Genomic DNA, 224,655 nt, shown 5'->3' with positions numbered 1-224,655 from the left:
TCAACAGGCGCACGCCGATACTGGTCGCGAGCATCAGTGACAAACCCTCATGCCAAACCGGCTGCTCGATCGAGGCGCGTACTTTCTCCGCGACGTTCATCGCTTGCGCCGCTGCAGTCTCTGCCTCGCCAGCCAAGTCGCCCAACAAAACGACGAATTCATCGCCGCCAAGTCGCGCGACCGTGTCGCCTTCCCGCAGCAGCCCGCGTAGCCGCTGCGCCATTTCGACCAGCACCACATCCCCCAGCGAATGGCCGTAGACATCGTTGATGCGCTTGAACTGATCGAGGTCCAGAAACAGCACCGCTCCATGGCGGCCGCTGCGATGCACATGGGCCAGCGCTTGCTCCAATCGGTCGCGGAACAAGACGCGGTTGGGCAGCCCCGTGAGCGCATCGTGGTACGCGAGCCGCTCGATTTCGGCATCGGCGGCCTTTTCGTGCGTGACGTCCAGGCAATGCCCGACATAACCGATGAAGAGGCCATCGCTGTCGCGCCGGGGGCGTGCTTGCTCCAGCACCCAGCGATAGTCGCCGTCGGCATGGCGCAGCCGGTATTCGACGCGGTAGTCGCCCTGAACCCGCGCCGCCGCCTCGAAGGCCGCGCGCCACGCGAGCCGGTCCTCCGGATGCATGCCTTGCAACCAGCCGTCGCCTCGTTGTGCTTCGAACGGCTGCCCCGTGAAGGCGAGCCAAGGCTCGTTGAAATAATCTCGATCGCCCCGCGCATCTGCAGTCCAGATCAGCGCCAGGCCGGCATTGGCCAAGGAACGGAAATGCTGTTCGCTGTCGGCCAGCGCCTTGCGCATCAGATAAGCTTCGGTCACGTCCCGAAACACCAAGACCGCGCCTTGGACGTCACCCCGCGCGTCGCGGATCGGCGCAGCGCTGTCGGCGACATGCCGCCGCTGACCGTCCGCCGTGATGAGCACCACATGGTTGGAGAGGCCCACGGTCCGCCCTTCGCGCATGGCCCGATAAACCGGGGGGGGCCACCGGCGCGCCGCTGGCCCCATCGACGAGCACCAGCACTTCCTCGATCGGCCGCCCTACCACCGCGGCCAAGTCCCAACCACACAGCGACCGCGCCGCCGGATTGAGCCCCGTGATGCGTCCCTGGGCGTCGGTCGACACCAAGCCGTCCCCGATCGAGTCGAGCGTGATCGCCAGTTGATCTTCCTTGGCCTTCAAAGCCGCCTGCGCTTCTTCGACGGCCTGTGCCATGGCATTGAAGGCATCCCCAAGCTCGGCGATCTCACGCAAGCCGTCGACCGGAACCCGGGTGTCGTAGCGTCCCTGACGCACCGCCCGCACGGCCTGGGCCAGACGCTCGAGCGGTCGCCCCACGCCGCGCCACAACACCACGCCCAATACGAGGAGCACCAGCGGGATGACGATCATTTCAGCGGCGCGTGCTTCAAGCAGCCGCTGCAAACGCTCGGCGCGCGCTGGGGAATAGTCGAGCGCGACGTAGGCCAGCCCCCGGCTGCGGGCTTCGGATCCGGGACCTGCGGGCGCCAGACCGAAGCTCTGCGCCGCTTCCACCTGCAAGCCCGTCGCGTCCGCTCGGACCCGTGGCAGTCGCGCGCTCAGCGCCTCACCCACCCAGGCGCCGTCAAAACCGGGCCAAACCTCGTCGATCTTGCGACCCACCCAGGCCTGCCGATGCGCAGCGAGCACCCGACCGTTTGCATCGAGCAGCACGACGGAATCCACCGCAGGGTCGGTCGCGAGCAGCGCCAGGTTCGACTCCACCAGCGATGGGGCCGTAGCCCAGCCCTGTTCGGCATTGCGAGCCAGATCGGCCGCGTAGCTCGCCGCCGTGGATCGCGCGAAGTCCCGCAGGGACTCATCGGAGGTGCGGATGGCGTTGAACAGTGTAGCCCCCAGCACGAGCAGCCACGCCAGCCCGAAGCCGAGCGGTAATGACCACTTCAGGGACCAGTTCCGTTTCAAGCGTTCCCCTCAAAGATCTTTGGGTAAAAACCGGTCGTCGATCAGGTGATCGAGCGCGGGCGCTCGCCGCAGTATGCCTGCTCTTCGCAATTCCCCCGCGACCCGCTGCGCCGAAGCGTACAAGGCCGGCGCTGGTCCGCTGAGCCAGCGGCGGTTGCCGTCGACATCGAAGAAACGGATGCCCGCAAGCGCCGCGGTAACCTCTACCTCGCTCAAGCCGAGCCGCTCTCCCATGCGCCGGCGCGCGTCGATGGGCTGCGCCTGCACATCCTGGAGCGCGGAGAAATACGCCCGCGCCAAGGCCGTAAACCGCGCCTCCGTGCCCTCGAGCGCGGCCGAACGCGCCACCAGCACATCGACGATCAACCCCGGGAAACTTCGGCTGTCGATCAGCCGTCGCGCCCCCAAACGCTGGATCTGGGCGGCATAGGGCTCGAAGGTGATCAAGGCATCCACCTCGCCCTCTCGGTACGCGCTGAGGTGCTGGTCGGCGGTCATCTGAACCAGCTGGATTTCGGCGGGCGTGAGCTGTGCCGCATCAAGCACTTGGCCCAACATCAGCGCTCCAGCTGCAGTCTGCTCGACCCCAATGCGTTTGCCCCGCAACTGCGCCAGCGTCGCGATCGGCGGACGGGCCAAGACCACATCCGCACCCGCGGACTCATCAAACACCCACAACACCCGGGCATCGACTCCGCCCTCGATCGCCACCAGGCATTCGTCGAGCGTCAGCGTTGCCGCGTCGATGTCGCCACTGGCCAGAGCCATCAGCGCCGTCGTATTCGATGGCAGTTCCACCAGCCGCACCCCGCGCGACGCATCGAGCAGGCCCAGCTCGCGGGCCAGCACCAAAGGTTCGTAGCCGATCCAGCGAATCACGCCCACGCGCGTGAGCGCGGGTGCTGGGCGACAGCCGGCCAGCATCCATGCCGCCAGCGAGCCTCCCGCCGCCACCATGACCCGCCGACGATCGAATCGCGGTGGTTGCGGCGGCTGGGGGCTGGAAACCTTCGACATGGGAGACGGAAACCTCCGGATATGGCTTCAAGCATAGCAGGCCCAACGCGAAGGACTCAACGATGAAAACGCGAATCAACCACCACAGGAGCTGCGCCCAACAAAATCGATCACATGGCCATCGGCATCAAAGCGGACTTGGCAGGCCTCGGCCAGGCGGGCGCGCAAACGCTCGCGCGCCCGCTGGATGCGCGACTTGGCCGCGCTCAGGCTCAAGCCGTGCTGCGCCGCGTACTCGGCCTGGGGCATGCCCTCGAGGTCGCAGCGCGTGAGCACATCGCGGTCGGCCTCGCTGAGTTCGGACAGCACGCGCGGCAGACACGCGGTGAGCAAGTCGACGGCCGGAGGCTCGTCCGCCTCCGACACCAAGTTGTCGGGCAACTCCACGGTGTCGCGGGCCACGCGCAAGCTGTCGGCCAGCAGGTTGCGCGCCACTTCGAACAGCCAGGCGCGGGCGTTGTGGATGTCGCAAAACCGCTGGCCCTGCCGCAGCGCCTTGATGAACAGTTCCTGCATCAGATCGTCGGCGTCGGCCGGCTCGCGCACCCGCGCGCGCAGCCAGCGGCGCAATTCGGACTCATGCGTGGTCCAGGCCCGCATGATGCAGTTCGGTGTGGGCGCCGCGGGCGGCGGCTCGATCAGAGGAGCAGCGGTTTCGGTCATGGTTCAGGCCTCGAGCGCCAGGCGCTTCATTTTCTCCCAGAGCGTCTTGCGGCTGATGCCCAACAGCTCCGCGGTCTTACCGATGGAACCCTGGCAGTGCGCAAGCGCTCGCCGGATGTGCGCGCGCTCGGTCTCGGCGACCATCGCGTGCAGCGGGAGGATCTCGTCACCCGCCGTGGCATCGGCGCCGTCCCGGTCGGTGCCGGCGTGCATGGCCGACGCCGGCAAAGGTTCGTCGAGGATCCCCGCTTCACTGAGGATCACCGCCTGCTCCAGGTAGGCGCGCAGCTCGCGCACGTTGCCGCCCCAATGCCGGGCGAGCAAGTCCCGCATGAACGACTCGGAGACAGCGATCGGGTGCCCCTGCTCCGCTGCGAACTCTTCGAGGAAGCGCTGCGTCAGCCAGCGGATGTCCTCCGGGCGCTCGCGCAGCGGCGGCAGCGTGATGCGAAACACCGCCAACCGGTAAAACAGGTCCTCGCGGAACGTGCCCGCACGCATTTCCGCCTGCAAGTCGCGGTTGGTGGCCGCGACGATGCGAAATTGGCTGTGGGTCGCGCGCTCCGCGCCCACACGGAAAAAAGCCCTTTCCTGCAGCGCACGCAGCAGTTTGGCCTGCATGGGCAGCGGCAATTCGCCGACTTCGTCGAGAAACAGCGTGCCGTGGTCGGCCCGCTCGAGATAGCCGCGGTGCGTGCGTTGCGCGCCGGTGAAAGCGCCCTTTTCGTAGCCGAAGCATTCGGACTCGAGCAAGTTCTCGGGGATGGCCGCGCAATTGACGGCGACAAACTCGCCCTTGTCGGGGCGCTCGTCGAGTGCATGGATCAGCTTGGCCGCCACTTCCTTGCCCACCCCCGATTCGCCGTCGAGCAGCACCGACACCTTTTGCGGCGCGACTTTTCGGATCATGCGCTCGACATGCCGCATCGCGGGCGAAATGCCCAGCACCGCAGCCTCGGCCGCCGCGGCAGGCGCATCGACGGCCTCGTGCACGAGTTGCACCAGTCGCTCGACATCAAAAGGCTTGGTCATGAATTCCCGGGCCCCGGCCCGCACCGCCTGCACCGCGGCATCCACACTGCCATAGCCGGTCAAGAAAAACCACGGCAAGGCCCGCACCCGCGCCGGCAGCGCCGCGAACCATTCGGTGGCCAAGCCGTCGGGCAGGCGCACGTCACTGATGACCGCGCGCACTCCGGGCAAGCCCTCGCGCACGGCAGCCTGCGCCGCCGCGAGCGTGCGGTACCAAACCACCTCGAACGCCTCGAGCTCGAAGCGCTGAACCAAGGATTCGCCCATGATGAGGTCATCTTCAATCAAGAGCAGGCGGGGTGGCATGGCGGGTTTCTCCACGAGTCAATCGATTTCACGGTTGGGCAGCCAGAAGACCAGTCGGGTCCCGTCGCGATAGTCCGGGTCCAGGGTGAAGCCGCCGCGGTGGTGATTGGCGATCTGCTGGCACACCCAGATGCCAAATCCCCGCGGATCGTCGCCACCTTCCTGGGCCAGTGTGGCGGCAAAACGCTGCGGGTCGAGCGCGGAGCCGGAGTTTGTGACGCAAAAGCGAACCTGTTCGGCGTCGGCGAGCAACTGCACGGCCACCCGCCCGCCCGGCCCGGCCGCCTTGATCGCGTTGAGCAGCATGTTGAGCATGGCCTGGCGGACCGGCGCCGAAGGCACGCGCAGAGCCGACTCGACCTCCGAGCGGGCGGAAAGCGACACGCCCTGTGCCTGCGCTGCCGGCTGCGCCAGGGTCAGCACATCATCAAAATCGGACGGTTCGAGCGGCCGATCCTGCACGCGCGCCTGTGGCAGCAGAGCCGCCACCGTGGTGCGTATCTGCATCAGGCCGTGCTCGATCACATCGAGCGCGCGTTCGCGCGCCTGCGGTGCATCGCCATGCAACCGCAGCGTGCGGATGGCGGTCAACAAGCCCGCCAGCGGATTGTTGATTTCATGGGCCACGGCCGCCGTCATCCGTCCCACCGCGGCCAGCCGCTCGGCCGACAGCGCCCGCTGCTCGGCGCGGCGGCGCTCTTCCCACGCCGACTGCAGGCTGTGCAAAGCCCGCGCGATGCGCTGCAACTCCGGATCGTCGGTATGCGGAACCGGCTGGGCGGTGATGGCTGCGGCGGGCTCCATCGCATGGATGAAGCGGGCGAGCCCTGCCACCGGCGCCGTCATCCGCCGCCCGAGCCACCAGCCGGCCGGGATGAGCAAGACCACCGCGAGCCCCATGCCAATCAAGGCGGGCCGCGCGAGCTGCGCCCAATTCGGCGCAAACACCGGCGCATCCACGTCCATGAGGACGAAACCCAGCAACTGACCATCCTCGCTGCTGATCGGGTCGACCAGCGTGATGCCGCCGTCGGCCTGCTGGATGCGCTGGCGTTGCTGAATTTCCTCGGCCGTCAGCAGTGGCTGCCCGTGCAGCGTCTCGCCCAGGAGCTGCCGCCCGGTTTCCAGCACCGCCGGATTGGAGGCGGCAAACACCCGCCCCTGGGCGTCGAGCACGGCTACGCGCGCGCGCAAACGGTCGGCCCCGGGCAACAGCGCCACCGTGTCGCGCAGCAAGGAAAACACGCGCCAGGTGTCATCCGCTGCCAGCAGAGGCCGCGCCTGCGCGACCAGCAAGACCATGGCGCGGTCCAGCGTCGCCAGCGTCTGTGCCCGGGCATCGCGGGCGGACAGCCGCGCGCCGACCGCCGTCACAAACAAGGCGGTGATCAGCACCGCAAGCGCCAGACCCAGCGGAATCTGGACTCGGTACGGGAGACGCAGTCGCTTCACGCTGGACCCGGGTGTCACTCAGGCGCGCACGCCACTGCCCGGGACGCTGAGCGCCAGGCGGCGAATACTCTCGAACAGCGCCGGCTCACCCGCCTCGAAGCCGCTGAGGTTGAGCGCCTCGAGCAAGGAACGCCCTTCACCGTCCTGCGGCATCGCCAGCAACACGGCTTTCAAAGGGCCAAGCGCCGGGTGCATTTCTTCGCGCAACGCAACGATCGGCGGGAAGCCAAAGGGCGCGGAACGCCAGACGATTTCGGTCTCGCGCGCGGCGGTCATGTGTTGGGCGCGCATGGTGTCCCAGACATAGCCATCGATGCTGCCCGCGTCGGCAAGGCGCGCGGCCACCGCTTCGGCGACGTTGCGGTGGCCGTGGGCAAAAAAAGCCCGCCGCAAGTCCCGCGCCGCCAGGCCGGCCAAAGCCAACTGCGACTGCGCCACGAGCCAGCCGGAATTGGACAACGGGTCGGAATAAGCCAAAACCTTCCCGCGCAGATCAACCCAGCCCTCGATGCGGCGGCCGCCCGACGCGGGGCGAATCAGATACGCCTGGTAGGTCGGTGCGCCCAGGTACTGAGGCACGGCGACCAGCGACAACTCGGACTGCCAACGCACATAGGGGTAGCCGCAGATCCACGCGGCGTCGAGCTGGCGGCCAAACAGCAGGTCCAGCACCGACTGGTATGACTCCCGCGCCACAAAGCGCACATCGACATCGAGCCGTTCGCTCAGGTATCGGCTCCAGCGCGCGAGAAAAGCGCTCTGGTCGGCCAGGATCACGGAGGTCAGGCCGACGCGCAACACATCGCGGGCCGGCACCGCCGCTTGGGCCCAGGGCGCGGCCAGAGCAGAGCTCAGCAGCGCCAGGCAGCGTCGTCGCGGCGCATCGACCATCATGTCTCCTTGATGTGATTCCGTTACTTGAAGGTAACGCGTTTTTGGGATTCATGTTACCAAATCCGGACGGATCACCGGCAAGATGGTCATAAGCGCTTGATAAATCGCAATCGCTCTTTTGGCACGGTCGTTGCAAGAGACAAGTGGGAATTCATCCCATGCTGCGCCTCGAGCGCAGGTTCAACGACCCAAGACAGGAGACCCCATGGAAGATGTCAAGCTCAGCCGTCGCTTCTTTTTGAAGTCGACGGGCAGCGCCGCCGCCGTCGCTGGCTCGGTGGTCATCCCCATCCAAAGCGCGAATGCAGCACCGTCCGCGGCTGCGGCCGTCAGTTCCACGGCCCTTCCCTACCCGAAGAAAGTCGCGGGCAAGGCCAGCGCGATGCCGGTGAACCAGCCGGTCAACTTCAACTACCCCGACGAGAGTTCGCCTTGCTATGCCATCCGCATGGGCAACCCGGTGCCCGGTGGTGTGGGCCCCAACCGTGACATCGTGGCCTACAGCGCCATGTGCACGCACATGGGCTGCCCGGTGACCTACGACGGCGGCAGCCGCACCTTCAAGTGCGGCTGTCACTTCTCCATCTTCGACCCCGAAAACCACGGCCAGATGGTCTGCGGCCAGGCGACGGAAAACCTGCCCAGCATCAAGCTCGAGTACGACGCCGCAACCGACACGGTGCATGCCGTCGGCGTCGATGGCCTGATCTACGGCCGCCAGTCCAACGTTCTGTAAGAGGAGGCCCACCATGTCCCAAACCATCAATGACCGCATCGCCCTGCCTCCGAAGGACGCGCAAAAGACCAACATGACCTGCCACTTCTGTATCGTGGGCTGCGGCTACCACGTGTACAAGTGGGACGCGAACCGCGAAGGGGGTCGAGCGGCAAGCGAAAACGCGCTCGGGGTCGATTTCACCCAGCAGGTGCCACCGATGGCCATCACCATGACGCGGGCGATGACCAACACCATCACCGACAAAGCGGGCAAGCGCTGGAACATCATGATCGTTCCCGACAAGGAATGCGTCGTGAACAACGGCCTCTCAAGCACCCGCGGCGGCAAGATGGCCAGCTACATGTACGCGCATGATGGCATTGGCCGCGAGCGCCTCAAAACCCCACGCATCTTCAAAGGCGACCAGTGGTTCGACACCGGCTGGGATGAGGCCTTGGCCATCTACGCAGGCCTGACCAAGAAGATTTTGGACAACGACGGCCCGAGCGGCATCATGTTCGACTGCTTCGACCATGGCGGCGCAGGCGGTGGCTTCGAGAACACCTGGGGCACGGGCAAGCTGATGTTCAGCGCCATCCAAACCCCGATGGTGCGCATCCACAACCGGCCGGCCTACAACTCGGAGTGCCACGCCACGCGCGAAATGGGCATCGGCGAGCTCAACAACAGCTACGAGGATGCGCAGGTGGCCGACTGTATTCTGTGCACCGGCGCCAACCCCTATGAAACGCAGTCCAACTACTTCCTCAACCACTGGGTGCCGAACCTGACCGGCGCGACGGTGGACAAGAAGAAGAAATGGTTCCCCGGTGAGAGCGCCGCAGCCGCCAAACTGATCGTCGTCGATCCGCGCCGCACCGGGACGGTGGCGATCGCCGAGCAAGTGGCGGGCAAAGACAACGTCTTGCACCTGGCCATCAACCCCGGGACCGACACGGCGCTGTTCAACACGCTGTTCACCTACGTCGTGCAGCAGGGCTGGGTCGACAAAGACTTCATCGCCAAGCACACGGTGGGCTTCGAGGATGCAGTCAAGACCAACCGCATGAGCCTGGAAGAAGGCGCCAAGATCACCGGGCTGACCGTCGAGCAGATCAAGAAGGCGGCCGAATGGGCCTACAAGCCAAAGGCTTCCGGCCACCGCCCGCGCACCTTCCACCCGTACGAAAAAGGCATCATCTGGGGCAACGACAACTACGTCATCCAAAGCGCGCTGGTGAGCCTGGTGATCGCCACGCACAACGTCGGACGTCGCGGCACCGGCGTGTGCCGTCTGGGCGGCCACCAGGAAGGCTATACCCGTCCGCCCTACCCCGGTGACCACAAGATTTACATTGACCAGGAGGTCATCAAAGGCAACGGCCTGATGTACACGCTCTGGGGCACCAACCCGTTCCAGACCACACTCAACGCCGAGCAGCACCGCATCGCCTTGCGAAAGCGCGCGCAAATCGTCAACGAGGCCATGGCCCGCGCCCGCGGCGCGTCGGTATCCCAGCTCGTCGACATCATTTACAACGCCTGCAAGTACCAAGGCGGCTTGTTCGTCGCGGCGATGAACCTCTACCCGACGACCATCTCGGACGACTGCCACCTGATGTTCCCCGCGGCACATCCGGGCGAGATGAATCTGACCTCGATGAACGGCGAACGCCGCCTCCGCTTGTCGGAAAAATTCATGGACCCACCCGGCACGGCCAAACCCGACTGCCTGATCGCCGCCGACATCGCGAACACGCTCAAGGCGATGTACCAGAAAGAGGGCAACACCGCCATGGCCAAGCGCTTCGAAGGCTTCGACTGGAAGACCGAAGAAGACGCCTTCAATGACGGCTTCCGCCGCGCCGGTCGGCCTGGCGTGGGCCCCATCGACAGCCAAGGCGGCGACACCGGGTATCTCGCGACCTATGCGCTGCTGCGCAAGGCGGGCAACAACGGGGTGCAACTGCCGATCAAGGAAGTCAAGGGCGACAAGCTCATCGGCACCGAGATGGTCTATGCGGACAACAAGTTCGACACCAAGGACGGCAAGGCCCACTTCAAGCCCGCCCCCTGGAACGGCCTGCCGGCCATCGTCGAAGAGCAAAAGCGCAAGCACAAGTTCTGGATCAACAGCGGCCGCGCCAACGAAGTCTGGCAAACCGCGTACCACGACCAGTACAACAGCTTCGTGCGCGACCGCATTCCGATGGCCTTCATCGAGATGAACCCCGACGATGCCAAGGCGCTGGGCGTGCAAGGCGGCGATGTCGTCGAGGTTTACAACGACTACGGCAGCACCTATGCCATGGCCTACCCGATCAAGTCGCTCAAGCCCGGGCAGACCTTCATGCTGTTTGGCTACATCAAGGGCGTGCACGGCGACGTGGTCACGCCCTGGGTGGACCGCAACGTGGTGCCCTATTACAAGGGCACCTGGGGCAGCATCCGCCGCGTGGGCACGGTGGATGAGTACCGCGCGACGATTTCCTTCAAGGATCGCCGCTACGCCTGAACGTCAGGGCATCGAAAGGGCAGCTTCGGCTGCCCTTTTTTTGCCCGCCCAACGAGAAGGAAAGCCCCATGATTCCGCGCAGACTCACCCGCTTCAAGCCCACGCCCCCAGCGGCCGCTCAGTCACCCGCCCTGGTGACCGACCCGGCCGAGGCCGCGCTGCAGCTCATCATCGCGCGCCACAACACCTCGCCGCGCCGCCTCATCGAGCCCGGCCCGAACGAAGCGGAGCTGCAAGCCCTGTGGGAAGCCGCTGCGGCTGCACCCGACCATGGACAGCTCACGCCTTGGCGCTTTGTTTGCGTGCCTGCGCATCGCCGCTCGGACCTCGGCGATGCGTTCGCGCAGGCCCTGGTCGAGCGCGACCCCGGGGCCAGCCTCGAACAAATCGAAGCGGCGCGCGACAAAGCCAACCGCGCCCCCTTGCTGATACTCGCCGTGGCCGACCTGCGGCCCGCCGAGCCCGACATTGCCGCCGCCGAACGCCTGGTTTCGCTCGGCTGCGCCATTCAAAACCTCCTGCTGACCGCCCAGGCCATGGGCTACGGCAGCGGGCTCACCAGCGGTCAGGCCATGGGCTCGAAGGCGCTGCGCCGCCTGTTTGGCCTGGTCGACGGGGAGGAAGCGATCTGCTTCATCAACGTCGGGACCGTCAGCCGCGAAAAGCCGCCGCGCACGCGACCGGAGCCGACGCGCTTCGTGCGCAGCCTGTGACCCTAAATCCGGCAGTTGACCGCTTCTCGCTGAACGCAAGGTGTTGCTGTTTGAACGGTTTTTGCTGCGGATGCCGCTCACTACTTAGGTGAGCGCTGCGCGCCCGTTCGAGTCGCCCTCGGGCGCGGGGGCGGCGTTGCAAATCCTCGCCATGGCAACCGCAATGGCTGTGGTTTGCGCCTTGCCCGCGCGCCCGATGACGACCCGCCCAGGCGCGCCCAACTGCCGGATTTAGGGTGACACGCTGCATTTCGAACAAAAAACCTGAAACCCCGGCGCGAAACGGCCGGGGTTTGCTCATATTTCAGGAGTTTTTCGTCTGCACCAGGTCGCGGATCTGCTGCAGCGCGGCGGGGTCGTCCATGGTGGTGAGGTCGCCGGTGTCGCGCGATTCGCAGACGGCCTGGATGGCGCGGCGCAGCACTTTGCCGCTGCGGGTCTTGGGCAGCACGGTGACGAAACGCACCCGCGCGGGCCGAGCGACGGCACCGAGGTCCCGGTCGACCAGCTTCATGATCTCGCCTTCGAGCCGCAGTTCGGCCTGCGTGTCTCCCAGGCAGCTTGCGTCTTTGAGCACGGCGAATGCCATCGCCACCTGGCCCTTGAGCGCGTCGGCCACGCCGACCACCGCCACCTCGGCCACGTTGGGGTGGCCCGCGATGCTCTCCTCGATCTCACGGGTACCCAGCCGGTGGCCGGCGACGTTGATGACGTCATCGGTCCGGCCGAGGATGAAGTAGTACCCATCCTCGTCGCGGATGCCCCAGTCGAAGGTCGAATAGACCATGCGGCCGGGCACGCTCTTCCAGTAGGTGTTGACGAAGCGTGCATCGTCGCGCCAGACGGTTTGCATGCAGCCCGGCGGCAGCGGACCTTCGATGGCGACCACGCCCTTCTGGTTCGCACCGGTGAGCTCTGCGCCGGTCTGGTCGTCGAGCAGTTTCACGTTGTAGCCATACACCGGCTTGCCGGGCGAGCCGAACTTCGGCGGCGCGTCGTCTACGCCTTTGCAAATCGCCAGAATCGGCCAGCCGGTTTCGGTCTGCCAATAGTTGTCGATGATGGGCTTGCCCAGGCCTTCACTGATCCATTGCGCGGTGGGCTCATCGAGTGGCTCGCCGGCGAGGAACAGCGCGCGCAGGCTGGAGAGGTCGTACTTCTTGAGCAAGGCCGGGTCCTGCTTTTTGAGCACGCGGATCGCCGTCGGTGCGCTGAACATGACGGTGACCTTGTATTTCTCCACCAGGCTCCACCAGATGCCGCCGTCGGGCCGGATCGGCAGCCCCTCGTACATGATGGTCGCCATGCCTGCAATCAGCGGGCCATAGATGATGTAGCTGTGGCCGACCACCCAGCCGATGTCGCTGGTGGAGAAATACGTCTCGCCGGGCTTACCGCAATAGATGTATTCCATCGAAGCCGCCAGCGCGACCGCATAGCCGCCGGTGTCGCGCTGCACGCCTTTGGGCTTGCCCGTCGTGCCGCTGGTGTAGAGCGTGTAGCTCGGATGCGTGGCGTCCACCCAGACGCAGGGCACTTGCGCGTGCAGGTGCTGCTCGCGCAGCGGCGCCCACAGTCGATCCCGCCCTTCGACGAGCGGCAGCGGTGCCAAACCACGGTCCACCAACAGCACCGACTCGGGCTTGTGCGTCGATTGCGCGATGGCCTCGTCGAGCAGCGCTTTGTAGGGCACGGCTTTACCGCCCCGCGAGCCGGCATCGGCACTGACGACCACGCGCGGCTCGGCATCCTCGATGCGCGAAGCCAGCGCCCCCCGATGCGAAGCCCCCAAACACCACCGAGTGGATCGCGCCGATGCGCACGCACGCCAGCATCGCAAACGCCGCCTCGGGGATCATGGGCATGTAAATCAAAACCCGGTCGCCTTTTTGCACGCCCAGGCTTTGCAGCACGGCAGCCATGCGCTGCACCTCGGCATGCAGTTCGGCGAAGCTGTAGACACGCTCCTGATCGGTTTCGGTCGAGACCCAGATCAGGGCGTTTTGGCCAGCGCGCTGCGCCAGGTGGCGATCCACCGCGTTGTGGCACAGGTTCGTCTGCCCGCCCGCAAACCAGCGCGCGAACGGCGGGTTGCTGTAGTCGCAAATCACGTCCGGCGGCCGATGCCAGTCGATGCGGCGGGCCTCTTCGGCCCAGAATGCGTCGCGCTCTTCGATGGAACGGCGATAAAACTCGGCGTAATCGGACATATCGGGATCTCCTCGGGTCTCGACGGGCAGGGGGCTGCGGACGCCGCGAACCATGCCACGCCCGCAAAATTCATAATTATGGGTAGCGGGCTTGCGACAAGCTGACGCTCGCCGCGCAGCGGTTCAGCGGATCAGGCTCTGCACCGCTTTGAACTGGGGGTGTTCGGCGCTGCGCAGTCCTTCGAACGCAACCATTTCGGTCGTCACCAGCTCCACCCCCGCACTCGCGAGCCGATCAAATGCCGCATCGCGGTCGCTGAGGCGGCGAGAGCCGCACGCATCCGTCACCACCCAGACATCGAATTCCTCGTCCAGCAGTTCGAGCGCGGTCTGCAACACGCAGACATGCGCCTCGCAGCCGGCGAGCAGTATGGTTTCCCGCGGCGAGCGCGCCCCACCTTCGCCCGCGGCGTCCCGTCTGAGATGCCTAGGAAGGCTGCGCGCGTTCCCCTGCGGCGCGCGTTGTGGCGGGCGCAGCCAATCGCCCAGCCCCTCCGCCACGGCACTGAATGTCATCTTCGGCAGGACCTTGCGGCAAAGGCCGCGCAGCGGGGCGGCGAGTTCACCGAGGCGCTCGGGGTTCTGTTCCGTGCCCCAAATGGGCACCTCCAACACGGCCGCGATCTTCGCGAGGCGCTGCGCCTGCGCCAGCACCGCCTCACCCTCATGAATCGCCGACATCAAACGCGGCTGATAGTCGATCAGCACCAACTGCATTTCGCTCGAATCGAGAAGCATCGGGGCATCCTTTCTGCTGGAACCAAGGGCTAACGAAGAACCGATTGTCGCGGTTGTCGCCGTCCGCGGTCAGGCCCATTCGAAGCGATTCGAAACGCCCACCAAGGCACGTACACTAGGGCAACGCTGAATAAGTTCCTGCGAAGGCGCGCGCCCGGCCGCGGGATGGGATGCGAGGCGCAAACCGCAGCCATAGCCGAAGCTATGGCGAGGATTTGCAACGAAGCAGACCGCCCGCTGCCGGGACGCGCGGCGCGCGAGGGACTTGTTCAACGTTGCCCTAGAGCGGCCGCCAGCCCGGCGGCTTTCAGCCCGAGCCCCAACCATGTTCCCTGAATACCGCGACCTCATCACACGCCTCAAAACCACCGACCATCATTTCGCCCGGCTGTTCGACAAACACAACGAGCTCGACCAAAAGATCCGCAACATGGAATCCCACATCGAACCCACCAGTCCCACCGAGATCGAAACGCTCAAGAAGGAAAAGCTGCTGCTGAAGGACCAGCTCTACGCGATCCTGAAGAAAGCCAGCGAAGCTGCGCGCTAAGGCGACGCTGAACAAATTCCCGTGATGGCGCCCGAGCGGGGTGGCATCCAGGCAATTTCTCGACGCCGCTTGGGTGCCCACCGCGCGCGGCTGGCCGGCTCGCTGTTCGCGAGGCTAGCTGATTTGCGGTACCTGAACAGGCAGGTTGATGCGCACGCACGTGCCACTGCCCGGCGCACTGAAGACCTGGAGTGAGCCGCCCAAAGCAGCCGCTCGCTCGCGCATCCCGAGCAGGCCACGCCCGCCGGGCTGTCCTCTCCTTTGCTTGAACCCGCGGCCGTCGTCACGTACGTCGATGGTCAGCGTTCCGCTCTCGGGGCGAAGGTTCGTGCGAACCGTGATGGTGCTTGCCTGCGCGTGACGCATCGCGTTGCAGATCGCTTCCTGGACAATGCGCAAGACTTCATGCGCCTCCCGGCCACCCATCTGTTCGAGTGCATCGAGCTCCTGCAAATCCCAGACCAGGTCCATGCCGTTGCGGCTGAACGCCGCCTCCAAGCGATAGCGCAGGTTGCCCAAAGCCTGGGCGAGGGACTGTCCCTGGTCGTAAATTTCGTCAACCAGCATCTTCACGCCCAGCATCACCTCTTCCAGCCCCTGCATCATGGCCTTTTGACGCGCATCGTTGGGGTCGAGCGACGCCAGCAACTGAGTCAACTGCGACCCGACCCCATCGTGCAGTTCCCGGGCGATGCGCTGTCGCTCATCCGCGAGAACGGCCTCGATAGCCGGCTCGAGCCCGCTCGAGCCGATCGAAACCTGTCGCCAGCCCAAGACTGAATCCCGCCCCCCCGGCAAGTCCCCGATCGCCAACGGCCCCTTGGCCGCGATCCAGACCAGCAACAGATACAGCGCAAAGGCAAAGTGCACCATCGTGGGCGTCAGCAGCCCGATCGGCGCGCGAAAAGCGTCTTCCACGAAGATCGCCAGCGCCAACACCCCAGCCCCGAGCGCCAGCCAAGCCCGGGTCGTGTCGGCTCGACGGGCGGCGCGCCAAAGCCCCCAGACCACGAGTCCGCCCGAGGTGGCGTTGACCACGAACCACGCCCACCACCACGCACCCTCGCTGAGGCTCCCCAGCGCGCCGTCCTTCGCCGACCAGAGCAGCAGACCGAAAGCCACCGCCTGTGCGCCGCCCCAGAGCCCGAGCAGGCCGCCGCCCTCCGGTCGCGCTGCCGCAAGCAGCAAGGCCCCGACGCCGCTGAGCACCAGTTGATAGAGCAGCGCACGAGCGGGCAGCAGAGCCTGGGCATCGAACTTCAGACCGAAGGCTGCCATGGGCTGCGTCAACCAGAGGAACGCCACCCAGGCGAGGCACAGCCAGAGCATAGGCCGGTCCACCGCGCGGGCGCCCCCCCGCCAGAGGCTCCACGCGGACCAAGCCGCAGCGCCCAACGCGAGTGCGATCGACGCGCCCATCAGCATCCGAATGAGAAGGATGTGAACCGCCGTATTCATTGCACACCCCGTGCGTGAAGGCTCGCCAACGCACAGCCTTGATGCCGCTTGGCGCGCTTTCCGTTGAACCAGAAACCAACGTGCGCCGTCAAAGCAGTCCGCGCCGAGTGGCCTGGCTGACCGCTTGAGCGCGTGTGTGCACACCCAACTTCTGGTAGACGTTGCGCAGATGGGTGTTGACGGTCTGGACGCTGATGTCGAGCCGGCCAGCGATCTCGGCGCTCGTATGGCCGGCAGCGATCAGCTTGAGCACATGCCGCTCGCGCTGGGAAATCCCCTCGCTTTCGGCGGCTGGCGGGCGGTTACGCTCGAGCCGTTCCCCGCGATCGGCGCCATCGAAGCGCGCGAGCAGCCGCCGCGCCAGGTTTGGCGTGATCGACGCACCGCCGTTGACCACCTGCAGCACGGCCTGCGGAAAATTGCCAAACCACGAGTGCTTGACGAGGTAACCCGTCGCACCCAATTCGAACGCATGCAGGGCATGGTGCACATCCTCCATGGCCGAGACGACAACGGCCTCTGCCATGGGGCGCACGGACTTGAGGTAGCGAATGAGATCGAACCCCGTGCCGTCGCCCAGATGGAGGTCGACCAGCATGACGTCGTGTTCTTTCTGGTCGATCAGCCGCTTGCCTTCCTTGTAGCCATCGGCCTGGCCGATCAGGTCGATGCGCTCGTCGGCCAGCAGTTCCTGAGCGATCACCCGGCGGATGTGCGGGTCGTCATCGATCAACAGAACACGCACGGGTCGGTCCGGCTGCCCCACCAAAAAGTCAGGCCAGAGCGGCTTGGGCACGGCTACGCCCACCGGGGCCATCGCACGGACCAAATCGTCCGATGCGCTCGCGGCAGCCTTGCTGCGGGTTGTCGTTTTTCCCAACATGACGATCCTCCATCCTTCAGTCCACGACCCTCAACGGGTACGAGTCGACACATTAGTCCCACTTTGGATGCATGGGTGCGACAAATTTCACGTTCGTACTTATCGTTACACCTGAAACATCGACGACCTACCGAAATTGAAATCGGCAATTTCGCGAAAACCATAGCAACATCGGCTGTGTTGACGCGGGTGTTGGGCCGATATAGCGGGTCAGTAGGTAGGCGATGCCCACCAAGCCTCGGTAGTCGATGCAGGCGATGGTCGGCGCGGGCTCGCAGCCAGACACTGCATCCCAGGTTGATGAGCCGAGCGCCTTCCCGGGGTTACCCCCGATGACGCAAGGTTCATTGACCTGAAGGTCGGGATGGTCTGGATCGGCCAGGGCATCCCGGGATAGGCACCACTTGACCCCTTGAAGGAACCATCATGAAAGCACTTTCCATTATCGCCCTCGCCGCTCTTTCAGCCGCCGCTGCACACGCATCGCCGCCCCCGCCGCCGCCCTCTTCGTCGGGCCCGGCGATCGTGATCAATGGCAGCTCGGCGCAAAGCGTCACGTCCATGTTCAGCGCGTTCCGCAACAACTCCACCGGCAGCGACAGCGGCGCATACCAGAACGTGTCGAGCAACGCGGGTAACGTGACCATCAACGGCAGCTCGACCCAAGGCACCAGCGCCGGCGGCTCGGATGTCGCGAACCACTCGACCGGCAGCAACAGCTATGCGAGCCAGAACCTGTCGAGCAACGTGGGCAATGTGACCATCAACGGAAGCTCCACGCAAACGACCGGCCTGATGATGAGCTATGTGGCCAACTGGTCGACCGGCAAGAACTCGATGGCGGTTCAGAACCTCGCCAGCAACAACGGCTGCGTGACGTGTAACGCCACCTCCTCCAGCGGCCACGGTGGCGGCCATCACGACTGAGTCGAGCCCAGCCTCGGCCGACGCGCGGGATGCGCGTGGGCCGAGGCTTTTCGCCGTTTCCGCCCCACCCAACATGCCTTGGAGGTCATCATGAAGCTGCTTTTGAACGGACTTGGGTTTCTGCTTTGCGTCGGGGCTGGAAGCGCGGCCTTCGCGGCCCCCGGGGAGGATCCGCTGCCCCTGACCGGACCGGTCGGTCACCCAACGATGCTGACGCCGCCACCGCCGGCTTCTGGTCAGATCGACGGCAACCCCGAGATGCCCGCCTGGATCAAAGCGAAGGTGGCCCGGTACGAAGCCAAAGCCTTCTCGGCCACCGCCGACGACGGCAGCATTTACACCGACAACACCGTCGTCGCGACCTCTCAAGCCCAGGGCTTTACCAAGACCTGCGTGCAAGAAGTGGGCAGCGTCACGAGTTCACTGGGGCCCCAAGGCAGTGCCAAGACGAGCACTGGATCGCAGCAACAAATCGTGGTGCTCCGAGGCGACCTGGTGAACATTTGCCGCTGAGTCACGCACTCAAGGCTGAGGCGTAGCTGACGCAGAAAAACCCAAAGACGAAAACGAGGAGAACGCCATGACCGCCACCACCGCCCCCCGGAGCCGCGGGTCCTTGTTCGCCAGTCTGGTGCGCGCCTTGGGGATAGCGAGCCTGGCGGTCTGGATCGGTGGCTGCAGCACGCCGATGAATGTGCGCGACGATGCGGTCTACCAGTCGTATGGATCGGCAGCGAACCGGCCCGCGAACAAACCGGTGCGCTCGATTTCGTCGTTTTCGGACTCGCTGATGTGCATGGATCGCTTGTTCCGCGAAGCGCAGGTTCCGACGACCCTCATCACGAGCAAGTGGATTCCCGACTATTCGAACCGCGTGCCGGTCGCGACCAAGGAAATGATCGTCACCGCGCTCTCGCAGATGTCGCGCACCAGCAACGCGTTCCGCTATGTCGACTATGAGGTGGACATTGCGCGCCAGGACACGGTCCAGAACCTCACGGCGATCCTGCTCGGAATCAACCAGATGCAGCTGCAACGACCGGCGCTGTATGTCTCGGGCGGCGTGGCATTCGTCGACCAAAACGTGCTGAACAACCGCTTCAATGTCGGCACATCGGCCTCGCGGCTTGAGACCGGCTACAGCCAAAACAAGAACGCGACCATCATCGGCCTCGAACTACACCTCGGCGACTTTCGCACGCGCACGCTGATTCCGGGCCTGGATTCGGCCAATGAAGTCGTCATCGGCACCGGCGGGCAAGGACTGGACCTGGCCGGACGCATCAGCACCTATGGATGGAACTTCAACGTCGGGCGCGACTACACCCAAGGCTCGGGCGCGGCGATCCGCACCCTGGTCGAACTCGCCATGATCGAGCTCGCTGGCAAATGGGCGCGCGTGCCCTACTGGCAGTGCCTCACCCTCGACCAGGCACACCCCGACTTCCAGCGGCAACTTCGTGACTGGTACGACGAGGGCGACGTCGGCATCCGCCATGGCCTGATTCGACAGTCGCTGATCAGCCATGGCTACTTGGGGCCCGACAAAGCCAATGTGCCGCTCAACGACCCGGATTTCCGCGCCGCGCTGGCTCGCTTTCAAGCCGATCAAGGCATGGTCGTGACGGGATCGATTGATTTCCCGACCTATGAGCGCGCCTTGCGTTCCTTCGTCGGGCTCGGTGAGGACGGCAAACTCGTGCGCATCGGCTGGACTCCGACCACCGCCAGCCCGATTCTGGCGAGTACCGTCGAGCCCTCATCCACCGGCAAAGGCATCCAGGTGTACGGCAGCGCCGCGCCCGCACCGCTCAAACTGGAACTGCGCATCGAGAACCCGAAGCCAGACAAGTCCGTCTTCGAATCGGGCGAGCAGATCTTCGCCTCGGCCACCGTCTCGCGTGCTTCTTACATGTATTGCTATTTCGCCGAGAGCCTGGGGAACGTGCTGCGACTGCTGCCCAACCCGAGCCGGCCGACTTCGGCGGTTCCGGCCAATCAGATGGTTCGCATACCGGACTGGATGGCGCCCAACCCTGGCTTCGTGCTCGATGCCGGCGTGCCGGGTACCGAGACGCTGACCTGTTTCGCGTCGGTCGAGGACCCGGCCTCGCGCCTGCCGGCTCCGCTGGTCGAACCGGGCCTGCAGCCACTGCCAGGCTTCAACGGAATGCACAGCATACGCGAAGCCTTCCACAAGGCGTTCGACGGGCGTGGCTACGTCGAGCAAACCTTGCAGTGGGAGGTGCGTCCTCGCCGCGCCCAGGCCGCCGACGCCAGCCCGCAGCCCAAATCCTGAGCGAGGACGCCATGCGGCCCCTTGCCGGGCATTGCGCCCTACTGCTCGCCGCCCTGGCGCTCGGGCTCCATGCAGTCGAAGCCCGCGTCCAGCCCTTGCGGCCAGCGGCGATCGAAATGGATCCGCCGCTGCCGCCGCGGATCATCCCCAGCACCGTGGGCCACTCCGAAGTGGAGCGTGAGCTGCGCACGCTCGAGCGCCTGGCGACATCCGAAAAGCCCGTCTACGCTGCGGGCGCCGCGTCCCAAGCCCGCGGTGGCTCAGCCAAAAGCCTCGCCAAGCCCAAGGCGGGCAAAGCCCAGCCCGCAGCAAGTGCGCCCGCTGCCGCAGGCGGACCGGGGACCGCCGCCTGGCTGCTGGGACTGATCCATCTGCACGGCGCGGGCGTGGCACGAGATCCGGTGCGCGCGCAACAGTGGTTCGAAGCCGCCTGGGCACGTGGAGAACCCCTGGCGGCGGCCGGCATGGCGTGGTGTCTGATCGACGGCTGCGCCGGACCGCCAAGCCCTGCCGCCGCACAGCCTTGGATCGACCGGCTCGCCCGGGCGAACCGGGGGCGCGCCCTGTTTCTGGCTTGGCTGAGTTTGACTCGCCAATCGCCGCTTGCCTTGGCCGAGATTCAAAACCCGCGCACGGGCTCGGAGGATCCGCCGCTGCCCCACCCAGAGCTGTTGCTCGAGGCGGCCCGACTCGGTGATGTGCACGCGCTCATCGAGCTCGGCCTCGACGCCGCGAGCCGCCGGCACTGGCAGCAGGCGCGAAGCTACTTTGTCGCTGCCGCACCGAAGTCCAAGGCCGCTGCCGCCAACCTGGAAATCATCGACATGGCCCAACCGCGCAGCGCGAAGAGCAGCGAGGCGGCCGCAGCACCCGGCGCGGCGGCGCTGGCCGAAGCCCGCCGGGCCCACCGCGGGGAAGGCATGCCGGCGGATTATGCGATGGCGATCCGGCTCTACCGCCAGGCTCAGGCCGAAGGCAACCCCGAAGCCCAAAAAATGCTGGCCCTGATCTTTTCGCGCCCCACACCAACCGGAGAGGTCGATCTGGCCTGGATGCGACAACTCGCCTACGTCGACGTCAACAGCCTTGCGCCTTCATTGAGCAACCTGGCTGGGGTTCGGGTCATGCGGCGTGAGCCCACGCCCCTGTACGACTTCCTACCACCGAAGTGGCAGCAGCGCACCCTCCCCGTCGCGCCCTGAAGACCGAGCCTAGCCGAGTGTCTTGAAGCCGGCTCGCGCATCTACCTCACCCGCCCCGCAGCGCCGTGCGCAGTCGCTCGCCGATGTCGGGCCGCGTGGCGAAAGGGTCGGGCGGATTGCGGGCCTCGACGATGGCCTCCATGCGTTCGCGCACGTTACCCAGCGCCTGCGGGTGGCTGTAGATGTAAAACTGGTCGGCTGCGACCGCGTCGAACACCTTTTGCGCAACCTCTGCGGCGGTCACCTTGCCCGAGTTCACGGCCTTGTCGCTCATCGCTTGGCCGATGAGCTGGCTGCGGGTGGGCGCCTGAGCGGGCAGCTCGGACGGGCGGTTGCGATGGCTCTGGCTGATGCCCGTGGGGACGAAATAGGGGCACAGCACGCTCGCGCTCACCTGCTCGGTGATGAGCCGCAGGTCTTGATAGAGAGTCTCGGTCAGCGCCACCACGGCATGCTTGCTGACGTTGTAAATGCCCATATTGGGCGCCGTGAGCAATCCGGCCATGCTGGCGGTGTTGACGATGTGGCCGCGCCATTCGGGGTCGGCCGCTGCGGCCTCAAGCATCATCGGGGTGAAGAGCCGCACACCGTGGATCACACCCCAAAGGTTCACGCCGAGCACCCAGTTCCAATCGGCGACGGTGTTCTCCCACACCAAGCCGCCCGCACCCACGCCGGCATTGTTGAAGACGAAATGCGGCGCGCCGAACCGCTCGCGCACGGCGTCTGCCAGGGCTTGCATTTGCGCACCATCGGACACGTCCACCCGACGCGCGAGCACTTCGGCGCCTAGCCCGCGCATTTCATTGGCTGCGGCCTCGAGCGCATCGACCTGCACGTCCACCAGCACGAGCTTCATGCCCAGCCGCGCCCCGATGCGCGCGCATTCGAGTCCGAAACCCGAGCCTGCGCCAGTCAGCACCGCTGTCTTGTCTTTGAAATCCACGATCATCGAGGCTTTCTCCTGAAGGGGGTAGGCGCGTTCAACGCCGAATCATCCTAAATCCGGCGGTTGGGCGCGCCCGGGCGGGTCGTCATCGGGCGCGCGGGCAAGGCGAAAACCGTAGCCATGGCGGGCGCCATGGCGAGGATTTGCAACGCCGCCCCCGCGCCCGAGGGCGACTCGAACGGGTGCGCAGCGCTCACCCAAACGGTGAACGGCCTGCGCACCGAAAATTGCTTAAACATCAACACCTTGCTTTTCGCGAGAAGCGGTCAACTGCCGGATTTAGGATCATTTCGATGTGCGCGATGCCGTCTTCGACATACGGTGCGCCATCGGCGACGAAACCATGCTGGCCATAAAACGACTGCAAGTGGGCCTGCGCGCCGATGCGGATGGGTTGCGGGCCCCAAAGTTGCTCGAGCGTCTGCACCGCCTGCGCCATCAGGGCATGGCCGAGGCCCAAGCCGCGGGCGGTCGGCGCGGTCGCGACGCGCCCGATGCTCGCTTCGGCGTAGGCGACGCCCGGCGGCACGAGCCGCGCGCTGGCGACCAGCGCTGCCTCCGCGGGCGACCCGGGCCGCTCGCCTAGGATGTGGAGGCACTGCGGGTCCAGCCCATCGAGGTCGAGAAACACACACGCCTGCTCCACCACGAACACCGCGCTGCGCAGGCGCAGCAGCCGGTAGAGCGTGTCGGGCAGCAAGGCCCCGAAGGGCAGGCACCGCCATTGAACATCGGTGTGGGCTTGCGCGCATCGCGTCGATGCCGGTGCAGGGGCCAGCGCAGGCGCACGGGCACTCGCCAGCGCTGGGCGGTCGTCGAGAATGGAGCTGTCTGCAGCCATGCGTCCTCGTCAGCGGGGTTGAGCACGCCTGAGGATCGCCGCGAAATCCGTGCCTGAGGGCAGGCAGCCGAAGCTGTAGCCCCACTGCCCGGCCAGGCGCGACTCGCAAAACGCGCTGAACACAGCCGCCGGTGCGGTCTGCGCGAGCAGGGCCGCCTGCACGGCGAGCGCCACGTCTTGCGCGAGGCGCCGGGCCTCGATTTCGGTCGCCATCATCTCCACGCGGGTGGGCAAGCTTGCGGCGAGCTGGTCGAGCGCGGGATGCATGCCCCGAGCCGGAGCCAGTTCCTGCGAAAGCGCCGCGGCGGCATCGGCCTTGCGCAACGCGCGCAGCAGGTCGAGCGCCATGATGTTGCCCGCGCCTTCCCAGATGCTGTTGACGGGCATTTCGCGGTAGATGCGGGCCATGATGCCCTCACCGCCCTCTTCCACATAGCCATTGCCGCCGAGACATTCCATGGCCTCTTGAGCAAAGGCGCTGCCGCGCTTGCAGATCCAGAACTTGGCAATGGGGGTCAGCAGGCGCTGGATCACGCGCTCGTGCTCGTCGCTGATCGAGCGGTCGAAGCTGCGCGCAAGACGCAAAGCCAGTGCCGTCGCGGCCTCCGACTCGAGCGCGAGATCGGCGAGCACGTTGCGCATCAGCGGCTGCTCGATCAGGGGCTTGCCGAAGGCCATGCGCTGGCGCGTGTGGTCCAAAGCGAGCGAGAGCGCCTGCCGCATCAGGCCGCTGGTGCCGAGCGCGCAATCGAGCCGCGTCAGCGTCCCCATGGCCAGGATCTGCGGCACGCCGCGCCCTTCTTCGCCGACCAGCCAGGCCGTCGCGCCGGCAAACTCGACTTCGGAGCTGGCATTGGCCTTGTTACCGAGCTTGTCCTTGAGGCGCTGGATTTGCAGCGCGTTGCGCATGCCGTCGGGCAGGATACGCGGCAGAAAGAGGCACGACAGGCCACTGGCTGTCTGCGCGAGGATCAGGAAGGCGTCGCACATGGGCGCGGAGAAAAACCACTTGTGCCCGGTCACGGTGTAGCGCCGGCCCCAGCCGTCCTCGCCCGCGGGGACGGCTTGCGTGGTGTTGGCGCGCACGTCCGAGCCGCCTTGCTTTTCCGTCATGCCCATGCCCATGGTGACGCCGGCTTTGTCGCGCCAGAGGACCAGCCGGGGGTCGTAGGCGCGGCTCGTGAGTTGCGCCGACCAGTCACGGTAAATCGACGGGTTGTCTTTGAGCGCCGGCGTGACCGCGTAGGTCATGGAGATCGGGCACAAAACCGAGGGCTCGAGCTCGGTGAACAGCATGAACGCCGCCGCACGCCGCACATGGGCATGGCCGCTGGCCTGCTCGGCATCGGAAAACGGCGTGCCGTGCAGGCCGGCTTCGGTCGCGGCGCGCATCAAGGCGTGGTAGCTCGGGTGGAACTCCACCTCGTCGATGCGGCGGCCAAAGCGGTCGTGGCTGCGCAGCTGCGGCGTGTGCACATTGGCCAGCCGGGCGTGCGTCTGCATCTCGCCCGTGCCCAGGACAGCGCCCAGTGCGCGCAGGCCCGCGGGGTCGAGCGCGGGAGCGTTGAACTTCAGGCCGTCTTGCAGCGGCCGGTTGGCCTCGAAGAGGTTCACGTCGACCAGCGGCTCGGGCTGGTTGAACACTTCATGGGTGGCGATGTTCATGCGAGTCTCCAGGCGCCGAGCCGGCCGCGGTCCCTCAAATGAGCTTGACGAGTTGTTTGCCGAGGTTGCGGCCTTTGAGCAGGCCGATGAAGGCTTCGGGCGCGGACTCGATGCCTTGTGCAATCGTCTCGCGGGGGCGCAGCTTGCCGGTCGCCACAAGGGTCGCGAGCTCCGTCAGAGCCTCGGGCCAAACCTCCATGTGCTCGCTGACGATGAAGCCCTGCATTTTGAGTCGGCTGACCAGGATCAGCGCCGGATGCGCCATGGGCAAGGGCTGGCCGTCGTAGCCGGCGATCATGCCGCAGACGGCGATGCGGCCGTGGGCGTTCATGCGCAGCATGACGGCATCGAGCACCATGCCACCGACGTTCTCGAAATAGCCGTCGACGCCGTTCGGGCAGGCGTCTTTGACCGCCTTGGACAGACTATGGGCGTCCGGATGGGGCTTGTAGTCGATGCAGGCGTCGAAGCCGAGTTCCTCGACCGCGTAGCGGCACTTCTCGGCCCCCCCTGCAATCCCGACCACGCGGCAGCCCCGCGCCTTGCCGAGCGCCGCAAAGGCGCTGCCGACCGCGCCGGTCGCGGCGCTCACCACCAGCGTCTCGCCCGCTTTGGGTTCGATGATCTTGACGAGGCCATACCAGGCGGTCACGCCCGGCATGCCGACGGCGCCGAGGTAATACGACAGCGGCACGTGGGTCGTGTCCACTTTGCGCAAGGCACCGGGTTGGTCCGCGTCCACCACGCTGTATTCCTGCCAGCCGCCCATGCCGACGACGGCGTCGCCGGGCTTGAATTTTGGGTGGCGAGATTCGACCACCTCGCCGACCGTTCCGCCGATCATTACTTCACCGAGCGGCTGCGGCTCGGCGTAGCTCTTGCCCTCGTTCATGCGGCCCCGCATGTAGGGGTCGAGACTCAAGTAGTGGTGGCGCACCAGCACCTGCCCCTCTTGGAGCGGCGGCGTTTCGGTGACCCGCAGACGGAAATTGGCCGGGCTGGCTTCACCGACCGGGCGGTTGTCGAGGACGATCTGTTTGTTCTGGGGCATGGTGAACTCCGTGGTTGATCTGATTTTGATAGCAAGAACTGACCGTTTGACGCTGGGATACGGGCAAAAAAGCCAAAAAAAGGCTCAGAGGCTGAGAGGGAATTGGGCGTGCCCGAAGGGGCGCCCCAAAACGCGCCCGAGTAGGCGCAAAGCACAGCCGTAGCTCGGGCTACGGCGCGCATTTGCAACGCCCTCGGGCGTGTTTTGGGACGTCAAAGCGGGCATGACCAATTTCCTCTCAGCCTCTCAGTCGGTCGGCAGTGGCGGCTGTGGCGCCGAAACGGACGCCTGGGCCCGGCGCACGTAGCGGAAGGTGCCGGTCGCGTGCGCGCAGGCACGGCCAGCATCGTCGTACAAGGTCGCTTCGGTGAAAGCCATCGCGCTCGTGCGGTGCAGCAGCCGCCCACGCGCCTCGAGGGCCGCGCCTCCCGGTGCGTCTGCGGCGATGCGTGCCGGGCGCATGAAACTGGTCTTCATTTCGATCGTGACCACCCCCAGCTCGGGCTGCACGCTGCGCGCGGCGGTCGCCATCGCGACGTCGAGCATCGTCATGCAGACACCGCCGTGCGTGACGTCGAATGAGTTGCGATGCTCGGGCCGGGGCTGCAGCCGAACCGTGGACTCGCCCCCCTCGAAGCGCTCGAGCGTCATGCCGAGATGCTCGACGAAGGGGATGTGCGCGCTGAAAGGCAGGCTCATGGACGTCTACAGCGGTGGAATGGGCTCGGTCGGCCGAGGGGCACGCTCAGCCGCCCGTGACGACGCTCACCCCCCCATCGACCGCCAGCCATTGGCCCGTGATGTGCTTACCGGCATCGGATGCGAACAACAGGGTCGCGCCCTTGAGGTCTTCGTCATCTCCGAGCCGCTGCAGCGGGGCGTGCGCCGCGAGCCGCTCCTCGCCCAGTGCCTTGAGGGTTCCGGCCGTCATCTTGCTCGGGAAAAAGCCGGGGCAAATCGCGTTGACGTTGATGTGGTACTTGCCCCATTCGGCCGCCAGCGCGCGCGTGAAGTTGATGACCGCACCCTTGGAGGTGTTGTAAGCAATGGTCTGCATTTCAGGCGGGTTGCCGCCAAGGCCCGCGATCGACGCGATGTTGATGATGCGGCCGCGACGGCGCTCGATCATCGAGCGCTTGGCCACCTGCTGGCTCAGGATGAAGTAGCCGCGTACGTTGAGGTTCATCACCTTGTCCCAGGCTTCGAGCGGATGGTCCTCGGCGGGCGCGCCCCAGGCGGCACCGGCGTTGTTGACCAGGATGTCGATGGGGCCGAGCCGATGCAGGGTTTCGTCCGTGAGGCGGCGCAGATCCTCTTCTTTCGCGCAGTCGGCGGCAATCCAGCGCGCGTCGATCCCTGCGTCTTGCAGCTCGGCCACCGCCTGCTCGAGTTCATCGGCCTTACGGGCCGTGATCATCACCCGCGCGCCGGCCTCGCCCAGCGCGTGGGCCATCTGCAGCCCCAGGCCGCGCGAGCCGCCGGTGACGAGCGCGTTGCGCCCTTTGAGGTCGAAAAGCTGGTGGATGGTGCGGGTCATGTCAGAGTCTCCTATGGGGTTCAAACTTCATAATCCATGCACTGCCGCTCGAGGCGGACGGCCGCAATGAAGGGCTTGAGCGCCTCATGCTGCGGATGATGCTGGTAGGCGTCGAGCGCTTCACGGCTGTCGAATTCGGTGTAGAGGACGAGGTCGTAGGTGCACTCGAGCCCCGGCGCAGCCCGGGCCACCTCCAGGGTGCGCAATCCAGGTACCAGCCCGCGGCAGGCCTCGAGCAAGGCCTGGGCGCACGCAAGGTTGGCCGCCTTGTCGGCGCCCTCGGCCTCGTCTTTGAACTTCCACATGACGATGTGTTTGATCATCCTAAATCCGGCAGTTGGGCGCGCCTGAGCGGGTCGTCATCGGGCGCGCGGGCAAGGCGCAAACCACAGCCATGGCCCTTGCCATGGCGAGGATTTGCAACGCCGCCCCCGCGCCCGAGGGCGACTCGAACGGGTGCGCAGCGCCCACCCAAACGGTGAACGGCCTGCGCACCGAAAATTGCTTAAACATCAACACCTTGCTTTTCGCGAGAAGCGGTCAACTGCCGGATTTAGGATCATGCGCCGTCCTCCTCACGCAAGCGCGCCCGCACGACGACGAGCCCCGCGCCGACGAGCGCGACGGCAGTGCCGGTCCCCAGCAGCCAGCTGCCCAGGGCTTCGTCGTAGCGGCGCGTGAACACCCCCAGCACCGCGCCCAGCAACCCGCCGTAGATCAACACCCAGATGAGGGTCTGCAAGCGCTCGAGGCTGCGGCGAGTGGCCATCAGAACGCCTCCTCGGGCAAATCGGCACAGGTGCGGTCGCGGTGGCTGACCACCTGCAGCCAGGCGCCGATCTTGGGCAGTTCGTAGTGGAAAAAATAGCGCATCGCCGCCAAGCGCCCGGTACGAACCGGATGGTCCGCACTGCGGTGGGCGACGAGCCCCACATCGAGCCAGATCCACGCCAACACGGTATGGCCAAACGCCTGCATGTAGGGCACGGCATTGGCCAAGGCGTCGGCCGGGTCGCCGCTCGCCCATGCGGCCTGGGTGGCGGCGCCCACCGCCTGCAAGGCCTGGGCCAACGCCTGCGCGTGCGCGGCCAGCTCCGGCACCTGCTGCGCACGCTGCACCGTCTCCGCAATGCGCGCGCCGAGCAGCTGCAGTCCTCTGCCGTTTTCCATCAACACCTTGCGACCCAGCAGGTCCATGGCTTGGATGCCGTGCGTGCCCTCATGGATCATGTTGAGGCGGTTGTCGCGCCAGTACTGCTCCACCGGGAAGTCGCGCGTGTAGCCGTAGCCGCCGTGCACCTGGATGGCCAGGCTGTTGGCCTCGAGACACCATTCGCTCGGCCAGCTCTTGGCGATCGGTGTGAGCACCTCCAGCAACACGCGCGCGTCATTGGCCGCCTCGGGCGTGCCGGTGTGCTGCTCATCGACGAGCCGGGCGCAATAAAGCTCGAGCGCCAGCGCACCCTCGGCATAGCTTTTTTGCGCGAGCAGCATCCGCTTGACGTCGGCGTGTCGGATGATCGGTATCGGTGGCTGCGCCGGGTCTTTCCCCGCCGGGCCGATGGGTCGGCCTTGGGGACGGTTGCGCGCGTAGTCGAGGCTCGCTTCAAAACCGGCCATGCCGAGCATCGCCGCGGCCATGCCCACGCCGATGCGTGCCTCGTTCATCATGTGGAACATGCAACGCAAACCCTCGCCCGGCGCGCCGACCCGGTAGCCGATGGCACCGGCCGCTCCGCGCACCGGGTATCTGCCTTCGCCGAAATTGAGCAACGTGTTGGTGGTGCCGCGCCAACCGCATTTGTGGTTGAGGCCGGCGAGCGCGACGTCGTTGCGCTCGCCGGTCAACTGCCCCTCGGCGTCCACCAGTTTCTTCGGCACGATGAAGAGCGAAATGCCCTTGACGCCCGGAATCAGCCGCCCGTCCTCATCGGGAATCTTGGCCAGCACCAGGTGGATGATGTTCTCGGTGAGTTCGTGCTCGCCCGCCGAAATCCACATCTTGTGCCCCTTGAGCCGATAGCGCGGCCCGAGCGGGTCGCCCTCGAAGTCCGCTCCGTCGGGGACGGCGCGCGTCGCGATGTCGCTCAGGGATGACCCCGCCTGAGGCTCGGACAGGCACATGGTGCCCGCCCAACGCCCACTGAACTCGTTGAGCGCAAACACCTTCTTTTGCAGCTCGCTTCCGTGCGCCATCAACAGGTTGGCATTGCCCACGGTCAACATGCCAGCGCCGATGCTCACCGACGCCCTGGCAAAGAAAGCGTTGGCCGCGGCCTCCACCGTGTAGGGCAGTTGCATCCCGCCGATCTCAACATCCTGCGCGGCGCTGAGCATGCCGCTCTCGGCATAGGCACGCCAAGCTTCGTGGGTGGCTTGCGGCAGGATGACCTTTTCGCCGTCGAACTGCGGCTCCTGCGTGTCCACCAGCCGGTTGAAGGGCGCGTACTTTTCGCGAGCGATGCGCTCGCAGGTATCGAGCACCGCATCAAAGGTCTCGCGGCTGTGCTCGGCAAAGCGCTCGCGCTGCGTCAGGCTCTCGATCCGCAGCCAGTCGTAGAGCAGGAAGTCGACGGTCGAACGCAAACTCATGGCAGACCTCGTGTGCCGAAAAAAACAGGGGTGGACCAGCCACCCCTGCCCCATCGATCAAAGGACTTCGAACACCCCGGCGGCACCCATGCCGCCGCCGATGCACATCGTCACGCAAACGCGCTTGGCGCCACGCCGCTTGCCCTCGATCAGCGCATGGCCGGTCAAACGCTGGCCCGAGACGCCATACGGGTGACCCACGGCGATGGCTCCGCCATTGACGTTGAGGCGATCGGCCGGGATGCCCAGTTTGTCTCGGCAATAAATCACCTGCACGGCAAAGGCTTCGTTGAGCTCCCACAAGTCGATGTCCTCGACCTTCAAGCCCAGCCGCGACAGCACTTTGGGCACGGCAAACACCGGGCCGATACCCATCTCATCGGGCTCGCAACCGGCGACGGCAAAACCGAGGAAGCGGCCGAGCGGCTGGAGGCCCTTTTTCTCGGCGAGTTTCTCGTCCATCACCACACAGGCGCCCGCGCCGTCCGAAAACTGGCTGGCGTTGCCGGCTGCGATCACGCCACCGGGCAGCGCCGGCCGGATGTTGCGCAAAGCCTCGACCGTGGTGCCGGGTCGGATGCCCTCGTCGGCGCTGATCGTCACCTGCTTGGTGATGAGCCCCATGACCGGGTCGGCCACACCCATGGTCACGGTCATCGGGACCATCTCGTCGTTGAAGAGACCTGCGGCCTGCGCCGCCGCCGCCTTCTGCTGGCTGGCCGCGCCGTATTCATCCATCTGTTCGCGGCTGATGCCATACCGCTTAGCGACCTGCTCGGCGGTCTGCAGCATGCTCCAGTAGATCTCGGGCTTGTGCTCTTTGAGCCACGGGTCGGTGAGCATGTGCTGATTCATTTCCTGCTGCACGCAGGAAATGCTCTCGACGCCGCCGGCCACGAAGACCTGGGCCTCACCCGAGAGGATACGCTGGGCGGCGATCGCAATGGTCTGCAGCCCCGACGAACAGAAACGGTTGACCGTCATTCCCGAAACCGACACCGGGCAGCCGGCGCGCAGCGCAATCTGGCGTGCGATGTTCGCGCCCGTAGCCCCCTCGGGATTGGCGCAGCCCATGATGACGTCTTCGACCTCACCGGGCTCGATGCCGGCGCGTGCGATGGCGTGCTGCACGACGTGCCCGCCGAGGGTGGCGCCATGGGTCATGTTGAAAGCCCCTTTCCAACTCTTGGCCAGAGGGGTGCGTGCGGTGGAAACAATGACAGCAGAAGTCATGAGCGTGATCTCCAGATTCAGTTGAAGGTTTTGCCTTCGGACGCGAGGCGCGCCAGCAGCGGGGCAGGCTTCCAGAACTCGGCGTCGTCATAAGGATTCTTGGCCAGACGCTTCATGATCTGCACCACGTTGTACAGGCCGACTTCGTCGGCATAGAACATGGGGCCGCCACGCTGCACCGGGAATCCGTAGCCGTAGATGTAGACGATGTCGATGTCGCTGGCCCGCAGAGCGATGCCTTCTTCGATGATGTGCGCGCCTTCGTTGACGAGCGCGAAGACCAAGCGCTCGACGATTTCCTCGTCCGAAATTTTCCGCGGCGTGATCCCGAGCGTCTTGCGGTGCTCTTCGATCATGGCGATGACTTCGGCGCTTTCGATCGGGTCACGCTTGCCCGGCGCGTAGTCGTACCAGCCCGCCCCCGTCTTCTGGCCGAATCGGCCGCGCTCGCACAACAGATCAGCCGTCTTGCTGTATTTCAGCCCGGGCTTCTCGACATAGCGGCGCTTGCGGATTGCCCAGCCGATATCGTTGCCCGCAAGGTCCCCCATGCGGAACGGGCCCATGGCAAAGCCGAACTTCTCAATGGCCCGATCCACCTGCGCGGGGGTGCAGCCCTCGTCGAGCAGGAAGCCCGCCTGACGGCTGTACTGCTCGATCATCCGGTTGCCAATGAATCCGTCGCACACCCCGGAGACGACCGCCACCTTCTTGATCTTCTTCGCCAGGGCCATCACCGTGGCGAGCACGTCCTTGGCCGTCTTCTCGCCACGCACCACCTCCAGCAGCTTCATGACGTTGGCAGGGCTGAAGAAATGCAGGCCCACCACGTCCTCGGGGCGCCGCGTGAACGCCGCAATCTTGTTGAGGTCGAGCGTCGAAGTGTTGGAGGCAAGGATCGCCCCCGGCTTCATCGTCTCGTCGAGCTTGCGGAACACCGCTTCCTTGACGCCCAGATCTTCGAACACCGCCTCGATCACGAGGTCTGCATCGCGCAGGTCGGCATAGTCGAGCGTGGTGCTCAGCAAAGCCATGCGTTGCTCGTATTTGTCCTGCTTGAGCTTGCCTTTTTTGATCTGGGATTCGTAGTTCTTCCGGATGGTGGCGACGCCGCGGTCGAGCGCCTCCTGTTTCATCTCGAGAATCTTCACCGGGATGCCGGCGTTGAGGAAGTTCATCGAGATGCCGCCCCCCATCGTGCCTGCACCAATCACGGCAACCGATTTGATCTCGCGCAGCGGGATCTCGGCGGGCACGTCGGGGATCTTCGACACCGCGCGCTCGGCCTGGAACAAATGCCGCAGCGCCCGCGACTCGGGCGTCCACATCAAGTCGATGAAGATGTCGCGCTCGGCGCGCAAACCCTCCTCGAAGGCTTTCGTCGTGGCGGCCTGTACCGCATCGACGCATTTGACCGGCGCCGGGAAGCCTTTGGCCATCCCCTTGACCATGTTGCGCGCGAATTGGAAATAGGCTTCACCCAGCGGGACCTTCAAGCGAACGTCGCGCACCCGTGGCAGTGGTTCGCCTTGGGCATGACGGCCTGCGACCTCCAACGCAAACGCCAGAGCCTCTTCCCCGAGCGAATCCACCGATGCAGCCATGCGGTCGAACAGCTTCTGGCCCGGGATCTGAGCGAGCCGCTCGCTCGGAACGGCCTCGCCGCTGACGATCATGTTGAGCGCTGGCTCGACCCCGATGGCCCGCGGCAAACGCTGCGTGCCGCCGGCGCCCGGAATCAAACCGAGCTTCACCTCAGGCAAGGCCACGCTGCAGCCCGGCGCCGCGATCCGGTAATGGCAGCCGAGCGCGAGTTCGAGCCCGCCACCCATGCACACCGAGTGGATGGCCGCGATCACGGGCTTTTCTGCACCCTCGACCGCGCGGATGACGGTCAGCAGATTGGGCTCCTGCAGCGCCTTGGGCGTGCCGAACTCACGAATATCCGCGCCGCCTGAAAACGCCCGTCCGGCGCCTGTGATGACGATGGCCTTGACCGATGCGTCCGCCTGGGCGCGCTCAAGCCCCTCGATGAGGGCGCGCCGCGTCTCATAGCCCAGCCCATTGACCGGCGGATTGTTGAGCGTCAGCACCGCCACGCCGCCGTGGACTTTGTATTCAGCTGTCATACCTGGTTCCTCGCGAGATGAAACAAAAAAGAACGAGCGTTCTATTTTCGGATTCTAATGATGATGCTGGGGAACGTCTCGATCCCTTGTCGCCGTCGAGACTTGCCTGACCAGAAGCGCCGCGCGCTCCTCGGATGCGCGGCTCAGACCTCCAGCCACTCCTTGCGCACCGCCTCATGGGCGCGCAGCGCCTCCGGACTGCCTTCGAACGCAATCGAGCCGTGCCCCATGACGAGCACGCGGTCGGAGATGCGCATCGCGATCGTGAGCTTTTGCTCGATCAGCAGGACGGACACCCCGCGCTCTTTGAGCGTGCTCAGAAAATGCCCCACCTGTTCGACGATCATGGGCGCAAGCCCTTCGGTTGGCTCATCGATCAGCACCAAGTCCGGGTCGCCCATGATCGTTCGGCACAGCGTCAACATCTGCTGCTCGCCGCCCGAGAGCACGCCTGCTTCGGTGTGTTCGCGCTCCTTGAGCCGCGGAAACATCGCGTACATGTCTTCGAACGACCAGCGGCTGCGAACCCGAGCGCCCTTCAAGCCCAGCAGCAGGTTTTGCGCCACCGTGAGCTTGGGGAAGATGTCCCGGCTCTCGGGCACATAGCCGAGCCCGAGCCGAGCAATCTGGTAGGTGCGCAAGCCCGTGATGTCCTGCCCTTTCCAGCGCACCCGACCCTCGCGGTGCACCAAGCCCATGATCGCCTTGGCGGTCGTCGAGCGGCCCGAGCCATTGCGCCCCAAGAGCGCAACGATTTCGCCCGCTCCCACCTGCAGATCCACGCCATGGAGCACATGGCTTTTGCCGTAGTAGGCGTGGAGCCCTTGCACCTCAAGCATGATGCGCCCCCTGACTCGACGCCGCCTCGACGACCGCGCCGAGATACGCCTCCTGGACCTTGGGGTTCGCGCGAACGGCCTGCGGCGTGTCGAAGGCAATCACCTCGCCGTAGACCACGACGGCAATCCGGTCAGCCAGTCCGAAAACCACGCTCATGTCATGCTCAACGGTGAGCAAGGTCTTGCCCTCGGTCACGGAGCGGATGAGGCCGATGAAATGTTCGGTCTCGTGATGGCTCATGCCGGCGGTCGGCTCGTCGAGCAAGATCACCTCGGCGCCACCGGCGATGGTGATGCCGATCTCGAGCGCACGTTGCTCGGCATAGGTCAGATTCGCCGCGAGCACGTCGCGCCGGTGTTCGAGATGGATGCTGCCCATCAGCGCCTCGGCGCGTTCGTTGACGTCCCGCAAGCGCGCCAGGTTCTTGAAAAACGTGTAGCCATAGCCCGACGACCACAGCACGCTGCAGCGTAGGTTTTCGAACACGCTGAGCTTGGGGAAGACGTTGGTGATCTGGAAACTTCGTGAGAGTCCAAGCCGATTGATTTCGAACGGCCTTTTGCCATCGATGCGCACCCCATTGAGCCAAATCTCGCCGCTGCTCGGCGCGAATCGGCCGCTGATGAGGTTGAACAGCGTGGACTTCCCTGCGCCATTGGGCCCGATGACCGCCACCCGCTCCCCGCGCCGGACCGCCAGGTCGACGCCCCGGATGATCTCGGTCTCGCCAAACCTCTTGCGCAACTGACGCAGTTCGAGCGCCGCTTGCCCTGAATTCGCCACCATCAGTGCGCCTCCCGGGTCGCCGAGGCATCCGGCAAGACTTCATCTGCGGGAGCGCTGCTCACCGCGGCCCATCGCTTCAGGAAGGCACGCCGCGTCCACTCGAACCATGCGCTCGAAACCACCAGTGCCAAGCCACACGCCAGCCAGTTCGAAAGCGCCCGAGGCCGCAGCTCTACCCCAAGGAATCGCAGAACCTCCTCACCGCCCGCGTTGAGTTGCAGCGCGTAGACCATTTCGATCAGCGCGGCGGCAGCCAAAAAGACCGCCACACCGGCCAGTATCAAGGCCAGGTAGGGACCTGCGATCTTGGCCAGGCGACCTTGTCGAATCCACTGCACATGCAGCATCACCAAACTGGCCAGGCCACCCGGCGCGAACATGACCATCAACATGAAGGCGAGCCCCAGGTAGAGCAACCACGCCTTGGTCCATTCGGACAAGAGCATAAAGGCCAGAACCATCAACACGCCGCCCAACATTGGCCCGAAAAAGAACGTGGCCCCGCCCAAAAAGGTGAACAGCAGGTAGGCCCCCGAGCGTGCCGCCCCCACCACTTCAGCCGTGACGATTTCGAACAGCACGGCGCCCAGCCCTCCAGCGACGCCTGCGAAAAACCCCGAAATCAAGAACGCCAGATAACGCACGCGTTGCGGGTCATAGCCGATGAACTCCACCCGCTCCGGGTTGTCGCGAACCGCGTTGAGGATGCGCCCGAGCGGCGTTTGCGTCAGCCCATACATCGCCACGGCGCAGAGGAAGGTGTAGATCGCGATGAGGTAATACACCTCGATGGCCGGGCCAAACGTGAACCCCAGCAGCGGGCGGCCGTACACCCGATTGCCCGAAATCCCCGCCTCACCCCCGAAAAACTCGGCGAACATGAGCGACATCGCGAACACCAGCTCACCCATCCCGAGCGTGATCATGGCAAACGGCGTTCCCGCCTTTTTCGTCGTCACATAGCCAAAAAGCGCGGCGAAAAACAAGCCGCCGAGCCCGCCGACCAGCGGCACCAGCGGCACAGGCAGCCACAGGTTGCCGGCGGCAGCGAGATTCATGGCGTGGATGGCGAGGTAGGCCCCCAGACCCGAATAAACCGCATGCCCAAAACTCAGCATCCCGCCCTGTCCGAGCAGCATGTTGTATGACAGGCAAGCGATGATCGCGATGCCCATTTGCGAGAGCATGGTGATGGAAAAACTGCTGTGAAAGAGCCACGGCATCGCCGCCAGCACGCACGCAAAAGCCGCCCAGGCCCAGCGGGTGTTCGGCACCATCATCACCTTGGCATCGGTCGAACGCGTCTGCATCTCAGCCCTCCCGGGTTCCCAGCAAACCCTTGGGCCGGAAAATCAGAATCAGCACCAAGAACAAATACGGAAGAATCGGCGCCACCTGCGACAGCGTGAGCCGCAGCAGGCTGCTTTCCTGCCAGGCGCCCAGCCTTGGCCCGACCAGGGAGACGAGAAGCTGCCCCAGCGAATAGTCGATGGCGACGGCAAAGGTCTGAATCACGCCAATGATCAGCGAGGCCAGGAATGCACCGGCCAGCGACCCCAAGCCACCGACGACGACCACGACGAAGATGATCGAGCCCACGGTGGCCGCCATCGCGGGTTCGGTGACGAAGGTGCTTCCGCCAATCACGCCGGCCAGCCCGGCGAGCGCGGCACCCGCGCCAAACACCCCCATGAACACCCGCGGCACGTTGTGACCGAGTGCCTCGACCATCTCGGGGTGCGTCAGCGCAGCCTGAATCACCAGACCGATGCGCGTGCGCGTCAGCAGCAGCCATAGGGACAACAGCATGGCCAGGGCCACCAGCATCATGAAGGCGCGGGTCGCCGGAAACGGCGAACAAATCACGCGCACCGCGGCGTCCGTGGCTCGGCAGGCTGCCTCAGGGGCCGCCCCCCAGAACCATTGAAAGCCTTCGGCACTGTGGTGCACCAGCGTGAAGGCGGGCCCCCTGAGCACTTCGGGGGGCTGGAACTCCAGCGCGGTGCGCCCCCAGATGAGCTGGACCAGCTCGGTCAAGATGTAGGAAAGCCCGAAGGTGATCAGCAACTCGGGAACGTGCCCATACGCATGCACGCGCCGCAGCGCCCAGCGCTCGAACCCGGCTCCGAGCAGCCCGACGAGTACGGGGGCCAGAACCAGGGCCACCCAAAAACCCAGCTTCGTCGAGACGGTGTAGCCGAGGTAAGCGCCGAGCATGTAGAAGGCAGCGTGGGCGAAATTCAGCACACCCATCATGCTGAAGATCAGGGTCAGGCCCGCGCTCAGCATGAACAACAGCAAGCCGTAGCTGACGCCGTTGAGCAAAGAGAGGATGAAAAATTCCATGATGTCACTGAAACGCACAGCCCGGGGAGCTCCGGCGGTCGTTCACCCGCCGGGCTCGCGGCATGCGCAGGCTCAGAAGCCCCTTGGGAAAGGGGCACTCGGCGACTCAAGGCTCAAGGCCGTTGCATCTGGCAACTCGTCGGGGTACTGGCGACGTACGCTGGGAACTCCTTCACGGGGACGAGCGTCATGCCGGTGTTCTCAGGGCTGTACGGATATTTTTTGTCGGCTTGCTTCCAGACCGTGATGAACAAGGGCTGCTGCAGCTGATGGTCGGTCTTGCGCATTTCGACCTCGCCGTTGAAGCTGTTGAAGCGTAGCCCCTCGAGGTTCGCAGCCACCTTGACCGGATCGGTCGATTTGGCTTTGGCCATCGCCTCACTGAGCCCCTTGAAAACATGCACGACGGCGCCGGTATAGAAGTCGTCGTTGTAGCGCTTCTTGAACTCGGCCATCCATTGCTGCATCTGCCCGCCCATGTTGTAGTGGTTGTAGGCAACCTGATAGACCCGGCCCTCACCGTTCTTGCCCAGGGCCGAGGGGGTGCCGGTCACGCCGGTGTAGTAGGTGAAGAATTTGCCGGTGTAGCCGGCCTCGTTCGCGGCTTTGATGAGCAGAGCCAGGTCGGAGCCCCAGTTGCCGGTGATCACCGAGTCGGCCCCCGAAGCCTTGATCTTGGCGACATAGGGGGCGAAGTCTCGAACCTGCGCGAGCGGATGCAGGTCGTCCCCGACGATTTGGATGTCGGGGCGCTTGCGGGCCAGCATCTCTTTGGCGTACCGCGAAACCTGCTGCCCGTGTGAGTAGTTCTGGTTGAGCAAGTAAACCTTCTTCACCTCGGGCTGATCCTTGATGAAGGTGGTCAGCGCTTCCATTTTCATGGAGGTGTCGGCGTCGAAGCGGAAATGCCAATAGTTGCACTTGCTGTTGGTGAAGTCCGGATCGACCGCCGCGTAGTTCAGGAAAACGACTTCCTTGCCGGGATTGCGTGCGTTGTGCTTGGCCACCGCCTCGATCAGCGCGCCAGCCACCGACGAACCATTGCCTTGCGCGATGTAGCGCACGCCTTGGTCGATCGCGGCTTTGAGGGCGTTGAGGCTCTCTGCAGGGCTGAGCTTGTTGTCGAACGAAACCATCTCAAATTTCACGCCGGCCGGGTTGTTCTTGCTGAACTCTTCGGCCATGAACTTGAAACTGTTGAGCTGGTTGTTGCCGACCGGCCCCATCAGACCCGTGAGCGGATCGATGTGGGCGATTTTGACGGTCTCACCCTTTTGGGCATGGACCCAGCCCGCGCTGAGCATCAGGGCGGCTAGGGCGGCAAGCTTGAACATCGGCTTCATCGGTGTCTCCTGAGGTCTGTGGGTGGATCGAAGCATGAGCCTAATGGCGCTAGCCGTCGCGAGGATCAGGGATAGTCCCTATGGGCTATCGCCGATGCGACTCGAGTGCCGGCGCGCGACGCCAATACCCTTATGCCGTCGGCAAGCGGTAGTCGGCCAGCATTTCACGCAGCTTGGTCTTGAGCATTTTGCCGGTCGCACCCAGCGGAATCGCGTCGACAAAGACCACGTCGTCCGGAATTTGCCATTTGGCAATCTTGCCCTCGTAGAAGGCCAAAAGCTCTTCGCGGCTGAGTTCGGCACCGGGCCGCTTGACGACGACCACGATCGGACGCTCGTCCCATTTCGGATGCTTGACACCGATGCATGCGGCCATTTGAACCGCGGGATGCGCCATCGCGATGTTTTCGACGTCGATCGAGCTGATCCACTCCCCGCCGGACTTGATGACATCCTTGCTGCGGTCGGTGATCTGCATGTAGCCGTCGGGGTCGATGGTGGCGACGTCCCCGGTCGGGAACCATCCGTCGACGAGCGGGTCACCGCCCTCGCCCTTGAAGTACTCGCGGATGATCCACGGGCCTTTGACGAGCAGATTGCCCGAAGTCTTGCCGTCCCAGGGCAGTTCGCGGCCCTCGGCATCGACGATCTTCATGTCCACACCAAAGATGGCTCGGCCCTGCTTCATGCGGATTTTCATCTGCTCGTCCTCGGGGAGCCCGAGGTGCTTGTTCTTGAGCGTGCAGACGGTGCCGAGCGGGCTCATCTCCGTCATGCCCCAGGCATGCAGCACTTCGACGCCGTAGTCGTTCTTGAACGCCTCGATCATGGCGGGCGGACAAGCCGATCCACCGATGACGGTACGCTTGAGGGTGCTGAAACGCAGACCGTGCGCCTTCATGTGCGCGAGCAGCATCTGCCAGACGGTCGGCACCCCCGCCGCGTAGGTCACCCCCTCGGCCTCGATGAGTTCATAGATCGACTTGCCGTCGAGCGCGGGCCCCGGGAAAACCAGTTTCGAGCCGACCAGCGCAGCCGAATACGGAATGCCCCAGGCGTTGACGTGGAACATCGGCACGACGGGCAAGATGGCATCGCGCGCGCTCAAGCACATCACGTCGGGCAGCGCTGCGGCATAGGCATGCAGGATGGTCGAGCGGTGGCTGTACAGCGCCGCCTTGGGGTTGCCGGTGGTGCCGCTGGTGTAGCACATGCTCGACGCCGCGTTTTCGTCGAAAACAGGCCAGTCATAGTCGGTGGACTGCCCAGCGACCCAATCTTCATAGCTGCGCAAGCCCGGAATGCCGGTGTTGGCCGGCAGCGCGTGCGCTTCGCACAGCGCAATCCAGTGGCGCACCGTTGGGCATTTGCCGTGGATGGCCTGGATGATCGGCAGGAAGCTCATGTCGAAGCAAACGACCTGGTCCTCGGCGTGGTTGGCGATCCAAGCGATTTGGTCCGGATGCAGGCGCGGGTTGATGGTGTGCAGCACGCGACCCGAGCCGCTGACACCGAAATACAGCTCGAGATGCCGATAGCCATTCCAAGCGAGCGTGGCGACCCGGTCCCCCATGGCGAGGCCGAGGCCGTCGAGCGCGCCCGCGACCTGCCGGGAACGCGACGCCAAATCGCGGTAGGTGTAGCGGTGGATGTCGCCCTCGACACGGCGGGAGACGATCTCGGCGTCGCCATGGTGGCGAGCCGCGAACTCGATCAAGGCGGAAATCAACAGCGGTTGGCTTTGCATCAGGCCCATCAGCATGGTCAGGCTCCTTCGGTACTCGTTGGTGGTGGAACAGTCGTGGATACATGATCCTACGCCGAGCATTCGGCTGTGCGCATCGGGGAACATCCGGACTCGCCCCGCGGCTGGGAAGCGCACCGCACGCGGGTCCAATCGCCTGAAGTCCCTTTGCGCCGCAGGACGAAAGCGTCGCGACGACAATCCTGCCATGGATGTTGACGTCGCCCCAGCCTCCAGCGCGCCGCCACTGGTTCGGGCTCCGCTGCAATGGCAAAACCGGTTCTCGAGGCTCGGTGGGGCTTTTTACGCCCGGATCGCGCCTCAACCGCTGCCGGCGCCTTACTGGGTGGCTCGAAGCACCCGGCTCGGGGAGACGCTGGGCCTGCCGCCCCACTGGCTGGCCAGCGAGGAAGCCCTGGCGGTTTTTGCCGGCAACGCGCCGCTGGCGGGCAGTGCGCCGCTGGCGAGCGTCTACGGTGGCCACCAGTTCGGCCATTGGGCGGGGCAGCTCGGCGATGGCCGCGCGATTTTGCTTGGCGAGGTTCTGACGCCCAGCGGTGAGGGCATGGAGCTGCAGCTCAAAGGCAGTGGGCTCACACCGTTTTCGCGCATGGGCGACGGTCGGGCCGTGTTGCGCTCGAGCATCCGTGAGTTTCTGGCCAGCGAAGCCATGCATGCCTTGGGCGTGCCGACGACGCGCGCGCTGTGCATCGTGGGCTCGCCCGCGCCGGTGCTGCGCGAAACGGTGGAGACGGCGGCAGTGGTGACCCGCGCGGCGCCGAGCTTTCTGCGCTTTGGGCATTTCGAATATTTCGCCTGGCGCGGCAAGACCGAGGAACTGCGCGCCCTGCTCGACTATGCCGTCACGCACTTCTACCCGGAGTGCGAGCGGCAGGACGTGGCCGAGACGGCTTGCACGCTGCTGGCTGCCGTCACGGAACGCACGGCCGAGTTGTTGGCGCACTGGCAGGCGGTGGGCTTTTGCCACGGCGTGATGAACACCGACAACATGAGCCTGCTCGGGCTCACGCTCGACTACGGCCCGTTTGCCTTCCTCGACGCGTTCGAGCCTGGCCACATCTGCAACCATACCGACGTCTACGGACGCTATGCCTTCGATCGACAGCCCGAAGTGGCGCGCTGGAACCTGTATTGCCTGGCCGAAGCCTTGCTGCCGCTGATCGGTGAGCCCGAGCGCGCCGTGCAGGCCCTCACGCCCTACCCGCGGCGTTTCGCGGCGGCGTTTGAGGCGCGTATGCGGGCCAAGCTCGGGCTGACCGATGCCCAGCCGAGCGACGGCATCTTGATCGACGACGTGCTGGCGCTGCTGGTGCGCGAGCGGGTGGACTACACGATCTTCTGGCGTCGGCTCTCGCAGCACATCGCCGGCGACGCGCTCGCGCCCGTGCGCGACCTGTTCCTCGACCGACTCGCGTTCGACACCTGGATGCTCCGATATTCAGAGCGCCTTAGCTCCATTTCACGCCGGCAATCGGCTGCATTGATGCTCAAAACCAATCCCAAGTACATTTTGCGCAAGCATCTGGCCGAGGAGGTGATCCGGGCGGCGAGCGCGAGTGATTTCGCGCCGCTGGCCCGGTTGCAAACCGTGCTGGAGAGTCCCTTTGACGAGCACCCCGGCTGCGAATCGCTCGCCGACTTCCCGCCCGATTGGGCGGCCCAACTCCAACTGAGCTGTTCCTCATGAGCACGATCGAGAAAACCGACGACGAATGGCGCGCGTTGCTCGCGGCCAAGGGTGCCGAACCGCTGGCCTTCGAGGTGACGCGCCGTGCGGCCACCGAACGGCCCTTTACGGGCAAGTACGAACGGGTCTGGGCCGACGGCAGCTACCACTGCATCTGCTGCGGCCAGTTGCTGTTCGACTCGAGCACCAAGTTCGATGCGGGCTGCGGCTGGCCGAGCTTCAGCGAGGCCGTGCCCGGCGCCATCACCGAGCGCATCGACCGCAGCCACGGCATGGTGCGGGTGGAGACGGTCTGCAGCCAGTGCGGCGCGCACCTGGGCCATGTGTTCGAAGATGGCCCCGCACCCACCGGCCTGCGCTATTGCATGAATTCAGCCTCGCTAGACTTCGAGCCTCGCGCCCACGCGGCAAACCCTGCCGCCCCAGGCGACCCCAAGCCCCGCGCCGAATGAAAATCGCCCTCGACTTCTTTCCGATCCTGCTGTTTTTCGCAGCCTACAAGCTCGCCGACATTTACACCGCGACCGCCGTGCTGATGGCCGCCACCGTGTTGCAAATGGGCGCGATGTATGCGATCGACCGCAAGTTGACCGCCATGCACAAGATCACGCTGGCGCTGGTGCTCGGTTTTGGCGCCCTCACGCTGGGCCTGCACGATGAACGCTTCATCAAGTGGAAGCCCACCGTGCTGTATGCCGGGTTGGCGCTGGGGCTGGGGCTGGCTTTGTGGGTCTGGCGCAAAAATTATCTCCAGTTGTTGCTGGGCAGCCAGCTGAGCCTGCCGCCGCGGGTGTGGCACCGGCTCAACGTCGCCTGGGTGCTCTACTGCGCGTTCATGGCCGGCATCAACGGCGTCGTCGCGGCCTTCTTCAGCACCGAAACCTGGGTCAACTTCAAGCTCTGGGGCTATGCCTTCCCGCTCGTGTTCATCCTCGCTCAGGCGGTCTATATCTCGCGCCACCTCGAGGCCGAAGACGCCCACGAAGGACGGCAGCAATGAGCCGCGCGCGGCCCTTGCATGAGCAGATGGCCGAGCGGCTGCGCGAGCGCTTGCGCCCGACCCAGCTCGAAGTCATCGATGAAAGCGCGCTGCACGCGGGGCATGCGGGCGCGAACGGCAGCGGCGTCGGAACGCATTTCCGGGTGCGGATTGCCGCCCCGGTTTTCGAGGGCCGCAGCCGCGTGGCCCGGCATCGGCTTGTGTATGATGCGCTGCACGATTTTCTGGCCGCCGGCGTCCATGCCGTCGCCATCGAAATCCTCTGACGCGGGCCACCGGCTGCCCCCTCTTGGCCGTGGTCCACGCAACAGCCCCCTTTTCCAGACCCTCAAGGATCGTTCCATGAAGAAGCAAGTTCTGCGCACCGTCGCAGTGGCCACCATGCTCGGCGCGCTGTCGCTGGGTGCCCTCGCTCAAAACCTCGCCATCGTCAACGGCAAGCCCGTGCCCAAGTCGCGGCTGACGGCGCTCGAGCAGCAGCTTGCACGTTCGGGCCGCCCGGTTCCTCCTGAGATGAAGGATCAACTCAAGGACGAGGTCGTCACGCGAGAAATCTTCATGCAGGAAGCGACCAAGCGCGGCTTGGACGCGACGCAGGACTACAAGGAACAGCTGGAACTGGCCCGCCAGAGCATCCTGATCCGCGAACTGTTCGCCGACTACCAGAAGAAGAACCCGGTCACCGACGCCGAGCTGAAGGAAGAGTACGCCAAGTACGTCGCCGCCAACGGGGGCAAGGAGTACCGGGTTCGCCACATCCTGGTCGAGTCCGAAGAAGAGGCGAAAAAACTCATCGAGCAAATCAAGAACGGCGCGAAGTTCGAGGAGCTGGCCAAGAAGGCTTCGAAAGACCCCGGCTCGGCAGCCAACGGTGGCGATCTCGACTGGGCCAACGCCAACAGCTTCGTGCCCGAGTTTTCCAGCGCGATGGTGAAGCTCAGCAAAGGTCAAATGACCGAAACGCCCGTGAAGTCGCAATTCGGCTGGCACATCATTCGCGTCGACGATGTGCGTGACGCCAAGCTGCCGACCTTCGAAGAACTCACCGAGCAGCAAAAGCAGCAGTTGCGCGCCCAGCTCGCGCAGCAAAAGCTCGCAAAGTTCCAAGACGAGCTGCGCGCCAAGGCCAAGGTGCAGTAAACCGCGACGCCTCGCGCTCCCCCGAACAGCCCGGCCCGCGCCGGGCTTTTTTACGTACCCGCCCTGCTCCCCTTGGGTTCAGCGCAGCGCCTGCCATGCCATCAGCGCGCCTATCAGGACCGGCTGGTGCAGCATGTACCAGGTGAGGCTCCATCGACCGAGCGTCACCAGCGGGCGGGCGGGCGCCGGCACGCGAACCTGCAGCCACTGCGGCCGCGCGCGCATCAGCCATTGCCCGGCCGCCACTCCCCAGAGCATCACGCCCAGCCAGGGGAACACGGGCACGTAATCCTCGGTGATGGGCTTGCGGCTCACCCAGCCGAGCCAAGCGAGCCATCTTTCGTCAAAAATCCAAGGAAATGGCCCATATCCCAGCGTGGAATGGACCGCTTGCGCTATGAAAGGCGTAGCAATCGCAAGCGCGCCGAGCGGCCAGAGCCAGCGACCCACAGGCGCGCTCAAGCGTGCGATCACGAGCATGACCGCCAGCCCATGCAGCACGCCGAACCAGATGAAACTGCGCGGAAACATCAGGTACGAGCCCGCACTCACCAGCAGCGCGCAGCCAGCCACCTGCGCCCAGCGCCGCCAGAAGCGCGCCCAACCCTGCCCTTGGTGCCAAGCGATGGCCTGGCTCAGCCCCGCCGTCCACAGAAACAGACTCACGATGACCGTGCGCTGCAGGGTCCAAAACGGGTCCCGGTAGAAATCCGACTGCAGGTAGCCGAAGTGTCGCAGGTCGAAGCAGAAGTGATAAACCGTCATCCACACCACCGCCGCGCCCCGCAGGGCGTCGACGATCTCGAAACGGGTGGCGGATGGCTTAGAGAATCGCGGCACTCGCATGGCCCGAGCTTACCCGTATCGAAACCGAGCGCGCAGCCCGGATAATCGCCCGATGGCCTTACTTCCCCACCAGATCGAACTGCTGGCGCCCGCCCGCGATGCCGACATCGGCATCGAGGCGGTGAACCACGGCGCCGACGCCGTCTACATCGGCGGCCCGTCGTTCGGCGCCCGCGCCGCCGCCGACAACCCCGTCTCTGAAATCGAGCGGCTGGTCAAGCACGCGCACCGCTTTCATGCCCGCGTGTTCGTCACGCTCAACACCATCCTGCGTGACGACGAACTCGAGCCCGCGCGCCGCCTGGTGCATGAGCTTTGGAACGCGGGCGTGGACGCGCTCATCATCCAGGACATGGGCTTGCTCGAACTCGACCTGCCGCCCATCGAACTGCACGCCAGCACCCAGTGCGACATCCGCACACCCGAGAAGGCCCGCTTTCTGCAGGACGTGGGCTTATCGCAGCTCGTGCTCGCCCGCGAGCTCACGCTGGAACAAATCGCCGCCGTGCGCGCGGCAACCGATTCCGCGCGCAGCACGCTGGAGTTCTTCATCCATGGTGCGCTCTGCGTGGCCTACAGCGGGCAGTGCTACATCAGTGAAGCCCACACCGGACGCAGCGCCAACCGCGGCGACTGCTCGCAGGCCTGCCGCCTGCCCTATCAGGTGCTCGATGCCCAGGGCCGCTTCGTCGCGCACGACCAGCATGTGCTGTCGATGAAGGACAACAACCAGAGCGCGAACCTCGAAGCGCTCATCGACGCGGGCATCCGCAGCTTCAAGATCGAGGGCCGCTACAAAGACATGGGCTATGTGAAGAACATCACGGCCCACTACCGGGGCCTGCTCGACGGCTTGCTCGAAGCCCGCACGGACCTGGCCCGAGCCTCCGACGGGCGTTGCCGCTTCAGCTTCACCCCGGATCCGAACCAGAACTTCAACCGCGCCTTCACCGACTATTTCGTGCGCGGCCGACAGGCGGACATCGGCGCCTTCGACACGCCCAAGAACGCGGGGCAGCCGATGGGCTGGGTGGCGCGGGCCACCGCCGAGTTCTTCGAGTTCGAAGCCGACGACCCCACGCTCGAACTGCACAACGGCGACGGCCTGTGCTATTTCGATGCGCAGCAAGAGCTCATGGGCGCGCAGATCAACCGGGCCGAGCGCGCAGGCCCCAACGGCCTGTGGCGCGCCTGGCCCAAAGACCCCATGAGCAGCCTGCGCGACCTCCGCCGCGGCACCCGCATCCACCGCAACCGCGACATGGCCTGGGTCCGCGCGCTCGAGAAAAAATCCGCTGAGCGCCGCATCGGCGTGTGGATGCGCCTCGGTGAGACGCCCCATGCCGAAGGCCTGAGCCTGCTGCTCACCGACGAGGCCGGCCACGAGGCCCGCGCCGAGTTACCCCTGCCCTACGCAGCGCCGCGTGACGACGCCCCTGCGGCCGAGGCGCTGCGCGCGCAGCTCGCCCGGCTGGGCGAGACGATCTTCGAGCCGATCGACATCAGGCTGGATCTGCCGCGCCCGTGGTTCGTTCCACCCTCACAGCTCAACCGGCTGCGCCGCGACGCCATCGCGGCGCTCGAAGCCACGCGGGCCGCCGCATGGACGCGACCCCTGCGCGCCGCCCCGGTCGAGCCGCCGGTCGCCTACCCGGAAGACACGCTGAGCTACCTCGCCAACGTCTACAACCACAAGGCGCGTGACTTCTATGCCCGCCACGGCGTCAAGCTCATCGCTGCGGCGTTCGAGAGCCACGAGGAGGAAGGCGAAGTCAGCCTCATGATCACCAAGCACTGTGTGCGCTACTCGCTGAGCCTGTGCCCCAAGCAGGCCAAAGGCGTCACGGGTGTGCAAGGAACGGTGCGCGCCGAGCCGCTGACGCTGCAGCACGGCAACGAGCGTCTGACGCTGCGCTTTGACTGCAAACCCTGCGAAATGCATGTGGTCGGGCGCCTCAAGCCGCGCGTTCGCGCCGCCGCCCGCGAGTTGCCGCTGCAGTTCTACCGCACCCGGCCGTCGCGCTGACCTGAGAGGCTGATAGGGAATTGGTCATGCCCGCTTTGACGTCCCAAAACACGCCCGAGGGCGTTGCAACTGCGCGCCGTAGCCCGAGCTACGGCTGTGCTTTGCGCCTATACTCGGGCGCGTTTTGGGGCGCCCCTTCGGGCACGCCCAATTCCCTCTCAGCCTCTGAGCGCACCCATGGCCCGGATCTGGTTCGAATTTTTCCTCTGCGCGGGCCTGATCGGAACCGCGGGTTATCAGCTCTCGCGCTGGGGCGACGTGATCGCGCAGCGAACCGGGCTCGGCGGCAGCTGGATTGGGCTCACCCTCGTGGCCATGGTCACCTCGCTGCCCGAACTCGCCACTGGCCTCACCAGCGTCACGTTGGCCGATGCCCCAAACCTCGCCGTAGGCAACGCGCTGGGCAGTTGCGTGCTCAACCTCGCCTTTTTGGTTTTCGTCGATTTCCTCTATCGCGACGAGCCGGTATGGCGGCGCATGGCCGGGGGGCATGTGCTGGCTGCGGCGTTCGGAGTGATTCTGTTGGGCTTCACCCTCAGCGGAATCCTCGTGGGCCATCTGGGCAGCGCATCCGCCCACGCCGCGCTCGCGCGCTTTCCGGTGCTGGCCATCGGCGCGACCACGCCGGTCGTGCTGATGCTCTATTTGATAGCCATGCGCACGGTGTTTGCCTATGAGCGCAGCCACGGCGAAGCGCAGTCCCAGCCCGGCGCGGCTGCGACGGACGCGTCGGGTCCGAGCCTGCACACTGCGCTGCTTCGTTTTGCCTTCGCCGGCGCCGTCGTGGTGGGCGCTGGCCTGTGGCTGCCCTTCATTGCGAGCGAGCTCGCCGCGGTCATGGGTTGGAACAGAAGCTTCGTTGGCAGCCTGTTCCTCTCGGCGGTCACGACGCTGCCTGAAGCGGCGGTCACGCTCGCGGCACTGCGCATCGGCGCGGTGGACATGGCCATCGGGAATCTGTTGGGCAGCAATCTTTTCAACGTGACGATCATCGCGCTCGAAGATCTGTTCTACCGGCGCGGACCCCTGCTCGCCGAAGCCTCGCTGGTCCACACCGTCACCGCGGCCTCGGGCATCGTCATGACCGGGCTGGCCATCGTCGGCATGCTCTTCCGCCCGCGCTCCAGAGTGCTGCGCACGGTCGGTTGGGTCAGCGTTGGGCTCGCCGCGGTCTATTTGTTCAACACCTCCGTGCTGTTCCTCCATGGCGACTGAAGAACCCCGGGAAGCGACATCCAGCGCGCCAGACTGGCACCGGCAGGATGCGCGGCAAACCGTCGAGATCTGCGGGGTGGACCCCGACCGGGGTCTGTCCGCCGCCGAGGCAGCCAAGCGGCTCGCGCGCTGGGGTCCCAACCGCCTGCCGGGAGGAACCCAGCGCAGCCTCTGGCGCCTGGTGCTCGAGCAGTTCAACGATTTCATGGTGCTCGTGCTGCTCGCGGCCGCCGGGGTGTCGGGGCTGATCGGCGAGCGCACGGACACGGTGGTGATCCTGCTGATCGTCACGATCAACGCCAGCATCGGGGTGTTTCAACGCTGGCGCGCCGACCAAGCGCTGGCCGCGCTGCAAGGTCTGGCCGCACCCCGCGCACGGGTGCGCCGCGAGGGCCAATGGCGATCGGTTCCGGCAGAGGAGCTGGTCCCAGGCGACATCGTGGCGCTGGAAGCAGGCGACCAAGTCGGCGCCGACCTGCGGCTGATCGAGGTCGCGCAGCTGCAGGTCGACGAATCCGCGCTCACCGGCGAATCGGTGAGCGTGGCCAAGCACACCGAGGCGCTCGATGGTCCCCAACTCATGCTCGGTGACCGCGCCAACATGGCGTTCAAGGGAACCCTGGTCACCCACGGCCGCGCGATCGGCGTCGTGGTGGCAACGGGTTCCGCCACCGAACTCGGCAAGATTGCGCGTTTGTTGGGCGAAGCGGGCGAGCGCCTCACGCCGCTGCAGCAACGGCTCGCGGATTTCGGGCGGCGGCTGACCTGGGTCATCCTGGGCATCTGCATCGTGATCTTCGTCGCGGGCCTGTTGCGCGGCGAACCGGCCCTGCTGATGGCCCTGACCGCGATCAGCCTGGCGGTGGCCGCGATCCCCGAAGCCCTGCCCGCGGTGGTCACCGTGCTGCTGGCCCTCGGGGCGCGCAAGATGGTGCGCCACCATGTGCTCGCCCGTCGGCTCTCGGCGGTCGAGTCGCTGGGCTCGGTCACCTTCATCTGTTCGGACAAGACCGGCACGCTGACGCGCAACCGGATGCATGCCGAACGTCTCCTGGCTTCTGGACGCCGCTGGCAAACGCAGGACGCCCAAGCGCCCGAGGGCTTCGAGCCGCTGCTGCGGGCGGCCACACTGTGCAATGACGCGCATCGGGCGCCGCAGGGCCCGGCAGCCAGCGGGTCGGATGGGCGTTGGCGCGGAGACCCGACCGAAGTTGCCTTGGTGGAGCTCGCCGCGCTCGCCGGCCTCGACAAATCGGCACTGGACGCCCAAACCCCGCGGCTGGCCGAACTGCCTTTCGATGCGACGCGCAAGCGCATGACGAGCTTTCACCGTGTCGGCGAGCGCATCCTGGCCTATACCAAGGGGGCGCCTGAGAGCGTGCTTCCACGCTGCAACCAGGTACTCGGCGCCAACGGTCGACCCGAGCCGATCGACGTCGCTGCCTGGCTCGCCGATGCGGAAGCGCTGGCCGCGCAAGGGCTGCGCGTACTGGCGCTGGCACAAAAGGAACATGCGGCGGTACCGGGCGCTCCCGAACCCGAGCGGGACGAATCCGGCTTGACCTTGCTCGGGCTCGTCGGCCTGATCGACCCGCCGCGGCCCGAGGCGGCGCACGCGGTGCGGGAGTGCCGGCAGGCTGGCATCACACCGGTGATGATCACGGGCGACCATCCCGCCACCGCGCGTGCGATTGCGCACCGCATCGGCATCCTCGACGACGCGCGTGAGGCGGTGCTCAGCGGCCCGGAGCTGGCGTCGATGGACGACGACGCGCTGCGCGCGCGCGTGCGTGCGGTTCGCGTCTACGCCCGGATGGATCCGGCCCAGAAAATCCGCATCGTCGAGGCGCTGCAGCGCGAAGGTGAATTCGTTGCCATGACGGGCGATGGCGTCAACGACGCCCCGGCGCTCAAGCGCGCCGACATCGGCGTCGCCATGGGTCAGGGCGGGACCGACGTGGCCCGCGAAGCCGCTGGCCTGGTGCTGCTCGACGACAACTTCGCCTCGATCGTCGCTGCGGTGCGTGAAGGGCGGCGCATCTACGACAACATCCGCAAGTTCGTGCGCTACGCCATGACCGGCAACTCGGCCGAAATCTGGGTGCTGATGCTCGCGCCCATGGTCGGGCTGCCTTTGCCGCTGTTGCCCATCCACATCCTGTGGGTCAATCTGCTCACCGATGGTCTGCCGGGCCTGGCGCTGGCGGCCGAGCCGGGCGAGCCCGACTTGATGCGCCGTCCGCCGAGACCGCCGAAAGAGAGCCTTTTCGCCCATGGCATGGCGGCGCATATCCTCGGCTTTGGGCTGCTGATCGCCGGGCTGTGCCTGGCGATCCAGGCCTGGGCACTGCACAGCGCCCAGGCGCATTGGCAGACCATGGTGTTCACCGTGCTCACCTTCGGACAGCTCGCGCACATTCTGGCCATACGCTCGGAGACACAAGCGCTCTGGCGACTTGGACTGAGGTCGAACTGGCCGCTGCTGGGGACCGTACTTGGAACCATCGCGCTGCAGCTGGCCGTGATCTATGTGCCCGCGCTCAACCCGATCTTCCGCACCGAGCCGCTCGATGTCGCCGACTTGGGCCTCTGCTTGGGTTCTGCGCTGCTGGTCTGGCTCGCCGTCGAAGGCGAAAAAGCCTGGCGCCGCCGTCGCACGCGCGGCGCTGCGTCACTCTAGCGAGGCTGAGCGGGGCATCGTCTCGCTCCGGGTTGCGCAGCCGGGTTCTCTGCCGTCCCCGACCCGCAGCCCCCTGCAGGCCTCAGCCTCTCAGCCCGTGGGGCCGGTCCCTCGTAGACGCTGCACCACACCCCAAGCCCCAGCCACCAGAGCGCCCAGCGCCAAACCGACGCCCGCGCCCAGCAGGAGCGTCAGCACGGCGGGCCAAGCCCCCGCCGGCGGCCAGTTGTGGCTCTGTTCGGCGACGGCTTCGATCGCGTGATGCAGCGGCGGCAAGCCGTGAGCGAGGATGCCACCACCTACCGTGAACATCGCCGCCGTGCCCAGCACCGAAAGCGCGCGCATGAATCGAGGCGCAGCCCGCAAGATGCCCCGGCCGATCGCACGCGACAGCGCCCGGGGCCGGACGCTGAGCCAAAGACCGAAGTCGTCGGCCTTGACGATCGCTGCCACCAGGCCGTAGACCCCAACGGTCATCAGCACGGCGATGCCCACGAGCACCGCGACGCGTTGCCCGAGCGGCGCCTCGGCCACCGTGCCGAGCGCAATGACGATGATTTCGGCCGACAACACGAAGTCGGTGCGCACGGCACCGGCGATTTTGTCCGCCTCGAGTTGCGTGGGGTCTATGGAGGCGGGCGCCGGGCGAGCGGCAGGCACCTCGCTGGATGCCCCATGCGGCAACCAGCGAGAGAGCAGTTTCTCCGCGCCCTCGAAGCACAAATACGTGCCGCCCAGCATGAGCAGCGGTGTCACCGCCCAAGGCGCGAAGGCGCTGATGGCAAGCGCAGCCGGGACCAGGATGGCCTTGTTCTTCAAGGAGCCCTTGGCGACCGCCCAGACGACGGGAAGTTCGCGATCCGGGTCGACGCCGTGCACCTGCTGCGCATTGAGCGCCAGGTCGTCGCCAAGCACGCCCGAGGTCTTGGCCGCCGCCGTCTTGGTCATGACCGAGACATCGTCGAGCAGCGTCGCGATGTCGTCGAGAAGCGCGAGCAGGCTGGCAGCGGCCACGGTTGACTCGATCGCTTACCCGACCCAGCGCCGGGCGTTGCGCCAGATACGCATCCAGGGGCTGGCCGCGGCGGGGTCGAGCGGGGTCCAGCTCATCTGGATGTTGCGGAACACCCGCTCCGGGTGCGGCATCATGGCCGTGAAGCGACCATCGGCCGTGGTGACGGCGGTGAGACCGCCGGGGCTGCCGTTGGGGTTGTACGGATACACCTCGGTGGGCTGGCCGTGGGGGTCGACGAAGCGCATCGCGCCGATCACGCGGCCCGCGTCACCGCGGTGGCGGAAGTTGGCGTAGCCCTCGCCGTGCGCGACCGCGATCGGCAGGCGGCTGCCGGCCATGCCGGCGAAGAACAGGCTGGGCGAGTCGAGCACTTCGACGAGGGAAAAGCGGGCTTCGAAGCGTTCACTTTGGTTGGTCGTGAAGCGCGGCCAGTGTTCGGCGCCTGGGATGATGTCGGCGAGTTCGGCGAACATCTGGCAGCCGTTGCACACGCCGAGCCCAAAGGTATCCGGTCGGGCGAAAAACTGCTGAAATTGCTCCGACAGCCCGCGGTTGAAGGTGATCGAGCGCGCCCAGCCGATGCCCGCGCCCAGCGTGTCGCCGTAGGAAAACCCACCGCAGGCGACGATGCCCTGGTAGTCGGCAAGCCGCGCGCGCCCAGCCAGCAGGTCGGTCATGTGCACGTCGTCGGCATCGAAACCGGCCTCGGTGAAGGCATAGGCCATCTCCACATGCGAGTTCACCCCCTGCTCGCGCAGGATGGCCACGCGCGGCCGCGCGAGGTTCAGGTAGGGCGCGGCCACGTCGTCCGATGGGTCGAAGCTCAGAGCGACGTGCAGGCCGGGATCGTCCGCACGGCCGGCCGCCGCGTGTTCGGCGTCGGCACACTCGGGGTTGTCGCGCTCGCGGCAGATCTTCCAACTCACCTCGTCCCAGCGTTGATGCAGCTCGGCCAGCGGCGCGCTGAAAATTTCGCGCGCGTCGCGCCACACCGACAGCGCACTCTTGCCGACCGCGATCGGCGAGGCTTCGGGCCGGGTCTTGCCGATGGGGTGGCTGCAGGCACCCAGGCCGTGCGCGCGCAGCGTCTGCAACACGGCGTCCCGCTGCGCGGTGCGCACCTGCAACACCACCCCGAGCTCCTCGTTGAAGAGGGCCTTGAGGGTTTGCTCTTCCCGCCGCGCGCTGACTTGGGCCGCCCAATTCTTGGCGTCACCCACATCGGCGCGGCTGTCGCTGATCCCGTCGCCCTCGGTGACGAGCAGGTCCACGTTGAGCGCCACGCCCACATGGCCGGCGAAGGCCATTTCGGCCACGGCGGCGAACAGCCCCCCGTCGCTGCGGTCGTGGTAGGCCAGAATGGCGCCACGGGCGCGCAATTCGTTGACCGCGTCGACCAGCCGCCGCAGATCGGCCGCTTCGTCGAGGTCGGGCACGGGGCCGCCGGCCTGGTCCAGCACCTGGGCGAGGATGCTCCCACCCATGCGCATGCGGCCACGGCCCAGGTCGACCAGGATGAGCGTGCTGTCCTCGCACGCTGCGTCGAGCTGCGGGGTGAGCGTGCCGCGTACGTCGTCGAGCGTGGCAAACGCGCTCACGATCAGGCTCACCGGCGAGACGACCTTGCGGGCCTCGCCCTCGTGCGTCCATTGCGTGCGCATCGACAAACTGTCTTTGCCGACCGGGATCGACACCCCGAGCGCCGGGCACAGCTCGAGGCCGACCGCCTTGACCGTGTCGTAGAGCGCCGCGTCCTCGCCGGGCTCACCGCACGCGGCCATCCAGTTGGCCGAGAGCTTGACGCGATTGAGCTCGATCGGCGCAGCCAGCAGGTTGGTGATGGCCTCGGCCACAGCCATGCGGCCAGAAGCCGGCGCATCGGTCGCGGCCAGCGGCGTGCGCTCGCCCATGCTCATCGCCTCGCCCGCAAAGCCCGCGTAATCGGCCAGCGTCACCGCGCAGTCGGCCACCGGCACTTGCCAAGGGCCGACCATCTGGTCGCGGTGCGTGAGTCCACCCACGGTGCGGTCGCCGATGGTGATGAGAAAGCGCTTGGACGCCACCGTCGGGTGCCCGAGCACCTCGTGCACGGCCTGCGACAGCGTGACGCCGGTGAGGTCGAGCACGCCGGCCTCGCGCGACACGCGCTGCACGTCGCGCGTCATGCGCGGGGGTTTGCCGAGCAACACATCCATCGGCATGTCGACCACCGCCGTCGCGCCGTCTTCGACGACGAGCGTGCGCGCCTCGGTGGCACGGCCGACGACGGCAAACGGGCAACGCTCCCGCGCACAGATGGCCGCAAAAGCGTCGAGCGACTCGGGGGCGATGGCCAGCACATAGCGCTCCTGGCTTTCGTTGCACCAAATCTCGCGCGGCGACAGCCCCGACTCTTCGAGCGGGATGGCGCGTAGGTCGAAGCGCGCACCGCGACCGGCATCGTTCGTCAGTTCGGGGAAAGCGTTGGAGAGCCCACCCGCACCCACGTCGTGAATGGCCAGAATCGGATTGGCCTCACCCTGGGCCCAACAGGCGTTGATGACTTCCTGCGCGCGGCGCTCGATCTCGGGGTTGCCGCGCTGCACCGAGTCGAAGTCCAGTTCGGCGGCGTTCGCGCCGGTGGCCATCGAACTCGCCGCCCCGCCGCCCATGCCGATGCGCATGCCCGGCCCACCCAGTTGCACCAGCAGCGTGCCGGCCGGGAACGCCACCTTGTGGGTGAGCCGCGCGTCGATCTGGCCCAGGCCGCCCGCAATCATGATGGGTTTGTGGTAGCCGCGCTGCACACCGGCCACCTGCTGCTCGTATTCGCGGAAGTAGCCCGCGAGATTGGGCCGACCAAACTCGTTGTTGAATGCCGCCCCGCCGAGCGGCCCTTCGATCATGATCTGCAAGGGGCTGGCGATGTGCGCGGGCTTGCCCCCCGGCGCATCGGCAAGCCCACCCCAGAGCTTGCCCACGGTGAAGCCCGTCAAACCCGCTTTGGGCTCGGAACCGCGACCGGTGGCGCCCTCGTCGCGGATTTCCCCACCCGCGCCGGTGGCCGCACCAGGAAAAGGCGAGATCGCCGTGGGGTGGTTGTGGGTCTCCACCTTCATCAGCACATGCTGCAGCAGAGTCTCTTTTTGATAGCAAGGAACGACCGAATCACGCCGGGATTCTTGGGTTTTTGCCACAAAAACCTCGGTCGGACGGCCTTCGATGACCGAAGCGTTGTCGGAGTACGCCACGACCGTGTGCTGCGGCGCCATGCGGTGCGTGTGGCGGATCATCGCGAATAGGCTCTGTTCCTGCGGCGTGCCGTCGATGATGAACTGGGCGTTGAAAATCTTGTGCCGGCAATGTTCGCTGTTGGCCTGCGCGAACATCATCAGTTCGACATCCGTCGGGTTGCGACCCAGCCGCGTGAACGCATCGACCAGGTAGTCGATCTCGTCGTCGGCCAGCGCCAGGCCCCAGGCTTGGTTGGCCCGAACCAAGGCCTCGCGGCCACCGCCGAGCACATCGACATGCTCGAGCGGTGCTGGCGGCAGCTCGGCAAAGAGGGCGCGGACGGCCTCCCGGTCGGGCAAGACCGATTCGGTCATGCGGTCATGCAGCACGGCCGCCAGCCGCTCGCGCGTGCCCGCATCGACGCTCGCCCGGCCCAGCAGCGGCGACTTGAGCGTCAGATGGAACTCCGTCACGCGCTCGATGCGGTGCACGGCCAGCCCACAGTTGCGGGCAATGTCGGTTGCCTTGGAGGCCCAGGGTGAAATCGTTCCGACGCGCGGCGCCACGATGAGCCGCAGCGCATCGCCGGCCGTCTGGCCCTCGAACGTTTCCCCGTACCGCAGCAAGGCGGCCAGCCGATCCTGCAGCGTCGCATCGGGCGGGGCATCGGTCGCGACCACATGCACGAAGCGGGCCGCCAAGCCCTGCACCCGCGGGTCGATGGCCTGCAGCCGCGGCAACAGTTGACGGATACGGAACGGACTGAGCGCATTCGCGCCATCGAATAGGGTCAGATTGGGAGCTGTCACGCGCGGGGCCCGGGTTGGAGCGGGGAAAAGGGGGTGGCGGAGTGGACTTCGGGCGCTTGCGCCTAGCGACGCGGTTACAGGCCCGAAAAGCGCCTGATTTTAAAGGGGCCTGAACGATGCCCAAGCCGGCCCAAGGGGGTGAATGGGATAATTGGGCCATGAGCATTCACCTACACACCGAGGAAGAAATCCAGGGCATGCGCGTGGTCGGGCAACTCACCGGCCGTTTGCTCGACTACCTCACCCCTTTCGTCCAGCCGGGCATCACCACCAACGAGCTCGACCGCCTGGCCGAAACCTACACCACGGAGGTGCTCGGAGCGATCTCCGCGCCGCTGAACTACCAGCCGCCGGGCCACGCGCCCTACCCCAAGTCGATCTGCACCTCCATCAACCACCAGGTCTGCCACGGCATTCCCAATGACAAGCCGCTCAAAAAAGGCGACATCGTCAACATCGACGTCACCCTCATCAAGGACGGCTGGCACGGCGATTCGAGCCGCATGTTCATCGTCGGCGACGCATCGATCGCGGCCAAACGCCTCTGCGCGCTGACCTATGAAGCCCTGTGGCTGGGCATCGAGCAGGTGCGGCCCGGGGCGCATTTGGGCGACATCGGTCACGCCATCCAGAGCTTCGCCGAGCGCCACGGCCTGAGCGTCGTGCGCGAGTTCTGCGGCCACGGCATCGGCCGCAAATTCCATGACGAGCCGCAGGTGCTGCATTACGGCCGGCCCGGCACGCTCGAGCGGCTCGAGGCCGGCATGATCTTCACCATCGAGCCCATGCTCAACGCCGGCCGGCGCGACATCAAGGAACTGGGCGATGGCTGGACCATCGTCACCAAGGACCGGTCGCTGTCGGCGCAATGGGAGCACACGATTTTGGTCACGCCCACGGGTTACGAGGTGCTCACGCAGTCCGAGGGCGCGCCACCGCCACCCGCGTTCGTGCGGGGCTTCGCCGCCTCGACTGCGTAAGAGGCTGAACGCTCAAGCGACGGCCCATGTCGAGCGAGCCCTGCCCCGCCAGTCTGGAAGCAGCCCCCTTGAGCCGGCGCGAGCGCTTCCTGCGCGACAAGGCGGCCCTCTTCGCCCCGCATGAGCGCGGCCGTTCGACCCGGGGCTTGCGGCAAACGCTGCGTCGCGCGGCGGCTCTCGTCGACGATCTGCTGCGCGCCCTCTGGACCGACGCCGGCATCCCGACCGGTGCCGCGCTCGCGGCCGTCGGCGGCTATGGCCGCGGGGAGCTCTACCCCCAATCGGACGTCGACGTCCTGATCCTGCTGCCAGAGGCCGACGCGCCCGATCCCCAGGCCGAGGCCGTCCTCAAAACAGCGATCGAGCGCTTCATCGGCCTGTGCTGGGACAGCGGCCTGGAAATTGGCGCCTCGGTCCGCAGCATCGACGAATGCGTGAGTGAGGCGGCGCGGGACATCACCATCCAAACCGCGATGCTCGAAGCGCGGCTCATCTTGGGTGACCGCGCACTGTACGCCCGCTTCCAGACGCGCTTTGCCTCCGCGCTCGACCCCCAGGCGTTTTTCGTCGCCAAGACGCTCGAGATGCGTCAGCGGCACCAGAAGTTTGAGAACACCCCCTACGCGCTCGAGCCCAACTGCAAAGAATCACCGGGCGGGCTGCGTGACCTGCAAGTGATCCTCTGGGTGGCGAAGGCGGCGGGGCTCGGACAGAGCTGGAGCGACCTGGAACGCCGAGGGCTCGCCACCGCCCTCGAGGTTCGTCAGCTCAAACGCAACGAGGCGCTGCTCGCCTTGATCCGCGTGCGGCTCCACCTGGCCGCGCGTCGCCGGGAAGACCGGCTCATTTTCGACCTGCAAACCGCGCTTGCCGAGTCCTTCGGCGAGGTCGATCGGTATGCCAAGAACGGCCGCCTGCAGCAGCGCGCCAGCGAGGCGCTGATGCGCCGGTACTACTGGGCCGCGAAAGCCGTCACCCAGCTCAACCAAATCCTCATACTCAACATCGAGGAGCGGCTGAGCACCGCCGCGGCTGGCACCCCGCAGGCTTTGCGCCGGATCAACGACCGCTTTTGGGACAAGGCTGGGATGATCGAAGTCGCCGACGACGATCTCTATCGACGCCAGCCCCACGCCATCCTGGAAACCTTCCTCATCTACCAAACCACGGTCGGTGTGAAAGGGCTCTCCGCGCGCACCCTGCGCGCGCTCTACAACGCGCGGCGGCTGATGGACGCGCGATTCCGTCGAGATCCGGCCAACCGCGCAACCTTCCGCCAAATCCTGCAGCAGCCGCAGGGCATCACCCACGCGATGCGCCTGATGAACCAGACCTCGGTGCTCGGGCGCTACCTATGGGCCTTTCGTCGCACCGTGGGTCAAATGCAGCACGACCTGTTCCATGTGTACACGGTCGACCAGCATATCCTCATGGTTTTGCGCAACGTCCGCCGTTTCTTCATCGCGGAGCATGCGCACGAGTACCCCCATTGCTCGCAGCTCGCAGCCAGTTGGGAACAGCCCTGGATCCTCTATCTGGCCGCGCTGTTTCACGACATCGGCAAAGGCCGCGGCGGGGACCACTCCGAGATCGGCGCGCGTGAGGTCCGCCGGTTTTGCCGCGCGCACCAAATCGAAGGCGAGGCGGCCGATCTGGCGGAATTTCTCGTGCGCGAGCATCTGCTGATGAGCCACGTCGCCCAGAAGCAGGACCTCGGCGACCCGGCCGTCATCGAAGCCTTTGTGCGCCGCGTGGGAACCGAGCGGCGACTGACCGGCCTCTATCTGCTGACGGTTGCCGACATCCGCGGCACCAGCCCCAAGGTCTGGAACGCCTGGAAGGGCAAGCTGCTCGAAGACCTCTACCGCGCCAGCCTACGTGCGCTCGGCGGCGCACGCACCGATGCGGCAGCCGCCGTCGCCGAACGCAAACGCGAGGCCCAGGTGCTGCTGGCCCTGCACGCCCAACCGCACTCGGCCCATCAAGCCTTGTGGGACACGCTCGACCTCGGCTACTTCATGCGGCATGACGCCAATGAACTCGCTTGGCATGCGCGCCAGATCAGCCGCCACCGGGCCCTGCACGCACAAAAGCAGCCCGATGCCCCCTTGCCGCCGCTGGTGCGCGCCCGTCATTCACCACTGGGTGAAGGTCTGCAGGTGCTCGTCTATTGCCGCGATCAAGCCGACCTGTTCGCGCGCCTCTGCGCCTATTTCGATCGCGCCAACTTCAACGTGCTCGACGCCAAAGTCCACACCACCAGCGACGGCTACGCGCTCGACACCTTCCAGGTCGTCACCGACCTGCAGCCGGAACACTATCGCGAGTGGATCACGATGATCGAAAAAGGCCTCAGCGATGCGATCGGTACCGACGGACCCCTTCCTCCGCCGCGCCGCGGCCGCCCCTCGCGCCGCGTGCGCAGCTTCCCGGTCACACCACGCATCGACCTGCGCCCGGATGAGAAAGGGCAACGCTGGTTGCTCTTCGTCTCCACCAGCGACCGGCCCGGCCTGCTCTATGCGATCGCGCGCGTCCTCGCCCAGCACCGGGTAAGCATCCAACTCGCAAAAATCAGCACCCTGGGTGAGCGTGTCGAAGACACCTTCGTGGTCGAGGGGGACGAGCTGCAACACGCCCGCCGCCAACTCGAAATCGAAACCGAATTGCTGCAAGCCATCGCGCCGCAGTGAGCGTCCCGCGCGATGGGTTCAGCCCTGCCACGGGCTCAGGTCGTCGCGTCGTCGAGCACCTCGAACGGCACATGCGCCGCGGGCTTGGGCAGCCGCCGAATCTGCAGCAACCCACCGAAAACCGCGGCACCGACCGACAAGGCCAGGGCTGCCGCGCCGGCAAAGGCCAACGACGCCCGCAGCCCGACATGCTCGCCGATCCACCCGCCGAGCAAAGCCCCGGGCCCGGCAGGCAGCAGGATGAGCCAGCGCATCGTGCTCGTCATGCGCCCCAACAAAGGCTCGGGCGTCACCGCTTGCCGCATCCCAATGAAGTTAATGAAGATCAGCACCGCCCCGAGGCCGAACAAGGCCAGGTTGAGCGCAAACGCGGCGACGCCCCACGGCCCGACGGGCGCGAGCGCGAGCAAGCCCCAGCCCATGCCCGTCAGCGCAAAGCCCCCGAGCAGCGACGGACCGGGCCCGAAACGGCGGCTCAAACGGTCGCCCAACAGACTCGCGGTCACAGTGCCGACACCCAGCGCCACGTAGCTCGTGCCGACCGCACTCTCGCTCATGCCGAGCTGTCGCGTCGCGATCAGAATCTGGACCACCATGGCCGACTGGTGGGCAATCTGCCACAGCCCAACGGCCAAGGCGAGGCTGCGCAGCAGCGGTTCGCGGGCGACGAAGCGCAAGCCTTCGCGCAAGTCCTGCCAGAACCCGCCCGGCTTGCAGGCCGCGGGCGTCTCCTGCACCGGGGTCGAGCGCAAGACGAGCGCCGAGAGCAGCAGCATCGCCGCATCGGCCAACAAGGCCAGCGGGGCCCCAAGCAGCCGGATCAGGACGCCTGCAACGCCAGGCCCGGCCACCTCTGCGCTCGAACTGGCCAAGGAATTGCGCGCATGGGCCTCGACCAGCCGCTCGCGAGGCACCACCTGCGTGAGCACGATTTGCGCTGCCGAGCCCGCGACCGTGTGCACCATGCCGCCGACGAAGCCAACGGCATACAGCCAACCCATGCTCAAGGCGCCCATGGCCCAAGCCAGGGGCACCGACCCCACCGCCAGCGCGAGCAATGCCTCGCCAGCGATGTAGAGCGGCAGCTTGCGGACCCGATCGAGCCAAACGCCCACCGGCAAAGAAAACAACACGAACGGCAGCAACTCGACCGTGGTGAGCCACCCCATCTGCGTCGGCGTGGCATGCAGCAGCACCGCCGCGGTCAGCGGAATGGCGAGCATCGTCACCTGCGCGCCAAACGAGCTGATCAAAACCGACAACCACAGCCGCCGGTAAACGGCATCGCGCAAGAGGTCACCCGTGGGCAACAAGCGCCACGGCCAGCGCTCTCTCACGGCGGACCCGACCAAGGGCGACATCAGTCATCCTCACCGGGATCGAGATTGGGAAACAGCACTTCGGTGTAGCCAAAGCGCCTGAAATCACGCACCCGCATCGGGTAGAGCACCCCGTCGAGGTGGTCGCATTCATGCTGAACGACGCGGGCGTGAAAGCCCTCGGCAACCCGCTCGATGACGCGGCCCAGCGGGTCGTATCCGCGGTAGCGGATGCGCCGCCAGCGCGGCACCACGCCGCGCAAGCCGGGGACGGAGAGGCAGCCTTCCCAACCCTCTTCCTCCTCGGGTCCCAAGGGCTCGGTGGTGGGGTTACACAAGATGGTCTTGGGAACCACGGGAGCGTCCGGGTAGCGCGGATTCGGCGCGTCCGAACCAAAGATCACCACCCGTTGGTCGACCCCGATCTGCGGCGCGGCCAAGCCGGCTCCATGCGCGGCCACCATGGTGTCGTGCAGGTCGCGGATCAACGCATGCAGCTCCGGCGTATCGAAGGCTTCGACGCGCTGCGCGACCCGTAGCAGCCGCGGGTCGCCCATTTTCAAAATCTCACGCACCGGCATGGGGATCACGTCCTTCCAGCAAGGCGAAGAAGCCCGCCTCGTCCAGCACCGGCACGCCCAATTCGCGCGCCTTTTCGAGCTTACTGCCCGCCTCTGCACCCGCAATCACATAGTCGGTTTTGCGGCTCACCGAGGAGCTGACCTTGGCACCGGCCGCCTCCAGGCGCTCTTTCGCATCCTCGCGCGTCAGCGTCGGCAGGGTGCCCGTGAGGACGACCGTCTTGCCGGCCAAGGGCAACTTCTGCGCACTCGGCGCAGCAGGCCCTTCGGGCCAATGCACGCCGAGCGCGCGCAAATCCGCGATGACCTCCTGGTTGTGCGGCTGGTCGAAAAAGAGGCGGATGCTGCGCGCCACCACCGGGCCGACATCCGGAACCGCGGCCAATTCGGCCTCGGTCGCATGCATCAAGACATCGAGCGACCCGAAATGCCGCGCCAGCGCCTTGGCGGTAGCCTCCCCCACATGGCGAATGCCCAGGCCAAAGATGAAGCGGGGCAAAGTCGTCGCCTTGGACCGAGCAATGGCCTCGAGCAGATTGCGCGCGGACTTCTCACCCATGCGCTCCAGGGCCGCCAAAGTCGGCAGGTCGAGGCGATAGAGATCGGCAACGGTACGCACCAAGCCCTGTTCGACGAGTTGGTCGACGATTTTTTCGCCCAAACCCTCGATGTCAAGCGCCCGCCGCTGCGCGAAATGCAAAATCGCCTGCTTGCGCTGCGCCGGGCAGAACAGCCCCCCGGTGCATCGGTAATCAGCCTCGCCTTCTTCGCGCACGACGTCGCTGCCGCAAACGGGGCATTGCTTGGGCATCGAAAACGGCGGCGGGTTGCCTTTGCGACGCTCGAATACGACCGCAACCACCTCGGGAATCACATCGCCCGCCCGGCGCACCACCACCGTATCCCCGACGCGTACATCCTTGCGCCGCACCTCATCCTCGTTGTGCAGGGTGGCGTTCGTGACGGTCACCCCGCCCACAAAGACGGGCTCCAGTCTGGCCACCGGCGTGAGCTTGCCGGTGCGTCCCACCTGCACCTCGATGGCCAACACGGTCGTGAGCTCTTCTTGCGGCGGGTACTTGTGCGCAACGGCCCAGCGCGGCTCGCGGGCGACGAAGCCGAGCTGTTGCTGCAACGCGAACGAATCGACTTTATAGACCACGCCGTCGATGTCGTAGGGCAGGTCCGGGCGCAGGCGAGCCATCTCATCGTGATAGGCAATCAGCGCCTCGGCTCCGCGACAGGGCCGCACATGCTCGCTGACCGGGAAGCCCCAGGCCTTGAGCGCTTGCAGCAATTCCCACTGACTGCGGATCTCGGGCCCGCCTTCCTCGGGCGAACTGAGCTCCCCCAAGGCGTAGGCAAAAAAACTCAAAGGCCGCTGCGCCGTAACCTTGGGGTCGAGCTGACGCAAGGACCCGGCTGCCGCATTGCGCGGATTCATGAAGACCTTCTCGCCGCGCTCGCGCTGTCGCCGGTTGAGTTCCTCGAATGCGTCGCGGCGCATATAGACCTCACCGCGGACCTCACACACCGGCGCGGTCACGCCTTGGAGCCGCAGCGGAATCTGGCGTATGGTGCGCACGTTGGCCGTGACGTCTTCGCCGGTTTCGCCATCACCGCGCGTCGCCCCAAGAACGAGGATGCCGCGCTCGTACCGCAAGCTGACCGCCAGTCCGTCGAACTTCGGCTCGCCCACATAGTCGAGCGGCGGATCGTCAGGGCCAAGGCCGAGTTCTTTGCGCACCCGGGCATCAAAGGCGCGCGCGCCCGCCGCCGTGGCGTCGGTTTCGGTCCGAATACTCAGCATCGGCACCCGGTGCCGAACCGGCGCAAAACCGCTCGCAATCGGCCCGCCAACCCGCTGGGTCGGCGAATCGGGCGTGCGCAGCTCGGGATATTTCGCCTCGATCGCCTCGAGCTCTTGAAACAGCCGGTCGTACTCCGCGTCCGAAATGACCGGGTCGTCCAGCGTGTAGTAGCGCCAGTTGTGATCGTTGATCTGCGCGCGCAGTTCCTGCGCGCGCGCGGCCGCCTCGGCCAAGGTCGATGCCTGCATCATGTGAACAGCCGCCGAGCCTGAGGGGAGCCGGCACCGAGGTCGCGCGCCTCGAGCGCGTCGTACAACTGCTCGAGATCTTGTGCGATCGCATCGAGCGCCTGCTGCGGAATCGGGTCGCCGTTGTCGTCGGTGAGCACCGCGTCGAAGACCTCGGTCAAGGCCACCGCGATCTCCCGCATCCGGGCATAGGGTTGCAGCGCGCGATCCACCTGTGGTACGTCGAGACTCAGAACCACCTGGCGCACCGCACTCAGATGGGGGTCATCCGACAAGGCTGCCTGCGGATCAAAGGCCAGCGTCAAGGTGGGCGGTAGCCCAGGCTGGGGCGCAGGCAGGACCAGGCGGCCAGGAACGGCTCCGGCGACGAAGCCAAAACGCGCAGCATGCTGCTGAATGAAGCCCGGACTCCAAGCCGCGCTGCGCGCGCGCAGCGTAAACCCGAGCTGAGCGTCGTGCGCACTCGCAAAGCGATCCAGTTCCCGGGCGCGACCGACCTCCTCGAGCATTTCGGGCAAGCTCAGGGCACCGCCCACGGCATCGGCGAACTGTTGCGCCTTGGCCGCAAATTCCGAGAACTCGATTTCGTTGAGTGCCCCCGCCCGGTTGGCCAACTGCACCCCCGCCTGAAACGCGCTGTATCGGCGCTCGGGTCGGGGGGGTTCCCAGAGACCCGCCTCGACATCGAGCCCCTCGATCGCGAACGGCTTGCTCCCAGCCCGCCGCGTGCTGGGCAAGGCCGCGATGGCCGCCGCGCCGCTGACCGGCGCATCGAGCTCGATGGTCGCGATCGAGTCGATCAAAGGGTCGAGCTGGACGCGGCGCACGCTCTCGCCTGTGGGCGTCGGCGCGACCGCGCTCAAATCGTCGAGCGTGGGCTCGACCCGGGAATCCGGCACCGCCCCGTCCTCGGGCGCGGCGGGCGGCTGATCCATCATGGGCTGGCGCGGCGTGCGCCGCCGTGCCTGCCAAGCGCCGTGCGCCACGATCCCCGCGAGGACCAGCGCCCCGGCGATGGCCAACCCCAGCTGAAGCGAACTCATGACTCTTCCATTCTTTCCAAGATGGGCTCAGAGGCTGAGAGGGAATTGGGCGTGCCCGAAGGGGCACCCCAAAACGCGCCCGAGTAGGCGCAAAGCACAGCCGTAGCTCGGGCTACGGCGCGCATTTGCAACGCCCTCTGGCGTGTTTTGGGGCGTCAAAGCGGGCATGACCCATTCTCTCTCAGCCTCTCAGGCAGCGGCCAAAGTCGCTGCCTCCGACATATCGACCGCCACGATGCGCGAAACCCCCTGCTCCTGCATGGTCACCCCGATCAGCTGCTCGGCCATTTCCATCGCGATCTTGTTGTGGCTGATGAACAGGAACTGGGTGTCCCGGCTCATGCGGCGCACCAGCTTTGCATAGCGCTCCGTGTTGGCGTCATCCAGCGGCGCATCCACCTCGTCCAGCAGACAGAAAGGCGCCGGATTGAGCTGGAAGATCGCAAACACGAGCGCGATGGCGGTCAGCGCCTTTTCCCCGCCCGACAGCAGGTGGATGGTCTGATTCTTCTTGCCCGGTGGCTGCGCCATCACCTGCACGCCCGCGTCGAGGATTTCCTCGCCCGTCATCACCAAACGGGCCTGCCCGCCGCCAAACAGCTCGGGGAACATGCGGCCAAAATGTTCGTTCACGGCTTCGAATGTCTGTGCCAACAACGCGCGGGTTTCGGAGTCGATTTTGCGGATCGCATCTTCGAGCGTTTGCATCGCATCGCCCAGGTCGGCCGATTGACTGTCGAGGAAGGCTTTGCGCTCGCGCGCCGCCCCCAACTCGTCCAGAGCCGCGAGGTTGACCGCGCCCAAAGCCGCGATTTCCCGCCCCAGCCGGTCGATCTCGCCCTGCAGCCCGGCCAGACGCACCGACTCGTTTTGGATCGACTGCGCCAGGGCTTCCAAATCGGCGCCGGCTTCCGTGAGGTATTGCTCATACTGCGCCTCACCGAGCTGCGCCGCCTGTTCCTTGAGCTGCAGCTCCGTGATGCGGGTGCGCAGGGGTTCGAGCGCATGCTCGAGCTTGAGCCTGCGCTCGTCGGCCGCGCGCAGCCGCTGCGTGAGGTCGTCATAGGCACTGCGCGCGGCCGCCAGCGCCGCCTCCCGCTCGAGCTTGAGGTCGAGCGCCTCCTGCAGCGAGCGCTCGGCCGCTTCCCCGTGAAACTGTGCACGCTCGGCCTCCAGACGCGCGGCCTCGTCGGCAAGCGCCTGGATCTGCATCTGCGCCGTCTCGATGATCCGGCTGAGCTCGGCTTGGCGAGCGGCCACGCTGCGTTGGGCAAAGACCGCCTCCTGAACCTGCCGCTCGATCCCCCGCATCTGCTCGCGGGCTGCCTGAAGCGCACGCTCGGCCTCGGCCCCCCGGTCTTGCAGCAGGATCAGCCGTTCCTGGGCCTCGCCGAGCTGCATGTCGAGGCTCTCGAAGCGAGCTTCTGCTGCGGCTTGCCGTTCGAGAATTTCTTCGATGGCGGCATCGACCTCAGCGAGGTCGTCCTCGAGCGAGCGGGCCTTCGCGCGGCTCTGCTCGAGCTGCTGCGTCAGCTGCATCCACCGAAGCTCAGCAGCATGGGCCGCATCACGCGCGGCTCGGGCGTCCTGCCGGGCCCGATCGAGCTCCTGCTGTGCGCCGCGCCAGGCAGCGTCGGCCCGCCCGTAGGCAGAGCGCGCCTCTTCGGCGAGCAAGCCCTGCGCCCGAACCGCCCGCTCCAGGTTCTCGATTTCATGCGCTCGGGCCAACAGGCCCGCTTGCTCATGATCCGGCGCGTAAAAAATCACGCCCGCCGAATCGACGCCGTGCCCATCGCGCGTGTACACACAGCCACCGGGCGGCAGCTGCGCGCGCAAGTCCAGCGCTTCGCGCAGCGTGTCGGCGCGCCAGCAGCCCCGCAGCCAGCGATGCATGACCGAGCGCAGCGCCGCGTCCGGCAGGCGCAGCGCGTCGATGAGCGCCCTGCCCGCGCCAGCGGCGGACTCGACCTCGGCCCCCATCTGCGCGCTGTAGAAAGCCAGCCGCACCGGTGGCGGATCGTTCTCGAAGGCGCGAACCCGCTCGAGCTCCGACACCTCGAGCGCACCCATGCGCTCACGCAGCGCCGACTCGACCGCAGTCTCCCAACCCGGCTCGACATGGAGGCGCGTCCACAACGCTGGCAAACTCTGGAGCCCTTGCTTCTCGAGCCAAGGCTGAAGCTGACCGTCGACCTTGAGCTTGTCCTGGAGCGACTTGAGGGCCTGCAGCCGCGCCGCGGATTCGGTTTGGCGCTCGGCCTCGAGCTGGGCATTCTTCTGCGCGAGGGCGCGCTGCTCGTCGAGTTCAGGCAATTGCGCTTGCAGGGCAGCAAGGCGCTGCTCTGCCTCGGTCGAGCAGGCGCGGGCGCGGGCGACCTCCAGTTCGAGTTGCTGCACGGCCTGGGGGTCGGGGTTGCCCATCGAGCGCCGTTCGCTCTCGAGACGTTCGCGCCGCGACTGCAACTGGCGCAGTTGCTCCCCCAGGCTGCGTTGCTCGGCCGCAAGCACCTGAATCTGTTGCTGGATCAGAGCCACCGCAGCCCGCTGTTCCTCGACTCGACCCAGTGCCTGACGCCACGCGTCTTCGAGTTCGGGCAGGGACCGTTCGGACTCCTGGACCTGCTCCTGCAAAACCGCTGCTCGGTCCTCGGCAATGGCGGATTGCTCGGCCAGGCCCTCGAGCTCGGCACTCGCATCTTCGGCCCGCTGGGCCCATTGTCGGCGTTGCTCCTCGATCTGCTGCAGACGCTCGGCCGCGCGCTGACGCGACTGCGTGACGAAGCGGATTTCGGCTTCGAGCCGCCCCACCTCGGCCGTCACTTCATACAGCCGCCCTTGCGCTTGATTCACCTGGTCGCCGGCGGCGTAGTGCGCCTGCCGGATCTGCTCCAGATCGGCCTCGACCCGCCGCAACTCGCTCACCTGGCCTTCGAGTTCGAGCGTGAAACGCCCCACATCCGCGGCCAGCCGGGCCCGCTCGGCGGCGCTCTCCTGCCACTTGAGGTACCAGAGCTGCTGCTGGCGCTTAGTGACCTCCGACTGTAGGGCGTGATAGCGCTGCGCCACCTCGGCTTGCCGCTCGAGCCGCTCGAGATTGGCGTTGAGCTCGCGCAAAATGTCCTGCACCCGGGTGAGGTTCTCCCGGGTGTCGGCGAGCCGGTTTTCGGTTTCCCGGCGTCGTTCCTTGTATTTCGACACGCCTGCCGCTTCTTCGAGGAACAGGCGCAGCTCCTCAGGCTTGGACTCGAGGATGCGGTTGATGGTCCCCTGACCGATGATGGCGTAGGCCCTGGGCCCGAGACCGGTGCCAAGAAACACATCCTGCACGTCCCGGCGGCGGACGCTTTGGCCATTGATGAAATAGCTGCTGGTTCCGTCCCGGGTCAGTACCCGCTTGACGGAAATTTCGCTGTACGCATTCCACTGGCCACCCGCGCGCCGATCGCTGTTGTCGAACACGAGTTCGACGCTGGCACGCCCAGCGGGTTTGCGCGAGGTCGACCCGTTGAAAATGACGTCCTGCATCGACTCGCCCCGCAGTTCGGACGCCCGGGATTCGCCCAGCACCCATCGCACCGCGTCGATGATGTTGGACTTTCCGCAACCGTTGGGGCCGACGACGCCCACGAGCTGACCCGGCAGCTCGAACTGCGTGGGCTCCGCGAAGGATTTGAAGCCTGAAAGTCGGATGGTCGTGAGTCGCACGGGTATCGGGAAGGCGGCCCGATCTCAACGCAGACCGGGCCCTGATGGACGATAAAGCAGTGGATCCCTGTGGCAACGCTGGATCAGCTGCCATCATGGCGCGCGAGCGGCTGCGGGATGGCATGCGCTGCGCGAGGCACTGGTTCAGCGTAACCCTAGGGAAAGGCGGATGATAGCGTGGGGCGGTTGCGGCTTTGCAACCGATAATCAGCCCTCCATGGACACCCCGCTCAACCCCCGTCTCACCCGCCTGCAACCCTACCCCTTCGAGCGGCTGCGCCGCCTGTTTGCCGACGTGACGCCGCCCGCGGACCTGCGCCCGATCAGCCTGGGCATCGGCGAGCCGCAGCATGCCACGCCCGCCTTCATTCAGGACGCGCTCGTGGCGGCCACGCGCGCGCAGCCCAGCGGCCTGGCCGCCTACCCGGCGACGGCAGGCACGCCCGCGTTGCGCGCGGCGTTCACCGCCTGGCTACAGCGCCGTTATGGCCTGACGCTCGACCCCGCCACACAAGTGCTGCCGGTCAACGGCTCGCGCGAAGCGCTGTTCGCGTTCGCGCAAACCGTGATCGACCCGAACGACCGTGACGCCGTCGTCGTCTGCCCCAATCCCTTCTATCAAATCTACGAAGGCGCAGCGCTGCTGGCCGGCGCCACGCCGCATTACGCGCCGAGCGACCCAGCACGCAACTTCGCCGTGGCCTGGGACTCCGTGCCCGAGGCCGTTTGGGAACGCACGCGGCTGCTCTACGTGTGTTCGCCCGGCAACCCAACCGGTGCGGTGATGCCGCTGGACGAATGGGCGCGGCTGTTCGAGCTCTCGGATCGGCACGGCTTCGTCATCGCCTCCGACGAGTGCTACAGCGAAATCTATTTCCGCGACGAGCCGCCGCTCGGCGGTCTGGAGGCGGCGCTGCGCCTGGGCCGCAGCGATTTCCGCCGCCTCGTGGCCTTCACCAGCCTGTCCAAGCGCAGCAACGTGCCGGGCCTGCGCAGCGGCTTCGTCGCCGGAGACGCGCGACTGATCGCGCCGTTCACCCTCTACCGCACGTACCACGGCAGCGCCATGAGCCCGGTGGTACAGGCTGCGAGCATCGCGGCCTGGGGCGACGAAGCCCACGTGGTCGAGAACCGGCGCCTGTACCGCGAGAAATTTGCGGCCGTGACGCCCTTGCTCGAAGGCTTGCTCGACGTGCGGCTGCCCGACGCCGGCTTTTACCTGTGGGCGGGGGTCGGCGGGCTGTTTGGCGGCAGCGACACCGCCTTCGCCCGAGAACTGCTGGCTCAATACAATGTGGCCGTGCTGCCGGGCAGCTACCTCGCACGCGAGGTGGACGGCCACAACCCCGGTGCGGGGCGTGTGCGCATGGCCCTCGTCGCCGATACCGCCGAATGCATCGAGGCGGCCGAGCGCATCGCCGCCTTCGTGCGGACCCATACGCCTAAGGCCTGAGAGGTTGAGAGGGAATCGAACATGCCCACCTGGACGCCCCAAAACACGCCCGAGGGCGTTGCAAATGCGCGCCGTAGCCCGAGCTACGGCTGTGCTTTGCGCCTACTCGGGCGCGTTTTGGGGCGCCCCTTCGGGCACGCCCAATTCCCTCTCAGCCTCTGAGCGCCCAGGTTTTCTTCCCTGTTCAAATCCCACCCGACGACTGACACATGAGCCAACAACTGCAATCCATCATCGACAACGCTTGGGAACAACGCGCGGAGCTCTCGCCGGCTTCGGCCCCAAAGGAGGTGGTCGAGGCCGTCCATCACGTCATCGACGAGCTCAACACCGGCAAGCTGCGGGTGGCCACGCGCGAGGGCGTGGGCCGCTGGACGACGCACCAGTGGATCAAGAAGGCGGTGCTGCTGTCGTTCCGCCTCAACGACAACACGGTGATGAAGAGCGGTGACCTCACCTTCTACGACAAGGTGCCGACCAAGTTTGCGGGCATGAGCGAAGCCGAATTGAAAGCCACCGGCGTGCGTGTGGTGCCGCCGGCCGTGGCACGGCGCGGCAGCTACATCGCCCGCGGCGCCATCCTGATGCCGAGCTACGTCAACATCGGCGCCTACGTCGATGAAGGCACCATGGTCGACACCTGGGCCACCGTGGGTTCGTGCGCGCAGATCGGCAAGAACGTGCACCTCTCGGGCGGCGTGGGCATCGGCGGCGTGCTCGAGCCCCTGCAGGCGGGCCCCACCATCATCGAGGACAACTGTTTCATCGGCGCGCGCTCCGAGATCGTCGAAGGTGTCGTCGTCGAGGAAAACTCGGTGATCTCCATGGGCGTCTACATCGGCCAGAGTACCAAGATTTATGACCGCACCACGGGCGAGGTGCACTACGGCCGCGTGCCCGCGGGCTCGGTGGTGGTCTCGGGCAATCTGCCCAGCGCCGACGGCAAGTACAGCCTTTATTGCGCGGTGATCGTCAAGCGCGTGGACGCGCAAACCCGCGCCAAGACCAGCCTCAACGACCTGCTGCGCGACTGAAACGCCGCGCTGCCCGCGCCAGCCCACGTCCCCAGACCGAGCCCTTTGGAGCCACCATGAGCCAACCCGCTGCTCAGATCAGCATGATGGAGCGCATCCTGCGTTTGATGGCCGAGCGTAAGGCCTCGGATGTTTACCTCTCGGCCAACGCGCCGGCCATGATCCGCATCGACGGGCAATGCATCGCGATGAATGCGCAAAAGCTCCCGCCGGAGGCACCTCTGAACCTGCTGTCGGAAATCGTCGCTCCGAACCGGATCGAGGAATTGAAGGAAACGGGGGAGCTCAACCTTGCGATCACGATCGAAGGCGTTGGAAACTTCCGCATCAGCGCGCTGCGGCAGCGCGGCCATTACGCCGCGACGATCCGCTACATCACGGCGGAAATTCCGCGTCTCGAAACGCTGAACCTGCCGCCGATCCTGGGCGAACTGGTGATGGAGCGCCGCGGGTTGATTTTGATCGTCGGGGCCACGGGCGCCGGGAAAAGCACGACGCTTGCCAGCATGCTCGACCAGCGCAACGAGCGGGAGCCCGGCCACATTCTCACCATCGAGGACCCGATCGAGTTCGTCTTCACGAACAAGCGATCCATCGTCAACCAACGCGAAGTCGGAAGCGATACCGCCTCGCTCGCCGTCGGTCTGAAGAACGCACTGCGGCAGATGCCCGACGTCATCATGATCGGCGAAATTCGCGACCGGGAGACAATGTCTGCGGCCTTGGCGTATGCGCAGTCGGGCCACCTCTGCCTGTCGACGCTGCATGCGAGCAACAGCTACCAGGCGCTCAACCGCATTCTGAGCTTCTATCCGGCCGAGGTTCGGCCCGCCATGTTGGGGGACCTAGCGACCGCACTCAAGGCCATCGTCTCGCAACGATTGCTACGCACGGTGCACAACACCCGCATTCCGGCGGTCGAAGTGCTGCTCAACGCGCGGCTGATCTCGGAGCACATCGAAAAGGGGGACTTCGCCGGCGTCAAGGAAGCCATGACGAATTCGCTCGCCGAAGGCTCCCAGACTTTCGAAGACGACATTGCGCGGCTCATCCGTTCGGGTCTGGTCGATCGCAAGGAAGGTCTGCTGCATGCCGACTCCGTCACCAACCTGATGTGGCGGCTGCAAAACGACTTCACCAAGAAGGGTCCGGCGCTCGCGGCCGATCCGGCGCCGGATGACCGCCCGGTCTTTACCGAAATCGTGCTCGACGCACCCGCCCCGCCCCGTGGGCGCAGCTGAACCCCTCTCACCATGCTCCCGACACCCTCCTCCCCGCCGCCGAGCGCGGCTTGCGCCTCGCCCACGCTGCGTTTGGCCGAACAGCTGATTTCCCGAGCTTCGGTCACGCCGAGGGATGAAGGTTGCCTGGATCTGATCGCCGAGCGCCTTCGCGCCGTCGGCTTCGAATGCGAGCGGCTTGACCGCGGTCCGGAGCAGGCGCGCGTCGCCAACCTGTGGGCGAAGCGACCGGGCGCAGCTGGTGCTGGCGCCGGCCCTAGCTTGGTCTTCGCAGGACACACGGACGTGGTCCCGACCGGGCCGGTCGAGCACTGGGACAGCCCGCCATTCGTGCCCACGATCCGCGATGGACGGCTGTACGGGCGGGGGGCGAGCGACATGAAGACCTCGCTTGCGGCGATGGTGGTTGCCGTCGAATCTTTCCTGCACGCCCATCCGCAAACGTCTTTGTCGATCGCCTTCCTGCTGACGAGTGACGAGGAGGGCCCGGCCGTCGATGGCACGGTGGCCGTCTGCGAGGTGCTGCGCGCGCGCGGCGAACGGCTCGACTGGTGCATCGTCGGGGAGCCGACCTCGGTCGAACGAACCGGCGACATGATCAAGAACGGGCGACGCGGCTCGTTGTCGGGGCGCTTGACCGTCAAGGGCATCCAAGGGCACATTGCCTATCCGCAGTTGGCGCGAAACCCGATTCACGAGTTGGCACCAGCGCTTGCCGAGCTCGCCGCGACACGATGGGACGACGGCAATGCCTATTTCCCACCGACGAGTTGGCAGGTCAGCAACATCCACGGTGGCACCGGCGCCAGCAATGTGATTCCGGGCAGCGTGGTGGTCGACTTCAACTTTCGCTTTTCCACCGCGTCGACGCCGGATGCCTTGCGCAACCGATTCGAGGCCATCCTCGCGCGCCACAAGCTCGATTACGAAATTCAGTGGACGCTCGGCGGTCTGCCGTTTCTCACGCAGCCAGGCGCTTTGCTCGACGTCGTGCGCCAAGCGGTGCACGAGACTTGCGGCATCGAGCCCGAGTGCTCGACCACGGGGGGGACGAGTGACGGACGTTTCATTGCACAGATTTGCCCCGAAGTGATCGAACTGGGGCCGCCCAATGCGACCATACACCAAATCAATGAGTCGGTCGCACTGCGCGATGTCGAGCCACTCGAGGCCATTTACCGTCGCGTGCTCGAGCTTTTGAGTGAGCGTGCCGCATGAAGCCCGCGCAAGATGCAACGACCGTGTTGGAGCTGATCGAACAGGCCGAGCAGGCACTGATCGAGGCCGAGGTTTCGTTCGGCCATGGAACCACCAATGCCTTCGACGAAGCCGCGTGGCTGGTGCTCTGGCGACTGGGCTACGCGCTGGACCGGCCGCTCGAAGGCCCCGAGGGCATCGGTGCCGATCCGGTCGATGCGGCAGCGCGCGAGGCGGTCCTAGCCTTGCTGCGCGAGCGCATCGAGCGACGCGTTCCGGCGGCGTACTTGACCCGGGAGGCTTGGCTGCAAGGCGTACCGTTCTATGTCGATGAGCGCTCGATCGTCCCGCGCAGCTTGATCGCCGAGCTCATCAGTGGTGGCGCGCTCGAGCCTTGGCTGCGGGAGGACACGCGCTCCGTCCTGGATCTCTGCACCGGCAACGGCAGTCTGGCGGTGCTCGCCGCCCTCGCCTACCCCGAGGTTCAGGTGGTCGCCGCGGACATTTCGAGCGAAGCGCTCGAGGTCGCGCGGATCAACGTGGCCCGGCATCAGTTGCAAGCGCGCATCCAGGTCGTGGCGTCGGACGGCTTTTCGGCGGTCCCGGGCATTTTCGACCTGATCGTATGCAACCCGCCTTACGTCAATGAGCAAAGCATGGCCCAGCTTCCCGCCGAATACCGAGCCGAGCCGACGCTTGCGCTCGCCGGCGGGCCCGATGGGATGCGCTTTGTGCGTCAGCTGCTGCGTGAGGCGCCGCTACACCTCGCCGAGTACGGGGTCCTGGTGCTCGAGGTCGGGCACGAACGCGCGAACTTCGAGGCGGCCTTCCCCGGGCTGGAAGTGGTTTGGCTCGAAACCAGTGCCGGCGACGACCAGGTGCTGCTGACGACGCGCGAAGCGATCGAACATGCCGTGCTCAACGGCCTGAACCTCAGCACTGCGCCTACGCCATGATCCAGCTGCGGGACATCGTGCTGCGGCGCGGCGGCAAGACCGTCCTCGACCGCGCGAGCATGACGATCCACCCCGGCGAGCGGGTGGGCCTGGTCGGGCGCAATGGCGCGGGGAAGTCGTCGCTGTTTCGGCTCCTGGACGGCACCCTGCACGAAGACGCCGGCGACTGGAGCATGCCTGCGGGCTGGCAAGTCGCCCAAGTCGCTCAGGAAATGCCAGAAACCGACGAGACGGCGACCGCCTTCGTGCTTGGCGGCGACACGCGGCTGGCTGCGCTGCAGCGCGAACTCGAGGAGGCACAACGCGCGCTCGACGTCGCCGCCGACGACGAGTCATTGGCACTCGAGGTCGGCCGGCTTCATGGCGCCCTTGCGGACGCGGGCGCGCACGACGCCACCGCGCGTGCGCAGACGCTGATCCTCGGCCTGGGCTTTGCGCCCGACGCGCTCGAGCGCCCGGTCCGCTCGTTTTCCGGCGGCTGGCGGATGCGCCTGCAACTGGCTCGGGCTTTGATGTGCCCGAGCGACCTGTTGCTGCTCGACGAGCCGACCAACCACCTCGACCTCGACGCACTGGTCTGGCTCGAGTCCTGGCTGCAACGCTACGGCGGCACGCTGATCGTCATCAGCCATGACCGCGCGTTTTTGGACGCGGTCACTTCGGTGACAGTCCATTTGAGCCAGGGCAAACTCACGCGCTATGGCGGCAACTACAGCGCTTTTGAAGAGCTCCGGGCCCAACAGCTGCGACTGGCGCAAGGCGCTTATGAGAAGCAACAGGCGCGCATTGCCCACCTGCAAAAATTCATCGACCGCTTCAAGGCCAAGGCGACCAAGGCCAAGCAAGCGCAGAGCCGGGTCAAAGCGCTCGAGCGCATGGAGCGCGTCGCACCGGTGCTGTCCGAGGCCGAATTCGAGTTCGAATTCCGCGACCCGCCGAGCCTGCCCAATCCGATGATCGTCCTCGAAGACGTGGAATGTGGCTACCCACGCGAAGGGCAAGCACCGCTGCCGATCGTGCGCCGCATTCGCCGCTCCCTGCTGCCGGGGCAACGCATCGGCGTGCTTGGCGCGAACGGCCAAGGCAAGTCAACCTTCATCAAAACCCTGGCGGGGGCGCTCGAACCGCTGTCGGGCCAATTGCGGCTCGGCAAAGGGCTACGGATCGGCTACTTTGCCCAGCAGGAGCTCGACGTGCTGCGGCCTGAGGAGACGCCGCTGCAACACATGGTGCGACTGAGCGCTCTCAACGCCCCGCCGGGAGCGCCGAGCGCCCGCGAGCAGGAACTGCGCAACTTCCTCGGCAGCTTCCACTTTTCGGGCGACATGGTCGCCCAGCCCGTGGGTTCGATGAGCGGCGGGGAAAAGGCGCGCCTCGTGCTCGCCATGCTCGCCTGGCAGCGGCCCAACCTGCTGCTGCTCGACGAGCCCACCAACCATCTCGACCTCGCGACACGCGAGGCTTTGGCCATGGCCCTCAACACCTTCGAGGGCAGCGTGCTGCTCGTCAGCCATGACCGAGCCCTACTCGACTCGGTCTGCGACGACTACTGGCTCGTGGCCGACGGCGAGCTGCGCCCTTTCGACGGCGACCTCGAGGACTACCAGCGGTTTTTGCTCGAACAGGCCCGACGTCGTCGCGCCGCAGCGCGCATCGAAGCCGAGGCCAACCGCGTCCCGTCGAGCAACCCAAACGCTCCTAAAGTAATAGCTACTGACGACCGATTCACACTGGCATCCGACCAAAATTCCTCCAAAACGCTATCGAACCCGCCGCCTCAGCAGCGGCAACAGCGGCGTGAGTCGGCACAGGCACGACTAGCCCTGGCCGAGCGCCTGCGCCCCTTGCGCCGACAGCTCGAAGCCTGCGAGCGCCGAATGGCTGAGCTCGAAGCCGAAAAAACGTCGTTGGAGCAGTCCCTCATGGCGCCGGCCGCGGTCGAAGTTCTGGTGGCCGCCGGTAAGCGCCTCAAAATCGTCCAGCAAGAACTCGAGGCGCTCGAAGAACAATGGCTCGAACTCTCCGAGACGATCGAGCGCATCAGCATGAGCCAGCCGCAGCCCCAGATGTGACCGACCATGAGCCCCAGGCGATCCCCCAAAACCCGAGACCCCGGCATCGAGCAAGCCGCGCGCCGGGCGCGTCGCTTGCTGCACCGCCGCGCGCTGCTCGCCGGCGCAGCGAGCGCGTTGCCCATCCCTGGTCTGGATTGGATGGTCGACGTCGCGCTGCTGCAGCGGCTCATACCCCGCCTGAGCGCGGAATTTGGGCTGCTGCCGAACCAAATCGAGCGGCTGGACCCCGCGCAACAAGAACGGGTACGCAAGGCCGCAGCCATCGTTGGTAGCACCCTGATCGGCAAGGTCGTCACTCAGGAACTGGTTTTATCGGTGTTTCGGCGGTTGGGCTTGCATTTGAGCAGCAAACAAGCCGCCCGTTTCGTGCCGCTGGCCGGTCAGGCTGCGGCCGGCGTGATCGGCTACGCGACCCTGCGGATCATCGGGGAACGCCACATCCGGGACTGCATCGAAGTTGCCCAACGCGCGCGACTCGCGTTGCCGATCGACCCTGCGGACCCCACTGACGGGGGCCATCGGCGGCCCGCAGACGCCACGAGTTGACCGCCCGCTGCCGAGCGCGCACCATGTGCAGCCACTACCAAACCGTCAAAGATGCCGAGCGGCATCAACGCTATTTCGGCTGCCCTTTGCCCGAGACGATACGGCAGCAACTGCCCAAGGACGTTTGGCCTGGCTACCCATCGAATATCGTCGTGCGGCACATCGACGCGACCGATACGGGGCTGACCACACGCCAGAGCCGGCTCGCACGCTTTGGGCTCATTCCGCACTGGGCCTCGGACCCCGACATCGGCCGCCACACCTTCAACGCCCGCGCCGAAACCGTCAGCACCAGGCCCAGCTTTCGCTATGCCTGGCAGCACGCCCAGCGCTGCATCGTCCCGGCCGAAGCCTTCTATGAGCCTGACTGGCGCACTGGCCACTCGGTCGCCACACGCATCGCGCGGCGCGACGGCGCTCCCATGGGCCTTGCCGGGCTCTGGGCCACTTGGCGTGCGCCGCAGGGCGAGTGGGTCCAGAGTTTTACCTTGCTGACCATCAACGCCGACGAACATCCGTTGATGCGACGGTTTCACCGCCCCGGCGTGGAAAAGCGGATGGTCGTGGTCCTGCCCGATGAGGACTACGAAACTTGGCTGCGTGCGCCCAACCATGCCGCCGCTGCGCTGCTGCAGCCCTACCCCGCAGACCGTCTCGATGCCAGCCCGGCAGAACCCGCAAGGCGCTGAACCGAAAGACAAACGCCCGCGCAAGGCGGGCGTTCCAAAAAACTTTGGTGGGTCGTGCAGGATTCGAACCTGCGACCAACGGATTAAAAGTCCGCTGCTCTACCAACTGAGCTAACGACCCGCCATTTTGTTGCTCGTCATTTCTGTCGAAGCAACAGCGAAAATTATAGCATCGTTCGCTGGCCCTCAGGCCGGCTTCGCACGCGTGAGTTGATCCAGAACCCAGCCAGCAGCGCACAAGCCAAAGGTGCCGGTCACCGCGACGGCGGACCCGTAACCGTGGCAGTTGAGACTGCCCTCCGCGCCCAGAGCACAGCCCGGGTCTGGAGCGGCCACCGGCTCGCGGCTGAACACGCTCGTCACGCCCAGCGGCGTACCGCCGCTCGGAGCGCCATACACCCGGCGAAGGCGGTTGCGCAGCGATGCGAGCAAAGGGTCATGCGTGACCTTCGACAAGTCGTCGATCTCCACCCGGTGCGCCTGGCGCTTGCCGCCGGCCGCGCCGGCACAAATGAAAACCACTGCCGGGTGATGACGCGCCCAGGCCGCCATCACGGCTTTGGCGGGAATCTGGTCACAGGCATCGATGACGGCATCGGGCGCCGAGGGCAACAAGGCGGGCCAATTGTCGGGCTCGACGAAGGCATCGACCGTGTCGACCGTCGTCATCGGGTCGATCGTGGCAATGCGCTCGCGCATCGCAGCGACTTTGGCCTGACCCAAAGTCTGCTCAGTGGCGAGAATCTGGCGATTGATGTTCGACTCGGCGACATGATCGAAGTCGATCAGCGTCAGCCGCCCCACCCCGCTGCGCGCGAGCGCTTCCGCCGCCCACGAACCGACACCGCCGAGTCCGACGACAGCGACGTGGGCTTGGGCAATGCGCGCAGCCCCTTCGACCCCATAGAGTCGCGCCACGCCGCCAAACCGGCGCGCACGGTCGACGTGCGGCGCCGCATCTGCGAAGGTCATGCAATCACCCTCACCGTCACGCCATACGCTCCAGGCGCCAGGTCTGATAGCGCAAGCCTGCGATGGCTCCCGCAAAAATACCGATCAAGGCGAGCACACTGTTCGCACTCAGGGTCGAAAGCCCACTCAAACCCTGCCCGATCGTGCAGCCCAGCGCCGTGACCCCGCCCACGCCCATGAGTACCCCGCCGACGAGATGATTCGCCAAATCCTCGGTCGTCCGAAAGCCCTCCCAGCGAAAACTCCGCGTGAGGAGCGCGTGCACCCAAGCGCCGACCACGACACCCCATACGGAAACCACACCCACCGTCAACAGCTTGCCCCGGTCGCTGAAGTAAATCAACCAATCGAGCGCATAGGCCATCGGCCCCGTGAAGGTCATGGCCTCGATGCGCCCTGTGTTCGTTGCCAAATAGACCTCTTCGAGCGTCTGCGGATGCTCGAGAACATGGCCGACATGCCCAGTCACGAACCACATGCCGACGATGGACAAACCCACGGCCAAGGAAGTGGACACATGGATCGGCGTGCGAAAGGCTCGATCCACCAAGGCCCAGGCGATCAGCCCGCCCCCGAGCAGGAACGAGAGCAGCAGCCGCGCGTACGCAGCGGGCCAGCCGACCGCTTGCGCCAACCCGTCCGACAGTGCCGTCCCCGAAGCGACCGACCACACCACGCGGTCGACCGTGGCAACCCGGACGACGGCCGTGATGCCCTTGATCGTCGCGAACGCTGCCAGCGCCATCACCAGGAATACGACCAGCGCCTTGAGACTGCCCGAGCCGATGCGCAGCAGGGTTCGGCTGCCGCAACCGGAGGCCAGCACCATGCCGAAGCCAAACAGAACACCGCCGAGGAGCGTCGACGCCAAGTACAGACGATCACTGGCGTAAACCGTATCCGCTGGATCGACCCAGCCGCCCTGAACCAGACCCGCAAAGCCCAAAATCGCCACGCCCGCCGCAAACGCCCACTGGCGCAAACGGGTCCAATCCCCGATGCCATAGGCGTCGCTGATGGCGCCCATCGTACAAAAGCGCCCTCCGCGTGCCGCCGCTCCGAACAGCGCCGAGACGAGAAACGCTCCCCACAAGACCAGGGCGGTGCGGGTCGAAAGTTCCAGTGTGTCAAACATCCTGAGCGATCAATCGCGCGGGGCAGTTGCTGCGCCGCGCATGCGAGAGCAGAGTGAACAGGGTATTCAACGCAAGCGCGCGAGGCGATCGCGGGCCGTGCTCGCGGCCTCTGACTTGGGGTAGGTCTTCACCAACTCCTCGAGCGTCGCCCGAGCCGCACGCATGTCTTTCAGCTCCACCTGGCAATTGGCGATGGCGAGCAAGGCATCCGGCGCCCGTGGATGGTCCGGGGCCGCCTTGATCATGGCGCGCAAGTTTGAAATCGCTTCCTTGTAGGCGCGGTTGGCGTATTGCGCATTGCCCAGCCAAAAGAGCGCCGAGGGCCCATAGCCAGACTCTGGGTACCGCTTGATGAACTCCGCAAAGGCGGCCCCGGCAGCGGAGAAGTCGCCGTTACGGAATTGCGCCAGCGCTGCTTCGAACGCCTTGCGCTCGTCGGCGGTGGCCAGAAACTCGCGGCCATCGACAGCGACCTTTTGTGGCTCGAACGCGCGCAGCCGCGCGTCGGTTTTCTCGGCCAGGCTCAGCTGGGCCCGCTGCAGTTCGGAGAGCGTTCGGGCCAGTTCCTCGCTTTGGCCCCTCAAGCGAGCCTGCTCGGCACGCAGGCTCTCGATTTGGCTTTGCAGGTCGAGGAGACTGCGGCGGATTTGGTCGAGTTCCTCGGCGCGCCGCCGCTCCGCCCCATCAGTGGCCTGCCGCAGGGCTTCGACGCGTTGACGCAAGTCCAGGATGGCCTGGCGCGCTTCATCGTCGCTGAACAGCGCCGCCTGTGCCCAGGCGGAAGCACCCAGCAGCAGCACGACGAGCAGCCGCTGGAGGCTGCGGTGAGCGGAGACCGACATCATCAGCGGTACTTGATTTCGACGCGGCGGTTCTTCGCCCAAGCGGCTTCATCATGCCCATCGACGGCGGGCTTTTCTTTGCCAAAGCTCACGGCCTCGACCTGTGCCGAACCGACGCCGAGCAGGCTGAGGGCCCGAGCGACCGCCTCGGCACGCTTTTGGCCGAGTGCGAGGTTGTATTCGCGGCCACCGCGCTCATCGGTATGGCCTTCCAGCACGGCGTGGCGCTTCGGATCGGCTCGCAGGTACCGCGCATGGGCCTCGACCACCGACTGGAACTCGGGCTTCACCACGTAGCTGTCGAAATCGAAGTAGATGACATGCGCCGTCGCAGCCGGTCCGCGCTCATCCCCAGGCGCGCGCTCGGCCTCGACGGCGGCCACGGCACTGCCACCCGCGGCTCCGGTTGCAGCGCCGGCTGCGCCTGCGCCCGTGACCGCCGCACCCGTTTTGTCCTCGACCGGGACGTTGTCGAGTTTCACATTGGAGCCGCAGCCCACCAGAGCCAACGCCAGCAAGAACACCCAACCCAGCTTCTTCATATTCACTCCTAAAACGTCGTTGATTCACACGCACAACCGTCACTGCGAGGCGCCATGGGCGTCTACGCTTCTTGGCCCGCCCGATGCCCAACCGCATGGGCAGCCGGCAACCCATGTCCGATGGCCACGAGGCACTCAAGCCGAAGTCAAGAAGGGGCCCCAGTCCGGCTCCCGAATCTCGCCTCCCTTGCCCGCCAGACGCGCCTTGATTTTGCCATCCAGCGTCGTCGTCATCAGGGCATCGCGCCCGCCTTGACGACTGGCATACACGATGAGTCGGCCGTTGGGCGCAAAACTCGGGCTTTCATCTTGCCCTCCGTCACTGAGCGCCGTCACCGCACCCGAACCCAGATCCATGAGTTGGAGCCGGAATGCTCCGCCGGTGCGGGTGATGAAGGCCATCGATCGCCCATCGGGGCTGAGCGCGGGAGAAATGTTGTAGTCCCCGGCAAAGGTCACACGTTCGGCTGCGCCGCCGCTGACCGGCATGCGGTAGATCTGAGGCGTGCCCCCGCGATCGCTGACGAAATAGATCTGGCGGCCATCGGGGGAAAAACGGGCTTCGGTGTCGATGGCCGAAGACTGCGTGAGCCGACGCGGCTCTCCCCCACGCGCGTCGATCAGGTAGATTTGCGAATTGCCATCCCGAGTCAGCGTGAGCGCGAGCGTGCGCCCATCGGGCGCCCAGGCCGGCGCACTGTTGGAGCCTCGAAAGTTGGCCAACAGCCTGCGGCGGCCGCTGGAGAGTTCATGCACGTACACGACGGGCTTGCGCGACTCGAACGAGACGTAGGCGAGTGAGCGCCCATCGGGTGCCCACGCCGGTGAGATGATCGGTTCGGGACTGGCCAGCGCGCTCTGGGCGTTCTCGCCGTCGGCATCGGCCACCCACAGATTGAACTGGCGCCCCGTCTGCCCGACATAGGCGATGCGGGTGGAAAACACACCGCGCTCGCCGGTGAGTTTTTCGTAGATGTAATCGGCCGCCTTGTGCGCAGCCAGCCGCAAGTCCGAGGCGGGTACGACATACGCCTGGCCACCCTGGTCCTGTCCAGCCACCGAGTCCCACAGCCGAAAACGAACGTCGTAACGCCCATCGGCCAGGCGCGTGACACTGCCGGTCACCAAAGCATCGGCCCCACGGCTGCGCCACTGCGCAAAGTCGATCCGGCTCGTCTCGTCGAGGGCAGACGCCGCGGCGTCGATCGACTTGAAGCGCCCGCTGCGCTCCAGATCCGCCATCAAGACCGCGGCCAAGGCCACGGGCGTCTGGGCTTGGCCGCGAAAAGGCGCGACTGCGATGGGCAATTGATTCAAACCGACGCCGGTGACCTCGACGCGAAACTGCCCCAGGGCGTTCAAAGCAGGCAGCCCCAGCGCGGCCGCGATCAGCGAGCGGCGTGTCAACGCCGGGCCCTGACCCGCCTGGCGCTCGGGACCAGTCAAAGACCGAGTGGAAAAAACCGTCATATCGAAAATGCACCCACAGGGTTGGAGAACTGTCGGATTCGGACGACACGCAATCCTTTGCCGCCATGGCGCGCGCCCCGCCGATCGCGGCAGCAAGCACCCAGACCGCCCGCCAACAAAGGCGCCTATCGTACACACGAGCGGAGTCACATCGGCTCCGAAGCACCAGCGCCAAGGTCACAAAGCGTAGCGGCATGAGCGGATCCGAGAGCAACGCGCGGCACAGATAGGGCAACGCTGAACAAGTCCCTCGCGCGTCGCGCATCCCGGCTGCGGGCGGTCTGCGTCGTTGCAAATCCTCGCCATAGCTGCGGCTATGGCTGCGGTTTGCGCCTCGCATCCCATCCCGCGGCTGGGCGCGCGCCATCACGGGAACTTATTCAGCGTTGCCATAGAATCCCCGACCCATGAGCGCCGCTGACGTTGCCCCATCGAAAACGGAGACGCTCGCCCGGCGCTTGGCGCGCCTCGCGCCCTATTTTGGGCGGCAAAAAGCCCTCTGGGGTCTGGCCTTGCTCGCCACTTTGGTGGGCGCGGGCACCGAGCCTTTGATCCCGGCGCTGCTCAAGCCGCTGCTCGACCAAGGTTTTTCCGCAGGAACGCTGCCGCTCTGGGCGGTTCCACTCGCGGTGGTGGGCCTGTTCGCCCTGCGCGGAAGCGCCCAGTTCGTCGCCTCCTACGCGCTCGCGCGCATCGCCAACGACGGCATGCGCGCCTTGCGGGAACGGCTCTTCCGCCGCTTGCTCGAGGCGGAGCTGACCCTCTTTTCCCGGCAGTCGGCAAGCGCCCTGTCCAATACCGTCGTCTATGAAGTGCAAACCGGCGCGACGCTGCTGGTGCAGGCGCTGTTGGGGCTCTCGAGAGACGGCTTCACCCTGCTGGCGCTGCTGGGCTATCTGTTCTATTTGAATTGGCGGCTCACCCTGATCGTCGCGGTGCTCGTGCCCTCGGTCGCCTGGATCATGAAGACGCTCTCGCGCCGGCTATACCGACTGACGAAGGAAAGCCAGCAAGCCACCGATGACCTCGCCTACGTGGTGGAGGAAAACGTGCTGGCACACCGCATGATCCGTCTCCACGGCGCCGAGGAGGCCCAGGCACGGCGATTCGAAGCGCTCAGTCAGCGCCTGCAACGGCTGGCGGTCCGCTCGACGATCGCCTCGGCTGCGATGACGCCTCTGACCCAACTCACGGCGGCGGTGGCGCTGTCCACGGTGATTACGATCGCCCTGTGGCAAAGCCGCTCGGGCGCGGGTTCGGTCACGGTGGGCGGCTTCGTCGCGTTCATCACGGCCATGCTGATGCTGGTGGCTCCGATCCGGCGGCTCTCAGACGTCGCGAATCCGATCACGCGAGGCATCGCGGCGCTCGAACGCGGCCTCGATTTGATCGATCGCTACCCGGCGGAGGCGAGCGGCGACCGTGTGCCGTCCCTGGACCACGGCGCCATCGAATGGCGCAACGTCTCTGTGCGTTACCCTGGAGACGGCCCCGCGGCGCTCGACCGGGTGAGTCTGCGGGTGGAGCCTGGCGAAACGCTGGCGCTGGTCGGACCCTCGGGGTCTGGCAAGACAACCCTGGTGCATCTGCTGCCGCGTTTCGTCACCGCCACCGAGGGCGAGGTCTGCATCGGCGGTGTCGATGTCCGGCACTGGTCGCTGCCGGCGCTGCGGCGGCAAATCGCGCTGGTCAGTCAGGACGTCGTCATGCTCAACGACACCCTCGCGGCGAATGTGGCCCTCGGCGCCACACCCGACCGTGAGCGGGTGCTGGCCTGCTTGGAGGCGGCCAACCTGGGCGAGCTCGTTTCAGCGCTGCCGCGCGGCATCGACACGGTCGTGGGGCACAACGCGGCGCAGCTCTCCGGCGGACAGCGGCAGCGGCTCGCCATCGCTCGAGCGCTCTACAAGGACGCACCGATCCTCATTCTCGACGAAGCCACCTCAGCGCTCGACACGGAGTCCGAGCGGCTCGTTCAGCAAGCACTGCAAAGGCTGATGGCCGGGCGAACGACCCTGATCGTGGCGCACCGCCTTTCCACGATCGAGCACGCTGACCGGGTGGTGGTCATGGAACAAGGCCACATCGTCGAACAGGGCACGCATGCGGCACTGCTGGCGGCAGGCGGCCTGTTCGCGCGCTTGCATGGCTCGGCAGGCGGCGCAGCCGCCCCGGCGGGTCCAGGCAACGCTGCATGAGTGCCCGTGATGGCGCGCGAGGGACTTGTTCAGCCTCGCCTCAAAGCAAGACGATGTCGTAGTCTTCAGGGCCGATGGCGGTTTCGGCCTGCAGCGAGATCGGCTTACCGATGAAATCCGACAAGCCCGCAAGGTGCGTGCTCTCTTCGTCGAGCAGCAGCTCGACGACTCGGGGTGACGCGACGACCCGGAACTCACGCGGATCGAACTGCCGCGCTTCGCGCAGGATCTCCCGCAAGATGTCGTAAGCAACGGTCCGTGCGGTTTTCACGATACCCCGTCCCTGGCACGCCGCGCAGGGTTCGGTGAGCATCTGGGCCAGCGACTCGCGCGTGCGCTTGCGCGTCATTTCGACGAGGCCGAGGGCGGAAAATCCCCCGACCATGGTCTTGACCCGATCGCGGGCGATTTGCTTTTTGAACTCGGCCAGCACCGCTTCGCGATGGTCCTCACGGGTCATGTCGATGAAGTCGACGACGATGATTCCGCCAAGGTTGCGCAGCCGCAGTTGCCGCGCGATGGTCTGAGCCGCCTCGAGATTGGTCTTGAATATCGTGTCGTCGAAGTTGCGGGCACCGACGAAACCGCCCGTGTTGACGTCGATGGTGGTCAGCGCTTCGGTCTGGTCGATCACCAGATAGCCGCCCGACTTGAGGTCGACCCTGCGACCCAAGGCACGGGCGATCTCCTCGTCGATCGAAAACAGGTCGAAGATCGGCCGCTCGCCCTTGTAGTGCTGCAGCTTCGCGGCCGCCTTGGGCATGAACTCGCGCCCGAAGGCCATGAGCTTGGCGAATTGCTCATGCGAGTCGATGCGGATCACCTGCGTTTGTTCGCCCACCAGGTCCCGAAGCACGCGCTGCAACAGATTCAGATCCTGGTGCAACAGCGAGCGCGGCGGCTGGGACTGCGCCGCCTCGCGGATTCGCGCCCAGGTCCGGCGCAGATAGGCGATGTCTTCGGCCAACTCCTCATCGGTCGCATCCTCGGCATTGGTGCGCAGGATGAAGCCGCCACCGCCCTCGCCTGCCAAGGCCGTCAGCCGCTGCCGCAGGCTTTCGCGGAGCGACGAAGGAATTTTTTGGGACACGCCAATGTGCTCGTCCTGCGGCAGAAACACCAGCAAGCGGCCGGCAATGCTGATCTGGGTCGAGAGGCGCGCGCCTTTGGTGCCAATCGGGTCCTTGATGACCTGTACCAGCAGCGATTGGCCTTCGAAAACCTGCTTTTCGATCGGCGTCGGCCCCGGCGATTTACCGTTGGCAGCGTCCCCGGCATCGGCCGCGCGCGAACCGCCCAGCGGCGTTTGCAGGTCGGCCACGTGCAGGAACGCCGCGCGCTCGAGCCCGATGTCGATGAAGGCCGACTGCATGCCGGGCAAGACCCGCGCCACGCGGCCCAGGTAGACGTTGCCCACCAAGCCCCGCTCGAGGGTGCGCTCGACATGGATCTCCTGCACCGCTCCGTTTTCGACGACGGCCACCCGGGTTTCCTGCGGCGACCAGTTGATCAGAATTTCCTGTTGCATGAACCCTCCGTCGGTGCTCGCCAGCGACTCAGAGGCTGAGAGGGAATTGGGCGTGCCCGAAGGGGCGCCCCAAAAAGCGCCCGAGTAGGCGCAAAGCACAGCCGTAGCCCGGGCTACGGCGCGCATTTGCAACGCCCTCGGGCGTGTTTTGGGACGTCAAAGCGGGCATGACCGATTTCCTCTCAGCCTCTCAGAGCGCCCAGCCGCAGCGACGCAGCAGCTCGGCGGTTTCAAACAGCGGCAGGCCGACGATGCCGGAATGACTTCCGCTGATGTGCTCGACGAACGCGGCGGCCCGCCCTTGGATCGCATAGCCCCCCGCTTTGCCCAAAGGCTCGCCGCTGGCGATATACGCGTCGATCTGGGCCTCGCTGAGCGGCGCGAAGCGCACCCGCGAGACGCTCAAGGCCTCGAGCCGCCGCGAGCCGTGCGCAAGGGCGACCGCGGTCAGCACCCGATGGGCGCGGCCGCTGAGGCGCTGCAGCATCGAGCGGGCTTCTGCCGCGTCGGCGGGCTTGCCCAGAATGGAGCGCCCCAGCGCCACCGTCGTGTCGGCGCACAGTATCGGCCCTTCGGACAGCGCGAGCCGCCGATGTCGGGCCACGGCCGCTTCGAGCTTGAGCGCGGTGACGCGCCGCACATAGGTCAGGGCGCTTTCGCGCGCCAGGACGGCTTCGAGCGCCTCGGCGTCCTCGTCGGGTCCGGGGGCGAGGACCACGTGCCGGACCCCAATCTGATCCAGAAGCTGGCTGCGCCGCGGGCTCTGCGAGGCAAGGTAAAGGAGGCGATTCATGCGATCAACCATGCGCGAGGCCGCAGGCTTCATTCCCGATGGTAAGGGTGGCCGGCGTTGAGCGACCAGGCCCGATAGAGCTGCTCGGCCAGCAATACGCGCACCATGGCGTGCGGCAGTGTCAGGTCCGAGAGGCGGATGCGCTCGTGCGCGGCCGAGCGCAAGGCTGGGTCCAGGCCATCGGGGCCGCCAATGAGCAAAGCGACGTCGTCGGCCGTCTGCCGCCAGGTATCGAGCCGTTGGGCCAACCCCGCCGACGTGAGCGCCGTACCGCGCTCGTCGAGCGCCACGATGCGGCTGCCGCGGGGGGTGGCACCCTGGATACGCTCGGCCTCGGCGGCCATCAGCGCTGCGGCTGAGCGACCGCCGGTGCGGGGCTCCGCTTTGACCGCCTTGAGCTCCAGCCGCAGATCGGGCGGAAACCGCCGCGCGTACTCTTCCCAACCCGCCTGCGCCCAAGCGGGCATGCGCTGCCCAACTGCAACGACCCAGAGCCGCATCGGACCGGCCGCTCAGGACCGCGGGGTTGTGGTTCTCTTGGCCGGGGCGCGGGCGCCGGTAGCGGCGCTGGAGGCCCCGTGGGTCGACCGCTCGGCCGCAACACTCCGCTTGGGGGCGGCTGCTGGCTTCTCGGCCGAAATCTCAATTGCTTTCTTTTTAGGAGCAGACGCAGACCGTTTCTTGCCGGATGCAGCGGGTTTTTCTTCCAACTTTTGAACTTTGGGCGCTGCTCCCTCCGAAGCCGAAGCCGCCCGGCGGCGCGCGCTCGCCTTCGGCGCTGCCGCAGACTTCCCGGCCGCCGGAGCCGTCGCGGCCTTGGTCGGTGTGACTGGCTTGGCCGCGCCGAACTTCATGCGAACCGGCGTTTGGCCCCAAATTTCTTCGAGGTTGTAGTAGCTGCGGATGTTGGGCTGCATCACATGAACGACCGCCGTGCCGCAGTCGACGATGATCCACTCGCCGTTGTCTTCGCCTTCGAGCCGCGGTTTCGGGAAACCGGCTTCCCGAACCTTGTCGCGAACGCTCGCGGCCAAAGCTTTGGTTTGGCGGTTGGAGGTGCCTGCAGCGATGATGACGCGCTCGAACAAGGGGGAGAGCTGGCTGGTGTCGAATACCCGAATGTCTTGGGCTTTGACATCCTCGAGACCATCGACGATGGCCCGCTGGAGCCGTTGAATGTTGCGCTTGGCGGTGGTTTCGCTCATGAGTTTCCGTAGAGATGATGGCGTTCAATGTAACCCGCGACGGCGGGCGGCACAAGTTCAAGAATCGGCTCGCCCCGGCGGATGCGGCGACGTACCTCGGTCGAACTCCAGGGCATGTCGGGCAAGCGCAGGATGTGGATGCGCTGGGCCAGCCCTTCTGCCGGCAGTCCGGCCGCCTCGGCCAACCGCTGCGCCAGCGCCTGGCTCGAAGACGCTCCGCGTTGGGCGACGGCGAGCGTGCAGCGGTCGAGCAACTCCCGCCAGCGGTGCCAGGTGGGCAGTTGTTCCAACTGGTCGCTTCCGATGATGAGAAAAATCCGCCCGCCCGGGTGGCGCCGCTGCAAAGCTTCGAGCGTATCGATGGTGTAACTCGGCCCCGAGCGTTGCAGTTCCTCGGCGTCGACCTGGGTCCGCGGGAGCCCCCCGAACGCCGCCTCGGCCATGCGCCAGCGATGCTCGGCCGGCGCCAACACCCGGGCCTTGTGCCATGCGTGGCCGGTTGGGAAGACATAGAGCCGGTCGAGATCGAGCTGCTCGAGCGCCGCACGCGCGAGCGCGACATGCGCCCAGTGCGGCGGATCAAAGGCACCGCCAAAGACCCCGATGCGCTCGGCAGCGCCAGGCTCGCCCATCAAACCCAGTCTCGCGGCGTCAGAAAGTCGCGGTATAGCGCGGCCTCGGGCGTTCCCGGCGCTTCTCGACGTTCGTAAGACCAGGCCGCCAAGGGAGGCATCGACAGCAAGATGGACTCGGTGCGACCGCCCGACTGTAGGCCAAAGTGCGTGCCCCGGTCCCACACCAGGTTGAACTCAACATAGCGGCCACGCCGGTAAAGCTGGAATTCGCGCTCGCGCTCTCCGTAGGGCAGCGCGCGGCGGCGCTCCACGATGGGCAGATAGGCCTGCAAAAACGCGTCACCCACCGCGCGCAGCAGCGCAAAGCCGTTGGCGACCCCGCCCTCGGCGAAGTCGTCGAAGAAGATGCCGCCAATGCCGCGCGGCTCGTTGCGGTGCTTCAGGAAGAAATACTCGTCGCACCAGCGCTTGAAGCGCGGGTATTTGTCGGGCCCAAACGGCTCGAGCGCATCGCGGCAAACGGTGTGGAAGTGCACCGCGTCTTCCGCGTAGCCATAGTACGGCGTGAGGTCCATGCCGCCGCCGAACCAGGCCATCGGCGCCTCGCCCGGATGCGCGGCGCTCAGCATGCGCACGTTCATGTGCACGGTCGGAACATAGGGATTGCGCGGGTGAAAGACCAGCGAAACCCCCATCGCTTCAAACGGCGCGCCAGCCAGCTCCGGACGGTGTTGCGTGGCCGAAGGCGGCAGCTTCGGCCCGCGGACGTGCGAAAACCCACAACCCGCCCGCTCGAACACCGGCCCGCCTTCCAGAATGCGGGTGATGCCGTCGCCTTGCAGCGGCTCCCCGGGGGCTTTGTGCCAGACATCCTCATGGAAAGGCGTGCCGTCGATCGCCGTGATGGCATTGGTGATGCGCTGCTGCAGCCCCAGCAACCACGCCCGCACGTCGGTCGTGGCCGGCGTCGTGAGAACCTCACTCATGACTTCACCGCCCGATGCCCGATGTCATGCCGGTACTGCATGCCATCGAAATGGATGCCGCGTATGACGTCGTAAACCCGGGTTTGCGCCTGCTTGACCGAATCCGCGAGCGCGGTCACGCACAGCACACGGCCACCCGCGGTGACGATCTGGCCGTCTTTCTCGGCGGTCGCCGCGTGAAACACCATGACGTCGGGCTCGTCCTTGGGCAAGCCGAAGATCGGGTCGCCTTTGCGCGGGGTCAGCGGATAGCCTGCAGCCGCAAGTACGACGCCCAGTGCGGTTCGCCGATCCCACTCCAGCTCGACTTGGTCCAGGCGCCCTTCGGCGGCGGCGAGCAACACCTCATAGAGGTCGGACTTCAGCCGCATCATGATGGGCTGGGTTTCAGGGTCGCCCATGCGGCAATTGAACTCCAGCGTCTTGGGCCGACCCGCGGCGTCGATCATCAGCCCGGCGTAGAGGAAACCTGTGTAGGGCATGCCGTCTTGCTCCATGCCGCGCAGCGTCGGCAGGATGATTTCGCGCATCACGCGGGCGTGGACATCGGCCGTGACCACGGGCGCCGGCGAATAAGCGCCCATGCCGCCGGTGTTCGGGCCTTGGTCGCCGTCGAGCAGCCGCTTGTGGTCCTGGCTGGTCGCCAGCGCCAGCGCATTCCTGCCGTCGCACAGGACGATGAAACTCGCTTCCTCGCCCTGGAGAAACTCCTCGATGACGACCCGCGCGCCGCCTTCGTTGTGGCTGACGCCCAGCCGGTTGTCGAGCAGCATGAAATCGATCGCTTCATGCGCTTCGGCGAGCGTCATGGCCACCACCACGCCCTTCCCGGCCGCCAGCCCGTCGGCCTTCACCACGATGGGCGCGCCCTGGGCGTCCACATAGGCATGCGCCGCGGCAGCGTCGCTGAAGGTCTCGTAGGCTGCGGTCGGAATGCCGTGGCGCTGCATGAACGCCTTGGAAAAGGCCTTCGAGCTCTCGAGCTGCGCCGCCGCGCGCGTGGGTCCGAAGATGCGCAGCCCGTGCGCGCGGAATTCATCGACCACACCGGCCGCCAAAGGCTGCTCCGGCCCTACGACGGTGAGGGCGATGCCCTCTTGCTGCGCCCAACGGCGCAGTTCCGCAAGATCGGTAATCGGTACATTGCGCAGCCGGGCGTCGCGCGCCGTGCCGGCATTGCCGGGTGCGACGTACACGCGCTCCACGCGCTGCCCCCCAGCGAGCTTCCACGCCAAGGCATGTTCGCGGCCGCCGCCGCCGATGACGAGGACCTTCATTCCTCGAGCTCGGCGTTGTGATAGACGGCCTGGACGTCGTCGAGGTCTTCGAGCACGTCGAGCAGCTTTTGCATGCGCGCGGCGTCCTCACCCGCCAGGGCGACCGTGTTCTCGGGTCGCATCGTGACTTCGGCCACCTCGGGCTTGAGCCCGGCGGCCTCGAGGGCATTCTTCACCGCTTCAAAGTCACCCGGCGCGGTAATGACCTCGATGGCGCCCTCTTCGTCGGTGATGACGTCTTCCGCGCCCGCCTCCAGGGCGACTTCCATGACTTTGTCCTCGCTGGTGCCAGGGGCAAAAATCAGTTGCCCGCAGTGCTTGAACTGGAAGGCCACCGAGCCTTCGGTGCCGAGATTGCCGCCGTACTTGCTGAAGGCGTGGCGCACTTCAGCCACCGTGCGCACGCGGTTGTCGGTCATGGTGTCGAGGATGATGGCTGCGCCGCCGATGCCATAGCCCTCGTAGCGGATTTCCTCATAGTTCACGCCTTCGAGGTTGCCCGTGGCCTTGTCGATGTTGCGCTTGATCGTGTCGGCCGGCATGTTGGCGGCCTTGGCTTTTTCGATCGCCATGCGCAGGCGCGGGTTGGCGCTCGGGTCGCCGCCACCGGTACGGGCCGCCACCATGATCTCGCGGACCACGCGGGTCCAGATCCGCTGGCGTTTTTCGTCCTGCCTGCTCTTGCGGTGTTGAATATTCGCCCATTTGCTGTGGCCGGCCATCGGAAATCCTCTTTTGTTGAATTAACCTTGGGGCCGAGATTTTAGGCGACGGGCTCGCGCAGTCCCCCCGTCACCGCAGGAATGAACCCCCCACCGCACGAAACCCGCCATGGCTGAACCTCTGCTCATTGCCCGCAACGCTCACACCGAGTGCTACCTGCTGCCCGAGATGGCGAACCGACACGGCCTCATCACCGGGGCCACCGGCACCGGAAAGACGGTCACGCTGCAGACCATCGCCGAGAAGTTCTCGAGCATTGGGGTACCCGTCTTCCTTTCCGACGTCAAAGGCGACCTCTCGGGCATCAGTCAGCCCGGCCAAATCAGCCCCAAGCTCGCCGCCGTGCTCCAAGAGCGCGGCATCCCGACGCCCGAGCCTCGGGCTTGCCCCGTCACCTTTTGGGATGTTTTTGGCGAGCAAGGGCATCCGGTTCGCGCCACGGTGGCCGACATGGGGCCGTTGCTGCTCGCGCGCATGCTCGACCTCAACGAAACGCAGGCGGGGGTGTTGCAAATCGTCTTTCGCATTGCAGACGACAACGGCCTTTTGTTGCTCGACCTCAAAGACCTGAGGGCCATGCTGCAATTCGTGGGCGACCATGCTTCGCAGTTCACGACGCAGTACGGCAACGTCAGCGCCGCGAGCATCGGCGCCATCCAGCGCGGCCTGTTGCAGATCGAAGCGCAGGGCGGCGACCGCTTCTTCGGCGAGCCCATGCTCAACATCGCCGACTTCTTGCAAACGGTCGATGGGCAAGGCATGGTCAACATCCTGGCCGCCGACCGCCTCATGCAAGCGCCGCGGCTGTATGCGACTTTCCTGCTCTGGCTGCTTGCCGAACTCTTTGAGCAGTTACCCGAAATCGGCGACCCCGAAAAACCCAAGCTCGTCTTCTTTTTCGACGAAGCGCATCTGCTGTTTTCCGATGCCCCCAAGGCGCTGCTCGAGAAAATCGAGCTGGTGGTCCGCCTCGTGCGGTCCAAGGGCGTGGGCGTGTATTTCGTGACGCAAAACCCGCTGGACATTCCCGACTCCGTGCTGGCCCAACTCGGCAATCGCGTGCAACACGCATTGCGCGCCTTCACGCCGCGCGACCAAAAAGCCGTCAAGGCCGCTGCCGAGACGATGCGTCCGAACCCCGGGCTGGACCTCAGCCGTGCCATCACCGAACTTGCCGTGGGCGAGGCACTGGTAAGCCTGCTCGACGCCAAAGGCCGGCCGGGCGTGACCGAACGCGCCTTCGTGATCCCGCCCGGCAGCCTCATTGGCCCCATCAGCGCCGAGCAGCGACGCACGCTCATGGCTCGCTCGCTGGTCGCGGGCGCCTATGAGAAAACCGTCGACCGAGAGTCGGCCTACGAGCGCCTCATCGCCCGCGCCACCGGTGGCGGGGCGGTCAACGCCGGGAACGCCAACGGAAGTGGAACGCCCGCAGCCGCTGCCCCATCCTCGGCGGCAGACGCCAGCGGCGGCGTGCTCGATGGCCTGCGGGACGTGCTGTTTGGCAGCACCGGGCCGCGCGGCGGCCGCTACGACGGGATCGCGCAGACGCTGGCCAAATCGGCCGCGCGCACCATCGGCTCGACCGTGGGCCGTGAAATCATCCGCGGCGTGCTCGGCAGCTTGCTCGGGGGCGGCAGCAAACGTCGCTGAATCCCTGCCGGCCCAGCCGCCTACCATCCCTCCAACCACAACTCAAAGAAACCATGAATCAGGTTCATCACATCCGCCACCCGCTCGTGCAGCACAAGCTCACGCTGATGCGCAAGAAGGAAGCCAGCACCAACACCTTTCGCCGGCTGCTCAATGAACTGGCGACCTTGATGGCTTATGAAGTCACGCGCGACATGCCGACACAAGACGTGGCGATCGAGACACCGCTCGAGCCGATGATGAGCCCGGTCATCGACGGCAAGAAGCTGGTGTTCGTGCCCATTCTGCGCGCGGGTCTGGGCATACTGGATGGCATGCTCAGCGTGGTGCCCGGTGCGCGCGTGGGCCACATCGGCCTCTACCGCGACCCGGCCACGCTGCAGGCGGTGGAGTACTACTTCAAGATGCCGTCAGACATGCCCGAGCGCGACGTGATCCTGCTCGATCCCATGCTCGCCACCGGCAATTCCGCCGTGGCCGCCATCGACAAGGTCAAGGCGCTCAAGCCGCGCTCGGTGAAGTTCGTGTGCCTGCTGACCTGCCCCGAGGGCATCGCCACCGTCCACAAGGCCCACCCCGACGTGCCCATCTACACCGCCGCCATCGACCGCGGCCTCAATGACCACGGCTACATCCTCCCGGGCCTGGGTGACGCAGGCGACCGGATTTTCGGGACGACCTGAGTCCGCGTCATGCACCCGACACGGCCTTGCTCGGCAAGAGCATCAGCGCGACGGGCAGACCGTTGCCAATAATCCTTTTTTGATAGCAAAGATCGACCGATTCACGCCGGCACTCGGCATGTTTGGCTCAAAATAGCGAACCCAAGGCGCGCCCCGCCGGCCTCAGCCCAAATCCGCAGTCACGTAGTCCGCCCATTCGGCCAGGGCATTCAGTATGGCCTCGGCGCGTTCGTCTTCGCGCTCCATGGCTTCATCGACAAGGATATCGAGGCGCTCTTGCAGCTGCGCCAGGGTGCGCGCCCCGCCCTGCCCGTCGATCAAACGCGCGTGGCGCAGCGCCTGCCAACGCGCGCGGCCTTCGTCGTCGAGCGTCTCGGGCCAGTTGCGCGCACGCCAGCGGAACACGAGTTCATCGAGCCTCGGGTCGTCGAAGCCCATCCGGGCGTTGGCCAAGCCCGCGGGCGCGAGGGCGCGCAACTGCTCGAGTCGCCGCCGGTCGGCGTTGCTCAGAAAACCGCCGTAGAGGTCGAGCTCCACGTCCACCGGTTCGGTGGGTTCTGGGCGGCTGAAGACTTCGGCCCAGATGGCGCTGAGGTCGGGCAGGTGGCGTGCCATCACGGCATGGGCCAGCTGCTGCTCCAGATCGATGCCCCAGCGCTCGCGCACCGCCGGGGTCAGCACCTTGAGGTTGCCGATGACCACGGGCGATTTGTTCAGGTGCACCGACTTGATTGGCAACCGCGCCACCCCATCGGGCAGCGCTTCGGCGCGGGTGAAGAGACGGGCGCGGATCGCCTCGGCATCGAGACTCGCCAGCTCGCTGGGGTCGTAGGCCAGGTCCCAAGCAATGAGCTCGTTGCGGTTGTTCGGGTGCGTGGCCAGGGGCCACATGATGGCCAAGCAACCACGCTCGGGGGCGAACATGCCGGAAATATGGATGAACGGCCGCGCCTCGCGCGGGGTGCAGGGCAAGCCGATTTCGGCCGCCACGCGCTCTTTGCGGTGAAGCGCAAAACAAAAATCGAACAGCCGCGGCTGACGCGCGCGCAGCAGCCGAGCCAGCGCGATCGTTGCCCGCACATCGGAGAGCGCGTCGTGGGCCGCCTCGTGCGCCAGGCCATTCGCGGCGCTGAGGTGTTCCAGACGAAAGCTGGGCCGGCCGTCCCCGTTGCGCGGCCACTCGATGCCCTCAGGCCGCAGAGACCAGGTCGCGCGCACGACGTCGAGCAAGTCCCACCGCCCGCACTCGTTCTGCCACTCGCGCGCGTAGGGATCGATCAGGTTGCGCCACAACAAAAAGCGTGTGACTTCATCATCGAAGCGGATACTGTTGTACCCCACCCCTATGGTGCCGGGTTGGACGAACGCACCGTGGATGCGCTCGGCAAACCGTGCCTCGGGTAGGCCGTTCGCCCAACATTGCTGAGGCGTGATGCCCGTGACCAGACAGGCATCCGGATCGGGCAGGTAGTCCGGGGCGGGTTGGCAATACAGCATCAGCGGCTCGCCCAATTCCTGCAGGGCAGCGTCGGTCCGAATCGCCGCAAACTGCGCCGGACGGTCGCGGCGCATGTCGGTACCGAAGGTTTCGTAGTCGTGCCAGAGGAACGTGTGCGTGCCGAGACTCTGCGGGTCGGCCGGGTTGATGTGCGTCGTCATGGGCCGATTCTTGCAGACACGCCGCAAGTTTCCGGTGGCTTCTGTGGGAAAACCCGAAGCACTGGCCCACGAGGCGCGTCGATATACTGAGCCTAAATCCGGCAGTTGACCGCTTCTCGCGAAAACAAAGGTGTTGATGTTTCAGCAATTTTCAGTGGGGGAGGCCGTTCACCGTTTGGGTGTGCGCTGCGCGCCCAACTGCCGGATTTAGGCTGCGCCAGCCCCCTTTGACGCCCGTTCCATGCCGATCCGTTCGCCCCTTTCTCTTTCCGCGCGCTCTCGGCGTCCAGACTCCTCGGGGAAGCGCTCATGCCAGGACTGACCTGGGCGGGCTGGATCGCCGCCGCGATCTTGGTCGGGTGGGGGCTGTGGGAACGTCGCCGCGCGCGCTGGGCCGAGCAATTGCTTGCCGAGGAGAAGAACCGGGTTTCGGAATTGTTCGACCGGCTGTCGATCGCCCACTGGCGGCGAGATCTCGACACCGGTGAACTGTGGTGGTCACCCACGTTTCGTCGGCTCCACGGGATTGCTGACGACGTCCCGGCAGAGCGTGAGCGGATCGCCGCCATGCTGCACCCCGAGGACCGCCCTCACCTCGCACGCGACCTGGAAGCCGCGTACGCTGCCGGCGGCGGGGAAGTTCATTACCGCCTCTACCGCAGCGACGGGGAACTGCGCTACTTTCTGCTGCGCACCGTGGTCGTGACCGACACGGTCCAAGGCCACCGCCAGGTCTATGGCATCAACATCGACATCACGGACCACGTGCGGCTCGAGCGGACGCTACGCGAACGCACCGCCTACCTCGAAGCCATCGTCCAGCAGCTCCCGCTCGGCCTCAGCGTCTTCGACGCCAGCCTCAAGCTTCGTCTCTGGAATGAGCGCTTCGGGCAGATCCTCGACCTGCCAGCCGAAGCCTTGCGCGAGGGCGTCGATTTCGGCGACCTCGTCCGTTACCCGGCCGAGCGCGGCGAATACGGGCCGATTCCCGTCGAGCGGGCCATCCAGGAGCGGCGCGCCTTGGCGCTGAAGTTCGAGCCGCACCGCTTCGAGCGCGAGCGGCCCGACGGGCGCACCCATCTCGTGATCGGCACGCCCATCCGTGACGAAACGGGGCAGGTGCTGGGATTTGCGAGCACCTACACCGACATCACCGTGCAAAAGCAAGAGCGCGCCCAGCTCCGCCAAGCCCTCGACCTGCTGCGCACCCTGGTGCAGAACATTCCGGCGGGCATCTCGATGGTCGACGGCGACCTGCGGCTCCTCTACTGGAACGACCGGCTGCTCGAAATGCTGGACCTGCCGCGCGAATTGTTCGAGCGCCCCGGCGCATCGCTGCTCGATGTCTATCGCTACAACGCCGAGCGGGGCGACTATGGCCCCACGGCCGATCCCGAGGCCATGGTGGCCGCCATGGCGGCCCGCGCGCGCCGTTTCGAGCCCCATGAGTTCGAGCGCACCCGACCCAACGGCCAAGTGCTACACATTCGCGGCCAGCCGCTGGCCAGCGGCGGCTACGTCACTGTGTACACCGACATCACCGAGCGCAAGGCCGCTGCAGCCGAAATCGAGCGGCTGGCCCGAACAGACCCCTTGACCGGGCTGTACAACCGGCTGGCCTTTCTCGATGTGCTCGAGCATGAAATTTCAGCCAGCGCCCGCGACGGACGCATGCTCGCCGTCCTCTTCATCGACCTCGACCGCTTCAAGAGCGTCAATGACCGGTTTGGGCATGAGGCCGGTGACGCCGTGCTGCGGGAAACCGCCCACCGTTTGCGCGAACGCCTGCGCAGCAGCGACTGGATTGGCCGGCTGGGCGGCGATGAATTCGTCGCCGCCTTGCCCGGTCTGGATCACGCCGAAGCTGCGGCACAGACGGCGCAGAGCCTTCTGGAAGCCCTGGCAGCACCGTACGCCACCGGAACCGAGGGCGCAGCAGCCGAAGTGGAAATCAGCCCGTCGATCGGCATTGCGCTCTATCCCCAAGACGGCACCCGCGCGTCGGACTTGCTGCGTCATGCCGATCTCGCGATGTATCAGGCCAAGAAGACCGGGGGCGCCCGCTGGCACTTCTACACGGACGCCATGGATGCCGCGGTGCAGCGGCAGCTCGCGCTCGAGCAAGGTCTGCGCGCAGCCATTCGCGACAAGCAGTTGATTCTTTACGCGCAGCCCATCCACGGGCTCACACCGAGCTTGCCGCTGCTCGGCTTTGAGCTCCTGGTGCGCTGGCCGCAACCCGACGGCAGCGTCCTTGCTGCCGGAGCCTTCATCGATGTCATCGAGGGCCGCAGTGAGCTCGCCGAGGCGATGGGTATCTGGGTTGCCCGGCAGGCCAAAGCGATGGTGGAGACCTGGATGCAGACCTGGCCGGATCGCCAGCTTCGGGCCAGCATCAACCTGTCCGCGCGGCAATTCGACCGGCCAGACCTCGCCCAGCGGCTGTGCTGCGCGCTCGGCTGCGACGGCGACAGCAGCGAGCCGCAGCGGCTCCTCGAGCGGATCGAACTCGAGGTCACGGAAAGCGCGATCATGGGCGACCCACGGGCGGCAAAAGGCGAACTCGACCAGCTGCGCGGGCTGGGAGCCCGCTGCGCGATCGACGACTTCGGCACCGGCTACTCGTCGCTCGCCTACCTCAAACAACTGCCGATCGACCGCCTCAAGATCGACCGCACTTTCATTCGCGATCTCGAGCACGATCCGGATGACGCTGCCATCGTGGCGGCGGCGATCGACCTTGCCCATCAGCTCTCACGCGACACGGTCGCCGAGGGGGTTGAAACCCTCCAACAGCTCCAGATGCTTCGCGCCCTGGGCTGCGATGCGGTGCAAGGCTACTTGCTGAGCGCGCCCATGCCGCCGGACGAAATCGTGCGCTACGTCGAGCGCGTCGACCGGTCCGAACACCTTCCGCTCGGCTGGAGCGGTTGAAGGCTTGGATCGAGCCGAGGGCAGGCCCATCGTGGCTGCCGATCAGCCCGCTGCTGCCTGCTCGGGCTCGGAGGGCTCTGTGGGCTCGGCGCGCGACCCTCGTCCCTCTTTCTTCGGTAGCGCTTGAATGTCGAGGCTCACCTCGCCCGCATCGTCGACATCGACCGTCAGACGCCCGCCCTCGGTCAAGCGACCAAACAGCAGCTCGTCTGCGAGCGAGCGACGGATCGTGTCCTGGATGAGCCTCTGCATCGGCCGCGCGCCCATGAGCGGGTCGAAGCCCTTCTTCGCCAGATGCTTGCGCAGCTTGTCCGTGAACGTGACCTCGACCTTCTTCTCGGCCAGCTGGGTCTCGAGCTGCAGCAGGAACTTGTCGACCACGCGCAGAATGACCTGCTCGTCGAGCGGCTTGAAGTTCACGATGGCATCGAGCCGGTTGCGGAACTCGGGCGTGAACAAGCGTTTGATATCCGCCATTTCGTCGCCCGCCTGGCGCGGGTTGTTGAAGCCGATCGTGGGCTTGTTCATGGTCTCGGCACCCGCGTTCGTCGTCATGATGATGATGACGTTGCGGAAATCAGCCTTGCGCCCGTTGTTGTCCGTCAGCGTGCCGTGGTCCATCACCTGCAACAACACGTTGAAGATATCCGGATGCGCCTTCTCGATTTCATCGAGCAGCAGCACCGCGTGCGGCTTCTTCGTCACGGCCTCCGTCAGCAGGCCCCCCTGATCGAAGCCCACATAGCCCGGCGGCGCGCCGATGAGGCGGCTGACGGCGTGGCGCTCCATGTACTCGGACATGTCGAAACGAATCAGTTCGATGCCCAGGATGTACGCCAACTGCCGTGCTGCCTCGGTCTTGCCGACGCCGGTGGGGCCGCTGAACAGGAACGAACCGATCGGCTTATCCGAGCGCCCCAGGCCCGAACGCGCCATCTTGACGGCACTGGCTAGGGTCTCGAGCGCCTGGTCCTGCCCAAAAACCACGCTCTTGAGGTCGCGTTCGATGTTCTGCAATTTGCTGCGGTCGTCATTCGAGACGTTCGCGGGCGGAATCCGCGCAATCTTCGCGACGATTTCCTCGATTTCGGTCTTGCCGATGGTTTTCTTCCGTTTGGACGGCACGAGGATGCGCTGGGCGGCACCCGCCTCATCGATCACATCGATGGCCTTGTCCGGCAGGTGCCGATCGGTGATGTACTTGGCCGACAACTCGGCCGCCGCTTGCAGGGCCGCGTTGGCGTATTTGACGCTGTGGTGCTCCTCGAAGCGCGACTTCAACCCTTTGAGAATTTCCACGGTTTCCGCGACGCTCGGCTCGACCACGTCGACCTTCTGGAAGCGACGGGACAAGGCCGCGTCCTTTTCGAAAATGCCGCGAAACTCCGTGAAGGTCGTCGCGCCTATGCACTTGAGCTGACCGCTCGACAGTGCGGGCTTGAGCAGGTTCGAAGCGTCGAGCGTGCCGCCCGACGCTGCCCCTGCCCCGATCAGCGTGTGGATCTCGTCGATGAACAAAATGGCATGCGGCCGGTCTTTCAGGGCCTTGAGGACGGCCTTGAGTCGCTGCTCGAAATCACCGCGGTACTTCGTGCCCGCAAGCAGCGCGCCCATGTCGAGCGAATAGACCTGAGCATCCGCCAGGATCTCCGGGACATCTTTTTGGACGATGCGCCAAGCCAAGCCCTCCGCAATCGCGGTCTTGCCGACGCCCGCCTCGCCGACCAGCAGCGGATTGTTCTTGCGGCGGCGGCACAGAATCTGGATGACCCGCTCGACCTCGTACTCACGGCCAATCAACGGATCGATCTTGCCTTCCTTGGCCAGCTGGTTGAGGTTCTGCGTGTACTGTTCGAGCGGCGAAGCCTTCTCGCTGCGCTCGTTGCCGCCCGTCGATTCCTCAGCATCGCTCGGGCGCTCCTCGCTGCCTTGCGGCGGCTGCGGATCGGTCTTGCGGATGCCGTGGGCAATGTAGTTGACCACGTCCAGCCGCGTCACCCCCTGCTGATGCAGGTAATAGACCGCGTGGGAATCCTTCTCGCCGAAGATCGCCACGAGCACATTCGCCCCGGTCACTTCCTTTTTGCCGTTGCCCGTGGACTGCACATGCATGATCGCGCGCTGGATGACGCGCTGAAATCCAAGCGTCGGCTGGGTGTCGACCTCTTCGGTCCCGCCAACCTGCGGCGTGTTGTCTTTGATGAAATTGGTGAGGGACTTACGCAGGTCATCGAGATTGGCCGCGCAAGCCTTGAGCACCTCCGACGCACTGGGGTTATCCAACAGCGCCAGCAAGAGATGCTCGACCGTAATGAATTCATGGCGCTGCTGCCGGGCCTCGACGAAGGCCATATGCAGGCTTACTTCCAACTCTTGCGCAATCATGGTGCTTCCTTTTGCTAACTGCCTAACCGCCTAAACCCGTCCATTGCTGGCAGATGTTCCTGTTGATCCCCATAGATCGGGCAGGTTCCCCGCTCTTCAATCCGCCGGTTCCGCCACACACTGCAACGGATGCCCCGCCTGCTGCGCCGCATCCATCACCTGCTGCACCTTCGTCTCAGCCACATCCCGACTGTAGACGCCACAAATGCCTTTACCCTCCAAGTGGATTTTGAGCATGATTTGGGTCGCTGTCTCGCGGTCTTTGCCAAAAAAATGCTGCAGGACTTCGACCACGAACTCCATCGGCGTGTAGTCGTCGTTGAGCATCAGCACACGGTACAGGCGCGGCGGCTGGACCCGCTGCCGCTGCCGCTCAACGACCAGTGAAGCCCCCTGCCCGTCATCGTGCAGAGGACCTGATGGCAGCATAGGACCAGAGGGCGAATTCATAGGCATGGATTCATTCTATCGACTGATCCAAGCCCTGCGAACCTGGGCTGATATTCCCCAGGCACGGCAAAAAATAGCCCGGGAACTCCGGGCTGACGGACTGCTTGCCCCACGGAGTCAGGACCGGGGGGCTTTCGATGAGACGGCACTGCAAGAGAAGCCCGAACGCCTGCGCCGACAGCGATGTGCGGACGCGATGCGGCGTGCTCGCCGAGCCTTACGGCAACGCTGGGCAAGCCCCACGCGCGTCGCGCATCGCGGGAACTGCTTCAGCGTTACCTTTACATGTGGTCGATCATCACCTGCCCGAAGCCCGAGCAGCTGACCTGGGTCGCCCCCTCCATGAGACGAGCGAAGTCGTAGGTCACCTTTTTGCTCAAAATGGCCTTTTGCATCGAGCTGATGATGAGATCGGCCGCTTCGGTCCAGCCCATGTGGCGCAACATCATTTCGGCCGACAGAATCTCCGAGCCCGGGTTCACGTAGTCCTTGCCCGCGTATTTGGGCGCCGTGCCGTGTGTGGCCTCGAAACAAGCGACCGAATCGGACAAATTGGCGCCGGGCGCGATGCCGATGCCGCCGACCTGCGCCGCCAGAGCATCGGAAATGTAGTCGCCGTTGAGGTTGAGCGTAGCAATCACCGAGTACTCGGCCGGACGCAGCAAGATCTGCTGCAGGAAAGCATCGGCAATCACGTCCTTGATGATGATTTCGCGCCCCGTTTTCGGGTTCTTGAACTGGCACCATGGACCGCCGTCGATCGGCTGGGCGCCGAACTCACGCCGAGCCAGCGCGTAGCCCCAGTCGCGGAAGCCCCCTTCCGTGAACTTCATGATGTTACCCTTGTGCACCAGGGTCACGCTGGGCTTGTCGTTGTCGATGGCGTATTGGATCGCCTTGCGAACCAGCCGCTCGGTGCCCTCGATCGAAACCGGCTTGACGCCGATCGCCGAGGTTTCGGGGAAGCGGATTTTGGTGACGCCAAACTCTTCTTGTAGGATTTTGATGAGCTTTTGCGCCTTGGCCGACTTCGCTTCGAACTCGATCCCGGCGTAAATATCCTCGGCGTTTTCGCGGAAGATCACCATATTGGTCTTCTCCGGCTCCTTGACCGGCGAAGGCACGCCTTTGAAATACTGAACCGGCCGCAGGCAGACGTAGAGGTCGAGTTCCTGACGCAGCGCAACGTTGAGCGAGCGGATCCCCCCCCCCACGGGCGTGGTCAGCGGGCCCTTGATGGACACGACGTACTCGCGCAGCGCATGCAGCGTTTCTTCGGGCAGCCAAACATCAGGCCCGTAGACGCGGGTCGACTTCTCGCCGGCGTAGACCTCCATCCAGTGGATCTTGCGCTTGCCGCCATAGGACTTGGCAACCGCCGCGTCCACGACCCGGATCATCACCGGCGTAATGTCCACGCCCGTTCCGTCGCCCTCGATGTAGGGGATGATGGGCTCGTCCGGGACATTGAGCGAGAAGTCGGGGTTGACGGTGATTTTTGTTCCGGCGGCGGGGATTTGGATGTGTTGGTACATGACGGTCTCCAAGGGTTGAGCTGTTCGCATGAAGCGACGAATCAGCTTGGGGTCGACGACACTTTTTGAGTGCCTTCTCTATTCTATCCACCCCCACCTGACAGGGAGCGGACGCACGGCTCAACCGCCGATCCGTTATAAATGGAGGGTGCCGACTCCGACGCGCTAAAGCTGACCGCGGACCCAGGTCCCGTGCAGCACACGGCAGCAGTTCCCTGTTGTCCACCAGCATGATCGCGCGGTGCGTTCTTCCACCCATACGAGACAAACCAATGAAAACGAAGCTCACCTCCGCCCTGCTTGCAACCCTGTTCGCCGCCGGCGCATTCGCTCAAGCGGCCGCTCCCGCTCCGGCCACGCCTGCAACGCCAGCGGTTCCTGCCACCCCTGCAGCGCCTGCGGTGACTCCTGGCCCGGCGGCCGGAACGCCGATGACAGCAGCCCCCGAACACCGCGCACCGAAGGCAGCGAAAGCTCACAAGGCTCGCAAGGCCCATAAAGCGAGCAAGAGCCACAAGGCCAAGAAGGCGCACAAGGCCAAACGTGCAGCCACCTACTGAACGGACGATGACGCGCCGCGGGCCAAGGATGCGACTCGTTGGCCTCGCGGCGCTCGCCGTCGCCCTGCTGGCGCCCTTTTCGATCCGCGCGCAAAGCTCGATGTCAGCCGAAGGCCCGCAGCGGGACCTTCCGCGGGTGCGTCTGACGGCGGGCATCCACATCATCGATGCGCAGGTCGCCCTGACCGAGGAGCAGCGGCGCATCGGGCTGATGAATCGCCGCGATTTGGCACCGTCGGAGGGAATGCTGTTCGTGTTCGAGCAGCCGGGGGTTCAATGCTTCTGGATGAAAAACACGCCTCTGCCCTTGACGGCCGCGTTCGTTGCCGATGATGGAACCATCGTGAACCTGGCCGACATGCAGCCGATGTCGACGCAAACCCACTGCTCGGCTCGGCCGGTTCGCTTTGTGCTCGAAATGCATCGGGGCTGGTTTGCGAAGCACGGCATCTCTGCCGGTCAACGCCTGCGGGGCGTGCCCTTCGAGCAATGAGGAGGGCGGCTGACCGCTCGCTCGCCGGGGCGAGCGCTGGTGAGCAGGGCCGTTTGAGCCGAGGAAACGCTGCCCGTATTGGGCAGAACCGCCGCCTAGGGAACCCCATCATCCGATCCGGGCGAGAAAAAAGCCGGCCCCAAAAGGCCGGCTTCCATGGAAGCGACAGGGGCTCGCCCCCGTAAAACCGCCCTTTACGCCGCGGCGTTGAAGTTCGCCTCGGCGAACGACCAATTCACCAAGTGGTCGAAGAAGGTCTCGACGAACTTCTGCCGCAGGTTGCGGTAGTCGATGTAATACGCGTGCTCCCACACGTCGACGGTCAACAAGGGCTTGTCCGGCGTGGTCAGGGGCGTGCCCGCTGGCCCCATGTTCACGATGTCCACGGTGCCGTCGGGCTTTTTCACCAGCCACGTCCAACCCGAACCGAAATTGGCGACGGCAGACTTGACGAACGCCTCCTTGAAGGCCGCATAGCTGCCCCACTTGGCGCGGATCGCCTCGGCCAGCGCGCCTTGCGGCTCGCCACCGCCATTGGGCTTCATGCAGTTCCAGAAGAACGTGTGGTTCCAAACCTGAGCGGCATTGTTGTAGATGCCTCCCGGCGGCGCGGTCTTGACGATTTCCTCCAGCGATTTGTTCTCGAATTCCGTGCCCTTTTGCAGGTTGTTCAGATTCACCACGTAGGCGTTGTGGTGCTTGCCGTGGTGGTAGTCGAGCGTTTCCTCGCTGTAGTACGGGGCCAGCGAATTCTTGGGAAATGGCAGGGGTGGCAGTACATGTTCCATGGAACCTCCAATGATGTGAAGAAAAGTCGCGAGGCTGATTGTAGGAATTCAGGAAGCCACGCGTGCGCTCACGGTCATGTCCGCGGCCCCGTCGGCCAGCTGCGCGCGAACCTTCTGGCCCGGCTGCAGGTCGGCGACCCGGGTGTAGACCCGGTCGGGATCCACGGGATCACTGAGCAATGCGTAGCCACGGGCCAGCACGGCGCGCGGATCGATGGCCTGCAGACGCAACTTCAGGCGGTGCAATCGCTCGGATTCCTGCTGGAGCGCACGTGCCGCCGCTGTGGGCAGAGCGCGGTCGAGGGCTTCAAGCCGCAGGGCACGTCGCTCGACGGCCCGCATCAACCCAAATCGCAGCCGCTGCGCCAGCGCCTGCAAGCGCTGCTGCTCGCGGACCACGCGTCCCGAGGGACGGCCGAGCCGAGCGGTCAACAGATCCAAGCGTTGCGCGTGCACGTCGAGGTGTCTGAAGACGGCCTGTTCGATCCGCTGCTGCAGCGCTTGCAGCGCATTCATCCATTGCTCCCTGGGCGGAGCGACCCACTCGGCTGCGGCGGTCGGCGTCGGGGCTCGGACATCGGCGACGAAGTCGGCGATCGTGAAATCGGTCTCGTGGCCGACGCCGGAAATCACCGGCACCGGACTGCGGGCCAGCGTCCGCGCCAGTTGTTCGTCGTTGAAGGCCCATAGATCCTCGAGCGAGCCACCCCCCCGCACCAGCAAAATGAGATCGATCGGCGGCTGCCCCTTTTGGCCGATGTGCGCATAAAGCCGCTCCAGCGCCGCCATGAGCTCAGGTGCGGCTTGCGCGCCTTGAACCGAAGCCGGCGAGAACAAGACCGGAACGTGCGGAACGCGGCGTCTCAAGGTGGTGACGACATCATGCAGGGCGGCGGCGCCCGGTGAAGTCACGAGACCGACGCCGCGCGGCCACGGCGGCACGACGCGCTTGCGGGCGGCATCGAACAGGCCTTCGGCCTCGAGCCGGGCCCTAAGCCGCAAAAATTGTTCGAAGAGCGCCCCTTGCCCGGCGCGTCGGATGTCTTCAACGATGAGTTGCAGGTCGCCACGCGCCTCGTAAACGCCCAGACGGCCATAGACCTCGACCGAATCGCCATCGCGCGGCGCAAAGCTCAAGGCCGCCGCATGCCGGCGAAACAGGGCGCAGCGAATCTGGGCCTCGGCGTCCTTCAAGGAAAAATAGCAGTGCCCACTCGATGCCCGCGTGAAGCCACTGATTTCTCCGCGAACTCGAACCGGATTGAAGCGCGCAGCCAAGGCATCGGCAGCTGCGCGGCACAAGCCCGCGACATCCCAGACCCACGCCGACCCGACCGTTGCCCCGTCCGCTTCAATCATGGGAGCACCCCATGTCCATTTTGCGCCGGCCCGAGACCCAAAGTCGTCCACAGCGCAGCCACTGCGAGGCGGATGACGCGCTCACCCGGAGGGCAGACACAGGGCATCCGTAAGTCATTGTTTTATCTAGTTCAATGGAGCGAAGAAAGGGGAAATCGAGCGCAGTGCCACGGTTTGCGCCAAAAGTCAAAGCCTTGTTCAGCGGGTTTCCCACAAAGTTATCCACAAGCCAGAAATCGCCCGCATCGGAGCGCCGACGTTCCCTGAGAGGCTGAGAGGGAATTGGTCATGCCCGCTTTGACACCCAAAAACACGCCAGAGGGCGTTGCAAATGCGCGCCGTAGCCCGAGCTACGGCTGTGCTTTGCGCCTACTCGGGCGCGTTTTGGGGCGCCCCTTCGGGCACGCCCAATTCCCTCTCAGCCACTGAGCGCGCACCGCCTCGGCTCTGGGGTCTTCCTGAACACGGCCGACCATGGGCTGAGCCATAATCGCCGGGGCCGCTTCCATAGCGCCGCGCTTTCACGTTGGAGGGAGATTTGCTGTCGATCATACAAGCCGCAGGTTGGCCGATTTGGCCGCTGGTGCTCTGCTCGGTGCTGGCGCTGGCCATTGCGATCGAGCGGGCGGTCAGCCTTCGTGCCGTCAAAGTGGCGCCGGCAACGCTACTGGACGAGGCGATCGCCGTGACCCGAAACGGGCCACCGACGCCGGAGGTGGTCGAGCAACTCGAAAAAAGCTCCGCTTTGGGCGAGGTTCTGGCGGGGCCGCTGCGCGCCTGGCGGGCCAACCCCCAAATGAGCTTGGAAGACCTCCATGCCGCCGCCGAGGTCACGGGGCGCGTCGTCGCCCACCGGCTCGAGCGTTACCTGAGTGCCCTGGCGACCATCGCCTCGGCCGCGCCTCTGCTCGGGCTGCTGGGGACGGTGATCGGGATGATCGAGATTTTCGGCTCGCAGGGCACCGGCGCAGTGGCCGGGGCGACGAATCCGCTGCAGCTCGCGCACGGCATCTCGGTCGCGCTCTACAACACGGCTTTTGGCCTGATCGTCGCGATCCCCTCGCTGATTCTCTGGCGCTATTTCCGCGCCCGGGTCGATGAATACCTGCTGACGCTCGAAGTGGCCGCCGACCGCTTCGTTCGACACTTGGACGCCTTGCGGCGGCGTTGAAGCCATGAACTTTCGCCCACGGCACCGCGACGAGCCCGAGATCAACCTGATCCCGTTCATCGACGTCCTGCTCGTCATCCTCATCTTCTTGATGCTGACGACGACCTACAGCAAGTTCACCGAACTGCAATTGCAACTGCCCGTGGCCGACGCCTCCGCCCAGCGCGACTACCCCAAGGAGATCGTGGTCGCGGTTGCGGCCGACGGACGCATCCAGGTCAATCAACGCGCCGTGACCGGCCGCAACGTCGATGCGGTCGGCGCGGCCCTGGCGGAGGCGGCAGCGCAGATCGGCCCCGATGCGGTCGTCATCATCAGCGCAGACGCACGCGCTGCGCACCAGAGCGTCGTCACGGTCATGGAAGCAGCGCGTCGCGCCGGCCTGCCGCGGCTGACCTTTGCGACTCAATCGGCGGCGCGCGCCTCGAACGACGAGTGAGGGGCGAGCGCCCAACGGCGTCGCCGCGTCCCATGAACCACGCACGCGCGCGCTGGCGATCCTGCATCGAAGCCGCCTGGCGCGGCCAGCGGCTGTGCCTGCTCGCGCTGCTGCCGCTGTCGGCGCTCTACGGGGCTCTGTGGCGGATCCGTCGCTGGGCCTACGACCGCGCCTGGCTGCCCAGCGCGCACCCGGGCGGGAAGGTGCTCGTCGTCGGCAATGTCGTCGCCGGAGGCGCGGGGAAAACACCCCTGACCCTAGCCGTGGTCGAATATCTCCGACGAAAAGGCTACTCCGTCGGGCTCATCTCCAGAGGCTACGGTCGGCGCGGGATTCAGGTCGAGGAAGTCACCGCCACCAGCGACGCGAGACAGGTGGGTGACGAGCCCTTGCTGCTGCACCGGCGCACGGGTCTGCCGGTCTTCGTCGGCGCCGATCGGCTGGCTGCGGCGCAAGCGCTGCGGCAAAAATACCCGCAGACCGAGGTGATCGTCTCGGACGACGGGCTCCAACACCTGCGGCTGCGCCGCGACCTCGAGATCTGCGTCTTCGATGCCGGGGGCTTGGGCAATGGACGCCTGCTCCCGGCTGGGCCTCTGCGCGAACCCTGGCCGCGCCCCACAAGTGACGTGCCCATGCTCATCGTCGGCCCCCCGGGTCTGAATCTTCCCCCGCTGGAGCAAAGCGTGCCCGTCCACCGCCGCCTCTCCGACACGGCCGTCAACGCCGAGGGCCAACGGCGCCCCCTCGCCGCCTTGCGCACCCAGCCGCTCGTCGCCGTCGCGGGGATTGCCCACCCCGAGCGCTTTTTCGAGGCCCTGCGTGCGCAAGGGCTCACGCTCGCGGAGTGCCACGCCTTCCCCGACCACTATGATTTCGGTAGCAACCTTGCGCCATTTTTGGCTGGCAAAGAGATTATTTGTACCGAAAAAGACGCTGTGAAACTGTGGTGCTGGCGGCCCGAGGCCTGGGCAGTGGCGCTCGAAGTCGAACTGCCCGAGGCCTTCTTCGCTGCCATCGACCGAGCCCTGGCGACGGCTCCGCACCATGCCCAATCTCACTATGATCGAGCCCATGGATCCCCGCCTACTTGAACTCCTGGTCTGCCCAGTCACCAAAGGGCCGTTGGACTATCTGCGCGAACGCAACGAGCTGCTCTCCCGCAGTGCTCGTCTGGCCTATCCGATTCGCGATGGCATCGCGGTCATGCTCGAATCCGAAGCCCGCGTCGTCAGCGAAGAGGAAATCGCCGCGCTCCCGCCGCGAACGCCCCAGGTATGACCGGCATGGCCTCCGACATGAACGCAATGGACCCGGGCGCTGCGCCCACTTCTGCCGGTTTCATCGTCCTCATCCCGGCCCGGATGCGTTCGAGTCGCCTGCCGGGCAAGCCGCTTGCCGACCTGGCGGGCCTGCCCATGGTGGTTCGGGTCGCTCAACAGGCGCTCAAAAGTCATGCGCGGCGGTGCGTGGTCGCGGCTGACGACCCCGCCATCGCCGAAGCCTGCGCGCGCCACGGCATCGAATGTCTGCTGACCGAGCCCGACCATCCAAGTGGTACGGACCGACTGGCCGAAGCTGCCCAACGACTGGGGCTCGCGAGCGAAGAAATCGTCGTCAACGTCCAGGGCGATGAGCCCCTGATCGAGCCCCGTTTGCTCGACGCCGTCGCCGAATGCCTGGCTCGCCACCCCAGCGCGCGCATGGCCACGGTTGCCTGCCCCATTGACGATGTCGAAGCCTACACGAACCCGAACGTCGTCAAAGTCGTGACCGACCGGCATGATCGCGCGCTGTATTTCAGCCGGGCCCCCATCCCCTGGGACCGGGACCGCTACAGCAGCGGCGTGCGGGAACTGCCCGGCACGAGCGCGCTGCGCCACATCGGGCTCTACGCGTACCGGGTGGCGTTTCTGACCGCGTTCCCGAAACTTGCGGTCGCACCGATCGAGCAGGTCGAGGCCTTGGAGCAGCTCCGCGCACTGTGGCACGGTGAGACGATCGCGGTGTACCGCACCGACTCGGCTCCACCCGCCGGCGTCGATACCCCGGAAGATCTCGAACGTGCACGGGTGCACCTGGCGCTCGAACGCGCTGCTTCGCGCTTGTAAGAGACCCTGCAGCCACGCGTGCTATTCTCGATTCGAGCCTTGGGTGCGCCTGGCCGCGAAGCCCGCGCCCGAACAGAAATCGACCCTAAGTTTTCCATTGACTCGAGGTAAATCATGAGACTGATTCTTTTGGGCCCCCCTGGCGCCGGCAAAGGCACTCAGGCCGCGTTCATCGCGAAGAAATATGGCATTCCCCAGATCTCCACAGGCGACATGCTGCGGGCAGCCGTGAAAGCCGGAACGCCGCTGGGGCTGCAAGCCAAAAGCGTCATGGACGCCGGTGGGCTGGTCAGCGACGACCTCATCATCAAGCTCGTGAAGGAGCGCATCGCCGAGCCCGACTGTGCCCATGGTTTCCTCTTCGACGGCTTTCCCCGCACCATCGCCCAGGCCGAAGCCCTGAAGAACGCGAATATCAAGATCGACTACGTGCTCGAGATCGATGTTCCATTCGAAGCCATCATCGAGCGCATGAGTGGCCGCCGCTCGCACCCGGGGTCCGGACGCACCTATCACATCAAGTTCAACCCGCCCAAGGTCGAAGGCCAGGACGACATCACCGGCGAGCCGCTCGTCCAGCGCGACGATGACAAGGAAGAAACCGTGCGCAAGCGGCTCGAGGTCTACAGTGCGCAAACTCGGCCCCTGGTCGACTACTACCGCAAGTGGGCCGAAGTCGACCCCGAACACGCACCGAAATATCGCGCCATCAGCGGCGTGGGCACGGTCGAAGAAATCACTCAGCGCGCGCTGGCAGCACTCGAGAGCTGACCCTCGCGGCTCAGCAGGTCCAGCGCCAGGCGGATGCGCGCCTTGACCGGACTCAGACTCCCCGCGGACGCGAAAGCGTCCGCGGGCGTGCCAATCACCCGCCCAACCCCGCAGCGCGTCGAACGAAGCACGCGCACACCGTGCTCGACCGCACGCGTCAATGCGCGCTCAATCTCGACGTGAACCGTCCCATTGCCGGTCCCGGCAACGACCAAGCCTTCCACGCCCGCATCCACCAAGACGGAAACCGCCCGCGCATCGGCCAGCGCGTGGCTGTGGATGATTTCAACCCAGGGCCAGCGCTGCGCGGCCAGGAACGCGGCCCGGCCAGCGGCTCTTGAATAGCCTGCCGCCAAGCCATCACCATTCGAGACCGGCGCACACAACCAGCGCACCTGGCCTTCCTCGATCCAGGCTGATGGGCCGGCGTCGCCGGCGTCGAACGCATCGAGGCGGTACGGATGGGCCTTGCGCACCCAGGCCGGGGCATAAACCTGCCCTGCAAACGTCACCCAGACACCGCGAGCCCGTGCATCGGTGGCAAGGCTGACCGCGTCCAGCAGGTTTTGAGGGCCATCGGCTTGCACCGCCGTCGCCGGTCGCATCGCACCGGTCAGCACGACGCGAGCGGCGTCCACATCCAACAGTTGTTCGAGCAGGTACGCGCTCTCCTCCATCGTGTCGGTGCCGTGGGTGACCACCACGGCACCCACGGCCTGATCGTCGATCAACTCCTGGCACCGCCGCACCAAAGCCTGCCAGACCGACAGCGACATGTCTTTGCTGTCGACTTGGGCCAGTTGCTCTGCGGCGCTCGTCCACGACCCCAAGCGCTGAGCCAGCCCGGGCACCCGCTCCAACAAGGCCTCGATTCCGATCTGGGCCGCCCGGTAGCCGACGGCATCCGCCGCATCGGCGGCCTGCCCCGCAATCGTCCCCCCGGTCGCCAAAAAAACGACACGCTGCCCCACCGTTTCATTGAACGCTTGCATGATGGAAAAAACTGGCTAAAAATACAGCTACTGGATATTCTTACAGCCCAACCTCTGGAGCAGCCATGCCCCCTTCGAAGTCCGGCTCCGATCGCCTGACCCCCCGGCAACAACAGGTGCTTGAACTAATTCAAAGCGCCATTGCCAATACCGGCGCCCCTCCGACGCGGGCAGAAATCGCCGCCGAACTCGGCTTTCGCTCGGCCAACGCGGCAGAGGAACATCTGCAAGCGCTCGCCCGCAAAGGTGCCATTGAACTCGTCAGCGGAACGTCAAGGGGCATCCGCCTTCGCCCAAGCGCCTTCAAAACAGAGGGCGAGCGATCGTTCGGCTCATCTCTGCTGAAGGAGCTTTCGACGCTCGCGCTACCGCTCGTCGGGCGTGTGGCCGCCGGCCATCCGATTCTCGCTGAAGAGCACGTCGAGCAAACCTTTCATGTCGAGGCCAGCCTGTTCAGCCGCAAGCCCGACTACCTACTCAAAGTGCGTGGCCTCTCGATGCGCGACGCGGGCATCATGGACGGCGACCTGCTGGCCGTCGCGCGGGTCCAAGATGCTCGCGACGGCGAAATCATCGTGGCCCGGATCGACGGCGAAGTCACCGTCAAGCGTCTGGTGCGACATCCGGACCACATCGAACTGCGAGCCGAGAATCCGGACTTCGCCCCCATCATCGTCCAACCCGGAGCGTCGATCGAAATCGAAGGCTTGGCCGTCGGTCTGATCCGGCCGCACTGTCCCTGAAGGGGCAGAGGCGCCGCCCACCGTCACCTTCGCCCAAACACGGTGGAGCCCGGCCCCAGCCATCCTGACTGAACCGTCGTGTCAGCGACCCCGTCCTGCAGGTGGCGGGCGTTGAGTGCCACGGAAGCACTCAACCCTGCAGCGCTCGGGCTTCATCGTCAATCCTGCCTGTGTTCAACCGATCGATCGGAGAGGTTTACATGGGACTTATCCAGGGCATCCAGGCGCGGCTGCGCCGCTTCGGGCAACGCGCCACCGCGTGCAACGCATCGGCGGCCATGACACCGGCAAGACCGGCCCTACCAAAGACGCCCCGAGCGGACTCCCCGCCGTCGTTTTGGGCAGACACAAGCCATCAGGCCACGGACTCGGCCCCGACACCTGCGGCAGCAGCCCGCGCTCGCGCGCCCATCCTGCGCGTCGTCCACAGCGTCGAAGCCCAGGGCCGCCACTCCGGTACGGTTCGACTGCGCATCTCTGGACGGCTGGCAGATGTCTGCGCCGAACTCGACCGCTTGGCAGCACTGGAAGCCCAGCAGGAAGCCATGTCGGGCTGACCGCAGTGCCCAGGCGCTATGGGCCACAGGCAAAATGGCGCCATGAACATCGTCATATTGGATGACTACCAGGATGCGGTCCGCAAGCTCCCGTGCGCGCGCAAACTCGACCCGTATCCGGCCAAGGTTTATACGAACAACGTCAAAGGAATCGCCCAGCTGGCCGTGCGGCTGCGGGACGCCGACATCTTGGTGCTCAATCGGGATCGCACCCAGGTCACGAAGGCCTTGCTGGAGCGCCTGCCCCGCCTGAAATTCATCGCACAAACTGGGCGCGTCGGCCCCCACCTGGACGTGCACGCCTGCACGGAGCGCGGCATCGCAGTTGCGGAAGGCGTCAGTTCGCCGATTGCGCCGGCCGAACTGACTTGGGCCTTGATCATGGCGGCGAGCCGGCGGCTGCCGCACTACATCGGCAACCTCAAGCACGGAGCGTGGCAGCAGTCCGGCCTCAAGTCAGCGTCCATGCCGGCAAACTTTGCGCTGGGCAGTGTTCTGCGCCGCCGAACGCTCGGCATCTGGGGCTACGGCCAAGTTGGGCGCATCGTCGCCGGCTACGGCCGAGCCTTTGGAATGCAGGTCCTGATCTGGGGCAGCGAGGCTTCCAGACAACAGGCCCGGGAAGCGGGCTTCGATCTCGCCGCCAGCAAAGAAGATCTGTTCCGCGCATCCGACGTCCTGAGCCTACATCTTCGGCTGAGCGAGAGCACCCGCGGCATCGTCCGGTCGAGCGATCTCGCCCTCATGAAGCCGACCGCGATCTTCGTCAACACCGCTCGCGCGGAACTGGTCGAAAGCGATGCGCTCGTGGCTGCGCTGAGCCGCGGACGCCCCGGGATGGCTGCCATCGACGTGTTCGAGAGCGAGCCGATTTTGCAAGGTCACGCCTTGCTCCGACTCGAAACCTGTGTGTGCACCCCACACATCGGTTATGTCGAGCAAGACAGCTATGAACTCTACTTTGGATCGGCGTTTGACAACGTCGTGAACTTCATCCGTGGCACACCAACGAACATCGTCAACCCCGGCGCATTGCAGGTGCGACGCTAGCCCCAAGCCACCGGACTAGGCGTTTTGTCCGGGTTTCGAGGCGTTCTCGCTCAGGAACAGCTCAAAGTCCAACGCAGCGTCGGCTTTCGCCGCCTGCGAGTCCACCGTTGAATCCGGCTCTGCGAGCGCTCCTGGCTGCGCAGCCGCCTGAGACGCCAATGTCGGTGGATCGAGATCCAAGGCCGCAAGATCGATGTCGAGGCCGAGGTGCGCCGATGCCGGAATGATCGGTACATCCCCTGGCGCGCTGGACACAGGGTCGACCGCCGGCTCTGCAGCCAAAGGCTGAATGCGAGTCGGCTGGAAGTCCGCCTGAGACTCCACCATCGGCGCTCGATCCGGCGAAGATGGCGACTCGGCCCGGCCACTCTTGGCCAGTTCCTTCGCAATGGCGTAAAGAAACAGCAGGTCTTTGTAGGCCTCGAGATCGAAGCGTCGCGCGTCGTCGGTGTGCGGCCGGAACAAAGACTCTTCGATGACGCCAATCACTTTCGGCGAGGGCCAAAGGGATTGGATCCGGCTCAGCGTCCGCGGATAGGCCTCCAGGCCATTGCCGCCCTCGGCATAGTCATCGAATGCCGGAGCCTCCGCATTGAATGTCGCGTTGAATTTCGCCCGCAAAGCTTCGTAGGCATCCTTGCGGCCGGTGCGGTGGTAGAGACCCAACAAGTCCAGGTAGACCAGCGCACTGGCCGCGGGGTTTTCCGCCATGTGCCGATGCAGTGCCGCAATGGCCTGGTCGTATTGGCCCAGTGAGATGAAAAACTCCGCCTCTTCCTCCACATCGAGCAGTTCATCGACCTTGACCGCGCGAACCAACTCCGAAGCATCGGCGACCGATGGCGCGAGTTCCCGAGCCTGTGCGAGCGGGCCATCCGGAGCATGCCCCGCCGGAGTGGGCGGGATGGGCTGCACCTTTCCTTGTGCCTCCGCCAAAACGGCCGCGGCAGGAGCTGGCTTTTCAGCGTTGCGGCGCTCTTGGGCACCGTTCTGGCCCGCTTCCTCCCGCTCCGTCTCCACGCCAGGGGCGATCCCGGTCGAACGAGCTTCCTGCTCTCGGGTCGAATCCGAAGTCGTGGGCTCTTCCGGCATCCACCACAACGCACGCGAGGCTTCCTCGCGGCGGCGCCACCAGAGCCCAGCAAAGGCTGCGCCCACCAAGCCCAAAGCCCCTAAAGCAGCCAGGAGCCAAGGCTCTCGTTCTGCGGAGCGCTCGGCACGCTCGGCACGCTGCTTCCAAGTCGCAGCCTCTGCGCGGGCTTGACTCAGCTCCCGCTGCAAACGCTCGCTCTGGGCCGTCAGCTGCTGCACGCGGGCGCCCTGCAGTTCGATCTCCTCGAGGGTCATGTTGAGCGTTTGCCAGAGTGCGCGCGCCTGCTTGCGCCGCTCCCCACCCGGCTCGTCAGGAACGGTCAGGAGATCGCTGGCGGCACGCAAGCGCGGCTCCCCATCGGCGGCTGGAAGTTCCAGCATTTGCAGCTTGAGCCTCGGCTGGTGCGAACTCGAAGCGGCCCCAGCCTTCGGAGTCGCGCGCTCCTTTGCGCTTGGCGGGCGAACCGGGCTGCGGCTTCCCTCTCCGGACCGCGGTGCGAGCGATTTTTTTTGTTGGGTCGGCACGACCGGCGACGAGTCGATGGGCACCGCCCGCTGCGGCAACTTCGCGCGATCGGGAACCGGTGCGACCCCGACGCCCTCGGCCTTCTCTGCTGGAGCCGCGAGCCTTTGAATGCTCGCGGATGGGCGCTCGATGAAAGGCTCACTCAAGAGCACGAACTCGCGCGTCAGGTTCTGGCGGCAGTTCAGTCGGACGATCAGCCGGACGAACGGCTCTTCGATGGCTTGGCTGCTGCGGATCGAGAGACGCCACTTCCGTCCATCTCCCAGGTCTGACGCGGCCACGCGGATTCTCGACGGCCCGATGCGGTTGGTTCCGTCGAACAGCTCGACGCTGATGCAATCGGCCGCCACCTCGTTCGGTGCATCGGCCAGCAAGGAAACATCGATCTCGAAAGGGCGCCCCAGCCACACCACCGAATTGGGCGTCGATATCTGCAGGGCCTGCGCCGACCCGACGACGGCAAAAAGGCTGACAACGCTCGCGAATCGACCGAGGACAACGAAAGGTTTCATGTGTTGCGCAAATTCTGGCATGAAAGACGCGATTCGCGGCGAAATCTAAAGGTCGATAATCATTCCATGACAACACCGACCTATTTGAACGTGGGCATCGTCGGCGCAGGCGTCATGGGCCGGGGCATCGCCCAAGTTGCCGCCCAAGCCGGCAGCCGTGTGTTCCTCTACGACACCAACGCTGAAAACCTGAGCGTAGCCCGAGCCGCCGTGCTCGACCAGTGGCGGCGCATGGTCGAGAAAGAACGCTTGACCCCCGCAGAAGCCGAATCGCTGGCCACGCGACTGATGGCCTGCGAGACGTTGGAAGCCTTGCGGGATTGTGACCTCGTCATCGAAGCCATCGTGGAGCGGCTCGATGTGAAGTGTGAACTATTCGCCACACTCGAAGGCATCGTCGCGGCCGACGCGACGCTCGCGACGAACACCTCATCCTTGTCGGTGACGGCCATCGCAGCGTCATTGCGCCATCCCGGTCGATTCGCGGGCTACCACTTTTTCAACCCAGTGCCCCTCATGCGGGTCGTCGAGGTGGTGGCAGGGCTGCGTTCGGACGAGGCGACCTGCCGCAAGCTGACCCAGTACGCGCGTGACATGGGCCACCGGCCGGTACGCGCGCAAGACACGCCGGGCTTCATCGTCAACCATGCAGGGCGCGGCTACATCACGGAAGGGTTGCGGGTGGTTTCCGAGGGCGTGGCCGACTTCGCCACGGTCGATCGGATCCTGCGCGACCAGGTGGGATTCAAGTTGGGGCCGTTCGAGTTGCTCGACCTCACAGGCCTGGATGTGTCCCAACCGGTCATGGAGTCGATCTATCACCAGTATTACGAAGAGCCGCGCTTTCGGCCGAGCGTGATCGGGGCTCAGCGCCTCGCGGGCAAGGTCTTGGGCCGCAAGACCGGTGTAGGCTTCTACCGCTACGAGGGTGGAAAGCCCGTGGTTCCAGACGAGCCCCCGACACCTGGGGTGGCGGAGATGCCGCCGTTTTGGGTTTCGCCGCGTGCGGCGCGGCGATCGGAGCTGCTGGCCCTGATCCACCGTCTGGGTGGATCCATCGAAACAGGAGCCGCCCCCTCGGCCCAGGCGGTCACCCTGGTCGCGCCATTGGGCTTCGATGTCACGACCGTTTCGGTGGTCGAGCGGCTCGATCCGGCGCGAACCGTGGGCATTGATCTGCTGATCGACGACGCCGCGACACGCAGACGGGTGCTCGCAACCAACCCGGCTACCCGCCGCGATGTCCGTGATGCCGCACATGCGCTCTTTGCGCGCGACGGCAAGGCGGTCAGTGTCATCCGAGACAGCGGCGGTTTCGTGACCCAACGCGTGTTGGCCACCGTCGTCAACATCGGCTGCGACATTTGTCAGCAAGGCATTTGCACGCCCGAAGACCTCGAAGCCGCGGTCAGCCTGGGCCTGGGCTACCCCGCTGGACCCCTGGGCCTCGGCGACCGTTGCGGCGGCACGAACATTCTGGAAGTCCTCTTCAACCTCCAAACGGTCTACGGTGACCCCCGCTACCGACCGAGTCCCTGGCTGCGCCGTCGCGGCGCCCTGGGTTTGAGCCTCACCCACACGGAAGCCTGAGCCCGCCATGCCCGCCGAACTGCGCAGCACGACCGAAGATCAAACGCTGATCTTGACGCTCTCCAACCCCGAACACCGCAACGCACTGGGTCCGGAGATTTACGCCGCGGGCGTCGAGGCCCTCAACGCCGCCGAAAACAACGCCGAGGTCCGCAGCGTCATCCTCACGGGATCTCAGGGCGTATTCAGCGCGGGCGGCAATCTGCAGCGCCTGCGTGCCAATCGCGAACACCCCCCTGAATGGCAGGCGCGCAGCATCGATGGCCTGCACGACTGGATCGAAGCACTGCGTGCCTTCCCCAAGCCTGTCATCGCTGCGGTCGAAGGTCCGGCGGCCGGGGCCGGTTTTTCGCTCGCCCTCGCCTGTGACTTCATCGTCGCGGCGAGCAATGCCGTCTTTGTCATGGCGTACAGCAACATCGCCCTGTCGCCCGATGGCGGTGCCTCCTGGAGCCTTGCACGCGCGCTACCGCGTCAACTCGTGGCCGAGTGGCTCATGCTTGCAGAGCGGGTGTCGGCCGCGCAATTACAGCGCTTCGGACTGGTTCACAGCGTCACGGAGCCGGGTTCGGCCTTGAACGAGGCCATGAATCTGGCGCGACGGCTCAATGCACGCGCCCCGAATGCGCTGGCCAGCATCAAGGAACTCCTCAACGAGGCCGCGCAGAACACGCTGGGCGCCCAGTTGGCTTTGGAGCGAGAGCACTTCGTGCGTAACCTCTTTCATGCCAACGCCGGCATCGGCATCCAGGCCTTCCTCGACAAGACGACACCCAAATACACGGCCTGACCCGGTCGCAGCAACGGCCTTGGTCGTCACGCAAGGGACATTTTTTCGAACTTTAGTCGCCGATAAGACAAGCCATGGACGAGCCCATCCTTACGATCGAAGAACGAGAGGCCATCAACAGCGGCCGATGGTTTTCCTCACTTTCTCCTTCATTGCGTCACGACATTCTGCGATGTGCCTACGTCAAGCGATTCAAAGACAACGAGCTCATCGTGGCTCGCGGCGACCCGCCTCAAGAGTGGTCGGCCTGCGCGCGGGGAGCCGTGCGGGTCAGCTCGACCTCGTTGTCGGGCAAGCAAATCACGCTGACTTATGTGGAGCCGGGCGTTTGGTTTGGCGATGTCGCCATCTTCGACGGCGACCGGCGAACGCACGACGCTTACGCGCACGGCGACACGACGCTGCTGTGTGTCTCCCGATCCGATTTCAAGAAGATTCTCGCCACGCATGTCGAGCTGTACGAGGCGTTGGTGCGGCTGCAGGCGCGTCGCATCCGCCAACTGTACGGCTTGGTGGAAGACCTCAATACGCTGCCCCTGCGGGCGCGGCTGGCCAAGCAATTGCTGCATCTGGTGCGCAGCTACGGCGTTCCCTGCTTGTCCCAGGCGCACGAGACCCGAATCGGACTCCAATTGGCCCAGGAAGAACTCGCGCAGTTGCTGGGCGCATCACGACAGCGGGTCAATCAGGAACTCAAGGCCATGGAGCGCGAGGGCGCCATCCGCATCGAGCCCGGTGGACTCGTGGTGCGCAATCGGGAAATGCTCATGGCCATCGTCGAGAGCGACAGCTAGCAGCGACCCGTACCAACTTGCCGCTCCCCCTGCCCCGACATGACTGATTTCTCCAATTTCATCGGGACACGGGAGGTATCCCCGGCCCACGCCTTCGACCTGGCCCGCCTCGAGTCCTGGCTGACCGAAAACCTGCCCGACTTCGCCGGACCTTTGAAGGTCGAAATGTTCAAGGGCGGCCAGTCGAACCCGACCTACAAGCTGCTGACACCCAGGCGCGCCTACGTCATGCGTGCCAAGCCCGGTCCCGTGGCCAAATTGCTGCCCTCGGCCCACGCCATCGAGCGGGAATATCGGGTTCAGAAAGCCCTGGCCGGCTCGGCCGTTCCGGTCGCGGAAATGCTCGCACTGTGCGAAGACGAATCGGTGATCGGCCGCGCCTTTTATGTGATGGAGTTTCTCGATGGTCGCGTGCTTTGGGACCAGTCCCTTCCCAACCTGAGCCGCGACGCGCGAGCGGCGATTTACGATGAAATGAATCGGGTCATCGCGGCCCTGCACAGCGTCGAGCCGGACTCGGTCGGGCTTTCCGATTACGGCAAACCCGGCAACTATTTCGAGCGGCAGATCGCGCGGTGGAGCAAGCAGTACCAGGCTTCGATCACCGAGCCGATCGAAGCCATGGACCGCTTGATCGATTGGCTGCCCAGCCACATTCCTGCATCCGCGCGTGACGATCGGCTGGTGCGCATCGTGCATGGCGACTACCGGCTCGATAACCTGATGTTCGAGCGGGACCAGCCCGTGGTCCGTGCCGTGCTCGACTGGGAGCTCTCCACGCTGGGCCACCCGCTGGCGGACTTCAGCTACCACTGCATGGCTTGGCACATCCCCGTCGGGGCGTTTCGCGGCATCGGAGGGCTCGATCTCGAATCGCTCGGGATTCCGAGCGAAGCCGAATACATCGCCCGCTACTGCGAACGTACGGGCATTGCCAACCCCAAGGATCTACAGGCCGACTGGAATTTTTACCTCGCCTACAACCTTTTCCGCATCGCCGCGATCCTCCAAGGAATCGCCAAACGGGTTGAGGCGGGCACCGCGTCGAGCGCCCAGGCACGGGCCTCCGCCGCTGGCGCGCGCCCCATGGCCGAGTTGGCTTGGACGTTCGCTCAGAAAGCCTAGCTCCAGCACCCGCTCCCCTGAAGAAAGAAGGACACCATGGATTTTCAATACAGCGACAAAGTCGAACAACTGCGTGCACGCCTGCTGGCCTTCATGGATGAGCACATCTACCCCAACGAGTGGCGCTTCCATGACGAGGTGGCGCGCAACCGCGCCGCGGGCAATCCGTGGGTGCCCACGCGCATCATCGAAGAGCTCAAGCCCAAGGCCCGCGCGGCCGGGCTTTGGAATCTGTTTCTACCCCGCTCGCCTCGCGCGCCCGAAGGCCTGTCCAACCTCGAATACGCGCCCTTGTGCGAAATCATGGGGCGCGTCAGCTTCGCCGCAGAGGTCTTCAACTGCTCGGCCCCGGACACCGGGAACATGGAGACGCTGGAGCGCTATGCGAGCGAGGAGCTCAAGGATCGCTGGCTCGAACCTCTGTTGCGCGGAGAGATCCGCTCGGCCTTCCTCATGACCGAGCCCGAAGTGGCCTCCTCCGACGCGACGAACATCCAATGCCGGATCGAGCGCGATGGCGACCACTATGTCATCAACGGCCGGAAATGGTGGTCTTCAGGCGCGGGTGACCCCCGCTGCGCGGTGTATATCGTCATGGGCAAGACCGACCCCGACGCGCCCAAGCACCAGCAACAATCGATGATCGTGGTGCCCGCCGATACGCCGGGCATCCGAGTGCTGCGGCCGCTGACCGTTTTTGGCTGGGACGACGCGCCCCACGGCCACATGGAAATCCTGCTCGAAAACGTGCGCGTACCGGCCAGCAACCTCATCCTCGGCGAAGGCCGCGGCTTTGAAATCGCCCAGGGTCGGCTGGGGCCGGGACGCATCCACCATTGCATGCGCTCGATCGGCATGGCCGAGCGTGCGCTCGAACTGATGTGCCGACGACTCAACAGCCGGGTGGCTTTCGGCCAGCCGATCGCGCGCCAGTCCGTTTGGCAGGAAAGGATTGCAGAGGCCCGCTGCATGATCGAACAAGCCCGACTGCTGACGCTGAAGGCCGCCTACATGATGGATACCGTGGGCAACAAGGCTGCGCGCGCCGAAATCGCCATGATCAAGATCGTGGCGCCCAACATCGCCTGCCAAATCATCGACTGGGCCATTCAGGCGCACGGCGGCGCCGGTGTCAGCGAGGACTTTCCGCTGGCGTATGCGTATGCACATCAACGCACGCTTCGGCTCGCCGACGGCCCAGACGAGGTGCATCGAAACTCGCTCGCCAAGCTCGAGCTCTCGAAGTACCTGGTGCGACAGGAACCCGTCGAAATGCCGGTCACCCGCGGGTGTTGAAGCGTTTGCCGAGAACCCACTGCCTTGGGCTTAGAATAGACGCTTCGTCGGAGCGTAGCGCAGCCTGGTAGCGCATCTGCTTTGGGAGCAGAGGGTCGCGAGTTCGAATCCCGCCGCTCCGACCATTCTTTCAAACCAAAAGCCGAGAGCTCCACCGGATTCCTGGGCTTTTGCGTCATCGAGCTGCCCGTAGCTCAACTGGATAGAGCAACGGCCTTCTAAGCCGTAGGTCGGGGGTTCGAGTCCCTCCGGGCAGGCCAAACCCGCCCAAGCATCAACCCGCTTCTGCCGTAGACACTCATCGGCGCAAGACCTGATCGACCCCCATATTGGCCAAGGCGTCGGCGCGCTCGTTTCCGGCATGTCCATTGTGGCCGCGCACCCAGTGCCAGCGAATCTGGTGGCCCGCCTCGTGGACGAGCGCGTCGAGCCGTTGCCAGAGATCCACGTTCTTCACCGGCTGCTTGGATGCGGTCTTCCAGCCACGCGCCTTCCAGCCGGCAATCCACTCGGTGATCCCCTTGCGAACGTATTCGCTGTCCAGATACAGATCGACCTGGCACGGACGCTTGAGCGCTTCGAGCGCTTGGATGACCGCGGTCAGCTCCATGCGGTTGTTGGTCGTCTCGAGTTCTCCGCCGAACAGTTCCTTGCGGGAGGCGCTGGACTGCAGGATCACCCCCCAGCCGCCCGGGCCCGGGTTTCCTTTGCAGGCGCCATCGGTATGTATCTCGACGTGCGTTTTGGACATTTTTAGTCGTTTCCCTGCGTATTTCGGGTCTTGTTAGCTATGGTTATAGGAGCGGCCTGGGGACTGGGTGCGGCCTTCCAGCTGGCTTCGAGCAGGCGCGCACCCCGCACCTTCTTGACCGCCGTGACGCAATAGGCCGCCCCAAAAATCGGCCACCACCGCGCCCCTGCGCGGTCCATCCAGCGAAAGCGCTGCAACCAGGCGGACTGCCGCAAGGCCGGGACGTAGACGCCAAATTGCACCGTTTCGACTTCAAAGCCCAGCAGCCGCAGCCAGTCTCGAAGCCGCCAGTACGCGATGAATTCACCGGCATCGGGCAGGAAAAGCTCGCCCAACCCCAGGCGCCGCAGCAGCCTCGCCCGCCTCTGCCGCAAGCCCCAGAGGCTCGCCGGGTTGAGGCCGCAGACCACCACGCGGCCCTCGGGGACCAGCACACGCTCCACCTCTCGCAGACAGGCATGGGCATCGCGATGCAACTCCAAAGTGTGGGGGAGAACGACGAGATCGATGCTCTGCTCGGGAAACGGCAAAGCCGCATAGTCGCAGCCGAGAATCGAGCGTTCGCTCGTTTTGGATGAGTTGCCCGCCTGATCCTGCGCAGCGGGCAACTCGGCCTGATCCAGCGCCAGCCAACGATGCGGCATGCGATTGGCCGCGAGCCCATCGATGTCGGACAAGCCCAGCTGGATGGCGTGGTAGCCGAAGACATCCGACACGCTGGCGTCGAGGCAGCCCCGCTCCCACCGGAGAAGGTGCTGCCCGGGCGGGGTCTGAAACCATTCGTGCAGGGCTCGGGCCGACTCGGGTGGGCTACCTATAATTCGCGCCTCCATGAAACTCGTTGCGCTGCCGGCGTTGACCGACAACTACATCTGGCTGCTACACGACGGCGAGCAGGCGCTCGTCGTCGACCCCGGTGAGCCGCAACCGGTACGCACCGCGCTGAACGAACTCGGGCTGCGGTTGGCTGCGATTCTAGTCACGCACCATCACGCCGATCACACCGGAGGAGTCGCCGCGCTTGCCAAGGAAACGGGTGCAGCGGTCCACCTCCCCGCGCACGAGCTCATCCCGGTCGACGGTCATCGACATGCCGAGGGCGCGACGGTCGCGATCCTGGGCTTGCCATGGCAGGTGCTGGAGGTACCCGGGCACACACGCGGGCACATCGCGTGGTACGGCGCGGAGGTCGGGGGCACCCCCTTGCTTTTTTGCGGCGACACGCTGTTTTCCGCGGGCTGCGGCAGACTGTTCGAAGGAACGGCGCAGCAGATGCACGCCTCGGTGAGCCGGCTGGCCGCCCTGCCCGAGCCTACCCGCGTGTGCTGTGCGCACGAGTACACCCTGTCGAACCTCGCCTTTGCACGCGCGGTCGAGCCGCAAAACCTCGAGCGCGACCGGTATGAAGCCCTCTGTCGCCATCGACGCGCGCAAGGCGAGCCCACCTTACCCTCCTCGATCGGACTCGAACGCGCGGTCAACCCTTTTTTGCGCTGCGGCGAGGTCGCGGTTCGTGACGCCGTGATCCGACATGCGGGCCTGCCCGCCGATGCCGATCAGGTCGCCCTCTTTGCCGCCCTGCGGCGCTGGAAAGACGAGTTCCGATGACCCCGAGTTGGTTTCACCCGCGGCTGGCGTGGCTGCTGTTGGCATTCATGGCCATGCTGTCAGGCTGCGCGTCCCTCGAGTCGCCCTCGACCGAGCGACGTTCGGCGGTCGACGCCGCGGCCGCGCACGGCCCAAAGCCCAGCACGGGCGGGGAGTCTGCACCCAACGCCCCGGGCCAAGGCCTTCAAGGCAGTGGGATTGGACCGGTCAAACCGCTGAGCCTGAACCCCATCGAACGCCCACCCGTGGTGAGCCTGCGTCCGCCCGAAGACCTGTGGGAACGCATACGGCGGGGCTTTGCGATGCCCGACCTCGACAACGAGCTCGTGACCGACCGCATCCAGTGGTACAGCGCCCGCCCGGATTACATCCTGCGCATGACCGAGCGCTCGCAGCGCTACCTCTTCCACATCGTCGAAGAGCTCGAGCGGCGCAACATGCCGACCGAGATCGCCTTGCTGCCGTTCATCGAAAGCGCGTTCAACCCTCAGGCCGTGTCGAGCGCAAAGGCGGCCGGCATGTGGCAATTCATGCCACAAACCGGCAAATCCTTCGATCTGCGCCAAAACGCGTTTCGTGACGACCGGCGCGATGTGCTCGAATCGACGCGCGCCGCGCTCGACTACCTGCAGCGCCTCTACAACATGTTTGGCGACTGGCAGCTGGCGCTCGCCGCCTACAACTGGGGCGAAGGCAGCGTGAGCCGAGCACTGGCCCGCAACAAGGCGGCCGGGATGGGGCTGAGCTACAGCGACCTGAACATGCCGCAGGAAACACGTTTCTACGTGCCCAAGCTGCAAGCGGTGAAGAATCTGATCGCCAACCCCGAGGCCTATGGCATCCGGCTGCCGCGCATCGAAAACCACCCCTACTTCCAGTCGGTCCCGATTTCGCGCGACATCGATGTGGCCCTGGCCGCAAAGCTCGCCGAAATTTCGCTCGAAGACTTCCGCGCGCTCAACCCCTCGATGACCAAACCGGTCATCCTCGCCGCCGGCACGCCGCAGGTCTTGCTGCCCTGGGACAACGCCGCCGTGTTCGAGCGGAACCTCGCCAGCTATCAGGGCCGCCTGGCGAGTTGGACGGCCTGGGTCGCGCCTTCGACGATGAGCGTCGCCGAAGCGGCACGACGCACCGGCACGCCGGAGTCGGAGCTGCGCCGGGTCAACGGCATTCCCCCGAAAATGCTCATCAAGGCTGGCTCGACCTTGCTCGTAACCCGCTCCGAAGCCAAGGATGCCGACGTCCCCGAAGCCGTGGCCGATCATGGCCAAGTGGCTCTGGCGCCGGAAGTCACGCTGCGCCGAGCCGTCATCCATGCCCGGCGCGGCGACAGCGTCGAAAGCCTCGCCAAGCGTTACGGCGTCGCTGCGGCAACGCTCGCGCACTGGAACAATGTCGGAATCAAGACCCAATTCCGCCCCGGCCAGGCCGTCACCCTGCTCCTTCCAACGCGCGCCACCCCGAATCGATCGCAGGCCGCGGCACCCGCACGGAAAGCCCCGGCCAAGGCGACGAACATCCGACCCGCGCCCAGCACACCGAAGGCGACCTCGACTCAAAGCCGCAATCGCGCCCGCGCGAGCAAGGCATAGTGCTCGGTGTGCAACCGGCTGAGGCTGAGCGGGACGCCGGACAGTTCAGGGTAAAGACGGACAAGGGTGCGCCAAGCCGTCCTTGCCCCGCCTTCGGGCAAGCCACCATCGGCGGTGTAGCCCTGCAAAGAGACGGCAACCGCGGCCGAGGTCGTGCCCACATCGCGCGCCCAGGCGGCCTTGGAAGCCAGTGCGTTCCAGTCCGAGAGTTCCGCCGTACGCAGCCACTTCAGCGCCTGGAAAACGGCCTGAGCCACGCGCTCGATCCCCGGATCACCGGCCTTCGAACGTGCATAGGGCGCAAACAAGCAACCGCCAGGCATCGCGCCTTGAAACAACGCATCCGAACTGCGCACTGAACGCGAATCCGCCAGGACACGGACATCGCCCGAGCGTTCCAGCCGGGTCATCCACGGATCGAGGCCGCAAAAGCCATCGATCGAGCCGGCCCGTAATGCCTCGGCCGCACGGGCCTCGGCGCCGACCGGAATCACGCGAACCGCAGATTCCGGAACGCCGGCATCGAGCAGCACCAGCCGAAGGAAGCGGTGCGAAGCCGAGCCGAACGAGGTGACACCCACAAGCTTGCCAACCAAATGCTGAATCGTCGGCTGGGGCGGCAAGGTGCGGCTCGATGCCGCCAGCACCAATTGCGGCGTGCGTCCATAGACGAAAAAGCTCTGCAGGGAAGCGCCACGGGCGTTGGCAAGAACGAGCGCATCGAAGGGCCCTGCGCCGACATCCGCATGGCCTTCGCGCACCGCTTCGAGCGCCGCCATCCCGCCCGGGTATTCCCAGAGATGCACCTCCACTCCAGCGGCGGCGAAAAAACCGAGCGCCGCGGCGAGCTTGATCGGCAGGTCGTAGAGGGTGTCTGCGGCACCGACGGCCAAATCCACGACCGGCAATGGGCTGCCCGAGGCAAGGCTCGGACGGCCCAGCGCCGCGGCGCCAAGCCACAGCAAACATGCGCGTCGAGTACACCCTGCCACCGCCATCCGTCCCCCTGGCCGGTCGAGCCCGGCTGGCGCAGCCTAGCTCAGGGATGGCGCAGGCACATCGGGGGAACTCCGGCCGGGTTTTCCCGCGCCATCAAGGAAACGCCTGCAGCCTCAGTTCAACCTAAATCCGGCAGTTGGGCGCTTTTCGCTGAATGCAAGGTGTTGATGTTTCAACAATTTTCGGTGCGCAGGCCGTTCACCGTTGGGGTGAGCGCTGCGCACCCGTTCGAGTCGCCCTCGGGCGCGGGGGCGGCGTTGCAAATCCTCGCCATGGCGCCCGCCATGGCTGTGGTTTGCGCCTTGCCCGCGCGCCCGATGACGACCCGCCCGGGCGCGCCCAACTGCCGGATTTAGGTTCAACGGTAGCCGAGGAAGAGGATGGCGATGTTGAGCGCGAACGCCAGGGTCCAGACCACGGAGCGAATCAGCGCCCAGTCCGCGACGTAGCACAGGATGTAGGCGAGCCGCAGAAAAATGAAGAACACCGCGGCCAAATCCAGCCAGGCCTGGCTGGCGCCCAGTTGTTGCGCGATGATCACCGCGCCGATGAAGAAGGGCAGCGCTTCGAAGCTGTTGGCTTGGGCCGCATTGGCGCGCGCTCTCCAGCCCGCCTGACGGGCAAGCCAGGCACGTGGCTGGTGGTTGTCATAGCCGCCTTGGCTGGCTGGCCGGCCGAATTCGCCCCACTTGGCCAGTCCCGCGCACACGATGGGTAGCAAGGCTGCTGCCAGCACGCACCAATAAGCCACGGTGAAATGCACAGCAGTCGTCATCGTTGGGTTCATCGAAACTTCCTGTTTTTCATGTGAATTCGGCCATCGCCCGCAAAAAATGGACGTTATGCGCTCTCATTTTTGTATCAACGACGATCGACCAAGGCGTGCGCGATGGTGCCGAGATCGACATATTCGAGCTCGCTGCCGGCCGGAACACCCCGTGCCAAGCGGGTGACGCTCAGCCCGCGCGCGCGCAGCGCTTCGCCGATCACGTGCGCGGTCGCCTCGCCTTCGGCGGTGAAATTGGTCGCGAGGATCACCTCGCGCACCACGCCGTCGCATGCGCGCTCGAACAGCTCCCCGAGACCGAGTTCCCGAGGGCCGATGCCGTCGAGCGGACTGAGCTTGCCCATGAGCACGAAGTATCGCCCCCGATACGCCGCGGTGCGCTCGATCGCGGCCTGATCCGCCGGGGTCTCCACGACGCAAAGTTGGCTGGCGTCGCGCCGCGGGTCGGAGCAGGTCGCACAAAGCTCCGCCTCCGTGAAGGTATGGCACAGCGCGCAGTGCCGCATGCGTGCATCGGCCTCCTGCAGCGCTTGCGCCAGCACGCGCATCGACGCCCGGTCATGCTGGAGCAAATGAAAGGCCATACGCTGCGCCGACTTCACCCCCACGCCGGGCAGCCGCCGCAGCGCCTGGATCAGTTGTTCGAGCGAGCTGGTGTCAGCCATGACGGAGGTGGATCGCTTTGCAGCCTTTCAGAGCGCTCGGGCCCGGCAAAGCCCACTGCGGGCATGGCCGAGGGTGGCCACGTGGCCCTCTTCTGCTTGGAAGTACCGCTGCGCGACCCAAGGCAAGGTCTCTCAGAAGGGGAACTTCATGCCGCCCGGCAAACCCGGCATCCCGGCGGTCAGCTTGCCGAGCTTTTCCTGCTCGGTTTCGGCGGCCTTGCGCACCGCGGCATTGAACGCCGCGGCAACGAGATCCTCGAGCATCTCTGGGTCATCGGCGAGCAGACTTGGGTCGATCGTGACCCGTCGAACCTCGTGTTTGCAGGTCATGAGCACCTTGACGAGGCCACCGCCGGCCTCGCCTTCGACCTCGATGTGCGCCAACTCCTCTTGGGCGCGCTTGAGGTTTTCCTGCATCGCCTGGGCCTGCTTCATCAGCCCGGCCAACTGACCTTTGTTGAACATTCTCTGACTCCGTTGTAAGAACTCATTTGGCCCGTGCACCGACCCGCCACCCAGGCGGGACGGACACGCGATCCTGCTGCCTCACCGCTCACAGCGCTGCGAGACTCCCGGGCACGATTTTCGCGCCAAAGCTGCGCATCATCTCTTGCGTCCAGGGATCGGCTGCGACCCAAGCCTCGGCCCGGGCCAGCCGCGCCTGCGCTCGGCGGGCCAGGCGCTGTGCGGGGCTGTTCTCGGCCCGCCCCAACTCCACACAAAGGCGCACCGCATGGCCTTCTGCGGCCAACGCCGCCTCGAGCCGCTGCGCCATCTGCGGCTGGGCCAGTGCCTCGGCCTCGACCCGAAGCACCCACACGTTGCCGTCGCGCCGCACGAGCTCGGACTGGAGCGCCAGCTCACGCACGAGCGCTCCGATCCGCTCGGAGCCGATCAGGCGCATGACCAAACCATGCCAAAACACATCGTCCGCGTCCGAAACTGCAGGAGCCTCGGCCGGTTCCGCGGTCGCGGCGCCGCCGGCGGGCGGAACGCTCGAATGCTCGACCGGCTCGCTGAGATCGCTCGATACCCCCGCTTTTTCTGTGGTCTCACCGTTCGCCACTGGCTGCAGCGACCGCGCTGCATGCGGTGCATCCACCAGAGGCAAGGAAGCACCCTCGTCCAGCGTCACGGCCGGGCTCTCCACCCGCTCGGACGAACCGGCCGGCGACGTCCCCGGAGCCTCTCGTCCGCTCAGCGGAGGCGCCGGTGCGGCGCCAGCCCCAGCCCCCAGCCGGGGGCTGATTTCATCCTTGGCCCTCAACGGGCTTTTTTTTTCTTCGGGCGACGACGGCGACTTGAACGCCAAGAAGCGCAGCAGAACCATCGTCAACGCCGCGTATTCGTCCACCGCCAAGCCCAACTCCTGACGGCCATGCAGGCAAATGCTGTAGAGGAGCTGGGTCTCGTCGGCTGCCAAGGCTTGCGACAAGCGCTGCAGCTGCGCCTCGTCTGCCTCGTCTCGGGCCGCTGCCGCTTCGGGAACCGCTTGACGCACCGCGACGTCCTGGAGGACAGCAACCATTTCATCGAGCATCGCGCCCGCTTGCAGTCCCTGCACGCGCATGGCCTCGATGGATTCGATCACCGTTCGGCCCGCGCCGTGCGACAGCGCCTCGAGCACCTGCCACATCAGACTGCGGTCCGCACTGCCCAGCATCTGGCGCACGGGTACTTCGCGCAGCGCGCCCCCACCGTAGGCAATCGCTTGGTCGGTCAGGCTCAGCGCGTCGCGCATCGAGCCACGGGCGGCGCGAGCCAGCAGGCGCAAGGCCGATGCTTCGAAATCGATGGACTCGGCGGCAAGCACGCGCTGCAGATGCTCCGCAACGGTCTCCGGCGCCATGGGACGCAGGTTGAACTGCAGGCAGCGGCTCAAGACCGTGACCGGCACCTTCTGCGGGTCGGTCGTCGCCAAGACGAATTTCAAATATTCGGGAGGCTCCTCCAGCGTTTTGAGCATCGCATTGAAGGCGTGCCCGGTCAGCATGTGAACCTCGTCGATCATGAAGACCTTGTAGCGCCCCTGCACGGGCTTGTAGACCGCCTGCTCGAGCAGGCTTTGAACTTCGGCAACGCCACGGTTCGAGGCGGCGTCGAGCTCGGTGTAGTCCACGAAGCGCCCGGCGTCGATCTCCACGCAGGCCGGGCAAACCCCACAAGGCGTGGCCGTCACGCCGCCTTGTCCATCGACGCCCTGGCAATTGAGCGACTTCGCCAGAATGCGCGACACCGTCGTCTTGCCGACGCCCCGCGTGCCGGTGAACAAGTACACATGATGCAAACGCCCCGTGGACAAGGCGTTGGTCAAGGCGCGAACGACGGCGTCTTGCCCAACCATCTCGGAAAAGGTCCGAGGACGATACTTCCGAGCCAGAACCAAATAGGGAGCCATCGCGCCATTCTACGGGGGCCCCGGCGTGTTCCAGACGGCACGGCCGCCGACCGCCGAGGAACGAACGGGAGTGCGTACCGAACCGTCGCCGAGTAGACAGCAACATCCAAAATCGCCTCACGCGGGGGCTGGTCGAACGCGCGAGTCGAGAGTATGCTGCAGTGCGTCAAACCATCCATCCCGATGGAACGTTTACTGCCGGCCCTTCCTCGGCTCGAGGATTGCATGCATCCCACAATTGACCTGCCAGCCCAAGCGACCCAACCTGGCCCGACGTCCGTGACGACCGCGTCGGACATCCCCAAGCTCATCGCCGCCCTCGAGGGTTGTTTGCACCCGCGCGCGCAGCGGCTGCGCGCCTGTCTCGAGCGCGAGCCGCAAGGCGCCGAGCTCGAACGCGTGCGGATTGAAGTGCTTGGCCTATTGACACTCTCCTTCGGCCGCCGGGAGGCGCTGCGTCGACTAGAATAGCCAACGACGGGCCTTCCCGCATGGCAAAGCAGCCAACCGGGTCAGGTGGGGAACCAAGCAGCCCTAACTGTGGAGTCAGTGCCGGGGTCAAGGCTCGTCACCCAACAAAAAACCCTGCGTGTGCGACGCAGGGTTTTCTTTTAGTCGCGATGCCGTCACCGAAGAACAGGCGGCTGAAGCAAGCGCATCACGTCCCGATCATTCGGCAAAGCGTAATCGGTTGCGCGAAGAATGCGACCGTCCTCCGTGCGCACCAGTTTCAGACTGACATAAGTGACGGTCGCAGCCGGCGAATAGGTTCCCACCAGGACGAAGCTGGCACTGTGGCTCCTGGCGATGTCCTTCACCTCGCGAGAGAGCAACAATTCCCCGGTCTCTTCTTTCACGAAAACATCGCCACGGAGCTTCATCTCCTTGACGTCGAATCCCGCCATCGCGATGCTGGAAGCATATTGTTCTGACAGGGTCCGTCCCAACGGGGCCGAGCGACGCAGGTCATTCACATTGACGATCGTCGCAACCAAGACTGGGCCGTCACCCAAGGACCGCCGATCAAGCCCCGCGATCAGTTGTTCCGCAGCCGCACGATTCGTCGCCACGAATTTACTCGCCGCAGCCTCCTCGTAGCTCGGCTCGGACCGAACCACCGGAGATGGCGTACAACCTCCCAAAAGAGAAAGCGCCGCAACGGCCAGCAGCGTCCCTTGAAAAATCATCTTCCCGTTCATGGCCCCACCACCTTCATCGTCTTCGGTGCACGCAACGCGGCGAAGAGGGTTGCGTCAGCCTCCTCGATGTAATACACGTCGGTCTTTCGAGTCAAGTAACGATCACCCGACGCGACCGTTGTCGTCAACACCAGCTCGGTCGCAGTGGGCCCACCAGAATCAACACTCGCGACGTAGTCGGCAATCCCAGCAAGGGCCAGCCCTCCGGCGAGTTGGGTGTCGAGATGCTCGTGCCGCAGCCCATATGCCGCAAAAAGCCCGGCAGCGATCATCGTGAAACGACCGGGAACAAAGTGTGGCCTCGGGCTGTTGTGACGAACGACTTGAGCCTTGTAGGTCAGCTGCAGCGCGCCCGTCGGATTGCCCTGGACCACCTTCCCGGCCTTCACCAGTTCGCTGATCAGGAACTCACGGAAGGCCGTGTCGAATGTCGAGGCATTCTCCGGAGTCGCCACGAAAAGCGGCGATGCCCCAGCGCCAGCCCGATCCAAGGTGTCGAGGGTTTGCGCCACGATGTCTTTGGACAACAGGCCCCAATGCCCCGCAGACCGAACTTTGGGCTGAACCGTCAACGGAAAGTTCTCCGAAACAGGAATCGGTGATGTAGCACATCCAGCCACCAGCACCCCGAGGCTCACTAGAGCCGTCATTGCACGCAAGTGTTTCAACACAAGCCCCCTCTCTTCATCAAAGTGACGGGAGTAGTCCCAAAACCCCTGCTTCAAAACTGTTGTCTCAGGGGAACCTTGCACGATTATTCGCGCGGCTGCTCTGGCCCGCAAGAAAAAAACCCGTTACAAATGGCCGGTTCGCCCTCGTCGGCACAGACGGTGGCGTCAAGCCCACGAAATTTGCGGGTAGAGAGGATCACAAGGGTCCACGCGGCTGCCCCATCGCGATCGTTACGGCAACGCTGAACAAGTTCCCGTGATGGCGCGCGCCCGGCTGCGGGATGAGATGCGAGGCGCAAACCGCGGCCATAGCCGCAGCTATGGAGAGGAATTGCTTTCGACGCAGACCGCCCGCAGACGGGATGCGCGGCGCGCGGGGGACTTGTCCAGCGTCGCCTTACAAGTCCGCCTTGCGGCTGTCGAGCGGGGTAAGGAAGGAATTTTCCTGAGGCGCATAGACGACCGGGGCTGCAGGCATTCCCTCGGGCATCGCAGTGAGGGGGCCGGCGACCGAGGCTTCATCGGAACCACCGAGGGATGAAATCTCACTCTGACGGATGACCCGCTGCCGCTCGACGGCGGCATGAAGTGCTGCTCGGGCGACCTTGATTGCCTCTCCTTCCGCGGCGTTGGCGCGGGTCATGGCGGCACCGGTGTCGCCAAGGAATGCCGTGCGTATATCCGTGATGGTCGGCAAGCGCTCCGGGTTCACGATCCAATACGCGATGCCGCACTGGGTCAACAGGGTTTGCTTGAGTTGCCGGTTCGACTCGGACAGGCCCTTGCGCCCTGGAACATCGACGCAGCCGAGAACCTGCCCGCCCGCGGTGCAGACCGTAAAGGTGCAGTAGACACCATTGAGGATTTCATACCATTGCCGTGCGTCCTCGCCCTTGCGCGGCAAGGTGAATCGCGTGACGGCCACCTTGATCATGACGTGGTGGTCGTAGAAGGCACGAACCAGCCAACGCCAGACGCGCCGCTCCTCGCTGTTGGCCAGCAGCCGCGGCACGAGCGGCCAGTGGCGCGGCAAGCGACGCGGCGCACGAGCCGTCCGACGCTGCAGCCACCGGGCCAGCGCAACGCCGGCCCCCAGGCCCGCAGCCAACGCCAACACCACCGAAATCCAAACAACGCCATCGAGACCCATGATCACCGCTCCATCCCCTTGCCGGGGTTGTTACCAACTGTATTGGATTGCGATGGATCGAGCGAGGACATATTCCACAGTTTGAATGCCTTTGCGCCACATTTTGCAGGCCTCCCACATATCGCATGCCCGGAGCGTCCAGAAGTTGGCCAGATGCCTAGACGTGCACACCGGGAAAACGACGATGCGCAGTCAAGCGCCAGTGGGAATAATTCCTGCAAAAGTTACAGTCTGTTTGGAAAACCCTTTACCCGCCTTACCTCGACGACATGACCCCCGCGGATTTCACATCGACCATCCTCGGAAAAACGCCTGTCGGTACCGAGGAGATGCAGGCGCGCAAACTCGGCCTCTCCCCCCTGGAGCGTCGCGTGTTGATCTTGATCGACGGCAAGCGGAGCTATGCCGAACTCGCGACGCTGGCGGGCAACGTCTCGCTGCCAGACGTCCTCACCGTGCTGTGGGAGAAAGGCTGCATCCATTCGCTGGGGCGGGCGGCAACTTCCTCCTCGTCGACGGCGTCGCGCTCGGCCAGCCCGGCGCCGGCCCCGGCAACCCGTCCTTCTGAGCCGGACGACCTTGCCATGCTGCCCGACCCCTCCGAGCGCAGCGCCAAGGATGTCGAAATGGCCCGGAACTTCATGATGAACACGGTCAACACCATCTTCCAGCCCAACACGCGTCTGTCGCTGCTGGAGGCCATCTTCGCGTGCAAGACCGTCGAGGAGGTGCGCCGCGTCTACCCACGCTGGGCCGAGACGATCGCCAGCAGCACCATCGGGGCCAAGCGCCTACCCGGGTTCCGCGAGAAGCTGTTCAAAGTGCTCTGAGCCCGCAGCCAGGCTGAGACAGCCCCAGTGCCCCCCCGACACAGGCCGCGCCGAGGATCGGCGGCCGTGTGCCGAGGCCCACACTCGCGGGGCCTTTATTCAGGGTTGCCTTACTTCCTTTGCGGTGGCACGTCGGTACAAGAGCCGTGTGCCACTTCGGCGGCCATGCCCAGACTCTCGCCCAGCGTCGGGTGCGGGTGGATGGTGCTGCCGATATCGACCGCGTCGGCACCCATCTCGATCGCCAGGGCCACCTCGCCGATCATGTCGCCGGCGTGGGTGCCGACGATGCCACCCCCCAGAATTCGGCCGTGGCCCTGCGCTTCGGGGCGATCGTCGAACAGCAGCTTGGTGAAACCCTCGTCCCGGCCGTTGGCGATCGCGCGCCCGGAAGCACTCCAGGGGAACAGGCCCTTCTTGACCGGGATGCCCTGGGCCTTGGCTTGGTCTTCGGTGAGGCCGACCCAGGCGATCTCCGGGTCGGTGTAGGCCACGCTCGGTATCACTCGGGCGTCGAACGTGGACGCCGCGAGGGCCCGGTCGCCGAGCAATTCGCCGGCAATGACCTCGGCGGCCACATGCCCTTCGTGCACCGCCTTGTGCGCCAGCATGGGCTGCCCGACGATGTCACCGATGGCGTGGATGTGCGCGACGTTGGTGCGCATTTGCGCGTCGACGGGGATGAAGCCGCGCTCATTGACCGCAACACCGGCCTGCTCCGCGCCGATCTTGCGGCCGTTGGGGCTGCGGCCGACCGCTTGCAGCACACGGTCGTAAACCCCGACGCTCTGGGTGCCGTCGAGCCCTTCGAACTGCACGCGAATGCCCTCGGCGGTCGCTTCGGCGGCAACGGTGCGTGTCTTGAGCAGGATACGGTCGAAGCGCGGTTTGTTCAGCTTCTCCCAGACCCGCACCAGGTCGCGGTCAGCCCCCGGCATCAGTCCGTCGAGCATTTCGACCACGTCGAGACGCGCCCCCAGCGTGCTGTAGACGGTGCCCATTTCCAGGCCGATGATGCCGCCACCGATGATGAGCATTTTTTCGGGCACGCCCGCGAGTTCCAGTGCCCCGGTGGAATCGATGATGCGCGGGTCATCGGGCAGGAAGGGCAAGCGCACGGCCTGCGAGCCCGCGGCGATGATGCAGCGACGGAACCCCAGGCGCTGCCGCACCCCGGTCTTGTCCTGCCCGCTGCCCGTGGTTTCTTCGACTTCGACCTCGTGCGGACCCGTGAAGCTCGCATAGCCACGCACGACCGTGACCTTGCGCATCTTGGCCATGGCCGCGAGACCCCCATTGAGCTTGCTCACCACCTTTTGCTTGTGCGCACGCAGCGTGTCGATGTCGACCCTGGGTTCGCCAAACGAGACGCCGGCCGCAGCCAGATGACGCGTCTCGTCGATCACCGCCGCCACATGCAGCAGAGCCTTGCTCGGGATGCAGCCGACGTTGAGGCAGACCCCGCCCAGCTGGGCGTAGCGCTCGACCAGCACCACCTTCAAGCCCAGGTCCGCCGCGCGGAACGCCGCCGAGTAGCCGCCAGGGCCGCCGCCGAGAACGAGCAAATCGCAGTCCGCCTGGGATTCGGGTGCCGCGCCCGCCGGTGCCGGGGGCGCCGCCACCGCATCAGACGCTCCTTTTTCAGGAGCTACAGAAGAGCTTTTTTCGCTGGCATCCGCGGCTTTTTGCTCCAAATTGGCCAGCGCGCCCCCTCCTGTGGGCTCGGCGGCCGTCCGGCCTACGCCGGCATCCGCAGCCGTCTCGAGCCGCAGCAAAGGCGTGCCCTCGCTGACCTTGTCGCCCAGCTGGACCAGCAGCTCGGTGACCACCCCAGCGTGGCCCGAGGGAATTTCCATCGAAGCCTTGTCCGACTCGACCGTGACCAAGCTCTGATCCACCGCAACCCGGTCCCCCGGCCGCACCAGCAGTTCGATGACCGCGACATCCTTGAAGTCCCCGATGTCTGGGACTTTGACTTCGATTTGTGCCATCCGACGCTCCCCGCTCAAAGCAAAACCCGGCGGAAATCGCCAAGCAACTGACTCAGGTAGGCCGCAAATCGGGCGGCGGCCGCTCCGTCGATCACCCGGTGGTCATACGATAAAGACATGGGCAAAGTCAGGCGCGGTGTGAATGCCTCGCCGTTCCAGACCGGCTCCCTGAAGGTCTTGGTCAAGCCGAGGATCGCGACCTCGGGCGCATTGACGATCGGCGTGAAGTAACGGCCCCCTATGCCCCCGAGCGACGAGATGCTGAAGCACCCGCCCGACATCTCGGCCGGCGTGAGCTTGCCCTCGCGCGCCTTGGCCGACAACTGGGAGAGCTCCTGGCTGATCTGAACCAGCCCCTTGCGGTCGGCATCCTTGAGCACCGGAACGACCAGGCCGTTGGGCGTATCGGCAGCAAAGCCGATGTGGAAGTATTTTTTGTAAATCAGCGCGTCCCCGTCGAGCGAGGCATTGAACTCCGGGAATTTCTGCAGCGCCGCCACCACCGCCTTGATGACGAAAGCCAGCATGGTGAACTTGATGCCCTGTTTCTCGTGCTCTTGGTTGAGCGCCACCCGAAGCGCCTCGAGATCCGTGACATCCGCGTTTTCGTGGTGGGTGACATGCGGAATCATCACCCAGTTGCGGTGCAGGTTGGCGCCGCTGATCTTTTTGATTCGGGGCCGCTCCTTGCGCTCGACGGGGCCGAATTTCGCAAAGTCCACCTGCGGCCAGGGCAGCAAATCGGCCAAGACGGCGGGCGACGCTGCTTGCGCCTGCACGAAACGCTCGGCTTGCGCGCGGGTTTGAAGCTGGCCCTGCATGACCGCACGGCTGAAGTTGCGCACGTCTTCGAGCGTGATCCGGCCTTTGGGGCCAGTACCCGTGACCTCTTCGAGCGGTACCCCGAGTTCACGCGCAAAGCGGCGCACCGAAGGCGATGCGTGCGGCAAGCTCGCCAGGCGCGTCGCATCGGGGGCGGCCGCGACCGCGGCGACCAGCGGGGCTGCGGCGCGCATCAAGGGCTCGACGGGTCGCTCGGCCGATGTGGGCATGGGCGCGGCCGTGGGCGTCGATGCGGCCACGGCCGCCTGCGGCGCCGCTGTCTGCTGCGCCGGGGCCGCGATGGCTGGCGCGGCTTCGGGCTCTGGGGCTGCCCCTCCCTCGGCGGTCTCGACGAGGGCGATCACCGAGCCTTCGCTGACCCGATCCCCGAGCGCCACGCGCAGCTCACGCACGACGCCTGCAACGGAGGACGGAATCTCCATCGAAGCTTTGTCGGACTCGACGGTGAGCAGGCTCTGATCGAGCGCGATCGTGTCGCCCGGTTGGACGAGCAGCTCGATGACGGACACATCCTTGAAGTCCCCGATGTCGGGAACCTTGACTTCCACCAATGCCATGTGGATCTCCTTGCGGTGGCAGGCTCAGGCGAGCAGCGGGTTGATGCGGTCGGCTTGCAGGCCGTATTTGCGGATCGCCTCGGCCACCGTCGCAGCCGGCACGGTGCCGTCTTCGCTCAGCGACTTGAGCGCCGCCACGGTGATGTAGCGGCGATCGATCTCGAAATGTTCCCGCAACTTGTATCGGAAGTCGCTGCGGCCAAACCCATCGGTTCCGAGAACTTTGTAGCTTCTGCCCTTGGGAATGAAGGGCCGAATTTGCTCAGGGAAGCTGCGGATGTAATCGGTCGATGCAATGACGGGCCCCGCGTGCGGCGCCAGTTGCTGCGTCGCGAACGGCACGCGCGGCGTCTCGGTCGGGTGCAGCAGATTCCACCGCTCGCAGTCGTGGCCGTCGCGGGCCAACTCGGTAAAGCTCGGGCAGCTCCAGACGTTGGCGGCGACCCCCCAGTCGGTGGCGAGCAGCTCCTGCGCCGCGAGACTCTCGCGCAGGATGGAGCCGCTGCCGAGCAACTGCACGCGCGGCGTGAGCTTCGGGCCCTCTTTGCACAGATACATGCCCTTGATGATCTGCTCTTCGGTGCCCGGCGTCAGGCCCGGCATGGCGTAGTTCTCATTGAGCAGCGTCACATAGAAAAAGACGTTCTCCTGACGCTCGACCATGCGCTTGAGCCCATGGTGCAAGATCACGCCGACCTCATGCGCAAAAGTCGGGTCGTAGCTCACGCAGTTGGGAATCACCCCGGAGAGGATGTGGCTGTGCCCGTCTTCGTGTTGCAGCCCTTCCCCGTTGAGGGTCGTCCGGCCGCTCGTGCCCCCGAGCAAAAAGCCGCGCGCCTGCATGTCGCCCGCTGCCCAAGCGAGGTCGCCCACGCGCTGGAAGCCGAACATCGAGTAATAGACGAAAAACGGCACCATGATGCGGTTGTTCGTCGAGTACGAGGTGGCCGCAGCGATCCAGCTGCTCATGCCGCCGGCTTCGTTGATGCCCTCCTGCAAGATCTGGCCGGCCTGGTCCTCGCGGTAGTACATCACCTGGTCTTTGTCGACCGGGGTGTATTTCTGACCTTCGGGGTTGTAAATCCCGATCTGTCGGAACAAGCCCTCCATGCCAAAGGTGCGCGCCTCGTCGACCAGGATGGGAACCACCCGCGGCCCCAGCGCCTGGTCGCGCAGCAACTGGGTCAGAAAGCGCACATAGGCCTGCGTGGTCGAAATTTCGCGCCCGGGAGCCGTGGGCTCGAGCACGGCCTGGAACACCTCCAGCGCGGGCACGGTGAACTGCTCGTCGCTGCGGGTGCGCCGCTTGGGCAGGTAGCCGCCCAGCGCCCGGCGCCGCTCGTGTAAGTAGCGCATTTCGGGCGTATCGTCGGCCGGCTTGTAAAACGGAATCTTGGGCAATTCCGAATCGGGAATCGGAATGTTGAAGCGGTCGCGGAAGTGGCGGATGTCGTCGTCCGAGAGCTTTTTGGTCTGGTGCGCGGTGTTCTTGCCCTCGCCCGCCTTGCCCATGCCATAACCCTTCACCGTTTTGACCAGCACCACCGTCGGCTGCCCGCGATGGTGGTAGGCACGATGGAAGGCGGCGTAAACCTTTTGCGGATCGTGACCGCCGCGGCGCAGGTTCCATATGTCCTCGTCGCTCATCTTCGCGACGAGCTCGAGCGCTCTCGGGTCGCGGCCAAAGAAATGCTTGCGGACATAGGCACCGTCGTTGGCTTTGAACGCCTGGTAATCGCCGTCGAGCGTCTCCATCATGATGCGGCGAAGCACGCCTTCTTTGTCGCGCGCCAGCAGCGGATCCCAGTTGCTGCCCCAGATCACCTTGATGACGTTCCAGCCCGCGCCCCGGAACTCCGCTTCGAGCTCCTGAATGATCTTGCCGTTGCCGCGGACCGGCCCATCGAGCCGTTGCAGGTTGCAGTTGACGACGAAAATCAGGTTGTCGAGCTTCTCGCGCGCTGCCAGGCCGATGGCGCCCATGCTCTCGGGCTCGTCCATTTCCCCATCGCCACAGAAGGCCCAGACCTTGCGCCGCTCGGTGTCGGCGATCCCCCGAGCGTGCAAATACTTCAGAAAGCGCGCTTGATAAATCGCCATCAGTGGCCCGAGCCCCATCGAGACCGTCGGAAACTGCCAGAACTCGGGCATCAGCTTGGGGTGCGGGTAACTCGAAAGCCCCTTACCGTCGACCTCTTGGCGGAAGTGCAGCAGTTGCTCCTCGGTCAGCCGCCCCTCGAGATACGCCCGGGCGTAAATGCCGGGCGCACTGTGACCTTGGATGTAGAGCAGGTCGCCGCCGTGCGTACCACCGGCATCCGTGTCGTCGGCATGCCAGAAATGATTGAAGCCCACGGCCAGCATGTGCGCGAGGGACTGGAAGGAGCTGATGTGCCCCCCGAGATCCCCGCCATCGGGCGGGTTGAGCCGATTGGCCTTGACGACCATGGCCATCGCGTTCCAGCGCATGTAGGCGCGCAACCGCCCTTCGAGCTCGAGATTGCCGGGGTTGCGCTCCTCTTCTTCGGGCTCGATCGTGTTGACGTAGCCCGTGTTGGCCGAAAACGGCAAATCGATGCTGTTTTCGCGCGCGTGCTCGAGCAAGGCTTCCAGCAGAAAGTGGGCGCGATCGGGCCCTTCACGCTCGATGACGGCCGACAGCGCTTCGAGCCATTCGCGGGTTTCGCCGGGGTCGGCGTCGGACGCGCCGGGCAGAGACAAAGGTGCGGGTGGAACGGACATCGGACGTCTCCTCGTTGGATGAAATAGCGAAACCGGCGCGCAGGTGCGGACGAATGAGCGTTAGGGTACCGCTGAACCAGTCCCCCGCGCGTCGCGCATCCCGGCTGCGGGCGGTCTGCTTCGTTGCAAATCCTCGCCAAAGCTTCGGCTATGGCTTCGGTTTGCGCCTCGCATCCCATCCCGCGGCCGGGCGCGCGCCATCGCGGGAACTGATTCAGCGGTGCCTTAGTCTCCCACAATTTTTCGTCAATTTCAAATGACGCTTTTGTTTTCTGCAATGTGAAATTTGGGCCTCAGCAGGCTGCATGCCGGCCTCGTACACTTTGCCGATGCCCCCCGCTTTCTCACCGCCCCGCTTCCTGCGCCTGAAGCAGCTACCGCCCTTGGTTTGGTGGCGACGCTGGTGGACGCGACAACCCCCCAGTCGCCAAGACCGCGTCGCGATGCTCGCGCCGATCGCGGCCGTTCTGCTGTTCCTGCTGGCCATCGTCGTTTCGTTTTGGTACTTGCGCGCCGAGGAAATGGAACGCGAACATGAAGCACTGGTGCGGGATCTCGAATATGCCCAGCAACGCCTGCGGCTGCGCTTGCTCGAACGGCAGGAGCAGGTGATGCGGCTGGCGCGCGACGCGGCCAATCGGGAGATCGACCCCGAAGCCTTCATGCAGCGCGCCGAAGCGCTGGTGGCGCAATACCCGGAGCTCGAGGCCCTGACCTGGATCGACGAGCGCGGGCGCATCCTTGCGAGCCGCGCGACGCCGAGCCTCGCCAGGGGCAGCCGCTGGGTCGCTGGCGAACGCTTGCCGCCCGGACCCTTGCGCGACAGCCTGGAAACACTGGAGCGGTTGCAGCAACCGCTCTACGCCTGGGCGACTGCGGCCGACCGTTCCGCGGACGCACGCACCTTGACCCTGCTGGTCCCCCTGATCGACGGGCAGAAGTTCTCCGGCGCGATCCTGGCGGAATACTCACCCGACAGCCTGCTGCGTTACGGCACACCCAACGACATCGCCTCGAAGTACGCGTTGGCGCTGCTCGATGCTCGGCGCGAGCTCATTGCCGGGCAAAACGTGCCCAGCCGAAGCAGTTCCCTCGGACTCGTACCCTGGCGAGCACGCCTCAACCAGGAAGAACTGCCGGTGCCGCCGGTGGGCAACGGCCTGGTGCTGCGCGCCCAGGCCTGGCGGACTTCGCTGGGGATCGTCGGCAGCGGTTTGTTTTGGCTGGTCGGTGCGCTCAGTGCGCTGACGGCTTGGATGCTGGTCGCCAACTGGCGTCACACGCGCCGACGGCTGCAGGCCCAGCAAGCCTTGCTCGCCGAGACGAGCTTTCGGCGAGCGATGGAAAACTCCATGTTGACGGGGATGCGTGCGCTCGATCTCGACGGCCGCATCACCTACGTCAACCCGGCCTTTTGCCGCATGACCGGCTGGACCGAGGAAGACCTGCTCGGTCGATGCGCGCCCTTCCCCTACTGGCCGGAAGAGGACACCGAGCGGCTGGAATCCCTACTGCGGCAGGAACTGAGCGGTCAGATTCCGCCATCGGGCGTGCAGTTTCGCGTCAAACGCAAGGACGGCACACGCTTCGATGCGCGGCTCTATGTCTCGCCGCTGATCGACGCGAGCGGCAAACAAACCGGCTGGATGACCTCGATGACCGACATCACCGAGCCCAACCGCATCCGCGACCAGTTGCAAGCCTCTCACGAGCGATTCACGGCGGTGCTCGAGGCGCTCGACGCCTCGGTTTCGGTCGTCCCCCTCGGGGGCACCGAGTTGCTGTTCGCCAACAAGCTCTATCGGCTGTGGTTTGGCGCTCGATCCGACGGGCATTTGTCGCTGCTGGAGCAGGCGGGGCGGCCGGCCCGAAATCCCCGAGATGCCGACCACGAACAGGAAGACAGCCTTGCGGGTCTGCCGACCGACGCCTTGTCCGCGGCCGAGTCGGAAAATGCCGAGGTCTTCGTCGCCGAACTGGCCATGTGGCTCGAGGTGCGCTCGCGCTATCTGACCTGGGTCGACGGGCGGCTGGCGCAAATGGTCATTGCGACCGACATCACCGCGCGCCGGCGCGCCGAGGAACTCGCAGCCTCGCAGGCCGAACGCGCACAGGCGGCCAGCCGACTCATCACCATGGGCGAGATGGCTTCGAGTGTCGCGCATGAACTCAACCAGCCGCTGACCGCCATCAACAACTATTGCAACGGGATGATCTCCCGCATCCGCTCCGGCCAGCCCTGCAGCGAGGACCTCGTCGGCGCGCTCGAGAAAACGGCCCGCCAGGCGCAGCGCGCGGGTCAGATCATTCAGCGCATCAAGAGCTTCGTGAAGCGCAGCGAGCCCAACCGCCAGGCGGCCGACGTGGCCACGATCGTCGAGGAAGCGGTCGAATTGGCCGAAATCGAATACCGCCGACGCGGCGTGCGGCTGCACCGGCATTTGGCCGAGCCCCTGCCCAAAATCTCGGCCGACCCTATCCTGATCGGGCAAGTGTTGATCAACCTGTTGAAGAACGCCGCCGAGTCGATCGACGCCGCGCAACGCCCGCCGGTCGATCGGGTGGTCGAACTGCGGGTTGCGGCGCGCGAAGTCGATGGCCGGCCGACCGTGTCCTTCACGGTCGAAGACCGCGGTCGCGGCCTTGCGCCTGAAGTGCTCGATCGGCTGTACGAAGCGTTTTTCTCGACGAAAACCGAGGGCATGGGCATCGGACTCAACCTCTGCCGCACCATCGTCGAGTCGCATCAAGGGCGGATGGAAGCACGCAACCTCTACAATGGCGAGCTCGTCGTCGGCTGCTGTTTCAGCTTCTGGATACCGGTTCATGTCCCTGAGGGCGCCGACGCATCCGACGCTGATGGAGAAGCTGCATGAGTTTGATTCCGAGAAGAGGCAAGGTCTACGTCGTGGACGACGACGAGGCCGTGCGCGACTCGCTGCAGTGGCTGCTCGAAGGCAAAGACTATCGCGTGCAGGCCTTCGACTCGGCTGAGAGCTTTCTGGCCCGGCACGATCCGCGCGAAGTCGCCTGTCTGCTGGTCGACATCCGCATGTCGGGCATGAGCGGCCTCGATCTGCAAGACCGCCTGATCGAACGTCGCTCGCCTTTGCCCATGGCCTTCATCACCGGCCACGGTGACGTTCCCATGGCGGTGGAAACGATGAAGAAAGGCGCGTACGACTTCATCCAAAAGCCGTTCAACGAAGCCTCGCTGCTGGCCATCGTCGACCGCATGCTCGAGGCCGCGCAGCAGAATTTCGAGGCGCAACAGCAGAGCGCCGCCCGCGAGGCCATGATGGCGCGACTGACGAGCCGCGAGGCGCAGGTGCTCGAGCGCATCGTTGCCGGTCGGCTGAACAAGCAAATCGCCGACGACCTCGGCATCAGCATCAAGACCGTTGAAGCGCACCGGGCGAACATCATGGAAAAGCTCAACGCCAACACGGTCGCCGACCTGCTGAAGATCGCGCTGGGCCCGTCGAGCGCCAAAAGCTGACCTCCCCTTGCGCCCGCCGTAGCCGGCGCAAGCCCCATTGATTCGAGTACCCGCCATGACCGCCCAGATCATCGATGGCATTGCCATTTCCAAACACGTGCGCACCAGCGTCGCCGAGCGCACCCGCGCACTTCAGCAGCACGGCGTGACACCCGGCCTGGCGGTGTTGCTCGTGGGGGACAACCCGGCCAGCCAGGTTTATGTCCGCAACAAGGTGCGTGCCTGCCACGAGGTCGGCTTTCATTCGGTGCTCGAGCAATATCCGCAGACGCTGGCGGAAGCCGAACTGCTTGAGCGCATCGCGGTACTCAACGCCGATCCCAGCATCCACGGCATCCTGGTGCAACTGCCCTTGCCTGCGCACATCGATGAGCACAAGGTCATCGAGGCGATTGCGCCGTCGAAGGATGTCGATGGCTTCCATGTCGCCAACGCGGGCGCGCTGCTCACCGGGCTGCCGGGCTTTCTCCCCTGCACGCCGCATGGCGTCATGAAAATGCTCGAGTCGATCGGCTACGAGTTGCGCGGCAAGCACGCAGTCGTCATCGGCCGCAGCAACATCGTGGGCAAACCCATGGCCTTGCTGCTGCTCCAGCAGCATGCCACGGTCACGATCTGCCACAGCGCAACACCGGACCTCAAGGCCATGACGCTGCAGGCCGACGTGCTGGTCGCTGCGGTCGGCAAGCAGGGCTTGGTGACGGCGGACATGGTCAAACCCGGCGCCGTGGTGATCGACGTGGGCATGAACCGAACAACCGAGGGCAAGCTCTGTGGCGACGTCGACTATGCCGGGGTCTCGACCGTGGCAGGCTGGATCACGCCCGTGCCCGGAGGCGTCGGGCCGATGACCATCACGATGCTGCTGGTCAACACCTTGCAGGCAGCCGAGCGCTCGTTGCCTGGGCGCTAGGGCTCTGGCGACGGGCAGCGCCATCCGCGCCCTGCACGGTTCGCGCACAATCGGTGCATGAACACCGAAAACGAAACGAATCCCCTGCTCGACTTCTCAGGTCTGCCCGCATTCGACCGGGTGGCTCCGGCGCATGTCGTACCCGCGATCCAAGAGCTGCTGGCCCAGGCCAACGCGGCGCTGGCCCGGGTCACCGAGCCTTCTTTCCCCGCCGACTGGTTGGCGATCGCGCGCACGCTCGACGTGGCGACCGAGCGCCTGGGCCGGGCGTGGGGCGTCGTGAGCCACCTCAACGCCGTGGCCGACAGCCCGGAACTGCGCGCTGCGTACAACGAAGCGCTGCCTGCAGTGACCGAGTTTTGGACACGGCTCGGCGCCGACGAGCGGCTATACGCCAAGTACAAGGCGATCGACCCCGCCACGCTTGACGATGCCCAGCGCCAGGCGCACCGGCTGGCCTTGCGCGCCTTCGTGCTGGGCGGCGCCGAGCTGCAGGGCCAACAGCGCGAGCGGCACGCCCAGATTCAAGGGCGGCTGGCTGAACTGAGCCAAAAATTCAGCGAAAACGTGCTCGATGCCACCGATCATTTCGCCTACTACGCCAGCGCCGATGAGGTCGAGGGCATCCCAGAGGACGTGCTGCTCGCGGCCCGGGAAGCCGCCTCGAAGGATGGCCGTGAGGGCTACAAGCTGACGCTGAAGCTGCCCTCGTATCTGCCCGTGATGCAATACGCGCGCAGCGGCGCGCTTCGGGAGCGGCTCTACCGCGCCTACGTCACTCGGGCCTCGGATCAGGCGGAAGGAGAAGCCCGGCGCTACGACAACACGCCGATCATTCGGGAAATCCTCGCCTTGCGCCGCGAAGAAGCACAACTGCTGGGCTACCCGAACTATGCGGCGCTGTCCCTGGTGCCGAAGATGGCCGAGTCGCCCGAGGAAGTGGCTGCGTTCCTCCGAGCGCTCGCCGAGCGGGCCCGGCCCTACGCCGAGCGCGACGTCGCCGAAATGCGCGCGTTTGCGGCCGAGCATTTGGGCATCCGCGACCCACAGCCCTGGGACTGGACGTACATCGGCGAGCGCCTCAAGGAAAGCCGCTATGCCTTCAGCGAACAGGAACTGAAGCAGTATTTCCCGCAGCCCAAGGTGCTGCAAGGTTTGTTCGAACTCGTCGAACATCTGTTCGAGATTCGCATCGCCCCGGACCAGGCGGCGGTCTGGCATCCGGACGTGCGTTTTTTCCGCATCGAGCGCGAAGGCTCGCTCGTGGGCCAGTTCTATTTCGACCCCACGGCGCGCAACGGCAAACGCGGCGGAGCTTGGATGGACGACGTGCGCGCCCGTTGGCGCCGCCCGGACACGGGCGAACTGCAGACGCCGGTCGCGCATCTGGTGTGCAACTTCGCTGGGCCCCAAGACGGCAAGCCCGCGCTGTTGACCCACGACGACGTCATCACCGTCTTTCATGAATTCGGGCACGGATTGCACCACCTGCTCACTCAAGTCGATGAGCGTGATGTCTCGGGCATCAGTGGGGTCGAGTGGGATGCCGTCGAGTTGCCCAGCCAGTTCATGGAGAACTTTTGCTGGGAGTGGAACGTCCTGCGCGCGATGACGGCCCACGTGGACACGGGCGAGCCGATTCCGCGCGCCCTGTTCGACAAGATCAGCGCCGCGCGCAACTACCAAAGCGGCCTGCAGACCCTGCGCCAAATCGAGTACGCGCTGTTCGACATCCTGCTGCACACCGACCACGAGCCCGAAGCCGATCTGCAGCCCTTGCTCGATCAGGTTCGTGCCGAGGTCGCCGTGCTGCCGCCGCCGGGCTTTGCGCGAACCGCGCACAGCTTTGGGCACATCTTTGCCGGTGGCTACGCCGCGGGTTATTACAGCTACAAGTGGGCTGAGGTGCTGAGCGCCGATGCCTACGCCGCCTTCGAGGAAACCGTCTCCGGCGACGGCCGCCACAGCCGCGAAACCGGTCGCCGTTACCGGCAGGCAATCCTCGAAGCGGGCGGCAGCCGCCCTGCCATGGATTCGTTCAAAGCCTTCCGCGGGCGCGAGCCCAGGCTCGACGCGCTGCTGCGGCATCAAGGCATGGCGGACGCGCCGCCCGCCCGGCCGACCCAGCCCTGAGAGGCTGAGCCTATCCTACCCGCGGGTACCCAAAGAGGAGGAATCAAACGTGTTTGAATCGATCGACCGCCGACCGTTGCGGGCCGTGTTCGCCGCTGTGCTCCTGCTCGGCGGGGGCAGTTCCTCGGCCCAGGCGCTCTACCGCATCGTTGGCCCGGATGGACGCGTCACTTACTCGGACGTCCCCCCACCCCCCGCGGCCAAGGCTGCCTCGCAGCCGGCTCGAGCGGGTGCTGCGGCAGCGGGTTCAGGCCCTGCCCTTCCCTATGAACTGCAGCAAGCCGTGAGCCGCTATCCGATCACGCTCTATACCACCTCGTCGTGCGCCGCTTGCGATGCTGCTCGGGCTTACCTGCGGCAGCGCGGCGTGCCTTTTGCCGAACGGACCGTGACCACCCCCGAGGACGCGCAGCTGCTACAGCAGCGAACTCAGTCGACCGAACTGCCGGTTCTCGGTATCGGCAACCGCATCGTCAAAGGCTACAACGAGACCGAATGGCGTCAGTATCTCGATGCTGCCGGCTACCCACGCAGCGCCCAGCTGCCACCCGGTTACCGGCTGCCGCCGCCTGCGCCACTGGCCGAACCCAAGGCCACACCCGCGGCATCCTCCGCGGCATCCGCCGCGCAGCCAGCCGACGCGGTGGCACCCACTTCGGCCTATGAGCCGCCCCCACCGCCGGCCCCGCCGCCGCAGCGCGCGCCAAGCAATCCTGCCGGCATCCGCTTTTGAGCGGGAGCGCGCCTCCGAGCGCGCTCCGATTTCGAGAGCAACCCCCGCCCTATTGATCCCGGCAAGGTCGCAAAATCAGTCGAATTTGAGGGTTTTGACGCCCTGCTCGGTGCCCAGCAGGCAGACGCTCGCCTTGTGGTGGGCAAAAACACCGACCTCGACGACGCCCGGCCAGAGGCTCACCATCGCCTCGAAGCCCAGCGGGTCGCTGATGCGCAGGCCTTGCACATCGAGGATGTGCTGACCGTTGTCGGTCACGAGGGGCTTACCGTCTTTCAGGCGCAGCACCGGTTTGCCGCCCAGCGCGAAGAACTGGCGCATGATGCGGTGGCTCGCCATCGGGATCACCTCCACCGGCAGCGGGAAGGCCCCAAGGGTGTGTACGAGCTTGGACTGGTCGGCGATGCAGATGAAGCGCTTCGATTGGGCGGCGACGATCTTCTCGCGCGTGAGTGCCGCGCCACCGCCTTTGATCATGTAGCCTGCGGGGTCGATCTCGTCGGCGCCGTCGATATAGACCGCGATCTCTTCGACCTCGTTGCAGTCGAACACCGGGATTCCGACCGCTTTGAGCCGCGCCGTCGAGGCCTCGGAACTCGAAACCGCGCCGATGATCTGGTCCTTCAGGGTCGCGAGCGCCTCGATGAACTTGTTGACGGTCGAGCCCGTCCCCACCCCGACGATCTCACCCGGCGTCACATAGTCGAGGGCGGCTCGGCCAACGATCGCTTTGAGTTCATCTTGCGTCATTTGCGACAATCTCCTCTGTTCAAAACACGCATTATCCGATGAGCTTTTTCCCCTACGCGGGCGCGCGCGCGCTGCTGTTTCGGCTCGACCCCGAAGTCGCCCATGAACTGACGCTCTCGAGCCTCGAGCGCCTGCAGCACACACCGCTGGCCTGCGCCTGGGCCCAGCCACGGGTCGAGGACCCGGTCACGGTCGCGGGGCTGCGTTTTCCCAACCGCGTGGGCCTCGCCGCAGGGCTCGACAAGAACGCGCGCTGCATCGACGCCTTTGCCGCCATGGGCTTTGGCTTCGTCGAGGTCGGCACGGTCACGCCGCTGCCGCAGCCGGGCAACCCCAAGCCGCGCATGTTCCGCCTGCCCGAAGCGCATGCGCTCATCAACCGGCTGGGTTTCAACAATGAAGGGCTCGACGCTTTCGTCGCGCATGTGCAGCGCGCGCGCTTTCGCACGCAGGCGCAGGGCACGCCCATGGTGCTCGGCCTCAACATCGGCAAAAACGCCGCCACGCCGATCGAAGAGGCCACGCGCGACTACCTCACGGGGCTCGCGGGGGTGTACGCCCATGCCGACTATGTGACGGTCAACATCTCGAGCCCGAACACGAAAAACCTGCGTGCGCTGCAAAGCGACGCCGCGCTCGATGGCCTGCTTGGCGCGCTGGCTCAATCCCGCGAGACGCTCGCGCACGAGCATGGACGACGCGTGCCGATCTTCATCAAAATCGCACCCGACCTCGACGACGGCCAGATCGAAGCGATCGCCACCGCGCTGCGCGCGCACGGCATGGACGGCGTCGTGGCGACCAACACGACCTTGGCGCGCGATGCGGTGCGCGGCCTGCCCCATGCCGACGAAGCCGGCGGACTCAGCGGCGCCCCGGTGTTCGAACCCAGCAACCGGGTGATCCGTGCCTTGCGCGCGGCCTTGGGGCCGGACTTTCCCATCATCGGCGTGGGCGGCATCTTGAGCGGTGCGGACGCGGTTCAAAAGATCGAAGCCGGCGCCAACCTGGTTCAGATCTACACCGGATTCATCTACCGCGGCCCAGCGCTGGTGCGCGAGGCGGCCCGGGCGATTGCGCTGTGACGCCCAGACGCAGCGGCTGGCCACCTCGGCGTTGACCCGGGTGCCAACCCCTGTGCCGCCCGCTCATCCACCCGCGCGCTTGACCTTGAAGCCCCGCGCTGCGAGCCAGTCCACCAGGCGCGCGACATGGTCGCCCTGGATTTCGACCACCCCGTCCTTGACCGTGCCGCCGCTGCCGCAGGCGGTCTTGAGTTGCTTGGCCAAGGCTTCGAGTTCGGCGCCGCCCAAGGGCACGCCGCGCACCAGCGTGACGACCTTGCCGCCGCGCCCCTTACTCTCGCGTGCCACACGAACCACGCCGTCCCCGGCCACGCGCGCGGCCGCCTCGGCCCGCGCCTTGCACACGCATTGCGCCACCGGCTGGCGGCACTGCGGACACATGCGGCCGCCTTCGGTCGAATACACCAACGCCGACAAGCCGCCGAAACCACGCGCCTTGGGCTTCATGTCGGCGACTCCGGAAGACGAAAGTTCAGCATGCGGGTGGCCAGCACGGTCTCGATGAAAAAGCAAAGCAAGGCCGCGAGAAAACAGCCGATCCCGCCGAGGAAGCCCGCCACGGCCAGCCGACTCGCCTGAAAGTCCGTGGTCTCGGCGACGAACAGCACGATGATCGTCAAGCCGATGAAAAAGGCGCACAGCGTGAGCAAAGCCACCGCGCCGTTGGCGAGCCGTCCGCGCCAGCGCAAGAGCCCGATTTCCGACAGCGCACGCGCGCGGAAGGCGGGGTCGGTCGAAGCCAAGGCTTGCGCCTCCACCACGCGCGCGCGGTCGATGATGCGCGCGAGCCGCCCTGCCACCGCGCCGATCAGGCTCGAGACGGCAGTGAGCAAAAACACCGGCGCGACGGCAAGCTGGATGCCGTGCGTGATGGCCGAGGTATCGACGGGCAAAGCCATGGCGGGTTCAATCGGGCGTGAAATTCGCGGTGAATTTGGCCGCATCGGCCTCGAGCTCGAAGGTGACGAGCTGGCCCATCTTGCCGTCGGACAAACGGCAAGCCGCAAAGAGGCTTGCGCGACCTGCGAAGTAGAAGCTCGGCAGGTCGATCAGCGCATAGGGATGCGGCACGAACACCTCATGCTCGAACACCTCGCGGTGAGCGTTGCGCGGCGAGGGAAACAGCTTGTAGCGTGCCGTCTGAATGACCCGGTCGGACATACGGAACCTCCTAACCCAGCAAAGCCAGACGCAAACGCTGCACGCCCTCGACGATGCGGTCCACGCCGACGGTGGCAAAGCTCAGCCGCAGCGTGGCACGGTCGGGCTGGCTCGCATAAAAAGGGGCGCCTGGCACGAAGGCGACGCCGCGCTCGATGGCACGGCGCGCGAATTCGTCCCCGTCGGCGAGCGCGCCGCCCGCGCCCGTCAGCCGGGCCCACACGAACAGCCCTCCGCGCGGCGGCACGAACGCGAGGGCCGCGCCCAGCTCAAGCTGCAAGGCTTCGGTCATGGCATGGGCGCGCTCGGCGTAGACCTGACGCACCCGCGCGAGCGTCTGCGGCATGGCGCCCGAGGCGAGGTAATGGGCGGCGGTGGCCTGGGCAAAGGTGCTGGTGTGCGCGTCGCTGAACTGCTTGCACATGGTCGCCTTGGCCAGCAGCTCGGGCGGCGCGATCATCCAGCCCACGCGCAGGCCCGGGCTGAGCACCTTGCTGAGGCTGCCGCAATGCACCAGGCGTTCGCGGCTGCCGGGCACCTCGGCGCTGAGCGCGAGCAGGCTCGGCGGCGGCGGCGCGTCGAAATACAGTTCGCCGTAGGGGTCGTCCTCGACGATCAAGGTGTCGTGGCGCACCGCCATCTCCAGCACCGCGCGGCGGCGCTCGGCGCTGAGCGTCGCGCCGCTCGGGTTGCCAAAGGTCGGGATGAGATAGACGAATTTCGGACGGTGTTGCTCGATCAGGCGCTCGAGCGCGTCGGTCTGCACCCCGTCCCGGTCGATCGGCGCGCTGATGAGCTCGGCACCGTAGAGCCGAAAGCACTGGATGGTGGCGAGAAAGGTCGGCCCCTCGACGATGACCTTGTCGCCGGGCGAGATCAACGTCTTGCCGATCAGGTCGAGCGCCTGCTGGCTGCCGGTGGTGACGATGAGCTGCTCGGGCGCGACGTCGCGCGCGCCTTTGGTGGCCATGAAGGCGGCGAGTTGCTCGCGCAGCGGGCCGTAGCCTTCGGTGGCGCCATATTGCAGCGCCGCGCCGGGCTCGGCATCGAGCGCGGCATTCACCGCAGCGCGGATGCCTGCGACATCGAACAGCGCGCTGTCGGGGAAGCCGCCTGCGAAGCTGATGATGCCGGGCTTGCCCAGCAGCTTGAACAGCTCGCGGATGGCCGAGGTTTCGACATGGTCGAGGCGTTGGGCAAAAGAAATCGTCATCGTGCCCCTATTCGGTTCAGGTTTACGGATGCACAGATCGGTTCAATCGGCGTAGGATGCATCATTCTCTCCGATTCACCACCCGCGAAACGCACCCCATGCTGGACAACAGCTCCCCCCAGGAACCGCCCGATGCCCCTGCCGAGAGTGCAGCGGTACTGCGGGTCGTCTGCGCGAGCGAAGCCCGCAACGTCGAGACGCCCTACGCCACCCTGGAGCACATCCGCGATGCGGCCTTGCGGCACAACCCCCAGGTCGGCATCCACGCGGCGCTCGCGTTTCAAAGTGGATGGTTCGTGCATTGGGTCGAAGGTCCGGAGCGGGCGGTGGATGCTCTGTGCGCCCGCGTGCGCGACGACGATCGCCACTATGGCCAGCGCATCGTGCATCTGAGCCGCGGGCCGCGACTGTTGATGACGCCGTGGTCGATGATGTTGTCGACCAACCCCGAAAGCCCGCTGCTGATGCGCGAGCGCGTGCTGCACCTCACGCAACAACACGAGCGGGGTCGCCAATATGCGCCGTCCTCGGTGATGCGGCGCCTGACGGCACCGATGCAACTGCCCGAAGCCTTGGACCTGCCCGACCCAGAGTGCTACACGCGCGTGGGCCTGTGCAGCGCGGGCGGCAGCGAAGCGTTCGACCTGCTGCGCTGGCTGGCCAACGAGCGCGAGCTGTTCGTCGACTACCGGCGCTTTGCGGGCGAGAGTGGGCTCGACGCAGGCGGCGCCTTCGTCGACCAGATGTACGGTGCCTACGCGCTGCGCCTGATCGCCGTCGCGCGCGCCGACCTGCTCCACGGCTTGAGGCGCGCGCTCATGCAAGACTGGGCCATGTTCGCGCTGCTGCTTTGCAACGACCCCGAGCGCAACGCGAGTCTGCTCGACCGGGTCGAAGAGGCCTTCGAGGGCGCGATGTCGGTGCCTGAAATCGTGCTCGTTGGCTTCGACGGAGACCTCGTGGGCCAGGCGCTGCGCCACGGAGCGGCCCTGCGCCTCAACGCCCGACCCGCGCCCTATGCCGACCCCGGCCGTGCGCCGACCGTCTGGCGAGCGCTCTCGCCGCTGCTCAAGAACATCGAAGCGCCTCCCGCATCCGGCTGGCCCACGGTCGCATCGGCCGCCGCGCGCTAGCGCTCCCCGATCGTCCTGTCCAGCTGCACACCGACCGACCCGCCGCCCCTGCCTGATGCTCAAACCGAAAGCCATCGAATCGTTCTTTGCCGCGCTCGAAGCCGCAAACCCGCACCCGACGACCGAGTTGGAATACTCGAGCGTGTTCGAGTTGTTGATTGCCGTCATGCTCTCGGCCCAGGCGACCGACGCGAGTGTCAACAAAGCCACCCGAGCGCTGTTTGCGGTGGCCAACACGCCGCAGAAAGTGCTCGAGCTCGGTGTCGAGGGACTCGAGCGCTACATCAGCAGCATCGGCCTCTATCACAGCAAGGCGCGGCACATCATCGAGACCTGCCGCATCCTGGTCGAGCAGTACGGTGGTGAGGTTCCGCGATCGCGCGAAGCACTCGAATCGCTTCCCGGCGTCGGCCGCAAAACCGCGAACGTGGTGCTCAACGTCGCGTTTGGCGAACCCACGATGCCGGTGGACACGCATGTCTTTCGCGTCGCCAACCGCACCGGGCTCGCCCGCGGAAGCTCCCCCCTGGAGGTCGAGCGCCAACTGCTCGAGCGCATCCCCGAGCGCTACCGCACGCATGCCCACCACTGGCTGATCCTGCTCGGTCGGTATGTCTGCAAAGCCCGCAAGCCCGAGTGCTGGCGCTGCGTCGTCGCGCAGGTCTGCGAATACCCCGACAAGACGCCGGCACCGAAGTCCAGCACGCGCTGAGGCCGAAATTTGAGCGATTTTGCCGCTCTGCCGGCGTGAATCCGTCGTTCACTGCTATTGTTTTTGAACCTAAATCCGGCAGTTGGGCGCGCCTGGGCGGGTCGTCATCGGGCGCGCGGGCAAGGCGCAAACCGCAGACATGGCGGGTGCCATGGCGAGGATTTGCAACGCCGCCCCCGCGCCCGAGGGCGACTCGAACGGGTGCGCAGCGCTCACCCAAACGGTGAACGGCCTGCGCACCGAAAATAGTTGAGACGCCAACACCTTGCATTCAGCGAAAAGCGGTCAACTGCCGGATTTAGGTTGAAATCGAGGCATCCATGAGCGCTCGACCGCGGCGCCAAAATCCAACGCCAGCCTTGGCCAATCCGCCGCCTGCGGCAGTTCCCACCGCCGCGTGCACAACCAGTCCAGGGCACGGATGACGCCGGCGTGGGTGATCCAGACCGCGTCCGGAGCGAGGCCCTCCGCCCCTGTGCGCGGCTGGGCTCGGACTTCCTCCGCCACCGCATCGGCCGCCACCGCCACGCGCGCGAGCAGTTGCGCCACGCTCTCACCCCCGCCGACTCGGGTGTGCGCAAAGTCGGCCATCCATGCATCGAATTCCGTGCGGTCGATGGCGGCCCAGGGCTGCCCCTCCCAGCGCCCGAAGTCGAGTTCATCGAGCCGCGCATCGGCGCGCATGGGCCCGAGGTCCGGCCGCAAGGCCCGAAGCGCCTCGCCCAACAGGCGGGCGCGCCGTCGGCTCGAGCTCCACACCGGCGTCCCCGGGGCGAGCTGCGCCGCGACGGCCGCGGCCGCCCGCTGGGTCGCTGCCGGATCGGCCGCAAGGTCGAGCGCGCCATAGCAGCAACCCGGCGCGATGCCCGTCACTGGGGCGTGGCGCACGAGCAGCAGCCGGATCGGGCGATGGTCGGTGGACATCGGGGATGCGTTGTGTCGGTCACGACCCGGATCCAAAGCGGCCACCGAGGCCTACGGCAAGCCCCAGGTAAAAGCCCAACTCGGCCAGTTGCTGCGTCGCCCCCAGCCCATCGCCAGTGAAGCCCTGCAGCCGCCGTGCCAGCAGGCGCCACATCCACAAAAAGCCGAGGAACGCGCCGAGTACCGCCGCAAACCAAGGCCAAGCCGGCGCCGCAACGGCGAGCAGCATCATGGCCAGCGCCCACCACAACAGCCCCGCGAGCAGACCGGCCGCATCGATCCCGTCGGCCAGCGGCTTGCTTTTGGACCGCGGCGTGTCGCCCACATGCGGCAGCGTGGCGATCACCAGCAGCGGCAGCAGCCGCGAACTCACATGCGCAGCAAACAAAGCCCAGGCGGTGGCCAGCGCCCCACCCGCCTGCACCAGCAGGCCCAACAGCAGCACCTTGGTCAACAAAGCCAGCACCAGCGCGATGGCGCCATAGCTGCCGATGCGCGAGTCCTTCATGATCTCCAGCGCGCGCTCGCGGCTGACCGCACCGCCCAGCGCATCGGCGGTGTCGGCCAAGCCGTCCTCATGGAACGCACCCGTCAACCACACGCTGAAGGCCGTGCTCAGCACCGCCGCCACCCAGGGCGCGGCCGGCTGGGCGACCAGCGCCTGCATCCAGGCCCAGAACACCAGCGCCGTCAGCGCGCCCACCACCCAGCCCACGCCGGGGAAGTGCGCCGCGCTGGCGCGCAGCATGGCGGGCGTATAGCCCACCCAGCCCGCCAGCCGCCCGGTGACCGGGATGCGGGTGAAGAACTGAAGCGCGATCAGGAAATGCCGGATGAAGCCCATACCCTCAGCGTACCGCGGCTTGGGCGGCTGCGCTGGCCTCTTGCCGCGACACCCCGGCCGATTCGAAGCTGGCCATCTCGCGCAGGATGGCACAGGCGCTTTGCAGCAGCGGCCAGGCGAGCGCCGCGCCCGAGCCTTCGCCCAACCGCAAGCCCAGATCGAGCAAGGGTTCGGCCTTGAGGTGCGCCAGCATCAGCGCATGCCCGCGCTCGCCCGAGCGGTGCGCGTACACGCAGCGCTGCAGCACGGCGGGCTGCAGGTGGCTCGCCACCAGCACGGCCGAGGTGGCGATGAAGCCATCGACCACGATCACGCGCCGCTCGGCGGCCGCCTGCAGCACGGCGCCGACCATGGTCGCGATCTCGAAACCGCCCAGGGCCGCCAGCGCATCGAGCGGTGCCTGCGCCTGCGCATGGCGCTCGAGTACCGCGCGCAAGATGCCGATCTTGCGCTGCACCGCCGACGCATCGAGCCCCGTGCCCGCGCCGGTGCAGTCGGCAATGTCGAGCCCGGTCAAGCGGCTCATTAGCAACGAAGCAGCCGAGGTGTTGCCGATGCCCATCTCGCCGAGCAACAAGGCGTTGCCGGGCAATTCCTTGACCAGCGCAGCGCCGTTAGCCAGCGCGGCCTGGCACTGCTCCGACGTCATCGCGGGGCCTTCGAGCGCATCTGCTGTCCCCGGGCCGAGCTTGGCGATGACGAGACCCGGGCGCGGCGCGAAGTCATGGCGCACCCCGCAGTCCACGACGGTGAGGCCGATGCCGTGCTGGCGCGCGAGCACGCTCACCGCGGCACCGCCCGCCAAGAAGTTCTCGACCATCTGCCAAGTCACGTCGCTCGGATAAGCCGAGACGCCGCGCGCCGCCAGCCCGTGGTCGCCCGCGAAAACGACCAGCTGGGGTTCGCGCAGCACCGGCGCCTCGGTACCGAGAATGAGGCCCATGCGCTGCGCCAGGCGCTCGATCTGCCCGAGCGAGCCCAGTGGCTTGGTTTTGTTGTCCAGCAAGTGCTGCAAGCGCGCTGCGAGCGCGGGCTGGGTGATGTCGTCGATGATGGGAGCGGTGAAGGTCATGGTTCAATCCTTGTGAATGAGGGCGTCGAGAACGCCGGGTTCGATGTGTTGTTCCAGAAAATCGGCCAGCCCGTCGAATACGGCCTCCAGCGTGGGCGCCGTAGCACCAAACAGCGCACGCAGCACTGCCGGGTCTTCGAACAGCCCGTGCAGGTAGCTGCCCCACACATTGCCGGCGACGTTCTGCCAGGCCAGGCCCGGGACGACTTCGCGCGCCACATCGCCCCGGGCGGCCATGGCTGGATGCTGCACGGTCTGGCCGTGGTGGATTTCATAACCCGAGACCCGCACACCGGACAGCGCGTGCCAAGGGCCCACGAGCTCGCCCAGGGTCACGGTGCTGCGCCGCACCGTCTTGTCGGTGTCGAACACCGTCACCAAGGGCAGCAGCCCGAGCCCCGGCGCGTTGCCGTCGATGCCGTTCGGATCGATCAGCGCCTCGCCGAGCACCTGCAGACCCCCACAGATGCCCAGCACCGCCCGGCCCTGCGCGGCGTGATGGGCCACCGTCTGGTCCAGCCCTTGGGCACGCAGCCAGGCCAGATCGGCCGCAGTCGATTTGGAGCCGGGCAGGATGATCCAGTCCGCCCCCGCGCAGTCGGCGGGCGTGCGCGCCCACACCAGGCGCACACCGGAGATATTCTTGAGCGGCTGGAACTCGTCGAGGTTGCTGATGCGCGGCCAGGCGATCACCGCCACCGTCAGCCGCACCACACCCACCGAGCGCGAGCGGTCGTCGAAAACCCCGTCCTCTTCCGGCAGGCCGTGCTGCCACCACATCGGCAAGGTGGCGACCACCGGCACACCGGTCAGGTCCTGGAGCCTCTGCGGCGCGGGCGCCAGCAGACGCGCATCGCCCCGGAACTTGTTGAGCACGAAGCCGCGGATCAACGCGCGGTCGGCCTCGGGCAGCAGCGCCCAGGTGCCGTAGAGGTGCGCAAACGCGCCACCGCGGTCGATGTCGGTGACCAGCAGGCAGCGCGCCTGCGCATGGCGGGCCACGCGCAGGTTCACGATGTCGCTGTCCATCAGGTTGATCTCGGCCGGCGAACCGGCGCCTTCGATCAGCACCACATCGTTTTCGGCCCGCAGGGCGTCGAGTGCGGCGGTGATGGAGGGCCAGACCCTCTCGCTGCGGCCGCGCCAGGGCAGGTCGCCGAGTTCGCGGCTGACTTCGCCCATCAGCACCACCTGGCTGCGGGTGTCCGCCTCGGGCTTGAGCAGCAGCGGGTTCATGCGCACCTCGGGCTCGGAGCGCGCGGCCAGCGCCTGGAAATATTGGGCGCTGCCGATTTCGCCCTCGCCGCCCGCCACACCGGCCACCACCCGCGCGTTGTTGCTCATGTTCTGCGCCTTGAAGGGTGCGACCTTCAAGCCTTGACGGGCGTAATGGCGGCACAGCGCGGTGCTGAGCCAGCTTTTGCCTGCGCCGCTGGTCGTGCCCAGCACCATCACGCAGACGGCGCTCATCGCACGGCCTCCTGTTTCAGGTGGTCCAGCGCCTGGTCCAGCGCAGCCAGCGCCTCGGGGGGCTGCGCGCTCAGCCGCCACCAGCCCGGCAAGCCAAACGAGCGGGCATCGCGCAGCCGGATGCCGCGCGCGCGCAGGGCGGCCGCATCGATCGTCTGCGGCGGCCGTGCGCAGAGATAGGCCGTGTCGCTCGCCGCACAGGTCCAACCGTGTCGGGTCAGGCAAGCACGCAAGGCTTGGGTCCAATCGGCCAGGGTCTGGCGGCTCTGAATCACCCAGCGCTGCACCGCATCCTGCGTCCAGGCGAGCAGCATGGCCTCGCCATGCGCGCCTATGGGCCAGGACGGGGCCAGCGCTTCGAGCGTGGGCAGTTCCGCCTCGGCACCTCGAGGGGCCAGGGCATAGGCCGCACGCACACCCGTTAGCCCGAGCGCTTTGTTGGGCGACCACAGTTGCCAGACGCGATCGAGTTGCGCGGGGCTCAGCGCGCTCGCCCCGGCAAGCCGCAGCGGCGCATAGGCCCGGTCGAGCACGACGGTGCGTGAGCGGCTCGAGTCGAGCAGCGTCCGCACCGCCTCGGGCGATTCGCCCTGCCCCAGCGGACTGCCCGGGTCGCAGAGCCAAGCGAGTTGCGCCTCCTGCGGCGCGCGCACACGCTGCATGCCCCAGGCGGTGGCTGCATGGGCGTAGTCGCCGTAGGCGTGTTCGGGGGTCCAGAAGCGCTGGTCGCCCGCGCGGGCGCGCCAGGCCGTGAGGCGCTGGATGCCCTCGCTCGCGCTGGCCAGCAGCAGCACCCGCGCTGGAGCCACGCGGTGCAAGGCCGCAAGCGCGGCACGCAGCCGGGTGTAGCTCGGGTCGGGGTAACGCGTGGCATCGGCGTTCTGCACGGCGCGCAGCGCCTCGGGGCACGGGCCACAGGCGTTCGCGTTGCTGGAAAAATCCCAACGCACGGGCCCCAGCGCGTCGGTGCCGCCGTGGACGCGCGGCGTCATCTCCAGCCCCCCAGCATCCCCCCTGCCGCCAGCACCGCCAGCGCGCCGACCACCGAGCCGCAGCGACGCAGCGCCGCTGCCGTGTCCGCCGCTTCGGGTGACCGCCCGCTCGGGTTGAGCAGGTACACGCCGGGCTTGCCCAGGCGGATGCCCAGGCGCACCGCCAGCGCGCCCATGGGCCAGCCGCCGTTGGGCGACAGCGTGCGGCGCGCTTCGGCCCGAATCGCTGGGAAGTTCCGAACCCAGGTCGCCCCGGCAATCCCCAGTGCCGTGAGGCGTGCCGGCAGCCACGACAGCCCGTCGTCCACCCGGGCGGCCCACCGGCCGGCCCAGGTCCAGTCGCGGCCGCCGCGCTCGCCGAGATAGCCCCACATCGCATCGGCCGTGTTCGCATATCGGTAGACGGCTGCACCCGGCAGGCCGGCGATGGCGAACCAAAAGATGGGCGCCACCACCGAGTCGTTGAGGTTCTCGGCCAGCGTGGACAGGGCCGCTTCACGCACCTGGGTTTCGTCGAGCACGGCCACGTCGCGGCTCACCAGCCGGCCCACACGCTGCCGGCCCGCCTCGAGCGACTGCGCCAGTGCCACCTCGACCGAGCGCACCTCGTCGCGCAGCATGCGCCAGGACAGCAGCGGCTTGAGCAGCCCGCCCAACAGCAGCATCTGCCAGACCGCGCTTGGTCCGACCATGGCCTGCGCGGCGAACCACGCCAGTCCGCCGACCAGCGCCGCGCCAAGGCTCCAAGCCAGTGCACCGCTCCAAAATTCAAAGCACGGTCGCGCCGGCGTCCCGCTGGCGCGCGACACCCGCCGCCCCACCGCGCCGAGATACGCCCCCATCGCCACCACCGGATGCAGCCGCGCCGGCGGCTCGCCCCACACGAGGTCCAAGGTCAGCGCGACCAGCACCGCGCCCGCGAGCACGGCCGGGTCGGGGGTGGGCAGCCCGATGACACTCATGCAGCGATCAGGCGTGGGCGTCGCCGCTGCGCATGCCCATGCGGGAGAGCAAGTTCTGATCCGCCTCCACATCGGCATTGCCGGTCACCAGCAGCTTGTCGCCGTAGAAAATCGAGTTGGCTCCGGCCAGAAAACACAGCACCTGGATCGATTCGTCCATTTGCCGGCGCCCCGCAGACAGCCGGACTTTGGCCTTGGGCATGGTGATGCGGGCCACGGCCACGGTGCGAACGAATTCCAGCGGGTCGAGATCGGGCTGATCGGCCAAGGGGGTTCCCGGCACCTTCACCAGGTGGTTGATCGGGACCGACTCGGGGTAGGGATCCAAGTTGGCCAGCTGGGCAATCAGCCCGGCTCGGCCTGCTCGTGATTCGCCCATGCCGACGATGCCACCGCAGCAGACGCGGATACCGGCTGCGCGCACATGAGCCAGGGTGTCGAGCCGATCCTGATAGTCGCGGGTGCTGATGATGTCCCCATACAACTCCGGGGCCGTGTCGAGGTTGTGGTTGTAGTAGTCCAGGCCTGCGTCCTTGAGGCGCTTGGCCTGCTCGGACGTGAGCATCCCCAGCGTGCAACACGCCTCGAGGCCTTCGCTCTTGACCACACGGACCAATTCCTCGACCTTCGCCAAGTCACGCTCGTTCGGTGCTCGCCAGGCTGCACCCATGCAAAACCGCGAAGCACCCGCGCTCTTCGCGCCCTGAACGGCCGTGCGAACTTCGGTGCTGCTCATCATCTTGCTGGCGGTCACGCCCGTCTCGTGGTGAACCGACTGGGGACAGTACGCGCAATCCTCCGGACAACCACCGGTCTTGATCGACAGCAGCGTGGCCAGTTCCATCTGGTTCGGGTCGTGGTGCTCGCGGTGCACGGTCTGGGCGCGGTACATCAACTCGGCCAGAGGCAGGTCGAGCAAAGCCTGAACCTCGGCGACCGACCAGCATTCCGCGTTGGCAGGGCTGGGCTTGAGCGGTCGATGCACGGCGACGGGGGCTTCAATGGTGTGACTCATGGGCTTTCTCCTTGGGCTTTCAACCTAAATCCGGCAGTTGGGCGCGCCTGGGCGCGTCGTCATCGGGCGCGCGGGCAAGGCGCAAACCACAGCCATGGCGGGCGCCATGGCGAGGATTTGCAACGCCGCCCCCGCGCCCGAGGGCGACTCGAACGGGTGCGCAGCGCTCACCCAAAAGGTGAAGGGCCTGCGCACCGAAAATTGATGAAACATCAACACCTTGCTTTACGCGAGCAGCGGTCAACTGCCGAATTTAGGTTCAATCTTCGATGCCGCGCTGCGCCGGAATGCCGGCCTGGAACGCGTGCTTGACCAAGCGCATCTCGGTGACGGTGTCGGCCAGCTCGATGATCTCGGGTGGGCAACGGCGTCCGGTCAGGCAGACATGCACATGCTGGGGCCGATCACGCAGGGTTTGCAGCAGGCCGTCCAGCGGCAGCCAGCCATAGATCAGCGGATAGGTGATCTCGTCGAGTACCACCAGAAAGTGCTCGCCGCGCAGGATGGTCGCGCGCGCCCGCTCCCAGCCCTCGCGCGCCAGTTGGGCGGAGCGCTCCAGGTCTTGGCTCTTCCAGCTGAAGCCATCGCCCAGGCCCTCGATCGGGATGCCGATCTGCTCGAACATGCGGTGCTCGCCAAAGCGCGCCGTCGGCACCTTCATGAACTGGTAGATCTTCACCCCCTTGCCCCGACCCTGCGCGCGCAGCGCCAGGCCGAAGGCCGCCGTGCTTTTGCCTTTGCCGTCGCCGGTGTGGACGATGAGCAGGCCGCGACGTTCGCCCTCGGGCTTGTCATAGGGCTTCTCGCTCGGTGGGGTTTCAATCTGCATGGCGAAGCTCCGTCAGGTGTTGGGACGTGGGAGCACCACCCACTGTCCCTGGAGATGGTGCACAGCGATGCGCTGGTCGAACACCGCCTCCAGCGCGCGGTGGGTGTTCGGGTCGGCACAGCGACCCTGGTGGGTCACCCGGCCCTGCGCCATCACCACCAGTTCGTCGGCGTGCAAGGCCATCCCGATCTCATGCAGCACACTCACCACGGTCCGGCCCGCGCACACGAGCCTGCGCACGAGTTCCAGCCAGTCGGCCTGGTGCGGTGGGTCGAGATTGGCGAGCGGCTCGTCCATCAGCAGCACCTGGGCCTCGACGGCCAGGGCGCGGGCCAGAAGCACGCGCTGGCGCTCACCGCCTGAGAGCTGGCCCAGCGAGCGGCCGCGCCACTCCCAGGCCTGCGTCGCGCGCAGCGCGCGCTCCACGGCGGCGCGGTCGGCCGCGCTGGGGGCGCTGAGCCAAGCTTGATGCGGCAGACGGCCGAGCATGGCCACATCCCACACGGTCAGGTCGTCGGCACTGCCTTCGTTCTGACCGAGCCAAGCCAGCTGCTGCGCGCGCTGGCGCCGCGGCCAGTCGGCCAGGGGGCGACCCAGCAGCGCCACCGTTCCGCGGCAGGGCAACAAGCCCGCCAGCGCTTTGAGCAGCGTGGATTTGCCCGCACCATTGGGCCCGACGATGCAGGTCCAGCGGCCATGCGGCAACGCGAGCGTCAAGTCATGGAGCACCTCCGCTTCACCCAAGCGCGCCGACAGGCCACGCGCCAGAATCGCCGCAGGCTGGGTCTGCGCACGCGCGTTCACAGCCCCGCCCCCCGCGACAGCCGCGTGTTGCGCTGCATCAGCCACAACAGGTAGCCGCCGCCGAGCGCCGCGGTGAGCACACCCACCGGCAGCTCTTGCGGCGCGACCAGTCCGCGCGCCAGCGTGTCGGCGGCCATCAGCAAGGCGCCCCCCATGGCGCTGGCGAGCAGCATCAAGCGGGCGCTGGTGGTCTTGACCAGCGAGCGCACCAGATGCGGCGCGGCCAGGCCCACGAAGGCGATCAGCCCGGTCTGCGCCACGGCAGTCCCAGTCGCCAGCGCCAGCACGGCCACCAATGCGCCGCGCATGGGGACCAGCGGCAGGCCCAGGCTGCGCGCGGTCGCATCGCCCAGGCTCAGCCCGTCGAGCGCGCGCGCGAGCAAGCCAGCCGCGAGCGTGCATCCCCCCCAAACCCCGGCCATCAAAGCCACCGCGGTCCAGCCGACGAAACTGGTCGAACCCAGAAGAAACGCCTGCATCGCCTGCAGCGATTCGGGCGAGAACAGCAGCACGAGCTGAGTCAGCGCCCCCAGCACCACGCCCACCACCACGCCGGCCAGCAGCAGCCGCAGCGTGTGCGCGACACCGCGCGAGAGCAGCAACGTGAGCAGCACCGCCACCACCGCGCCCCCGAAGGCCGCGCCGGTCAGGCCCAGCCGCACCCAGACGTTGCTGGAAAACACCCCTGCGGCGGCGCCGGCGTTCATCATGGTCGCGCCCAGCATCCCGCCCGCGCCGCCCATGCCCACCAGCGCCAGCGCCACCCCCAGCGACGCCCCCGAAGCGCTGCCCAGCAGGTAGGGGTCGGCCAGCGGGTTGCGAAACAAGCCCTGCGCCACCGCCCCGGCCAGCCCGAGCAGCGCGCCCGCAGCCCACGCGCCCAGGGTGCGCGGCAGGCGGATGTCGAACACGATGCGCCGCGCCATGGCGGTGGCATCCGGGTCGGCCTGCGGGGCCAGCAGCGCTCCGATGAGGTTCTCCAAGCCCGCGCTGCCGACACACACGCCCAGCGCCGCCAGAGCCAGCGCCGCGACGATCAGCGCTGCGAGGATCCCGGACGCGCGACGGGCGTTCACCGCCGGCCTCCGGAGGCGGCGATGGCGCGCGGGGCGCGCTCGGCGAGGCAACGCGCCATCAGACGCGCGCCCTCGGCCATGCGCGGACCCGGCCGCACCAGGATGTCGGATTCTTCGACCGTGAACAGGCACAAATGCCCGCCGCGCAAGGCCCGCAACTCGGACCAGCCCGGCCGTTGCAGCAGCGCCGGACCGGTGCGGGCACCGACCATGATCAGGTCGGGATCTGCGCGCACGATGTATTCGGGGTTGAGCTTCGGGAAGGGCCCCAGCGCGGCCGGCACGATGTTTTTCGCCCCGAGGCGGCCGAGCGTCTCGCCGATGAACGAGGACTCCCCCGCGGCGTAAGGGCCAGGGTCGACCTCGAAATACACCCGGGTGCCACGCGCCGATGCGGGCACGGACTGGGCCGCCGCGCGGATCGCCGCATCGATGTGGCGCCAGACCCGATCGGCATCGTCGACCTCGAGCAGCTCGCCGAGCTTGAGCAACACCCGTCGCACGTCGGCATGGCTGCGGGGCTCGAGCGCGACCACGGGCACGCCGAGCGCGCGCAAACGATCCGCCGCGCGCGAGGAGGTCGCCATCAGCACCACATCGGGCCGCAGCGCGACGATCTGCTCGATGTTCGGATCGAGCCCCCCACCGACGCGCGGCAGGCGCTGCAGCGCTTGGGGCCACTGCGTGTAGCGGTCGACCCCGACGAGGCGGTCGCAGCGGTCGAGGGCGCACACGCTCTCGGCCAAGGACGGCAGCAGGCTCACGATGCGCTGCGGCGCGCGGGGCAGCACCACCGACACGCCGCGATCGTCCGTCACCGTGACCGGCGCGGCCCGCGCCGGCGCCACGAGCGCCCCGCACAGCCCCAGCGCGACCCACACCCACGCCCACCAACCGAGCACCCCTTTCACGATACCCCCCCTTTGAGCGTCAAGGGTAAACCCGCGCACATGAGCGTGACGCGCGCACACACCCGCGCGACGGCCTGGTTGAGGGCGCCGAGCGTGTCGACGAAGGCACGCACCTGCGCGCCGAGCGGAATCACGCCCAAGCCGATCTCGTTGCCCACCAGCACCACCGGGCCGGGCGCGGCTTCGATTGCTTCAATAAATGGAGCAATATCCGCCCATTTCACGCTGGCATCCGCCGGTTTTGGCTCCCAATCGACGGCTGCGGGCATGCACAGATTGGTCAACCACAGCGTGAGGCAATCGACGACGACCAGGGTCTCGGGTCGGCTGCATGCCGCGAGCGTCTCCGCCAGCGCCCGCGGCGCCTCCACGGTGCGCAGCCCCGGCACGCGAGCGGCGCGGTCGCGGCGGTGGCGCTCGATGCGATCGCGCATCTCCGCGTCGAACGGCTGCGCCGTGGCGATCAGAACGGCATCGTGCTTGGGCGAGGCCGCAAGCCACGCGGCGGCAAGCGTCTCGGCGCGGCGGCTTTTGCCGCTTTTCTGTCCACCCAATATGAATTCGCTGCGCGCGAGGGGCTCCACGCGGGCCGATGCCTGCGCTGCGCCCGGGCCCGCGCTGGTCTGCGAACGGACGGGCTCAGCGCTCATCGCGGTGTCCCTTCGATCGACGCGCGCATCCAGCCGCCAATGATGCGGTGCAGCTGCTCGACGCCATCGCTCAATGCGGCCGGCCCGGGCTGCAGGATGTCGGCCGACTTGATCTCGAACAGCTGCCCGTGCCGCACCGCGGGCACGTCCTGCCAGCCGGGCCGCGCGGCGACCCGCTCGGGGCGAAACTTCTTGCCGCACCAGGAACCGATGATGATGTCGGGTGCGCGCCGCACCACTTCGGCCGGGTCTGCGATGATGCGCTGCTTGCCCAGCGGCTCGGCGGCCAGCTCCGGGAAGATGTCCTCGCCGCCCGCAATCCCGACCAGCTCCGACACCCAGCGGATCGCGCTGATGGCGGGCTCGTCCCATTCCTCAAAATACACCCGGGGCCTCCGCGCGCCCGCGCGCACCAGTGCGCCGGCCTCAGCCGCGATGTCGTCGAGCCGCGCGCGCAGCGCGGCGAGGCCCGCCGCCCCCGCCTCGGCGCAACCGACGATGGCCGCTACTTGGTACAGCATGGCGAAAATCTCGTCCACGCTGCGCTGGTTGAACACGGTCACCGGCACCCCGGCGCGTATCAAGGCAGCGGCGATGTCGGCTTGCAGGTCGGAAAAGCCCAACACGCAGTCGGGCTGCAGCGCCAGAATCTGATCGATCTTGGCGCTCAGAAACGCGCTGACCTTGGGCTTTTCCGCGCGCGCGCGCCGCGGCCGTACCGTGTAGCCGCTGATGCCGACGATGCGCGCCTCCTGCCCGAGCAGGTACAGCCACTCGGTCGTCTCCTCAGTCAGGCAAACGATGCGTTGGGGGAGCCAATTTTCGAGGAAATTCATGGCTAACCCAGCGTAAAAAGGTCTTCTGTTGCTTCCAAATTAGAAGCAAACCAGGCGTGGAAGTAGCTTGCCCGCAGCGCCCCCAGGCCGTACACCGCTTCGGGCTGGCCGCGGCCGGTCGCGGGTTCGGTGTGCGCCACCGGCAGCAGCGGCGTGGTCAGCGTCGAATAGTGAAAGCTGTGCCCCCGCAATTCCCCGCGGGACGTGCGCCAGCGCTGCGCGCCCAGCGCCGCCAGCCGCGGCTGCATCGCCACCTCCCCCGGCAACAGGCCCCACATCGGCACACGCACCCCATCGGCCAAGGTGATCGCGTCGAACAAGGGCATCATGCCGCCGCACTCGGCCCAGACCGGCTTGCCGGCGGCGATGTGCGCCGCCAACGAGGTGCGGCAGCGCATGCCCTGCTGCAGCGCGTCGGCATGCAGCTCGGGGTAGCCGCCTGGCAGCCAGAGCGCATCGCAGTCCGGCACCGGTTCATCGGCCAGCGGGGAGAAGAACACCAACTCAGCGCCGAGCGCGCGCAAGGTGTCGAGGTTGGCCGGGTAGATGAAACAAAACGCCGCGTCGCGCGCCACGGCTACCGTGCGCCCCCGCAGCAAGGGTGCCACCGGCTGCTCGGGTGGCGCCTCAAAGGCCACCGCCCAGCGCTGCCAGCCCGCGGCGTCCAGTCGACCCAGCGGCGTGTATTCGAGCGCGTCGGCCAGCGCATCGAGCCGCTGCTGCGCGTCGGGCAATTCGGCTGCCGATGTCAAACCCAGATGCCGCTCGGGCAGCGCAAAGCCCGTATCGCGGCGCAAACCCCCCAGCCACCCCGCGTCGATGCCACCGGGCTGGACCCCCAGATCGTCCGCGCGCACCGAAGCCCGCAGCATCTGCTCGTGCCCCTCGCTGGCCACGCGGTTGGCCAGCACGCCCGCCCAGGGCAGGCCGGGTCGGTAGTGGCGCAGGCCGTGCACCAGGGCGCCAAAGGTGCCGGCCATGGCGCCGGCGTCGATCACCGCCAGCACCGGAAGGCCGAGCTTCACCGCCAGGTCGGCCGCGCTGGGCTCGCCGTCGAACAGCCCCATCACCCCTTCGATCAGGATCAGGTCGCTATGGGCGGCCGCGTCGTGCAGCCGCGCGCGGATGTCGGTCTCGCCATTGATCCAAAGGTCGAGGTTGTCCACCGGTTGACCGCTGGCCAGCGCATGCCAATGCGGGTCCAGAAAGTCCGGCCCGCACTTGAACACCCGCACCCGAGCGCCGCGCCGCGTCCACAGCCGCGCGAGCGCCGCCGTGACCGTGGTTTTGCCCTGGCCCGAGGCCGGGGCCGAGATCAACAGCGCGGGGCAGGTGGCGCTCGGCATGGCGCAGTCCGGCGCGGGTTTTCAGCTCAGCGCGGTGCCCACTGCAGCGCCAGCCACAGACTGCGACCCGGCGTTGCGTAGGTGTTGGCCAGTTGGTAGGACTTGTCGGCCAGGTTGTCCAGCCGGGCGCTGAGCGTCCAGTCGCGCGTGAGCGGACGGCTGGCGGTCAGGTTGAGCAGGCCGTATCCGCCCAGCGCCACCTTGTTGGCCGCGTCGTCGTAACGCATCGCCGAGAGCTGCCACTCCGCGCCCCAGCGCCAGCCGGCCCATTGCAGGTCGGCGCCGACGAAGGCATGCTCACGCGCACGGCGTGCCAGCCGCTTGCCGGTGGTCTCGTCACGTGGGTTCTGCAGATCGAGCGAGGCGCGCCAATCCACCCCCGCCCATCGCGTCTGGCCCGAGAGCGTCAAGCCCTCGTACTGCGCGCGCGCGGTGTTCGTGTAGCAGCCAAAGCTCGACGCACAGCCCCCCGGCGCGCCAAAGCTGATGAGGTTGCGCACGCGGTTGCGGTAGAGCACCGCGCTGAACGCGTCGCTGCCTTGGGCGTACTTGAGGCCGAGCTCGACGTTGCGCGCGGTCTCGGGCACGAGCGTCGGCTGGCCATAAACGCTGAAACGCTGATAGAGCGTCGGCACGCGAAAGGCCGTGCCAGCAGCAACCGTCGCCCGCCAAGACGGTGTCCATGCGTAGCCATAAGCCACGCTGCCGGTCGCCTTGCCGCCGAATTCACTGTCGTCGTCGTGCCGCAGATTGAGCTGTACGCTGTGCACCGCGCCCAGATAGCCCCAGCCCGCAGCCACGGCGTTCTGCGCGCGGCTGCGGTCGATGGGCGCGTTCTGCAACGCATCCTCTCGCCGCTCCAGCACCAGCGTCGCACGCTGTGCGCCCTGGCGCCATTCGTTGTGCGCCGTGAGGTTGCGCAAGTGCGTGATCGTCAGGTAGGGCGAAGGCTCGGTCTCATACCGCTGGCGGGCATCGGTGACCGAAAAACGGCTCGTCAGCGCGTCGTTCCAGCGCGCGCGCCAGCCGAGCCCCACGGTTTCCAGTTTGTGCCGGTTGCGGTCGTCGGCGCCCGGCAGAAAACCGTCGTACTGGCTGTCGAGACGGCTGGAAAGCGCCGTCAACTCCAGCCGATGCTGCGCGCTGGCGTCGTAGCCGAGCCGCATGCTCGCCGAGTCGCTTTCGTAGCCATCGCGGTCCGGATTCGCCGTCGCCACGGTGCGCGCGTTGAACCCGTCGCTGCGCTGGTGCGCGAGCGACAGCGCATAGTCCCAGCCTCCGGAAGCGCCCGAAAGCGCCGCGTCGATGCCCCGCGTGGCATACGTCCCAGCGCCAACGCGGATCGAGGGCTGCAACGCCCCCTCGCCCCGGCGCGTGAAGAGCGCAATCACCCCAGCCATCGCGTCCGAACCATAAACCGCCGCCGCGGGGCCGCGCAGGATCTCAATGCGCTCGATCAGCGACAGAGGAATGCTCTCCCACACGGCGCCGCCCGTGGATTGGCTGTCGAGCCGCACCCCGTCGAGGTAGACCGCGGTAAAGCGCGTCTCAGCCCCGCGGATGAACACGCTGGTGTTGGTGCCTGGACCGCCGTTGCGGCTGATTTCGATACCTGGCTGGCGGGCCAGTAGATCGGCTACGCCAACCGCGCCGCTTTGCTCGATGGCCGCGCGGTCGAGCACCGTCACGTCGGCGAGCACTTCGGGCAGCGGCTGCGGCGCGCGCGCCGCGGTCACGAACATGGGTGGCAGCGCCGCAGACGGCACATCGGCGGCCTGGGCGACAGAAACCCCGAGGATCGGGACGATGGCAGAAGGCCAGGCGAGGGCGAGCGCAGAGCGGCGCAGGCGCCGACGCGTAAGAACGAGCGATATCGACATGGAACGAACAGCAGATTTGGGCGCCCTCACCGACCTCCCCGTCGGTGCCTGGGCTGTGTCGGCATGACCCTCGTCGGGCACATGCCACCGTGTTGGCCGGTATCCGGGCTGATGGAGCGACCTTCGGCGCCTTCCCAAACGCGTGCAGCACGCGCCCAGTGGCTGATTGCCGAAAACGGAGCCCTCCGAAGAAAGACTCGTCCACTTACCGTTGCGGGGGCAGCGCAGGTTAGATCGACCCGGCTCTGGGCCTCTCCCCCTGCTTCCCGTTGAACCGCGACAACCGAACGCTGCCGCAGGCACCAACGGGCGCGATTGTAGACCGCCACGATCCGGAGCTCGCCCGCGCCGCGCCACCCGAGCGTGCCCCCAGAAGCCGCACCCGGTCGATACAATCCGCCATCCTTGCAACACCCGCGCCATGAACCCACCGGACCCGATCGACGCCCTCAGTGACCGCGTGGAGCGGCTGTTGCTGCGTCACGAACAGCTGCTGCGTGCCAATGAGCTGCTGCAAGCCCAGCTCACCGCCGTCACCCGTGAGCGTGATGCGCTGCGCCAGCGCCTGCGGGAAGCCCGCTCGAGAGTCGACGCCCTCATCGCTCGCCTGCCGGCCGAAGACGAGCCTGGAGAAACTCCCGCATGAAGCAGCTCGAAGTGCAGATCATGGGACAGAGCTACGTGCTCTCCTGCCCCGATGGCGGGGAAGCCCGCTTGCTCGAAGCCGTCGCACGCGTCGATACGGCCATGTGTCGCATCCGGGATGCGGGCAAGCTGCGCGCCCGCGACCGCATCGCGGTGCTCGCGGCGCTCAACCTCGCCTACGACCTCGCCGACCGCCCGGCAGCTGCCGCTGCGAGTGCGCCGTCGAATGCACCAGCCGACCCCGACTCCACACAGCGCATCGAGCAATTGATTGCGCGCATCGACGAACAGCTGGCGCGGGATCAGCAGTTGCTCTAACCTGCAGCCGGGCTTCGGGCTGTTTGGCGCGTGCAGGCGCCTTCCGCCTCGCCTTCCTCTACAATCCAAAGCGTCTGCGGCGCAGGTCGGGCCATATAGTTCCTTGAACCAATGCTCTTTGAGCACGGGCTTGGTACATTGCCTGTCGAGCGTGATCGTCTCGCGTCAGATGAACCCAACGGCAGGCTGCCCTCGCCCACCTGAACCCCCGGTTCAGGATGACGGTTCGGCGGCGTCCGCAGACACCTTTCCACCGTCTGCAACGTCCCCACCCTCAGCACGCGCAGCGTTCGGCTTGCGTCGCGCGCCCGGCGGACGCACCATCCCCCATCCATGCTTGAACCGTCCCTGATCCTGGAACTCGCGCTGCTCGGCACCGTCACGGGCTTTCTCGCGGGCTTGCTGGGCATCGGTGGTGGCATGGTCATGACGCCCTTCCTCACCTGGATGCTCACGCAACGCGGCGTCAGCGCGGATCTTGCGGTGAAGGTCGCCATCGCCACCTCGATGTCCACGATCGTGTTCACGGCTCTCTCCAGCGTGCGCGCCCACCATCGCCGCGGTGCCGTGCGCTGGGACTTGGTTCGGGCACTGGCGCCGGGCATCATCCTCGGCTCGCTGCTCGCCAGCCTCGGCGCCTTCAGCGTGCTCAAAGGCACGACGCTCGCTTTGGTCTTTGCGGCCTTCGTCACCTTCTCGGCCACCCAGATGCTGCTCGACCGCAAGCCGCCCGCAAGCCGCACCGTCCCCGGCCCGCTGGGCCTTTGGGGCGCAGGTGGAGCGATCGGCTTTCTGTCCGGCCTGGTGGGTGCGGGTGGCGGCTTCCTCAGCGTTCCGTTCATGACGCGCTGCAACGTGGCCATCCACCAAGCGGTCGCCACATCCGCGGCTTTGGGCTTTCCGATCGCGCTCAGCAACACCGTCGGCTACATCCTGGCGGGGCACGGACTCGCGGGTCGCCCGCCGCTGTCCCTGGGCTATGTGTGGCTGCCAGCCCTGCTCGTCATCGCCAGTGCCAGCGTCTTGACGGCCCCCTGGGGCGCACGCGCAGCCCACGCCATGGCGGTCAAGCCCCTCAAACGGCTCTTCGCCTTCATCCTCTATGGACTCGCCGCCTACATGCTCTACAAAGCCAGCCGCGGTTGAACCTAAACGCGCCCAACTGCCGGATTTAGGGTAACGCTGAATAAGTTCCTGCGATGGCGCGCGCCCGGATGCGGGATGGGATGCGAGGCGCAAACCGCAGCCATAGCCGCAGCTATGGCGAGGCTTTGCAACGACGCAGACCGCCCGCAGCCGGGATGCGCGGCGCGCGAGGGACTTGTTCAGCGTTGCCTTAGGTTGAACGGTCGAGAGCTTCGGCACCTCCGCAGCGCGGTCACGCCTGATCGGAACGTCCAAGGCCGCCCGTCCTTCAGCCTTGTCCCAGGATCAGTGGGGCGCGCACCAAGGCGCCGTGTCGTGCATCACATCCATCCACAAGGCATAGGCTGAGACGACCGCAAGCGCCAGCCCGGCGATCCGCATGCCCCAGTCACCCGAACCCAGCGTGCGCAAGCGCAGCAACAGCCAAGGCGCAGCCATCAAGGCCAGGCTCGACGCCGCGGCAAACACCGCCATGCTCAAGGCCCCCTCGAGCGGGCCGCCACTGAGCGCGGCAACCATCAGCGCCGAGTACAGCAGCCCGCAGGGCATGAAGGCCCAAAGCACGCCGATCAACAAAGGAGCCCGTCGGCCATAACGGGCTTGCAAGGCCCGCACGCGCACCCACAGCGATCTCGCCGCTTCATCGAGCCAAGCCGGTTGACGCGCCTGAACCAGCAGCAGCAAACCGAGCACGACCGCCGCCACATGGAGCAGGGTCCAAAGCGGCCGGATAGCCACGCTCTGCGTGGTCAGCCACCCCAAGCCCTGCACCGAAACCGCCGCCGCCGCACCCAAGGCGGAATAACCCAGAACCCGTCCCAACTGAAAGATCCACATCGCCGAGGTTCCGTGCGGTTCGGCGGCGCGCCCAATACCGGCACACGCGGCGCCACACATCGCAATGCAATGCGGCCCACCCGCGAAGCCCATCAACGCTGCGGTGGCAACTAAAGCGGTCTGCATGCCGCGGTTTTAGATGATTTTCGAAAACCGTGCCCGATTCTGGTCGGCCTGAAGATAACGATCGAACACCATCGCCACCGCGCGAACGAAGAACCAGCCCTGGGGCGTGACCACCAGGGAGTCGTTCGTCAGCCGCACCAGTCCCTGCTCCTCCAGCCGCTTGAGCGCCTCGAGCTCGGCTGAAAAATAGCTGCGGAAATCGATCAGATGCGCCAATTCGACCGACTCGAAGAGCACCTCACCCTGGCACATTATTGCCATGATGACGCTGCGCCGGAGAAGGTCGTCTCGGCTCAGCGCCAAGCCGCGCACGACGGGAAAGCGCCCATGGTCGAGATGGTCGCAATACTCTTCGAGCGTCTTGGCGTTCTGGCTGTAGCTCGCCCCCACACGGCCGATCGCCGAAACCCCGAGCGCGATCAAGTCGCAGTCCGGCTGCGTGCTGTACCCCTGAAAATTCCGGTGCAGACGCCCCTGGCGCTTGGCCACTGCCAGCGCATCGTTGGGGCGCGCGAAATGGTCCATCCCGATGTAGACATAGCCGGCGTCGGTGAAGGCATCGAGCGAGCGCGCCAGCATCAAGACTTTGTTGGCCGCCGGTGGAAGCTCAGCACTGTGGATGCGGCGCTGAGGCTTGAAGCGCTCGGGCAGATGCGCGTAGGCATAGAGCGCGATCCGGTCGGGCTGGATCTGGACCACCTGCTCCAAGGTGCGCTCGAAAGATTCGGGCGTCTGCCGCGGCAGACCATAAATCAGGTCGACGTTGACCGACTCGAAGCCGATTCGCCGGGCGGCCTCCATCAGGGCCGCCACCTGTTCGTAGGGTTGCACACGGTGCACCGCTTTTTGCACTTCCGGGTCGAAGTCCTGCACGCCGAAGCTGATGCGATTGAAGCCCAGCGCCGCGATCTGCTCCAGGCGTGCCGCATCCACTGTGCGCGGGTCGATTTCGATGGAATACTCACCGCCCGGAACCAGCCTGAACGCCCGCCGCAACATCTGCATCAACTCGGCCAGTTCCGCGTCCGACAAAAAGGTCGGGCTGCCGCCTCCGAGGTGCAATTGCGAAACGGCCTGCCCCGGCCCGATGTGCTGGAGATGCAAATCCACCTCCCGGCTCAGATAGCGCAGATACGGCTGCGCTCGCTCGTGGTGCCGCGTGATGATCTTGTTGCACGCGCAGTAGTAGCAGAGCGATTCACAAAAAGGGATGTGCACGTACAAAGACAGCGGGGCCGTCGCCGCCACCCCGTCCCGCCGCTGGTCGAGAAAACGACCATATTCCTCCGGTCCGAAGGCTTCGACGAATCGATCGGCCGTCGGGTAAGAGGTGTAGCGAGGCCCCGGAATGTCATACCGGGCCAGAAGTTCGGGCGAGACCACACTCATGGCAAATCTTCCAAGATGAAAGTAGCCGCACTATGCCCGTTCGCTCGTGCCCTGGGCTTGATGCGCATCAAGCACGGGCGCTGGCGCGCGGCCGCATGCCAGAATAGCGCCTGTTTCGGCAAAAGCGCCATTTTCCTCCCTCTCAACCAACGACTCCCATGCTGCTGAAAGCGGACACCCTCAAAGTTGCGTGCTCGAACTGCAATCTGCGTGAGCTTTGCATGCCCGTCGGCTTGTCCGAAACCGAGTTGCAGCGCATCGACGACCTGGTCGCAGTGCGCCGCCGCGTCAAACGCGGCGCGACGCTCTTTAGCAACGGGGAAAAATTCACTTCGCTCTACGCCATACGCACGGGATTTTTCAAGACCTGTGTGGTCACCGAAGACGGTCGAGACCAGGTCACGGGCTTCCAGATGGCCGGCGAAATCATCGGGCTCGACGGCATCGTCCATGAGCATCACACCTGCGATGCGATCGCCCTCGAAGACGCCGAAGTCTGTGTAATGCCCTTTCACCGGATCGAAGAACTGTCCCGGGAAGTCGGCGCCCTGCAGCACCATGTGCACAAGATCATGAGCCGCGAGATCGTGCGCGAGAACGGGGTGATGCTGTTGCTGGGCAGCATGCGCGCCGAGGAGCGCCTCGCGGCGTTTTTGCTCAATCTGGTTCAGCGGCTCCACGCGCGTGGCTTTTCGCAGTCCGAACTGGTATTGCGAATGACCCGCGAGGAGATCGGCAGCTATCTGGGGCTGAAACTCGAAACGGTCAGCCGCACCTTCTCGAAGTTCGTCGAAGAAGGCATCTGCGACGTGCGCCAACGCCATGTGCGCATCCTCAATCCCGAGGCCCTCAAAGCCATCGTCAACAACCCGAGCTGCCGGGATTGAACCTAAATTCAGCAGTTGACCGCTTTTCGCTGAATGCAAGGTGTTGATGTTTCAACAATTTTCGGTGCGCAGGCCCTTCACCGTTGGGGTGAGAGCTGCGCACCCGTTCGAGTCGCCCTCGGGCGCGGGGGCGGCGTTGCAAATCCTCGCCATGGCGCCCGCCATGGCTGTGGTTTGCGCCTTGCCCGCGCGCCCGATGACGACCCGCCCGGGCGCGCCCAACTGCCGGATTTAGGTTGAACGGCCAAAACTGGACCGGTCTAGGGAAAACGGCGACGGCTCTGCGACGCTCACGGCCCAGCGCCGGGGAACGTCAATGAAAAGTCACCCGCTGTAGCTCAGTGGGAAGAGGGTGACCGCTCTTGCTTCGGGCACCCGTCGGGGCGGTCCGTCGCAGGCAAAGGGCAACGATTCACCTCGAACGGCGACATCGAAAGCAGGGTTGTCAAGGCACTCGAGCCGAACGTGCAGGCCCAAAACACGAAAAACGCCAAGGTATAGACGCCGGACCGCGACAACTCGAGCGGCGCGCCCAGCCAGTGCAACTCCGTTGGATCGACGACGGCAAACACCAGCATCTCCAACACGCCGGCCATCAAAAACGACGGCCATGCGATCCACATCCACCGCTGGGCCTTGATTGAGGTTGTCTCCATCGTTTTGTACTCCTCCAAACACCGATCCGTGAGATACGACCAGCCGCGCCTCACCCAGGTTATTTTTTCGGATTCAGCACCTGCGCCGGAATGCCGGTTTGCGCGTGGTTGCGCGCAAGCTCCGCGGGTGCAATCGCTTGAGGCGAAACCGCCTCCTCCTCGGCCGGTGCCCGGCCGTAATACTCTTGCTGCACCGGATCGGGGTTCTTGATGGCCAGATAGAGCGTCACGAACCCGGCGACCACGACCACTGCCGGCCCGCTAATCACCAGCCAGACATGGCCAAAACGCCACCAGGGTTGAGTCGGTTTCATCGCTGGGCTCCTTTAACTCGGAATGATAAAGACAGATTTCTCGACGACCACTTTACCGGGATGCTCCAGCGCCTCGAGCGTGAACTCGATCGGATGCGTGCCGGGCTCGGCGACCCCATAGGGAACGCGTGCGGTGACGACCACCCAACGCGCTTCGGCGGGTCCGACGCTGAACACGTTTTCCGACGCCACACGGATGTCTTTGAGGCCCCGAACGTCGATCTTCACCCGTTGCGGCTCCTCACGAGCATTCATGATTTGGATGCGGTACACGTTTTCGAGCTGCCCACCCTCGACGATGCGCGCCAAGGTCGCACGGTCGCGCACCACGTCGGCCTTGAGCGGCGGACGCAAGACCAAGGCGGTGATCATCGCCGCGAGCACCACGGTGATGATGGTCAGATAGACCAGCACCCGGGGCCGGAACATGTGGCGCACCACCTGCTCCTTCGTCCAGTGCTCGCGCATCGCATTCTGCGTGGTGTAGCGAATCAGGCCCTTCGGATAACCCATCTTCTCCATCACGCCGTCGCACACGTCGATGCACGCCGCACAGCTGATGCATTCGTATTGCAGACCGTTGCGGATGTCGATCCCGGTCGGGCAAACCTGCACACACAAAGTGCAGTCGATGCAGTCACCGAGACCCAGCGCCTTCGGGTCGGCTTTGCGAGGACGCGGCCCACGCGGCTCTCCGCGCTCGGCGTCGTACGAGACGATGAGCGTGTCCTTGTCGAACATGGCGCTTTGGAAACGCGCATACGGACACATGTACTTGCACACCTGCTCGCGCATGTAGCCGCCGTTGCCATAGGTGGCAAACCCGTAGAAAAACACCCAAAAGGTTTCCCACGGCCCCATGTTCCAGGTCAGAAACAGATGGCCCAACTCTCGAATCGGAGTGAAATAGCCGACGAAGGTGAAGCCCGTCCACAGACCGACTGCGATCCAAGCAAGTTGCTTGGCGGCTTTGCGCAGGAACTTCTCGAGCGACATCGGCGACTGGTCGAGGCGCATGCGCGCGCTGCGGTCGCCTTCGATCTTGCGCTCGATCCACATGAAGATCTCGGTATAGACCGTCTGCGGACACGCGTAACCACACCACTGACGCCCCGCGATCGCCGTGAACATGAACAGCGACATGGCGGAGAGGATCAGCAAGCCCGTCAGGAAGATGAAGTCCTGCGGGTAGATGACGAGGCCAAAGATGTAGAAGCGCCGCGCCCCCAGGTCGAACAAAACCGCCTGCCGGTTTCCCCATTGCAGCCAGGGTGTCAGGTAAAAAACCGCCTGCGTCAGAAAGACGAAAAACCAACGCCACCGCGCGAACGTGCCGTCGACGCTGCGCGGATATATCTTCTTAGAGGCTTGATACAACCAGACCACGTCGGACTCGGCTTTGCCCGAGTCCTGACCTGGTTTGGACGTATCCAAGCTGCCTTTCCCGGCATCCTTCGTGCCGCTCGACGCCCGAGCTTCCATTTCATTCGCTTCGCTCATGTTTCGATCCTAGATCCGCAATAAAGAAGGGGGCACGAACGCCAGGCCCGCGCCCCCAATCCATTCGACGAAATGGCGCCTTACTTGGCAGCCGCCACCGCCCCGGTCTGTTGCGAGAGATTCCAAATATAGGCCGTCAGCACGTGGATCTGCTCCGGCGTGAGTTTGCCGGACCAAGCAGGCATCTGATTGGTCTTGCCTTTGTTGATCATCTCCATGATCGCGTTTTCGCCAAAGCCGTGCAGCCAAACGTTGTCGGTCAGGTTGGGAGCGCCAATGGCGGGGTTCCCCTTGCCCTCGGGGCCATGGCAGGCCGCGCAAACCACGAACTTAGGCTTGCCGAGTTCGGCGCGTGCGGAGTCATGCGGCGCCCCCGAAAGGCTCAAGACGTAGTTGGCGACGTTGCGCACGTCTTCCGGCGATCCGACGGCCGCGGCCATCGGCGGCATGTTGCCGATCCGGCCCTGCTCCAGCGTGGTCTTGATCGTCGCGGGATCCCCGCCGTACAACCAATCCCCATCGGTCAGGTTCGGGAAGCCTTTGCTTCCCTTGGCATCGGCCCCATGGCACTGCGCGCAGTTGTTTTGATAAATCCGCTCGCCAATCGCCATGGCTTTGGGATCTTTGGCCACTTCCTCGGGAGTCATGGCCATGAACTTGGCGTAAATCGGGGCCACTTCCTTGTTCCCCTTGGCCACTTCGGCTTCGTACTGCCCGTAGGAGGTCCAACCGAGCTTGCCGGCAAAGGTGCCCGCGCCAGGGTAGAGGAAGAGATAGGCTAGGCCGAACACCACCGTGATCACGAACAGACCCACCCACCAACGCGGCAGCGGGTTGTTCATCTCACGCAAATCGCCATCCCACACATGGCCCGTGGTGTTGTCATGCGAGGTCATCGCATGGGTCTTGCCACTGAACCAGAGAAGCAAGGCGCAAGCCAGGATGCTGACGACGGTCGTGACCGCGACGTACAGATCCCAAAAGTTGCTGGTGAAGTCGCTCATGTTGTTTTCCTTTCAGCCGGTCAGTCTTGCTGGAACGGCAGACGTGCCGCTTCTTCGAAGTCTTGCTTGCGCTTGCCCGACCAAGCCCAGGCGACGATGCCGATGAACAGCACGAAGCTCAGGACCGTCACGGCGGACCGCACGGTGTTGATATCGAAGTCCATGACGTGTTCCTGCGGTTACTTGCGTGCCGTCCCGAGCACCTGGAGATAGGCGATGACGGCGTCGAGCTCCGTCTTACCCTTGACCTCTTCGGCCGCTTTGGCGATTTCCTCGTCGGTGTAGGGCACACCCACGGACCGCAGCGCCTTCATATGGGCCGGCAGGGAAGCAGCGTCCACCTCGTTTTGCGCAAGCCACGGATAACGCGGCATGTTGGACTCCGGCACGACGTCACGCGGGTTGTTGAGGTGGATGCGATGCCATTCGTCGCTGTAGCGACCGCCCACACGCGCCAAGTCTGGACCCGTGCGCTTGCTGCCCCACTGGAAGGGATGGTCATAGACGAATTCGCCCGCAACCGAATAAGGGCCATAGCGCAAAGTCTCGGCGCGGAAGGGGCGAATCATTTGCGAGTGGCAGTTGTAGCAGCCCTCGCGTTGGTATACGTCCCGACCCGCGAGCTGCAGCGCGGTATAGGGCTTGAGGCCCGCAACCGGCTGCGTGGTGGATTTTTGGAAAAACAAGGGGACGATCTCCACCAAGCCACCGACGACCAGCACGATGAGCGTGAGCACGATCATCAGGAAGTTGCTGGTCTCGATGCGCTCATGCGAGAGGCCCGAGCTTGCATTTTGTGCAGCCATGTTGTGCTCCTTAAGCGTGCGCCGCGGCGGCGGGAATCTGGACGGTCACGGCACGGCCCGCTGTTGCGGTCTTGAACGTATTCCAAGCCATGACGCACATGCCAAACAGATACAGCAGACCACCGCTCAGGCGCAGCACATAGAACGGGAAAGTGGCCTTGACCGATTCAACGAAGGTGTAGGTCAGGGTGCCGTCGGGGTTGACGGCGCGCCACATCAGACCTTGCATGACGCCGGCGATCCACATAGCGGCGATGTAGAGCACGATGCCGATGGTGGCGGTCCAGAAGTGGATTTCGATCGCCTTGACGCTGTACATCTGCTTCTGACCAAAGAGACGCGGGATCAGGTAGTACATCGAACCCATCGTGACCAAGCCCACCCAGCCGAGCGCGCCAGAATGCACGTGACCCACGGTCCAGTCCGTGTAGTGCGACAGGGCGTTCACGGTCTTGATGGACATCATCGGACCTTCGAAGGTCGACATGCCGTAGAAGGACAGGGAAACGATCAGGAAGCGCAGGATCGGGTCGTCACGCAGCTTGTGCCAAGCACCCGAAAGCGTCATGATGCCGTTGATCATGCCGCCCCAGCTCGGTGCCAACAGGATCAGAGAGAACACCATGCCGAGGGACTGGGTCCAGTCGGGCAGCGCGGTGTAGTGCAGGTGGTGCGGACCCGCCCACATGTAGGTGAAGATCAGCGCCCAGAAGTGGACGATGGAGAGACGATAGGAATAAACCGGGCGCTCGGCCTGCTTCGGAATGAAGTAATACATCATGCCGAGGAAGCCCGCCGTCAGGAAGAAGCCGACCGCGTTGTGCCCGTACCACCATTGCACCATCGCATCCTGCACGCCTGCGTACACCGAGTAGGACTTGAGCGCACCAGCCGGGATGGAGATGTTGTTGAAGATGTGCAGCAGCGCGACAGCCAAAATGAACGCGCCGTAGAACCAGTTCGCCACATAGATGTGACGCACCTTGCGCGTGCCGACGGTGCCGAAAAACACGATCGCATAGGCCACCCACACCGCCGTGATCAGAAGGTCGATCGGCCACTCCAGCTCGGCGTACTCTTTGGACTGGTTGTAGCCCAGCGGCAAGGTGATGGCCGCAGCGAGAATGACGAGTTGCCAGCCCCAGAACACGAAGGAGGCGAGCTTGTCGCTGAACAGGCGAACCTGGTTCGTGCGCTGAACCACGTAGAACGAGGTCCCGATCAGCGCGCTTCCACCGAACGCGAAAATCACCGCGTTGGTGTGCAGCGGCCGCAATCGGCCGTAGCTGAGCCACGGAATACCCGCAAAGAGGTCGGGGAATGCCAACTGGGCCGCGACGATCACGCCCACCAGCATGCCAACGACACCCCAGACGACCGTCATGATGGCGAACTGGCGCACAACGGTGTCGTTGTACACAGTCGCCTGTGCGTTTGCAAACTTCATTTACGTCTCCATTACCAAAAAGACCAGCCTCGAGTTTCCAGGGTAAACCGGATCACAACCTTGATGATTGTCAATCGTCCCTCAAGATCCGCTCGGCCTCGACATCGATGTCGTCGAACTGCCCGCGAAAAATCGCCCACCACATGCCGGCAAGGATGAAAAAAACCAAAACCACCGACAGCGGAACGAGCATGTAGAGGATCTCCATTAGACCGCCTCCTTCAGTTCCTGCCGAGTCGCCGCACCCAAGGCCTCGTGAGCCTCAGGGCGGGACAAGCGCAGCGCATTGAGCACGACGAAGAGCGAACTCGCCGCCATACCCAGACCGGCAAGCCATGCCGGCAACCAACCAAAAATCGCCAACGGCACACAGAGGGCGTTGTAGCCCACCGCCCACCACAGGTTCTGCCGCACGATCTTCAGGGTGCGCCGCGACTGCTCGACCGCCTGGGCGATCGGCCCGAGCCGCTCACCCAGCACGATGAAATCGGATTTGGACTGAGTCAAAGGCACCGATTGACCCAAGGCAAAGGCCACGTGAGACCCCGCCAGCACGGGCCCGTCATTGAGTCCGTCGCCCACCATGGCGACACGGTGACCCGCCTTCTGCGCCCGCTGAAGGGCCGCGAGTTTATCCTCGGGCAGGCACCCACCCTGGATTTCGTCGGGACCGAGGCCCAACTCGGCTGCCACCCGGCGCACCGCTGCGGGTCGGTCGCCGGAAAGGATGCGCACCTGCAGGCCCAACCGGCGCAAAGCCTCCACCGTCGCGGCTGCATCGGGCCGCAGCGCCTCGCGCAGCTCGAAGCTTGCAAGCCAACCAGCTTCATCGGCCAGATAGACCTTGAGCGTGTCCGAGTCGTCGGCCACCACGCCGCAAAATGCCGCCGAGCCCAAACGCAGCACCCCCTGGATCGCCGTGCCAGCGATCACGGACGGCGTCGGCCGCGCCTGGACGCCCAGACCCGACTGCTCCTGCACCTCGACGACGTCGAACGCGCTCAGGCCACGCGCTGCGGCCGCCGCCACCAATGCGCGCGAGACCGGATGCAGCGAGTGGCGCGCGAGCCCAGCCGCCCACGCCAAGGCCTCGTCTGGGGAAATGCCCGGCCGCGCCTGCATCTGTTGCAGCGCAAACGCATCGCGGGTGAGGGTTCCGGTCTTGTCGAAAACGATCCAATCGACCGAAGCCAAGGTTTCGATGGCTTCGAGCCGCCGCACGAGCACCCCCCGGCGGGCCAGCGCGCCAGCACTCGCAAGCATGGCTGCCGGCGTCGCCAGCGACAGCGCACAAGGGCAGGTAACGATCAGCACGGCGACGCCCACCATCAAGGCGTGCCCCGGATTCTGCGGCCACCAATACAGCACGGCAGCCCCTGCCGCAAGCAGCACGCCCACGAGAAAGGGCTTGGCGATCCGATCGGCAAGCCGAGCGATTCTGGGCTTGGACGTAGCCGCGGCGTCCATCAACGCGACGATCTGGGCAAATCGGGTTTGCTCGCCGGTGCGCTCCACCCGCATCAGCACGCTGGCCGTCAAGTTGTGGCTGCCGGCGATGACCGAACTGCCCGCCGGATGGGCGACCGGGCGCGACTCACCGGTCAGCAGCCCCTCGTCGACCATGGTTTCGCCTTCGACCAGCACCCCGTCTGCAGGAAACGCCTCGCCGGCCCGCACGCGCACGACGTCACCAACTTGCAGGCGGCGAACGGCCACCCGCTCAAAGCTGCCGTCGGGCCGCTGGCGTTCGACGCTGTCGGGCAAGCGATTCATCAAGGCTTCGAGCGCCCCGGCTGTGCGGTCGCGCATGCGCAACTCGAGCCAGCGCCCGGCGAGCAGGAAGAACACGAACATCGTGAACGAGTCGAAATACACCTCGGCACCGAAAATGCCGTTGGGGTCGAACGTTCCCGCGGTGCTGACCGCAAATGTGATGAGCATGCCCAACGCCACCGGAAGATCCATGCTGATGCGGCGCTCGCGCAGGTCCCGCAAGGCATTTTGGAAGAACGGGCCGCAGGAAAAAATCAGCACCGGCAGGCTCAGAACCCAGGAAGCCCAGCGCAGCAGGTTGCGCAGGTCGGGGGCCATGTCGCCCGGCTCGGCGACATACACGGGCCATGCGTACATCATGACCTGCATCATGCACAGGCCCGCAACACCCAGGCGCCACACCGCCTGGCGCATTTCGTTCTTGCGCCGTTCGTTCAAAAACGCGTCGTTCGCGGGGATCGCGCGATAGCCTGCTCGCTGCGCGGCCTGCATCCACTGGGAGGGTTTGACTGCCGCCTCGCCCCAAACGATCCGCCCACGGTGGCTGGCCGAACTGACCTGCACCGACTCGACGCCGGGCATCTTGCGCAGCGCATCCTCGATCGTGAGCGCGCAAGCCGCGCAGTGCATGCCTTCGAAAACGACGCTGGATTCCCAACATCCGGGTTTGTCGGGCACGGGGCGGCTGAACGCGGACCACTCGGCGGGATCATCGAGCAGCGGCAGCACCTGGGCCGCCTCGGGCGGCTCCGCAGTCAGCCCGGTCAAAGGAGAAGTCGCGCCAGCGGTCATGGGCCGTGACTGTACGGCAGAAGACCACGGGATGCTTGATTTACATCAAGCGAGAGCAGCCCCGCTCGCTTAAGCTGAAAACCCCCGACTGAAAGAGGACACCGCGATGTACCAACGCATACTGGTTGCCACCGATGGCTCGAAGCTGTCCAAAAAAGCCACCGCCCATGCCATCGAACTCGCCGCGCTGTGCGGGGCCGAACTGATCGCCCTGCACGTCGTTCCGCGTTACCCGCAGAGCTATTTCGAAGGCTCCATTCCCTTGCCACCCGAGGATGTCAAGCGCATCGAAGCCGAATGGGCCGAGCAAGGCCGTGCGATCGTCGAGTCCGTCAAGGCCGCGGCCGAACCGCGTGGCGTCAAAGTCAAGCCCGTGACCATCAAGAGCGACATCGTCTCCGACGCCCTAATCGCCGCGGCCAAGAAGCACAAGGCCGACTTGATCGTGATGGCCTCGCACGGGCGCCGCGGCATCGAGCGGCTGCTGCTCGGCAGCGAAACACAGCAAGTTCTGACGCACTCGCACATTCCGGTGCTGGTTTTGCGCTGACGCCAGCAGAAAATGCTCAGGCAATGCTCCTGCTTTAGGAGTAGTCAGTCGGCCCGCTGGCCGCCTGTACTGCATCGAACAGGTGCTGGTAACGCTCGCGTAGCTGGTTTTTCTGCACCTTGCCCATGGTGTTGCGGGGCAGGTCTGGCTCGACGAAGCAGCGCTTGGGAATCTTGAAGTTGGCCAACTGAGCTTTGAGCGCTGCCAAAACCGCCTCGGCCTGCACCTGCGCACCCGGGCGCGGCACGACGATGGCCACGCCCACCTCGCCAAAGTCCGGGTGCGGCACGCCGACGACGGCGCTCTCGGCCACCCCCGGCAGTTCGTTGATCACCCCCTCGATTTCCGCCGGGTAGACGTTGTAGCCGCCCGAGATGATGAGGTCTTTGCTGCGTCCGACGATGGTGACGTACCCGTCTGCGTCGAAACGGCCGACGTCCCCGGTCTTGAAGAAGCCGTCGGCGGTGAACTCCTCGGCGGTCTTCTCAGGCATGCGCCAGTAGCCGGAGAACACATTGGGGCCACGCACCTGGATGTGCCCCGGCTCCCCCGTGGCAACCGGGCGGCCAGCGTCGTCGACGATGCGCAACTGCACCCCCGGCAGCGGAAAGCCCACCGTGCCGCCGCGGCGCTCGCTGCGCCCGCCGTAGCGCGGGTCGGCGGCATAGGGGTTGGAGCTCAGCATCAGCGTCTCGCTCATGCCGTAGCGTTCCAGGATGGTGTGGCCGGTGCGGGCTTGCCACGCGCGGAAGGTTTCGATCAGCAGCGGCGCCGAGCCCGAAATGAACAGCCGCATGCCGCGCGCCGCCTCGGGCGTGAGCGCGGGCTCAGCCAGCATGCGCACATAGAGCGTGGGCACGCCCATGAAGACGGTCGCCTCGGGCAGCCGCCGCACCACTTGCGCCGCGTCGAAGCGGTTGAACCAGATCATGCGACTGCCTGACAGCAGCGCGCCATGGATGGCGATGAAGAGGCCGTGCACATGGAAGATCGGCAACGCGTGCAGGAGCACGTCACCGCCCTGCCCCGCCGCATCGGGTCGCCGCCAGCCCCAGTAGTCATGCAGCACCTGGGCGTTCGAGAGCAAATTGCCATGCGAAAGCATCGCGCCCTTGGAGCGACCCGTGGTGCCACTGGTGTAGAGGATCGCCGCCAGTTCGTCCGAGCGCTTGGGCACGGTCTCGAAGCGGTCGCTCTGCGCACTCGCGCGCTCGAGCAGGCTGCCGCTGCGGTCGTCGCCGAGCGTGAACACATGCCGCGTCCCCGCCTGGAACGCCAAGGTGCTGACCCAGCCGAAGTTTCCCGGCGTGCAAACCACCACGGCGGGCTCGGCATTGCCGATGAAATACTCGATCTCGGCCCGCTGGTACGCGGTGTTGAGCGGAAGGAAGACGTAACCCGCGCGCAGCGTGGCGAGGTAGAGCAGCATCGCCTCGACCGATTTGTCCACCTGCACGGCGATGCGGCTGCCTTCCTCGAGCCCCAGCGAGCGCAGAAAGTTCGCCAACATCGCCGTGGCGCGCTCGATGTCGCGCCAGCTGTAGGCCAGGCCCGCCGAGGGGCCATCCGCGACCTCGACCGCCACCGCATCGAGGTTCGCCGGAAAAGCGGCCCGCAGCGCCGCGTAAAGGTTGCCGTGACTCATCGAAACCACCCCGAAAGAAACCCACTGCTCAGAAATTCGGCCGACGCTTGGCCAAGAATGCCGCGATGCCCTCACGATGCTCGGCGCTGTCGGCGTAGTCATAGGCTGTGGAAACTATGTTTTCCATAGCAACACCTGAGCGTTTTACGCCGGCATCCGGGCCAAAAAGCTCAAAAAACAGCCGCTTCGTGCGGCGCGCGGCCTCGGGCGCGAGCGCGGCCATGCGTTCGGCACGCGCTGCGGCCTGGGCCGCGACCTCCGCGTCAGGGACCACCTGGTGGAGAAAGCCGCGCCGCTCCATGACCTGCGCATCGAGGACGGCCGCCTCGAGCAGCATCTCGCGCGCCGTCATCTCGCCCACCGCCCGCGCGACCAGCGCCGCTTCGCGCGGCGCCATCGAAAACCCGAGCCGCGCAATCGGCGCCCCAAAACGCGCGCCTTCGCCCGCCACCCGCAGGTCGCAGCAGCTCGCGATCTCCACGCCTGCGCCCATGCACGCGCCTTCGATCTGCGCGATCAGCGGCACTTCGCAGCGCAGCAGCGCCGAAAGCGCGGGCCAGACTACCTCCTCGTGAAACTGCCGCAGACCCTCAACCGAAAAGCGAAAGTCGGGGTATTCGGCAATGTCGCCACCGGCGCAGAACTGGCCCTCGGCGCCGCGCACGATCACGCCGCGCAAGCCGCGCTGCCGGTCGATGTCTTCGGCCACCTCGCGCAGCGAGCGCCACATCGCCACTGACATGGCATTGAGCTTGCCCGGGTGGACGAGCGTCAGCAGCCCAATCGCGCTGCGCGTCTCCCAATGGATGGCGCCTGCCATCGCCCGCCCCTTCAGTGCGCGGCCGCGCGCACGAACGGCGCGGGTTGCCGCTGCGCCCACACCCACAGGGCCACGCCGCCGAGCACCATCGGAATGCACAGCCATTGCCCCATGGTCAGCCCCAGCGAGAGAAAGCCGAGGAAGCTGTCGGGTTCGCGGAAGAACTCCGCTATGAAGCGCAGGCAGCCGTAGCCCACCAGAAAAGCGGCACTCACCTCCCCGAGTCGACGTGGCCGGCGGGCGTAGAGCCACAGCAGCACGAACAGCAACACGCCTTCGAGCAAAAACTCATAGAGCTGCGAGGGATGCCGCGCCGAGCTGCCAGCGCCGCGAAACACCATGGCCCAGGGCAGTGACGGGTCGGCGACCCGCCCCCACAACTCGCCATTGATGAAGTTTCCGATGCGACCGGCCGCCAGCCCTGGCGGCACGCAAGGGGCGATGAAATCCATCACTTGCAAAAACGGCCGCTGCCGCATGCGCGCGAACCCAGCCATGGCCACCAGCACGCCCAGCAGCCCGCCATGGAAACTCATGCCGCCCTGCCAGACCGCGAAGATCTCGGCCGGATGCGCAAAGTAATACGCGGGCTTGTAAAACAGCACATAGCCCAGGCGCCCGCCGATGACCACACCGAGCACGCCGTAAAACAAAATGTCTTCGACGTCGCGCCGCTGCCAGCCCCATTCGCCCTGCGTCAGCGAGGCATAGGGCTCATGGCGCAGCCGCCGCAAAGCCAGCGCCATGAAGAGCCCAAAGGCCACCAGGTACATCAAGCCGTACCAGTGAATCGCCACGGGCCCGAGGCGCAGCGCGACGGGGTCGATGTCCGGATGCATCAGCATGGTCTGGCCCCGCTGCTCAGTCGCCCAGCATCGACAGGTCGCGCACCGCGCCCTTGTCGGCCGAGGTCGCCAGCATCGCATAGGCCTTGAGCGCGGCGGACACCTTGCGCGGACGCGGTTTGGCGGGCTTCCAGCCTTTCGCATCCTGTTCGGCGCGACGGCGGGCGAGTTCCTCGTCACTCACGAGCACGTCGATGCGACGGTTCGGAATGTCGATGCGGATGCGGTCGCCCGCTCGCACCAGACCGATGGCGCCGCCGGCCGCCGCCTCGGGCGACACATGCCCGATCGACAAGCCCGAGGTCCCCCCCGAAAACCGCCCGTCGGTCAGCAAGGCGCACAGCTTGCCGAGCCCTTTGGACTTGATGTAGCTTGTCGGGTAGAGCATCTCCTGCATGCCCGGCCCGCCTTTGGGGCCTTCATAGCGCACCACCACCACATCACCGGGCTGGACCTTGTCCGCCAGGATGTCGGCCACCGCCTCGTCCTGCGATTCGGTCACATACGCACGACCCTCGAACACCAGCAGGCTGTCGTCCACCCCCGCCGTCTTGACCACGCAACCCGCTTCGGCAATGTTGCCGTAGAGCACGGCCAGCCCGCCCTCCTGCGAATACGCATGCTCGACCGAACGGATGCAGCCCTCGGCGCGGTCGGTGTCCAGGCTCGGCCAGCGCGTGCTCTGTGAAAACGCCTGCTGCGTCGGAATGCCTGCGGGCCCGGCGCGGTAGAAGGTTTGCACCGCCTCGTCCTGCGTGCGCATCACGTCCCATTGCTCCAGCGCCTCGGCCAAGCTCGCGCTGTGCACGGTCGGCACATCGGTGTGCAGTTTGCCGGCCCGGGCAAGCTCGCCCAAGATGCCGAAAATGCCGCCCGCGCGGTGCACGTCCTCGACGTGGTATTTCTGCGTGTTCGGCGCCACCTTGCAGAGCTGCGGCACCCCGCGCGAGAGCCGGTCGATGTCGGCCATCTGAAAGTCGATCCCGGCCTCCTGAGCGACTGCGAGCAGATGCAGGATGGTGTTGGTCGACCCGCCCATGGCGATGTCGAGCGCCATCGCGTTCTCGAACGCCTTGCGCCCGACCGCACGCGGCAGCACGCGCTCATCGCCCTGCTCGTAGTAACGCCGGCAAAGCTCGACGATGAGCCGCCCGGCCCGCTTGAACAATTGCTCGCGGTCGGCATGGGTGGCCACCAGCGTGCCGTTGCCCGGCAGCGACAGCCCCAGCGCCTCGGTCAGGCAGTTCATCGAGTTGGCCGTGAACATGCCCGAGCACGAACCGCAGGTCGGGCAAGCCGAACGCTCCACCTCGGCCACCGTCTCGTCGCTGACCTTCGAGTCGGCCGCCATGACCATCGCGTCGATCAGGTCGATCTTGTGCACGCCCAGGCGCGTCTTGCCCGCCTCCATCGGTCCACCCGAGACGAACACCACGGGAATGTTGAGCCGCATGGCCGCCATCAGCATGCCCGGGGTGATCTTGTCGCAGTTGCTGATGCAGACCATCGCATCGGCACAGTGCGCGTTGACCATGTATTCGACCGAGTCGGCAATGATGTCGCGGCTTGGCAGCGAATAGAGCATGCCGTCATGCCCCATGGCAATGCCGTCATCCACGGCGATGGTGTTGAACTCCTTGGCCACGCCACCGGCGGCCTCGATCTCGCGGGCGACGAGTTGTCCCAGGTCCTTGAGATGCACATGCCCCGGCACGAACTGCGTGAATGAGTTCACGACGGCCACGATGGGCTTGTCGAAATCGCCGTCCTTCATGCCGGTGGCGCGCCAGAGGGCGCGGGCTCCGGCCATGTTGCGGCCGGCGGTGGTGGTTTTGGATCGATAAGCAGGCATGGTTGATCTCGCAGACAAAGGGGGGCAAACGGGGCGGGACACAGGTCCCGAGACAGAGCAGTTTTCGATTCTACGGAGCCACAGGCACAGAGCAGGCGGCGTTCAACTGGCCGCGAGTCCAAGGGAGGACCACCTACCGACTCGGCCGCCTTCTCTTTCGATCAGCGCCGGCGCCGAGGCGTCATGCCCAACGCTTCTTTGCTTCTTTCGATGCGCTCGCGTTTGCGCTGCTCCATCTTTTCCATTTCGCGGCGCTTGGTGTACCCGCTCCAGTCGGCCCAGGTCCACCAGGCCACCGCCAGGCCAAAGGGCGCAAGCACCACCCACCAGCTCCAGGTTGCCACCGGGCCGAGTTCCAGGAATTTCAGCAGCAGCAGAATCAGTCCGAGTCCGAGGAAATACATCACCGCGCTCCCACGAAAAATATGCAATCGCTGATACACGTCAACCGATTCCCCTAAAATCGCGTTGAACGTCAGCAGTCGCGTCCAAAGACTGTAACCCAACCCCTGAGGAGCAACGATGAAACGAGTCCTTTTCGCCCTGGCCGCCCTGGCCGCCGTGTCCGCCCCCGCCATGGCTGACGAAGCCCTGGCCAAGGCCAAGAATTGCATGGCCTGCCACGCCGTCGACAAGAAGCTGGTCGGCCCGGCTTACAAAGACGTCGCCAAGAAGTATGCGGGCGACGCCAAAGCGGCCGATATGCTCGCCGCCAAGATCCAGAAGGGTGGCTCGGGCGTTTGGGGTGCGGTCCCCATGCCCGCGAACCCGCAGGTCAACGACGCGGAAGCCAAGAAGCTCGCCGCCTGGGTGCTGTCGCTGAAGTAATCGGCGCTCACGCATCGACAAAAAGGCCCGCGAAAAGCGGGCCTTTTTGTTTCCACAGCGCCCTCCGGAAAAGCCGAAGGGCGCCCAAATACAGCCTCAATAGGCCTGGCCAAGCTGATCCAGAATCGCCGGGTTCTCGAGCGTCGAGGTGTCTTGCGTGATGGCCTCGCCCTTGGCGATGCTGCGCAACAGGCGGCGCATGATCTTGCCCGAGCGGGTCTTGGGCAGGTTCTCGCCAAAGCGAATGTCCTTGGGCTTGGCGATGGGGCCGATCTCCTTGGCGACCCAGTCGCGAAGTTCCTTGGCAATCGCACGCGCCTCGTCGCCCGTCGGCAGCGGCCGCTTGAGCACGACGAAGGCGCAGATCGCTTCGCCGGTCGTCTCATCGGGACGGCCCACCACGGCGGCTTCGGCCACGAGATCCGTCTTCGCGACCAGCGCCGACTCGATTTCCATCGTGCCCATGCGGTGGCCCGAGACGTTGAGCACGTCGTCGATGCGACCCGTGATGGTGAAATAACCCGTCTTGGCGTCGCGGATCGCGCCGTCGCCCGCTAGATAGTACTTGCCGCCGAACTCTTCGGGGTAGTAGCTCTTTTTGAATCGCTCAGGGTCGCCCCAGATCGTGCGGATCATCGACGGCCACGGGCGTTTGATGACCAAGATACCACCCTGCCCATTGGGCACGTCCTTGCCCGTCTCATCGACGACCGCCGCCATGATGCCCGGGAACGGCAGCGTGCAAGAGCCCGGAACCAAGGGCGTCGCCCCGGGCAACGGCGTGATGACATGGCCACCAGTCTCGGTCTGCCAGAAGGTGTCGACGATCGGGCAGCGCTCGCCTCCCACATGCCGGTAGTACCACTCCCAGGCCGCAGGATTGATCGGCTCGCCGACCGAACCCAAAAGGCGCAGACTCGAGAGGTCGAAATTACGCGGATGCACCGTGTCGTTCGATTCGGCCGCCTTGATGAGCGAACGGATCGCCGTCGGCGCCGTGTAGAAAATCGTCACCTTGTGACGCTCGATCATGCGCCAGAACCGGCTCGCGTCCGGGAAGGTAGGAACGCCCTCGAACACGATCTGCGTCGCACCCAGCGCCATCGGTCCGTACGCGATATAGGTGTGGCCCGTGATCCAGCCGATATCAGCCGTGCACCAGAAGATGTCGTTCGGCTTGAGGTCGAAGGTCCACGCCGTGGTCAGCGCCGCATGGACCAAATATCCACCCGTCGAATGCTGCACGCCTTTGGGCTTGCCGGTCGAGCCCGAGGTGTAGAGCAAAAACAGCGGATGCTCCGCCTCCACCCACTCGGGCTCACAGGTCTGAGCCTGCCCGCCCACCACGTCGGCCATCCAGCGGTCGCGCCCTTGCACCATGTTCACCGGCGCACCGCTGCGGCGCACCACGAGCACGCGCTCGACTGAATCGCAGCCGCCAAGACTCAGCGCCTCATCGACGATGGCCTTGAGCGGCAATTGCTTGCCCCCGCGAATTTGATGGTCGGCGGTAATGACGACCTTGGCGCGGGTGTCTTCGATGCGGTCACGCAGCGCCTGGGCAGAGAAGCCACCGAACACCACGGAGTGCGTCGCGCCGATGCGCGCGCAGGCCAACATCGCCGCCACGCCGTCGATCGACATGGAGATGTAGATCACGACCCGATCGCCCTTTTGCACGCCCAGCGAACGCAGCCCGTTGGCAATCTGGCAGACCTTGGCGTGCAGGTCACGATAGTTGATGCGCGTGACCTCGCCGTCATCCGCCTCGAAAATGATCGCGGTCTTGTCACCCAGTCCGCGCTCGAGGTTGCGGTCGAGGCAGTTGTACGAAGCGTTGAGCGTGCCGTCCGCAAACCACTTGAAAAAAGGCGCGTTGCTTTCATCGAGAACCTGGGTGAAGGGCGTCTTCCAGGTCACCATTTCCCGGGCACGCTTGGCCCAGTAGCCCGTGTAATCGCTCTCGGCCTCGCGACACAAGGCTTCATAGGCAGACATACCCGAAATGGTGGCCTGCCGGACGAACTCCTCGCTGGGGTAATACATCCGGACTTCACCCGCTTGCGGGCCACCGGCAGTCGAAGCATTCATTTTCGGTCTCCTCTGAATCAAGAAACGAACAGCAAGATTTGCGGCCGCGACTGTGGAGCCGCGCTCTTACAAGGCACTGACTCGCGCAGCCAGCGCACGGCCAGAGCACGGCCCGATCGGCTCCCTAAAATAAGGCCTCATTCCAAACCCGATCACACATGGCCCATCCTCCTCACAACGACCCTCGGCAAGCCCCTCGGCTGCGCCCCCTGCCCGCCATCATCTTTGCCAGCCGCTGGCTGCAGCTCCCGCTGTACCTGGGGCTGATTCTGGCGCAGGCCGTCTATGTGTTCCACTTCTGGGTGGAACTGGTGCACCTGATCGAGGCTGCCTTCGGAAACGCGCACGCCCTCGAACTCCTGGTCAGCAGCATGGGGTACCGGTCGGACGCACCACTCACCACGCTCAACGAGACGGTGATCATGCTCGTCGTGCTTGCCCTGATCGACGTGGTGATGATCTCCAACCTCTTGATCATGGTCATCGTCGGCGGCTACGAAACCTTCGTGAGCCGGCTCGAACTCGAAGGCCATCCCGACCAACCGGAATGGCTCAGCCACGTCAACGCGTCCGTGCTGAAGGTCAAACTCGGCACGGCCATCATCGGGATCAGCTCCATCCATCTGCTGAAGACCTTCATCAATGCAGCGAACTACGATCTCAAGGTGCTGGTCTGGCAAACCGTCATTCACGTCGTGTTCCTCCTGAGCGCACTCGCCATCGCATTGACCGACCGATTGATGCAGCCGAGCGGTGGGCAACATCCCACCGACACGCATTGACCGCAGAAGATGTCCCCAAAAGCAAAAGGCTAGACCATGACCACCATCCGCCAAGAAGACCTCACCGAATCCATCGCTGCTGCGCTGCAATTCATCAGCTACTACCACCCGGCCGACCACATCAAGCATCTGGCCCGCGCCTATGAGATCGAGCAGTCACCCGCGGCGAAGGATGCGATCGCGCAAATCCTGACCAACAGCCGCATGGCCGCGACCGGCCACCGCCCCATCTGCCAAGACACCGGGATCGTCAACGTCTTCCTGAAGGTCGGTATGGACGTGCGATGGGAAGGATTCACCGGCTCACTCGACGACGCCATCAACGCGGGCGTCCGTCGGGCCTATACCGACCGGCACAACACCTTGCGCGCCAGCGTCGTCGCAGACCCCCAATTCGCCCGCAAGAACACCGGCGACAACACGCCAGCGGTCATCTTCACCGAGATCGTCCCAGGCAATACGGTCGAGGTCACCGTTGCTGCCAAAGGGGGTGGGTCCGAGAACAAAAGCAAGCTGGCCATGCTCAACCCCGGCGACAACATCGTCGACTGGGTACTCAAGACGGTGCCGACGATGGGCGCGGGCTGGTGCCCACCCGGCATGCTGGGCATCGGCATCGGAGGAACCGCTGAAAAAGCCGTTCTTCTCGCCAAGGAAAGCCTCATGGACGACATCGACATGGCCGACCTGCAACTGAAATCTCAGCGCGGCGAGCCGCTGACGCCGACCGAGCAATTGCGACTGGAGCTCTACGAGAAGGTCAACGCGCTCGGCATCGGAGCCCAGGGTCTCGGCGGGCTCACGACCGTCCTGGACGTCAAGATCAAGATGTATCCGACGCACGCCGCAAGCAAGCCGGTTGCGATGATTCCCAATTGCGCGGCCACCCGTCATGCCCACTTCGTGCTCGATGGATCAGGGCCGGTTTATCTCGACCCGCCGAGCCTTGATCTCTGGCCCAAGGTCGAGTGGCACCCCGACGCAGAACACAGTCGCCGCGTGAACCTCGACACCTTGACCCGAGAGGAAGTGGCCAGTTGGAAACCCGGTCAGACCCTGCTGCTCAACGGAAAAATGCTCACCGGGCGCGACGCCGCCCACAAACGCATCAAGGAGTTGCTGGACCGCGGCGAGCCGCTGCCCGTCGACTTTCGCAATCGGGTCATCTACTACGTGGGCCCAGTCGACCCGGTCGAGGGCGAAGTGGTGGGGCCTGCTGGCCCCACGACCGCGACGCGCATGGACGGCTTCACCGAAATGATGCTCTCGAAAACCGGCCTGCTGGCCATGATCGGCAAAGCCGAGCGAGGCCCTGAGGCCATCGAGGCGATCCGTCGCCACCGCTCGGCTTATCTGATGGCAGTCGGCGGTGCGGCCTACCTGGTGTCCAAAGCGATCAAGTCGGCCCGCGTCGTCGCTTTCGAGGATCTCGGCATGGAAGCGATTTACGAATTCGAGGTCGTCGATATGCCCGTCACTGTGGCGGTCGACGCCAACGGCGTCAGCGTCCACGAAACTGGCCCTGCCGAGTGGCGTGCCCGCATCGCCAGCGGTGCCTTCAAAGATATCCCCATTACGGCGGTCTGAGCGTGCCCCAGGGTCCCGCCGCCGATCAGACCGAAACCAGGGCGAAGGCAACTCGCCCGATCGGCGTCTTCGACAGCGGCGTCGGTGGCCTCAGTATTCTTCGCTCCCTGCACACTCACCTGGGCGACGAGGACTACTGGTTTTTGGCCGACTCCCGTTACGCGCCTTATGGGGAGCGATCCGAGGCAGAAATTCGCCAACGCGCCGTCGCGGTGGTGGACTGGCTGCGTCGACATGCGGACATCAAGGCTTTGGTCATCGCCTGCAATACCGCGACGGCAGTTGCCGCAGACGATCTGCGGCGGATGCATCCGGATTTGCCCATCGTCGGCATTGAACCCGCCCTCAAGCCAGCGGCAGCCATCACCCAGACCGGGCGTGTCGGTGTTCTGGCGACCCCGGCCACCTTGGCGAGCCAGCGCTTTGCGCGGCTCCTCGAACGCCAGTCGCCCACGGTCGAGTATCTGCTGCAGCCTTGCCCTGGGTTGGCGGCCGCCATCGAGCGCGATGACCGCGCCGGGATCGACGAACAATGTGCGCGCCATGTCCAGTCTTTACAGGCGCAAAGCGGCGCAGGCTCCACCATCGACACCGTGGTCCTCGGTTGCACGCACTACCCGTTCGCCGCAGCGGTGCTCGCCGACCTGCTCGGCCCGTCCGTGCGGCTGCTCGACACCGGAGAGCCGGTCGCCCGGCAAACGCTGAGCTTGCTCGAACAACACGGCCTGCGCCATCCAGGACCGGCTGCCGCCCAAGAGCGCTCGACCCCCGTCCGGCAGGGGAGCACCCGGCTGTGGACCACGGGAGACCCCCAACACCTCAGCGCTGCGGCGCGGCAGTGGCTGGGGATGACGACGGCTACCGCCCAGTCGGCTCAGATCGAAGACTCGCCGGTGACGACCCGTCAGTGAAGATGGCGCGGTCGCCGGCCACCCGCCGGTCCGCCATGCCCGCCGCTGCCGCGCGGTGGCCGCCCGAGATCGAGCGAATGCACCAAGGCATCGAAGCGCTTGGCAAAGAGTCGGTCGATCTCATCGACGACGCCGCCGAGTTCCGATGCGTCGAAATGTCGCTCCATCACGTGCAGCACATCCTCGACCAACAAGTCACGCTGCACCTGCATGATGGCTGCAGGCGTCGGCCCTACGAACAGCATGACGAAGTCGTCCCGGGCTTCCTCGTCCGGACCGGCCTCTTCCTCATCAAACTCCGCGTCGTAGAAGGTCACCTCGATCGCCGCGCCGCTGGCCGCGAGCTCATTGAGCGCCATACAGGTTTCGTCGATGGCTTGCCGAAAATCCTGATCTCCGAGCACCGTCCAACACAGATGCAACGTGTGGGTCGACGCTTCGAATTGAATCCCCGGCTCATCTTCGTAATGGCTGGGCGCCGCTGCAGCCAGCGAGCGCGCCCCCGCATACTTCCAAAGCGGACGCAGCGCATCCTGAATCTCGTCATAAGAGACTTCGGGCCGAAGCGGAATGTCACCGTGGACATGAATCTCAAAGGGGCGTTCGTATGGAGCCATCGTGCAACCTGTTTCGTTCAAAGCGGAGGGGGGATGGCGCCGTTGAGCAGCGCCGCCTCCGAAACAAATGCTGAAGCATACGCCACCCGCACGACACGCCGAAAGCGCGCCCCACCCTTGGCTACGCCCCCGTTGTAAAACGCTGGAACTTCAGGTCAAACGCCGAGCCCGCTCACTCGGGCTCACGATATCGGTCAGTCGAATCCCAAACTTGTCGTTGACCATCACGACCTCGCCACGGGCAATCAAAAAGCCATTGACCAATACGTCCATCGGCTCGCCCGCCAGCCGGTCGAGGTCCACGACCGAACCCTGCGCCAGTTGTAACAACTCCTTGATCTGGATCTTGGTCCGTCCCAACTCGACCGATAAGGTGACTGGGATGTCCATCACCAGATCCAGCCGATCGCTGCCTTCGGGGGGCTCAGCTGAGCCGGGCTTCAACGCTCCGAAAGCTGCTCTTTTGGCCCCACCGGTACTCGGGGTTTCGGGGGCGGCGCCCTCCGCGCTCGCGCTTCCGGCCTGCTGTTGCTGCTCCTCCGCAAAAGCTTCGGCCCAGTCGTCCTCGCCGACCGGTGCTGCCTGCGCCGGATCGGTCTGAGGGGTGTCGGTGCTTTCTTCGCTCATCATGTGTTCCTCTGCCGCCACTCAGTCAAGCGCTGGGCGGCTGCTCGTTTGGGCTTCAAGGCCTGGGCGGATGCGCTCGACAACCTGGATCGCCATTTTTTCCTCATGCTCCCCATAGCGAGCCGTCAACACCGGAATCCCGTCGACCACGGCGGTCACCTGCTCCGGCAATTCCACCGGAATGATGTCTCCGATCTGCAGGCCGAGCAGTTCCCGAACCGTCAAGGTCCGATCGAGCAACTTCACCTGCAACTCCACCTCAGCCTCGTGCATCTCGTGCTGCAGGGCCTGGGTCCAACGCGCATCGACCTCATTTCGGTCGGTGGTCAGCCCCGTCGACATCAAGTCCCGAATCGGTTCGATCGTGCTGTAGGGAATGCAGATCTGCAAACTGCCGCCACCGCCTTCGATCTCGACATCGAATCGGGAAACGACGACGACCTCCGTCGGCGTCGCGATGTTCACGAACTGCGGGTTGACCTCGGACCGGGTCCATTCAGGCTGGATCGGGTAGACGGAACTCCAGGCGATCCGGTACTCCTTGAACACCATCTCGAGCATGCGGCGAATGATGCGCTGCTCCAACGGGGTGAAATCACGCCCCTCGATACGCGCGTGGTAGCGCCCGCCGCCGCCAAAAAAATTATCGACCACCGAAAACACCAACCGGGGGTCAAACACGAACAAAGAGGTCCCCCGGAGCGGCTTGATCTGCACCAGGTTGATGTTGCTCGGAACGACCAAGGACCGGATGAACTCGCTGTACCGAATCAATCTGACCTGCGCCACCGAGATTTCGGATGAGCGCCGCAAGAAGTTGAACAAGCCCACCCGCCAAAGTCGACCAAAGCGCTCGTTGATCACCTCGAGCGTGGGCATGCGGCCCCGGACGATCCGCTCCTGGTTCGCGAGATCCAGGGGTCGGACACCCCCTTCTTCCACCGGCTCCGATCCACCCGCGTGATCGTCCCCGGTGACATCCTTCAACAGGGCGTCAACCTCGTCTTGTGAAAGGATGTCTTGGACCATGATGCCTTACTGGACCACGAACGCGGTGAAGAACACCCCAGCCACGGGACCCTCTTCCGCCGCTTCACCGTGGCCGCTGCCGGGCTTGCGCCCCGTCAAGATCGCGTTGACGGCACTCAGGATCTCTGCAGCCAACGCGTCGCGGACCTCCACGCTACTGACCTTGTCGGCCTGCTGTGCCGCCAGAATGCGCAAAATCGTGCTGCGAATTTCTGGCGTGGTCGCCTTGATCCGTTCTTCAAGCTTGGGGTCGTACACTTTGAGCTCGATCTTCACCTGCAAATAATGCGTGATTCCATCGTTGCTTTGCACATTGGTGACGAATGGCTCGAGCGCAATGAACTTCGCTTCTTTTTCCACCTTCGCAGGGGCGGGTGCATGTGCAGCGTCCGGTGCCGCTTTGGGCCGCAAGAGGAACCACCACGCGCCGCCCCCCCCCAGCGCAAGCACGAGCACCGCGCCCACGATGATGAACAGCATCTTCTTGCTTTTGCCGCCGGTTTCTTTTTCTGGATCGGACATCCGTCTTTACCTCAGATTGATGAAATAGATGGTTTCGGATGTTAACGGCTCAAGTCTCGAGAACTGAAGCCCCGGGGGTGCCTCACACGCTCAGGCAAACAAATTGATCAGGCCGCGCTCCACCCGCCCGACCGAAGGCAGCAAGTCCGCTCCTTCCGCCGGCGCAACCCCACCGCTCACGGGCGACACTGCCGCACGGGCTTGAGGCTGGGCCTCTTGCCCTCGAAAGCCGGCGCCACCGGCATCGACCGATGCTTGACCCAAGGTCAAACCCGAGCCCACGAACGCCTCCTGAAGCTGGGGCAAGCCAGCCTCGATGGCTGCGCGAACCGCCTGATGAGGGGAAACGAACTGGGCATGGACGGTTCCTTCGGCCACCCGCAAGTGAACTTCGACGGTCCCCAACTGCGGCGGATTGACCTTCAAAATCATCCAATTCTTGCCGCCCTCCGACGCCCACACGAGGTGGCGACCAACCTCCTGCCCCCAGGCTGGCGAGCCGACCGCTTCCTTGACCGGAACCGAAGCTGACGGAGCCTCAGAGGCCGAACCGGCGCGCGTCGTCGCTACCGGAAGCGGCGCAGTTGCCCCAGGAGCGTCCGGGGAATCCGTCCGGTCTGTGGCAACTTCTCGAAGCTTCGCCGAGGGGGACGATCGTGCTTCGCCGTCCACGAGATCCGGCATCGCAACCACACCTGATGAGACTGAGGGCGGCGCACGGAAGTCTCCGCTTCGATCCGCCATATCCGAGGCTGCGCTGGCGAGGCTCGCCGTTGCCGGCCGCTCCGCTCCAAGCAGTGTCAAGGGTCGCCCGCGCCCGTCGGTCAAAGTCGCTGGACGATCAGTCGAATCCGCTCGTTCGACATCTGTCGCGACAATCTGACCCGGCATGGACGCCTCGCCCGGCGGCAAAAATTTGCCGCCTGCGGCGAGGAATGACCGGGCCGATTCGTCCGCTCCATCCCCGATTGCGACGGGCAAATCCGGAGACGAATTCGGGTTCTGCGCCGGGAGTTGGGGAGTGTCCGAGTCCAAGCCATCGAGCAACAGAGCTGCGACACCCGATGCGGCGCGCATGCCCACTCCAGACCCACTTTCGGCGCCCTGCACGCCGCCCCGGTTTTCGAAAAGCCCGACCGCCTGCCCGTAGCCGGCCGCATTCAAGCCAAGAGCCGCAACCCCTACGGCCTCCAACCCGGGAGCCGCCTCGCCATGCGCTTCTTTGGCGAGGGTCGAGCCCGGCGGCTCGGCCTGTCCTTCCTGCGCTCCAGCGACATCGTTCGCATCAGACAGCGCTGAAGACGGGTTGGCCCTTTCGGACGACGACCCCGCCGGCGATGGATCGCCCTGTCCCTGGTGTGGCTTTGCGCCCTCTAAGCGATGTTGTGCCGCCGAGAGCATCCGGCGAAACATCGTGGGATGCGGGTCGCTTGCGCTCCGCTGCTCGGCTGCGGCTGAACGGGCCAGCTTTACTTCGACCCTATCGGGAAAGACAATTTGAACGCCCGTCATCGAGATGCCTCCATGCCCTGCGGAGGAAGCAAACGCTGTGCCAGCGTCGGCGCCTAGGCTTGGCTGCACCCGAGAAAACCGATTGAGCGCAGCCCGTCAAAGCGGCGCCGGACGTGAGAGCGATCCGTCGCCAGTCGCCGCGAGCGCAGACCACTCCTGCAACTCCCGACGGCCCTCTTGGACTGCCAGGGCCCGAAGCTCCTCGCGCTGACGCTCGCTGAGTTGATCGAAAGCCATGACGCGCTGACGCGCCTGCGTCCAAGCGCCGGTGGCCTGATCGACCGCCGCGCGGGTGCGATCGACCTCTGCTTCCTGAGCGCGGATCGCTTCATCCAAACGCAGCAAGAACGCGCGCATCCCGCGAACTTCACCCCAGCGACCGGGCTGAGCCTCCAAGGCCCGCATCCGCTCCAGGTATTCGGCCCGATAAACCTGCAATTGTTCGAGCTTGCGTCGCGCGTCAGAGGCTGTGTCTTGATGGGCCTTCAGCAACCGCGCCAAGCGCTGCTGTTCCGCGTCCGCGTCGGCCCGCAGCTTTTCGAACGTTGCCGCCCGTCGAAGGATCGCCGTAGCAGAGGTCATCCCGACATACGCAATGAAACAGGGGTTTCATTATGCATCCACTTCCGGCGCCAGGTAGGGCTCCATCAAAGAGTGCAGGGCCTGCCGGCTCGACTCGAGATCCACCGACTCGTGCATGCCCTGAAGTAAAAATGCCCGTATACCCGAATGCGCCCGAACCGCCAGGTCCAGGACGGGGTCCGAGCCGGGGCGGTAGGCGCCCACGGCAATCAGGTCTTGCTGAGCCGCGTACCGTCCTTCGAGTTCTTTCAGGCGGTAGACGCGGCGCAGCTCTTCCGGCGGCACCAAATTCGGCATGACTCGGCTGATCGACGCCTGAAGATCGATCGCGGGAAAATGGCCCTGTTCCGCGAGGCGACGGCTCAAGACCAAGTGGCCGTCCAGAATCGCACGCACGTTGTCGGCGACCGGATCCTGCGCGTCATCGCCTTCCATCAACACGGTATAAAACGCAGTCACGCTGCCCTCGCCCTCGCGGCCGTTTCCGGCTCGCTCGACCAGTGCCGGAAGCTTGGCAAAAACAGACGGTGGGAAACCGCGCGCCGCCGGTGGCTCGCCCGCAGCCAGCGCGACCTCCCGCAATGCGAGCGCGTAGCGGGTGAGCGAGTCCATCAAGAGCAGAACATGCAGTCCCTGGTCGCGGTAATACTCGGCGAGCGCCGTCGCCAAGCGGGCACCCCGGATGCGTGCGAGTGCGGGGGCGTCCGCAGGCGCCGCGACCACCACGGAACGGCGCATGCCCTCGACGCCCAGAATGTCTTCGATGAACTCTTTGACCTCGCGACCCCGCTCCCCGATGAGGCCGACCACCACGACATCGGCCCGGGTGTTTCGCGCCATCATGCCCAGCAACACGCTCTTGCCGACACCGCTGCCCGCGAATAAGCCCATCCGCGCGCCCCGCCCGATGGTGAACAAGGCATTGATGGCCCGAACCCCGACATCGAGCGGCTCCCGTACGAGCGCCCGATCCAGAGGGTTGATCGGCACGCCCGAGATCGAGGTGTACGCAGCCGTACCCAACGGGCCCAGCGCATCCAGCGGCTTTCCATTGCCGTCGAGCACGCGCCCCAACAACTCCATGCCCGCGGGAATCTTCAGATCGCCCGGTATGGGTGTGACGCGCGCACCGGGTGCCAAGCCCTGGATCTCCCCCGCCGCCATGAGTTGTACGTGCTCACCATGGAATCCCACCACCTCGGCGGCGATTCGCCGGTTGTCGTCCGTCTGCACCAGGCAGCGCGCACCCAGGCTGACCTCGAGACCGTGCGCCTCGAGGATCATGCCGCGGACCCGAAGCAAACTTCCACTCGGTTGAAGCGGGAATCCGCCGGCACTCTCGAGTCGCTTACTCAGCCCGGCGAGACGGGCGAGCGCTCGCTCGGTCTTCACATCGGGCGACGTCGGGTCTTGGTCGCTGGTCACAGAGCGCCCTCCTCGAAGAGCTTGGCCATGACGTACCGCCAGCGCTCCTCGAGCCGCAGATCCAGTTCCGAGACCGCCTCGTTGGGCCGAGGCCGCCAGCGGCGATTGGCGCTCACCCGGTCCTCATGGCCCGACCCGGCAGCCACGACCAGATCCCCACGTTCCAGCGTCTCATCCTCGACCAGCATGGCTCCCGTCGCCTCGAGGTCGGGGTCGAGTTCCCGCAACATCGCCGCATCAGCCGGGTGAACGCGTATCCAAGGGGTACCGGTGCGCAAGGGAAAAGCCGCCAAAGCCTGCCGCAACAGTTCCAGCAAGCGTCCGGGTTGCGTCCGAATCTCATGCATCACCACCTGGCGGGCGATTTCCACCGCCAAGGCAACCACCGCAGACTCGAGCCGTTCTTCCAATCGATCGATGGGCTGCGCCAATTGCGACAACAGACGCTGAACGAGCGCTCGCTCGGCCTCTGCTTGCTGGCGACCTGCGCGCAAGCCTTCCTCGTAGCCTTCGCGATGGCCTGCGGCACGGCCCTCAGCCAAGCCTTGCTGCCGCGCCTGGTCGAACAGCGCCTCGAGGTCTGCTGCCGTCGGCAGGTTGACGGCCTCGACCGGCGTTCCATCCGTAGACGGTGAGGGGTCGCCACCCATCGACCCCGACTCCGAAGCCCCAACCGTCTCCCCAGACCCCGTCGGCGAGCCATCGAGTCGCGGGGCGCGCCAGGGCTGCGCCCGACGGGCTTGATCACGGTCGAACACGCCACTCATCGATGCGCCTTTGCCTCTTTGCCAGACTCAACCAACCAGCGCCTCGGCGCCGCCGCCGCCCAGCTGGATCTGTCCCGCGGCCTCGAGGCGAGTCGCGATCTGCAGGATTTCCTTCTGTGCAGCTTCGACTTCGGAGAGCCGGACGGGACCTTTGGCCTCCATGTCGTCGCGCAGCATTTCTGCGGCACGCTTGGACATGTTGCGAAGAAACTTTTCCCGCAACTGGGCGTTGGCTCCTTTGAGCGCCAAGATCAAGGTTTCCGACGAGATCTCACGCAACATCACCTGGATGCTCCGGTCGTCGACGTTGATCAGGTCATCGAAGACAAACATCTGCTCCTGGACCTTGTTCGCAAGTTCCTCATCCTGCGTGCGCAAGAGTTCCAGAATCGCATTGGACAAGGTCGTATCCAGGCGATTGAGAATTTCCGCGGCGACTTTCGGTCCGCCCATGGCGCTGACCTGAACGCTCTGCTGCTCGCCACTGAGCAGCTCTTCGAGCGCGTCGTTGAGCTCTTTGAGCGCATTGGGCTGCAAGCTGTCGAGCGCTGCCAGGCGCAACAAGGCCTCGCCCGCAGTCCGCTGTGGCAAAAACTGCAGAACCTCGCCCGCCTGATCGGCGTCGAGGTAGGACAAAACCAGCGCGATGACCTGCGGGTGTTCGAGCTTGATCAGTTCCGCAATCGCTCGGGGCTCGAGCCATTTGAGGTTTTCCAGGCCATTGGATTCCCCGCCATGCAAGATCCGCTCGATCAAAGCCGCCGCTCGATCGCCCCCGAGCGCCTTGGTCAAAGCGCCTTTGAGGAACTCATTCGCACCCAGACCCAAGGTGGTCTGCAACTCGATCTGCTCCCGGAACGATCGGATGACTTCATGGGCTTCGGTTGGGCTGACTTTGCGCAGCTTGGCCATCGCTGCGCCCAAGCGCTGCACCTCCCTCGGACCGAGGTGCTTCATGACCTCGGCCGCGGCATCCTCGCCGAGACTGAGCAGCAAGACCGCCGCGCGCTCGAGCCCGCTCAGTTCTTCTTCGGTCTTACTTTCCATCGCCGAGCCACTCCTTGATGACCTGAGCGGCACGCCGCGGATCCTGCTTCACCAATTCACGGGCAACCGCCGCATCAGCCTCATAGGTGTTCGTCAGGCGAACCACATCAGGCTTGAGCTCCCCGGATGGGCCGGGCTCTGCTGCTGGTGCGCCTGCAGCTGCGCCTTCTCCGCCAGCCTCGGATGTCGCCCCGGCTGTCGCCTCTGCACTCGCGGGGCTAGACCCCGGCTCGGCTCCGCCCCCCTCAGCAGCAAGCCCCGGCTCCGCGACCCGATGGACCACGGTCGGCGCAGCCAGCCGTCGGATGGCCATGAAGGCGAGCAAACCGAGCACCAGCGCCACCACATAGGGCGCAACGAGCCGGACCAGCTCCCAGAACCAAGCGGCGCGCCACCAGACCGTTTCCTTCTGATCAGCCTCGGCGCCGGAGAATGCCATGCTCACCACCGAAACCTGGTCTCCACGCTTGGCGTCGAAGCCCATCGCACTTTCGACCAACTGCTTGATCTGGGCGATCTGCTCCGCGGTCATAGGCTTGGGCTTGCCCTCGACGATCTGTTGGTTGACCAAAACGGAGACCGACAAGCGCTTGATGGCCCCGACGGCCCCCTGGGTGTGACTCACCGTCTTGTCGAGTTCGTAATTGACCGTCGCGGAACTGCTGGCCGAGGTCGGGGCCAAAGCCTTGAGGCTCGGCGCAATCTGCACGAACTGCTGCGGAGTCAGCGGAGCCGACGCTGTCGACAGCGTAAACGGCGCGACTACATTCCCCGGCGGCTGGTTTGAGAGCGCGCCCGGAACGCCCATTGCCTGGGCCCCGTCTCCGGTGCTGTTGGAGGACTGGGTCTGCTGACTCAGCACATGGCCTTGCCCGTAAACGATGTTGCTCGATTCAGTCTTGCTGAAATCGAGATCGGCCGCGACCGCGACCCGTACCCCGTCACTCCCGGCAATGGGTGCCAGGATCGACTCGATTTGCTTGCGGTATTGCTGCTCGACTTGGGCTCGGTAGGCTTGCTGCGTCGGTTGAACGCCGTTCTCCTCGGCCACGGTACTCAGCATGGTTCCGTCCTGATCGACGACCGTGACGCTCTTCTCGCTCAGACCAGGCACACTCGAAGCGACGAGATGCACGATGCCCGCGACCTGAGCCCGCGCCAGTACCCACCCCGGGCGCAGCTTCACGAGTACCGAGGCCGACGGCTTTTCAGCCTGACTGAGAAAAACCGAAGGCTTGGGAATGGCCAGATGCACCGTGGCGGACTCGACCGCCGACAAGCTTTCGATCGTGCGCGCCAGCGAACCCTGCAAGGCTCTTTGGTAGTTGACCTGCTCCACGAACTGGCTGGTGCCGAAGGGCTGGTGTTCGAGCACTTCGAAGCCAACGTTTCCGCCCTTGGGCAAGCCATTGGCCGCAAGTTTCATCCGCGTGGCATAGACCTGGTCCGACGGAACCTCGATCACCGCACCGCCCGCCCCGATGCGATAGGGTACGCCCAGTTTTTGCAACTCGGCAATGACGGTACCGCCGTCCCGCTCGGACAGGTTCGAAAACAAGACTTGATAGGCGGGGCTGCGCCCCCAGAGCAGCGTCACCAGCAACAAGGCCACCAAGGCCGACAGCGCAGCAAGAACCGCGAACCGCTGATTCAGGCTCAAGCGTCGCCAAAGAGCCAATGGCTCTTGCAACGGTCCGCTCAGCGGCATCTCTGCAGTCTGGCTCACAGACATGTCAATCCCCAAGTCTCGTCATCGCTATCGGCTTTCGGAAGCCATCAAGCCTGGATGTTCATGATGTCCTGATAGGCCGACACCAGCTTGTTGCGCACCTGCAGCGCGGCCTGGAACGCAATGCCTGCCTTTTGCGTCGCAAGCATCACGTCGCTCAGTTCCACGTCAGTCGCTCCAGCCGAAAACCGCTGCTGCAGCGCCTCTGCCGACTGCAATCCTTGGTTCAAAGCCTCCACCGCCCCCTGCAGCGATTGGGCAAAACTCGCCACCCCCGTGGTTGCGGCCCCAGCGGAACTCGCTTCCTTCGCGATCGATCCCGAAGCCTCGGCAGCCAAACTCCGAAGCTGAACCAATACCGACTGCATCCGATCGACATTCATGGCATTTCCTCCTTCTCGCGACAGCGGGCAGGCGCCCGACCCTCACACCCCGATAGACAAGCAACAATCGGGCCAACTTGAATTCAACTGCAAGCCGGCTCAGTCGTCCAACGCGGGCAAGTCAAACCCCGCTTCGCGCATGCGCTGAAGTTTGTGCCGCAGGGTTCGGGGGCTGATCCCGAGGCGCTCCGCGGCGAGCTTCTTCGAGCCGCGACTCAAGCGCAGCGCATCCGCAATCAATCGGCGCTCATTCTGTTCCAGGGCTGCATCGAGCCCGGCCCCGAGTCCGCCCGCGCCGGGCGCAGGCATGGCAATCACGGAACCGAGGTCCGCGCGCCCAGCCGCCGCTGGGGTCGGTGGGACGCCAAACCCGTCCACGGCCTGCGGTAACAGCAAATCACGCGGAGCAATCGTTCCGTCCGTACACAAAATCGCCGCTCGCTGCAGCACGTTTTCGAGCTCGCGGACATTGCCCGGCCAGTCATACCCCAACAAAGCCTGGCCCGCCTCCGGCCCAAGTCGGACCGGGGCACTCAGCTTGAGCTGTCCGCCCAAGCGCTCGAGTATGGCCTCAGCGAGCGGCAAAATGTCCTCGCGCCGCTCGCGCAGTGGCGGAATGGTCAGGGGAAAGGCGTTGAGCCGGTAGTACAAATCCTCTCGCAACACGCCTTGGCGGACGGCCGTTTGCGGGTCACGGTTGCTGGTTGCGATGACGCGGATGTCGAGCGCGATGCGCCGCCGCCCACCGACGCGCTCGATCTCACGTTCCTGGAGCACGCGGAGCAATTTGGCTTGCAGCCCCGCCGCCATTTCGGTGATTTCATCGAGCAGCAGGGTTCCCCCTTGCGCTTGCTCAAACTTGCCGGGTGCCGCCTGCGACGCCCCCGTGAACGCCCCTTTTTCGAAACCAAACAGCGTGGCCTCGAGCAAGGTTTCGGGGATGGCAGCGCAATTGATCGCGACGAACGGTCCGGAGGCTCGGGCGGACGAACGGTGGATCCAGCGTGAGACCACTTCCTTCCCCACCCCGCTTTCACCCAACAGCAACACCCCTAGGTCCGTCTGGGCGACACGGCCCGCCATCTCCAGCACCCGCAGCATGGCCGCTGAGCGGGCGACGAGGCCTTGCATGGGAAGAGACGCACCCTGAGCGTGTTCACTCCGATGCGAGCTGGTGGTCATAGGCTGCAGTCCTCCCGGTCTGAGATCCATGGAATTCGAATCTGGCAAACGCGCACGATTGCCTTCGATCATGCCTCCGGCGCCACCGGAATTGAAGTTGCGCCTGAGGCCGTGATGAACCGGTTCAGCAAGTTCGATGCCTGAGCAAAAACGGCCCCATTCGTACCGAAAACCCGGCCGAGCCCCTCCGGCGCAGAACATCCGGACCGTGGGCGCCAAAGATTTGACGGCCTCCGAAGTTCCGGTGGCCCGAATACTGCCAGAAAGTCGGCTTCAGGGCTCCAGGTCGACGCAAAGGTCGGCGGAACGTTTCAGGACGGTCCCCGGCGGACGCATCATCCGGCGTCACGGGACTTCAATCCGTATTTGCGGATCTTTTCGACCAGGGTGGTTCGGCGCAGGCTCAAGCGATCCGCTGCACGGGCAATGACGCCGTCGCTTTGCGCCAGCGCCTGTTCGATCAGGGAGCGTTCGATCCGCTCGAGGTAGCTCTTGAGATCCACGCCGCTCTCAGGTAGGACGGGGTCGGGCAGCTCCACTACCGAGCGCAGCAGCTCTCGAACGTCGCCGCCGTCCTCCGAAGGGGCCGACAGGACCGGCGGATCCTCGTCGCAAACCTCGCGGAAAGCCAGGTTCAGAGGAGCCGTGGCGCCCACGCCGACACGCATCTTGGGCGGAAGGTCATCCAAAGTCACGGTGGATCCCGCGTGGAGGATCACGAGGCGCTCCATCAAATTGAGCAATTCGCGCACATTTCCGGGCCAAGAATAGGCCAGCAAAGCCTGGGCCACGCCCTCACCGAGTCGAACGAAACCGAGCCCCTCGCGATCGAGCCGCCGCAAGGCCGCGTCGGCCAAAAGCAAGATGTCTTCGCCGCGGTCCCGTAAAGGGGGCAATTCGATGGGAACGACGTGCAGCCGGTAGAACAGGTCCTCGCGGAAGCGGCCGAGTTGGATCTCCTGTTCCAGGTTTCGGTGGGTGGCGGCCACGATCCGAGCCTGGGCAGACAAAGTCTCCGTCCCGCCGACCCGCTCGAAACTGCGCTCCTGCAATACACGCAAGATCTTGACCTGCAGCGCAGGACTCATCTCGGCGATTTCGTCGAGAAACAGCGTGCCTTTCCCGGCAAGCTCGAACCGGCCCTTGCGCAAGCCCTGCGCTCCGGTGAACGCGCCGCGCTCATGCCCGAACAGCTCACTCTCCATGAGCTCGGCCGGAATCGCGCCACAGTTGACGGCCACAAACGGCCGCCCCGAGCGCGGCGAACATTGGTGCAAGGAGCGCGCGACCAGTTCTTTGCCGGTCCCGGACTCACCGAGGATCAACACGGTGCTGTCGGTCTTGGCCACCCGCTCGATCAGCGCACGCAAGGCCCGCATGGGCGCACTGCTGCCGACGAGGGTCTGCTCCAACCCACCATGCCCCGAATCGACCGTCAGCAGCTCTTGCTCCATGCGTTAGTGACCCCCGCGGTGCCGCACCACCAAGCTCTCATCCGAGAGCCGCTCGACGAGCCGCAGTTTTGCTTTTTGTGCGCCGGCCCGGTTTTCGAAAGGGCCGACGAAAAGAACCTCGACCGGCCGCCGGTACAAGCTTACCCGACAGCTCGGATAGCCCATGGCCCGAACCCGCTCACGGCGTTTGCGCAGACTCTCCTCCTGCTCGAACGCTCCTGCCTGAACATACCAGCCGGCACGACGGCAGTGGGGAATGCTGCCCTGGACGGTCGAGCGGCCCTCCGTCGGCTTGGCTTCTGCATCGCGCCCGCGCGCGGCACGGTCCGCGCCGGTTCCGGAGGGCTGGACGACCTCGATCGGTGCCGCGTCCGCAACCGGCAAGCTGGCTTCCGGTTTTTCGGGTGTGAGCGCGCCGCCCCCGACAGCCAAGGCTGCCGAGGCTCCCCGAGCTGGTGCTTCCGCGGTGGGTACCTCCGCGGCCGACGCGGCTGCGGCCGCAGCCGACGGCGGCGCAAGGTCCGGTCCGGGTGCTGCCACGGACGGGGACGCACCCCCAGACGCAGCTGCCGCTGATGCACTGAGCGCCGCCGCGGGCAAGCGCGGCTGCACCGCCGCCTCGCCCGCAGGGGGCTTGGCCGTCCATGCGGCATCGGCGACGACCGCCAGCGCCCAGGCGAGGCACAGCAGGCCACCGATCAGAGCCAGCCCGAGGCCGACCCGTAGCTTGCGGAATTCTTCGGGCGTCAGAGGCGCAGCGCTCATCCCTTCAGACTTTCGATGGGGGCTGGCCTGCGCTCGAGGGTGAGCCCTGGACATTGCGCTTGAGCTCCGCCCCGCCCCGTGCGAGGGCTGGGGTTCCCGCCGGGTGGTCGGGGGAGAGCAGCACGATGCTCACGCGCCGATTCGCCGCCCGCCCTTCGGGCGTGTCGTTCGAGGCCACCGGGTGGTATTCGCCGTAGCCAGCGGCCACCAGCCGCTCGGGCGGCACCCGATACCGTATCAAGGTTTGAACGACCGAGACCGCCCGCATGGCCGACAGTTCCCAGTTCGAGGCAAACATTCCGTTGCGGATCGGTACGTTGTCGGTGTAGCCGTTCACCTGAACCTGGTAGGGCCAGGTCGTCAGCATCTCGGCAATGTCTTTCAGGAGGTTCATCGCCTGCGGCTCCAGCGACGCCTGACCCGACGGGAACAGCAAGGTGTCCCGGATGTCGATGGAGACGCCCAGCGGCGTCACGCTGACCTGAACTTCACCTCGGTCGATCTGGGGCCGAAGCCGCTCGGTCAGAGCCTGCGCCACTGCAGCGAGCTCCTGCTGGCGCGCCTCGCTGTGCATCGCCGACGCCGCTGCCCGCGCCGCCTGCGGCGTGATCGGGGTCGGCTTGGGCATGGGCGGCAAGTCGATCAAGCGCGACGAATCGAGCAAGGGGGTGCCGATCTGGATGGGTTGTGCAGCCTCGGGCTGACCGGTAAAGGCGGAGACCAAGGTCTGCGAGAGGATGCGGTATTTGCCGTCGTTGACCGAAGAAATCGAATACATCACCACGAAAAAGGCAAACAGCAGCGTGATGAAGTCGGCATAGGAAACCAACCACCGCTCGTGGTTCTCGGGCGTTTCTTCGGGTCGTTGACGCACGAGATCCCCCGGGAAAGCTCAGCCCGCCGCGCGCTGGCGCGCAACCCGGCGTCGATGATGGCGAAACACGAATTGCTCGAGCAACGCAGCGAGCGAGTCGGGTAGGCCCGAGAAACGCGCACGGACACGCCAGGCCCCCTCACTCAGCGCCTGCGCCTGTTCGACTTGGGCCGGCAGCACCAGGGCCACAGGCAAGCGCGGGCGCAGGTAGAGATGCAGCTCGCCCCACGCGCCGATGCCGATCGGCTCGGCGCTCTGCCACGCCAAGCCCTGCGCGGTCAAGGTACAAAGCCGTGGCGGCGGCATCGGAACGAGCTGCCGGATGGCCGAGCTGACCATCAGCAGCAACAAGTCCAGCCGGCGCTCGATTTCCGGGGCACCGCGGCGGTCGCGCGGCTCGGCACCCGCCGATTCGTCGGCATCGTCGAGAGCCAGCAAGGCGCGCAGCACGGTTTGGTTCTCGGCCATCAGCTCCGGGGCCTGGCCTTCCGGGCGGCCCGACACGCGCCAGGCCAGCGGTAGATGCGCCTGCAGCGAGACGCCATCGGCACCGCGCTCGCGATCCGCGGCGGACGGTTCCAGAGGCTGGGATGGATCGGGCCCGGAGCTCACGGATCAAGGCGGTCGTTGGTGAATCCGGGCCAGTATACCGACGCCGGCCGCACCCGAGCCCGGCTTGGCGCGTGAACGGTCAATGCTGGCGCAGGCTCTCGATCCACGAGTCGCGCAAAGCCGTGACCACGGCGGAACAATCGTCGACGGCCTCGAGGTCGTCAAAGATGTTCGCGTGCGCCAGCCGCTCGAGCAGGTAGCGGTAGATGCCCGCCAGTCGCCGGTTCAGCGCGCCCTCGCCGTCGGGGCCGTTGCCTTCAGGCAAAGCGGCCAACAGGTGCTCGACCAGTTGATACGCACGGTTGAGGGATTGAAGCTTGCGCTCCACCGCACCCTCGACGAGGGCCAGGCGCGCACGGCGCAAATATTCCAGGATGCCGTCGAGCCCGAGCACGAGCAGCTTTTCCTCGGGGACACCCGTCTTGTCCACCTGCCGATACGCGGCAACCGCCAAACCTGCACTCATCGCTACCTCCTGCTCAAAAAATAGATGCCGCGTCCATCAACCCTTGCTGCTGGACTTCGACGAACTCACCGAATCGAAATACGCCGTCAAGTACTGACCGATGCCCTTGAACTGGGTCATCATGCTTTGCATGGCGTCGAACTGTTGTTGCAGCAGCGCGGTTTGTGCCTCGACGCTTTGCTGCAACTGCGCAATCTGTTTGTCGATGCTCGCAATCGAGGCATTGATGCCCTGCGTCGCCGCGGCCACGAAACCATTGCGGCTGTTGAGCGCGGCCACCAGGACCGAGTTGAGCTGCTGATACAAGCCCTGGCTCAAGGTCACCGTCCCGAGGCTGCCCGTCCCGGGCCCCGTGATGTCGAGCTGCAGACCCAGCGCCGCACCCGGACCCGTCACGGTCAGCCGCTGGCCACTTCCACTGGTCGTCTGCCCGTTGACCGAGCCCGCCACATCCACACCGGTCGCAGAAAGCATGGTGGTTCCAATGCCGGTGCTGCCCGGGCCCGCAGCCTGGTCGGAGACCACGGAAAAACTCTGACTCGAGCCATAGGCCTGGGTTGAAATCCGTAAACCACCACCATCCTCCGCGGCTTCAATGCCCGACAGGCCGCCTTCGCGCAGCCGCGCGTTGATGGTGCTGATCACCTGCTGCAGCGTGGCGCCGGCGTCGAGGTTGACCGTGACCGCCTTCGTGCCCGAAGTGAAGGTCAGCGCCTCGGCCGTGGCCAGTCCGCCCGAGGCAATCGAAGGCGCAATCGCGATGACCGCGGGGCTCGCCGGCGTGGAAACGCTCAAGGCATACGTGCCGGGCTTGGTGTCGGTCGTCGCACCAACAAAGCGCACGTTGCTGTTGCTGGCCGAGCCGACCTGGCCAAACAAGCCGGTGACACCCTCGTAATCGGCTTTCAGCGCCGCGGTCAGCTTGCCGCTGTCGAGCGCGAGCGTGCCGTCTTCCGCAAGGCTGATGCCCACCGAGCCGAGGGATGCGTAGGTCGCGCCGGGCCGGGTGCCGACGCCCTGCCCGCTGATCAGGTTGAGCATCTGGGTGCGCAGGTTCTGCACCCCGATGTCACCGAGCAAAGGCCCGGACTGGCTCGGGGCTCCGTTGCTGCCCGGAACGAAGGCCGTGACCTCGTTGAGCGTGCCCATCGCCTTGTTGAAGGCGGAAACGAAACTCTCGACCGACTTGACGAAGGCTGCACTGTCCTTGGCGACGGTGAGCTTGGTCGAGCCGCCGGCCTGCAAAAGGTCGAACTTGACGCCCGGGATGGCACCGCTGATCGTGTTGTTGGCGCTGGTGACCAGCAAACCGTTGATGCGCACCGATGCGTCCTGCGCCGCCTGGCTTTGGGTCATGCCTGCACCCGGCGTCGCCGGGTCGTAGGCCAATGCACCGAGCGAGCCGGTTGCACCGCTGACGCTGACTTTGAACGCGTTGGCGGCCCCGGTGCTGTTGCCCGAGAGCGTGAGGCGATAGCCGCTGCCGTCGAACACGACCGCTGCGCTGACGCCAGCGCCCGCACTGTTGATGGCCGCGGCGATGCCGTTCAAGGTGTTGTTGGAGCCGTCGATGCTGATCGACTTCGGGCTGCCACTGCCCACCTGAATCTGCAGGGTGCCGGTTCCAATGGCGGTGTTCGTGGCCGAGGCAAAGGCCTGCGAATACAAGCTTTGCGACTGGGCCAAGGTGACATCGGTGAGTGTGTAACTCCCTTCGGGGGCGTTGGCGTCGACGCTGGCGGACACGACGCCCGCCGTCGATGCACTGACGCTGCGGTTGTTGAGCTGCGTGACGTTCTGCAAACCCGCCACCGTCGACTGCAGGCTCGAGAGGCTGCCTTGAAGGCGGCCCCAGGCCGAGAGCGTGGCTTGCTGTTCGCGCTGCTGGTCTTGCAGCACGGTGATCGGCCGCTGATAGGCGGCGGAAATCGTGCTCACCAGGGACTGCACGTCCACGCCGCTGACCAAACCGGAAATCGAAACAGCCATGCTGGGCTCCTCAAATCAGCTCGACCCGCTCAGGCTTGGCCACGGAAGAGCGTGCCGGCGGGTGCCGAACGTTCGGTGTCCGACAGTGCGTCGGCCGCCTCGATGAGCTGCTCAGCCGGCACGTAGTATTTGAAATACACCTGCTGGGTGCGCCGGTCGGACAACTCCACCAACACACGCCCCGGGTTTTGACCGGTTGCGTCGAGCCCGACGCTGAGCTTGACGCCGCCGCTTTGCGCCAGTTGCTGGTTGAGCCGCGCCACCGCGCGCTGCACCGCATCGGGGGTTGCCCAAGAGGCGGGTGCCGGGGCGCTCGGTGCGGCGGCTTCTGCCGCTGGCCGTTGAGCGGGAACCGTGCCTGGCTGCACGGCTGCTCCGGGCACACCTTGCGTCGCCGTCGAGCCCGAGGCACCGACGGGTGCGACGGGCGTCGTGGCGGACACGGGCAATACAGAACCGGACATTTCCATGACTCTCTCCTGGACCTAGGCCCCGGGTACGCACGAGGCGGACCCGGGGCCTGCGGCGCCGAGCGCCGGGGCTGCTTAGGGCAGCAGCTTCAGGAAGCTCTGCTGCAGCGAGTTGGCCTGCGCGAGCGTCGAGATACCGGCCTGCTGGAGGATCTGGTATTTCGAGAGCTCGGTCGTCGCTTCGGCAATGTTGGCATCTTGCACCACCGACTGCGCGGCCTGCAGGTTCACGGCCGTGGTTTGGAGATTCTTCACCGAAGCCTGGACGCGGTTTTGAATCGCGCCCAAGTCGCCGCCTTGCTTGTTGAGCGTGTTGATCGCCTGGTCGACGATCGCAATCGCCTTGTTCGCGCCTTGGACGGTGGACACATCCACACTCGCCACGGTCGAGAGGGTGCTGATCGACGCCAGCCCGATATTGGTCCCGTTGGTCAGCGAATAGCCTTGTGTCGACTGCAGTTGCACGAAGCCTTGGACCAGGCCGGTTGTGTTCGTGCCATTGATCGTCACCGTGCCCGCGGCCAAGGTCCCCGTCCCCGAGAAGTTAGCAATCGAGATGTTTTCGCCTTGAGACTGCGTCAGGATCAGTTTGTTGTTGGCATCGAGGCTGGCCGTAACACCGGTCGTCGCGGTCTTGTCGTTGATCGCCGAAACCAGACCGCTGAGGCCCGTGGGGTCGATACTGGTGACGTTCGCCGAAATATTGACCACATTGGTTTGGGAGCCTGTCGTCCCGTTGCCCAAGGTGAAGCTGAACGAGCCCGAAGTCACCGTCAGGGCCACGCTGGTATTGGCCGTGGCGGTGACACCCGTCTTTTCAGAAACCTTGTTCACGCTGGCCGCAAGGCTCGCTGCCGAATCGGTCGCAGCAACGACGCTGATCGAACCCGAGCCTTTGTAGCCGTTGATCGTCACCGACCCTGCTCCGAAATTACCTGCCGATTGACTGATCGTGAAAGCCCCACCGGCCGCGTATCCATCGTCGACCACGCTGCCGCTGGCCGCGTAGATCGTACCGGACGTCTTAATCACGTTGTTGCCGATCGCGTCGGTGTTCGCGTTGGCCACTGAGACATTGATGATCTGGTTGGCGTTGGCGCCGACCTGGAACTGTTGGCCCGCAAAGCTGCCGTCGAGCAGGTTCTGGCCGTTGAACTGGGTTTGCGTGGCGATGGTGCGCACCTGGGCCAGCAACTGCGACACGACGCCCTGGAGGGCGGCGCGGTCCGAGGAGGTGTTGGAGCCGTTGGCTGCCTGAACCGCGATGGTGCGGATTTGCTGCAGCAGGTTGGTTTCGTTCTTCAGCGCGCCGGTCGCGGTCTGCACCAGCGAAACCGCCTGGTTGCCGTTGGAAACCGCCTGGTTCAAACCGTTGATCTGGGTCTGGAAGCGCTGCGAAATCGAATAACCCGCCGGGTCGTCGGCCGGGCCGTTGATTTTCTTGCCGCTCGAGAGCTGATCGACGTATTTGCTCAGGCTGCCCGCAGTGCCGCCGAGGGCATTGAGCGTGTTGAGCGCGTTAACGTTCGTGTTGATGATGCCGGAAATGGCCATGATGAACTCCTTTGGATCGAAATGATCCGGCGTCCCTGCCGGATGCCGGCAACCTTGCCTGCACCCCACTTGACGGCACGATCCGCGCAGACTTTAGGGCGGGCGTGAAAAAGCCCGAGCCGGGTCCGGTTCCCGGGCCGCGCGGCGTTGCCGGAGCTGCTGGAGCCGCGCCGTGCTACCGCGGCTCAGGGGCTGAGGCGTCACCGCCCAGCGCCGCGGCGCTGGGCGTCGCGGGGTCTGGATCGGCCAGTGCTTCAGCCAAACTCAGGGCGTGTGCGCGCAGGAGCAGCACGTCGTCGCTGTGATGGGCAGCCAGGCCCCGCAACGCGCCGGCCTCGAGCCGCAGCGCCTCGACGCCGACGGCGAGCCCGTCGGACACGGGCCGCAAGGCGGCGAGGAGACGATCGCGCCACTGCCGCCAGGGCTCGGTGGGGTCGGGCGCAAGGCGCTCGTCTGGGGCTGGGTGGGGCGGGGGCGGCCGATAGCCCGGGCGCTCGGTCGCATGCTCGGCCGCCTCCAGTGCCCGCTGCAGCTCCGCCGCCAGCGCCTCGAGATCGGACACGGCCTGCGCGGCAGCCGCCCCCGCCACGCGCAGGTGTTCGATGACCAAACCGAGGTTGAGCCGCAGGCATTCGAGCATGGCGACGAGCGCGCGCCCGGGCGCGGTGGCCAGGGCTTGCGCCTGCGCATGGGCCTGTGCCTGCGCCGGCGGACCTGCGGGCTCGCACGCGGCCCCGGGGGCCGGGGCTTCGGGCTCGGGCGCTTGCTTGAGGATGGCCTGCACGGCTTGCACCGCCGCGGCGAGGGTTTCCCACTCCACGAGCAGCGCATCGAGCCGCGCCGCGGCCGCTTCGAGCCCGGTACGCACGCGTTGATGGGCCTGATCGGCTGCGGCCAGGCAGGCGCGGCTGTGGCTTTGCGCGGCGACGCGTCGGGCGGCTTGGTGGCTGAGCTGGGCGCGGAGCGTCTGCAGCGCTTGCGCGCAGGCGTCGGCCTCGCGGCGGGCGAGCTTGTGGGCGGCCTCGAGGTGGGCGCATTCGGATTCGAGACGGGCTTGTTCTGCCTGCATCCGCAGGAATGCACGGTGCGCACGGCGCTCGGCCAGCACCCAGCCGGCAGCACCGAGCAGGCTGGCCGCGAGGGCCGCGCCTCCGACCCAAGGCGGGGGCCAGCCCGCCGTGGCGAGGCCCGCAACCCCGATGGGCGCGCCCAGCAACGCCAGAGCGACGGCGCTCCGCCCGTCCCATTCAGGCACCGTCCGCTCCTATTGAAGAAGCTGCCGCGTCGCATAGGGCGTCAGCGTCGAGGATGCAGCAGACACCGTAGCTGGCGCTGGGCAGCAAAGCCCGCACGCAGGACCAGCCGCCTGGCCCCGCGCCGGCCAAGGGTGTCGGCAAGGGCTCACCGGCACGCCGGCGTCGCAAGCCGAGCAGGCGCGACACGCGCAGCGCCATCCACGGCCCGAGCGGCGGGCCGAGCACGAGCAGCGGCGCGGCCTCAGGCCCTGCGCATGCCGGATTCGCGGCAGCCATCGACAGTGCGGCAGCCCAATCGATCACCGGCAGGACATGCCCGCGCCAGAGCAGAGCGCCGGGGCTGGCGCGCCACCACGCGGCCGCCGTCTCCATGGGCTTCGGCCAGGGTGTGAGCGGGGCCTGTGGCAGCACCTGCCGCACCTGGAGCGTATCGACACCAAACAGCCGTCCGCCGGCTTCGAAACACACCCAGGCTTCGGCCCGACCCGGGCGGTCGCCAAGGGGAACCTTGGGCGTGATGTAGGGCTCGGGCGGTGCGAGAGGCACGAAGGCGATGCGCGGCGGCCCATCGGGCAAGACGGGCGGGGCGGGCACGGTGGCCGAGACGCCTGCGGCTGCGGCCAGCGAGGGCAGCAAGCGGCGCGGCTCGAGCACCTGAGGCGGCTCCCATGCATCGACGCCGACGGCCAGCGCCGGCTGGCCGGGGGCGGCGAGTACGAGGAAGGCCACCGGTGGCTCGCTGCGGGCACGTTGCGCGGCCCGGGGGCCGGGGTGCGGCCAGTCAGCCCGGATCGGCCACGCAGCAGCGCCCCGCCATAGAACCTGGACCCCGTCTGCCAAGGAGTGAGGCGCCGCGTCGAGCAGCGGATCGGTCGCGAGCCAAGACTGCGGGATGGCCCAGAGGTCGGGGCCGATCTGGGCGAGGTAGAACCGCTCGGGCTCAGGCTCAGGCTCGGGCTCGGGCTCGGGCTCGGGCTCAGGCTCAGGCTCAGGCTCGGGCTCGGGCTCGGGCTCAGGCTCAGGCTCAGGCTCGGGTTCGGGTTCGGGTTCGGGTTCGGGTTCGGGTTCGGGCCGAGACGTATCAAACCGCTCGACCTCGGCGCGTATCGTGCCGAGCGTCGGGACGACGGCTTTCAACGCGTCGGCGCAACCGGAACTGACCTCGGGCAGCAAGGCGAGCCACTCGGCTTCTGCCGCCCGACATCGGGCCTCCAGCGCTGACGCACCGAGCATCTCCGCCCCGAGGCGCAGGCCGCGCAGCGCATCGAGCGCCTGGGCCAAGGCTTCGAGCGGTCCCAGCTCGGCGGCCCCATGCCGCAGCGCATGCTCGATCCGCCCCAGCAGACGCGTGGCATCGAGCCGATAGGCATGCCGCAGCTCGGCGTGGCTGGCTCGGGAAAGGCTGGACGTCATCCGACCGGCTCCGGGCGGGGTGCCAGTCGCGCAGGGTCAAGACCCCGCACGACGCTTCGGGCGCGCGAGCGGAGCCCCCTCCGGGACGGTGGCGGTCGGGATCTGGGCGACGCGGTGGGCACGGCGGGCCTTGGCGGCATAGAGTTGCGCGTCGGCGCGCCCCAGCGCCTCGGCGGGCGTGCGGGCGCCGTCCAGTGCCGCAACCCCCGCGGAAAACTCGGCCCAAAGCGGCGTACCGTCCACTTCCAGCAAGGGCTGGCGTTGCAGCCGCTGGCGTATGCGCTCGACCACCGCCTCCGCCTGGTCATTGGTGACATCGGGCAGAACGAGCACGAACTCATCGCCCCCGAAGCGAAATGCGGCGTCATAGGGGCGCAGCTCGGCCCGCAATGCGGCGGCGAAGGCCCGCAGAAAGTCGTCGCCCACCAGATGACCGTATTGGTCGTTGACGGGTTTGAACCGGTCGAGGTCGATCAGCACGACGGCGCACCGATGCACGGAACGCTGGGAACGCGCGTGTTCGGCGGCCAGGCGCTGGTAAAGCGCGCGGCGGCCGGGCAGCCCGGTGAGCGCATCGAGGCCGGCGTGCTGCGCCGCCAGCTCGATCTCGATCTCGGACAACTGCTGCAGCGCATCCAAGCCAAGCGCAATCAGCTCGTCATAAAGCGCGGGCGCCTCGGGGTCGCTCGGGTCCAGACTGGCCAGCGCGGCCGACCGCGCGTCCGCCCGGGCAAGATCGTCGCTGAGGCGTTCGCGCGCCGCTTGCAGCGCCGGTGTTTCGACGGCCGCTGCGAGGGCCACCGACAATTGCTGGTGGATGCGACCAATCGGCATGACCGCCACCGGCCCCGGACGCAAACGGTAGACGCCCTGCCGCAACAGCGCCTGCAGCCATGCGACGAGTTCGGCCCGCGTCGCGCGGATCGCGGCGCCGGCGCCGGCCGCCCACTCGGGCGCGGCTGCCGCTTCCAGGTCGCGGCGCGCCGCGCCGCTGAGCGTCGGGCTCGAAGCCGCTTCCGTGACACCCAGTGTGTCCGCTATTTTGGTGGAAGGCAGTGATTTCTTGGGTTGGAGCGCTGACATCTTGACGCCTCTTTGCCGGGATGCGAGTGTTCTAGCAATAGGCGTGCCATCCCTGAATCGTCGCCAGTCACTCCTTTATTGATAGCTACAAATCGACATTTGACGCCGGCATCCGGCCAAAAAAGCTTGAAATTGACACTATCGGACTCCTGACGCAGCCAGCGCAGGCATCGGGGGGCTCATCGGCTGACGGAAACCAGAATCTCGCCTTGGGCGCCCACCACGCCCGAGACCACACGCCCGGACTGGCTGTTGCGCGCGAGGATGCTCTGCCCCTCACGACCGTTTTCCATCGCCACGCCCGTCGCGACCAGCCGCACGCCCGCCCCCTCGGCAACGATCGCCACCGCCTGTCCGGAGCGGACCATCTGCGCACCGGTAAGCATCGGCGCGGTCAGCGGCTGACCGGCGGAGACGGCATAGCGCAACACACGCCCCACGGCCTCTTCGGGCTTCGAGAGGGCCGACGGCGGCAAGGCGGTTTGTTCCGCCGGCACCGCGCGCAGGTCCTCTGCCCGCAGCACTTGCCCGGCTCCGAGGGCGCGGGCCGCAACCAGCGCGGCGACGCGGGTGCGCACCCGGACCGGCACGTAAATGATCCAAGACGGGCGCCCTGGACAGGCCACCTCGACCGTCCGCGGACCGCTCGCGGGAGCCAGCCCCAGGTCCCGCGTGCGCAACGGTTCATCGCAGGCGGGTAAGTGCAGATCGGGGGGTGGTCCGTCGAGGATGACTTCCACCTCCCCGCCCTGTCCAAGCGCCGCACGGGTATGCGTCTGTACCGCCTGCCGCACGACATCGAGCGATTGCCAAGCGCCCGCCGCCGCCGGCGCAGCGGCACAGAGGAACGCAAGCCCCAGGAAGAGGCCAACCATTGCTGCGGCCCACCGGCTCGAGGCGCGCGCACTTGCGCTTCCTGGGCAGGCGTAGGCCGCTTGTGTCGATCCTTGCTTACCGAAAACCATCGTGAATTCCCTGGAAATTGAAGAGGGCCGAGCGGAATCCAACTCCGCCGCACACCACCTTCGGCCGACGAGCAAGCAAGTTCTGTTCACACCCCAAGCCAAGGAGATGGCGTGACCGGTGTCGGGCGGTACAGGCACCGAGCTTGCCGCCGAGCGGCAAAGCTTTGCCGCTCTCGCGCCGCCCAGAGGCACCCGGACGGTCCCGCGCCACCTGCAGCTCCAGTAGCCACGAACCACTGGGTGAACCTGGCACGCTTCATGCAACTTGCCTGCCGAAACGGCCCAACGATCCGCCATGAACGCACCGAACGCTCTCGACCAGTCCTTCGCACCGCTGCAAGCGAGCCTGCACCTGCGCGCGCAGCGTCAGCAATTGCTCACGGCCAACATCGTCAACGCCGACACCCCGGGCTACAAAGCCGTCGATCTGGACTTCCAAAAGGCGCTGGCCCAAGCGCTCGGGCAAGCGCCGCAGAGCTTGACCATGAAAGCGACGCATCCGCGCCACTTGCCCGGCGACCTGAGCCCCGCGGGCGGCTCGGCGATTGGCTTTCAGCAGGGCAACCCGGTTCGGCTCGACGGCAATTCGGTCGATCTGGATCGCGAGCAGGCGGAGTTCCAAAAAAACAGCATTCACTACGAGGCCGACCTGACCTTCCTCGGAGGAAAGATCAAGTCGCTGCTGTCGGCCATCACCGGCAACTGAAACCACCCTGAACACTCGCCCGGAATCGCATCGCCATGTCCCTCTTCAGCACGCTCGACATCGCCCACTCGGGCCTGCGCGCCGAAAGCGCCCGGCTCAACGTCGTGGCCAGCAATCTCGCGAATGCCAACTCGGCCACGAGTTCGAGCGGCAAGCCCTATCGGGCCCGCGAAGTGGTCTTCGCCGCGCAGCCCCTGCGGCCGGGGGCAGGGCCCGTCGGCGCACAAGGCGTGACCGTCGCTGCCGTGGTGGAACGCCCGGGCGAGTTGCGCCGGGTCTACGAGCCCCAACACCCGCTGGCCGACGCGCAGGGTTACGTGGCCTACCCCAACGTCAATCCCGTCGATGAGATGGTCAACATGATCTCCGCCTCGCGGGCTTACCAGGCGGACGTCAACCTCATGAACACATCGAAGAACCTGTTGCTCAAAACCTTGACGCTGGGTCAATGAGCCCACCGGATCGGCCACTTTCCCAGGAGACCCCATGAGCAGTTCGCCCATCAACAACAACCCCCTGCTGGCTTCGCTGCAGGGTTCGAGTGCGGCTTCCTCCAAGACCAGCGGCAGCGCCGCGCCGTTCGGCCCCTTGGCCAACGTCGACACGTTTTACAAGTTACTGGTCACGCAGTTGACGAACCAGGATCCGCTCAACCCGATGAGCAACCAGGACCTCTCGGCCCAGCTGGCGCAATTCAGCACCGCCAGTGGCGTGCAATCGGTTCAGGCCTCGCTAGCCAGCTTGGCTGCGCAGATCAGCCAGACCCAAGGCTTGCAGGCGGCCAATCTGGTCGGCCGAACGGTGGTGTTCGACAGCAACAGCCTGAGCCTGCCCGCGAGCGGCAGCGCCGCCGCGGGCTTCACGCTCGATGCCGCCGCGAGCCGGGTCGACGTCAGCGTGGTCGGCGGCAACGGCCAGACGCTGCGCCGCCTGAGCCTGGGGCCGATGGCCGCCGGCGTGCAGAACTTCACCTGGGATGGTCTCGATTCCAGCGGTGCCCGCGTCCCTGCGGGCAGCTACAGCTTCAAGGTCGAAGCCGCCGACGCGACCGGCGCTGCCGTCACCGCCTCGCCTTTTGGCGCGGGTCGCGTCCAGTCGGTCCTGCTGCAAGGCAAGGATGGCCCCGGCGTGCAGATCGAAGGCCAGAGCCAACCCATCGCCCTAAACCGCCTCCAAGGCGTCGTCTGACGCCCGCGCTTCACGCATCGAACGACCCTCACGCGAAAGGCTAGACATCCATGAGCTCCTTCCAAACCGCCCTCTCCGGCCTGCGTGCCGCCTCGACGAACCTGCAGGTCCTCGGCAACAACATCGCCAACGCGAACACGGTGGGCTTCAAGCAATCGAATGCGCAGTTCGCCGATGTCTATGCGCAGGCCATCGCCGGCGCGGCGCCCCAATACGGTCAGGTCGGCATCGGCACCAACGTGCAAACCATTGCCCAGCAGTTCTCGCAAGGCAACATTCAGACCTCGAACAACCCTCTCGACGTGGCGATCAACGGCGCGGGCTTCTTCAAGTTCGACTACAACGGCAGCGAGGTCTGCGGCCGCAACGGCCAGTTCCAAATCGACAAAGAGGGCTATATCGTCGACGGTGGCGGCGCAAAGCTCATCGGCACGCCGGCCGTCAGCGGCGCCCTGACCGGCGGCTCTGGCCCGCTGCAAATCACCGCCACGAGCCTCGCGCCCAAAACCACGACCAGCGCGACGGTCGAGCTCAACCTCAACGCCAATGCCCCGCTCATCAGCAGCGGAACCGCGTTTTCGATCACCGACCCCAAGAGCTACAACTATTCGACGACGACCACCGTTTACGACAGCCTGGGCACGCCGCACCTGATGAGCACTTATTTCCGCCTACAGACCTCCGGCGGCACCGGGCAGACATGGGATGTGTATTACAGCGTCGACGGCACGACCAGCAGCGGCGGCATCACGAGCGGAGGCCCGTTGACGATCCAGTTCAGTTCCACGGGAACGATCAGCGGCACGGCCAGCGGCTCGGTCGGGCCTCTGTCGTGGGCGGACGGCGCATCGGGGTCGACGATCGCGCTCGATTTCGCCGGCTCCACCAACTATTACGCGCCCTCGGCCGTCAACAACATCGTCAACAATGGGTATGGCCCTGGTCAGCTCAGCAATCTCGCCATCGACCCGAGTGGCATCATTTTTGGCCGCTACACCAATGGACAGTCCGCGATCCTCGGGCAGGTCACGCTGACCAATTTCCGCGCGCCGCAAGGCTTGCAACGCCTGGGCAACAACTATTTCGCCGCCACCTATCAGTCCGGCCCACCGCTGACTGGGGTTCCCGAGGCGGCCGGCTTGGGCTCGTTGCAGGCCGGGGCCATCGAGCAATCGAACGTCGAATTGGAGACGCAGCTCGTCAACCTGATCGTGGCCCAGCAGGCTTACCAGGCCAATGCCCAGACGATCAAAACGCAACAGCAGGTCGTGCAGACCCTGTTGAACCTCTAAGCGCCAAAGGACGCCTGAGTCATGGACACGCTCTGGATCGCCGCCACCGGCACCCGCGCCGTTCTGGCGCGCCAGGACATCGTGGCCAACAACCTAGCCAACGTCAACACGAACGGCTTTCGCGGCAGCTTCGCTGAATTTCGCGCCTTGCCTGTCTATGGGGGCGTCCTGCCCAGCAACGTTTATGTCGCACCCGACGAGCCGGTCGCCGACCTGCGCACCGGTGCCATCAACGCCACCGGGCGGGCGCTGGATGTCGCGATCAAGGGCAGCGGATGGCTTGCGGTCCAGGCGCCCGATGGGGGTATCGCCTACACCCGCAACGGTCAGCTGCAAATCAGCTCGAGTGGGCTACTCACCACGAGCGATGGCCACCCCGTCCTCGGTCAGGACCGGCTGCCGATCACGCTGCCGGTGCTGCAGGAAATCCAGATCGGCAAGGACGGCACGGTCGCGGGCATCCCGGCCGGAGGCACCAGCAGCGCCAGCGTGGTGTTCAACCGGCTCTTGCTCGTCGACCCGCCTGCGAAGGCGGTGCAACGCGGCGATGACGGGCTGTTCCGGGTCAGCGGCGAAGCGCCCGAGCCCGACGCGCGGGTGCAACTCGAAGCGGGCGCCCTCGAAGGCAGCAACGTGAACGCGGTGTCGACCCTGATCCAGATGATCGAAAACAGCCGCGCCTTCGAAGTCCAGACCAAGCTCATGCACACCGTCGACCAGAACGCCCAGGCCGCCAGCCAGCTTCTGATCGTGAACTGATCGACTGACTCCCAAGACAAGGTTTCCCCATGCTGCGTTCCCTCTACATCGCCAAAACCGGACTGCAAGCCGAGCAGCTTCGGATGGATGTCATCTCGAACAACCTCGCCAACGTCAACACCAACGGCTTCAAAGGTTCGCGGCCGGTCTTTCAAGACCTGCTGTATCAAAACCTGACCCAGCCCGGTGCGCAGTCGTCGCAGACCACGCAATACCCCTCGGGTTTGCAGGTTGGAACGGGGGTACGCCCGGTGTCGACCGAACGCCTGATGTCCCAGGGCAACCTGACCCAGACCGGCAATTCGCTCGATCTGGCCATCAACGGCAACGGCTTCTTACAGGTCTTGCGCGCCGACGGCACGATTGCTTACACCCGCGACGGCAGCCTGCAACTCAACAACCAAGGCCAGCTCGTCACGGGCGGCGGCGACCTCATTCAGCCGGCCATCACCATTCCGCAAGCGGCACAGTCGATCACGATCGCGAAGGACGGAACGGTCACGGTCACCTTGCCCGGCCAGGCCGCACCGCAACAGGTCGGCACGCTGCAGCTGGCGAGTTTCGTGAACCCCGCCGGCCTGCAGTCGATCGGCGACAACCTGTATTTGGAGACGGGATCGTCGGGCGCGCCCAACACCGGACAGCCCACGCTCAACGGCCTCGGTGCCGTGCAGCAAGGCTTCGTCGAAGCGTCCAACGTCAACGTGGTGGCCGAACTGGTCGACATGATTTCGACCCAGCGGGCCTACGAGATCAACAGCAAGGCAGTCCAAGCCTCGGACCAGATGCTCCAATATGTCAACAACAACCTCTGAAACACGGCTGAATCTGGCCCCAAGGGCACGCGTGCTCGGCCGCGGGGTCCGGGGCGCCACGCGTGGCGACCGGCTGTTCCGGAGTCCCGCGGTCGGCTGGGTCGTTCTCGCCTGCGCCTTCACGCTGGGCGGCTGCGTCAGCCCGCCGCGCCTCGAAGCCCAAGCGCCGATCCAGC

General features: G+C 65.7%; 209 protein-coding genes, 3 tRNA genes, 2 other RNA genes, 1 pseudogene and 1 riboswitch (2 of these 216 running past the window's edge). Of the genes and pseudogenes, 79 read left to right on the top strand and 136 right to left on the bottom strand.

Features of this window, described 5'->3' with window-relative positions; genetic code table 11:
* From EDC62_RS06245 to EDC62_RS06215, 7 genes are all read right to left on the bottom strand, one after another.
* A protein-coding gene (locus tag EDC62_RS06245; protein WP_211330936.1) for a putative bifunctional diguanylate cyclase/phosphodiesterase crosses the window boundary here: on the bottom strand, positions 1-970 show its 5' portion. It extends 881 nt beyond the left edge of the window; 970 of the gene's 1,851 nt are visible here — the first part of the coding sequence; it begins with the start codon at positions 968-970; the stop codon falls past the left edge of the window.
* On the bottom strand, positions 858-1,955 hold the full coding sequence (locus EDC62_RS13225) for a HAMP domain-containing protein (protein WP_124221679.1): 1,098 nt from the start codon (positions 1,953-1,955) through the stop codon (positions 858-860). The genes EDC62_RS06245 and EDC62_RS13225 overlap by 113 nt, the downstream gene beginning before the upstream one ends.
* Positions 1,956-1,964: 9 nt before the next feature.
* Complete coding sequence (locus EDC62_RS06235) at positions 1,965-2,972, bottom strand: ABC transporter substrate-binding protein (RefSeq protein WP_124221677.1); 1,008 nt, start codon at positions 2,970-2,972, stop codon at positions 1,965-1,967.
* 75 nt (positions 2,973-3,047) lie between these two features.
* Complete coding sequence (locus EDC62_RS06230) at positions 3,048-3,635, bottom strand: sigma-70 family RNA polymerase sigma factor (RefSeq protein ID WP_245968775.1); 588 nt, start codon at positions 3,633-3,635, stop codon at positions 3,048-3,050.
* 3 nt (positions 3,636-3,638) lie between these two features.
* Positions 3,639-4,973 carry a sigma-54-dependent transcriptional regulator gene (locus EDC62_RS06225; protein ID WP_124221674.1) on the bottom strand — a complete coding sequence of 445 codons (1,335 nt, stop codon included), beginning with the start codon at positions 4,971-4,973 and terminating at the stop codon, positions 3,639-3,641.
* Between the two features lie 18 nt (positions 4,974-4,991).
* Positions 4,992-6,425: a sensor histidine kinase gene (locus EDC62_RS06220; protein WP_245968774.1), complete on the bottom strand. Its 1,434-nt coding sequence runs from the start codon at positions 6,423-6,425 to the stop codon at positions 4,992-4,994.
* Positions 6,426-6,443: 18 nt separating this feature from the next.
* Positions 6,444-7,319 carry a PhnD/SsuA/transferrin family substrate-binding protein gene (locus EDC62_RS06215; RefSeq protein WP_245968773.1) on the bottom strand — a complete coding sequence of 292 codons (876 nt, stop codon included), beginning with the start codon at positions 7,317-7,319 and terminating at the stop codon, positions 6,444-6,446.
* A 205-nt stretch (positions 7,320-7,524) separates the two neighbouring features.
* Here EDC62_RS06215 and EDC62_RS06210 point away from each other — a divergent pair, with 205 nt between their 5' ends.
* From EDC62_RS06210 to EDC62_RS06200, 3 genes are all read left to right on the top strand, one after another.
* Positions 7,525-8,055: an arsenate reductase (azurin) small subunit gene (locus EDC62_RS06210; RefSeq protein WP_124221672.1), complete on the top strand. Its 531-nt coding sequence runs from the start codon at positions 7,525-7,527 to the stop codon at positions 8,053-8,055.
* A 13-nt stretch (positions 8,056-8,068) separates the two neighbouring features.
* Entirely contained in the window at positions 8,069-10,552 is a 2,484-nt protein-coding gene (locus EDC62_RS06205) for an arsenate reductase (azurin) large subunit (RefSeq protein ID WP_124221670.1), read from the top strand.
* A gap of 68 nt (positions 10,553-10,620) precedes the next feature.
* Positions 10,621-11,265 carry a nitroreductase family protein gene (locus EDC62_RS06200; protein ID WP_124221667.1) on the top strand — a complete coding sequence of 215 codons (645 nt, stop codon included), beginning with the start codon at positions 10,621-10,623 and terminating at the stop codon, positions 11,263-11,265.
* 304 nt (positions 11,266-11,569) lie between these two features.
* On the opposite strand, the pseudogene EDC62_RS06195 reads toward EDC62_RS06200, so the two are convergent.
* Together EDC62_RS06195 and EDC62_RS06190 are read right to left on the bottom strand one after the other, a co-directional pair.
* Positions 11,570-13,475 (bottom strand): annotated as a pseudogene (locus EDC62_RS06195) (propionate--CoA ligase).
* A 123-nt stretch (positions 13,476-13,598) separates the two neighbouring features.
* Entirely contained in the window at positions 13,599-14,213 is a 615-nt protein-coding gene (locus EDC62_RS06190; protein WP_124221665.1) for an isochorismatase family protein, read from the bottom strand.
* A 325-nt stretch (positions 14,214-14,538) separates the two neighbouring features.
* Between EDC62_RS06190 and EDC62_RS06185 the strand changes: the two genes are divergently transcribed.
* Complete coding sequence (locus tag EDC62_RS06185; RefSeq protein WP_124221663.1) at positions 14,539-14,763, top strand: HP1242/YdcH family protein; 225 nt, start codon at positions 14,539-14,541, stop codon at positions 14,761-14,763.
* A 114-nt stretch (positions 14,764-14,877) separates the two neighbouring features.
* On the opposite strand, the gene EDC62_RS06180 is transcribed toward EDC62_RS06185, so the two are convergent.
* Both EDC62_RS06180 and EDC62_RS06175 read right to left on the bottom strand, forming a co-directional pair.
* Positions 14,878-16,221: a sensor histidine kinase gene (locus tag EDC62_RS06180; RefSeq protein ID WP_124221660.1), complete on the bottom strand. Its 1,344-nt coding sequence runs from the start codon at positions 16,219-16,221 to the stop codon at positions 14,878-14,880.
* A gap of 88 nt (positions 16,222-16,309) precedes the next feature.
* Entirely contained in the window at positions 16,310-17,038 is a 729-nt protein-coding gene (locus tag EDC62_RS06175; protein ID WP_170159036.1) for a response regulator transcription factor, read from the bottom strand.
* A 492-nt stretch (positions 17,039-17,530) separates the two neighbouring features.
* On the opposite strand from EDC62_RS06175, the gene EDC62_RS06170 reads away from it, so the two are divergent.
* From EDC62_RS06170 to EDC62_RS06155, 4 genes are all read left to right on the top strand, one after another.
* Positions 17,531-18,031 carry a hypothetical protein gene (locus tag EDC62_RS06170; protein WP_124221656.1) on the top strand — a complete coding sequence of 167 codons (501 nt, stop codon included), beginning with the start codon at positions 17,531-17,533 and terminating at the stop codon, positions 18,029-18,031.
* A gap of 90 nt (positions 18,032-18,121) precedes the next feature.
* Positions 18,122-18,544 carry a hypothetical protein gene (locus EDC62_RS06165; RefSeq protein WP_124221653.1) on the top strand — a complete coding sequence of 141 codons (423 nt, stop codon included), beginning with the start codon at positions 18,122-18,124 and terminating at the stop codon, positions 18,542-18,544.
* A 67-nt stretch (positions 18,545-18,611) separates the two neighbouring features.
* The gene (locus tag EDC62_RS06160) at positions 18,612-20,330 is read left to right on the top strand and encodes a DUF4384 domain-containing protein (protein WP_124221650.1); all 1,719 of its coding nucleotides are present in this window, start codon (positions 18,612-18,614) and stop codon (positions 20,328-20,330) included.
* Positions 20,331-20,341: 11 nt separating this feature from the next.
* Entirely contained in the window at positions 20,342-21,532 is a 1,191-nt protein-coding gene (locus EDC62_RS06155) for an SEL1-like repeat protein (protein ID WP_124221638.1), read from the top strand.
* A gap of 46 nt (positions 21,533-21,578) precedes the next feature.
* Here EDC62_RS06155 and EDC62_RS06150 read toward each other — a convergent pair whose 3' ends face one another.
* The 19 genes from EDC62_RS06150 to EDC62_RS06060 all read right to left on the bottom strand — a co-directional run bounded on the left by EDC62_RS06150 (position 21,579) and on the right by EDC62_RS06060 (position 40,603).
* Entirely contained in the window at positions 21,579-22,484 is a 906-nt protein-coding gene (locus EDC62_RS06150; RefSeq protein ID WP_124221636.1) for an SDR family oxidoreductase, read from the bottom strand.
* 47 nt (positions 22,485-22,531) lie between these two features.
* Positions 22,532-22,720, bottom strand: coding sequence for a hypothetical protein (locus EDC62_RS06145; RefSeq protein ID WP_124221634.1), 189 nt, complete (start codon positions 22,718-22,720; stop codon positions 22,532-22,534).
* Positions 22,720-23,322, bottom strand: coding sequence for a GNAT family N-acetyltransferase (locus tag EDC62_RS06140; protein ID WP_124221632.1), 603 nt, complete (start codon positions 23,320-23,322; stop codon positions 22,720-22,722). The genes EDC62_RS06145 and EDC62_RS06140 overlap by 1 nt, the downstream gene beginning before the upstream one ends.
* Positions 23,323-23,331: 9 nt before the next feature.
* A complete protein-coding gene (locus tag EDC62_RS06135) occupies positions 23,332-24,987 on the bottom strand; it encodes an isovaleryl-CoA dehydrogenase (protein WP_124221630.1) in 1,656 nt (551 codons plus the stop codon).
* A 34-nt stretch (positions 24,988-25,021) separates the two neighbouring features.
* Positions 25,022-26,038 (bottom strand): NADP-dependent oxidoreductase, encoded by a 1,017-nt coding sequence (locus EDC62_RS06130; protein WP_124221628.1) that lies wholly within the window; start codon positions 26,036-26,038, stop codon positions 25,022-25,024.
* 246 nt (positions 26,039-26,284) lie between these two features.
* Positions 26,285-26,737: a PaaI family thioesterase gene (locus EDC62_RS06125; protein WP_124221626.1), complete on the bottom strand. Its 453-nt coding sequence runs from the start codon at positions 26,735-26,737 to the stop codon at positions 26,285-26,287.
* A 46-nt stretch (positions 26,738-26,783) separates the two neighbouring features.
* Entirely contained in the window at positions 26,784-27,575 is a 792-nt protein-coding gene (locus EDC62_RS06120; RefSeq protein WP_124221624.1) for an SDR family oxidoreductase, read from the bottom strand.
* A 20-nt stretch (positions 27,576-27,595) separates the two neighbouring features.
* Complete coding sequence (locus tag EDC62_RS06115; protein ID WP_124221622.1) at positions 27,596-27,898, bottom strand: Dabb family protein; 303 nt, start codon at positions 27,896-27,898, stop codon at positions 27,596-27,598.
* Between the two features lies 1 nt (position 27,899).
* A complete protein-coding gene (locus EDC62_RS06110) occupies positions 27,900-28,088 on the bottom strand; it encodes a hypothetical protein (RefSeq protein ID WP_124221620.1) in 189 nt (62 codons plus the stop codon).
* Positions 28,089-28,134: 46 nt separating this feature from the next.
* Positions 28,135-28,344 (bottom strand): hypothetical protein, encoded by a 210-nt coding sequence (locus EDC62_RS06105; protein WP_124221617.1) that lies wholly within the window; start codon positions 28,342-28,344, stop codon positions 28,135-28,137.
* Positions 28,344-30,167: an acyl-CoA dehydrogenase gene (locus tag EDC62_RS06100; RefSeq protein WP_124221615.1), complete on the bottom strand. Its 1,824-nt coding sequence runs from the start codon at positions 30,165-30,167 to the stop codon at positions 28,344-28,346. The genes EDC62_RS06105 and EDC62_RS06100 overlap by 1 nt, the downstream gene beginning before the upstream one ends.
* A 57-nt stretch (positions 30,168-30,224) precedes the next feature.
* Positions 30,225-31,400, bottom strand: coding sequence for an acetyl-CoA C-acyltransferase (locus EDC62_RS06095; protein ID WP_124221613.1), 1,176 nt, complete (start codon positions 31,398-31,400; stop codon positions 30,225-30,227).
* Between the two features lie 17 nt (positions 31,401-31,417).
* Positions 31,418-33,529, bottom strand: a complete 2,112-nt coding sequence (locus EDC62_RS06090) for a 3-hydroxyacyl-CoA dehydrogenase NAD-binding domain-containing protein (RefSeq protein ID WP_124221611.1) — start codon at positions 33,527-33,529, stop codon at positions 31,418-31,420.
* A gap of 143 nt (positions 33,530-33,672) precedes the next feature.
* Complete coding sequence (locus EDC62_RS06085; protein ID WP_124221609.1) at positions 33,673-34,368, bottom strand: ABC transporter ATP-binding protein; 696 nt, start codon at positions 34,366-34,368, stop codon at positions 33,673-33,675.
* A complete protein-coding gene (locus EDC62_RS06080) occupies positions 34,361-35,155 on the bottom strand; it encodes an ABC transporter ATP-binding protein (RefSeq protein WP_124221607.1) in 795 nt (264 codons plus the stop codon). The genes EDC62_RS06085 and EDC62_RS06080 overlap by 8 nt, the downstream gene beginning before the upstream one ends.
* Positions 35,155-36,465: a branched-chain amino acid ABC transporter permease gene (locus tag EDC62_RS06075; RefSeq protein WP_245968772.1), complete on the bottom strand. Its 1,311-nt coding sequence runs from the start codon at positions 36,463-36,465 to the stop codon at positions 35,155-35,157. The genes EDC62_RS06080 and EDC62_RS06075 overlap by 1 nt, the downstream gene beginning before the upstream one ends.
* Before the next feature lies 1 nt (position 36,466).
* Positions 36,467-37,501, bottom strand: a complete 1,035-nt coding sequence (locus tag EDC62_RS06070; protein WP_124221605.1) for a branched-chain amino acid ABC transporter permease — start codon at positions 37,499-37,501, stop codon at positions 36,467-36,469.
* 113 nt (positions 37,502-37,614) lie between these two features.
* Positions 37,615-38,844 carry a branched-chain amino acid ABC transporter substrate-binding protein gene (locus tag EDC62_RS06065; protein ID WP_124221602.1) on the bottom strand — a complete coding sequence of 410 codons (1,230 nt, stop codon included), beginning with the start codon at positions 38,842-38,844 and terminating at the stop codon, positions 37,615-37,617.
* 130 nt (positions 38,845-38,974) lie between these two features.
* Positions 38,975-40,603, bottom strand: a complete 1,629-nt coding sequence (locus EDC62_RS06060) for a 3-(methylthio)propionyl-CoA ligase (protein WP_124221992.1) — start codon at positions 40,601-40,603, stop codon at positions 38,975-38,977.
* 193 nt (positions 40,604-40,796) lie between these two features.
* Here EDC62_RS06060 and EDC62_RS06055 point away from each other — a divergent pair, with 193 nt between their 5' ends.
* The 5 genes from EDC62_RS06055 to EDC62_RS06035 all read left to right on the top strand — a co-directional run bounded on the left by EDC62_RS06055 (position 40,797) and on the right by EDC62_RS06035 (position 44,436).
* On the top strand, positions 40,797-42,296 hold the full coding sequence (locus tag EDC62_RS06055; protein ID WP_124221600.1) for a protein adenylyltransferase SelO: 1,500 nt from the start codon (positions 40,797-40,799) through the stop codon (positions 42,294-42,296).
* Positions 42,293-42,748: a peptide-methionine (R)-S-oxide reductase MsrB gene (gene msrB / locus EDC62_RS06050; RefSeq protein WP_124221597.1), complete on the top strand. Its 456-nt coding sequence runs from the start codon at positions 42,293-42,295 to the stop codon at positions 42,746-42,748. The genes EDC62_RS06055 and msrB overlap by 4 nt, the downstream gene beginning before the upstream one ends.
* Positions 42,745-43,296: a septation protein A gene (locus tag EDC62_RS06045; RefSeq protein ID WP_124221595.1), complete on the top strand. Its 552-nt coding sequence runs from the start codon at positions 42,745-42,747 to the stop codon at positions 43,294-43,296. The genes msrB and EDC62_RS06045 overlap by 4 nt, the downstream gene beginning before the upstream one ends.
* Complete coding sequence (locus EDC62_RS06040) at positions 43,293-43,562, top strand: BolA family protein (protein ID WP_124221592.1); 270 nt, start codon at positions 43,293-43,295, stop codon at positions 43,560-43,562. Before EDC62_RS06045 ends, EDC62_RS06040 begins: the two co-directional genes overlap by 4 nt.
* A 76-nt stretch (positions 43,563-43,638) precedes the next feature.
* Positions 43,639-44,436, top strand: a complete 798-nt coding sequence (locus EDC62_RS06035; RefSeq protein ID WP_124221590.1) for a peptidylprolyl isomerase — start codon at positions 43,639-43,641, stop codon at positions 44,434-44,436.
* 78 nt (positions 44,437-44,514) lie between these two features.
* Here the strand turns inward: EDC62_RS06035 and EDC62_RS06030 are convergent, their stop codons facing one another.
* Positions 44,515-45,282 carry an acetyltransferase domain-containing protein gene (locus EDC62_RS06030; protein ID WP_124221587.1) on the bottom strand — a complete coding sequence of 256 codons (768 nt, stop codon included), beginning with the start codon at positions 45,280-45,282 and terminating at the stop codon, positions 44,515-44,517.
* A 52-nt stretch (positions 45,283-45,334) separates the two neighbouring features.
* Between EDC62_RS06030 and EDC62_RS06025 the strand changes: the two genes are divergently transcribed.
* The 3 genes from EDC62_RS06025 (at position 45,335) to EDC62_RS06015 (ending at position 51,203) form a co-directional block, all read left to right on the top strand.
* Positions 45,335-47,308, top strand: coding sequence for a peptidase U32 family protein (locus EDC62_RS06025; RefSeq protein ID WP_124221585.1), 1,974 nt, complete (start codon positions 45,335-45,337; stop codon positions 47,306-47,308).
* A gap of 177 nt (positions 47,309-47,485) precedes the next feature.
* On the top strand, positions 47,486-48,523 hold the full coding sequence (locus EDC62_RS06020) for a sodium:calcium antiporter (protein ID WP_211330934.1): 1,038 nt from the start codon (positions 47,486-47,488) through the stop codon (positions 48,521-48,523).
* Positions 48,513-51,203 carry a cation-translocating P-type ATPase gene (locus tag EDC62_RS06015; protein WP_124221582.1) on the top strand — a complete coding sequence of 897 codons (2,691 nt, stop codon included), beginning with the start codon at positions 48,513-48,515 and terminating at the stop codon, positions 51,201-51,203. Before EDC62_RS06020 ends, EDC62_RS06015 begins: the two co-directional genes overlap by 11 nt.
* Before the next feature lie 90 nt (positions 51,204-51,293).
* Here EDC62_RS06015 and EDC62_RS06010 read toward each other — a convergent pair whose 3' ends face one another.
* Complete coding sequence (locus tag EDC62_RS06010; RefSeq protein WP_124221579.1) at positions 51,294-52,217, bottom strand: DUF808 domain-containing protein; 924 nt, start codon at positions 52,215-52,217, stop codon at positions 51,294-51,296.
* Between the two features lie 15 nt (positions 52,218-52,232).
* Positions 52,233-56,240, bottom strand: a complete 4,008-nt coding sequence (gene purL, locus EDC62_RS06005; protein ID WP_124221576.1) for a phosphoribosylformylglycinamidine synthase — start codon at positions 56,238-56,240, stop codon at positions 52,233-52,235.
* Positions 56,241-56,398: 158 nt separating this feature from the next.
* Here purL and map point away from each other — a divergent pair, with 158 nt between their 5' ends.
* Together map and EDC62_RS05995 are read left to right on the top strand one after the other, a co-directional pair.
* On the top strand, positions 56,399-57,220 hold the full coding sequence (map, locus tag EDC62_RS06000) for a type I methionyl aminopeptidase (RefSeq protein ID WP_124221573.1): 822 nt from the start codon (positions 56,399-56,401) through the stop codon (positions 57,218-57,220).
* Between the two features lie 26 nt (positions 57,221-57,246).
* Positions 57,247-59,913, top strand: a complete 2,667-nt coding sequence (locus tag EDC62_RS05995) for a [protein-PII] uridylyltransferase (RefSeq protein ID WP_124221570.1) — start codon at positions 57,247-57,249, stop codon at positions 59,911-59,913.
* Between the two features lie 35 nt (positions 59,914-59,948).
* On the opposite strand, the gene EDC62_RS05990 is transcribed toward EDC62_RS05995, so the two are convergent.
* The 5 genes from EDC62_RS05990 to smc form a co-directional block, all read right to left on the bottom strand.
* A complete protein-coding gene (locus EDC62_RS05990; RefSeq protein WP_124221568.1) occupies positions 59,949-61,274 on the bottom strand; it encodes an MFS transporter in 1,326 nt (441 codons plus the stop codon).
* A complete protein-coding gene (gene def / locus EDC62_RS05985; protein ID WP_124221566.1) occupies positions 61,274-61,813 on the bottom strand; it encodes a peptide deformylase in 540 nt (179 codons plus the stop codon). The genes EDC62_RS05990 and def overlap by 1 nt, the downstream gene beginning before the upstream one ends.
* Complete coding sequence (gene ligA, locus EDC62_RS05980) at positions 61,800-63,875, bottom strand: NAD-dependent DNA ligase LigA (protein WP_124221563.1); 2,076 nt, start codon at positions 63,873-63,875, stop codon at positions 61,800-61,802. The genes def and ligA overlap by 14 nt, the downstream gene beginning before the upstream one ends.
* Positions 63,872-64,915, bottom strand: coding sequence for a cell division protein ZipA C-terminal FtsZ-binding domain-containing protein (locus EDC62_RS05975; protein WP_124221561.1), 1,044 nt, complete (start codon positions 64,913-64,915; stop codon positions 63,872-63,874). The genes ligA and EDC62_RS05975 overlap by 4 nt, the downstream gene beginning before the upstream one ends.
* Positions 64,916-65,104: 189 nt before the next feature.
* Positions 65,105-68,620, bottom strand: coding sequence for a chromosome segregation protein SMC (gene smc / locus EDC62_RS05970; protein ID WP_124221559.1), 3,516 nt, complete (start codon positions 68,618-68,620; stop codon positions 65,105-65,107).
* Positions 68,621-68,837: 217 nt separating this feature from the next.
* On the opposite strand from smc, the gene dapC reads away from it, so the two are divergent.
* The 8 genes from dapC to EDC62_RS05930 all read left to right on the top strand — a co-directional run bounded on the left by dapC (position 68,838) and on the right by EDC62_RS05930 (position 77,811).
* Positions 68,838-70,073 carry a succinyldiaminopimelate transaminase gene (dapC, locus tag EDC62_RS05965; protein WP_124221557.1) on the top strand — a complete coding sequence of 412 codons (1,236 nt, stop codon included), beginning with the start codon at positions 68,838-68,840 and terminating at the stop codon, positions 70,071-70,073.
* 209 nt (positions 70,074-70,282) lie between these two features.
* Positions 70,283-71,107 (top strand): 2,3,4,5-tetrahydropyridine-2,6-dicarboxylate N-succinyltransferase, encoded by an 825-nt coding sequence (gene dapD / locus EDC62_RS05960; RefSeq protein WP_124221554.1) that lies wholly within the window; start codon positions 70,283-70,285, stop codon positions 71,105-71,107.
* Positions 71,108-71,184: 77 nt separating this feature from the next.
* Positions 71,185-72,348 (top strand): PilT/PilU family type 4a pilus ATPase, encoded by a 1,164-nt coding sequence (locus EDC62_RS05955; RefSeq protein ID WP_124221987.1) that lies wholly within the window; start codon positions 71,185-71,187, stop codon positions 72,346-72,348.
* Positions 72,349-72,360: 12 nt separating this feature from the next.
* Positions 72,361-73,566 carry a succinyl-diaminopimelate desuccinylase gene (gene dapE, locus EDC62_RS05950; protein WP_124221551.1) on the top strand — a complete coding sequence of 402 codons (1,206 nt, stop codon included), beginning with the start codon at positions 72,361-72,363 and terminating at the stop codon, positions 73,564-73,566.
* Positions 73,563-74,501: a 50S ribosomal protein L3 N(5)-glutamine methyltransferase gene (gene prmB, locus EDC62_RS05945; RefSeq protein WP_124221548.1), complete on the top strand. Its 939-nt coding sequence runs from the start codon at positions 73,563-73,565 to the stop codon at positions 74,499-74,501. The genes dapE and prmB overlap by 4 nt, the downstream gene beginning before the upstream one ends.
* On the top strand, positions 74,498-76,573 hold the full coding sequence (locus tag EDC62_RS05940; RefSeq protein ID WP_124221546.1) for an ABC-F family ATP-binding cassette domain-containing protein: 2,076 nt from the start codon (positions 74,498-74,500) through the stop codon (positions 76,571-76,573). The genes prmB and EDC62_RS05940 overlap by 4 nt, the downstream gene beginning before the upstream one ends.
* A 6-nt stretch (positions 76,574-76,579) precedes the next feature.
* Positions 76,580-77,122 (top strand): hypothetical protein, encoded by a 543-nt coding sequence (locus EDC62_RS05935; RefSeq protein ID WP_124221544.1) that lies wholly within the window; start codon positions 76,580-76,582, stop codon positions 77,120-77,122.
* A gap of 23 nt (positions 77,123-77,145) precedes the next feature.
* A complete protein-coding gene (locus EDC62_RS05930; protein ID WP_124221542.1) occupies positions 77,146-77,811 on the top strand; it encodes an SOS response-associated peptidase in 666 nt (221 codons plus the stop codon).
* A 45-nt stretch (positions 77,812-77,856) separates the two neighbouring features.
* Here EDC62_RS05930 and EDC62_RS05925 read toward each other — a convergent pair.
* The 6 genes from EDC62_RS05925 to tolB all read right to left on the bottom strand — a co-directional run bounded on the left by EDC62_RS05925 (position 77,857) and on the right by tolB (position 82,773).
* Positions 77,857-77,932, bottom strand: a tRNA-Lys gene (locus EDC62_RS05925).
* A 65-nt stretch (positions 77,933-77,997) separates the two neighbouring features.
* Positions 77,998-78,783 carry a tRNA threonylcarbamoyladenosine dehydratase gene (locus EDC62_RS05920; protein WP_124221541.1) on the bottom strand — a complete coding sequence of 262 codons (786 nt, stop codon included), beginning with the start codon at positions 78,781-78,783 and terminating at the stop codon, positions 77,998-78,000.
* Between the two features lie 16 nt (positions 78,784-78,799).
* Positions 78,800-79,918, bottom strand: a complete 1,119-nt coding sequence (locus EDC62_RS05915; protein WP_124221539.1) for a YeeE/YedE family protein — start codon at positions 79,916-79,918, stop codon at positions 78,800-78,802.
* A gap of 66 nt (positions 79,919-79,984) precedes the next feature.
* Positions 79,985-80,761: a tol-pal system protein YbgF gene (ybgF, locus tag EDC62_RS05910; RefSeq protein WP_124221984.1), complete on the bottom strand. Its 777-nt coding sequence runs from the start codon at positions 80,759-80,761 to the stop codon at positions 79,985-79,987.
* 2 nt (positions 80,762-80,763) lie between these two features.
* Positions 80,764-81,303 carry a peptidoglycan-associated lipoprotein Pal gene (gene pal, locus EDC62_RS05905; protein ID WP_124221537.1) on the bottom strand — a complete coding sequence of 180 codons (540 nt, stop codon included), beginning with the start codon at positions 81,301-81,303 and terminating at the stop codon, positions 80,764-80,766.
* Between the two features lie 135 nt (positions 81,304-81,438).
* Positions 81,439-82,773 carry a Tol-Pal system beta propeller repeat protein TolB gene (gene tolB / locus EDC62_RS05900; protein ID WP_124221535.1) on the bottom strand — a complete coding sequence of 445 codons (1,335 nt, stop codon included), beginning with the start codon at positions 82,771-82,773 and terminating at the stop codon, positions 81,439-81,441.
* A gap of 407 nt (positions 82,774-83,180) precedes the next feature.
* Here tolB and msbA point away from each other — a divergent pair, with 407 nt between their 5' ends.
* Positions 83,181-84,971, top strand: a complete 1,791-nt coding sequence (gene msbA / locus EDC62_RS05895) for a lipid A export permease/ATP-binding protein MsbA (protein WP_124221533.1) — start codon at positions 83,181-83,183, stop codon at positions 84,969-84,971.
* A gap of 40 nt (positions 84,972-85,011) precedes the next feature.
* On the opposite strand, the gene rng is transcribed toward msbA, so the two are convergent.
* From rng to EDC62_RS05855, 8 genes are all read right to left on the bottom strand, one after another.
* Entirely contained in the window at positions 85,012-86,499 is a 1,488-nt protein-coding gene (gene rng, locus EDC62_RS05890; RefSeq protein WP_124221531.1) for a ribonuclease G, read from the bottom strand.
* A 190-nt stretch (positions 86,500-86,689) separates the two neighbouring features.
* A complete protein-coding gene (locus EDC62_RS05885) occupies positions 86,690-87,292 on the bottom strand; it encodes a Maf family protein (RefSeq protein ID WP_124221529.1) in 603 nt (200 codons plus the stop codon).
* A 29-nt stretch (positions 87,293-87,321) separates the two neighbouring features.
* On the bottom strand, positions 87,322-87,792 hold the full coding sequence (gene rlmH, locus EDC62_RS05880; RefSeq protein ID WP_124221527.1) for a 23S rRNA (pseudouridine(1915)-N(3))-methyltransferase RlmH: 471 nt from the start codon (positions 87,790-87,792) through the stop codon (positions 87,322-87,324).
* Between the two features lie 12 nt (positions 87,793-87,804).
* Entirely contained in the window at positions 87,805-88,497 is a 693-nt protein-coding gene (gene rsfS / locus EDC62_RS05875) for a ribosome silencing factor (RefSeq protein WP_124221525.1), read from the bottom strand.
* On the bottom strand, positions 88,494-89,129 hold the full coding sequence (gene nadD / locus EDC62_RS05870) for a nicotinate (nicotinamide) nucleotide adenylyltransferase (protein WP_124221523.1): 636 nt from the start codon (positions 89,127-89,129) through the stop codon (positions 88,494-88,496). The genes rsfS and nadD overlap by 4 nt, the downstream gene beginning before the upstream one ends.
* Positions 89,129-90,058: an oxygen-dependent coproporphyrinogen oxidase gene (gene hemF, locus EDC62_RS05865; protein ID WP_124221522.1), complete on the bottom strand. Its 930-nt coding sequence runs from the start codon at positions 90,056-90,058 to the stop codon at positions 89,129-89,131. Before hemF ends, nadD begins: the two co-directional genes overlap by 1 nt.
* Positions 90,055-91,335 (bottom strand): phosphoribosylamine--glycine ligase, encoded by a 1,281-nt coding sequence (gene purD, locus EDC62_RS05860; RefSeq protein WP_124221520.1) that lies wholly within the window; start codon positions 91,333-91,335, stop codon positions 90,055-90,057. The genes hemF and purD overlap by 4 nt, the downstream gene beginning before the upstream one ends.
* A complete protein-coding gene (locus EDC62_RS05855) occupies positions 91,332-92,057 on the bottom strand; it encodes a YebC/PmpR family DNA-binding transcriptional regulator (protein ID WP_124221518.1) in 726 nt (241 codons plus the stop codon). Before EDC62_RS05855 ends, purD begins: the two co-directional genes overlap by 4 nt.
* Positions 92,058-92,166: 109 nt before the next feature.
* On the opposite strand from EDC62_RS05855, the gene EDC62_RS05850 reads away from it, so the two are divergent.
* Both EDC62_RS05850 and upp read left to right on the top strand, forming a co-directional pair.
* Entirely contained in the window at positions 92,167-93,711 is a 1,545-nt protein-coding gene (locus EDC62_RS05850) for a helicase HerA-like domain-containing protein (RefSeq protein WP_124221516.1), read from the top strand.
* 53 nt (positions 93,712-93,764) lie between these two features.
* Positions 93,765-94,394, top strand: a complete 630-nt coding sequence (gene upp, locus EDC62_RS05845) for a uracil phosphoribosyltransferase (RefSeq protein ID WP_124221514.1) — start codon at positions 93,765-93,767, stop codon at positions 94,392-94,394.
* 162 nt (positions 94,395-94,556) lie between these two features.
* Here upp and sbcB read toward each other — a convergent pair whose 3' ends face one another.
* Positions 94,557-96,053, bottom strand: a complete 1,497-nt coding sequence (sbcB, locus tag EDC62_RS05840; protein ID WP_124221512.1) for an exodeoxyribonuclease I — start codon at positions 96,051-96,053, stop codon at positions 94,557-94,559.
* Between the two features lie 309 nt (positions 96,054-96,362).
* Between sbcB and EDC62_RS05835 the strand changes: the two genes are divergently transcribed.
* Positions 96,363-98,987 (top strand): sensor domain-containing protein, encoded by a 2,625-nt coding sequence (locus EDC62_RS05835; RefSeq protein WP_124221510.1) that lies wholly within the window; start codon positions 96,363-96,365, stop codon positions 98,985-98,987.
* Positions 98,988-99,029: 42 nt separating this feature from the next.
* On the opposite strand, the gene clpA is transcribed toward EDC62_RS05835, so the two are convergent.
* From clpA to icd, 3 genes are all read right to left on the bottom strand, one after another.
* A complete protein-coding gene (gene clpA / locus EDC62_RS05830; protein ID WP_124221508.1) occupies positions 99,030-101,372 on the bottom strand; it encodes an ATP-dependent Clp protease ATP-binding subunit ClpA in 2,343 nt (780 codons plus the stop codon).
* A gap of 96 nt (positions 101,373-101,468) precedes the next feature.
* Positions 101,469-101,801, bottom strand: a complete 333-nt coding sequence (clpS, locus tag EDC62_RS05825; protein ID WP_245968771.1) for an ATP-dependent Clp protease adapter ClpS — start codon at positions 101,799-101,801, stop codon at positions 101,469-101,471.
* 302 nt (positions 101,802-102,103) lie between these two features.
* Positions 102,104-103,357 carry an NADP-dependent isocitrate dehydrogenase gene (gene icd / locus EDC62_RS05820; protein WP_124221504.1) on the bottom strand — a complete coding sequence of 418 codons (1,254 nt, stop codon included), beginning with the start codon at positions 103,355-103,357 and terminating at the stop codon, positions 102,104-102,106.
* 588 nt (positions 103,358-103,945) lie between these two features.
* On the opposite strand from icd, the gene EDC62_RS05810 reads away from it, so the two are divergent.
* Positions 103,946-104,410 (top strand): DUF192 domain-containing protein, encoded by a 465-nt coding sequence (locus tag EDC62_RS05810; RefSeq protein WP_124221502.1) that lies wholly within the window; start codon positions 103,946-103,948, stop codon positions 104,408-104,410.
* A 194-nt stretch (positions 104,411-104,604) separates the two neighbouring features.
* Here EDC62_RS05810 and EDC62_RS05805 read toward each other — a convergent pair whose 3' ends face one another.
* Entirely contained in the window at positions 104,605-105,198 is a 594-nt protein-coding gene (locus EDC62_RS05805) for a superoxide dismutase (RefSeq protein ID WP_124221500.1), read from the bottom strand.
* 48 nt (positions 105,199-105,246) lie between these two features.
* A complete protein-coding gene (gene xseA / locus EDC62_RS05800; protein WP_124221498.1) occupies positions 105,247-106,557 on the bottom strand; it encodes an exodeoxyribonuclease VII large subunit in 1,311 nt (436 codons plus the stop codon).
* A gap of 538 nt (positions 106,558-107,095) precedes the next feature.
* Here xseA and EDC62_RS05795 point away from each other — a divergent pair.
* From EDC62_RS05795 to adk, 6 genes are all read left to right on the top strand, one after another.
* On the top strand, positions 107,096-107,728 hold the full coding sequence (locus tag EDC62_RS05795; RefSeq protein WP_124221496.1) for a MotA/TolQ/ExbB proton channel family protein: 633 nt from the start codon (positions 107,096-107,098) through the stop codon (positions 107,726-107,728).
* A 4-nt stretch (positions 107,729-107,732) separates the two neighbouring features.
* The gene (locus tag EDC62_RS05790) at positions 107,733-108,167 is read left to right on the top strand and encodes an ExbD/TolR family protein (RefSeq protein WP_124221493.1); all 435 of its coding nucleotides are present in this window, start codon (positions 107,733-107,735) and stop codon (positions 108,165-108,167) included.
* A 32-nt stretch (positions 108,168-108,199) separates the two neighbouring features.
* A complete protein-coding gene (lpxK, locus tag EDC62_RS05785) occupies positions 108,200-109,261 on the top strand; it encodes a tetraacyldisaccharide 4'-kinase (RefSeq protein ID WP_124221491.1) in 1,062 nt (353 codons plus the stop codon).
* Positions 109,242-109,448, top strand: a complete 207-nt coding sequence (locus EDC62_RS05780) for a Trm112 family protein (RefSeq protein WP_124221489.1) — start codon at positions 109,242-109,244, stop codon at positions 109,446-109,448. Before lpxK ends, EDC62_RS05780 begins: the two co-directional genes overlap by 20 nt.
* A 17-nt stretch (positions 109,449-109,465) precedes the next feature.
* Positions 109,466-110,278: a 3-deoxy-manno-octulosonate cytidylyltransferase gene (gene kdsB, locus EDC62_RS05775; RefSeq protein ID WP_245968770.1), complete on the top strand. Its 813-nt coding sequence runs from the start codon at positions 109,466-109,468 to the stop codon at positions 110,276-110,278.
* 114 nt (positions 110,279-110,392) lie between these two features.
* Positions 110,393-111,049 (top strand): adenylate kinase, encoded by a 657-nt coding sequence (gene adk, locus EDC62_RS05770; protein WP_124221485.1) that lies wholly within the window; start codon positions 110,393-110,395, stop codon positions 111,047-111,049.
* On the opposite strand, the gene EDC62_RS05765 is transcribed toward adk, so the two are convergent.
* Positions 111,019-112,041: an asparaginase gene (locus tag EDC62_RS05765; protein ID WP_124221483.1), complete on the bottom strand. Its 1,023-nt coding sequence runs from the start codon at positions 112,039-112,041 to the stop codon at positions 111,019-111,021. The two genes, adk and EDC62_RS05765, sit on opposite strands and share 31 nt — an antisense overlap.
* A gap of 65 nt (positions 112,042-112,106) precedes the next feature.
* Here EDC62_RS05765 and lexA point away from each other — a divergent pair, with 65 nt between their 5' ends.
* The 3 genes from lexA to EDC62_RS05750 all read left to right on the top strand — a co-directional run bounded on the left by lexA (position 112,107) and on the right by EDC62_RS05750 (position 114,391).
* On the top strand, positions 112,107-112,784 hold the full coding sequence (lexA, locus tag EDC62_RS05760; protein ID WP_124221481.1) for a transcriptional repressor LexA: 678 nt from the start codon (positions 112,107-112,109) through the stop codon (positions 112,782-112,784).
* A 200-nt stretch (positions 112,785-112,984) separates the two neighbouring features.
* Complete coding sequence (locus tag EDC62_RS05755) at positions 112,985-113,341, top strand: hypothetical protein (RefSeq protein ID WP_124221479.1); 357 nt, start codon at positions 112,985-112,987, stop codon at positions 113,339-113,341.
* Positions 113,342-113,383: 42 nt separating this feature from the next.
* Positions 113,384-114,391, top strand: a complete 1,008-nt coding sequence (locus EDC62_RS05750; protein WP_124221478.1) for a D-2-hydroxyacid dehydrogenase family protein — start codon at positions 113,384-113,386, stop codon at positions 114,389-114,391.
* 15 nt (positions 114,392-114,406) lie between these two features.
* Here the strand turns inward: EDC62_RS05750 and EDC62_RS05745 are convergent, their stop codons facing one another.
* Positions 114,407-116,521 carry a type IV pilus assembly protein FimV gene (locus EDC62_RS05745; protein WP_124221476.1) on the bottom strand — a complete coding sequence of 705 codons (2,115 nt, stop codon included), beginning with the start codon at positions 116,519-116,521 and terminating at the stop codon, positions 114,407-114,409.
* 66 nt (positions 116,522-116,587) lie between these two features.
* On the opposite strand from EDC62_RS05745, the gene EDC62_RS05740 reads away from it, so the two are divergent.
* The 7 genes from EDC62_RS05740 to EDC62_RS05710 all read left to right on the top strand — a co-directional run bounded on the left by EDC62_RS05740 (position 116,588) and on the right by EDC62_RS05710 (position 122,376).
* The gene (locus EDC62_RS05740; protein WP_124221474.1) at positions 116,588-118,111 is read left to right on the top strand and encodes a 3-hydroxyacyl-CoA dehydrogenase; all 1,524 of its coding nucleotides are present in this window, start codon (positions 116,588-116,590) and stop codon (positions 118,109-118,111) included.
* A 7-nt stretch (positions 118,112-118,118) separates the two neighbouring features.
* Entirely contained in the window at positions 118,119-118,901 is a 783-nt protein-coding gene (locus EDC62_RS05735) for an oxepin-CoA hydrolase, alternative type (RefSeq protein WP_124221472.1), read from the top strand.
* 74 nt (positions 118,902-118,975) lie between these two features.
* On the top strand, positions 118,976-119,695 hold the full coding sequence (locus tag EDC62_RS05730) for a Crp/Fnr family transcriptional regulator (protein ID WP_124221470.1): 720 nt from the start codon (positions 118,976-118,978) through the stop codon (positions 119,693-119,695).
* Positions 119,696-119,734: 39 nt separating this feature from the next.
* Complete coding sequence (locus EDC62_RS05725) at positions 119,735-120,820, top strand: phosphotransferase family protein (protein WP_124221468.1); 1,086 nt, start codon at positions 119,735-119,737, stop codon at positions 120,818-120,820.
* Between the two features lie 36 nt (positions 120,821-120,856).
* Entirely contained in the window at positions 120,857-122,116 is a 1,260-nt protein-coding gene (locus EDC62_RS05720; protein WP_124221466.1) for an acyl-CoA dehydrogenase family protein, read from the top strand.
* Positions 122,117-122,164: 48 nt separating this feature from the next.
* Positions 122,165-122,241, top strand: a tRNA-Pro gene (locus EDC62_RS05715).
* A gap of 58 nt (positions 122,242-122,299) precedes the next feature.
* Positions 122,300-122,376 (top strand) — tRNA-Arg (locus tag EDC62_RS05710).
* A 38-nt stretch (positions 122,377-122,414) separates the two neighbouring features.
* Here EDC62_RS05710 and rnhA read toward each other — a convergent pair.
* Together rnhA and EDC62_RS05700 are read right to left on the bottom strand one after the other, a co-directional pair.
* Positions 122,415-122,867 (bottom strand): ribonuclease HI, encoded by a 453-nt coding sequence (gene rnhA, locus EDC62_RS05705; protein WP_124221464.1) that lies wholly within the window; start codon positions 122,865-122,867, stop codon positions 122,415-122,417.
* A gap of 2 nt (positions 122,868-122,869) precedes the next feature.
* Positions 122,870-123,700 carry a class I SAM-dependent methyltransferase gene (locus EDC62_RS05700; RefSeq protein ID WP_425469951.1) on the bottom strand — a complete coding sequence of 277 codons (831 nt, stop codon included), beginning with the start codon at positions 123,698-123,700 and terminating at the stop codon, positions 122,870-122,872.
* Between EDC62_RS05700 and gloB the strand changes: the two genes are divergently transcribed.
* Complete coding sequence (gene gloB / locus EDC62_RS05695) at positions 123,699-124,475, top strand: hydroxyacylglutathione hydrolase (RefSeq protein ID WP_124221462.1); 777 nt, start codon at positions 123,699-123,701, stop codon at positions 124,473-124,475. The genes EDC62_RS05700 and gloB overlap by 2 nt on opposite strands.
* A complete protein-coding gene (locus EDC62_RS05690; RefSeq protein WP_124221460.1) occupies positions 124,472-126,070 on the top strand; it encodes a transglycosylase SLT domain-containing protein in 1,599 nt (532 codons plus the stop codon). The genes gloB and EDC62_RS05690 overlap by 4 nt, the downstream gene beginning before the upstream one ends.
* Here the strand turns inward: EDC62_RS05690 and EDC62_RS05685 are convergent.
* A complete protein-coding gene (locus tag EDC62_RS05685; RefSeq protein ID WP_170159024.1) occupies positions 126,034-127,035 on the bottom strand; it encodes an ABC transporter substrate-binding protein in 1,002 nt (333 codons plus the stop codon). The two genes, EDC62_RS05690 and EDC62_RS05685, sit on opposite strands and share 37 nt — an antisense overlap.
* A 201-nt stretch (positions 127,036-127,236) precedes the next feature.
* Here EDC62_RS05685 and EDC62_RS05680 point away from each other — a divergent pair, with 201 nt between their 5' ends.
* The gene (locus EDC62_RS05680; RefSeq protein WP_124221456.1) at positions 127,237-127,425 is read left to right on the top strand and encodes a hypothetical protein; all 189 of its coding nucleotides are present in this window, start codon (positions 127,237-127,239) and stop codon (positions 127,423-127,425) included.
* A gap of 2 nt (positions 127,426-127,427) precedes the next feature.
* Here EDC62_RS05680 and EDC62_RS05675 read toward each other — a convergent pair whose 3' ends face one another.
* From EDC62_RS05675 to dnaX, 4 genes are all read right to left on the bottom strand, one after another.
* Positions 127,428-127,856 (bottom strand): MAPEG family protein, encoded by a 429-nt coding sequence (locus EDC62_RS05675; RefSeq protein ID WP_124221454.1) that lies wholly within the window; start codon positions 127,854-127,856, stop codon positions 127,428-127,430.
* A 74-nt stretch (positions 127,857-127,930) separates the two neighbouring features.
* Entirely contained in the window at positions 127,931-128,521 is a 591-nt protein-coding gene (gene recR / locus EDC62_RS05670) for a recombination mediator RecR (protein WP_124221452.1), read from the bottom strand.
* 132 nt (positions 128,522-128,653) lie between these two features.
* The gene (locus EDC62_RS05665; RefSeq protein WP_124221450.1) at positions 128,654-128,986 is read right to left on the bottom strand and encodes a YbaB/EbfC family nucleoid-associated protein; all 333 of its coding nucleotides are present in this window, start codon (positions 128,984-128,986) and stop codon (positions 128,654-128,656) included.
* Between the two features lie 88 nt (positions 128,987-129,074).
* Positions 129,075-130,919 carry a DNA polymerase III subunit gamma/tau gene (gene dnaX, locus EDC62_RS05660; RefSeq protein WP_124221448.1) on the bottom strand — a complete coding sequence of 615 codons (1,845 nt, stop codon included), beginning with the start codon at positions 130,917-130,919 and terminating at the stop codon, positions 129,075-129,077.
* 279 nt (positions 130,920-131,198) lie between these two features.
* Between dnaX and EDC62_RS05655 the strand changes: the two genes are divergently transcribed.
* Complete coding sequence (locus EDC62_RS05655; RefSeq protein WP_124221446.1) at positions 131,199-131,390, top strand: hypothetical protein; 192 nt, start codon at positions 131,199-131,201, stop codon at positions 131,388-131,390.
* Between the two features lie 5 nt (positions 131,391-131,395).
* Positions 131,396-131,492, top strand: an RNA gene (ffs, locus tag EDC62_RS05650) — signal recognition particle sRNA small type.
* A 53-nt stretch (positions 131,493-131,545) separates the two neighbouring features.
* Here ffs and EDC62_RS05645 read toward each other — a convergent pair.
* The 3 genes from EDC62_RS05645 to EDC62_RS05635 form a co-directional block, all read right to left on the bottom strand.
* The gene (locus EDC62_RS05645) at positions 131,546-132,118 is read right to left on the bottom strand and encodes a FlgO family outer membrane protein (RefSeq protein ID WP_245968769.1); all 573 of its coding nucleotides are present in this window, start codon (positions 132,116-132,118) and stop codon (positions 131,546-131,548) included.
* On the bottom strand, positions 132,115-132,843 hold the full coding sequence (locus tag EDC62_RS05640; RefSeq protein WP_425469950.1) for a hypothetical protein: 729 nt from the start codon (positions 132,841-132,843) through the stop codon (positions 132,115-132,117). The genes EDC62_RS05645 and EDC62_RS05640 overlap by 4 nt, the downstream gene beginning before the upstream one ends.
* Positions 132,844-133,186: 343 nt before the next feature.
* Positions 133,187-133,939, bottom strand: coding sequence for a DUF2726 domain-containing protein (locus EDC62_RS05635; RefSeq protein ID WP_124221444.1), 753 nt, complete (start codon positions 133,937-133,939; stop codon positions 133,187-133,189).
* A 269-nt stretch (positions 133,940-134,208) separates the two neighbouring features.
* Here EDC62_RS05635 and EDC62_RS12985 point away from each other — a divergent pair, with 269 nt between their 5' ends.
* On the top strand, positions 134,209-134,769 hold the full coding sequence (locus EDC62_RS12985) for a hypothetical protein (RefSeq protein WP_170159023.1): 561 nt from the start codon (positions 134,209-134,211) through the stop codon (positions 134,767-134,769).
* Between the two features lie 110 nt (positions 134,770-134,879).
* Here the strand turns inward: EDC62_RS12985 and lpdA are convergent, their stop codons facing one another.
* From lpdA to aceE, 3 genes are read right to left on the bottom strand one after another with little or no spacing between them, the layout of a single operon-like run.
* Positions 134,880-136,760, bottom strand: a complete 1,881-nt coding sequence (gene lpdA, locus EDC62_RS05620; protein WP_124221438.1) for a dihydrolipoyl dehydrogenase — start codon at positions 136,758-136,760, stop codon at positions 134,880-134,882.
* Between the two features lie 14 nt (positions 136,761-136,774).
* On the bottom strand, positions 136,775-138,160 hold the full coding sequence (gene aceF / locus EDC62_RS05615; protein ID WP_124221436.1) for a dihydrolipoyllysine-residue acetyltransferase: 1,386 nt from the start codon (positions 138,158-138,160) through the stop codon (positions 136,775-136,777).
* A gap of 24 nt (positions 138,161-138,184) precedes the next feature.
* The gene (aceE, locus tag EDC62_RS05610) at positions 138,185-140,902 is read right to left on the bottom strand and encodes a pyruvate dehydrogenase (acetyl-transferring), homodimeric type (protein ID WP_124221434.1); all 2,718 of its coding nucleotides are present in this window, start codon (positions 140,900-140,902) and stop codon (positions 138,185-138,187) included.
* Between the two features lie 329 nt (positions 140,903-141,231).
* Here aceE and EDC62_RS05605 point away from each other — a divergent pair, with 329 nt between their 5' ends.
* Genes EDC62_RS05605 through EDC62_RS05585 form a run of 5 tightly spaced genes read left to right on the top strand, consistent with a single transcriptional unit; the run spans position 141,232 to position 148,180 of the window.
* Positions 141,232-143,778 carry a PAS domain-containing sensor histidine kinase gene (locus EDC62_RS05605; RefSeq protein ID WP_211330930.1) on the top strand — a complete coding sequence of 849 codons (2,547 nt, stop codon included), beginning with the start codon at positions 141,232-141,234 and terminating at the stop codon, positions 143,776-143,778.
* Positions 143,775-144,401: a response regulator transcription factor gene (locus tag EDC62_RS05600; RefSeq protein ID WP_124221430.1), complete on the top strand. Its 627-nt coding sequence runs from the start codon at positions 143,775-143,777 to the stop codon at positions 144,399-144,401. The genes EDC62_RS05605 and EDC62_RS05600 overlap by 4 nt, the downstream gene beginning before the upstream one ends.
* A 55-nt stretch (positions 144,402-144,456) precedes the next feature.
* The gene (folD, locus tag EDC62_RS05595) at positions 144,457-145,314 is read left to right on the top strand and encodes a bifunctional methylenetetrahydrofolate dehydrogenase/methenyltetrahydrofolate cyclohydrolase FolD (RefSeq protein WP_124221428.1); all 858 of its coding nucleotides are present in this window, start codon (positions 144,457-144,459) and stop codon (positions 145,312-145,314) included.
* A 57-nt stretch (positions 145,315-145,371) separates the two neighbouring features.
* A complete protein-coding gene (locus tag EDC62_RS05590; RefSeq protein WP_124221426.1) occupies positions 145,372-147,447 on the top strand; it encodes a M3 family metallopeptidase in 2,076 nt (691 codons plus the stop codon).
* A gap of 49 nt (positions 147,448-147,496) precedes the next feature.
* On the top strand, positions 147,497-148,180 hold the full coding sequence (locus EDC62_RS05585) for a glutaredoxin family protein (RefSeq protein WP_245968768.1): 684 nt from the start codon (positions 147,497-147,499) through the stop codon (positions 148,178-148,180).
* Positions 148,181-148,255: 75 nt separating this feature from the next.
* Here the strand turns inward: EDC62_RS05585 and rpiA are convergent, their stop codons facing one another.
* The gene (gene rpiA / locus EDC62_RS05580; protein WP_124221424.1) at positions 148,256-148,930 is read right to left on the bottom strand and encodes a ribose-5-phosphate isomerase RpiA; all 675 of its coding nucleotides are present in this window, start codon (positions 148,928-148,930) and stop codon (positions 148,256-148,258) included.
* A gap of 38 nt (positions 148,931-148,968) precedes the next feature.
* On the opposite strand from rpiA, the gene EDC62_RS05575 reads away from it, so the two are divergent.
* Positions 148,969-150,015 (top strand): quinone-dependent dihydroorotate dehydrogenase, encoded by a 1,047-nt coding sequence (locus EDC62_RS05575; protein WP_124221422.1) that lies wholly within the window; start codon positions 148,969-148,971, stop codon positions 150,013-150,015.
* A gap of 63 nt (positions 150,016-150,078) precedes the next feature.
* On the opposite strand, the gene EDC62_RS05570 is transcribed toward EDC62_RS05575, so the two are convergent.
* From EDC62_RS05570 to EDC62_RS05555, 4 genes are read right to left on the bottom strand one after another with little or no spacing between them, the layout of a single operon-like run.
* A complete protein-coding gene (locus EDC62_RS05570; protein WP_124221420.1) occupies positions 150,079-150,462 on the bottom strand; it encodes a translation initiation factor Sui1 in 384 nt (127 codons plus the stop codon).
* A complete protein-coding gene (locus tag EDC62_RS05565) occupies positions 150,459-150,914 on the bottom strand; it encodes a DUF2721 domain-containing protein (protein ID WP_124221418.1) in 456 nt (151 codons plus the stop codon). Before EDC62_RS05565 ends, EDC62_RS05570 begins: the two co-directional genes overlap by 4 nt.
* A gap of 7 nt (positions 150,915-150,921) precedes the next feature.
* On the bottom strand, positions 150,922-151,176 hold the full coding sequence (locus tag EDC62_RS05560) for a hypothetical protein (protein ID WP_124221416.1): 255 nt from the start codon (positions 151,174-151,176) through the stop codon (positions 150,922-150,924).
* 10 nt (positions 151,177-151,186) lie between these two features.
* On the bottom strand, positions 151,187-152,383 hold the full coding sequence (locus EDC62_RS05555; protein ID WP_211330940.1) for an aminotransferase-like domain-containing protein: 1,197 nt from the start codon (positions 152,381-152,383) through the stop codon (positions 151,187-151,189).
* A 104-nt stretch (positions 152,384-152,487) separates the two neighbouring features.
* On the opposite strand from EDC62_RS05555, the gene EDC62_RS05550 reads away from it, so the two are divergent.
* On the top strand, positions 152,488-153,522 hold the full coding sequence (locus EDC62_RS05550) for a BLUF domain-containing protein (RefSeq protein WP_170159022.1): 1,035 nt from the start codon (positions 152,488-152,490) through the stop codon (positions 153,520-153,522).
* 55 nt (positions 153,523-153,577) lie between these two features.
* On the top strand, positions 153,578-154,234 hold the full coding sequence (gene nth / locus EDC62_RS05545; RefSeq protein ID WP_124221410.1) for an endonuclease III: 657 nt from the start codon (positions 153,578-153,580) through the stop codon (positions 154,232-154,234).
* Between the two features lie 69 nt (positions 154,235-154,303).
* Here the strand turns inward: nth and EDC62_RS05540 are convergent, their stop codons facing one another.
* Genes EDC62_RS05540 through EDC62_RS05460 form a run of 17 tightly spaced genes read right to left on the bottom strand, consistent with a single transcriptional unit; the run spans position 154,304 to position 169,845 of the window.
* Complete coding sequence (locus tag EDC62_RS05540) at positions 154,304-154,495, bottom strand: hypothetical protein (protein WP_124221408.1); 192 nt, start codon at positions 154,493-154,495, stop codon at positions 154,304-154,306.
* Positions 154,496-154,519: 24 nt separating this feature from the next.
* Complete coding sequence (locus EDC62_RS05535; RefSeq protein WP_124221406.1) at positions 154,520-155,158, bottom strand: histidine phosphatase family protein; 639 nt, start codon at positions 155,156-155,158, stop codon at positions 154,520-154,522.
* Positions 155,159-155,177: 19 nt separating this feature from the next.
* Positions 155,178-156,002: an adenosylcobinamide-GDP ribazoletransferase gene (locus EDC62_RS05530; RefSeq protein ID WP_124221404.1), complete on the bottom strand. Its 825-nt coding sequence runs from the start codon at positions 156,000-156,002 to the stop codon at positions 155,178-155,180.
* A 4-nt stretch (positions 156,003-156,006) separates the two neighbouring features.
* Positions 156,007-157,074 (bottom strand): nicotinate-nucleotide--dimethylbenzimidazole phosphoribosyltransferase, encoded by a 1,068-nt coding sequence (cobT, locus tag EDC62_RS05525; RefSeq protein WP_124221403.1) that lies wholly within the window; start codon positions 157,072-157,074, stop codon positions 156,007-156,009.
* 3 nt (positions 157,075-157,077) lie between these two features.
* Complete coding sequence (locus tag EDC62_RS05520) at positions 157,078-158,544, bottom strand: cobyric acid synthase (RefSeq protein ID WP_245968767.1); 1,467 nt, start codon at positions 158,542-158,544, stop codon at positions 157,078-157,080.
* Complete coding sequence (locus EDC62_RS05515) at positions 158,541-159,536, bottom strand: aminotransferase class I/II-fold pyridoxal phosphate-dependent enzyme (protein WP_124221401.1); 996 nt, start codon at positions 159,534-159,536, stop codon at positions 158,541-158,543. The genes EDC62_RS05520 and EDC62_RS05515 overlap by 4 nt, the downstream gene beginning before the upstream one ends.
* Positions 159,533-160,498 (bottom strand): adenosylcobinamide-phosphate synthase CbiB, encoded by a 966-nt coding sequence (cbiB, locus tag EDC62_RS05510; protein WP_124221399.1) that lies wholly within the window; start codon positions 160,496-160,498, stop codon positions 159,533-159,535. The genes EDC62_RS05515 and cbiB overlap by 4 nt, the downstream gene beginning before the upstream one ends.
* 7 nt (positions 160,499-160,505) lie before the next feature.
* Complete coding sequence (gene bioB, locus EDC62_RS05505; RefSeq protein ID WP_124221397.1) at positions 160,506-161,513, bottom strand: biotin synthase BioB; 1,008 nt, start codon at positions 161,511-161,513, stop codon at positions 160,506-160,508.
* Between the two features lie 24 nt (positions 161,514-161,537).
* A complete protein-coding gene (locus EDC62_RS05500; protein ID WP_124221395.1) occupies positions 161,538-161,726 on the bottom strand; it encodes a hypothetical protein in 189 nt (62 codons plus the stop codon).
* A gap of 46 nt (positions 161,727-161,772) precedes the next feature.
* Positions 161,773-162,342: a cob(I)yrinic acid a,c-diamide adenosyltransferase gene (cobO, locus tag EDC62_RS05495; RefSeq protein WP_124221393.1), complete on the bottom strand. Its 570-nt coding sequence runs from the start codon at positions 162,340-162,342 to the stop codon at positions 161,773-161,775.
* A gap of 12 nt (positions 162,343-162,354) precedes the next feature.
* Complete coding sequence (locus EDC62_RS05490; protein ID WP_245968766.1) at positions 162,355-163,146, bottom strand: ABC transporter ATP-binding protein; 792 nt, start codon at positions 163,144-163,146, stop codon at positions 162,355-162,357.
* Positions 163,143-164,222 carry a FecCD family ABC transporter permease gene (locus EDC62_RS05485; RefSeq protein WP_124221391.1) on the bottom strand — a complete coding sequence of 360 codons (1,080 nt, stop codon included), beginning with the start codon at positions 164,220-164,222 and terminating at the stop codon, positions 163,143-163,145. Before EDC62_RS05485 ends, EDC62_RS05490 begins: the two co-directional genes overlap by 4 nt.
* Entirely contained in the window at positions 164,219-165,091 is an 873-nt protein-coding gene (locus EDC62_RS05480) for an ABC transporter substrate-binding protein (protein ID WP_245968788.1), read from the bottom strand. Before EDC62_RS05480 ends, EDC62_RS05485 begins: the two co-directional genes overlap by 4 nt.
* A gap of 38 nt (positions 165,092-165,129) precedes the next feature.
* Positions 165,130-165,783, bottom strand: coding sequence for a bifunctional adenosylcobinamide kinase/adenosylcobinamide-phosphate guanylyltransferase (locus EDC62_RS05475; RefSeq protein WP_124221389.1), 654 nt, complete (start codon positions 165,781-165,783; stop codon positions 165,130-165,132).
* A complete protein-coding gene (locus EDC62_RS05470) occupies positions 165,780-166,619 on the bottom strand; it encodes an ABC transporter substrate-binding protein (protein ID WP_124221387.1) in 840 nt (279 codons plus the stop codon). Before EDC62_RS05470 ends, EDC62_RS05475 begins: the two co-directional genes overlap by 4 nt.
* Positions 166,620-166,621: 2 nt before the next feature.
* Complete coding sequence (locus tag EDC62_RS05465) at positions 166,622-167,965, bottom strand: cobyrinic acid a,c-diamide synthase CobB (protein ID WP_124221385.1); 1,344 nt, start codon at positions 167,963-167,965, stop codon at positions 166,622-166,624.
* A gap of 26 nt (positions 167,966-167,991) precedes the next feature.
* The gene (locus EDC62_RS05460) at positions 167,992-169,845 is read right to left on the bottom strand and encodes a TonB-dependent receptor domain-containing protein (protein WP_124221382.1); all 1,854 of its coding nucleotides are present in this window, start codon (positions 169,843-169,845) and stop codon (positions 167,992-167,994) included.
* Positions 169,846-169,922: 77 nt separating this feature from the next.
* Positions 169,923-170,167, bottom strand: a riboswitch (cobalamin riboswitch).
* 99 nt (positions 170,168-170,266) lie between these two features.
* On the opposite strand from EDC62_RS05460, the gene EDC62_RS05455 reads away from it, so the two are divergent.
* From EDC62_RS05455 to EDC62_RS05440, 4 genes are all read left to right on the top strand, one after another.
* Positions 170,267-170,491: a DUF904 domain-containing protein gene (locus tag EDC62_RS05455; protein ID WP_124221380.1), complete on the top strand. Its 225-nt coding sequence runs from the start codon at positions 170,267-170,269 to the stop codon at positions 170,489-170,491.
* Complete coding sequence (locus tag EDC62_RS05450; RefSeq protein WP_124221377.1) at positions 170,488-170,808, top strand: cell division protein ZapA; 321 nt, start codon at positions 170,488-170,490, stop codon at positions 170,806-170,808. The genes EDC62_RS05455 and EDC62_RS05450 overlap by 4 nt, the downstream gene beginning before the upstream one ends.
* A gap of 68 nt (positions 170,809-170,876) precedes the next feature.
* Positions 170,877-171,057: non-coding RNA, 6S RNA (ssrS, locus tag EDC62_RS05445), on the top strand.
* An 84-nt stretch (positions 171,058-171,141) separates the two neighbouring features.
* Complete coding sequence (locus tag EDC62_RS05440) at positions 171,142-171,954, top strand: sulfite exporter TauE/SafE family protein (RefSeq protein ID WP_124221375.1); 813 nt, start codon at positions 171,142-171,144, stop codon at positions 171,952-171,954.
* 285 nt (positions 171,955-172,239) lie between these two features.
* Here the strand turns inward: EDC62_RS05440 and EDC62_RS05435 are convergent, their stop codons facing one another.
* Both EDC62_RS05435 and hemN read right to left on the bottom strand, forming a co-directional pair.
* Positions 172,240-172,917, bottom strand: a complete 678-nt coding sequence (locus tag EDC62_RS05435) for a sulfite exporter TauE/SafE family protein (RefSeq protein ID WP_124221373.1) — start codon at positions 172,915-172,917, stop codon at positions 172,240-172,242.
* Positions 172,918-172,926: 9 nt separating this feature from the next.
* Complete coding sequence (hemN, locus tag EDC62_RS05430; protein WP_124221371.1) at positions 172,927-174,306, bottom strand: oxygen-independent coproporphyrinogen III oxidase; 1,380 nt, start codon at positions 174,304-174,306, stop codon at positions 172,927-172,929.
* 158 nt (positions 174,307-174,464) lie between these two features.
* On the opposite strand from hemN, the gene fnr reads away from it, so the two are divergent.
* Complete coding sequence (gene fnr / locus EDC62_RS05425; RefSeq protein ID WP_425469949.1) at positions 174,465-175,193, top strand: fumarate/nitrate reduction transcriptional regulator Fnr; 729 nt, start codon at positions 174,465-174,467, stop codon at positions 175,191-175,193.
* 46 nt (positions 175,194-175,239) lie between these two features.
* Positions 175,240-175,428 carry a hypothetical protein gene (locus tag EDC62_RS05420; RefSeq protein ID WP_124221369.1) on the top strand — a complete coding sequence of 63 codons (189 nt, stop codon included), beginning with the start codon at positions 175,240-175,242 and terminating at the stop codon, positions 175,426-175,428.
* A 103-nt stretch (positions 175,429-175,531) separates the two neighbouring features.
* On the opposite strand, the gene EDC62_RS05415 is transcribed toward EDC62_RS05420, so the two are convergent.
* The 9 genes from EDC62_RS05415 to EDC62_RS05375 all read right to left on the bottom strand — a co-directional run bounded on the left by EDC62_RS05415 (position 175,532) and on the right by EDC62_RS05375 (position 183,485).
* On the bottom strand, positions 175,532-175,834 hold the full coding sequence (locus EDC62_RS05415; RefSeq protein WP_124221960.1) for a hypothetical protein: 303 nt from the start codon (positions 175,832-175,834) through the stop codon (positions 175,532-175,534).
* Positions 175,835-175,908: 74 nt separating this feature from the next.
* Positions 175,909-176,163 (bottom strand): FixH family protein, encoded by a 255-nt coding sequence (locus EDC62_RS05410; protein WP_124221367.1) that lies wholly within the window; start codon positions 176,161-176,163, stop codon positions 175,909-175,911.
* A 12-nt stretch (positions 176,164-176,175) separates the two neighbouring features.
* On the bottom strand, positions 176,176-177,663 hold the full coding sequence (gene ccoG, locus EDC62_RS05405) for a cytochrome c oxidase accessory protein CcoG (RefSeq protein WP_245968765.1): 1,488 nt from the start codon (positions 177,661-177,663) through the stop codon (positions 176,176-176,178).
* 80 nt (positions 177,664-177,743) lie between these two features.
* Positions 177,744-178,667, bottom strand: coding sequence for a cytochrome-c oxidase, cbb3-type subunit III (ccoP, locus tag EDC62_RS05400; protein WP_124221365.1), 924 nt, complete (start codon positions 178,665-178,667; stop codon positions 177,744-177,746).
* A 20-nt stretch (positions 178,668-178,687) separates the two neighbouring features.
* Positions 178,688-178,831, bottom strand: coding sequence for a cbb3-type cytochrome oxidase subunit 3 (locus tag EDC62_RS05395; protein WP_124221363.1), 144 nt, complete (start codon positions 178,829-178,831; stop codon positions 178,688-178,690).
* Positions 178,832-178,846: 15 nt separating this feature from the next.
* A complete protein-coding gene (gene ccoO / locus EDC62_RS05390) occupies positions 178,847-179,473 on the bottom strand; it encodes a cytochrome-c oxidase, cbb3-type subunit II (RefSeq protein ID WP_124221361.1) in 627 nt (208 codons plus the stop codon).
* Positions 179,474-179,483: 10 nt separating this feature from the next.
* Positions 179,484-180,920 carry a cytochrome-c oxidase, cbb3-type subunit I gene (gene ccoN, locus EDC62_RS05385; protein ID WP_124221359.1) on the bottom strand — a complete coding sequence of 479 codons (1,437 nt, stop codon included), beginning with the start codon at positions 180,918-180,920 and terminating at the stop codon, positions 179,484-179,486.
* A gap of 70 nt (positions 180,921-180,990) precedes the next feature.
* Positions 180,991-181,128 carry a cbb3-type cytochrome oxidase assembly protein CcoS gene (ccoS, locus tag EDC62_RS05380; RefSeq protein WP_124221357.1) on the bottom strand — a complete coding sequence of 46 codons (138 nt, stop codon included), beginning with the start codon at positions 181,126-181,128 and terminating at the stop codon, positions 180,991-180,993.
* Entirely contained in the window at positions 181,128-183,485 is a 2,358-nt protein-coding gene (locus EDC62_RS05375; protein ID WP_124221355.1) for a heavy metal translocating P-type ATPase, read from the bottom strand. The genes ccoS and EDC62_RS05375 overlap by 1 nt, the downstream gene beginning before the upstream one ends.
* Before the next feature lie 106 nt (positions 183,486-183,591).
* Between EDC62_RS05375 and EDC62_RS05370 the strand changes: the two genes are divergently transcribed.
* The gene (locus tag EDC62_RS05370; protein WP_124221353.1) at positions 183,592-184,035 is read left to right on the top strand and encodes a universal stress protein; all 444 of its coding nucleotides are present in this window, start codon (positions 183,592-183,594) and stop codon (positions 184,033-184,035) included.
* A 34-nt stretch (positions 184,036-184,069) separates the two neighbouring features.
* Here EDC62_RS05370 and EDC62_RS05365 read toward each other — a convergent pair whose 3' ends face one another.
* The 5 genes from EDC62_RS05365 to EDC62_RS05345 all read right to left on the bottom strand — a co-directional run bounded on the left by EDC62_RS05365 (position 184,070) and on the right by EDC62_RS05345 (position 189,601).
* The gene (locus EDC62_RS05365) at positions 184,070-185,680 is read right to left on the bottom strand and encodes a malonate--CoA ligase (protein ID WP_124221351.1); all 1,611 of its coding nucleotides are present in this window, start codon (positions 185,678-185,680) and stop codon (positions 184,070-184,072) included.
* A gap of 28 nt (positions 185,681-185,708) precedes the next feature.
* Positions 185,709-186,500: an enoyl-CoA hydratase/isomerase family protein gene (locus tag EDC62_RS05360; protein ID WP_124221349.1), complete on the bottom strand. Its 792-nt coding sequence runs from the start codon at positions 186,498-186,500 to the stop codon at positions 185,709-185,711.
* An 11-nt stretch (positions 186,501-186,511) separates the two neighbouring features.
* On the bottom strand, positions 186,512-187,345 hold the full coding sequence (gene lgt, locus EDC62_RS05355) for a prolipoprotein diacylglyceryl transferase (RefSeq protein ID WP_124221347.1): 834 nt from the start codon (positions 187,343-187,345) through the stop codon (positions 186,512-186,514).
* Positions 187,346-187,361: 16 nt separating this feature from the next.
* On the bottom strand, positions 187,362-189,197 hold the full coding sequence (gene ilvD, locus EDC62_RS05350) for a dihydroxy-acid dehydratase (protein ID WP_124221345.1): 1,836 nt from the start codon (positions 189,195-189,197) through the stop codon (positions 187,362-187,364).
* A gap of 161 nt (positions 189,198-189,358) precedes the next feature.
* Positions 189,359-189,601, bottom strand: a complete 243-nt coding sequence (locus EDC62_RS05345) for a TIGR04438 family Trp-rich protein (RefSeq protein WP_124221343.1) — start codon at positions 189,599-189,601, stop codon at positions 189,359-189,361.
* A 118-nt stretch (positions 189,602-189,719) separates the two neighbouring features.
* Here EDC62_RS05345 and EDC62_RS05340 point away from each other — a divergent pair, with 118 nt between their 5' ends.
* The gene (locus EDC62_RS05340; RefSeq protein ID WP_124221341.1) at positions 189,720-190,025 is read left to right on the top strand and encodes a c-type cytochrome; all 306 of its coding nucleotides are present in this window, start codon (positions 189,720-189,722) and stop codon (positions 190,023-190,025) included.
* 96 nt (positions 190,026-190,121) lie between these two features.
* Here EDC62_RS05340 and acs read toward each other — a convergent pair whose 3' ends face one another.
* Positions 190,122-192,071: an acetate--CoA ligase gene (gene acs / locus EDC62_RS05335; protein ID WP_425469962.1), complete on the bottom strand. Its 1,950-nt coding sequence runs from the start codon at positions 192,069-192,071 to the stop codon at positions 190,122-190,124.
* 203 nt (positions 192,072-192,274) lie between these two features.
* Between acs and EDC62_RS05330 the strand changes: the two genes are divergently transcribed.
* The 3 genes from EDC62_RS05330 to murI are packed head-to-tail and all read left to right on the top strand — an operon-like array spanning position 192,275 to position 195,396.
* Entirely contained in the window at positions 192,275-192,898 is a 624-nt protein-coding gene (locus EDC62_RS05330; RefSeq protein WP_124221337.1) for a TIGR00645 family protein, read from the top strand.
* A gap of 36 nt (positions 192,899-192,934) precedes the next feature.
* Entirely contained in the window at positions 192,935-194,485 is a 1,551-nt protein-coding gene (locus EDC62_RS05325; RefSeq protein ID WP_124221335.1) for a fumarate hydratase, read from the top strand.
* A 2-nt stretch (positions 194,486-194,487) separates the two neighbouring features.
* On the top strand, positions 194,488-195,396 hold the full coding sequence (gene murI, locus EDC62_RS05320; protein WP_124221333.1) for a glutamate racemase: 909 nt from the start codon (positions 194,488-194,490) through the stop codon (positions 195,394-195,396).
* Here the strand turns inward: murI and EDC62_RS05315 are convergent.
* The 24 genes from EDC62_RS05315 to flgA all read right to left on the bottom strand — a co-directional run bounded on the left by EDC62_RS05315 (position 195,390) and on the right by flgA (position 219,629).
* Positions 195,390-196,013, bottom strand: coding sequence for a DUF6806 family protein (locus EDC62_RS05315; RefSeq protein ID WP_124221331.1), 624 nt, complete (start codon positions 196,011-196,013; stop codon positions 195,390-195,392). The genes murI and EDC62_RS05315 overlap by 7 nt on opposite strands.
* A 150-nt stretch (positions 196,014-196,163) precedes the next feature.
* A complete protein-coding gene (gene fliN, locus EDC62_RS05310) occupies positions 196,164-196,640 on the bottom strand; it encodes a flagellar motor switch protein FliN (RefSeq protein ID WP_124221329.1) in 477 nt (158 codons plus the stop codon).
* A 21-nt stretch (positions 196,641-196,661) separates the two neighbouring features.
* Positions 196,662-197,669, bottom strand: a complete 1,008-nt coding sequence (gene fliM, locus EDC62_RS05305) for a flagellar motor switch protein FliM (protein WP_124221326.1) — start codon at positions 197,667-197,669, stop codon at positions 196,662-196,664.
* Between the two features lie 6 nt (positions 197,670-197,675).
* Positions 197,676-198,149, bottom strand: a complete 474-nt coding sequence (locus tag EDC62_RS05300; RefSeq protein WP_170159020.1) for a flagellar basal body-associated FliL family protein — start codon at positions 198,147-198,149, stop codon at positions 197,676-197,678.
* Positions 198,150-198,281: 132 nt separating this feature from the next.
* Positions 198,282-198,875 (bottom strand): flagellar hook-length control protein FliK, encoded by a 594-nt coding sequence (locus EDC62_RS13220; protein ID WP_281273838.1) that lies wholly within the window; start codon positions 198,873-198,875, stop codon positions 198,282-198,284.
* 924 nt (positions 198,876-199,799) lie between these two features.
* Positions 199,800-200,285 carry a flagellar export protein FliJ gene (locus EDC62_RS05290; RefSeq protein ID WP_124221320.1) on the bottom strand — a complete coding sequence of 162 codons (486 nt, stop codon included), beginning with the start codon at positions 200,283-200,285 and terminating at the stop codon, positions 199,800-199,802.
* Positions 200,286-200,315: 30 nt separating this feature from the next.
* Positions 200,316-201,710 (bottom strand): FliI/YscN family ATPase, encoded by a 1,395-nt coding sequence (locus EDC62_RS05285; protein ID WP_425469948.1) that lies wholly within the window; start codon positions 201,708-201,710, stop codon positions 200,316-200,318.
* The gene (locus EDC62_RS05280) at positions 201,707-202,477 is read right to left on the bottom strand and encodes a flagellar assembly protein FliH (protein WP_124221318.1); all 771 of its coding nucleotides are present in this window, start codon (positions 202,475-202,477) and stop codon (positions 201,707-201,709) included. Before EDC62_RS05280 ends, EDC62_RS05285 begins: the two co-directional genes overlap by 4 nt.
* Before the next feature lie 27 nt (positions 202,478-202,504).
* A complete protein-coding gene (gene fliG / locus EDC62_RS05275) occupies positions 202,505-203,524 on the bottom strand; it encodes a flagellar motor switch protein FliG (protein ID WP_124221316.1) in 1,020 nt (339 codons plus the stop codon).
* Complete coding sequence (gene fliF / locus EDC62_RS05270) at positions 203,514-205,256, bottom strand: flagellar basal-body MS-ring/collar protein FliF (RefSeq protein ID WP_245968764.1); 1,743 nt, start codon at positions 205,254-205,256, stop codon at positions 203,514-203,516. The genes fliG and fliF overlap by 11 nt, the downstream gene beginning before the upstream one ends.
* A gap of 44 nt (positions 205,257-205,300) precedes the next feature.
* Positions 205,301-205,636, bottom strand: coding sequence for a flagellar hook-basal body complex protein FliE (gene fliE, locus EDC62_RS05265; RefSeq protein ID WP_124221314.1), 336 nt, complete (start codon positions 205,634-205,636; stop codon positions 205,301-205,303).
* Positions 205,637-205,735: 99 nt separating this feature from the next.
* On the bottom strand, positions 205,736-206,767 hold the full coding sequence (locus tag EDC62_RS05260; protein WP_245968763.1) for a sigma-54 interaction domain-containing protein: 1,032 nt from the start codon (positions 206,765-206,767) through the stop codon (positions 205,736-205,738).
* A gap of 386 nt (positions 206,768-207,153) precedes the next feature.
* Positions 207,154-208,272, bottom strand: a complete 1,119-nt coding sequence (locus tag EDC62_RS05255; protein ID WP_124221309.1) for a sigma-54 interaction domain-containing protein — start codon at positions 208,270-208,272, stop codon at positions 207,154-207,156.
* A gap of 3 nt (positions 208,273-208,275) precedes the next feature.
* Entirely contained in the window at positions 208,276-209,037 is a 762-nt protein-coding gene (locus EDC62_RS05250; RefSeq protein ID WP_170159018.1) for an SPOR domain-containing protein, read from the bottom strand.
* Between the two features lie 4 nt (positions 209,038-209,041).
* Complete coding sequence (motD, locus tag EDC62_RS05245) at positions 209,042-209,911, bottom strand: flagellar motor protein MotD (RefSeq protein WP_124221305.1); 870 nt, start codon at positions 209,909-209,911, stop codon at positions 209,042-209,044.
* Between the two features lie 18 nt (positions 209,912-209,929).
* The gene (locus EDC62_RS05240) at positions 209,930-210,523 is read right to left on the bottom strand and encodes a PilZ domain-containing protein (protein ID WP_124221303.1); all 594 of its coding nucleotides are present in this window, start codon (positions 210,521-210,523) and stop codon (positions 209,930-209,932) included.
* A gap of 79 nt (positions 210,524-210,602) precedes the next feature.
* Positions 210,603-210,989 carry a flagellar export chaperone FliS gene (fliS, locus tag EDC62_RS05235; protein ID WP_124221301.1) on the bottom strand — a complete coding sequence of 129 codons (387 nt, stop codon included), beginning with the start codon at positions 210,987-210,989 and terminating at the stop codon, positions 210,603-210,605.
* Positions 210,990-211,025: 36 nt separating this feature from the next.
* Positions 211,026-212,978: a flagellar filament capping protein FliD gene (gene fliD / locus EDC62_RS05230; protein WP_124221299.1), complete on the bottom strand. Its 1,953-nt coding sequence runs from the start codon at positions 212,976-212,978 to the stop codon at positions 211,026-211,028.
* Positions 212,979-213,007: 29 nt separating this feature from the next.
* Positions 213,008-213,448, bottom strand: coding sequence for a hypothetical protein (locus EDC62_RS05225; RefSeq protein WP_124221297.1), 441 nt, complete (start codon positions 213,446-213,448; stop codon positions 213,008-213,010).
* A gap of 75 nt (positions 213,449-213,523) precedes the next feature.
* The gene (locus EDC62_RS05220; RefSeq protein ID WP_124221295.1) at positions 213,524-215,002 is read right to left on the bottom strand and encodes a flagellin N-terminal helical domain-containing protein; all 1,479 of its coding nucleotides are present in this window, start codon (positions 215,000-215,002) and stop codon (positions 213,524-213,526) included.
* A gap of 175 nt (positions 215,003-215,177) precedes the next feature.
* Entirely contained in the window at positions 215,178-216,257 is a 1,080-nt protein-coding gene (locus EDC62_RS05215) for a hypothetical protein (RefSeq protein ID WP_124221293.1), read from the bottom strand.
* The gene (locus EDC62_RS05210) at positions 216,250-217,671 is read right to left on the bottom strand and encodes a chemotaxis protein CheW (protein WP_124221291.1); all 1,422 of its coding nucleotides are present in this window, start codon (positions 217,669-217,671) and stop codon (positions 216,250-216,252) included. The genes EDC62_RS05215 and EDC62_RS05210 overlap by 8 nt, the downstream gene beginning before the upstream one ends.
* A gap of 36 nt (positions 217,672-217,707) precedes the next feature.
* Positions 217,708-218,754: a GGDEF domain-containing protein gene (locus EDC62_RS05205; protein WP_124221289.1), complete on the bottom strand. Its 1,047-nt coding sequence runs from the start codon at positions 218,752-218,754 to the stop codon at positions 217,708-217,710.
* A 179-nt stretch (positions 218,755-218,933) separates the two neighbouring features.
* Positions 218,934-219,629: a flagellar basal body P-ring formation chaperone FlgA gene (gene flgA / locus EDC62_RS12975; RefSeq protein WP_170159017.1), complete on the bottom strand. Its 696-nt coding sequence runs from the start codon at positions 219,627-219,629 to the stop codon at positions 218,934-218,936.
* Positions 219,630-220,014: 385 nt separating this feature from the next.
* Here flgA and flgB point away from each other — a divergent pair, with 385 nt between their 5' ends.
* The 7 genes in view from flgB to EDC62_RS05165 are tightly spaced (at most 50 nt apart) and all read left to right on the top strand, a layout consistent with a single transcriptional unit that may run on beyond the window.
* Positions 220,015-220,425, top strand: a complete 411-nt coding sequence (gene flgB / locus EDC62_RS05195; protein WP_124221285.1) for a flagellar basal body rod protein FlgB — start codon at positions 220,015-220,017, stop codon at positions 220,423-220,425.
* A gap of 35 nt (positions 220,426-220,460) precedes the next feature.
* Positions 220,461-220,877 carry a flagellar basal body rod protein FlgC gene (flgC, locus tag EDC62_RS05190; protein ID WP_124221283.1) on the top strand — a complete coding sequence of 139 codons (417 nt, stop codon included), beginning with the start codon at positions 220,461-220,463 and terminating at the stop codon, positions 220,875-220,877.
* A gap of 34 nt (positions 220,878-220,911) precedes the next feature.
* Positions 220,912-221,613 carry a flagellar hook assembly protein FlgD gene (locus EDC62_RS05185; RefSeq protein ID WP_124221281.1) on the top strand — a complete coding sequence of 234 codons (702 nt, stop codon included), beginning with the start codon at positions 220,912-220,914 and terminating at the stop codon, positions 221,611-221,613.
* A gap of 50 nt (positions 221,614-221,663) precedes the next feature.
* Positions 221,664-222,905, top strand: coding sequence for a flagellar hook protein FlgE (gene flgE, locus EDC62_RS05180; protein ID WP_124221279.1), 1,242 nt, complete (start codon positions 221,664-221,666; stop codon positions 222,903-222,905).
* 21 nt (positions 222,906-222,926) lie between these two features.
* Positions 222,927-223,664 carry a flagellar basal body rod protein FlgF gene (locus EDC62_RS05175; RefSeq protein WP_124221277.1) on the top strand — a complete coding sequence of 246 codons (738 nt, stop codon included), beginning with the start codon at positions 222,927-222,929 and terminating at the stop codon, positions 223,662-223,664.
* 29 nt (positions 223,665-223,693) lie between these two features.
* Positions 223,694-224,479 carry a flagellar basal-body rod protein FlgG gene (gene flgG / locus EDC62_RS05170; RefSeq protein ID WP_124221275.1) on the top strand — a complete coding sequence of 262 codons (786 nt, stop codon included), beginning with the start codon at positions 223,694-223,696 and terminating at the stop codon, positions 224,477-224,479.
* Positions 224,460-224,655, top strand: partial view of a flagellar basal body L-ring protein FlgH gene (locus EDC62_RS05165; RefSeq protein ID WP_124221273.1) — the 5' portion only. 593 nt of this gene lie beyond the right edge of the window; 196 of the gene's 789 nt are visible here — the first part of the coding sequence; the start codon lies at positions 224,460-224,462; the stop codon falls past the right edge of the window. Before flgG ends, EDC62_RS05165 begins: the two co-directional genes overlap by 20 nt.

This window comes from Tibeticola sediminis (genome assembly GCF_003843835.1).
Lineage (GTDB): Bacteria > Pseudomonadota > Gammaproteobacteria > Burkholderiales > Burkholderiaceae_C > Tibeticola > Tibeticola sediminis.
This window is presented reverse-complemented; position numbering and strand designations above follow the sequence as displayed.

Excerpts from the sequence above, each read along its gene's own strand:
- EDC62_RS06125 (WP_124221626.1), bottom strand. The coding sequence starts at position 26,737 with ATGAGCCTGCCTTTCAGCGCGCACATCCCCTTCGTCGAGCATCTCGGC.
- EDC62_RS05635 (WP_124221444.1), bottom strand. The coding sequence starts at position 133,939 with ATGGGTCTCGATGGCGTTGTTTGGATTTCGGTGGTGTTGGCGTTGGCT.
- ccoG (WP_245968765.1), bottom strand. The coding sequence starts at position 177,663 with ATGAGCGAAGCGAATGAAATGGAAGCTCGGGCGTCGAGCGGCACGAAG.
- flgG (WP_124221275.1), top strand. The coding sequence starts at position 223,694 with ATGCTGCGTTCCCTCTACATCGCCAAAACCGGACTGCAAGCCGAGCAG.
- EDC62_RS05855 (WP_124221518.1), bottom strand. The coding sequence starts at position 92,057 with ATGGCCGGCCACAGCAAATGGGCGAATATTCAACACCGCAAGAGCAGG.
- EDC62_RS05835 (WP_124221510.1), top strand. The coding sequence starts at position 96,363 with ATGCCAGGACTGACCTGGGCGGGCTGGATCGCCGCCGCGATCTTGGTC.
- EDC62_RS06150 (WP_124221636.1), bottom strand. The coding sequence starts at position 22,484 with ATGATCGTGGATTTCAAAGACAAGACAGCGGTGCTGACTGGCGCAGGC.
- EDC62_RS05420 (WP_124221369.1), top strand. The coding sequence starts at position 175,240 with ATGTTTCAACAATTTTCGGTGCGCAGGCCCTTCACCGTTGGGGTGAGA.
- folD (WP_124221428.1), top strand. The coding sequence starts at position 144,457 with ATGACCGCCCAGATCATCGATGGCATTGCCATTTCCAAACACGTGCGC.
- EDC62_RS05565 (WP_124221418.1), bottom strand. The coding sequence starts at position 150,914 with ATGGCTTTGCCCGTCGATACCTCGGCCATCACGCACGGCATCCAGCTT.
- EDC62_RS05675 (WP_124221454.1), bottom strand. The coding sequence starts at position 127,856 with ATGAACCCAACGATGACGACTGCTGTGCATTTCACCGTGGCTTATTGG.
- EDC62_RS05340 (WP_124221341.1), top strand. The coding sequence starts at position 189,720 with ATGAAACGAGTCCTTTTCGCCCTGGCCGCCCTGGCCGCCGTGTCCGCC.
- EDC62_RS06145 (WP_124221634.1), bottom strand. The coding sequence starts at position 22,720 with ATGTTTAAGCAATTTTCGGTGCGCAGGCCGTTCACCGTTTGGGTGAGC.
- EDC62_RS05570 (WP_124221420.1), bottom strand. The coding sequence starts at position 150,462 with ATGAAGCCCAAGGCGCGTGGTTTCGGCGGCTTGTCGGCGTTGGTGTAT.
- EDC62_RS06155 (WP_124221638.1), top strand. The coding sequence starts at position 20,342 with ATGCGGCCCCTTGCCGGGCATTGCGCCCTACTGCTCGCCGCCCTGGCG.
- EDC62_RS05475 (WP_124221389.1), bottom strand. The coding sequence starts at position 165,783 with ATGAGCGCTGAGCCCGTCCGTTCGCAGACCAGCGCGGGCCCGGGCGCA.
- lexA (WP_124221481.1), top strand. The coding sequence starts at position 112,107 with ATGCCCCCTTCGAAGTCCGGCTCCGATCGCCTGACCCCCCGGCAACAA.
- EDC62_RS06185 (WP_124221663.1), top strand. The coding sequence starts at position 14,539 with ATGTTCCCTGAATACCGCGACCTCATCACACGCCTCAAAACCACCGAC.
- fliG (WP_124221316.1), bottom strand. The coding sequence starts at position 203,524 with ATGGAAAGTAAGACCGAAGAAGAACTGAGCGGGCTCGAGCGCGCGGCG.
- EDC62_RS05550 (WP_170159022.1), top strand. The coding sequence starts at position 152,488 with ATGCTGGACAACAGCTCCCCCCAGGAACCGCCCGATGCCCCTGCCGAG.
- EDC62_RS05185 (WP_124221281.1), top strand. The coding sequence starts at position 220,912 with ATGAGCAGTTCGCCCATCAACAACAACCCCCTGCTGGCTTCGCTGCAG.
- sbcB (WP_124221512.1), bottom strand. The coding sequence starts at position 96,053 with ATGACGACGCACATCAACCCGGCCGACCCGCAGAGTCTCGGCACGCAC.
- EDC62_RS05930 (WP_124221542.1), top strand. The coding sequence starts at position 77,146 with ATGTGCAGCCACTACCAAACCGTCAAAGATGCCGAGCGGCATCAACGC.
- EDC62_RS06120 (WP_124221624.1), bottom strand. The coding sequence starts at position 27,575 with ATGACCCGCACCATCCACCAGCTTTTCGACCTCAAAGGGCGCAACGCG.
- ccoN (WP_124221359.1), bottom strand. The coding sequence starts at position 180,920 with ATGAAGTTTGCAAACGCACAGGCGACTGTGTACAACGACACCGTTGTG.
- fliF (WP_245968764.1), bottom strand. The coding sequence starts at position 205,256 with ATGTCTGTGAGCCAGACTGCAGAGATGCCGCTGAGCGGACCGTTGCAA.
- ilvD (WP_124221345.1), bottom strand. The coding sequence starts at position 189,197 with ATGCCTGCTTATCGATCCAAAACCACCACCGCCGGCCGCAACATGGCC.
- EDC62_RS05765 (WP_124221483.1), bottom strand. The coding sequence starts at position 112,041 with ATGCAAGCGTTCAATGAAACGGTGGGGCAGCGTGTCGTTTTTTTGGCG.
- EDC62_RS05440 (WP_124221375.1), top strand. The coding sequence starts at position 171,142 with ATGCTTGAACCGTCCCTGATCCTGGAACTCGCGCTGCTCGGCACCGTC.
- flgA (WP_170159017.1), bottom strand. The coding sequence starts at position 219,629 with ATGGTTGGCCTCTTCCTGGGGCTTGCGTTCCTCTGTGCCGCTGCGCCG.
- fliE (WP_124221314.1), bottom strand. The coding sequence starts at position 205,636 with ATGAATGTCGATCGGATGCAGTCGGTATTGGTTCAGCTTCGGAGTTTG.
- gloB (WP_124221462.1), top strand. The coding sequence starts at position 123,699 with ATGAAACTCGTTGCGCTGCCGGCGTTGACCGACAACTACATCTGGCTG.
- flgB (WP_124221285.1), top strand. The coding sequence starts at position 220,015 with ATGAACGCACCGAACGCTCTCGACCAGTCCTTCGCACCGCTGCAAGCG.
- EDC62_RS05805 (WP_124221500.1), bottom strand. The coding sequence starts at position 105,198 with ATGGAACATGTACTGCCACCCCTGCCATTTCCCAAGAATTCGCTGGCC.
- ccoP (WP_124221365.1), bottom strand. The coding sequence starts at position 178,667 with ATGAGCGACTTCACCAGCAACTTTTGGGATCTGTACGTCGCGGTCACG.
- EDC62_RS05330 (WP_124221337.1), top strand. The coding sequence starts at position 192,275 with ATGGCCCATCCTCCTCACAACGACCCTCGGCAAGCCCCTCGGCTGCGC.
- EDC62_RS05500 (WP_124221395.1), bottom strand. The coding sequence starts at position 161,726 with ATGTTTCATCAATTTTCGGTGCGCAGGCCCTTCACCTTTTGGGTGAGC.
- lpxK (WP_124221491.1), top strand. The coding sequence starts at position 108,200 with ATGAACCACGCACGCGCGCGCTGGCGATCCTGCATCGAAGCCGCCTGG.
- EDC62_RS05465 (WP_124221385.1), bottom strand. The coding sequence starts at position 167,965 with ATGCCGAGCGCCACCTGCCCCGCGCTGTTGATCTCGGCCCCGGCCTCG.
- EDC62_RS06215 (WP_245968773.1), bottom strand. The coding sequence starts at position 7,319 with ATGATGGTCGATGCGCCGCGACGACGCTGCCTGGCGCTGCTGAGCTCT.
- EDC62_RS05995 (WP_124221570.1), top strand. The coding sequence starts at position 57,247 with ATGTCGAGCGAGCCCTGCCCCGCCAGTCTGGAAGCAGCCCCCTTGAGC.
- EDC62_RS06100 (WP_124221615.1), bottom strand. The coding sequence starts at position 30,167 with ATGAGTTTGCGTTCGACCGTCGACTTCCTGCTCTACGACTGGCTGCGG.
- ybgF (WP_124221984.1), bottom strand. The coding sequence starts at position 80,761 with ATGTCGGTCTCCGCTCACCGCAGCCTCCAGCGGCTGCTCGTCGTGCTG.
- EDC62_RS06110 (WP_124221620.1), bottom strand. The coding sequence starts at position 28,088 with ATGTTTAAGCAATTTTCGGTGCGCAGGCCGTTCACCGTTTGGGTGGGC.
- EDC62_RS05210 (WP_124221291.1), bottom strand. The coding sequence starts at position 217,671 with ATGACGTCCAGCCTTTCCCGAGCCAGCCACGCCGAGCTGCGGCATGCC.
- EDC62_RS05395 (WP_124221363.1), bottom strand. The coding sequence starts at position 178,831 with ATGGACTTCGATATCAACACCGTGCGGTCCGCCGTGACGGTCCTGAGC.
- EDC62_RS05175 (WP_124221277.1), top strand. The coding sequence starts at position 222,927 with ATGGACACGCTCTGGATCGCCGCCACCGGCACCCGCGCCGTTCTGGCG.
- EDC62_RS05740 (WP_124221474.1), top strand. The coding sequence starts at position 116,588 with ATGACAACACCGACCTATTTGAACGTGGGCATCGTCGGCGCAGGCGTC.
- EDC62_RS05730 (WP_124221470.1), top strand. The coding sequence starts at position 118,976 with ATGGACGAGCCCATCCTTACGATCGAAGAACGAGAGGCCATCAACAGC.
- EDC62_RS06170 (WP_124221656.1), top strand. The coding sequence starts at position 17,531 with ATGAAAGCACTTTCCATTATCGCCCTCGCCGCTCTTTCAGCCGCCGCT.
- EDC62_RS05450 (WP_124221377.1), top strand. The coding sequence starts at position 170,488 with ATGAAGCAGCTCGAAGTGCAGATCATGGGACAGAGCTACGTGCTCTCC.
- EDC62_RS05365 (WP_124221351.1), bottom strand. The coding sequence starts at position 185,680 with ATGAGTCACGGCAACCTTTACGCGGCGCTGCGGGCCGCTTTTCCGGCG.
- EDC62_RS05455 (WP_124221380.1), top strand. The coding sequence starts at position 170,267 with ATGAACCCACCGGACCCGATCGACGCCCTCAGTGACCGCGTGGAGCGG.
- EDC62_RS06180 (WP_124221660.1), bottom strand. The coding sequence starts at position 16,221 with ATGAATACGGCGGTTCACATCCTTCTCATTCGGATGCTGATGGGCGCG.
- EDC62_RS05590 (WP_124221426.1), top strand. The coding sequence starts at position 145,372 with ATGAACACCGAAAACGAAACGAATCCCCTGCTCGACTTCTCAGGTCTG.
- EDC62_RS06080 (WP_124221607.1), bottom strand. The coding sequence starts at position 35,155 with ATGGTGGCGAATTCAGGGCAAGCGGCGCTCGAACTGCGTCAGTTGCGC.
- adk (WP_124221485.1), top strand. The coding sequence starts at position 110,393 with ATGAGACTGATTCTTTTGGGCCCCCCTGGCGCCGGCAAAGGCACTCAG.
- EDC62_RS05720 (WP_124221466.1), top strand. The coding sequence starts at position 120,857 with ATGGATTTTCAATACAGCGACAAAGTCGAACAACTGCGTGCACGCCTG.
- EDC62_RS05315 (WP_124221331.1), bottom strand. The coding sequence starts at position 196,013 with ATGGCTCCATACGAACGCCCCTTTGAGATTCATGTCCACGGTGACATT.
- nth (WP_124221410.1), top strand. The coding sequence starts at position 153,578 with ATGCTCAAACCGAAAGCCATCGAATCGTTCTTTGCCGCGCTCGAAGCC.
- fliN (WP_124221329.1), bottom strand. The coding sequence starts at position 196,640 with ATGAGCGAAGAAAGCACCGACACCCCTCAGACCGATCCGGCGCAGGCA.
- rpiA (WP_124221424.1), bottom strand. The coding sequence starts at position 148,930 with ATGACGCAAGATGAACTCAAAGCGATCGTTGGCCGAGCCGCCCTCGAC.
- fnr (WP_425469949.1), top strand. The coding sequence starts at position 174,465 with ATGCTGCTGAAAGCGGACACCCTCAAAGTTGCGTGCTCGAACTGCAAT.
- EDC62_RS05300 (WP_170159020.1), bottom strand. The coding sequence starts at position 198,149 with ATGCTGTTCATCATCGTGGGCGCGGTGCTCGTGCTTGCGCTGGGGGGG.
- EDC62_RS06030 (WP_124221587.1), bottom strand. The coding sequence starts at position 45,282 with ATGCGAGTGCCGCGATTCTCTAAGCCATCCGCCACCCGTTTCGAGATC.
- EDC62_RS06075 (WP_245968772.1), bottom strand. The coding sequence starts at position 36,465 with ATGCAGACGCGTTCGACCGATGCCAAGGTGATGATGGTGCCGAACACC.
- dapC (WP_124221557.1), top strand. The coding sequence starts at position 68,838 with ATGGACACCCCGCTCAACCCCCGTCTCACCCGCCTGCAACCCTACCCC.
- EDC62_RS05920 (WP_124221541.1), bottom strand. The coding sequence starts at position 78,783 with ATGACCTTCGCAGATGCGGCGCCGCACGTCGACCGTGCGCGCCGGTTT.
- upp (WP_124221514.1), top strand. The coding sequence starts at position 93,765 with ATGAATCAGGTTCATCACATCCGCCACCCGCTCGTGCAGCACAAGCTC.
- EDC62_RS06035 (WP_124221590.1), top strand. The coding sequence starts at position 43,639 with ATGAAGAAGCAAGTTCTGCGCACCGTCGCAGTGGCCACCATGCTCGGC.
- EDC62_RS05700 (WP_425469951.1), bottom strand. The coding sequence starts at position 123,700 with ATGGAGGCGCGAATTATAGGTAGCCCACCCGAGTCGGCCCGAGCCCTG.
- EDC62_RS05935 (WP_124221544.1), top strand. The coding sequence starts at position 76,580 with ATGAGCCCCAGGCGATCCCCCAAAACCCGAGACCCCGGCATCGAGCAA.
- bioB (WP_124221397.1), bottom strand. The coding sequence starts at position 161,513 with ATGAGTCACACCATTGAAGCCCCCGTCGCCGTGCATCGACCGCTCAAG.
- EDC62_RS06160 (WP_124221650.1), top strand. The coding sequence starts at position 18,612 with ATGACCGCCACCACCGCCCCCCGGAGCCGCGGGTCCTTGTTCGCCAGT.
- EDC62_RS05325 (WP_124221335.1), top strand. The coding sequence starts at position 192,935 with ATGACCACCATCCGCCAAGAAGACCTCACCGAATCCATCGCTGCTGCG.
- EDC62_RS05290 (WP_124221320.1), bottom strand. The coding sequence starts at position 200,285 with ATGACCTCTGCTACGGCGATCCTTCGACGGGCGGCAACGTTCGAAAAG.
- EDC62_RS05665 (WP_124221450.1), bottom strand. The coding sequence starts at position 128,986 with ATGTTCAACAAAGGTCAGTTGGCCGGGCTGATGAAGCAGGCCCAGGCG.
- tolB (WP_124221535.1), bottom strand. The coding sequence starts at position 82,773 with ATGACGGTTTTTTCCACTCGGTCTTTGACTGGTCCCGAGCGCCAGGCG.
- rsfS (WP_124221525.1), bottom strand. The coding sequence starts at position 88,497 with ATGAGCGAAACCACCGCCAAGCGCAACATTCAACGGCTCCAGCGGGCC.
- EDC62_RS05645 (WP_245968769.1), bottom strand. The coding sequence starts at position 132,118 with ATGAACGGGAAGATGATTTTTCAAGGGACGCTGCTGGCCGTTGCGGCG.
- EDC62_RS05915 (WP_124221539.1), bottom strand. The coding sequence starts at position 79,918 with ATGTTTGACACACTGGAACTTTCGACCCGCACCGCCCTGGTCTTGTGG.
- EDC62_RS05735 (WP_124221472.1), top strand. The coding sequence starts at position 118,119 with ATGCCCGCCGAACTGCGCAGCACGACCGAAGATCAAACGCTGATCTTG.
- EDC62_RS05225 (WP_124221297.1), bottom strand. The coding sequence starts at position 213,448 with ATGGAAATGTCCGGTTCTGTATTGCCCGTGTCCGCCACGACGCCCGTC.
- clpA (WP_124221508.1), bottom strand. The coding sequence starts at position 101,372 with ATGATTGCGCAAGAGTTGGAAGTAAGCCTGCATATGGCCTTCGTCGAG.
- map (WP_124221573.1), top strand. The coding sequence starts at position 56,399 with ATGAGCATTCACCTACACACCGAGGAAGAAATCCAGGGCATGCGCGTG.
- EDC62_RS05750 (WP_124221478.1), top strand. The coding sequence starts at position 113,384 with ATGAACATCGTCATATTGGATGACTACCAGGATGCGGTCCGCAAGCTC.
- dapE (WP_124221551.1), top strand. The coding sequence starts at position 72,361 with ATGCTCCCGACACCCTCCTCCCCGCCGCCGAGCGCGGCTTGCGCCTCG.
- EDC62_RS05460 (WP_124221382.1), bottom strand. The coding sequence starts at position 169,845 with ATGTCGATATCGCTCGTTCTTACGCGTCGGCGCCTGCGCCGCTCTGCG.
- EDC62_RS06090 (WP_124221611.1), bottom strand. The coding sequence starts at position 33,529 with ATGACAGCTGAATACAAAGTCCACGGCGGCGTGGCGGTGCTGACGCTC.
- EDC62_RS05435 (WP_124221373.1), bottom strand. The coding sequence starts at position 172,917 with ATGCAGACCGCTTTAGTTGCCACCGCAGCGTTGATGGGCTTCGCGGGT.
- hemF (WP_124221522.1), bottom strand. The coding sequence starts at position 90,058 with ATGAGTGAGGTTCTCACGACGCCGGCCACGACCGACGTGCGGGCGTGG.
- EDC62_RS06210 (WP_124221672.1), top strand. The coding sequence starts at position 7,525 with ATGGAAGATGTCAAGCTCAGCCGTCGCTTCTTTTTGAAGTCGACGGGC.
- acs (WP_425469962.1), bottom strand. The coding sequence starts at position 192,071 with ATGTATTACCCCAGCGAGGAGTTCGTCCGGCAGGCCACCATTTCGGGT.
- EDC62_RS06015 (WP_124221582.1), top strand. The coding sequence starts at position 48,513 with ATGGCGACTGAAGAACCCCGGGAAGCGACATCCAGCGCGCCAGACTGG.
- EDC62_RS05520 (WP_245968767.1), bottom strand. The coding sequence starts at position 158,544 with ATGAGCGCCGTCTGCGTGATGGTGCTGGGCACGACCAGCGGCGCAGGC.
- EDC62_RS06085 (WP_124221609.1), bottom strand. The coding sequence starts at position 34,368 with ATGCTTGAGGTGCAAGGGCTCCACGCCTACTACGGCAAAAGCCATGTG.
- cobO (WP_124221393.1), bottom strand. The coding sequence starts at position 162,342 with ATGCAGATTGAAACCCCACCGAGCGAGAAGCCCTATGACAAGCCCGAG.
- EDC62_RS12985 (WP_170159023.1), top strand. The coding sequence starts at position 134,209 with ATGACCCCCGCGGATTTCACATCGACCATCCTCGGAAAAACGCCTGTC.
- EDC62_RS13220 (WP_281273838.1), bottom strand. The coding sequence starts at position 198,875 with ATGCCGGATCTCGTGGACGGCGAAGCACGATCGTCCCCCTCGGCGAAG.
- msrB (WP_124221597.1), top strand. The coding sequence starts at position 42,293 with ATGAGCACGATCGAGAAAACCGACGACGAATGGCGCGCGTTGCTCGCG.
- EDC62_RS05790 (WP_124221493.1), top strand. The coding sequence starts at position 107,733 with ATGAACTTTCGCCCACGGCACCGCGACGAGCCCGAGATCAACCTGATC.
- EDC62_RS06020 (WP_211330934.1), top strand. The coding sequence starts at position 47,486 with ATGGCCCGGATCTGGTTCGAATTTTTCCTCTGCGCGGGCCTGATCGGA.
- nadD (WP_124221523.1), bottom strand. The coding sequence starts at position 89,129 with ATGGGCGAGCCTGGCGCTGCCGAGCGCATCGGGGTCTTTGGCGGTGCC.
- fliM (WP_124221326.1), bottom strand. The coding sequence starts at position 197,669 with ATGGTCCAAGACATCCTTTCACAAGACGAGGTTGACGCCCTGTTGAAG.
- msbA (WP_124221533.1), top strand. The coding sequence starts at position 83,181 with ATGAGCGCCGCTGACGTTGCCCCATCGAAAACGGAGACGCTCGCCCGG.
- dnaX (WP_124221448.1), bottom strand. The coding sequence starts at position 130,919 with ATGGCTCCCTATTTGGTTCTGGCTCGGAAGTATCGTCCTCGGACCTTT.
- lpdA (WP_124221438.1), bottom strand. The coding sequence starts at position 136,760 with ATGGCACAAATCGAAGTCAAAGTCCCAGACATCGGGGACTTCAAGGAT.
- EDC62_RS06045 (WP_124221595.1), top strand. The coding sequence starts at position 42,745 with ATGAAAATCGCCCTCGACTTCTTTCCGATCCTGCTGTTTTTCGCAGCC.
- icd (WP_124221504.1), bottom strand. The coding sequence starts at position 103,357 with ATGTACCAACACATCCAAATCCCCGCCGCCGGAACAAAAATCACCGTC.
- recR (WP_124221452.1), bottom strand. The coding sequence starts at position 128,521 with ATGGCTGACACCAGCTCGCTCGAACAACTGATCCAGGCGCTGCGGCGG.
- prmB (WP_124221548.1), top strand. The coding sequence starts at position 73,563 with ATGAAGCCCGCGCAAGATGCAACGACCGTGTTGGAGCTGATCGAACAG.
- EDC62_RS05345 (WP_124221343.1), bottom strand. The coding sequence starts at position 189,601 with ATGTATTTCCTCGGACTCGGACTGATTCTGCTGCTGCTGAAATTCCTG.
- xseA (WP_124221498.1), bottom strand. The coding sequence starts at position 106,557 with ATGATTGAAGCGGACGGGGCAACGGTCGGGTCGGCGTGGGTCTGGGAT.
- EDC62_RS06040 (WP_124221592.1), top strand. The coding sequence starts at position 43,293 with ATGAGCCGCGCGCGGCCCTTGCATGAGCAGATGGCCGAGCGGCTGCGC.
- EDC62_RS05220 (WP_124221295.1), bottom strand. The coding sequence starts at position 215,002 with ATGGCCATTTCCGGCATCATCAACACGAACGTTAACGCGCTCAACACG.
- rng (WP_124221531.1), bottom strand. The coding sequence starts at position 86,499 with ATGCAACAGGAAATTCTGATCAACTGGTCGCCGCAGGAAACCCGGGTG.
- clpS (WP_245968771.1), bottom strand. The coding sequence starts at position 101,801 with ATGCTGCCATCAGGTCCTCTGCACGATGACGGGCAGGGGGCTTCACTG.
- aceE (WP_124221434.1), bottom strand. The coding sequence starts at position 140,902 with ATGTCCGTTCCACCCGCACCTTTGTCTCTGCCCGGCGCGTCCGACGCC.
- EDC62_RS06165 (WP_124221653.1), top strand. The coding sequence starts at position 18,122 with ATGAAGCTGCTTTTGAACGGACTTGGGTTTCTGCTTTGCGTCGGGGCT.
- EDC62_RS05560 (WP_124221416.1), bottom strand. The coding sequence starts at position 151,176 with ATGTCCGACCGGGTCATTCAGACGGCACGCTACAAGCTGTTTCCCTCG.
- EDC62_RS05850 (WP_124221516.1), top strand. The coding sequence starts at position 92,167 with ATGGCTGAACCTCTGCTCATTGCCCGCAACGCTCACACCGAGTGCTAC.
- EDC62_RS05515 (WP_124221401.1), bottom strand. The coding sequence starts at position 159,536 with ATGACGCCGCGCGTCCACGGCGGCACCGACGCGCTGGGGCCCGTGCGT.
- cbiB (WP_124221399.1), bottom strand. The coding sequence starts at position 160,498 with ATGAGTGTCATCGGGCTGCCCACCCCCGACCCGGCCGTGCTCGCGGGC.
- EDC62_RS06065 (WP_124221602.1), bottom strand. The coding sequence starts at position 38,844 with ATGAAGCCGATGTTCAAGCTTGCCGCCCTAGCCGCCCTGATGCTCAGC.
- EDC62_RS05360 (WP_124221349.1), bottom strand. The coding sequence starts at position 186,500 with ATGGCAGGCGCCATCCATTGGGAGACGCGCAGCGCGATTGGGCTGCTG.
- EDC62_RS05990 (WP_124221568.1), bottom strand. The coding sequence starts at position 61,274 with ATGTCGCCCTTGGTCGGGTCCGCCGTGAGAGAGCGCTGGCCGTGGCGC.
- EDC62_RS06175 (WP_170159036.1), bottom strand. The coding sequence starts at position 17,038 with ATGGCCCCGGTGGGCGTAGCCGTGCCCAAGCCGCTCTGGCCTGACTTT.
- fliS (WP_124221301.1), bottom strand. The coding sequence starts at position 210,989 with ATGAGTGCAGGTTTGGCGGTTGCCGCGTATCGGCAGGTGGACAAGACG.
- EDC62_RS05280 (WP_124221318.1), bottom strand. The coding sequence starts at position 202,477 with ATGAGTGGCGTGTTCGACCGTGATCAAGCCCGTCGGGCGCAGCCCTGG.
- EDC62_RS06200 (WP_124221667.1), top strand. The coding sequence starts at position 10,621 with ATGATTCCGCGCAGACTCACCCGCTTCAAGCCCACGCCCCCAGCGGCC.
- ccoS (WP_124221357.1), bottom strand. The coding sequence starts at position 181,128 with ATGGAGATCCTCTACATGCTCGTTCCGCTGTCGGTGGTTTTGGTTTTT.
- flgC (WP_124221283.1), top strand. The coding sequence starts at position 220,461 with ATGTCCCTCTTCAGCACGCTCGACATCGCCCACTCGGGCCTGCGCGCC.
- EDC62_RS06225 (WP_124221674.1), bottom strand. The coding sequence starts at position 4,973 with ATGCCACCCCGCCTGCTCTTGATTGAAGATGACCTCATCATGGGCGAA.
- EDC62_RS05535 (WP_124221406.1), bottom strand. The coding sequence starts at position 155,158 with ATGTCCACCGACCATCGCCCGATCCGGCTGCTGCTCGTGCGCCACGCC.
- EDC62_RS05745 (WP_124221476.1), bottom strand. The coding sequence starts at position 116,521 with ATGAAACCTTTCGTTGTCCTCGGTCGATTCGCGAGCGTTGTCAGCCTT.
- pal (WP_124221537.1), bottom strand. The coding sequence starts at position 81,303 with ATGAAGAAGCTGGGTTGGGTGTTCTTGCTGGCGTTGGCTCTGGTGGGC.
- EDC62_RS06055 (WP_124221600.1), top strand. The coding sequence starts at position 40,797 with ATGGATGTTGACGTCGCCCCAGCCTCCAGCGCGCCGCCACTGGTTCGG.
- EDC62_RS05255 (WP_124221309.1), bottom strand. The coding sequence starts at position 208,272 with ATGGAGCAAGAGCTGCTGACGGTCGATTCGGGGCATGGTGGGTTGGAG.
- EDC62_RS05260 (WP_245968763.1), bottom strand. The coding sequence starts at position 206,767 with ATGCAAGGCCTCGTCGCCCGCTCAGCGGCCATGCTGCGGGTGCTGGAG.
- flgE (WP_124221279.1), top strand. The coding sequence starts at position 221,664 with ATGAGCTCCTTCCAAACCGCCCTCTCCGGCCTGCGTGCCGCCTCGACG.
- hemN (WP_124221371.1), bottom strand. The coding sequence starts at position 174,306 with ATGAGTGTGGTCTCGCCCGAACTTCTGGCCCGGTATGACATTCCGGGG.
- def (WP_124221566.1), bottom strand. The coding sequence starts at position 61,813 with ATGCCGGTGCGTGAGATTTTGAAAATGGGCGACCCGCGGCTGCTACGG.
- EDC62_RS06235 (WP_124221677.1), bottom strand. The coding sequence starts at position 2,972 with ATGTCGAAGGTTTCCAGCCCCCAGCCGCCGCAACCACCGCGATTCGAT.
- aceF (WP_124221436.1), bottom strand. The coding sequence starts at position 138,160 with ATGGCATTGGTGGAAGTCAAGGTTCCCGACATCGGGGACTTCAAGGAT.
- EDC62_RS05605 (WP_211330930.1), top strand. The coding sequence starts at position 141,232 with ATGCCCCCCGCTTTCTCACCGCCCCGCTTCCTGCGCCTGAAGCAGCTA.
- EDC62_RS05530 (WP_124221404.1), bottom strand. The coding sequence starts at position 156,002 with ATGGGCTTCATCCGGCATTTCCTGATCGCGCTTCAGTTCTTCACCCGC.
- kdsB (WP_245968770.1), top strand. The coding sequence starts at position 109,466 with ATGAACGCAATGGACCCGGGCGCTGCGCCCACTTCTGCCGGTTTCATC.
- EDC62_RS05810 (WP_124221502.1), top strand. The coding sequence starts at position 103,946 with ATGCGACTCGTTGGCCTCGCGGCGCTCGCCGTCGCCCTGCTGGCGCCC.
- lgt (WP_124221347.1), bottom strand. The coding sequence starts at position 187,345 with ATGCTGATGCATCCGGACATCGACCCCGTCGCGCTGCGCCTCGGGCCC.
- EDC62_RS06135 (WP_124221630.1), bottom strand. The coding sequence starts at position 24,987 with ATGAACATCGCCACCCATGAAGTGTTCAACCAGCCCGAGCCGCTGGTC.
- EDC62_RS05690 (WP_124221460.1), top strand. The coding sequence starts at position 124,472 with ATGACCCCGAGTTGGTTTCACCCGCGGCTGGCGTGGCTGCTGTTGGCA.
- EDC62_RS05370 (WP_124221353.1), top strand. The coding sequence starts at position 183,592 with ATGTACCAACGCATACTGGTTGCCACCGATGGCTCGAAGCTGTCCAAA.
- ccoO (WP_124221361.1), bottom strand. The coding sequence starts at position 179,473 with ATGGCTGCACAAAATGCAAGCTCGGGCCTCTCGCATGAGCGCATCGAG.
- rlmH (WP_124221527.1), bottom strand. The coding sequence starts at position 87,792 with ATGCGGCTCTGGGTCGTTGCAGTTGGGCAGCGCATGCCCGCTTGGGCG.
- EDC62_RS06095 (WP_124221613.1), bottom strand. The coding sequence starts at position 31,400 with ATGACTTCTGCTGTCATTGTTTCCACCGCACGCACCCCTCTGGCCAAG.
- EDC62_RS05725 (WP_124221468.1), top strand. The coding sequence starts at position 119,735 with ATGACTGATTTCTCCAATTTCATCGGGACACGGGAGGTATCCCCGGCC.
- EDC62_RS06205 (WP_124221670.1), top strand. The coding sequence starts at position 8,069 with ATGTCCCAAACCATCAATGACCGCATCGCCCTGCCTCCGAAGGACGCG.
- EDC62_RS06130 (WP_124221628.1), bottom strand. The coding sequence starts at position 26,038 with ATGCCCCAGAACAAACAGATCGTCCTCGACAACCGCCCGGTCGGTGAA.
- EDC62_RS05975 (WP_124221561.1), bottom strand. The coding sequence starts at position 64,915 with ATGAGTTCGCTTCAGCTGGGGTTGGCCATCGCCGGGGCGCTGGTCCTC.
- EDC62_RS05375 (WP_124221355.1), bottom strand. The coding sequence starts at position 183,485 with ATGACCGCTGGCGCGACTTCTCCTTTGACCGGGCTGACTGCGGAGCCG.
- fliD (WP_124221299.1), bottom strand. The coding sequence starts at position 212,978 with ATGGCTGTTTCGATTTCCGGTTTGGTCAGCGGCGTGGACGTGCAGTCC.
- EDC62_RS06115 (WP_124221622.1), bottom strand. The coding sequence starts at position 27,898 with ATGATCAAACACATCGTCATGTGGAAGTTCAAAGACGAGGCCGAGGGC.
- EDC62_RS06190 (WP_124221665.1), bottom strand. The coding sequence starts at position 14,213 with ATGCTTCTCGATTCGAGCGAAATGCAGTTGGTGCTGATCGACTATCAG.
- EDC62_RS05410 (WP_124221367.1), bottom strand. The coding sequence starts at position 176,163 with ATGAAACCGACTCAACCCTGGTGGCGTTTTGGCCATGTCTGGCTGGTG.
- ligA (WP_124221563.1), bottom strand. The coding sequence starts at position 63,875 with ATGATGCAGGCATCGACCTTGGCCGAGGCGGCCGCGCGCGCGCAGGAA.
- EDC62_RS06230 (WP_245968775.1), bottom strand. The coding sequence starts at position 3,635 with ATGACCGAAACCGCTGCTCCTCTGATCGAGCCGCCGCCCGCGGCGCCC.
- EDC62_RS06140 (WP_124221632.1), bottom strand. The coding sequence starts at position 23,322 with ATGGCTGCAGACAGCTCCATTCTCGACGACCGCCCAGCGCTGGCGAGT.
- EDC62_RS05940 (WP_124221546.1), top strand. The coding sequence starts at position 74,498 with ATGATCCAGCTGCGGGACATCGTGCTGCGGCGCGGCGGCAAGACCGTC.
- EDC62_RS05755 (WP_124221479.1), top strand. The coding sequence starts at position 112,985 with ATGGGACTTATCCAGGGCATCCAGGCGCGGCTGCGCCGCTTCGGGCAA.
- EDC62_RS06105 (WP_124221617.1), bottom strand. The coding sequence starts at position 28,344 with ATGGCCACTCGCCGCAGCCTCGAGCGCTTGCAGACCCTCATCTGGGTG.
- EDC62_RS05780 (WP_124221489.1), top strand. The coding sequence starts at position 109,242 with ATGGATCCCCGCCTACTTGAACTCCTGGTCTGCCCAGTCACCAAAGGG.
- EDC62_RS05575 (WP_124221422.1), top strand. The coding sequence starts at position 148,969 with ATGAGCTTTTTCCCCTACGCGGGCGCGCGCGCGCTGCTGTTTCGGCTC.
- EDC62_RS06070 (WP_124221605.1), bottom strand. The coding sequence starts at position 37,501 with ATGGAATTTTTCATCCTCTCTTTGCTCAACGGCGTCAGCTACGGCTTG.
- EDC62_RS05600 (WP_124221430.1), top strand. The coding sequence starts at position 143,775 with ATGAGTTTGATTCCGAGAAGAGGCAAGGTCTACGTCGTGGACGACGAC.
- EDC62_RS05205 (WP_124221289.1), bottom strand. The coding sequence starts at position 218,754 with ATGTCAGCGCTCCAACCCAAGAAATCACTGCCTTCCACCAAAATAGCG.
- cobT (WP_124221403.1), bottom strand. The coding sequence starts at position 157,074 with ATGACCTTCACCGCTCCCATCATCGACGACATCACCCAGCCCGCGCTC.
- EDC62_RS05885 (WP_124221529.1), bottom strand. The coding sequence starts at position 87,292 with ATGAATCGCCTCCTTTACCTTGCCTCGCAGAGCCCGCGGCGCAGCCAG.
- EDC62_RS06025 (WP_124221585.1), top strand. The coding sequence starts at position 45,335 with ATGGCCTTACTTCCCCACCAGATCGAACTGCTGGCGCCCGCCCGCGAT.
- purD (WP_124221520.1), bottom strand. The coding sequence starts at position 91,335 with ATGAAGGTCCTCGTCATCGGCGGCGGCGGCCGCGAACATGCCTTGGCG.
- rnhA (WP_124221464.1), bottom strand. The coding sequence starts at position 122,867 with ATGTCCAAAACGCACGTCGAGATACATACCGATGGCGCCTGCAAAGGA.
- EDC62_RS05470 (WP_124221387.1), bottom strand. The coding sequence starts at position 166,619 with ATGAATTTCCTCGAAAATTGGCTCCCCCAACGCATCGTTTGCCTGACT.
- dapD (WP_124221554.1), top strand. The coding sequence starts at position 70,283 with ATGAGCCAACAACTGCAATCCATCATCGACAACGCTTGGGAACAACGC.
- EDC62_RS05680 (WP_124221456.1), top strand. The coding sequence starts at position 127,237 with ATGTTTCAACAATTTTCGGTGCGCAGGCCGTTCACCGTTGGGGTGAGC.
- EDC62_RS05250 (WP_170159018.1), bottom strand. The coding sequence starts at position 209,037 with ATGAGCGCTGCGCCTCTGACGCCCGAAGAATTCCGCAAGCTACGGGTC.